A 227,338-nucleotide genomic window follows, 5' to 3' on the forward strand; every position below is an offset into this window, starting at 1 on the left:
AACGCTCGGCAGCTGCGGGGTCGGCGGAAAACACCCCGGCAGCCTTGCCGGCGGCGGCGATGCGCGAAAGGGCGTCGCTTACCGCGGCGCTCACCTCCGGATGGCCGGGGTTGCCAAGGTGGCCGAGGGATGCGGCGAGGTCGGAGGGGCCGACGAAAACGGCATCGACGCCTTCCTCTGCCAGGATTTCGTCGATTGCTTCGAGTCCGGCGCGTGATTCGATCTGCACGATCAGGCACATCTCTGCATCGGCCTGATCGAAGTAGCCTTCGACGCCGTTCCAGCGCGCTGCGCGGGCCAGTGCGGTGCCGACACCGCGGATGCCGGACGGCGGGTAGCGGATTGCACGAACCAGCGCGCGCGCCTGTTCTGCCGATTCGACCATTGGCACGAGCAGCGACTGCACGCCGACGTCGAGGTACTGCTTGATGCGTGCAGCATCGTGATCCACGGTGCGAACGACCAACTTGACCGGGTAGGGCGCCATGGCCTGAAGCTGGGCAAGCACCGAGCGCGGATCATTGGCCCCGTGCTCGCCGTCCACCATCAGCCAGTCGAATCCGGCACTGGCCATGATTTCCGCACAACAGGGATCGATCAGGCCGAGAAAGGCGCCGACCTGGAACTCGCCCGCGGCGAGCGCGCGCTTGAAGTGATTCTTGGGCATCTGCATGGCGGCTTCCTCAGGCGAAGTGGCAGCTGATGCTGCCCATGGGGCCGTAGTCCGCCTGGAAGGTGTCGCCCGGACGTGCCGCCACCGGGCGGGTGAAGGAGCCGGCAAGGATCACCTGTCCGGCTTCCAGTGCGACGCCGTGGGGCGCAAACTTCTTCGCCAGCCAGGCGATGCCGTTGCCCGGGTGATTCAGCACGCCGGCGGCGACGCCGGTTTCCTCGATCACGCCGTTGCGATAGAGCAGGGCGCAGATCCAGCGCAGGTCGACGTCGAGCGGCTTGATCGGGCGTCCGCCGAGAATGATGCCGGCATTGGCTGCGTTGTCCGAGATGGTGTCCATGACCTTGCGCGGGCGCTTGGTCTCGGGGTCGACCCGGTGGCAGCGTGCGTCGATGATCTCAATGGCAGGCGTCACGTAGTCGGACGCCGAGATCACGTCGAACAGGCTCACGTTTTCGCCTTCCAGGCGGTGCGACAGGATGAAGGCAAGCTCGACTTCGACCATTGGCAGAATGAAGCGGCCGGCCGGGATGGTGGCGCCATCGTCGAAGAACATGTCGTCGAGCAGGGTGCCGTAGTCGGGCTCGTCGATCTGCGACGACATCTGCATGGCGCGCGAGGTCAGGCCGATCTTGTGGCCCTTGATCGTGCGGCCTTCTGCAAGCTTGAGGCGGATGCCCTCACGCTGCACTGCGTAGGCATCGGGGATGGTGATCTCGGGGTGGTCGAGCGAGGGCGCGCGCACCTGTTCGCGGGTTTGTTCTGCGTGGTGAAGGCGTTGCGCGATGGCGGCAATGGTATCCGTTGGGAGCATGGTTTTCGGGTCCTGTAACTGGTTCAGGTCTTGCGGTAGCGGGCGTGGATGTTGTTGTGCTTCCACGTGCCGGCTTCGGAAAACTCGATGAGCTCGAGCGAGAGCGCGAGGCCGCGACTGGCGTAGAGCGCAGCGAAGTGGGCCTTCATCATCTCGAACAGGTCGTCGCCGGTTTTCTGCCGTGCTTCTGCACTGCGGCCCGCGCCGATCTTGACCGTTGCATGAACAAAGGCGTCGTCGGCGCTGCCGTCGGCGACGCAGTAGTCCTTGAGTTCGATTGCGCGCGAACGGATGCCGCCGACAGGAAACACGTCCTGGGCGATCATCACCTGATTGGCCTTCCGCAGCAGGCCGGGAATGTCGGCGGCGGTGCCGAGGTTGTCGGTGTATTCGAAGATGAGGTGCGGCATCTGTGCGAGCTCCTTGCTGATGGCGTGAGGGGGCGGCCGGGGCGGAGGGTCAGAGTGGGAAAATGGCGTTGATCTGGCCGGTGCCGGAGCTGCCGAAGAAGGGGGTGATCACTTCGACCTTGCCCTCGTACTGATCCCAGCCGACAGCGCCGAGCAGCATCGCCGTGTCATGCATGAAGCCTTCGCCGTGGCACTTGTCGGCGTACTCGGGAAGCATCGCGCAGAAGGTCTTCCAGTCGCCGCGCTCCCACATCTCGACGACGGCGCGATCCATGGTCTCGAGAAAGGGGCTCCACATCTTGTGCATGAACGCTTCCGCCGTGCCGTTCTGCGCAAAGCGGTGCGACAGCGAACCGCTGGCGAAGAAGGCCACCGTGCCGTCGTACTGCTCCTCCACGGCCTTGCGCATCGCAGCGCCCAGGCGCACCGAGTCCTCGAGGTTATGCACGGTACACAGTGCCGACACGGACACCACCTTGAAGTGACGGTCGCTGTTCATGTAGCGCATCGGAACCAGGGTGCCGTACTCCAGTGCCAGCGTGGTGGCGTCGTGGGCGCGGGTGTGGACGCCGTCGGCGGTGCACACCTCGGCCAGGATCTTGCCCAGCGCCGGGTTGCCGTTGTAGGCGTAAGGCATGTTCTTGATGAAGTGCGGCAACTCGTTACTGGTATAGACACCTTCGAATTGCGGGGCGCAATTGATGTGGTAGCCGCCATTGACGAGCCAGTGGGTATCGAAGACGACGATGGTGTCCACCCCGAGCTCGCGGCAGCGGCGGCCGATCTCGATGTGGCCGTCGATGGCGGGCTGGCGGCAGCCCTTGTGCGGTCCGTCGATCTCCGACAGATACATTGACGGGACGTGGGTGATTTTTGCTGCGAGCGCGAGTTTGCCCATGGTGTTCTCCTCTTTCTCTAATCCGGAATGGATGTTTCGTTCTTATTGCGGTGCGCAGCTCAGATGCCCCAGCGTGGGATGTGATGGTTGCCATACGAAACCGCGATGTTCTTGGCCTCGCAGAACACTTCAAAGCTGTAATGGTTGCCCTCGCGGCCGGTGCCCGAGGCCTTGGAGCCGCCAAAGGGCTGACGCAGATCGCGCACGTTCTGGCTGTTGACGAAGGTCATGCCCGACTCGATGGCCTTGGCCAGACGAATGGCGCGGCCGGTGTTGTTGGTCCACAGGTAGGACGACAGGCCGTAGATGGTGTCGTTGGCGATGCGCACCGCATCCTCTTCGGTCTTGAAGGGGATGATGCAGGGCACCGGCCCGAAGATTTCTTCCTGGGCAATGCGCATCTTGTTGTCGACGTTGGCAAAGACGGTGGGCTGCACCCAGAAGCCGTTCCTGAACTTCTCATCGACGACCGGTGTGCCGCCGCCGAAGACGACTTCAGCGCCTTCCTGCTTGCCGAGCTCGATGTAGTAATTGACCTTGTCCATGTGACCCTTGGAAATCATCGGGCCGATCACGGTGTTCGGGTCCATCGGGTCTCCGACGGTCAGACGCGACGCACGGGCGGCGAAGTCGGCGACGAACCTGTCGTAGATGCCGGCCTGCACGATGATCCGCGAGCCGGCAGTGCAGCGTTCGCCGTTGTTCGAGAAGATCATGAAGATCGCAGCGTCGAGGGCGCGCTCGTAGTCGGCGTCGTCGAAGATGATGAAGGGTGACTTGCCGCCCAGCTCCATGGAGAACTTCTTCAGCCCTGCCGCCTTGACGATGCGGTTGCCGGTGGCGGTGGAGCCGGTGAAGGAGATCGAGCGCACGTCAGGATGCGACACCAGTGGCTCGCCTGCCTTGTCGCCGAAGCCCTGCACCACGTTGAAGACGCCCGGGGGGATGCCGGCTTCCAGCGCCAGTTCGCCCAGACGGTTGGCGGTCAGCGGAGAGAGCTCGGACATCTTCATCACGGCCGTGTTGCCGAAGGCCAGGCAGGGCGCCGTCTTCCACGTCGCGGTCATGAAGGGCACGTTCCACGGTGAGATCAGCGCGCAGACGCCGACCGGCTGCCACAGCGTGTAGTTCAGGTGGCCGGTGTCCGAGTCGTAGGTTTCGCCATGCATGTGCTGGATCAGCTCGGCGAAGTAGTTGAAGTTGTCGGACGCGCGTGGGACCAGCACGCGCTTGGTCTGGTTCGTCACCTGGCCGCAGTCGGCGGTTTCCATGTCGGCGATCGGTTCGACGTTGGCGGCGATCAGCTCGCCGAGTTTGCGTACCAGGCGGGCGCGCTCCTTGACCGGCGTGGCGGCCCAGCCCGGGAATGCGGCCTTGGCGGCGGCCACGGCAGCGTTGATTTCTTCAGCGCCGCCGCTCGCGACTTCGGCGAGAACCTCGCCGGTGGCCGGGTTGATGGTGTGGAAGGTTTCCGCGCTCTCGACCTTCTGGCCGTTGATGATGTGCTTGATCATGCTGTTCTCGCTTTCTTGAAAGGGTCGTCGGCGAACCAGGTTCCGTCATCGACGATGGTGTTCATCAGGCAACCGATGCCTTCGATCTCGGTTTCCACGACATCGCCGGCCTTCACATCGGCCAGGCCTTCCGGGGTGCCGGTGAGAATGAGATCGCCCGGTCGGAGCGTCATGAAGGACGACAGGTATTCGATCAGCGTCGGGATGTCGAAAATCATGTCGGCGGTCGTGCCCTGCTGGGTGGTGACGCCGTTGACGCGGGTGGTGAGTGCCAGCTGCATCGGATTGGCGATGTCGTCGCGATCGACCAGCCATGGCCCGATCGGTGTGCAGGCGTCGCGGTTCTTCACCCGCAGATTGGGGCGATACCAGTTCTCGAGGTAGTCGCGGATCGCGTAATCGTTGGCCACGGTATAGCCGGCAACGTAGTCCATCGCATCGGATTTCGCGATGCGGGTGCCGGTCTTGCCGATGACCACCGCCAGCTCGCACTCGTAGTGCATGTAGGTCGCATCGGCGGGGCGGCGGCTGAAAGCGCGGTGTCCGGTGATGGTGTTGGGGCCTTTGAGGAAGACCAGCGGCACTTCGGGCGCCTTGAACGCGAGTTCCTTCGCATGGTCGGCGTAGTTCAGGCCGAGCGCGAACACGGTGCCGGGTACGACCGGCGGGAGCCAGATGACTTCGGTCTCGTCGACGATGCGGCCGTCGGCAAGCTTGAGTTGATGTTCGCCGTGCGGCACGGCTTCGTGGATTGCGCCCTGCCAGGCGATGCGTGCGCGCCTCATTGTGCGGCCTCCGTTGCAGCTTGAATGTTGAACCCGAGCGTGCCGAGCGGGCCCGCCTCGATGTGCACGCTGCTGCCGACCCTGGCCTGAGGAGCCTGGTACTCGACGCCGAGCAGCAATACGTCGCCGACCGACAGGGTCATGAACTCGGTCACGTCGACAAGCAGGCGGGGAACGTCGCGCACCAGCTCGGCAAACGTGCGTGTGCCAACTGCTACGCCATCCACACTGATGGTGAGCTTGAGGTCGGCAAGTCTGCCGGCCTCGGCTGCGGACACGGTCGTGGTTGCGACCGGGCAGGCGCCGTCGAAGCATTTCTCGCGGATCGCCGGCCGGTAGTAGCTTGCGTGCGGCAGGCTGAGGTCCGCCACCAGCACATAGCCCGCAACGGCTTCCAATGCGGTTTCCGCAGTCAGGCGTGCCGCCGGGCGGCCGATGACGATGCCGACTGTGGCGCCGATCTCGACGGCGGTTTCGCCATTCGGCAGGTGTACTGTGGCGCCGTCGCCGACGACGGTATTGGCCGGCTTCACATACATCGCCGGCGCTTTCGGCGCGCCTTTGTAGGGTGCAGCCTCAAGTGCATCGCCGAAACGGGCGAGTGAGCGGTGGTCGTTCAGGACCACACCGTAGACCGTGCCCAGTTGCGGGGGCAGTGTCTGGGGAGAGGACGATTTAAGCGTCATGATTCGGACTCTGGGTAATGAATTGAGGGGTCAGCCGCCGGTCGCATGGACCAGCCACAGCGAGATTCCGGGTACGAAGACCAGCAATGCGATGCGCAGGAGATCCGAGGCGAGGAAGCACAGCACGCCGCTGGCCGTCTCCTTCAGGGGTACGTCGCGCGCGAGCTTGTTGATCACGTAGAGGTTCATGCCCACCGGCGGCGTGACCAGACCGATCTCGACCACCATCAGGGCGACGATGCCGAACCAGATCGACTTGTCCGAATCGGGCATGCCGTAGAAGTCCAGACCCATGATCACGGGGTAGAAGATGGGGATGGTCAGCAGGATCATGGCCAGCGAATCCATCACGCAGCCCAGCACCAGGTAGATCAGCAGGATGGCGAGCAGCACCAGCATCGGCTCGAAGCCGCTGTCCTTCACCCAGTTGGCGAGCTCGACCGGAAGTTGTGACAGTGCGAGCGAGGCATTGAGCAGGTCGGCGCCGAGCAGCACGACAAAGATCATCGCAGTGGCGTGGGCGGTGCCATAGACGCTTTGCACGAAGTCCTTCGTTTTCATCCCGCCCGATACCGCAGCAATGATCCCGCATGCAGCTGCACCGATCGATGCAGCTTCGGTGGGGTTTGCCCAGCCGCCGTAGATGCCGACGATCACCACCAGAAACACCATCAGTACCGGCAGGATGCCGAGCTGGGCGCGCAGCATGGTGCCCAGGCTGGCGCGCTCGCCGGCCGGACCGGCTGACGGATCGCGGGTGACCATGATGCGGATGACCAGCAGATAGCCGAGGGCCGCGAGAATGCCCGGGATGACCGCAGCGACGAAGAGCTTGCCGATCGACTCCTGGGTGAGCACGGCGTAGATCACCAGTGGCACGGAAGGCGGGATCAGGATGCCAAGCGTACCGCTCGCTGCCAGCGTGGCGGTGGCGAGCTTGCCGGAGTAGCCGTGTGCGCGCAGTTCAGGCAGCGCCACCTGACCCATTGTTGCCGCGGTGGCCAGCGAGGAGCCGCAGATCGCGCCGAAGGCCGCACACGCCGCTGTGGACGCCATGGCCAGACCGCCGCGCCAGTGTCCGATCAGGGTGCCGGCGGCGCGGAATAGCGCTTTCGACAGCCCGCCGTGGGTGGCGAACTGGCCCATCAGGATGAACAGGGGAATGACGGCCAGGTCGTAGTTCGACAGGCGGGCATAGACCAGGTTGTTGAGGGTGAACAGCAGCCCTGCAGGCTCCCAAGTGTTCACTGCCAGGTAGATCGCTGCGCCAGCAATGAACATGGCGATGCCAATATGGATGCGTACGGCCAGCAGGCCGAGCAGGCCGGTAAAGCCGATCACGCCGATCATTGTGCCGCTCATGCTTCACCTCCGGTCAGCATCTTGCGTTGAGAGAAGGCGGCTGCGAAACGATATGCTGCGCACACGGCCATCATGGCCAGGCTGGGGACCAGCGCTGCGACCGGAATCCAGACCGGCAGCGATACCAGCGGTGTAACCTCGCCGGCTTCGTGAATCGAGATTGCAGCGAGGGCGGTTCTCCATGCGAGCACACCCGCAAAGAGCGCCACGAGCAACTCGGCAATGCCATCGATCGACCGCTTCAGACGCGACTGCATGCCATCTGTAAAGAAATCCACCTTGAGGTGCTCGCCGAGCAGGGTGCAATAAGGAAGAAAGGCCGCTGCCGCAACGGCGGTGCCCGCCTGCATCAGCTCGATGTCGCCGGTGACGGAGCCGAATCCAATCTTGCGTCCGATGATCGAGACGAGCGACATGCAGATGAGGCCGACGAAAATGAGTCCGCCGATCAGCGCCATGCCCTTGGCCGCGGTAATCAGGTAGTGCTCGGTGAGGTTGTGTTCAACCAGTTCGTGGGGCTGGCCCATTGGGTCGTGCGTGGCTGTCGTGCTCATAGCCCTGCCACCTTTTGGCGTGCGCTAGCCAGCAATTGCCGGATTGTCATTGTCTCCACTCCTTGTTGAGGGCCTGTGATTAACGGGGCCGCGTGAAACTTATTAATATGTTAGTAATTAAACTGCTAACATCTTAGTAAGTCAAGCGCTAAAATAGCTTCAAGAAAATTTTGGTGATCTCCGTCTTTCAACCCACTGACGCAAGGAGCGCTGGCCATGCCGCGCAAGATCGTTTATCGCAATCTCCCGCTGTTGTTACTGAAGGCGCGCGAGAGTTTTCTCAGTCACTTTCGTCCGATCCTCGCCCACTACGGCGTTACCGAGCAGCAGTGGCGGGTGATGCGCTTGTTGAGCGAGCAGGATGAACTCGAGCCATGGCAGATCTGCGAGGCGTGCCAGATCCTGAGTCCTAGCCTCGCGGGTGTGCTTTCACGCATGGAGGATGTCGGCCTGGTGGAACGGCGGCGCGTCCCGGAAGACCAGCGCCGCGTGCTGGTGCGCCTGACGCCCCACAGTCAGGAAATGGTCGACGAGCTGGCGCCGCTGATTGAAGCGCAGTACCACCATCTTGAGGCGACGGTTGGCAAGGACATGCTGAATCAACTGTATGCGATGCTCGACCGTGTGTTGCAGAGCGAATCACTCCCCGTTGAGCATGTCGCATTGCCCGTGACGGCGTTGTCCGAGGGCGCGCAAAAGGGCAGCGGGCGCAAGCGCGCCGGTGCGGCGCGGGACGATCAGGAGTGAGCGGGGAGGGACTGGCGCGTTATGCCCCGAGTCGCACTTGCGAGAGCGACCTCATGGGCTGCCGCCTTCGCATGAGACCTTGAGCTCCGGTCAGGAGCGGCGGCGCAGACTCAGGCCGGCAAGCAGTCCGAGTCCGAGCAGCGACAGCACGGCCGGCTCGGGGATTGCGTTCGATGGGAAGCCGCGAATTTCACCGGCAGGATAAATCGAGGTATGGATGTTTAAGTAAGCCCGTTCGCTTGCGAGTCCGGCTGCGAGTGCGGCTTCGGCGGCTGCGAGGGTGCCTCCTGAGTTAGTAACGAATTGGCTGTTGAAGCTCGCCGCCTGCGTGAGGTCGAAGGTCGCATCGTAAGTGCCCGAGCTCGACCCAACAGGGAAGCCGGGAAGGGAGGGGGAGGTCACCGCCACGCCGGCATTTCCCGACTTGGGCAGCACTGTGCAGCAATGCAAATGGGCGGCAGAGGCGGTGGCGCTCAAGTCCGCGAAAACGATATTGAAAACCAGCGTGTGCGCAGCATCGTCGTACAGGATGATCGCCGTGCCAGTTGCTGCCGATCCATTCGGCGGATCCTCTGCCGCGTCGGACAAGCTGCTTGAGTAGGTAAAGAGGGTGGCCTGAACGTTTCCCGCGAACAGCGCGGCCAGTCCCAGCAAGGTGATTGAGCGCAGTGACATGATGCCTCCTTCCAATCGGGGTAGGGACGTGGGGTAGGGACGTCGCAAAGAGCCACCTCGTGGCCACCTTGAGCTCTGCGCTGAAGCGTATTGCTTTGTTCTAGCGCAACGCAGGGCTTTTGCAAGGGCGCCGCTTGTGTCAGCGAAGGCCGCTTCCAGGCCTGGTTCGAACCGCTTGCACGCGACCCTGTCCGGCGCGCCGTGAACACTCGCCTGGCGTGCGCTGCGCCTCGATGGACATCACGTCTTTCGCCCTTCCTTGACTTCATGACCCGGGCTATTCCGTCTGCTGTTGCGGGCCGAATGCGAGCCAGGTCTGCATCCGGATTTTTGCGCTGCAGCTTGCGTGATCGCTCTTTGTGCAATTAAACTTGCATTGAGATTTCTTGTGCAAAATGTTTTGCACAAATCTATCTTGCTCCCTTTGCCACATTGTTCGACCGCAATGCGCAATGTCCGCGCTCAGGAAGCAAGACCTGTTAAGGGGCCGCATGGCAGACGAAACGAAAGCAGGCAGTGTCGCAATGGCAATGGCGCCGGCCACGGTGCAGGCCTTGCGCGAACTGGTGGTCCGCATCAGTCGTGGCGAGGCAGAGCTTACCCTTGGCAGCAAGGCACTCAAGGTGCTCGCGAGTCTGGTCGAGCGTCCGGACGAGGTTGCGGTCAGCAGCATCATGTCGCTGGCGGCCAGCGTGGGGGTCAATGCCTCCACCCTTTCCCGGCTCGCGCGCAGCCTTGGGTACGACAGCTTCGCCCAGTTCCAGCAGGTGTTTCGTGACGCCCTGACGCGCGGCCAGCAGCGTTTCTACAGTGAGCAGGGGCAGCGTCTGCTCGACGATGACGTGCACGCTGCGGACGGTCCGCTTGCGGTGGTGGCGCAGCTGGCGCAGGAATCGATCCGCAATATCGACGGCTGTCTGGCTCAGCTTGAAGCCCGCGATCTGACCGCTGCTGCTGCACTGCTGGCACAGGCGCGCAGGGTGCGCGTGTTCGGCGCGCGGCAGATGCATGCCGTGGCGAGCTTCCTGTCCTATGGTCTTGGCCTGATCCGCCCCGAAGTCGGCCTGCTCGACGGCCCGGGGCAAAGCATCGCGGCCTCGCTTGCGCACCTGGGGCGCGGCGACGTGCTCCTGCTGTCGGGGGTTTCCCCCTACAGCCGGCAGGCAGTGGTTGTCGCTCGCGCAGCATCCGCTGCCGGCATCAAGGTGATCGCGATCACGGATTCGCGCGCATCTCCGCTCACGGCCTGTGCGGATCACGCGTTCTTCATTCCCCATTCGAGCAGTTTCATCAGCAACAGCATTGGCGCCTATGTGGTGTTCTGCGAAGGGCTGATCAATCTTGTTGCCAAGGCGCTCGGCAGCAAGGCTCTGAAGTCACTTGAGCGCCAGGAAGAATTTATCGCAAAGCTGGACATTGAAATGCGTTGAGCGCGCAGCGCGCCTGATGCACATGAATCACGCCGTCGCTACGACGCAATAAGGACAGACATGAGCTACGAAAACATCCTCTATTCCATGACGGACGGCATTGCCGAGATCCGTTTCAATCGCCCGCACCGTCTCAATGCGGTCACGGCGAAATTCTACGAAGAGTTCAACGAGGCGCTCGGCATTGCCGAGGCCGACGGCGACGCACGTGTCGTGCTGATTACCGGCGAAGGCCGTGCCTTCTGCGTTGGCGCCGACCTCAAGGAGCACAAGGTCGGGCGTACGGCCTTCGACCGCCGGCAGTATCTGCAGGGCGAGCAGATCGTGTGCAAGCGCCTCATTCAGTTGCGCAAGCCGGTGGTCGCCGCGGTGAATGGCTATGCGCTGGGCGCCGGGGCCGAGCTGGCGATGGCGTCCGACTTCATCGTGATGGCCGAGAGCGCGCAGATCGGCCTGCCCGAGATCAGCATCGGCAATTTCCTCGGTGGCGGGGTGACCTGGCTGCTGCCGCGGCTGGTGGGGCTGGCCAAGGCACGCGAGTTGGTCTTTCTGGGTGAGCGCATCGGCGGCGCGGAGGCGGTGCGGTTCGGCCTCGCCAATCGCAGCTTTGCGGATGAAGGCTTTCATGAGGCGGCACGTGCATTCGCACACAAGCTGGCGACCAAGGCACCGTTCTCGATGGCACTCGCCAAGGAGCAGCTCAACATGGCGGCCGACCGCGGTCTGGATGCGGCACTCACTGCCGAACTGGAAGGAATGACGTTTGTTGGTACCACGCGCGACTGGCAGGAAGGCGTCGATGCCTTTGCCGAGAAGCGCACGCCGGTATTCAGGGGAGAATGAGATGAGCATGCATGACCAGCCTGCAGTGCTGCCAATGAAGAGCCCGTTGCACGATTTTCTGGCGCCGGACTCGATCGCCATCGTCGGTGCGTCGGCCGACCCCACCAAGCGTGGCTACAAGGCCATGATCGGGCTGATCAAGGACGGCTATGGTGGCGCGATCTATCCGATCAACCCCAAGACCGACATGATTCTCGGGGTGAAGACCTGCGCTTCGCTCGACGCAGTGCCGGGGCCGGTTGACCTGGCGCTGATCTGCACGCCCGCCAGCACGGTGCCGGGCATCCTCGCCGAGTGCGGCCGCAAGGGGGTCAAAGGCGCGATCGTGCTTGCCAGCGGCTTCAAGGAAACCGGGGCCGAAGGCGCAAAGCTCGAGCAGCAGGTGCTCGACGCCGCACGTGCCGGCGGAGTGCGGGTGATCGGCCCGAATACGTCGGGCATGTTCAACCTGCACAAGAAGGTGAACCTGCTCGCGCTGGCCAACGTCAAGGCAGGCGACATCGGCTTCATCTCGCAATCGGGCAACATGCTGCTGTCCCTGGTGCTGGAGGCAGAGCATAACGGTCACGTCGGCTTCTCGACCTATGTCGGTCCGGGTAACCAGACCGATATCGGCTTCAACGACTATCTGCGCTATCTCGGCGAAGATCCGCAGACCAAGGTGGCCACGCTCTATGTCGAGGGCTTCCGCGATGGGCAGCGCTTCCTTGAGGTGGCTCGCGAGATCTCGGCGACGAAGCCGGTGGTGGTGTACAAGTCCGGCTCGACCGAGCAGGGGCAGAAAGCAGCCAGTTCGCACACCGGATCGCTCGCCGGCAGCTATGCGATGACGGTCGATCTGCTGCGCCAGGTGGGCGTGAGCGTGGTGCAGCATTCCAACGAGATCCTGCCGGTTGCCGAAGGCCTTGGCCTGATGCAGAAGGCGCCGGGCAAGCGCGTGGCAGTGATCGCCGACGGCGGCGGTCAGGCTACGATTGCCTCCGACCGTCTCGCCGAGGCCGGGCTTGAGCTGGCCGAACTCAGCGAGCACACCCGGCGCCGCCTGGGCGAGATCCTGCTGCCCCAGGCCTCGCTGGTGAATCCGGTGGACGTGGCCGGCAGCAGCGATGCCAATCCGGCGCTGCTCGCCGAGTGCATGGAGATCGTGGCCGAAGACGACAATGTGGACAGCATCTTTCTGGTCGGCATGTTCGGTGGCTACAGCATTCGCTTCGCCGAAGACCTGCTTGGCGGCGAGATGCGGGGGGCAGAGTCGATGATCGAACTCGCCCGCCGTGTCGACAAGGCGGTGGTGGTCTACAGCCTCTATGCGCCGATCAAGCCGCCTGCGCTGCGTCGGCTGCACGAGGCCGGTCTGCCGGTGTATACCTCGATCGAACATGCGGTGCGCGTGCTCGCCGCCCTGGGCGAACGCGGCATTTACCTGAAGAGTCGTGCGGTCGCTTCGCATGCGCCTGCGGTGGTGCCGAGCGAGGACATGAAGGCGATGTTCGCCCGTGCCCAGAACGAAGGCCGCGACCTGTTCGAGTTCGAGGCCAAGACCCTGCTTCGCGCCCACGGTGTCGATGTGGCGCCGGAAGTGATCGTGCGCAGTGCGGATGAACTGCCTGCCGTTGCCGCGCAGTTCGGCGAACAGGCGCTGGTGATGAAGGTGGTCTCCAAGGACATCCTGCACAAGTCCGATGCCGGCGGGGTGAAGCTCAACCTGCGCGGTGAGGCCGATCTGCACCAGGCCTTCGACAGCATCATGAGCTCGTGTCGCGCCTACGATCCGAATGCGGACATCCGCGGCGCGCTGGTGACGCCGATGGCGAAGAAGGGCACCGAGGTCATCATCGGCGTCAGCCGTGATCCGATCTTCGGGCCGGTGCTGATGTTCGGCCTCGGGGGCATCTTTGTCGAGATCCTCAAGGACGTCGCCTTCCGCGCCATCCCGCTGTCGCAGCTCGATGCCGAGTCGATGGTCGATCAGCTCAAGGCACGCAAGGTGCTGGAAGGCGCGCGCGGTGAGCCACCTGCCGACAAGGCGGCGCTGGTCGATCTGCTGCTCAAGGTGTCGGGCATCGTCAGCGCCTATCCGCAGATCTCCGAGCTCGACCTCAATCCGGTGATCGCCTATCCCGACGGCTATGCTGCCGTGGATGCCCGCATCATCATCAACCGTTCCGTACTCTGATCCTGCCGGAGCCCGCACAATGAATCTGCCCCAACTCACCGATGCCCTGCTGGACGTCAGCAACCGGGTCGCCACGCTCACCCTCAACCGCCACGATGTGCGCAACGCGCTGACCGGCACCGGCCTCATCGAGGACATCATCACCGTCGCCGAGTGGATCAACCGCTGCGACGAGGTGTCGGTGCTCGTCATCACCGGCGCCGGCTCGGCCTTTTCGTCCGGTGGCAACGTCAAGGACATGGCCGACCGCGGCGGCGACTTCGCCGGTGATGTCGCCGAGGTCGCCACCCGCTACCGCCGCGGCATCCAGCGCATTCCGCTGGCGCTGCAGCAGGTCGAAGTGCCGGTCATCGCCGCGGTCAACGGTCCGGCCATCGGCGCCGGCTTCGATCTCGCCAACATGGCCGACATCCGCATCGCATCGGAAAAAGCCAAGTTCGGCGAAACCTTCCTCAACCTCGGCATCATCCCGGGTGACGGCGGCGCCTGGTTCATGCAGCGCCTGATCGGCTACCAGCGTGCCTTCGAGCTGACCCTGAGCGGGCGCATCGTGGGCGCGGTCGAGGCCAAGGAGATCGGTATCGTGCTCGACGTCGTGGCGCCCGAGGAACTGATGACCCGCGCCGGCGAGATCGCCGCCCGCTTCGCAGCCCAGCCGCCCAAGGCGGTGCGTCTGACCAAGCGCCTGATGAAAATGGCGCAGCGCATGGAGCTGAAGGACTTCCTCGACCTCAGCGCCGCCTTCCAGGGCATGTGCCACAACGAGCCCGAGCATCTGGATGCGGTGCGAAAGATGCTGGAGAAGTCCTGACTCCGGACTGATCGACGCCAGACCTCTTGCGCAGGTGCCTGGCGGGCAGCTCGTCCTCCGCTGCGACGGCTGCCACGTGATGGCGCAGACCACAGGAACATCCCATGGCATACGATGAAGGTCTCGCTCAGCGCTTGCGCGAGGTGCTCCAGTCCGAGCGCGACATCGCCGAGAAGAGGATGTTTGGCGGCCTCGCTTTCATGTCCCGCGGCTACATGTTCGTCGGGATCACTGGCGAGTTGCTGATGGCGAGGGTTGGCCCTGACGACTATGAGCAGGCGCTGTCCCGCCCCCATGTGCGGGTGATGGATTTCACCGGAAAACCCATGAGGGGCTATGTCTATGTGGATCCCCCGGGGTTTGAGGCGGATTCGGATCTCTCTGACTGGGTCGGGCGCTGCCATCGATTCGTGCTTACGCTGCCGCCAAAGACGCCCGGATGAGAGTCCGGCTCTGATCGATCTGTCGTCGTATGCCGGGCGCTGCGCTTAAGCGCACAGCGACCGCCCCCTTCGTCTTGCCCTGAGCGAGCCTGGCGCCGGCGCCAGGCCAAACAACCGTTGCTGTGCCGCAGCAGCGGTGAGGATTCCCATTTATTGAGACAGATTCCGGACGAGCCGCAGTATTTGCTGCGACGCCGCGCAGACAGTTGTTGTCAATAAAATTAGCGCTTACTAATATACAGACGTATTCTCAGGATGATGCCGGGGCGACGGAGGGTTTCAAGGTCGCGCGCATGGCAGTCCTGTCCGATGTCGGCTGCGCAGCGCGACTGTTCCCGGCATTCGTTCGCCCGTGACAGGTGCATCAGCAAACAATAACGAGGAGGAGCACAGAATGGCCCATATCGTCATCATAGGCGCCGGAATCGGCGGCTTGCCGATGGCCTACGAGATGCGCGACCACGCGCGCCCGGAGGACCGCATCACCGTCGTTTCAAAGGACGCCAAGTTTCATTTCGTGCCGTCGAACCCCTGGGTGGCGGTGAACTGGCGCTCGCGCGAGGACATCGAGGTCGATCCGGCCGAAGTGCTCGCCCGGCGCAATATCGACTTCATCCCGGTCGCGGCAAAGCGCGTCGAACCGGGCGAGAATGCACTCGAACTCGAGGATGGGCGCCGCATCGAGTACGACTATCTCGTCATCGCCACCGGTCCCCGGCTGGCCTTCGACGAAGTGCCCGGCCTCGGGCCGCACGGCGGTTTCACGCAGTCGGTGTGTCATGTCGATCATGCGGTCACGTCGGAGAAGGCATGGCAGGCCTTCGTTGCCGATCCGGGGCCGATTGTCGTCGGCGCGGTGCAGGGCGCCTCGTGCTTCGGGCCGGCCTATGAGTTCGCGATGATCCTCGACGCCGACCTGCGCAAACGCAAGCTGCGCGACCGCGTGCCGATGACCTTCGTCACCTCCGAGCCCTATATCGGACACCTGGGCCTGGCAGGGGTGGGTGATTCCAAGGGCATCATGGAGTCGGCCTTCCGCGAGCGCCACGTCAAGTGGATCTGCAACGCCAGAGTGGAGCGCATCGAGGACGGCAGGATGCATGTCCTCGAGCATGACGACGACGGAAAGGAAAAGCGCCGCCACGAACTGCCGTTCAAGTACTCGATGATGCTGCCTGCGTTCAAGGGCGTTGAGGCAGTGTTCGGCATCGAGGGGCTGGTCAATCCGCGCGGCTTCGTGATCATCGACGAGCATCAGCGCAATCCGACCTTCCGCAACGTGTTCTCCGTTGGCGTGTGTGTGGCAATTCCGCCGGTCGAGGCGACGCCGGTGCCGACCGGCACACCGAAGACGGGCTACATGATCGAGTCAATGGTCACCGCCACGGCGATGAACATCCGCTCGCTGCTCGACGGCGAACCGGCGACCGAGAAGGCGACCTGGAACGCAGTGTGTCTGGCCGACTTCGGCGACACTGGCGCAGCTTTCGTGGCGATCCCGCAGATCCCGCCGCGCAACATGAACTGGTTCGGTCAGGGCAAGTGGGTGCACCTGGCCAAGATCGGCTTCGAGAAGTACTTCCTGCGCAAGATGCGCAAGGGCACGACCGAGCCGGTCTATGAGCGGGTGGTGATGAGCGCCATCGGCATCGCCAAGCTCAAGAACGGCAGCTAGTCAGGCCGCGCCTCACTTGAGCAGGCGTCTCCGGGTGAGCGCGAGGGCGAGCCAGAAGGCGACGCTGCAATAGCCCATCAGCACGAGCAGATGCAGGGCGGTGTGCTCGGGCATGTGGCCGAGCAGCAGCGGCCGGGCGAGCTCGATGGCGTGGGACAGCGGCAGCAGTGTGGTCGCCGCGCGGATGATGGGTGGCAACTGGTCCGCTGGAAAGAACACCCCCGACACCAGCATCATCGGCGTGATGAACAGGGTGAAGTAGTACATGAAGAAGTCGTAGCTTGGCGCCAGCGCGGTGACGATCAGCCCGAGTGCGCCAAAGGTGAGCCCGACCAGAAAGATGAGCGGCGGCACCCACAGCACGTAGCGCGTGTCGACCAGCCCGAACAGGCTGATCACCAGCAGAATGGCCACGCCCGACAGCAAGGCCTTGGATGCGGCCCACATGAGTTCGGCAAAGACCACGTCGTCGAGCGACACCGGTGCGTTGAGAATCGCATCCCAGGTGCGTTGCACATGCATGCGCGAAAAGCTCGAATACAGCACCTCGAAGGTGGCGCTGTTCATGGTCGAGTAGCACACCATGCCGGCCGCAAGAAAGCTGATGTAGGACACGCCGCCCACCTCGGGCACCAGCATGCCGATACCGAACCCCAGCCCGAACAGGTAGATCACCGGATCAGCCAGATTGCCCAGCACGGAGGGCAGCGCAAGCTTGCGCCACACCAGGAAGTTGCGCTGCCATACGGGGACGAAGCGCAGCGAGAGCTGTGGCAGGCGCCAGTGATTGGGCGTCATCTGCGGGGTCCGTTACGTTCGCCGGCGGCCGGCATGCCGGGGACGGGTGCAAGCCTATGCATCGGCAGACTCCCCGCCGCGCGCAAGGCAGCGTCGATAGCGCGTTTCGACACGCTTGGCGAACCACCCCGTCGTCAGCTTGCGGCTGATCTTGGGGCCGGCGAGTGCGATCTGCGGCAGCACGGCGCGTGCCAGCGGGCGTCCTGCGCGCTTTTCCGCCAGCTCGAAGACGCGCTTGTACAGCCGGCTGTCTTCAAACGCTTCGGTATCGCCCTCCTCGAGTGCGCGGCGAATGGCGCGCTCGTCCATGTCGATCGACTTGCCCAGCGTGCGCACTGCGCGTTCGGTGGCGCCGGGGGCGTCGGATGCGGAGTTGCCGTGAATGATCAGGTCGCCGTCGAGCGCCAGCCTGATCCCCGAGGCCAGACTCACCGCCTCCTGGAAAGCCGCATTGCGGCTGGCATAGTGTCCGGCATTGAAGTCGGCAAAGCGGTACAGCTGACTGTCGTAGCTCGCGGGGTAGTCGAGCAGATGGGCGATACCGAAGTACATGCCGCCGTGACGGGTGAACACCTCGCGCCGGATGGAGTCGGTGACCAGGTAAGGATAGGTCCGCCGCTTTGCATGCTGCTCGGCAAAGGCGACGCTGACCTGCATCGCGCCCGCGGTGCGTACCGGGTTGAGGTCGCCGAACAGCCGCTTGCCCAGCGGCACCATGCTGATGAAGTCCTCGAAGATCAGGCTCAGCTCGCGCTCGGTCCGGACCGTGTCGAGCCGTTCGCCATACGAGTCGCCATTGGGCGAGGGGAGTTTCAGCGCAATGCGCACTGCGAGCATGGGGATGCCGAGGCTGTCGGCGCGACGCTCGATTTCGCTCCACGCGATCTTCGGCAGGCCGGCAACCGGTGGGTCCGCAGTGATACCTGATTCCTGCTCCGCAACCGCGAGTGCAGCGCACAGGTTCGACGCGCTCGGGGTGATCTCAAGGCTGGTGAACGCGACCTGCACGTCGGCCGCCCAGGCCTCACGGTCCTTGGTGCCGGGTGGCAGCAGGCGCGCAACGTGTGCGCGTATCTCGGCCGGGCTCGGCGGGGCGGGTTCGAAGTCGCGAATCGTGCCCGAACAGCCGGCAAGCAGGGCAAGGCAGATGACTGCGCTCCAGCTTCGTGTGCGCGTGAGCCGTGAATTTGAATTCATTCTTTTCGTGCCTCAGTCTCAGTCGCGAAGGTCGCGACCCGTGAGCTTGAGGAAGACGTCTTCCAGGTTTGCCGGGCGGTGCAGGTAGCGCAGGCCGGGCTGGGTGGCGAGGTGGGCGAGCAGGGGGGCAGCATCGTGCAGGTAGCAGAAGGCGGTTTCGCCACTGATCTCGAAGCGGTCGGAAAGCGCTGCTGCATGCGCATCGGCCCAGGCTGCGGCGCCACCGCCGGCCGGCAGCGCATGGCCGTTGGTCCAGTCGCCGAAGACTTCCACGACCTGCGGTTCGATATGCTCGGCGATGACGTCGCGCGGGCTGCCGCCAGCGAGCACGCGCCCATTGTCGAGAATGGCCAGGTGGTCGGACAGGCGTTCGGCCTCGTCCATGAAATGGGTGGTCAGCAACACCGTGGTACCGCTGCGGATAAGCTGCTTGAGGCGGTCCCAGATCAGGTGGCGGGCCTGCGGGTCGAGCCCGGTGGTCGGCTCGTCGAGCACCAGCAGTTCGGGCTGATTGACCAGCGCGCGTGCCAGCGTGAGGCGCCGCTTCATGCCGCCCGACAGCGACTGGATGCGGGCGTCGCGTTTGCTTTCGAGCCCGGCGAAGGCCAGCAGCGCCGGGATGCGGGCCTTGATCGCAGCATCGGAGAGACCGAAGTAGCGGCCATAGACGAGCAGGTTCTCGGCGCAGGTGAAGTCGGGGTCGAGGTTGTCGATCTGCGGCACGATGCCCACCCGCATGCGCGCCTCGCGGGCGCGCTCGGGCACCGCTTCGCCGCACAGGCGGATGCTGCCTGCGCTGGGCGCCGTGAGGCCGAGGGCACAGCGCAGCGTGGTGGTCTTGCCCGCGCCGTTGGGGCCGAGCAGGGTAAAGCATTCGCCGGCGCGCAGCTCGAGGTCGATGCCGCGAACCACTTCGGTGTCGTCATAGCGCTTCACCAGGCCGCGAATCAGCAGCGGCGATGGACGCGAGGACGATACCGCGGGTGTTGCCAGGGCCGGGCCGGCGAGCGCTGCCGTCATCAGCCGGCGGGCGGCACGGTGTCGGCGAAGCTCGGACGTGCGAACAGCCGTTTGCTGAGGGCGACCAGGGCGGGGCGGCCCGTCTGCCAGTCGGTTTGCGGCAGGCGCAGGTCGAGGTAGCCCAAGGCGACGCCGACGCTGATGTCGTCGAGCTGTATGGTCTTGCCGCTGAGCCATTCACGACCGCTCGCGCGTTTCTCCAGCTCGTCGAGGCAGCGCCGGATCTTGTCCAGCTGACGCTCGATCGTGACGGCGCTCTGTTGTTCGGGCGGGCGCTTGCTTTCGAGGAAGGCCACAACTGCTGCATCGAGAATACCGTCGGCCAGGGCTTCGGTCTGGCGCACTCGCACGCGTTCGATGCCACCGGCCGGAAGCAGTGCAGGCCCCGTATTCAGGGTTTCGAGATAGCCGGCAACCACGGGCGAGTCGAAGAAGACTTCGCCGCTGTCGAGCACCAGCGCAGGCACCTTGCCCAGCGGGTTGACCTCGGGTACGCGGGTGTTGGCCTCCCACGGAGAGTCCACGACAAGCTCGAAGGGCAGTGACTTCTCCGCGAGCAGGATGCGGATCTTGCGCGCGTAGGGACTGGTGAGTGAGGCGAGCAGTTTCATTGGTCTCTCCTGGTTCAGACGCGGCCGGGGGCCGGCGCGACGTTGCGGGCGATCAGCTCCCGGATCAGATGCAGCTTGCCGTGGAAGAAGTGGTCGGCGCCCGGAATGACGATGATCGGCAGCTCCTGCGGACGTGCCCAGTCGAGCACGTTGCTCAGCGCGACGGTGTCGTCGACTTCGCCGTGGATGATCAGCGTGGGAATGGTGCCGGGCACCGGCGGAGTGTCGTAGCTGCGTGCGCCGTCTGCGGCCACACCTGCGGCCATGCCGACGAGGATCAGCTGCCGCGGCGGATTGATGTCGTTGGCGAGACGGTTGGCGATACGCGTCTGCACGAAGCCACCGAAAGAGAAGCCGCCCAGCGCCAGCGGCAGGCTGCCCCAGCGCGATTGCGCCCAGGCGATCACCGACAGCATGTCTTCGGTTTCACCTTCGCCGTGATCGTGTTCGCCATCGCTCTTGCCCACGCCACGGAAATTGGGGCGAATGGCCGCATAGCCCAGATCGCGGTAGCTGCGCGCCAGCGTGTGCGCCACCTTGTTGGTGTTGGCGCCGCCGAACAGCGGGTGCGGGTGACAGATCAGCGCGACGCCACGGACCGTTTGCGGGGCGTCGATCAGGACTTCGATATTGCCTGCTGCGCCGTGCAGCAGGGCAGATTCGGTGGGAAGCGCACGGGTCATGCCTTGTCTCCATCGGGCAGGCGCAGGCGTTCGACGATGCGGCCGTGCACAAGATGCTGGTCGATGATCTCGTCGACGTCGTCCTTGTCGATATACGTGTACCAGACGTTGTCCGGGTACACCACCATCACCGGGCCGTCGTCGCAGCGCCCGAGGCAGCCGGCCTTGTTGATGCGCACGCTGCCCTTGCCCTTGAGGCCGAGCTGGGCGCTGCGCTCCTTGGCATAGGTCTGCAACTCACTGGCCTTGAAATTGTTGCAGCAGTCGTCGCCGGCTGCACGCTGATTGCAGCAGAAGAACACATGGTGTTTGAAATAGCTCATTCAGGTCTCCGTTGGTGTGCCGATTATAGGCGCCGCGGATTGTCGAGGTGTTCGCCCCGCCACAGGCCGAGTGCCGACAGGTAGGCCAGGGCGACGAAGGGCCAGATACTGGCGACGAGCTGGGTCAGACCGTGGAAATTGAGAAAGTTGCCACGGCTCAGGATGGTGTGGCCGTTGCTGAGGTAGGGGTTCTCCGGCATCAGGTTCACCAGCGCGGTGGCGGCCAGCAGCATGGTGCCGGCCACGGCGTGCTGGATCACCCGTGGCAGCAGCAGGGCCGCGGCGAGCAGGCCGGTGCCGACGATCAGCCCTTTCTCCGCACCCGGCGTAACCCACGCCAGGGGATCGGTGGGCATGAAGAAAGTAGCCGCCGCGAGCGTCTTCGCCCCGATGCCGAGCGCGAGCAGAACCAGGATTGGCCATGGCGCGGCCGTGCGCATCATGCAGCGGGCAAAAAGGCCGATGGCGACGATGGTGCATGCGGTGAGCGCGGCCTCGAAGGCGATGAAGCGCTCGGGGCGGAAGGGCAGCGGAGGCGGAATCGACAGCATGCGGCGGATGTCGCCGCTGCCGAACAGCAGGCTGTCGGGTGTGAGCTGGGTGAGCAGCCACAGTCCGAGCAGAATCAGCCCGACATCGCCGGTATGGCCACCGATGAAGTGTTCGCTGCGCCAGCGTGCCAGTCCGGCCTGGGGGGCGAACAGGCGCCTGCCGCAGCACGCGCCCAGCGCCGCGCCGATCAGGCCGCCAGCGCTGTTGGCGCCGAGGTCGATGTTGCTCGATACCCGCGATGGCAGAAAGTGCTGAACGGTCTCGAGCCCGAAGCTGAACAGGATCGTACCCAGCGTCGTCACCACGATGATGCGCAGCGCCGGCCAGTTCGCGGGCAGGCCGGCAGCGACAATGAAGCCCAGCGGGATGTAGCCGAGCACATTGAACACCAGATCCTCGATCTGGAAATACTTTGGCCACGGCGCAGTCAGGTAGTCGAACAGCGGCAAACCGCTCTCGCGCCAGCCGGCAAACGGGTGCAGGCAGGCGTAGGCCACCAGCAGGGCGTATGCGAAGGCGAGATTGTGGGAGAGCGATGAGCGCGGCACGAACTGGAGAACGGGTGTGATGGTGATGCCCGAGTCTATCCGACTGGCGCAGACGCTGCAGTCTGCTGTCCGCGCCGGGCTAGGAAAAATTTAGGATTCGCGTAGGGCTCTTTTAGCAAGCCGGGATATGGCAGCGGATTAACCTTGCCGCGTGGAGTTTCGACCACGTAACGTATGGTGAGGAAGACGATGAAAATGACTTACATGTCCTGGGGCGCACTGCTGGCGCTGGGGCTTTTCTGCGGCATGCCGGCCCGCGCTGCGGACGGTGCGGCGGCTCAGGCACACGACCGGGGACGCTATCTGGTCGTGATCGGTGGCTGTAACGACTGTCACACACCCGGCTATCCCGAGGCCGGGGGCACGTTGCCCGAGAAGCAATGGCTGGTCGGGAGCCCGGTGGGATTCCAGGGGCCGTGGGGCGTGACCTATCCATCCAATCTGCGCCTGTCGGTACAGAAGATGACCGAAGCGCAGTGGATTGCCCATGCACGTACCGCGATGCGACCGCCGATGCCGTCGCCCAGCCTGATCGCGATGAGTGACAGGGACCTCAAGGCCATCTACCGCTACATCCGCAAGCTTGGCGGGTCAGGCGTCCCGGCGCCCGGCTACGTGCCACCCGGACAGGCAGTGAGCACCCCGTACATCGAGTTCGTGCCCAAGAACCTGCCGCCGGTCATTGCCGGTGCCGGCTCATGAGGCCTTCGCATGTCAGGCCTCACCAGGCCTCACTCGCAGGCGCGATGCCATCGGGATTGCATCCGGTCCGCTGTCGCGGTGGCGGACCGGTGCGCCCGGTCAGGGCATGGCCTCGCGCGCACGCTGGCTGATTGCCTGCATGGCGGGATGGGAGAGTTTGCGTTCGGTCGTGATGGCAAAGATCTGCTCCCTGACCTTGTCGATCTCTCCCACCACCTGCACCTTGTACTGCTCGCAGATGTACGTTGCGATTGCGCGTGGCCCCACGAACAGCCCGGCACCCGCCTGGCCGAATGCCTTCATCAGCGCGCTGTCGTCGAACTCGGCCACGATCCGGGGCTGTACCTTGCTGCGCTCCAGCCATTGCAGCAAGGCTGGCCGGTAGGCGACGTCTTCGCCCGGCAGCAGAAACGGTGCGCGGTCGAGCAGTGCCGGGAAGCCGGCCGGCAGGCGGGCAGCGAGGCCCGAGCTGGCGAAAACCGATAGCGGACTCTCGCCCAGCAAGTGGCTGAAGCCACGCACGCTGACACCAGGGGGCAGGGGGCGGTCGGCGATGACGATGTCGAGCCGATGCACGGCGAGTTCTCCGAGCAGGTTCTCCAGCCGGCCTTCTCGGCACACCAGGCGCGGTGCGTTGTCGAGCTGGAGCGCGGGCTCGATCAGCTGATACACAACCGATTTCGGCATGGCGTCCGCAATGCCGATGCGAAAAGGCAGCGGGATGCTCAGGGACTCGTCGCGCATCAGCTCGACGATCTGGTCGCCGAGCGCGAAGATCTCATCGGCGTGACCCAGGATGCGCCGCCCGGCATCGGTGAGCTCGAGTCGGCGTCCGACGCGGCGGAACAGGCTGGCACCCAGGCTGGTTTCCAGGGTCGTGAGCTGGGCGCTGATCGAGTGCGGCGTCAGGTGCAGCAGCCTGGCGGCCTGCGCAATGCTGCCCGCGCGCGCAACGGTCCAGAAGTAGCGCAGATGCTTGTAGTTGAGCGTCATCGTGCCAATACATCCAAAAAGTCGATGTGATGCGTCAATATATTCGACTTTATCGTGCATTGGCCATCGCCTATCTTGATTACGCAGTCAGCGCATTTCGCCTGACCGTCGATGGACCCGCAGCGCTCGGCAGCAATCGCAGCCGACTGCGTGGCCCGATTCGATCATGGAGAAACAGACATGCGTCAATATGCAACCGATAGCACCCAGGCCGCCGCCCGTATTCTGGCCCTCACCATCCTGGCCGATGGCGGGCTGGATCAGACAGAACTGAATTCCGTCACCCGCTCGGAGGCCGCCAGACGGCTGCAGATCGCTGAGGCGGATTTCGAGCAGGTGTTGCAGGAATATTGCCAGGACCTGCTGCAGGGCGCCGACTATCTGGACGGCATCGCCTTGCGCCTGGCACCAGAGGTGTTGCGCGGACTGCTTGATGAAATTCGCGACCCGGCGTTCCAGCAGCTGATTCTGCGCACGATGCACGACATCGTCGAAGCGGACGGCATCAGTACGGAGGAAGAGGTCGCCCTGCTGTCGCAAACCGCAGCCGTCTGGGGCACGACGGCAACCTTCACGCCGATCGCCGAAAGCCGAACCGGGTAAGGCGTCCGTCCGTCCGACCGGGCCGAGTCCGGTCGGCAGCACATAATCGGGAGTTGAAACACCACATGAACCATCGAGACGCACCGGTAGAGCACGACAACCATCTTGCAGTGCGAAACGAAGACCCTCTGATCGATCGCCTGCACTGGGTGATCCGGCAGGCAATCCGGCTACTGGCCGTACTGATGGTTGCGGTCATCCTTTGGTGCGTTGCAGACGTGGTGCTGGTGCTGTACGAGAAGCTGTCCGCGCCGCCTTTCATGCTGCTCGACCTGAACGACATTTTCGTGGTCTTTGCGGCTTTTCTCGCAGTGCTGATCGCGATCGAGATCTTCGCCAACATCACGCTCTACCTGCGCGACGACGTCATCCACGTCAAACTCGTCCTCGCCACCGCGCTGATGGCGATCGCTCGAAAAGTCATTGTGCTGGATCTCAGCGTGCTTGAACCGAGCTATCTGTATGCCATCGGTGTCGTCGTGCTGGCGCTCGGCATCACCTACTGGCTGGTTTCGCTGAAGCCGGAGCGGACCTGAGGGGTGTCAGCCGGTGATGCGCAGGAAGACCTTGTACAGCGATGGTGCGCCGACCGTGAGCACCATGACCCGCAAGGCATGGCACACGGTCACCATCGGCACGCCGAGGTGCAGTACCTTGGCGGTGATGCACATCTCCGCCACGCCACCCGGTGCGGCAGACAGCACCAGGGTGGCAAACGGGGTGTCCGACACGCTCGTGGCAATGTAGGCGAGCACGCAGCCAAGGGCGACGGCGAACAGCGCGGAAAGGGTGGCGACCGCCAGAAAATGCGGTGCTGCACGAAAGAACGAGGGTGAGAAGCGGCAACCCAGCGCGCAGCCAATCAGCAGTTGGCCGCCGTTGATCACCCACCAGGGCAGCGCCGACAGGCTGATGCCGAGTGCGGTCACCAGCCCCACCCCGATCAGGGGCCCCAGCACCCATGCATTGCCGATGCGCAGCGCTGTCAGCAGGCCCACCCCGCACAGGCTGGCGCCGACCAGCGCAGGCAGTTGTTCCGGCAGCACCGCGGTAGACAGCGGGGTGTACAGGTCGGAGCCGTGTGCGCCGAACCAGCTCAGGCCGAACGGCACCACGGCCACCACCACCATCACCCGCAGGGCGTGGGCGGCGGCAATTCGGTCGATGGCGCCGCCGAAGCGCTCGGCGACCACCGCCATTTCGGAGGCGCCGCCGGGCAGCGACGCAAAGAAGGCTGTGGGCTTGTCCACCGCTGCCAGGCGGGCGGTGAGCAGGGCACACAGCAGACCTACCACCAGCGCGCCCCCCGAGATGATGGTGACCAGCAAGAGGTTGTCGAGCAGCAGGCGGATGACCTCCGGGGTGAAGTACAGCCCGAGCGCGGTGCCAATGGCCCACTGGCCCGCGTGCCGTCCGCCGGGTGGCCCTTGCAGCGGGGCGCCGAGAATGCGCAGCAGCGCGATCGCGAACAGCGGCCCGATCATCCACGGCAGGGGGCTATGAACCGCCTGTGCGGCGGTGCCGGCGGCGGTGGCGAGGACCAGCGTCAGACAGATGAGGGCAGGCGCGCGGAGATGGCCGGCGAGCGGACGTTGAGCCATGGAATGATTTCGGTTCGATGCGGCGCTTCACGGCTGTGGCGCGATGGTGTCGCGCCACTGGATCAGGAAGTCACGGCCCTTGAGTTGGTCTAGGTAGGTGAGCAGGCCGGCGCCGATGCGAATCGGGCGGAATGCGCTGCCGAGCTCCCTGTCGAGATTGTCCGCAGCTTCGTCGTTGGGTACGTCGGTCCGCACCGAGTAGAAGCCGGGGCTGCGCGACAGCAAGCGTTGGCCGCGCATCGACAGCAGGTAGTCGAGCCACAGGCGTGCCGCATTCGGATGCTTCGCCTGACGCGCGATGAAGGCCACCCGGCTCATTACCAGGGTGTAGTCGTGCGGCAGCACCACCCCCAGTCTCGGATCCTGTTCCGCGCGGAGCTGGGCATAGGAGCCGAGCAGGTTGTAACCCAGCGTGGCCTGGCCTGCCGCGATGCGGTCGAGCATGTCCGCGGTCGAGGGTTCGGTCTGCACGCCGAGGCGTCCGAACGCTTCGGCGAGGCGCCAGAACACGACCGGATTGGCGAGCACGTCCTGACTGTGGAGCAGAAAGCCGAGGCCCGAGCGTGCAGGGTCGTAGGTAATCAGCTTGCCCCGTAACTGCGCCGGGGCGCGGGCCAGCAGGCGCAGCAGCTCCGCATGACTGCGGGGCACATCGTCGGCATGCATGAGCTCGCGGTTGTACACCATGGCGACCGGCTCGAGGCTGGTGCCGAAGGCTTCGTCCTTCCATACCGCCCACTTCGGCAGCGCCGCAGTCTCGTCGGAATGGTAGACCTGAGCATGGCCGTCGTTGACCAGCTTCACCTGCAGGTCCATGGCCGAACTCCACACCAGATCGGCACCCCCGCCTGTCCTGGCTTCGGACACGAACTGGCGGTAGAGATCGGTGGAGCTCATGTCGCGATAGTCGACGCAGACATCGGGGTAGAGCTTGCCGAAGTCCTCGATCAGGGGGCGGGCGACGCTGATGTCGGTGGCGGCGTAGATCACCACAACGCCCTCGCGCCTCGCTGCAGCCTCGATGTCGGACGTGGTCGCGGCAAGTGTCGTCTGCGCTGCACAGAACAATGCGCATGCGAGGAGGAGCAGCCCGGTCAGGGCGGGTGGCAGTCGAATCACGAGCTTCCTCCGGTTTTCATGGGCGAAGCTTTGCACGAAAGATTTTTTCCGGCAGGATAATCGGCCTTCAACCTTTCGATCCACTTTCATTACCATGCGTCTGCTTCTCGTTGAAGATCATGCGGACCTGGCCGAGTGGGTGTCGAAGGCCCTGATTCAGGCCGGTTACGCGGTCGACGTGATGACCCGCGGCGACCATGCCGACCATGCGCTGGTGACGCAGCCCTACGATGCGGTCATCCTCGATCTGTCGCTGCCCGGCCTGGATGGCCTCGAGGTGCTGCGGCGGATGCGCGAGCGCGAGGCGACCGCGCAGATCCCGGTGCTGGTGCTGACCGCACGCAGCAGCACCGAGGACAAGGTGCGTGGCCTCAACCTCGGGGCGGACGATTACCTGCCCAAGCCCTTCGACCTTTCGGAGCTCGAGGCCCGCATCAAGGCCTTGTTGCGACGTGCGGGCAACCTGGTGCCGACCGTGCGCATCGGCAGGCTCGAGTTCGACATCACCTCCCGCCTTGCGAGCGTGGAGCGCAAGCCGCTGGCCCTGACGCCGCGCGAACTGGCGGTGCTTGAAGTGCTGATCTCGCGCCAGGGGCGGCCGGTCGCGCGCGAAACCCTGTTCGAGAAGATCTTCGCCTTCGACGAGGAGGCGCGCGCCGAAGCGATCGAGATCTACGTTCACCGCTTGCGCAAGAAGCTCGAAGGCTCCGGTGCGGTGGTGACCACGCTGCGCGGCCTGGGTTACCTGATCGATGAAGCCGTCGAGGACTGACGCACCGTGGCGGTAAAGCGCAGCGTCAGCCTGCGGCGACGGGTTGCGGTCTGGTTGCTGCCCTCGCTGCTCGTGCTGCTGCTCATCAATGCCGTGCTCTCCTATCTGGGCGCGCTCGCCGCGGTCAATCGCGCCTACGACCGCTCGCTGACGGCCTCGATCCAGTCGATCGCCGAGCAGGTGCATTCGCTGGAGGGCACGATCTCGGTGAACGTCCCGTATTCGGCGTTCGAGGTGTTCGACGAAGGCATGCAGGAGCGCATCTTCTATGCGGTGCTCGGCCCCAACGGCAGCCTGGTGACCGGTTACGACGATCTCGTGCCGCCCGACGGTCTGGTCGACGACGGTCCGCTGCGCATCTTCGACAGTCAATACCGCGGCGAGGGCGTGCGCGTCGGTGCCATCAAGAAGCGGCTGTACGACCCCGCCCTCGAGGGCGGCGATGCAGCAACAATCGTCTTTGCCGAAACGACCGAATCCCGCGTGACCCTGGCGCGGGAGCTGTTCTTCGACAGCCTGCGCCGTCAGTTGCTGCTGGTGGTGCTGGGTGCGGTGGTGCTGGTGTTCGTGATGACCTCCGCGTTCAGACCGCTGCTCGAATTGCGCGAAGCCATTCGCCGGCGGGACGAAGAGGATCTGACGCCGATCGTGGCTGACGGGGCGCCGAGCGAGGTGCGGCCCCTGATCGACGCCATCAATCACCACACCGAGCGTCTGTCGGGCATGCTCGCCGCACGCCGGCGCTTTCTCGCCGATGCCGCACACCAGATCCGCACGCCGCTGGCCGTGCTCAGCACCCAGGCCGAGTATGGTCTCCGCCTCGACGACCTGACCGAGATCCGCCATGCCTTCAAGAGTCAGCTCGGTACCATTCGCAGCACGCGCAGAATGGCGGACCAGATGCTGGCGCTGTCGCACGCCGAGTCGGTGGATCGCTCGGTCGAGGGGCTGCAGGCGGTGGATGTCAGCCGGCTTGCGCGCGAGGTGGCTGGCGAGCTGGTGCCCGTGGCGCTGCGCAAGCGCATCGACCTCGCCTTCGAGGACGGTGGCGAAGCCGTGGTCGCCGGCAACCTGCAGATGTTGCGCGAGCTGACCGCGAATCTGCTCGATAACGCGATTCGCTACAGCCCCCCCGATACGCAGGTGGTGATTGCCACCGGGGTCACGCCTGACCGCGTGGCACTGTGCGTCAGTGATCAGGGGCCGGGGATTCCGCCTGCGGAGCGGGGCAAGGTGTTCCAGCGCTTCTACCGAATTCTTGGGCAGGACAAGGCGCCGGGCAGCGGCCTGGGGCTCGCGATCGTGCGCGAGATCGTCCTTGCGCATGGCGGCAGCATCACGCTCGACGCTGGAGCCGATGGCCGTGGCCTGATGGTGCTGGCGGAGTTTCCGCGTGCGCAGTCCGCCGCTTGAGCGCGGGCAAAAAAATCGGGGCGCCGAAGCGCCCCGAATAAGGATGTGCCGCAAGTTTGGACACGACACATCATTGCAGGCCTGACGGGGAGGAGGTCCGCCAGGCCATTGAACTACGCGGCAGCCTGCGGGTTGCGGCGTGCATCGATCGCCTTCGCCAGACGGGGGCCGACGAGCATCGCGATTGCGGCTACCCACAGACCGATCGAGATCGGACTCGAAACCAGAATGTCGAGCTCGCCATTGCTGATCGACAGCGCCCGGCGCAGGTTCTGCTCCATCATGTCGCCGAGCACGAAGCCGAGGATGAAGGGCGCCATCGGGAAGTTCATCGCCCGCAGCAGGAAGCCGAAGCCGCCCAGCAGGGTGCCGACGATGAGGTCGAAGGTGGTGCCATGCACCGCATACACGCCGACCATCGACACCGCAGCTACGCCCGGTACCAGGACCCAGTTCGGGATCTGCAGGAACTTCACGAACAGCTTTACCAGCGGGATGTTCATCAGCACCAGCATCACGCTGCAGATGGCGAGCGAGGCGATCAGGCCCCACACGATCACCGGCTGGTCCTGGAACAGGGTCGGGCCCGGCGTGATGTTGTACAGCGTGAGTGCGCCGATCATCACCGCGGTGGTGCCCGAGCCAGGTACGCCCAGGGTCAGCATCGGGATCAGCGAACCGTAGGCCGAGGCATTGTTCGCCGCTTCCGGCGCTGCCACGCCGCGGACGTCGCCTTCGCCAAAGCTGTGGTCCTTGCCGGCCATGCGACGCTCCATCGAGTAGGTCATCGCGGATGCGATCGAGGCGCCTGCGCCGGGCAGCACGCCAACGAAGAAACCCACCACCGATGAACGCAGGATGGTCCACTTGGCGCGCATGAATTCCTGCGTGTTGAACATCGTGCGCCCGGTCACCTCGACCGGCTGCACGCCGCCATGATGGCTCTGCAGCATCAGCATCAGTTCGCTGACCGCAAACAGGCCGATCACGACCACGATGAAGGGGATGCCGTCCGACAGATGGAGCAGATCGAAGGTGTAGCGATAGACGCCGCTGTTGGCGTCAATGCCCACGCACGACAGCATCAGGCCGATCAGCACGCCGACCATGGCCTTGAGCAGCGAGTCGCCCACCAGGCCGCCGAGGCAGGACAGGGCCAGCACCATCAGCGCGAAATACTCCGCGGGTCCGAACGCCAGCGCCCAGTTGGCGAGCAGCGGGGCGAAGGCGACGATGCCGAAGGTGGCGATGATGGCGCCGGTGAACGAGGCGACGGCCGAGATCGACAGCGCCGGTCCGGCCAGTCCCATCTTGGCCATCGGATAGCCGTCGAGCGTGGTCATGACCGCGCCGGCATCACCCGGTACGTTGATCAGGATGGCCGAGATGCGGCCGCCGAACTCGCAGCCCGAATACACTGCGGCGAGCAGGATCAGCGCCGACTCGGGCGGCAGTTTCATGGCGTAGGCGATGGGCAGCAGGATGGCGACCCCGTTGATCGGCCCCAGTCCCGGCAGCATGCCGATGATCGTGCCCAGAAAGGCGCCGATCAGGCAGATCAGGAGATTGGTCGGGGTCCCGGCGACGGCGAAGCCGTCAAGCAGATGCGAAATGACTTCCATGATTTACCCCAGTAGTGGCTTGAGCCAGAGGCCCGTCGGCAATACGACGTCCAGCAGCCGGTCGAAGATCAGGAACAGCGATACGCCGAGCCCCGCGCCTGCGATCAGTGACTGCTTCCAGGTGCCGCCGAAAAAGCGTGCCAGCGGAATGCTCATGAGCGCGGTGGAAATGACGAAGCCCAGCTTGTCGAACAGGAACGCGTAGGCCAGGATCACCGCAAACATGCCGCCAACGCGCACCAGCGTGGGCGATGGCGCCCATTCGGTGGCCGGACGCTTGCTCAGCATCAGGCCGAGCGAGCACACGCCCAGCAGGGCGAAGACCAGCAGCGGGAAGGCACGGGGGCCCACCGGTTCATACGAGATCGGGGCCTTGAGGTCCCAACCGGAATAGATGCCGCCTGCAGAGAGCAGGAGCAGAAAAACGCCGAAAATGCGTTCGCTCATGGTGTCCTCCAGTCGCGTGAAATGGGCCCGTGTACAGTCGCGGGCACCGCCGTGGCGGTACCCGTCTGGTCAGCACACCGGGACCGGTACAGAGATGCTTACTGCGCGACCATCCCGAACTCCTTGGCGAGTTCGGCGTAGTGCTTGACGCGTTCCTTCACGTAGGCGTCGAGCTTGGCGCCGGTGAGGTCGAGCGGGAACAGACCCTGGGTTTCACGCAGCTTGGCGAACTCGGGGGAGGCGAGCATCTTGTCGAAGGTTGCAACCCACCATTTGTAGTCGGCGTCGGAGACCTTCGGGCCCATGTAGTAGCCGCGGATGATCGGCCACTCGACGTCGTAACCCTGCTCCTTGGCCGTGGCCACGCCACTCAGTTCGCCCGGCAGACGGTCCGCGGCCAGCACGCCCAGCACACGGATGCGCCCGCCCTTCATCTGCGCTGCCACTTCCGAAGCGTCGCCCGAATACACCTGGACGTGACCGCCCTGCAGTGCGGTCATGGCCTCGCCACCGCCTTCGAAGGCAACGTAACGCATGGTCTTGAAGTCGATGCCGGCCGCTTTGGCGACCAGCGCGGACTTCATCCAGTCCTGGCTGCCGACCGAACCACCGGCACCGAACACGACCTTGCTCGGGTCGGCCTTGATCGCGGCCATCAGTTCCTTGAGGTTGGTGAAGGGTGAGTCGGCACGAACGATGATGGCACCGTAGTCGGCACCGGCCGAACCGAGCCACTTCACGTCGTCGACGCTGTAGCGGCCGAACTTGCCGATGGCCAGGTTGAGCAGCGAGCCACCGGAGAAGGCCACGATGGTGCCGCCTTCATCGGGACGCTGTGCGATCACGGTGTTGTAGGCAACCGCGCCGATACCACCCGGCATGTAGGTCACGCGCATCGGGGCATCGATGAACTTGCCGTTCTGCAGGCCACCCTGCACGAGCTTGCAGGTCAGGTCGAAACCGCCGCCGGGCTTGGCGGGCGCGATGCACTCGGGCTTCTCCGGCGCGGCGGCGTGGGCGCTGCCCAGGGCAAGGGTGGCGGCAATGGCAATAAGGGTCTTGTTAAACATCTCGGGTCTCCTCCGTTATGTAATCTCATCCAGCCGTCGCGCAAAGGGCGCTGACGACGCGTGACGGAAGATACGAGGCACTGCTTTCGATCTGCTTTCAGTCTGAAAGAATCAGCGCGAACCCATCCTGCCGGCGAAGCAGGCCTCGCCGCGCCGGTCAGCATTCCGCCGCGCACGCGCCCGCCGCACCCGACACCCGGATCTCCCGTCACTGCCGCGCCACGGGACATTCGCGGCCCATCGTGGTGCGCATTCAGGCCTCAGGCCGCATTTTTGTGCATGAATCAAATATTCATACAGGTAAATCGTTGATTTTTCATATGGTGCTGACTTGGCACGGCTCCTGCTTTTCATGTGAGGAAACATTTTTTCTTTACGCGTAATACAGGGAGTTTCTAGAACATGAACATGAACATGAACAGGACAGCAGCGGTGCCGATGCCGGCGCAAAGGCGTGCGCAATGAAATTCATCAGCGCAATTATCAAGCCGTTCAAGCTCGACGAAGTGCGTATGGCACTGGCAGAGGTGGGTGTGCAGGGGCTCACCGTCACCGACGTCAAGGGTTTCGGACGCCAGAAGGGGCACACCGAGCTCTACCGCGGGGCCGAGTACGTGGTGGATTTTCTGCCCAAGACCAAGGTTGAGGTCGCGGTGGACGATGCGCTGGTCGATGTCGCCGTCGCCGCGATCGAGAAGTCTGCCGTCACCGGCAAGATCGGCGACGGAAAAATCTTCGTTTTCGATCTTCTCGATGCCGTACGAATCCGCACCGGTGAGTCCGGTGCGCAGGCCCTGTAAGGAGAACATGATGCAAAAAATTTTCGCGCCGCTGGCGATGCTGTTCGCCATGCTGTTCATGTCGCCCGCCTGGGCAGACACGGCCGCTGCACCGGTACCCGACAAGGGCGACGTCACCTGGCTGATCGTGTCGACCCTGCTCGTGGTGATGATGGCTGCACCCGGCCTGGGGCTGTTCTACGGTGGCATGGTACGTGCCAAGAACATGCTCTCGGTGCTGATGCAGACCCTGGTGGTGTTCTGCATGCTCGGCATCCTGTGGGCGATCTACGGCTACTCGCTCGCCTTCACCGAAGGCAATGCCTTCATTGGCGGCTTCGACAAGCTCTTCCTGCAGGGCGTGACGGCGGATTCTCTGACCGGCACCTTCAGCAAGGGCGTGGTCGTGCCCGAGTTCATCTACATCGCCTTCCAGCTCACCTTCGCTGCGATTACCCCGGCGCTGATCGTGGGTGCCTTCGCCGAGCGCATCAAGTTCTCGGCCGTGCTGGTCTTCATGGCGCTGTGGTTCACCTTCTCCTATCTGCCGCTGGCACACATGGTGTGGTTCTGGGCCGGTCCTGACGCCTATACCAGCGCCGAGGCTGCCGATGCCGCAACCGCGACGGCAGGCTTCCTGTTCCAGAAGGGTGCGCTCGACTTTGCCGGTGGCACGGTGGTGCACATCAATGCCGGTATCGCCGCGCTGGTCGCCGCGATCATGGTGGGCAAGCGGCTTGGTTACGGCCGCGAAACCATGGCTCCGCACAACCTGCCGATGACGATGGTCGGCGGCTCGCTGCTGTGGGTGGGCTGGTTCGGCTTCAATGTCGGTTCCAACATGGAAGCCACCGGTGTCGCCACGCTGGCGGTCATCAACACCATGCTCGCAACCTGCGCCGCCACCTTCGCGTGGACGCTGACCGAGTGGGCGCGCAAGGGCAAGCCTTCAATGCTTGGCGCGATCTCGGGTGCGATCGCCGGTCTGGTGGTCATCACCCCCGCGTGCGGCTTCGTTGGCCCGATGGGCAGCCTGATCATGGGCGGTCTGGTCGGTGTGATCTGCTACTGGGGCGTCAATGGCCTCAAGCGTGCGCTCGGCGTGGATGACTCGCTCGACGTGTTCGGTGTGCATGGCATCGGCGGCATCGTCGGCGCGCTGCTGACGGGCGTGTTTGCCGCGCCTTCGCTTGGCGGTACCGGGGTGTGGGACTACGTCACCGACTCGGTCGCCGAGTACGACATGATGTCGCAGGTGATCGCCCAGGCCTGGGGTGTGGGTACAGCCGTGGTGTGGTCTGCCGTGGTGTCCTTCATTGCCCTGAAGCTGGTCGACCTGACCATCGGTCTGCGTGTCTCTGAAGAAGAAGAGCGCGAAGGCCTGGACATCAGCTCGCACGGCGAAACCGCCTATCACTCCTGATCGCAACGCTGTTCGTGGCCTGCCGCCGGTATCGGCGGCAGGCCGCAGGCATTCAGGGTCAGGCCGGGTTCGGGTACATCAGGATGCTCAGAAAGCGGATCGGGCACTGGATCATTCTTTCCGGCCCATGCGGAACCTCGCCATCGAAGGTGAGGGCGTCGCCCGGGTTGAGCACATAGGTGTGCTGGCCATGACGGTATTCGATGCTGCCCTCGAGCATGTAGATGAACTCGGTGCCGGGGTGCTCGAAGATCGGAAAGGTTTCGGATTCGTGATCAATCGTGATCAGGAAAGGTTCGAAGGTCTTTGTTGGCCCCTGGCCGTAAGACAGCAAATGGTAGGTGTGGCCGCGCTTCGTGCCGCGCCGCACCACTTCCATGCCGTCGCCCTTCGGCACCAGCTGGGCGCTGCCGGACGGAACGTCATAGCTCTTGAACAGCGTTGCGAGTGAAACACCCAGCGCCTGCGCAAGGCGGGACAGGGTTTCCAGGCTGGTCGCAGTCTGGGCGTTCTCGATCTTGGACAGCATGCCGCGGCTGATGTTGGCGAGCGTGGCGACGTCGGCAATCGTGAGTCCGTGCTTGAGCCGGATCTCGCGCAGCGTGTTGCCCAGATAGCGCTCGAGACTCCCCGTCGAGGTCGACTCGGACATGTTTTCTCCTTTGAAAAACAGGCGTTTCCAGAATTATTGCATAAGGTCCGGAAACTCGGGTTTCCTGTGAAGAAATAAAGTTGACTTAGAAAATGCTGCTGTGCAGAATGTGAATCATTAGTTCGTCACATGAAACTTCAGAGGCCTTGCATGTCACCACCGCGTCGCTACACCTTGTCGCTTTCCTGCCCGGATCGGGTGGGGGTCGTCGCCGCTGTCAGCAGCTTTCTCGCCGGCCACCAGGGCTGGATCACCGAGGCGAACCACCACGCGGACGTGGACGGCAAGCGCTTCTTCATGCGTCAGGAGATCCTGGCCGACTCGCTGCCCTTCGACATCGATGTGCTGCGCGAGAAGTTCGCGCCGATCGCACGTGAATTCGACATGGACTGGAAGATCAGCGACAGCGCGCGCAAGAAGCGCGTGGTGGTGATGGTGAGCAAGCAGGAGCACTGCCTGTACGACCTGCTGTCGCGCTGGCATGCCGATGAGCTGAACATCGAGATCCCGTGCGTGATCTCCAACCACGAGACCTTCCGCGGGCTGGTGGAGTGGCACGGCATTCCCTTCCATCACGTGCCGGTCACGCCCGACACCAAGGCCGAGGCCTACGCCAGGGTCGAGGACCTGTACCGCGAAGCCGGGGGAGACGTGATGGTGCTGGCGCGCTACATGCAGATCCTGTCGCCGGGGCTGTGCGATCGCTACCCGGGCCGGATCATCAACATCCACCACAGCTTCCTGCCCAGCTTCGTGGGCGCCAAGCCCTACCACCAGGCCTATGAGCGTGGCGTGAAGCTGATCGGCGCGACCTGCCACTACGTGACCTCGGAGCTCGATCAGGGCCCGATCATCGAGCAGGACGTGATCCGCATCGACCACTCGGACGCACCGGAAGATCTGGTGCGCTACGGCAAGGACATCGAGAAAGCGGTCCTCGCCCGCGGCCTGCGCTACCACCTGGAAGACCGGGTGCTTGTGCATGGCAATAAAACCGTCGTTTTCCGCTAAGGAACAGCCATGCCCTGGCGTCTATTGCGCTTCGCCCTGAACAGGAAGCATCCGGAGCCCCGGATGTTCACCACCCACGACAAGCTCAAGTCGAGCTACGACGTCGTGATCATCGGTGCCGGCGGCCACGGCCTCGCCGCGGCCTACTACCTGGCCACCGAGCACGGCATCAAGAACGTGTGCGTGCTCGAGAAGGGCTATATCGGCGGAGGCAACACCGGCCGCAACACCACCATCATCCGCTCCAACTACCTCACGCCCGAGGGCGTGAAGTTCTACGACGAGTCGGTGAACCTGTGGCAGGACCTGTCGCGCGACTTCGACCTCAACCTGTTCTACGCCAATCGCGGCCACTTCACGCTGGCGCACACGGATTCGGCGCTGCGCACCATGCGCTGGCGTGCCGAGGTCAACAAGCACTACGGCGTCGATTCCGAAGTGGTCGGCCCGGAAGCGGTGAAAGAAGCTGCGCCGATGATCGACCTCTCGTGCGCCGGTCATTCGCCCATCCTCGGTGCGCTCTATCACGCACCGGGTTCGGTGGCACGTCACGACGCGGTGGCCTGGGGCTACGGCCGCGGTGCCGACCAGCGCGGGGTGGAGATCCACCAGCAGACCGAAGTGCTCGGCATCGATGTGCAGGGCGGAAAGGTGAAGGGGGTCAGCACCTCGCGCGGCTACATCTCCACCAACAAGGTGCTGTGTGCGGTCGCCGGTTCGACCCCGCGCATCCTGAAGATGGTCGACGTGCGCACGCCGATCTACATCCATCCGCTGCAGGCCATGGTCAGCGAGCCGGTCAAGCCCTGGCTCGATCCGATCCTGGTGTCCGGCAGCCTGCACGTTTACATCAGCCAGTCGGCACGCGGCGAACTGGTGATGGGCGCCTCGCTCGATCCGTACGAGTTGCATGCGACGCGCTCGACGCTGGACTTCGTCGAGGGCCTCACCTCGCACATGCTCGACATGTTCCCCTTCATGTCCAACGTGAAGGTGATGCGGCAATGGGCCGGCATGGCCGACATGACGCCGGACTTCGCGCCGATCATGGGCAAGACGCCGGTGGAAGGCTTCTACCTCGATTCGGGCTGGGGGACCTGGGGCTTCAAGGCCACGCCGGTGTGCGGCAAGACCATGGCCCACACCCTCGTCAATGACACGCCACATCCCCTGATCACCGGCTTCTCCCTCGACCGCTTCAGCAACTACGCGCTGACCGGTGAAAAGGGTGCGGCTTCGGTCGGCCACTAAAGGAATCACGCCATGAAGATCATGACCTGTCCCCTGAACGGCCCGCGCCCGGTCTCCGAGTTCTTTTACTGGGGCGAAGTGCGCCCGATGCCGGACCCCGACGCCTGCACGGACGTCGAGTGGGCCGACTACGTATTCAACCGCAACGGCGCCCCCGGCGTGAAGCGCGAGTGGTGGTGCCACACCCCGAGCAACACCTGGTTCATCGCCGAGCGCGACACCGAGAAGGACATCGTGCTCAAGACCTACTTCTATCAGGGAGATGCGTGATGCGATTGCCCGCCACCAGCGGCGAGTGGATTGACCGCTCCGCACCCATCGAATTCAAGTTTGAAGGCCGCACCTACACCGGCTACGCCGGCGACACGGTGAGCTCTGCCCTGTGGGGTGCGGATGTCCGCGTGCTCGGCCGCAGCTTCAAGTATCACCGCCCGCGTGGCGTGCTCTCGCTCGCCAACCACGACACCAATGCGCTGCATCAGTGGGGCGACCAGCCCAATGTGCGTGCCGACGTGGTGCCGCTGCAGGCCGGCATGGATCTCACCGCGGTCAACACCTTCGGCGGCCTCGACGGCGACAAGGGTCGGGTGCTCGGCCGCTTCGCCCGCTTCCTGCCGGTGGGCTTCTACTACAAGGCCTTTCACACCAAGCGTCTGTTCCCGATGTGGGAGCGCATGTTCCGTGCGATGACCGGCCTGGGCAAGGTCGATCTCAACAGCCCCACCCGTCGTACCCCCAAGGCTTACGATTTCTGCGATGTGCTGGTGATCGGTGCCGGTCCGTCCGGTCTGTCCGCTGCGCTTGCCGCCGCTGCCCAGGGTGCCGAGGTCGTGGTGGTGGATGAGAACGCACGCGCAGGCGGCAGCGCCGGCTATCAGATCGGCAACGATCCGGCGCGGGTCGAGCTCCTCACCGGCCTGATGGCCCAGGTGTCTGCCAACCCGCGGATCCGGGTGCTCACCAGCACCTATGCGGCGGGCTACTACAAGGATCACTGGCTGCCCCTGGTCAGCGCCGAGCGCATGCTCAAGATGCGTGCCGGCAGCGTGGTGGTGGCCAGCGGCGGCTTTGAACAGCCGGCGGTGTTCCGCTACAACGATCTGCCCGGAATCATGCTGGCTTCGGCCGCCCAGCGTCTGATGCACCGCTACGGCGTCAAGCCGATGCAGCGTGCCCTGGTGCTGGTGGCCAACGCCGACGGTTACCGCGCGGCACTTGATCTGCTGGCGCGTGGCGTGACGGTTGCGGCCGTGGTCGATCTGCGTGCGGATGCGGGCATGGCGGCTCCGCTGGCGCGGCAGTTGCGCGATGCCAAGGTCGAGGTGCTGATGTCGAGCTGCGTCGTCGAGGCGGTACCGGGTGCGGATGGTGCCAGCGTGGCCGCAGCGCGCGTCGGCGCGGTGCAGGCGGACGGCTCGCCTGCCGCCAGCCTGCGTGACATCGCCTGTGACGGCATCCTGATGAGTGTGGGCTGGGCGCCGGCTGCCAACCTGCTGTACCAGGCTGGCACCAGGATGCGCTTCGACCGCGCGGTCGAGCAGTTCGTACCCGATGTGCTGCCCGACGGCGTGTTCGCCTGCGGCCGTGTCAACGGTGTGCATGAGCTCTCGCGGCGCATGGCCGATGGCACCCGCGCAGGCAGTCACGCCGCAGCGGCTGCAGGTTTCGGCGAGGCCGTCGGCAGCGCGCTTGCGCCGGAAGTGGAATCGCCCAGCCATCCGTGGCCGATCGTGGCCCACCCCGAGGGCAAGAACTTCGTCGATTTCGACGAGGACCTGCAGCTCAAGGATTTCCACAACGCGGTGCAGGAAGGCTTCGACAACATCGAGCTGCTCAAGCGTTACTCCACCGTGGGCATGGGCCCCAGCCAGGGCAAGCACTCCAACATGAACGGCCTGCGCATTCTGGCCCGGCTCTCGGGCAAGGAGCCGCAGCAGGTCGGCACCACCACGGCGCGTCCCTTCTACCACCCGGTACCGATGGCGATCCTGGCCGGGCGCGGCTTCAACCCCGAGCGCCGCACCCCGCTGCACTCGCGCCATGAGGCGCTGGGCGCGAAGTGGATGCCGGCCGGCGTGTGGCAGCGTCCCGAGTTCTACCAGGTGGCGGGCAAGGCGAGGCTGGACTGCATTCGCGAAGAGGTCGCAGCCGTGCGTGGCGGCCTTGGCCTGATCGATGTCGGCACGCTGGGCAAGCTCGAAGTGATCGGGCCGCAGGCCGCCGAGTTCCTTGAGCGCGTCTATACCTCCAACTACGCCAACCTCAAGGTCGGCATGACCCGCTACGCGGTGATGTGCGACGAGTCGGGCGTGGTGATCGACGACGGCGTGGTCGCACGACTGGCAGAGGATCACTTCTACTTCACCACCACCACCTCGGGTGCGGCGACGATCTACCGCGAACTGTCGCGCCTCAACACGATGTGGGGGCTGGATTGCGGCATCGTCAATCACACCGGCGCCTTCGCCGCGATGAACCTGGCCGGTCCGCGCTCCCGCGAGGTGCTGGCCACACTGACAACGACCGATCTCTCGGCGGCTGCCTTCCCCTACCTCGCGGTACGTGAATGCACCGTGGCCGACATCCCCGCCCGGCTGATGCGGGTGGGCTTCGTCGGCGAGTGGGGCTACGAGATTCACGTTCCGGCACGCTTCGGCGGCGCGCTGTGGGACGCGCTGATGGCGGCTGGCGCTGCGCATGGTGTTCGCCCCTTCGGTGTCGAAGCCCAGCGTCTGCTGCGGCTGGAGAAGGGCCACATCATCATCGGCCAGGACACCGACGGCCTCACCACACCGCTCGAAGTCGGCATGGGCTGGGCAGTGAAGATGGCCAAGCCCTTCTTCGTCGGTCAGCGCAGCCTCAAGGCCATCGCCTCGAAGAAGCTGAAGCAGCAGTTGGCAGGCTTCACGCTGCCGCCGGGCTACAGCGGTGGCGTACCGCTGGAATGCAACCTGGTCATCGCCGACGGCGACATCGCCGGTCGCGTCACCAGCATTGCCTGGAGCGCGGCCCTTGGTCGCCACATCGGACTGGTTTTCCTGCGCCCTGACCTCGCCACCGTGGGCTCCAAGGTCAGCGTTCGCCTGACCGACGGCAGCATGGTCGAAGTCGAGGTCAGCGCAACCCCGTTCTACGACCCTGAAAACATGAAGCAGAAGGAGGCGGTATGAGTCAGGCGCTAGCTAGCAGCCCGGTGGCGGAGATCGTTGCCGAACTGCTGACCGACGTAGCGCGGCAGGCCGAGGCCGCCGCAGTCCTTGGCATTGCCGACGTGTCGCTGGATGTGCGCTGTGGTTGCAAGGGCCCCGGCACCATCGCCTGGCTCGACAGCCTGGCGGTGCCGGTGCCCGAGAAGCCCAACACCTGGCTGCCACTGGGCGAGGGCGGGCGCATCGCACGTCTGGGAATGACGGAGTTTCTGGTCGAGGGCGATGCGGCCGTGGTCGAGCGCCTCACCACGGCGCCGCGGGCCGCCGGTGTGTATCCGGTGCAGCACGAGGATGCCGCGCTGGTCCTCGGCGGCGAACGGGTGAGTGAACTGCTACGCCAGACCTGCAACGTGAACTTCGCCGCGCTCAAGCCCGCCGACCGTCCGGTGGTGCTCACCAGTCTGGTCGGCGTCGGTGTGACGGTGCTCCCGGAGCAGAGCGCAAAGGGACTGATTTACCGCATCTGGTGTGACGGCAGCTATGGCCGGTATCTGTTTGAAACGCTTCACGACATCGCGCACGAGCTCGGTGGCGGCACGGTATTACCCCAGCATCTATACGCATAACCCAATCCCAACATTCCTATCCGGAGAGTGTCAATGACGCCCATCGAAGCCAAGCAGTTCCTCGCCGACAACAAGGTCAAGTACATCCTGGCCCAGTTTGTCGATATTCACGGCACTGCCAAAACCAAATCCGTTCCTGTCTCCCATTTCGACGAAATCATCACCAACGGCGCCGGCTTTGCCGGCTTCGCGGTGACGGGTCTCGGTATCGAACCCAACGGCCCCGACTTCATGGCGGTGGGTGATCTCGACACCCTGTCGCTGGTGCCCTGGCAGCCGGGCTATGCCCGCATCGCCTGTGACGGCCACGTCAAGCGCGAGCCCTGGCCGCTGGATACCCGCGTGGTGCTGAAGAATCAGATCAAGCGTCTCGATGCCAAGGGCTATACCTTCTTCACCGGGCTCGAGCCGGAGTTCTCGCTGCTCAAGAAGGATGCCGCGGGCAACATCATCCCGACCGATCCGACCGACACCCTGCCCAAGCCCTGTTACGACTACAAGGGGCTTTCGCGCAATCGCGAGTTCCTCGAAAAGCTGGTCGAGAGCCTGCGCGAGGTCGATGTCGATGTCTATCAGATCGACCACGAGGACGCCAACGGCCAGTTCGAGATCAACTACACCTACGCTGACTGCCTGACCTCGGCCGACCACTATCTGCTGTTCAAGATGGCGGCCTCCGAGATCGCGAACGACCTCGGCATGATCTGCTCCTTCATGCCCAAGCCCTTCGCCAACCGGCCGGGCAACGGCATGCACATCCACATGTCGATCGGTGACAAGGAAGGCAACGCCAACCTGTTCGCCGACAGGACCGACAAGTACGGCCTCGGGCTGTCGAAGCTGGCCTACCAGTTCCTCGCCGGCATCCTCGCCCACGCGCCGGCGCTGGCCGCGATCTGCGCGCCTACGGTCAACTCCTACAAGCGTCTGGTGGTGGGCCGTTCGCTGACCGGCGCCACCTGGGCACCGGCCTACATCAGCTACGGCGACAACAACCGTTCGTCGATGGTGCGTATCCCCGGCGGACGTCTCGAACTGCGCCTGCCGGACGGCGCCTGCAACCCCTATCTGGCCACCGCTGCGGTGATCGCCGCCGGCCTCGACGGTATCGAGCGCAACCTCGACCCGGGTGAGCCGCACAACCAGAACCTGTACGAGATGAGCCCGGCGCAGCTGAAGGAAGCCGGGATCGGCATCCTGCCGCAGAACCTGCATGAAGCGCTGATCGCACTCGAGCAGGACACCGTGCTGTGCAAGGCACTCGGCCCCGTGGCCGACGAGTTCCTGCGCCTCAAGCACATGGAGTGGGTGGAGTACATGCGTCACGTGTCGGACTGGGAAGTCAAGAACTACCTCGAATTCTTCTGATTCGGCCTGACGCAAAAAGATTGGAAACAAGGAGAAGCAAACATGTGTGGAATCGTCGGATTGCTGGTCAAGACACCGGCATTGCGTGAAAGACTGGGCGAGTTGATGGTCCCGATGCTGATCGGCATGACCGAGCGCGGACCCGACTCGGCCGGCCTCGCGGTATTCGGTCAGCCCTTGCCCGAGAGCGAGCGCAAGATCAGCCTGTATTCCGGCCTCACCGAAGACGGCGCCGACTTCAACTGGCTCGGCCTCAGTCACGAACTGAAGTCGCACCTGGGTGTGAGCGCTCAGGTCGAGGCCAAGGGCAACCATGCGGTCCTCAGCTTCGGCCTCGCGCCGGAGGTGGTGAAGCGCTGGGTGAAGGAGCATTACCCCAAGCTGCACATCCTTTCGACCGGTCGCAGCATCGACCTGTACAAGGACATCGGCACGCCGGCTGAAGTCGCTGCGCGTTACGGTTTTGCCGGTCTCAAGGGTTCGCACCTGGTCGGTCACACGCGGATGGCGACCGAATCGGCGGTGACGCCGGACCGCGCCCACCCTTTCACTGCAGGCGAGGATTTCTGCCTGGTGCATAACGGCTCGCTGTCGAATCCCAACGGCATCCGCCGCATGCTGGAGCCGCGCGGTATCAGCTTCGAGACCGACAACGATACCGAGGCTGCGTGCCGCTTCCTGGAATGGCGCCTGCGCGAAGGCGACGACCTCGAAACCGCGCTGCAGAAGGGCTTCGAGGAGCTCGACGGCTTCTACACCTTCCTCATGGGTACGCCGGACAAGCTCGCGCTGATCCGCGATCCCTTTGCCTGCAAGCCCGCCGTCGTGGCGGAAACCGATGACTACGTGGCCATTGCCTCCGAATTCCGTTCGCTGGCCCACCTGCCGGGCGTGAAGCACGCCCATGTGTTTGAACCTGCGCCCGAGGAGATGTACGTATGGAACGCCTGACTTTCGATCTCGCCACCACTTCGCTGCGGGAGCTCAACACCTTCCTGCACACGGATGCCAAGGAAGGCAAGGTGGAAGCGGTGACCGTCGTCAATCCGGACGGCGCCCACAACATCGCAGTCGGGCTCGACTGCCCGATCAGTGTCGAAGTGGTCGGCCACGCCGGCTATTACGCCGGTGGCATGAACAAGTCGGCGACCATCACCATTGACGGCAGCGCCGGTACCGGTGTGGGCGAGAACATGATGAGCGGCAAGGTGCACGTGAAGGGCTTTGCCTCCAACGGCGCCGGTGCTTCGGCCCAGGGCGGACTGCTGGTCATCGAAGGCGACGCCGGGCTGCGCTGCGGCATCTCGCTCAAGGGCGGCAACATCGTGGTTGGTGGCTCGGTCGGCAGCTTCTCGGCCTTCATGGCCCAGGCCGGCACCATGGTGATCTGCGGCGACGCGGGCGACGCGCTCGGCGACTCGCTGTACGAGGCGGTGCTGTACGTGAAGGGCTCGGTGAAATCGCTCGGCGCCGATGCGCAGTACGAGCCGATGACCGACGCCGACATCGCCACCGTGGCCGGACTGCTCGACAAGGCCGGTCTGGATCACGACCCCAAGGCATTCAAGCGGATCGCCTCGCAGCGTTCCCTCTACCACTGGAACGCCGACGCGAACCAGGAATATTGAGCAGGAATCAAGAGGAGCTCGATGATGGAAACCAAACCCGTGCATTTCAAGAACGTATCGCGCGAAGAGTCCCACGGCTACGACCGCAAGACGCTCGACTACATCCGCAACGCTGCCGCCCATGGTCTGTACGAGATCCGTGGCATGGGCGCCAAGCGCAAACTGCCCAACTTCGACGACCTGGTCTTCCTCGGTGCGTCGATGTCGCGTTACCCGCTCGAAGGCTATCGCGAGAAGTGCGTCACCAAGACCCTGCTCGGCACCCGTTTTGCCAAGAAGCCGATCGAGCTGGACATCCCGATCACGATCGCCGGCATGAGCTTCGGCTCGCTCTCGGCCAACGTGAAGGAAGCGCTCGGCCGCGCTGCGACCGAGATGGGCACCTCCACCACCACCGGTGATGGCGGCATGACGCCGGAAGAGCGCCAGTCTTCCAAGACCCTGATCTACCAGTGCCTGCCCTCGCGCTACGGCTTCAACCCGGACGACGTGCGTCGCGCCGATGCGATCGAAGTGGTGATCGGCCAGGGCGCCAAGCCCGGCGGTGGCGGCATGCTGCTGGGTCAGAAGGTGTCCCCGCGTGTGGCCAAGATGCGCACCCTGCCGGAAGGCATCGACCAGCGCTCGGCCTGCCGTCACCCGGACTGGACCGGCCCGGACGACCTCGCGATCAAGATCCAGGAACTGCGCGAGATCACCGACTGGGAAAAGCCGATCTATGTGAAGGTGGGCGCAACCCGTACCTTCCACGACGTCAAGCTGGCAGTGCATTCCGGTGCCGACGTGATCGTGGTTGACGGCATGCAGGGCGGCACCGCTGCCACCCAGACCTGCTTCATCGAACACATCGGCATCCCGACCCTGGCTGCAGTGCGTCAGGCGGTGAATGCGCTCGAAGACCTCGACATGATCGGCAAGGTTCAGCTGGTGGTGTCTGGCGGCATCCGCACCGGTGCCGACGTCGCCAAGGCGCTGGCCATGGGCGCGGACGCAGTGGCCATCGGTCAGGGCGTGCTGGTTGCGCTGGGCTGTAACGGCGAGACCTACTACCAGAATGGCGCCCTGCATGCTGCCGAAGCCGACTACACCGCCATTGGTGCAGCCCCCGGCTTCTGCCACCACTGCCACACCGGCAAGTGCCCGGTTGGCATCACCACGCAGGATGCGATCCTCGAGCAGCGCCTGTCGCCGGAAGTCGGTGCCAAGCACCTCAGGAACTACCTCAAGACCCTGAACATGGAGCTCACCACCATCGCCCGTGCCTGCGGCAAGCAGAACGTGCATCACCTCGAACGCGAGGACCTGGTGGCGCTGACCATCGAGGCTGCCGCGATGGCCGGCCTGCCGCTGGCCGGCACCAACTGGATTCCCGGTCAGGGCTTCTGACCTGCTGATTTCCACCGTCGCCTGACGAGGCGATATCGGGCCGGGCCGGAGATTCCGGGCCGGCCTTTTTTTCGGAGAAGGGACAGCCATGACGGCACAGATCATCGACGGCAAGGCGCTGTCGAAACAGCTCCGAGTGGGTTTTCGCGAGCGCGTGGGACGGCTGGTGGAGCAGGGCGTGCGCCCCGGCCTGGCGGTCATCCTGGTCGGGGACAATCCGGCCTCGCGGGTGTATGTGGGCAACAAGGTGAAGGCGTGCGAGGAGTGCGGGGTGCGCTCGCTGCACGTGGCGCTGCCGGCAGACACGCCGGAAGCGGAGATGCTGGCACGCATCGCCCAGCTCAACGCCGACCCGACGGTGCACGGCATCCTGATCCAGCTGCCGCTGCCCGGCCACATCGATGTGCGCCGGGTGCTCGAAGCGATCTCGGTGCATAAGGACGTCGACGGCTTTCATCTGTACAACGTCGGCGGGCTGGTGGTGGGCAACACCATCTTCCCGCCATGCACGCCCTACGGCGTGCAGCTGCTGCTCGACACCACCGGCACCGAGGTCGCGGGCAAGAACGTGGTGGTGGTGGGGGCGAGCAACATCGTCGGCAAGCCGATGGCGCTGATGCTGCTGCAGCGCGAAGCCACGGTGACGATCTGCCACGCGAAGACGCGGGATCTGGCTCAGCACACCATTCTGGCCGACATCCTGATCGTGGCTGCGGGCAAGCCGGGTCTGATCGTGCCGCAGATGGTCAAGCAAGGCGCCATCGTCATCGACGTGGGCATCAACCGCCTGCCGGACAACCGCATCGTCGGCGACGTGGATTTCGACGGGGTGAAGGAGAAGGCCTCGTGGATCACACCGGTGCCCGGTGGGGTGGGGCCGATGACGGTGACGATGCTGATCGAGAACACGCTGCGCTCGGCCGAACGCAGCCTGCAGGCGAGCCCAGCCGACGACTATCAGGACTGGGAAGCCCCGGTGCTGAAGGCGGTCTGAGATGGGCGCCGACGAATGCGTGATCCGTCTCGAAGGGCTGGCGCTTGAAGCATCGATCGGCATCTACCCGCACGAACTGGCCGCGCGCCAGCCCCTGCTGGTGGATCTGACCCTGTGCATCGACGGCGCCGCATCCGGGCGCAGCGACGACATCCGCCACACGGTGGATTACGACGAAGTGGTGGCGTGCCTCGAAGCCTTGATCGCAGCGCGCCACTTCAACCTGCTCGAACACCTGAGCCAGGTCATGCTCGACACCCTGGGCGAACGCTTCGCCATCCGGCGGCTGGAGGTAACAATCGCCAAACCGGCTGCGGTACCGGGCGCGCGCCGGGTGTCGGTGAGCCGCATGGCGGTGTGGCCGGCGGCTGTGGCGACGAAGGTGCCGGCAGTCAGGGCTGCGGCCTGAGCTTGATGCGGGCCCACTGAGACCTGCCTGCCCGGTGCGGGCAGGTCCCATTCTTCCGTTCTTCCACCCCCCGCAGCGGCCGCCCCTGCAGCCGCCTGGTTCGTCCATTTTCCGTCTGCATGTGTCGAGCGCGCCTGCCTCCACATGCGGGCTTACTCCACCGGCTTACTCCCCCGGGCTACTCCCAAAGTCGGATTGTGCGTCGCAGCACCAAAGCGGACATTGAAGGCCATGCCGCGTTCAGCGGTTTGCGATTTTTTTCGACCTTCAGGAGAACTCGGATGAACACAACGGTGCTTGACCCGCTTGCCGCCGGTTTCGCAGGGGGCAGCCAGCAGAGCGCGACGCTCCACCGCAAGATCGGATGGGCGGGCGCGTTCTGGGTGGCCAGTGGCGTACCTGCCCTGGTGCTTTTTTCAATTGGCTCGATTGCCGCAACGGTGGGCAAGCCGTCGTGGGCGATCTGGATCGTGTCGATCGCCTTCGGCTTTCTGCAGGCATTTTCCTATGCCGAGATCGCGGGACTGTTTCCGCACAAGTCGGGCGGTGCGTCGGTGTATGGCGCCGTGGCCTGGGTGCGCTACAGCAAGATCCTCGCGCCGCTCTCGGTGTGGTGCAACTGGCTGGCCTGGTCGCCGGTGCTGGCCATCGGCTCCGGTCTGGCTGCGGGCTACATCCTGAGCATCCTGTTTGCGCCCGATGCGGCGATCAACACCTGGCAACTCACGCTGCTGGATCTGAGCTGGATTCGTGCGGATCTGGCGCTGCGCATCAACGCCACGTTCGTGCTCGGCGCGGCGGTCCTGCTCGGCGCGTTCGCGATCCAGCACCGGGGCATCCTGCAGGCTGCGCGGATGCAGATGGTGCTCGGCATTGCCGCACTCGCACCGCTGATGCTCGTCGGTCTGTGGCCGCTGCTCTCGGGTGATGTATCGACCGCCAATCTGGCGCCGATGTATCCGCTGGCCCATGACGCTTCCGGTGCGGTGATCGACGGTGCCTGGGACATGGGTGGCCTGACCCTGATCGCCGGTGGCCTCTTCATCGCCGCCTGGTCGACCTACGGCTTCGAGACGGCAGTGTGCTACACCCGCGAATTCAAGAACCCGCGCACCGATACCTTCAAGGCGATCCTGTATTCGGGTCTGCTGTGCATCTTCGTGTTCACCGTGGTGCCGCTTGCCTTCCAGGGCACGCTTGGCCTCGGTCAGCTGGTGACGCCGGAAGTGACCGATGCCGCTGGCAACGTGGTGAGCGCTGCCGTGTATGACGGCATCCTCGCGCCTGAGATCTACAGCGGCATGGGCGTTGCGCAGGCCATGGCGCACATGATCGGTGGCGGGGCGATGGTCGAGCGCGTGCTGATGGCGATGCTGGTGCTGGCACTGGTGCTGTCGATCATGACCTCGATGGCGGGCTCCTCGCGCACCCTGTACCAGGCCTCGGTCGATGGCTGGCTGCCGAAGTACCTCTCCCACGTCAATCGCAACGGCGCACCGACCCCGGCAATGTGGACCGACCTCGGCTTCAACCTGCTGCTGCTGATGATGTCGGACTACATCTTCGTTCTCGCCATCTCCAACGTCTGCTACGTCCTGTTCAACTTCCTGAACCTCAACGCCGCCTGGATTCACCGCCTCGACCGTCCGACCTGGACGCGTCCGTTCAAGGCACCGAACTGGCTGATCGGCGTCGGTACCGTGCTGGCCTTCTGCAACATGGCGCTGATGGGCATGGGCGCCGACATCTGGGGCGCAGGCACGCTGGTGTCCGGCCTGGTGATGGCCGCCAGCATTCTGCCGGTCTTCATCTTCCGCCACTACATCACCGACAAGGGCAAGTTCCCTGCGGCGATGGTGGAGGACATGCACCTTGGTGCGGAGGAAGGCGTCAGCAGCCGCGCGGGCATCCTGCCCTACGTGACCCTGGTTGCCGGTGCTGCGGTGGTCTATGTCGCCCACTCCGTGGCCGTGCTCTGAGGGTGGCGGACATGATGCAATCGCAGATCGTCAGTCGCCCGCGTTATCGCGAGCTGGCAGCTGAAGACACCGCGGGCGTCCATCTGCTGATCGTGGAGGGCGACACCCTCGCGCCCGGACAGATGGCCGCGCTTGCGGCGGCCTTCGCCCCGGTCGCGGCGCGACTGCAGACCTGGCTGGTGAGCGCGCCGGCCACCGCGCTCGCTCCTGGCAAGGTGTGCAAGCTGCAGACCGTCGAAGAAGCCGCCGCCGCGATCGAGGCCATGCCTGAAGGCTTCGGCATCGCCGACCGGCTCTACCTGCAGGGTACCGAACCCTTCATGTGGTCGCTGGCGACGGTGGCCGGGCGTGCCGGGCTGAGCCCGAGCCAGATCCGGATGCAGCACGCCGGCAGTCTGAAGCGCCGGGTGTGGTGCACCCATTGCCACCAGACCACCGAGAACGTCACCACCAACATCGTGACCTGTACCGGTTGTGGGCGCGAACTGCTGGTTCGCGATCACTTCTCGCGCCGGCTCGGCGCCTTCATGGGGGTGATGGTGGATGCGGAAGCGCCCGGCGAAGTGCCGAAGCGCGAGGAGGTCTTTCCATGATCGGCGAAACCCTTGAACTGACTGTCGTCGCCGTCGATGACATCGCACCCAGCCTGCGCCACGTGCGCCTGGCAGCGGCAGACGGCGGGCAGCTGCCGCCGGCTGCGGCCGGTGCCAACATCCAGCTGCGGCTGCAGGGGGAAGCACGTACCTGGCGCAACGCGTACTCGCTGATCAGCCAGCCGGGTCGGCGCGATGCGTATGAAATCATCGTGCGCCGGGTGCCGGAATCCCGTGGCGGTTCCGCCTTCGTGCATGAAGTGCTCAAGCCGGGCGACCGCCTGGTTGCGAGCTGGCCGAGCAACCTGTTCGCGCCGCAGCGCACGGCACGTCATCACCTGATGATCGCCGGCGGCATCGGCATCACGCCCTTTCTGTCGTATGTCGCGGACTTTGCCCACAACGGCGCGAGCCATGCGCTGCACGTGTGCTGCCGCGAATCCGAGACCGGCACCTTCGCGCCCTGGCTGCAGGACTGCGGCGACCTGAACTACTACTGGGACGCCGACGGTCATCGTCTGGACATCCCGGCGCTGCTCGAACGTCAGCCTGCAGGCACCCACCTGTATGTGTGCGGCCCCGCTGCACTGAACGACCAGGTCATTCAGGCCGCAGCCGATGCAGGCTGGCCTGCCAGCCATGTGCATTGCGAGCACTTCGGCGCCGCGCTGTCGGGCGGCACGCCCTTCACCGCCTTCCTCAGCCGCTCCGGCATCGAGGTCGAGGTGGGCGAGAGCGAAAGCCTGCTCGAAGCCATCGAGCGCATCGGGGCGAGTGCGCCCTGCCTGTGTCGTGGCGGCGCCTGCGGCGTGTGCGTCACTGGCGTGCTCGAGGGCGAGCCTGAGCATCGCGACCATTACCTCGGCGCCGCCGAGCGTGAGGGCGGACAACTGATCATGCCCTGCGTATCGCGGGCACGCTCGGCCCGTCTCGTCCTCGATCTTTGAACCTGCACAACCCAATCAGCCGGAGGCAATCATGAGCCTGGTATTCAAGCCCGAAGAAACCTTCCGCGGCGACTACACCTACCGCAACAGCGACGCGGCCATCCTGCGCTTCCCGTTTCCGTTCCCGGAAGACCGCTACATGTACAGCGTCAACATCGAGCCGCATGTCCGCAGCGGCCCGACCGACGCCTTCTGCCGCCCCTTCGACATCGACGAGCACTACATTGCCGAGTGCCGCGACCGCGCGCTGACGCTTGAGCAGGACCCCGGCCGCTGCCAGGTGCTGTCGCACATGATGACCGCGCAGTGGGACACGCTCGAGCTGCTGATGGAGAACATGGCGGCCGACTACCCGGAGCAGTTCTCGCTGACCAAGGACGGCGATGTGTTCGGCAGTCGCTGGACGTGGATCAACCGCCCGCTGGGTATCGAGCAAAGCTTCATCTTCGGCGACCCCGACACGCTGCCATGCGAGCCCTTCGAATACATCACCCGTCAGGCCCAGGGCGACTTCGCGATCTGCGATCAGCGCGAGGACAATCTCTACCTCGACGCCGGCATGATCACCTCGCAGGCCGACTGGTCGCTGGAGTTCAATGTGGGCATGAACTTCATGGAGTGGCACGGACCGGTGCCGCTCGCGCACCAGGCCGGGGTGTTCGAGCGTGCGCTCAAGTATCTGCTCATGCTGCGTCTGGGCCAGCCGGTGCGTCGCCTGAACTGGACCATGAGCATCAATCCGCGGCTCGACACCTCGCCCGAGAGTTACCCGGAGTGGGGCCCGGACCGCGCCTCGGTCACGGTTGAAAACGCCGGCGGCAAGGTGCACCTGCGCGTCGAACTGCAGACCCTGTGGCGCCTGCCGCGCAGCAACGCGATCCTGTTCCCGATCCGCTGCTTCCTGATCTCGGTCGAAGAGCTGGCGCGTGTGCCCAAGTGGGGCAAGCGCCTGCACCGGGTGCTGTCTTCGCTACCGCCCGAACTGGTCGAGTACAAGGGCCTGACCCGTTACCTGCCGGCCACGCTGGCCTGGCTTGCACCGCTCGATGACGGCGCCGAGCTCGCCACCGGCATCGGGCCGGACATTACCGAACTCGCGCCGATTTAATCCGATTTCAGCTCATTCATTCCCTCACGTAAAAGGACAAAGCCATGAACGCCATCAATGAACTCGCTCCCACCGGTATCGGCTCGGAATGGAGCCCGCAGTGGATGCTCAGCCCCGAACAGCTGGCCCTGCAGGCCGAACTGATCGCCGTGTGCCAGAGCACGATGCGCCCGAACGCAATCGACAGCGACAAGAACTACGTCTATCCGCGCAAGAACTTCGAGGCGCTGGCCGCCATGGGGCTGCTGGGTCTGACCGTGCCGAAGGAACTGGGCGGACGCGGCGAAAGCCACCTGTGCGCCGCCATGGTGGTCGAGACCATCGCGCGGTATGGCTGCCCCTCGACTGCGATGTGCTACACCATGCACCTCGGCGCCTGCGCTGCGGCACTCCTGCGCCACCACGGCAACGAGCGCCTGAAGGCCATCCTCAGTCGTGTCGACGCGGACGTGCTGATCGGCACCCTGTCCTTCTCCGATCCGGAGACCGGCTCCCACTTCTGGTATCCGATGTCCTCGCGTGCCGAACGCACCGAGAACGGCTGGAAGGTGTTCAAGAAGGCATCCTGGACCACATCCGGTGGCTTTGCCGACTGGTACATCATCCAGACCACATCGCCCGATTTCGGCGGCAACTACTCCGACCTGTCCTGCTTCCTGGTGACCAAGGATCAGATCCAGGCCGATCCCGCCAACTGGGATGGTCTTGGCATGCGCGGCAACCAGTCTGGCCCGATCTCGGTCGATGGGGTGGATATCGCGCCCGACGCGCTGGTCGGCCCGGTGGGCGATGGCGCCAAGTCCAACGACGAGGTGGTCGATCCCTTCTTCCTGGTGTGCTCTTCCGCATGCTGGAACGGCATCAGCCTGGCCGCCATGGACATCACCAAGAACCACACCACGCGCAAGGTGCACAACGATGTCGGCATGCGTGTCGCAGACTACCCGACGATCCAGGATTACGTGGGCGAATGCCTGATCGACACCAACGCCAGCCGCAGCTATGTCTATCTGGCGGCAAAGGCGCTTGATGATCAGACCGGTGGCTGCGACTGGTCCGGTCATGCCGACCTTGCCTATCTGCCTCGCACCGGCCTGCTGAACTGGTTGTGGCAGGTCAAGTTCTTCTCCTCCAAGAACGTCTCCAACGTCGTCGACAAGATGCTCCACGCCTGCGGCGGCACCGGTTACAAGCCGGCGCTGGGCATCGAGCGCCTGCTGCGTGACGGCAAGGCGGGCTGGGTGATGGGCCCCACCAACGAGGTGCTGCGTCAGTTCGTCGGCAAGTCGGCACTGCTCGGTTTCGAGGTGCTCGACTACTGGAACCAGTCGGTGAATCAGCGCGTGCTGAACAACGAACTGAAGAAGATGAGCAAGTCGGAAAAGGCCGCTTTCGCTTCCAAGCTGCTCGAAGACGCTCAGGCCTGAGCCAATACACGGAGCCTGCCATGCACGCTGTTGCCCTCCAGCAGGTTCCGGCCGCCGCGCCGGAACCCCTTGCCGCCCATCACGCGCCGTTCGATGGTCGGATGTTCCGCAAGGTCCTCGGACTGTTTCCCACCGGCGTCACCATCGTTACCACCTGGGACGATCAGGGGCGGCCGGTGGGGGCAACCGTGAGCTCCTTCAATACCGTGTCGCTCGATCCGCCGCTGGTGCTCTTCAGCCTGGCGCGGAACAGCGCCTGCTGCGAGGCGTTTGCCGCCGGCGGTGCGCTGGCGATCCACGTGCTGGGTCACGAACAGAGCGAGCTGTCGTCGCGCTTTGCCCGCGGCGGCGGGGACAAGTGGGTCGATCTGAACTATGCGCCGGGCGAGCTCGGCGCCCCCTTGCTGGACGACACCCTCGCCAGTTTCGAGTGCAGCCTGTTCGCACAGTATCCGGGCGGCGACCACATCATCTTCGTCGCCGAAGTCGACAACCTGCGTTTCCGCGATGGCGAACCGCTGGTGTTCTGCGCCGGTGGCTATCGCAAGCTGGTGGCAAAGGACGTCTGCGCATGAACGACAAGGCACCGCCGTTCATCGAAGAGGACCCCTTCCTGCTGCAGGCGGACGCACAGCCCACCCTGCAGCAGGTCTTTCCCGAGCCGCTGACGGTGATCCGGGTCGGGGCGGCGAGCGCCCGGGCCTTCGAACTGAAGGCCGGGCAGTTCATTCAGGTCATCGATGTGGAGGGGCGTCAGTGTTCGGATGTCCTCGCCTTCGATGCCGCAGCGCTTGCCGCCGGTGAAGAGTGGGGGCTGGACCCGACGGTGACCCGCACCCTGGCGGGGTCGTCCTATCCCATGCCCGGCCTGCACGCGAAGTATTTCGATGCGCGCATGCAGCCCCTGCTTGAGACCGTGCAGGATACCGTGGGGCGGCACGATGCCTTTGCCCTTGCCTGCACCGCGAAGTATTACGAGGACCAGGGCTTTCCCGGTCACGCCAACTGCAGCGACAACTTCAACGCCGTGCTCGAGCCGATGGGCGTTCGTCCGCGCGCAGGCTGGCCGGCGATCAACTTTTTCTACAACACCTTCATCCAGCCCTGCGGCAGCCTCGGCTTTGCCGAGCCGTGGTCGAAGGCGGGTGACTACGTGCTGCTCAGGGCACTCAAGGATCTGGTGGTGGCGGTGTCGTCCTGCGCCGACGACATCGACCCCGCCAACGCCTGGCAGCCGACCGACATCGAGGTTCGCATCTATGACGCGGCCCATTCATTCCCTCGCGCGATGGCCCACCGAATGACTCCCGACGCTCCTGTACGCCTGACCCGTCCCACGGCCTTTGCCGGCGTGACCGAAACGCTGACGCGGGACTTCATCGACTATCATGGCTTCTGGCTGCCGCGCAGCTTCGTGGGCCACGGCACGATTGCCGAATACTGGGCGTGCCGCGAGAAGGTCGCGGTGATGGATCTGACCGCGCTGCGCAAGTTCGACATCACCGGACCCGATGCCGAGGCCCTGCTGCAGAAGGTGGTTACCCGCGACATGCGCAAGCTGGCCGTGGGTCAGGTGGTCTATACCGCGGTATGCCACGCTCACGGCGGCATGATGGACGACGGCACGGTGTTCCGCCTTGGGCGCGATGTATTCCGCTTCGTGTGTGGCGAGGACACGACCGGCCTGTGGCTGAAGGAGCAGGCAGCGGCAGCGGGCTTCAACGTGCATGTGCGCGATGCCACTGACAGCCTGCACAACATTGCGGTGCAGGGACCGCGCAGCCGCGAGCTGCTGGCCAAGATCCTGTGGACCGCACCGGCGCAGCCGGGTATCGCCGAACTCGGCTGGTTCCGCTTCATGGCGGCGCGTCTGGGCGGGCCGACTGGTCGCCCGCTGGTGGTGTCCCGCACCGGCTACACCGGCGAACTCGGCTTCGAGCTGTGGTGTCACCCCGATGATGGCACAGAGCTGTGGAATGTCGTGGCCGAGGCCGGAGCGCCGCTCGGACTGGTGCCGCTCGGGTTCGATGCGCTTGACATGTTGCGCATCGAGGCCGGGCTGGCTTTTGCCGGTCAGGAGTTCTGCGATCAGACCGATCCCTTCGAAGCCGGCATCGGCTTTACCGTGGCACTGTCCAAACCCGACGACTTCATCGGTCGGGCGGCACTCGAAGAACGCAAGGCGCACCCGCGGCGCAAGCTGGTCGGGCTCGCGATCGACAGCAACGAAGCGGTGCATCACGGCGACGGCGTCTATATCGGTCGCGCCAGGGTGGGCGAGATCACCAGCGCGGTGCGCTCTCCGGTGCTCAATGCACAGGTCGCGCTGGCGCGGGTGGATGTCGCCTGTTCCGAGCTCGATACGGCGCTGCAGGTGGGCCAGCTCGACGGCCACCGCAAGCGACTCGCTGCGCGCGTCGTGGCCTTCCCGCACTACGATCCGACTAAGTCCAGGGTGCGCAGCTAGGCCGGCTTTCAGCCTGCCTGCTCAGTGAGCCTGTTCGGGCGGCGGCAGCGCGCCGGGATGGTCGTGGCGCGCTGCCTGCTCGAGCATGGCGTTCGCATCGGCGTGGGCCTCGCGCTCGGTCGCGATGCCGAAGCGCGCGCTCAGGCTGAGGCTATGGCCGTCGATGCGAAGCGGGCGACTGATTTCCGCCGCGAGTGCATGGGCGAGATGCAGCAGGCCTGCTGCCGAGGACGGTTCGGCACTCGGCGGCCCGGCCCAGCTCAGCGTCTGCGGGCGGAAGTCCGAGATCAGCACTGCAAAGCCGCCGGCGTGACGGGCAACCCCGTTGCAGTCGCTCTGCGCAAGCCGCAGACGCTTGCCGATCTCGACGCTGACGCGTTCGCTCATTGCCGGCCCGTAGTGCTCGGCAATCTCGGTGATCGTTTCGATCTCGATGTGGATCAGCGCAAACGGGTAATCGGCAATCGCCGCGTGGCGGTACAGATGCTGCAGACGGTCAAGGAACAGGCTCAGATTCATCAGACCGGTGGCGTTGTCAAAGAACAGGCGCCGGCGCGCTTCCTCCTGCGCGCCCCGGCTGGCGCTGACGTCGGTGATGAAGCCCTCCAGGCCGAGGAATTCGCCCCGGCTGGAATAGATGCCGCGCCCCTGTTCCCATACCCAGCGGGTCTGACCGTCGCGGTCCACGATGCGGTAGCTCAGTTCGTAGCGCTCACGGCGGTCGAGTCGCATCTGCACGAAGTTCCACACGAAATCGCGGTCCTCCTCGTGGATCATCTCGGCAAAGCAGGCCGAGTGGTTATCCACCAGTTCCAGCGGGGTGTAGCCGGTGAGTTCGAAGCAGCCCTCGCTGACGAACTCCATCGTCCAGTTGCGATCGTTCTGGCCGCGGTAAATCATCCCCGGCAGGTTGTCCAGCATGGTGTGCAGACCGCGGCGTTGCGCGCGCAGGGCCTCTTCGCTGCGGCGGCGCTGGTCGATGTCGAGCAGGATGCCGCTCACCCCGGTCTCGCCGAGCGTCTGCAGCGGCATTGGCCAGGCGCGCAGTTCGACCCAGCGTGCGGCGTGGGCGCGGGTGGCGCGAATGCGAAGCTCAAGCGTGAGGTTGTCGCGTTTGCCGGCCTGCAGTTGGCGCAGCCCGGTGCCGAGGGCGGCGCGGTCTTCGCTGTGGAAGGTCGAGAGAAACGGTTGTTGCGTGCTTTCCGCAACGCTGCGGCCGGTGCTGCGCTCCCATTGTGCGTTGGCATAGCTGAGCTGCATCTGTGCGTCGAGGGAGAACAGGATCTCGCGCGAGAAGTGGGTCAGCCGCGTTGCCTGCAGATACTCATGTCCGGTGTTGGTCGCGGCGTCCTGAGGGGTGGAGAACTGCAGCAGGGTGAGCTGCGCGCTGTGGCCCTGAAACAGGCTGACACGGGCCGACCACGGTGTGCCGTCGGCACGCATCAGCGACAGGGTGCCGGCATCGCTGTTGTCTGCCTGGGGAGAAAGGAGTGTGGCAAGCCTGCGGTGATGCTTCGGATGCACGATGTTGTCCAGCGGCATGCCGATCAGTTCGTCGCCGCGATCCTCCAGCCCAATGAGTTTGAGCAGGGCGCGATTGGCGTTGGCGATGTTCTCGCCTTCAAGCAGCAGGGCAGGCTGGCCGCTTTGCTCGGCGAAGCGGCTCAGCGACTGCAGCGCAGAAAGCGCGTCGGTCGTCCGGCTGCTGCCGCCGTGCCGCCCGCCGTGGCGAAGCACGATCCAGGTCAGTAGTGGAATCATGGCCAGCGTCCACAGCAGGGGAGAGGTGTCGCTGCCATCTCCGAGCACGAGCAAGGCGGTCGAGCAGGCAAGGAGGGTGGCGATCAGGTAAAGCGTCATCGTTGTAATGGTCCGGCGTGAGAGTAAGTGGCGGCTAAGGCGCACAAAGCAGGATTCAATCCAGTCTGAGGGCCGGCGCGCATGAATATGCCGCAGCGCTTGATTCCTGATGGGCGCAAAAGTTGCTTTCAGTTAAACGACTTAACGCCTGAAGATTGCGCCTTGCTGGCCCTCATCTTGAAAAAACATCCGCTTTTCTCGCGTCTCGTTCTCGTACTGGTGTGTCTAGCCTGCCTGTGCGCGACCCTGTTCGTCAGCGCCGGCGTTGCCGCCGGGCTGCAAGTGACGCTCGGAACCGCTGCAGACCCGACACTTTCGTCCCGCCTCGCGGTTCTGCAACTGTTGCAGGCCCTGCTAGCGCTGATGTTCCTCCTTGGGTGCGGGGCCACGCTGCGGATTGCGCGCAAGATGCTCGTGGTGCGCACCGATTTCGCCCTCGAGCGGCTCAACAGGCACGTCTTTGGTGCCACGGTGGCGTGGGACGAGGGCGTGGATGAGGTGGACCGGCTACACCGGGCACTCGATGGGGTGTCGACCCAGCTCGCCTGCCACCTTGCAGAGGCCGAACGGCTGTCGCGGCAGGCGTCCGAGCATGAGCGCTTCGCCACCCGGACACTCGAATTCATCTGCCAGGCCAGTCTCTGCCTTGCCGAACACAGCGCGAGCGCACCGTGGCTGAATTCCCTGCTAGAGGACATGGCCGACTGCCTGGCGGTGCGTGCCTGTGCGCTGGTGTTGCTTGAGCCGGTGGCCGACGGGCTGGGGGTGCCGTCACAGCTGGGCGATGTCCGCCGCCTGCAGTTGCTGGAAGCGTTTTCGGTCGAGGAGCTGTCGCGCGGAAACGGCCTGCACCGGGCATCGACTGCTGCCGAAGGCGAGCATGTTGAGCTGGCGGTGCCGGTGCGCGATGCCGGCGACACCTATGGCGTACTGATCGTCGAGGCGCCGGGAGACTTCATGTTCGAGAGCCGGCATAGCCGGCTGATCGAGGCGGTGGCGTCGCTGTTTGCGCTGTCGCTGGGCAATCTGCAGCGCAACCACCGACGCCGGCGTCTGGCGCTGATGGACGAGCGCAGCGCGATCGCCGGGGAACTGCACGATTCGCTCGCCCAGGCCCTGTCCTACATGAAGCTGCAGGTGGCGCGTCTGCAGCTGGAGATCGGGCGCAGCTGTGCGGACTGTGGTCCCGGCGAGCGTGTGCTGGAGGTGTCGGGCGAGATCAAGAACGGGCTCGACAGCGCCTACCGCCACCTGCGCGAACTGCTCTCGGCCTTTCGCACCAGCATGCCGCCGGGCGGCCTGCAGCAGGCGCTGCGCGAGGTGGTGGATGAGCTGTCCGCACGCTCGGGCACCGAACTCGGCTTCGATTACCGGCTGGGCAGCAGGCACCTGTCGGTCAACGAGGAGTTCCACCTGCTGCAGATCGTGCGCGAGGCGCTGACCAATGTCGTACGTCACGCGCGGGCGCAGCACGCACAGGTGCGCTTCGACGAGGAGGACGACGGACAGATCGTGCTCACGGTCGAGGACGATGGTCGCGGGCTGCGCGAGGGCAGCGGCGGCGATGGTCACCATGGGGTGTCGATCATGCGCGACCGCGCCCGGCAGATTGGCGGGGCCTTGCACTTGCGGCCGGCTGCGAGCGGGCAGGGCACCTGCGTCGAGATGCGCTTCCGGCCGCGGCCGGGCAGCACCTGAAACGGATTGATCAAGCAATGAGGACGGACAGCATGGACAACGCGGCTGGGGGCGACCCGGATCGACACGGCACACCGATCAGACTGGTGGTCGTGGATGACCACGCACTGTTTCGCAAGGGGGTCAGCCAGCTGCTGGCAATGTACGACGATGTCGAGGTCGTCGCCGAGGCGGCGTCGGGTGCGGAGGGGATCGAGGCGGTGCTGACGCACCGGCCGGATGTGGCGCTGATCGATCTGCACATGAAGGGGCTCGACGGCATCTCGGTGCTGCGGGCGCTGAAGGCCGCGGGATCGACCACCCGCCTGGTGATGCTCACCGTGTCCGACTCCAGTTTCGACATCATGGAGGCGCTGAACTCGGGCGCCAGCGGTTACCTGCTCAAGGACATGGAGCCGGACGAGTTCTGCATGAAGCTGCGTCAGGTCGCCGCGGGAGGAACGGTGCTGTCGGCCGCGGTAGGCGGCCTGCTGGCCAAACCCCAGCCGCCTTCGAAAGAATCGCTGAATGAGCACTGGGCCTCGCTGACCGCACGCGAACAGGAGACCCTGGAGCTGGTGTCCAAGGGCGCATCGAACAAGATCGTTGCGCGCGCGCTCGGCATTGCCGAGAGCACGGTGAAGGTGCACGTGAAGCACGTGCTGCAGAAACTCAATCTGCGTAACCGGTTTGAAGCGGCGGTGTGGCTGCGCGAACTGCGCGAGGACGAGAGACACCAGGCCTGACGCCGTGGTGGGAGGCCGGGGCGTAGTACCAGAGGAGTATTTTCGCGTGCCCGGCACACTGGCTTAATGAACTCAATTTCACTCTTCGCTGAAAAGGGAGTTTCAAATGAGTTCATGGAGACAGTCGACACTGGCTGACCGGCATCGCGCACTGGGTTCGACCCTCGCCGACTGGAACGGGATGGCGACAGCCTGGACCTACAGCACCGATCTCGCCGACGAACACGAGGCCATTCGCACCCGCGCCGGCCTGATGGATGTGTCCGGGCTCAAGAAGGTGCACCTGGTCGGGCCGCATGCGGAAGCCCTGCTCAACTACGCGACCACGCGCAATGTCAGCAAGCTCTATCCGGGCAAGTCGGTGTATGCCTGCATGCTCAATGAAGCCGGCAAGTTCATCGACGACTGCGTGATCTACCGCAACGGCCCCAACGCCTTCATGGTGGTGCACGGCTCGGGCCAGGGCCACGAGATCCTGACCCGCGGCGCGGTGGGACGCAACGTGGCGGTGCTGTTCGATGACGACCTGCACGACCTTTCACTGCAGGGGCCGCTGGCGGTGGAGTACCTGTCGAAGCATGTGCCGGGCATCCGCGACCTGCCTTATTTCCATCACATGCAGACCCGGCTCTTCGGCTGCCCGGTCACGATTTCGCGCACCGGCTATACCGGCGAGCGCGGCTACGAGCTGTTCTGCAAGGGCGTCGATGCGCCGCTGATCTGGGACACCATCGTGGAGGAAGGCAAGGCGATGGGCATCATGCCCTGCTCCTTCACCGCGCTGGACTGGCTGCGGGTCGAGAGCTACCTGCTGTTCTATCCCTACGACAACTCTGACATGTATCCGATGGAAGGCGAGGCGATCGGTGACTCCCTTTGGGAGCTGGGCCTCGACTTCACCGTGTCGCCGGGCAAGACCGAGTTCCGCGGCGCGGCCGAGCACTTCCGCCTGCAGGGCAGGGAGCGCTTCAAGATCTACGGCGTCGAGCTCGATACCAAGGAAATCGCGCAAGGCGGCGATGCCATCTGGGACGGCGACACCAAGGTCGGCTTCGTGACCTGCGCAATGTATTCCCGTCTCACCGGGCGCGGCATGGCCATCGCCCGCATGGACCCGGCCTACGCCGTTCCCGGGCGTGCGCTCGAACTGCGCGGCGCCACCCTGCGCTGTGCGGCGACCACCCATACGCTGCCTTTCGACGATCCCGAAAAGCTCAAGCGTACCGCCAAGGGCTGAGGGGCGAAGCCTTGCAAGGGCGCCGCGAGTGCGCCCGCTACGCCCCGCGCAACAAGACCGAAAACAGGAAAACAGCACCCCCATGAGCCCCTCAGAGAGACGTTACACCCTGTCCCTGTCCTGCCCGGACAGGGTTGGCATCGTGACCACCGTCAGCAGCTTCTTCTCCAGCCACCAGGGCTGGATCACCGAGGCGAACCACCACGCGGACGTGGACGGCAAGCGCTTCTTCATGCGTCAGGAGATCCTGGCCGACTCGCTGCCCTTCGACATCGATGTGCTGCGCGAGAAGTTCGCGCCGATCGCACGTGAATTCGACATGGACTGGAAGATCAGCGACAGCGCGCGCAAGAAGCGCGTGGTGGTGATGGTGAGCAAGCAGGAGCACTGCCTGTACGACCTGCTGTCGCGCTGGCATGCCGATGAGCTGAACATCGAGATCCCGTGCGTGATCTCCAACCACGAGACCTTCCGCGGGCTGGTGGAGTGGCACGGCATTCCCTTCCATCACGTGCCGGTCACGCCCGACACCAAGGCCGAGGCCTACGCCAGGGTCGAGGACCTGTACCGCGAAGCCGAAGGCGACGTGATGGTGCTGGCGCGCTACATGCAGATTCTGTCGCCGGGGCTGTGCGAGCGCTACCCGGGCCAGATCATCAACATCCACCACAGCTTTCTGCCCAGCTTCGTCGGCGCCAAGCCCTACCACCAGGCCTATGTGCGTGGCGTGAAGCTGATCGGCGCGACCTGCCACTACGTGACCTCGGAGCTCGATCAGGGCCCGATCATCGAGCAGGACGTGATCCGCATCGACCACTCGGACGCACCGGAAGATCTGGTGCGCTACGGCAAGGACATCGAGAAAGCCGTCCTCGCCCGCGGCCTGCGCTATCACCTGGAAGACCGGGTGCTGGTGCATGGCAATAAAACCGTCGTTTTCCGCTGAGAGGCCGCCATGACGGCACAGATCATCGACGGCAAGGCGCTGTCGAAACAGCTCCGAGTGGGTTTTCGCGAGCGCGTGGGACGGCTGGTGGAGCAGGGCGTGCGCCCCGGGCTGGCGGTCATCCTGGTCGGGGACAATCCGGCCTCGCGGGTGTATGTGGGCAACAAGGTGAAGGCGTGCGAGGAATGCGGCGTGCGCTCGCTGCATGTGGCGCTGCCGGCCGATACGCCGGAAGTGGAGATGCTGGCACGCATCGCCCAGCTCAACGCCGACCCGACGGTGCACGGCATCCTGATTCAGCTGCCGCTGCCCGGGCACATCGATGTGCGCCGGGTGCTGGAGGCGATCTCGGTGCATAAGGACGTCGACGGCTTTCATCTGTACAACGTCGGCGGACTGGTGGTGGGCAACACCATCTTCCCGCCATGCACGCCCTACGGCGTGCAGCTGCTGCTCGACACCACCGGCACCGAGGTCGCGGGCAAGAACGTGGTGGTGGTGGGGGCGAGCAACATCGTCGGCAAGCCGATGGCGCTGATGCTGCTGCAGCGCGAAGCCACGGTGACGATCTGCCACGCGAAAACGCGCGATCTGGCTCAGCACACCATTCTGGCCGACATCCTGATCGTGGCCGCGGGCAAGCCGGGTCTGATCGTGCCGCAGATGGTCAAGCAAGGCGCCATCGTCATCGACGTCGGCATCAACCGCCTGCCGGACAACCGCATCGTCGGCGACGTGGATTTCGACGGGGTGAAGGAGAAAGCCTCGTGGATCACGCCGGTGCCCGGCGGCGTGGGGCCGATGACGGTGACCATGCTGATCGAGAACACGCTGCGCTCGGCCGAACGCAGCCTGCAGGCGAGCCCCGCCGACGACTATCAGGACTGGGAAGCCCCGGTGCTGAAGGCGGTCTGAGATGGGCGCCGACGAGTGTGTGATCCGTCTCGAAGGGCTGGCGCTTGAAGCATCGATCGGCATCTACCCGCACGAACTGGCCGCGCGCCAGACCCTGCTGGTGGATCTGACCCTGTGCATCGACGGCGCCGCATCCGGGCGCAGCGACGACATCCGCCACACGGTGGACTACGACGAAGTGGTGGCGTGCCTCGAAGCCTTGATCGCAGCGCGCCACTTCAACCTGCTCGAACACCTGAGCCAGGTCATGCTCGACACCCTGGGCGAACGCTTCGCCATCCGGCGGCTGGAGGTAACAATCGCCAAACCGGCTGCGGTACCGGGCGCGCGCCGGGTGTCGGTGAGCCGCATGGCGGCGTGGCCGGCGGCTGTGGCGACGAAGGTGCCGGCAGTCAGGGCCGCGGCCTGAGCCCTGCGCACGATGCTGTTTTCATGGCGCGCCGGCCCTTGCAGACTTCATGCGCTGCAAGGGCCGGCGCCGCCATTTTCATCAGACGCCCGCAACCACGCCATCGCTGCGCGGGTCGACCGCGCCTTCGATCAGCCCGTTCGGGTGTCTGACCAGCGCACCCGCGTGGCCCATGGTGTCGCTGTAGGCCTCGTCCAGCACTTCGACCTGATGCCCCGCGTCGCGCAATGCCTGCACCAGCTCCGGCGGAAAGCGGCTCTCCAGCTTGAGGCTGGTGCTGACATCGCCCCAGGTGCGGCCCAGCAGCCAGCGCGGTGCGCTGACCGCCTGCTGCAGGGGCGTGCCGAAGCGGGCGTAGCGGGTGAACACGGCGGCCTGGGTCTGTGGCTGACCTTCGCCGCCCATGGTGCCGTAGGGCATCACGCGGCCGTCGTCGAACAGCGCCATTGACGGGTTCAGGGTGTGGAAGGGCTTGCGTGAGGGCTCCAGCGCATTGAGCGCGGCAGGTTTGAGCGAGAAGCTCATGCCGCGGTTCTGCCAGGTGATGCCGGTGTCGCGCAGCACCACGCCGGAGCCGAACTCCCAGTACACGCTCTGGATGAAACTCACTGCACGCCCTTCGCGGTCGATCGCGCCCATCCAGATGGTGTCGCCCGGTGCGGCGGGATCGGGCCAGGGCAGCGCGACCTGCATGTCCACATCGGCGGCGCGCGCGTCGAGCGCAGGCGCGTCGAGGAAGCTGCGCGGGTCGGCGGGCAGGCGGCGCGGATCGGTGACGACGCGGTCGCGCACGCGGAAGGCGCGTTTGGTGGCTTCGACGAGGCCGTGGACATGGGCGAATCCTTCGCCCGCGCTGACACCGAGGCGCTCGAAGATGCCGAGAATCATCAGTGCGGCCAGGCCCTGGGTCGGGGGCGGCAGGTTGTACACCGTGCTGTCGCCGAGCCGCACCGATAGCGGATCGACGATCTGTGCGGCGTAGGCGTTGAGGTCGTGGGTGCGAACCGGGCTGCCGACGCGTTCGAGTTCGGCGCCGATCCGTTCGGCGATCTCGCCGCGATAGAAGTCATCGAGGCCGCGTGCGGCGAGGGTCTCGAGCGTCTGGGCCAGCGCGGGCTGGCGCAGCAGATGTCCGGTTTCGGGCGGCGCGCCATCGACCAGAAAGGTGTCGGCGAAACCGGGCGCGTCCTTCAGTCCGTCGAGCTTCTGGCGCGTGAGGGCGGCCTGGCTGGCAGTGACGGCCACACCGTCGCGCGCATGGCGGATGGCGTCGGCGAGCAGGCGCGACAGCGGCAGCGCAGTCCCCCACTCGGCGGCGACTTCCAGGGCCGTGTCCCAGCCGCCGACCGTGCCGGCAACCGTGAGTGCTGCCTTCGGGCCGCGAGCGGGGATGGCATCCAGCCCGGCGTAGAACTGGCGGTCGGCAAGCCCGGCGGCAAAGCCGCAGGCGTCGATCGCGACCGGCGCCTTGCCCGGCTCATGGATCAGCCAGAAACCGTCGCCGCCGATCGCGTTCATGTGCGGATAGACCACCGCGATGGCGGCGGCCGCGGCGACCATGGCTTCGACCGCGTTGCCGCCTTCGCGCAGGATGTCGCGTCCGGCCTGCGCGGCGAGGTGGTGAGGGGCAACCTGCATGCCGCCGAGGGCAGTGAGGGTGTGCAGCATGAGTGTCTCCTTGTTGGTGGCGTGGCCCGCGCCAGGTCAGGCGAGCAGGCCGTAGAACATGCGCAGCGAGGTGAGCGCGAGGAAGGCCGCGAACACCTGGCGCAGACGGCGCGCGTCGATGGCGTGGGCCAGACGCGCACCCCATGAGGTGGTGACCATGGTCGCAGGCACGATCAGTGCCATCCCGAGCAGGTTCACATAGCCGACGGTGGCCGGCGGCAGGTTGGGCACGCCCATGCCGTTGATCAGGAAGCCGATCGCACCGGGCAGGCTGATGATCATGCCGAGTGCGGCCCCGGTGCCCACGGCCACGTGCATCGGCGTACGAAAGGCGTTGAGGGTGGGGACGCTGAGCGTGCCGCCGCCGATGCCCATCAGGGTCGAGAGGCCGCCGATGGTGACGCCGATCATCGAGGTGCCAAGCGGCCCCGGCAGACCCTCGCCAAGCGCAAAGCCATCGCGCTTGAAGGCCATGTTGAGCGCGACCAGCAGGGCGACCGTGGCAAAGATGGAGGTGAGCACCTGGCCGCTGAAGTAGCCGCTGGCGACCGAGCCGATCAGCACGCCGACCACGACGGGCGGAATCAGCTTGCGCAGCAGTTCGGGGTTGAGGCTGCCACGGCGGCGGTGCGCGCGGGCCGACATGATCGAGGTCGGAATGATGGTGGCGAGGGAAGTACCCACCGCCACATGCATGCGTACCGACTCGTCGATGCCGAGCAGGGTGAAGAGGTGGTAGAGCACCGGCACGATGACGATGCCGCCACCCACGCCAAGCAGTCCGGCAAGGATGCCTGCCACCACCCCGGTGGTGATCAGGGCAATGACCAGCCCTGCCAGCCAGGTGGCACTGTAGCCGTCGAAAAATTCCATTGTGTTGCCTCCGGGGGCTTACCAGCCGATGAACTTCGGCAGCCAGGTGGCGATGCCGGGGAAGATGAAGAGAAGGGCGACGGCGAGCATCTGCAGCACCACGAAGGGCAGGGCGCCGACGTAGATGTCGCGCGTGGTGATGCCCGGTGGCGCCACCCCCTTGAGGAAGAACAGTGCCCAGCCGAAGGGCGGAGTGAGGAAGGACATCTGCAGGTTCAGCGCCACCAGGGTGGCCAGCCACACCATGTCGGTGCCGTAGGCATGGAACACCGGCAGGAACATCGGCAGTGCGATGTAGGAGATCTCGATCCACTCCAGGAAGAAGCCGAGCACGAACAGCAGGACCATCAGGAAGATCAGGGCTCCCAGTTCGCCGCCAGGCAGCAGGCTGAAGAGGTCGTGCACCATCTGTTCGCCGCCGAGCCCGCGGAAGGCCAGCGAGAAGGGCTGTGCGCACAGCAGGATGAAGAACACCATGGCGGTGATGGTGAGCGTGCCGTGCAGGGTTTCGCTGATGAGCTTCCAGCTCATGCGCCGTGCGAACAGCGCGATCAGTGCACTGCCCAGCGCACCCATCGAGGCCGCCTCGGTCGGCGCGGCAATGCCGCCGATGATGGAGCCCAGTACGGCGACCACCAGCAGCAGCGGCGGTACCACCGAGCGGACGAGGTCGCGCCCGAGCGTGCCGGGGGCGGCCTGCGCGCGTTCGGCGGCGGGAATCGCCGGCACCCACGACGGACGCAGCTTGCCGACCACGAGCAGGAAGATGACGTAGATCAGTGCCAGCGCGAGGCCGGGAATGAACGCTGCGGCAAACAGCGTGCCGACGGACTCGCCAACGATCTCGGCGAGCAGGATCAGCACCAGGCTGGGCGGGATGATCTGGCCCAGCGTGCCGGATGCGCAGATCGTGCCGCAGGCGATGCTGGGCTTGTAGCCGCGACGCATCAGGGTGGGCAGGGTGAGCATTGCCACCGTCACCACGGTGGCGCCGACGATGCCGGTCGAGGCACCCATCAGCACGCCGACCAGGATGATGGCGATGCCCATCCCGCCGTTGAGCCCGCCCATGGCGCGGCCGATGGTCTCGAGCATGTCCTCGGCGACGCGGGATTTCTCCAGCATCACCCCCATGAAGACGAACAGCGGAATCGCCAGCATGGTGTAGTTGGTCACCACGCCGAACAGGCGCGCCGGCAGCAGCGAGAACAGCATCGAACCGAAACCGAGGTAGCCGGCGACGAAGCCGGAGACCGCGAGCGCGATGGCAACCGGTATGCCGATCATCATCAGCGCCAGGAAGCCGCCGATGAGACCGAGCGCAATCCATTCGTTGGGGCTCATGTGCGTATTTCCAGCGAATCGTGAGGGGTGTGCGGCGCGCCGCTGATCAGCGTCGCGACGGCGCGCAGCGTGTCGATGAGACCCTGAAGGGCAAGCAGGGAGAAGCCGAGCGGGATGAAGGCCTTGACCAGATAGCGCATGGGAAGCCCGCCTGGGTCGGGCGAGACCTCGCCGATGTCGTAGGCCTGCATCACGTAGGGCACGGCCAGCCAGGCGATGATCACGCCGACGGCGAGGGTGAACACCCCGCTCACCAGATCGATCACGGCCTGACTTCTGGCGCCGAGACGGTCGTAGATGAAATCCACGCGCACGTCCGCACGGTGATAGACCGCGTAGGCCATGCCGAGCAGCGCGATCGGGGAGATCAGGTGCCACTCGAGTTCCTGCGCAGCGACCGGGCTCCAGGAGAAGACGTAGCGCAGCAACACATTGCAGGCCACCATCAACACCAGCGCCAGGACCGCGGCCCGTGCCACCCACCCGAACCCGACAATCGCGAGTTCGAGCGGCTTCAACAGCTTGTTCATCAGCGTCTCCGGAGGGTGCTTACAGCGACAGGAATGCCTTTTCGCTGACGGCGGCCCACGACTCGTGCTTCTTGCGGAAGGCCATGAAGGCGTCGTGCACCTTGCGCGTGTCGGCGTCGGCCTTGGCCAGGCTCTCGAGCGTGTCGGCGGTGACTTCCTTCAGCTTGACGATGACGTCGTTGGGCAGCGGCCGTGCGATCACGCCCTGATTGGTGACGAGATCGGTGAGCGCATCGGCATTCACCGCTTCGCACCAGGCGTGACTCTCGACGTTGCACGCTGCTGCCGCCGCCTTGACGATGGCCTGCAGGTCCTTGGGCAGACTCTCCCACGCCTTCTTGTTGATCATCAGCTCGGTGACGTTGGTGGGTTCATGCCAGCCGGTGGTGTAGTAGTTCTTGGCCGCCTTGTGCAGGCCCATGCGGCGGTCCTGGTAGGGGCCGACGAACTCGGCCGCGTCGATCACGCCACGCTCGAGCGCCGGGAAGATCTCGCCACCCGGGAGCAGACGCACGGCCACGCCGAGCTGGGCATAGACCTTGCCGGCCAGACCGGGAATGCGCATCTTGAGACCGTCGAAGTCGGAAACCTTCTCGATCGGCTTGCGGAACCAGCCCGTCATCTGGGTGCCGGTGTTGCCCATGGGCATGGCAACGAGGCCGTGCGCGGCGTAGAGCTCGTTCCACAGTTCAATGCCGCCGCCGTGATACATCCAGGCATTCATGCCCTGGGTGTTCATGCCGAAGGGCACGGTGGTGAAGTACTGTGCAGCGGGAATCTTGCCGGCCCAGAAATAGGCGTTGGCGGCGTTCATCTCCACCATGCCCTTGGACACGGCGTCGAAGCCCTCGAGTGCGGGAATCAGCTCGCCGGCGGCGAAGTGCTGGATCTTGAGCCGGCCGCCCGACATTTCCTCGACCTTCTTGCAGAAATCCATCGGGCTGCCCGGGCCCTGAACATAGAAGGGCGACCCCGGGCCATAGGCATTGGTCATTTTCCAGTTGAAGGTGGTCTTCGACTGTGCGCTGGCGATGGCAGGTGCGCCGAGGATGGCGCCGGAAACGGCTGCGGCGGTGAGAAAATTGCGGCGATTCAGGGTCATGGCTGCGTGCTCCTGTTGGGATCTCGATGTGGCGCCCTTGTGGGGTGCCATTTGTAAAGTGACTCGAGACAGGTTTAGCAATGGCCGTGCCAGGTTGAAAAACTCAGTAAGTTATTGAATTTTAACTAGTATATAGTGAATATGGATAGGTCTTAAGGTGTAGTGCGGTGCACAAACTGGGGCGCAGGGTGAAAGAATCGGGCATACAAATGGCCGGCTTCGTCGGGTTCTGATTACATTCGGAAGGTCCGCAATACCATTTGGCGCCGGATGTTGGCGCATCGGCTGTGTAGCGTGCCGAATGTCTTGAATGCACTGTGCTGGCGTTTCTGCACCATGACGGTGCGAAAATGTGCGCCCGCTTGCCGCGGTGAAGGACTACAGCCGGGCCCCGCCGCGGCGATTTTTCACCCGCGACATCAGCGTCTTGCAGTCGACAAAGAGAATCTCCGGACGATTGAAGATGCGTTGCCGTACGAAGGCGTCGAAGGTTTCGTAGCTGTCGGTGAGGGTGTGGATGTGCAGGCTCTGCAGGTCGCTCATGATGTAGAGGCTGACCACTTCGGGACAGTTGGCCAGCTCGTTGGCGATCGGCTCCAGCCGTGCAGGCGTGACCTTGAGATCGATGAAGGTGGACACCACCTTGCCCAGCTTCTCGGGATTGACCACTGCCGAAAACTGCTCGATGACGCCGCTCTCGACCAGGGCCTGCACCCGCGTCCGCGCATGGGCGCGCGAGATGTCGAGCTGTCTGGCGATGTCGGCAAAGGAGGCGCGCGCATCCTTGATCAGAATGGCGAGCAGGGCGCTGTCGAGCTTGTTCATGGTGGTTCGCTGCGAGAGGTAATCCGGTTCCGACGCAGCTTTCGTGCCCGCACGGTCATCGCCGCAGGCACGCCCGGCGATGTTCGGTGCCGGGCGATATCGTGTGACGGGCACATTGCGTGCCCGTCATATGGGTCAGAGCTTGAGCAGGTGCTTGAGCTTGTCGAGGGACTTGGTGCCGATGCCCTTGACCTTGATCAGGTCATCGAGCGTTGCCCAGGGGCGGCCAGCGATGATGCCTTCTGCGGTGGCGCCGTTGACGCCGCTGACAGCCGCCAAATCGCTGACGCCTGCGGTATTGACCGAGACGCGGCCGGGCTTGTGCACAGGAGCCGATTTCTTGGCGTTGCGCTTGGCGGCACTGACGGGCTCGGCAGCGGGCGCCTTGGTCGCTGCTGCGGGCTTGCTCTTCTTGGCCGGTGCTTTTTCGGCGGTTTTTTCAGCGGTCTTGTCGACGGCTTTTGCGGCTGGTTTTTTGGCGGCCTTTGCCGCCGGCTTCTCTGCAGGCGCCGCGGCTGGCGCGGGCGTTGCGACCGGAGCAGGTGCGGCTTCGGCTTCAGGCGCAGCCGTCGGTGTCGGCAGCGGGCCGTCCACGGTGAGCGCGAAGTTGCGGTAGTCGCGGGTCAGGTAGGTGTTGCCGACCCATTCGCGCAGCATCAGAACCAGATGCCACTGTCCCGCCGGAAGTTCGCACGCGGGGAGGCGGGCAGAGACATTGTTCCATTGCGACTGGCCGGCCAGGGCGCCGACAAACTCGCTGCCGATCAGAATGCCGCTGAATGCGCCGCCTTGATAGGCAGCGGGCAAGGCCCAGAGTTCGAGCACCAGCGAGCCGCTCATGTTGTCGGCGGCGCGCGGGTTGCGGATGCACTCGGCGCTGATCTCGGTGCAGTCGGTGTCGAGCCGGTAGGCAACCGAGCCCTCGATCAGCGGCAGCACGAAACGCTCGCTGCGCGGGTAGGTCACGGCGTCATAGCGCTGCAGGCCAGTGCCGTCGTCGCCGGCCAGGACCAGGGTCAGCATGTGCTCGTTCGTGCCGGCAGGCAGATTGGCGCTCACGGTGGCGCCGACGCGGGCGATGCCGAAGCTGTCGGGATAGAGCGCGCCAAAGGAGGCTTCGGCAACCAGGACGTCGCCTGCCCACAGTTGCAGGGACCAGTTCAGGTAGCTGGTGGCAAGCGGGTCGACCGCATGAATCTCGGCTTCGAGCGTGACTTCGTCGGCATTGAAGACGTAGCCGTGGGCGCTTCCGATCAGTGCGGTGGTGGGCGGAATGTACTGGTTGCTGGGATCTGAATACGGCATGGGCCTGAAAGTCTCTGAAAAAAATCAGCGCGGATTTTGAGGCCGTCTTGCCATGCGACACAAGTCCATATTAATCAATAATTTAAATGCACTAAATCGGGGCGCTTTCGCGTGGTGACAGCGCGCCGTCAGCTGCGGCGACCCAGCAGTGCGTCCCAATCCACCGCGTCGAGCGTGTTCTTGACCAGCAGGCCGAGGTCGGTGTCGCCTTCCATGATGAGGCGGCGGCTGAAGAACAGGGTGTCGGCATCCTCCTCGCGCAGCGCAAGGGCGAGGTAGTCGCGGGCGGTCGCCGACAGAATGAGGTCCGGCTTCAGGACGTCTTTTGCGCGATGAAATCCGCGCTCGTTGAAGCTGAAGTCCAGGGTCAGGCCGGCGTCGCTGACGCGCATGCGCAGATTGCGCCCGATCAGCGGTTCGAGCTGATCCCTCGGCAGCACGCGGTCGAGCGCGAGGTTGAGTGCGGTGACGAGCGCCTGGGCGGGAGGCTGCTGCGGCAGGCGGGCAACGACGCGGGCGAGCGTTGCCGGCAGGGTGAAGGCGGGCACCCTGAGAGTGCCGAGGCGATGTGCGATGCGCTGGCGCAGGCTGCCGGGCAGCAACAGGGAGAGGCGGGGGGCGGGGAGCAGGTGGGCTTGGGACATGTGGGGGTTTCCTTCAGGCGCTGACCAGCTGGTCGACACCGGGTTTGCCGTGCCAGAAGCCGTTGCAGGGGGCGTCGGGCATCAGCGGAAGGCTGGCATCGAACGCCGCTTTCGGGGTTTGACGGGCGTCGAGGGCGGTGCGGAAGAGCTCGACGATCTCGCGGGTGTGGCTGCCCTGCGGGCTGATGCGCAGCACCTCGGCGCTGTTCGCCAGCGCGGGCAGGTCTGCGAGCAGGTTGTGCACCCGGGCCGACTGCGTCTGCACACCGTTGAGGGTGAGGAAGGGCTCGCCTTCGCGGGTGCTCAGGCTCAGGCCGTCGCTGATGCCGAGGCAGCGGAACTCGCAGGTGTCCTTCTGCAGGTTGTAGTGGCGTGCGGTGAAGCAGCGCGCCGAGTGCGCGAGCGGCAGCCGGCCGTAGGCGAATACCTCTGCTTCGAGTGCGCCTGGCAGGGCGTTGCGGATTTCGTCGAGCTGTGTGCCGGACATCTCCGGCGGGACCACCCAGCGCGTCGCACCGGACTGCACCATCAGATCCAGTGTGTGCGGGTTGAAGATATTGAGCGTGGGGCCGGCGATCCAGTCGCGACGACCGGCCTCGGCCAGCAGCCGCACCGCGCCCATGTCGTTGGCTTCGACGCGGAACCGTGTCTGGGTGCACAGCCGGCGCAGGGTCTTGAGATCGGACTCGGATTCGATCAGCGACTGGGTGGAGAGCACCGCTTCCTTGCCGGCGTCGGCGAGCATCGCGGCGACCTCGAGCCAGTCGTCGAGGCGCAGTTCGTGGCGCCGCGAACACACGGTTTCGCCCAGATGCACGATGTCTGCCGTGCTGTCGGCGATACCAGCATAGAAGTCGAGCACGCTCTGGCGTGGCCAGTAGTACAGCAGGGGGCCGAGGGAGAGTTTCATCGGGCTTATTTCCATGGACGGTAGTAGGCGCCGAGGGTATGGCTCTGGCCCTCGGAAACCTTGTTGAGATCGGCCATCCAGGCCGGCAGCGCCTTGAAGTCGTCCGGTGCGCGCATCACCTGGTCGAGTGCGGCGCGCCACACCTTGGTGACCTGGGCGACATAGGCCGGACTGCGCTGGCGGCCTTCGATCTTGATCGCGCGCACGCCGATACGGGCGAGCTCGGGCAGCAGCTCCAGGGTGTTCAGGCTGGTCGGCTCCTCGATCGCGTAATAGGTTTCGTCATTGACCTCGAAGCGGCCCTTGCACAGCGTCGGGTAGCCGGCGCGCTCGCCGTCGGCAAAGCGGTCGATGAGGATGCCGTTGAGCCGGGTTTCCATGCCCTTGGGCGTCTGTTCCCAGCGCACATGCTTGCCGGGCGAACAGGCACCGTTGCAGTTGGGCGACTCGCCGGTGGCGTAGGCGGACAGGGCGCAACGCCCTTCGACCATCACGCACAGGCCGCCGAAGCCGAACACTTCGATCTCGACCGCGGTGTTGGCAATGACCTGTTCCACCTGCGGCAGCGACAGCACCCGCGGCAGCACCGCGCGCTGGATGCCGAAGCGCTCGTGGTAGAAGTTGATCGCCTCGTAGCTGGTGGCCGAGCCCTGCACCGACAGGTGCAGGCGCAGCTGTGGGTGGGTCTTTGCAGCGTAGGCCATGAGGCCGGGGTCGGCGAGGATGACCGCGTCGATGCCCATCTCGGCGGCGCGGTCCACTGCCGCCGTCCAGCTCGACCAGTTGCCGGCCTGCGGATAGGTGTTGAGCGCGAGCAGGACCTTGCCGCCGCGCTGGTGTGCATAGGCAATGCCGTCGCGCATCTGCCTGGGATCGAAGTTGAGCCCGGTGAAGTTGCGCGCGTTGGTGGCGTCCTTGAAGCCGAGATAGACGCAGTTTGCGCCGTGGTCGATGGCGGTCTTGAGCGCTGGCAGGCTGCCGGCGGGGCAGACGAGTTCGATCTGCTGGGACGAATTCATTGGGGGCACCAGGGTGGCGGATTCAAAGCTCCGCCACCTTAGTGGCCGACTGCCCCGGGTGCTTTGACCCGGGTCAAACGCAGGCAGTGTTCAGCGTGAAGTGTGGTGTGTTGCCGCTGCCGCCCGGTGATGTCCGGCGTGGGGGCGATGGTGGGCGGGCGCACCCACCAGACCGCCGATCACCATGCCGAGCGCACTGGCGGCGAGGCCGAACAGCTGGGGCTCGATGTCGCCCTCGGGGACGAAGAGCTCGAAGAGAATCCATGTGGACAGCCCGAGCGCGATGGCCAGCGCCGCGCCGAGGTTGTTGGCCCGCTTCCAGAACAGCCCCGCTGCGAGCGGCACGAACGCCCCGGCCAGGGTGACACGGTATGCGTTCTCGACCATCTGATGAATGCTCGACTCGGTGCTTGTTGCGTACAGCGTGACCAGCACGGTGAACACGACCACCGTGATCCGGGTGCTGAGCAGGAACTGGCGGTCGCTCATGCCGGGGAAGAAGCCCTTGAGCACGTTCTCGGAGAAGGTGACCGAAGGCGCCAGCAGCGTGCCCGAGGCGGTGCTCATGATCACCGACAGGAGGGCGCCAAAGAAGATGACCTGTGCCGCGAAAGGCATGTACTGGATGATCAGGGTGGGCAGGATGAGCTGCGAGTCTTCCCCGATCAGGCGCTCGACCATGGCGGGATCGATGACCTGCGCGGTGTAGGCGAGGAACAGCGGCACCGCAGCGAAGAAGAAATACGACACGCCGCCGAGCGTCGTGCCCCACACCGCGACGCGCTCGTTGCGCGAGGAGTTGACGCGCTGAAACACGTCCTGCTGCGGGATCGAGCCGAGCGCCATGGTCAGGAAGGCGGCAACCCAGCCAATCATGTCCGCCGCGTCCAGCGTAGGCAGGAACTCGAGCTTGCCTTCGGCCGCAGCCTGACCGACCACACTGGAAAAGCCGCCGGCCATGTCGCCTGCAAGCCAGGTGACGTAGATCAGGCCGAGCACGATCACGATCATCTGCACGAAGGTGGTCATTGCCACCGACCACATGCCGCCGAACAGGGTGTAGAGCAACACCACGCCGGCACCGATCAGCATGCCCTCATTGGTCGATACCACGTCCTGCGACAGCACGTTGAATACCAGCCCGAGCGCGGTGATCTGCGCTGCGACCCAGCCGAGGTAGGAGAGCACGATGCAGATTGACAGGATGAGCTCGGTGCTGCGGTTGTAGCGCTGGCGGAAGAAGTCGCCGAGCGTCAGCAGGTTCATGCGGTACAGCGGGCGGGCGAAGATGAGGCCGAACAGCACCAGGCACACCGCCGCACCCAGCGGGTCCGAAATCAGGCCGCGAAAGCCTTCTTCGAGAAAGGTGGCGGAGATGCCGAGCACGGTTTCAGCGCCGAACCAGGTGGCAAACACCATGGCGAGCACGACGAACATCGGCAGGTTGCGACCGGCGGTGATGTAGTCACGGGTGTTGTGCACGCGTGTTGCAGCAATCAGGCCGATGACAATGGACACAAGCAGGTAGGCGACGACAAGCCAGAGCAGCATGAACAGGTCTCTTCCGGAGCGTGGAGAAAGGGGCGCCGGAGTGTAGCAACGAATGGCTGAAAGGTGGCGCCGAAATGTGCGCTAAGGGCCTGAATACGCTGTCAATGTCAGGATTTGTGGTGGCGCCGGGAGGCGTGGCCGCTGCGGGCCCGCCTCCCGGTGTCGCGTGGGTCAGCCGCCGAGTGCGGCGAGGGTGTCGATGACCGTATCCGCACTGTCGTCGAGCGTTGCCTCGTCGATGATCAGCGGCGGCGCAAGACGTATCACGTTGCCGGTCGTGTCGCGGGTTGCAATGCCGCGTGCCAGCAGCGTTTCGGCAACGCTCGCGGCGGATGCGATGTCCGGATCGATTGCAATGCCGATCAGCAGGCCGCGGCCGCGAATCTCGCGAACGCAGGGCAGCCTTGCCGCTTCCAGGCGGCTGCGCAGGCGTTCGCCAAGGCGTTCGGCGCGCTCCCAGGGGCTGTGTTCGATAAGCAGCGCAAGCACTTCCAGCGCGACGGCGGCGCCGAGCGGGTTGCCGCCGAAGGTGGAGCCGTGGTCGCCGGGGTGGAAGACGTCCATCACCTCGCGGTCGGCGAGGAAGGCCGATACCGGCAGCAGGCCGCCCCCGAGCGCCTTGCCGAGGATGAGACCGTCCGGACGTACGCCGTCGTGATCGCAGGCCAGCAGGCGGCCGGTGCGGCCGAGCCCGGTCTGGACTTCGTCGGCGATGAGCAGGACCCGGTGCTGACGGCAGATCTCGGCGCAGCGCGCCAGGTAGCCGGCGGGCGGCACGATGATGCCGCCTTCGCCCTGGATCGGCTCGACCAGGAAGGCCGCGGTTTCGGGCGTGATCGCCGCTTCGAGTGCGGCCGCGTCACCAAAGGGAATGCGGCGCAAGCCGGGCGGGAAGGGGCCGAAGCCGTCGCGGTACTGCTCGCTGGCAGAGAGTCCGACGATCGTGATCGAGCGGCCATGGAAGTTGCCGTCGCAGGCGATGATTTCCGCCTTGTCCGCGGCCACGCCTTTCACTGTGTAGGCCCACTTGCGCGCGGCCTTGAGTGCGGTCTCGACCGCCTCCAGTCCGGTGTTGACCGGCAGGGCGCGTTCGAAGCCGAACAGCCCGCACATGCGTTCGAGCAGCAGCGGAAGGCGATCGTTGGAGAATGCGCGTGAGGTCAGCGCGAGCCGTCGTGCCTGGTCTTCGAGTGCACGCAGCAGGCGCGGGTGGCCGTGGCCGAAACTGACGGCGGAGTAGGCGCTCATCATGTCGAGATAGCGGCGTCCTTCGACGTCCCACAGCCATACGCCCTCGCCGCGATGAAACACGACCGGCAGCGGTGCGTAGTTGCTGGCGCCGAAGTGGCGCTCCTTCTCGCGCAGCCAGTAGCTCCCCGGTCCCAGTGCAGCACAGGCGAGTTCGGCCACCCAGTCCGCGCTGCGGCGGTCGGTGTCGAGATCGGGCCGGTACTCGGTGATCTCCATCGCAATGAAGTCGCCGCAGGTCCTGAGCGTGAGCAGGACGTCGGCCAGCGCCCGGGGATCGATGCCCTCCGCGGCCGGACAGGTCACGGCAGGCACGGCCAGCGGGTCGAGCGCATCGACATCGAGGCTGAGGCCGAAGCCGGGCTGGCTGCCGTTGCTGCGCACGATCGTCAGCGCATCGCAGAATACGGCGGGAAGGCCGCGCTCGCGGACTTCATTCATGTCGAAGATGCGCACGCCGAGCCGCGTCAGGCGTTCGTGTTCTTCCGTTTCCCAGGCGCGCGCACCGATGACGCATACCCGCGCCGGATCGAGCCGTGGGCCGGGGATGCCCACCAGGCTGCGGTCGCCCTCACCCAGCAGGGCCGCCAGCGGCATGCCGTGGATGTTGCCCGAATGGGTGGACTCGGCCGTGTGGCTGTCGAGGTGGGCGTCGATCCAGATCAGGCCGGGCGCACCGCCGGCACGCCGGCCGATGCCGCGCCAGGTGCCTGCGGCAATGGCGTGATCGCCGCCGAGGATCAATGGGAAGGCGTCCGGGTCGAGTGTGGCCAGGCGGTCAGCCAGGCGTCGCGCGAACGCCGCACTGGCTTCCAGCCGGGCTGTCATGTCTTTCGTGTCGGCCGCCGGCTGGGTGGGGCGCACGACATCCGCCCATTCGGCCTTGATGCCGGCATTCGACAGGCGCTCGGTCAAGCCGTTGCTGCGCAGCGACTGCGCCGCTGCTGCCGGGCCGGGGTGCGGCGCGCCGAGCGCGGATGCTGCACTGATGATGGTGAGCCGGGTGTGGGGGCCGGCAGGCAGGTGGGTTGTATTCGTCATGAGGCACCTCCCATTCCGCCGATCGGCGGGTGCTTGTGTGACGTTACAACATTGGAGGGTGCCGGCGCAGATTCGTTCGCTGCGAACGCATCCGCACGGCGCCCGTCCCGGCGCTCAGCTGCCGAAGACCCGGTACGCCTCCAGCGCGAGCAGGGCAGCGGCAAGCACGCCGATGGCCGACAGCAGCCACCCTTGCCGACGCTGCTGGCGGGCGAGCTGCTCCATGCGCGCCTGCTGAGCCGCCTGCTGTTTGCCGCTTTCGGTGAGGGTGTGATGTATCAGCCGGGGCAGTTGCGGCAGGGTGCCGGCCCAGCTTGGCGCTTCGGTCTTGATTTCGCGGATCAGCGCACGCCAGCCCATCTGCTCGTTCATCCAGCGCTCGAGAAAGGGCTTTGCCGTCTTCCACAGGTCGAGCTCGGGGTCGAGCTGGCGCCCGAGGCCCTCGATGTTGAGCAGGGTCTTCTGCAGCAGCACCAGCTGCGGCTGGACCTCCATCTCGAAGCGGCGTGCGGTCTGGAACAGGCGCAGCAGCGTCTTGCCGAAGGAGATGTCCTTCAGTGGCTTGTCGAAGATCGGCTCGCACACGGTACGGATCGCGGCCTCGAACTCGTCCACCCGGGTCTTGGCCGGCACCCAGCCGGCCTCGATATGGGCCAGTGCGACGCGGTGATAGTCGCGCTGGAAGAAGGCGAGAAAGTTGGTCGCGAGGTAGTTCTTGTCGACTTCGTTGAGCGTGCCCATGATGCCGAAGTCGAGTGCAATGTAGCGCCCGTCGCGATGCACGAAGATGTTGCCCGGATGCATGTCTGCATGAAAGAAGCCGTCGCGGAACACCTGGGTGAAGAAGATCTCCACCCCGGCGCGCGACAGGGCGGGCAGGTCGGTGCCCTGCGCCCTGAGCGCCTCGATCTGGGAGATCTGTACGCCGTGCATGCGCTCCATCACCATCACGTTGCGGCCGCACCAGTCCCAATGCACCTCGGGCACGATCATCAGGGACGAATCCTTGAAGTTGCGCCGCAGCTGCGAGCAGTTGGCCGCCTCGCGCATGAGGTCGAGTTCGTCGTTCAGGTACTTGGTGAACTCGGCAACGACCTCGCGCGGCTTGAGCCGCCGGCCCTCGGGCCAGACCTTCTCGAGCAGCATGGCCGCGACTTCGAGCAGGGCCAGATCGTGCGCGATCACATGCTCGATGCCCGGCCGCAGAATCTTGACCGCCACTTCGGTGCCATCGGGCAGCTCGGCAAAGTGCACCTGCGCTACCGAGGCGGAAGCCACCGGCGTGCGGTTGAAGTTGCCAAAGACGTCATCGACCGGCTTGCCGTACATCGTCTGGAGCAGCGCGAGCGCCTGTTCGGTGGGGAAGGGCGGCACCCTGTCCTGCAGCATCGCGAGCTCGTCGGCCAGATCCGGCGGCAGCAGATCGCGCCGGGTGGAGAGCATCTGCCCGAACTTGACGAAGATGGGGCCGAGCGACTCGAGTGCCCGGCGCAGGCGCACGCCACGGGGTTCGTCGTAGGTGCGCCAGAAGAACACGAAATTCCATACGCGGGCCAGTCGACCGCTGGTGTCGGCGTCCAGAATCATTCGGTCCAGACCGAAACGCAGACTGACGGAAACGATCTTGGTGAGACGCAGGAGACGCACTTTGGACAACCGGTAGCAGGAGAACCGGGACTTTAGCGGGAAAGGGGGGGCGGTGGAAGGCAGAGAACGTAACCTGCGCTCACATGCCGGGCGGGAGAGGGGTGGGTTGATCCGCTATAATCGACGGTTTCGATGTCCCTGAAAGTGTCATGAGCGCCGACCCCAAAGTTCTACTTGCCGATCTCCTGAAAGCCGCGCTGAAAAGTGTTGCGCCCGAGCTGGCCGATACCCCGATCCTGCTGGAGCGCCCGAAGCAGGCGAGCCATGGGGACTTTGCCACCAACCTTGCGCTGCAACTGGCCAAGCCGATGAAGCGCAACCCGCGCGAACTCGCCGCGAAACTGCTGGCCGAGCTGCCGGCGTCGCCGCTGGTGGCCAAGACCGAGGTGGCCGGCGCGGGCTTCATCAACTTCACCCTGGCCACTGCTGCCAAGACGGCCGTGGTCAGCGAGGTGCTCGCCAAGGGCGCTGCGTTCGGTCGCGGCGAGAAGAAGAACGTGAAGGTGCAGGTGGAATTTGTCTCCGCCAACCCCACCGGCCCCCTGCATGTCGGCCACGGACGCGGTGCGGCCTACGGCGCCTCGCTGTCGGACGTGCTGGAATTCGCCGGTTACGATGTCAGCCGCGAGTACTACGTCAATGACGCCGGTCGTCAGATGGACATTCTGGCGCTGTCGACCTGGTTGCGCTACCTCGCGTTCTTCGGGATCGAGGTCGCGTTCCCGCCCAACGCCTACCAGGGCGATTACGTCGTGACCATGGGGCGTGAGATGCGTGACGCCCATCAGGACCGCTTCGCCAGGTTTACCGCAGCGCAGGTGACGGCCGGCACGCCGGGCCTGCCGCCGGTGGAGCGCAAGGATGACGAAGCCAAGCAGCAACGCGAGCTCCATCTCGACGCCCTGATTTCCAACGCCAAGCGTCTGCTCGGCGAGGACTACCCGTGGGTGCATGGTTTCGCGCTCAACGAGCAGCTTGGCGACGGCCGCGAGGATCTGCAGGAATTCGGCGTGCGCTTCGACAAGTGGTTCTCGGAGCAGAGCCTGTTCGATACCGGCCTGGTCGAGCGTGCGGTGACCCAGCTCGAGCAGCAGGGTCACATCTACGTGCAGAACGGCGCCAAGTGGTTCCGCTCGACGGCCTTCGGCGACGAGAAGGATCGCGTGGTCCAGCGCGAGAACGGCCTCTACACCTACTTCGCGTCGGATATCGCCTATCATTTGAACAAGTATGAGCGTGGCTTCGACCGCATCATCGACATCTGGGGTGCAGACCACCACGGTTACATCCCGCGCGTGAAGGGCGCCATCGCCGCACTCGGCCTGCCGACCGAAAAGCTCAACGTGGCGCTGGTGCAGTTCGCGGTGCTCTACCGCGACGGGCAGAAGACCTCGATGTCGACCCGCTCGGGCGAGTTCGTCACCCTGCGCGAGCTGCGCAAGGAAGTCGGCAACGATGCCTGCCGTTTCTTCTACGTGCTGCGCAAGTCCGACCAGCATCTCGACTTCGACCTCGACCTGGCCAAGAGTCAGAGCAACGAGAACCCGGTCTACTACGTGCAGTACGCGCATGCGCGGGTGTGCTCGGTGCTCAGTCAGTGGGGCGGCGAGCGCGAAGAACTGGCGCAGGCCGATCTTGGCCAGCTGCAGAACGAGCGCGAACTCGCGTTGTGTGCAAGCCTGTCGACCTTTCCCGAGCTCGTGCAGTCGGCTGCGGCCGATTACGCGCCGCACCAGATTGCCTTCTACCTGAAGGATCTCGCGGCAGACTTCCACAGCTGGTACAACGCCGAGCGCATGCTGGTCGATGACGAGGCGGTCAAGCTTGCGCGTCTGGCGCTTGCCGAGGCGGTGCGTCAGGTGCTGGTGAGCGGTCTGGCCGTGCTCGGTGTGTCCGCACCTGAATCGATGTAAATCCGGAGATTGTCTTGACTCAGCCTCGTAAAGCCCCCCGCAAGTCGGGTCGTGCTCCCGCGCGCAGCGGTGGTGGGACCCTGATCGGCATTTTCATCGGCCTGATGCTGGGCGCGCTGATTGCTGCGGGTGCGGCATGGTTCTTCACCCGTGCCAACCCGTTTCAGTCGGCGCCGGTCGCACCACGCGTGCCGGCGGTCAATCAGCCGCCTGCCGCGCTGCCCGGAAAGCCCGGCGACCGCCCGGTCGTAAAGCAGGATTTCGAGTTCTACAAGATCCTGCCGCAGGGTGACAACGTGCCGGCGGCTCAGGCACCGGTTGAAGCGCCGAGCGCGCCGGTGGTGGAGCGCCCGGTGGAAAAGCTCTACCTCCAGCTCGGTGCCTTCGAAAACGCGGCCGAGGCGGACAACCTGAAGGCAAGGCTGGCGCTTGCCGGTGTCGAGGCGAGTTCGCAGCGGGGCCAGCTGCCCGACGGGCGCACGGTGCACCGGGTGCGGATCGGACCCTTCTCCGGCCCGGACGAGTTGAATCCGGTTCGCAGCCGTCTGGCTTCGTCCGGCTTCAACACCACTGTGACCCGCGCCGGGCAATGATTTTTAGCGCTGACGCGGAACGAAGCGTGTGTTGCACGCGTCAGACCGGCTTCAACCAATACGGGAGTAAAGAATGAATCGTCGTCATGCCCTGCAGCAACTTGGCGCGCTTGCGCTTTTCGCCGGGTCCGCGGGCAAGGTGCTTGCCCAGAGCGGTTCTGGTCCAGCTTACCAGGTGCTGGAGCCGTCCGTTCCGACGGCGACCAAGGGCAAGATCGAGGTGATCGAGTTCTTCCACTACGGCTGCCCGCACTGCCACGACTTCGATCCGCTGCTCGGGCAGTGGATAAAGCGCCTGCCGGCCGACGTCAGCTTCGTCCGCGTGCCGGCAATCTGGGGCAACCCCCAGCTGCAGGCACTGGCCCGGCTTTACTACACCTTCGAGGTGACCGGTCAGGTCGACACCCTGCACGAACTCGTGTTCGGTGCGGTGCAGAACGACAGGGAGCCGCTGAATACGGAAGACGGTGTGCGGGCATGGGTGGGCAAGCGCGGCATTGATACCGCGAAGTTCATGGAGGCCTACAAGTCCTTCGGCGTGGAGTCGCTGGTCAAGCGTGCGGACCAGATCGCCCGTGCATACAAGGTTCAGGGTGTGCCGACGATGGCGGTCGATGGTCGCTTCATTACGTCGGCCTCGCTGACTGGCAGTCACGAAGGCACGCTGAAGCAGGTCGACGCGCTGCTCACGCGCGTGCGCAGCGAAGCGCGCAAGAGCTGATGGTTTGTCTGTGCCTGCTTGACGGCTGCAGCGGTGACTGAGCCGGGACAGCCGCTGCGCGTCCTCATCACGGGGGCGTCCAGCGGCCTGGGCGAAGCACTTGCCCGTCACTATGCAGGCATGGGGGCGAGGCTGGGGCTGATTGCGCGTCGCGCTGAGCCGATGCACGCACTGGTGGCGTCGCTGCCCGGCACGCACCAGGTGCTGGTTGCCGATGTCGGAGATCCGCTGGCACTGCGTGGCGCCGCCAGCCAGTTCGTCGAAGCCTTCGGCGTGCCCGACATCGTCATTGCCAACGCCGGGGTGTCGGTCGGGACGCTTACCGAATATGCCGAGGACGTCGACGCGTTTGATCGCGTGCTGCGCACGAATCTGCTCGGCATGGTGGCAACCTTCCAGCCTTTCGTCGAGGCCATGCGTCGCCGCGGCAGCGGGCGGCTGGTCGGGATTGCCTCGGTGGCGGGTATTCGCGGCTTGCCGGGTGCGGGGGCCTACAGCGCCTCAAAAGCGGGCGCGCTTGCCTACCTCGAAAGTCTGCGTGTCGAGCTTCACGACAGCGGTGTAAAGGTGGTCAGCGTGGCGCCGGGCTACATCCGCACGCCGATGACTGCGATCAACCCCTATCCAATGCCCTTCATTCTCGATGCCGACGTCGCCGCGCAGCGGATTGCCCGTGTCATCGAGCGTGGCGACCGCTTTGCCGTGACGCCCTGGCAGATGGGCTGGGTGGCGAAGCTGCTGCGGATTCTGCCGCGCAGCGTGTTCGACCATGTATTCGCCCGTGCCGGACGCAAGCCGCGCGGGCTTCCCCTCTGAGGTATTCCTCACGCCCTTGCGCGGCGAGGCTGCGCTAACATAGGCGAAAAATCACGTCTTGGAGCGATTTGATGAATTCAGCGGTGGGCGATGACGCGGCCGAGCGTCGTGCGCGTCAGAGATTCGTCGCGAAACGTCGCGGCGATATCTGTTTCTGGGCGATGGTCAATGGTGAGCGCCGTCCCCTCAACGACCTCTCGCTGGAGGGGTTTTCGTTGCCCGTCTCGCACGACCTCGATCCCGGCGCCGAGTTTCGCTTCGTGCTGCAGCGCGAAAGCGTGCCGGATCGTATCGAAGGCCATGCGAAGGTTGTCAATCAGGTGGGTGAAGGTCATGCGCGCAAGGCTGGCTGCCGTTTCGTCGAACTCGACGAAGAAGGCGTTGCGCGTTTGAAGGACTGGCTGATCGCGCATGTTCTGGCGAGCGCCACCGTACGCATCAATGAGCGGGACGCCGCGGCCATCGTGAATGGCCCGTCCCTGATCTGACGCAGTTACGGTTCTTCCGCGCATTAAAAAGGGCGCTCCGTGGAGCGCCCTTCTTGCATCAGGCATTCGGGTTGTGCGGTGGTCGCGGCGGCTCGCGGCGCGCGCGGGCACGCTGCATGAACCAGACCATTGCGAGAAGCAGGAGTGTGGGCACGAAGACCCATTCCTTGTCCGGACGACCCGCTGCGGGCAGTTCGATCGAGGTGATGTTGAAGCCCTGCTCAAGCCCGAGCTTTTCAGCGCGGCTACCGAACTTCACCGCAGCCACCTGAACGTCGTCACCCAGCGTCATCAGGGTCAGGCCCATGCGTGACAGGCGCTCACGCGCGTTGCCCGGCTCCCCGAGCGGCAGCAGCACGCCCTTGGACACCTCGTCACCCTCGAGCGTGAGTCCCTGCACCCAGACGCGCAGGTTGCCCTTGGGTGGCGCAGCTTCCACCAGTTGCGTGAGCTGGCTTGCCGGCACTTCGTCGTATGCGGGATACACCATGTCCAGCCAGAAGCCGGGGCGGAACAGGCTGAAGGTCACCAGCAGCAGAATGAGTGTTTCATGAACCTTGTTCCGGGTCACGAACCAGCCCTGCGTGGCTGCGGCAAACATCAGGCTGGCGATGGTGGCGCTGACGATCGTCATGATCAGGTGAAAGACATCGGTGATGCCGATCAGCAGCAACTGAGTGTTGAAGATGAACATGAAGGGCAGGATCGCCGTTCGGGCGCTGTAGCCGAATGCGGTGAAGCCGGTCTTGATCGGGTCGCTCTTCGCGATGCCTGCTGCCGCGTATGAAGCCAGTCCGACCGGTGGCGTGACGTCGGCCATCAGGCCGAAATAGAACACGAACAGATGGACGGCGATCAGCGGCACCAGCAGGCCCTGCTGGGCGCCGAGCTCGACGATCACGGGCGCCATCAGCGTCGACACCACGATGTAGTTCGCGGTGGTCGGCAGGCCCATGCCGAGGATGAGGCAGATCACCGCAACCAGCGACAGCATGATCATCAGGTTGCCACCGGACAGGATCTCGACCAGCTCGGTCATGGCCAGGCCGATACCGGTCAGGGTCACGGTGCCGACGATCACACCGGCGGTGGCGGTCGCGATGCCGATGCCGATCATGTTGCGGGCGCCGGTGACGAGGCCGTCGAACAGATCCTGGAAGCCGTGGCGAAGGGCCACGCCGAACTCGCCCTTGCCGCGGAAGAAGGCGAACAGCGGGCGTTGGGTGACGAGGATGAAGATCAGGAACAGGGTGGCCCAGAATGCGGACAGGGCAGGCGAGAGCTGCTCCACCATCAGGTTCCAGATCAGGGCGGCAACCGGCAGCAGGTAGTGCAGGCCGGACTTCAGGGTCGGCCCGATCTCGGGCAGGTACTCCATCTTGTCACCCGGCTTCTCCATGTGGAGCTCCGGGTATTTCGCGGCAAAGTGGATGATCGCGACGTAGGCGACGAGCATCATGGCGCCGACGATCAGGAAGGCGGATTCCCCAACAACGTCCTTGAGCCAGCCAAAACCCCAGTACACGATCGCGGCCAGAATGATCACGCCGGACACCGTCATCAGGGTGGTGATGGTGGCCTGTTGCCAGGGCAGGGGTTCGCGACGCGGCAGTCCCTGCAGGTTCATCTTCATCGCTTCGAGGTGAACGATGTAGAACAGCGCGATGTAGGAGATCAGTGCCGGTACGATGGCGTGCTTCATCACCTCGACGTAGGTGATGCCGACGTACTCCACCATCAGGAAGGCTGCTGCGCCCATGACCGGCGGCATCAACTGGCCGTTCACCGAGGAGGCGACTTCGACCGAGGCCGCCTTGTCGTCACGGTAGCCCACGCTTTTCATCAGCGGAATGGTGAAGGTGCCGGTGGTGACCACGTTTGCAATCGACGAGCCCGAGATCAGGCCGGTCGAGGCCGATGCCACGACGGCAGCCTTCGCCGGGCCGCCGCGCATGTGCCCGAGCAGCGCAATGGCCGACTTGATGAAGTAGTTGCCCGCGCCCGCGGTTTCCAGCAGGGCACCGAACAGTACGAACAGGAAGATGAAGCTGGCGGACACGCCGAGTGCGACGCCAAACACGCCCTCGGTGGTCAGCCACAGGTGGCTCATGCCCTTGGACAGAGACGCGCCGCGGTGGGCGATGACGTCCGGCATGTACTGGCCGAAAAAAATATAGATCAGGAAGAAGACCGCCAGAATCACCATCGGCAGGCCGAGGGCGCGACGAGCTGCTTCGAGCAGCAGAACGAGACCGGTGACTGCGACGACCAGGTCGAGCGTGGTCGGAATGCCGGGGCGGGATGCCAGTTCAGCGTAGAAAAGGAACAGGTAGCCAGCGCAGAATGCGGCGACGGTTGCCAGTATCCAGTCTACAACGGGGATATAGGCGCGCGGTGAGCCCTTGAATGCCGGGTAGGCGGCAAAGGCCATGAAGACGGCAAACGCCAGGTGAATGGCGCGGGACTCGGTATCGTTAAGGACGAAAACGCCGAGCGAGAACGGCAGGGGAGAGGCGATCCAGAGCTGGAACAGGGACCACGCCAGCGCAATGACAAGGAGAAACTGTGCTGCAAGACCCGTGGGTTTGCGACCACCGGTATCCGCTTCGGCAACGATCTGCTTCAGCTGTTCATCGGTCAGTTCGTGGGTTGTATGGGTTTTCTTCGAGCGGGTCATACGCCGCGCCTCCCCGGATTCAGGTGATACGCAAACGCAGCAACAGACTTTTGGCCTGTCGCTGCGTTGTCTGGATAACAGACGTCTCCCGAGTCGCTGTGCATTTCGGGAGACGTCCAGCAGGCCGGCATGATTAGACCGGCAGCCGGATTACATCCAGCCCTTTTCCTTGTAGTACTTGATCGCGCCATTGTGCAGCGGAGCAGACAGGCCGTCCTTGATCATGCCCTTCGGCTCCAGGTGGGCAAATGCCGGGTGCAGTTTCTTGAAGTCCTCGAAGTTCTCGAAGACAGCCTTGACCATGGTGTAGACCACGTCGTCAGACACCTTGGCTGAGGTCACGAAGCTGGCCACGACACCGAAGGTCTTGGTGGCGTCCGGGTTGTTCGCGTACATGCCGCCCGGGATGGTGACGGCTGCGTAGTACGGGAACTCCTTGATCAGCTTGTCGACGCCGGCACCGGTGACCGGAACCAGCTTTGCACCGCAGGTCGTGGTCGGATCCTGGATGTTGGCGGCGGGGTGGCCGACGACATAGGCGAAACCGTCGATCTTGTTGTCGCACAGTGCGGCGCTGTGCTCATCGGGCTTGAGTTCGGAGGTCAGCGAGAAGTCCGAGGTCTTCATGCCGAGTGCCGGCAGCAGCACGTCGACCGTCGCGCGCTGTCCCGAACCCGGGTTGCCGACGTTGAAGCGCTTGCCCTTGAAGTCCTCGAACTTGGTGACGCCGGCTTCCTTGCGGGCCAGTACGGTCAGCGGCTCGGGGTGCAGACCGAAGACGGCGCGCAGTTCGGTCACGGCACCACCGTCCTTGAACTGGTTCAGGCCCTTCACGGCGTTGAACTGGACATCGGACTGGGCGACGCCGAAGTCGAGTTCGCCAGCCTTGATGGTGTTGACGTTGTAGACCGATCCACCGGTACTTTCGACCGAGCAGCGAATGCCGTGCTGGGCGCGGTCCTTGTTCATCAGGCGGCAGATTGCGCCGCCAGCAGCGTAATACACGCCAGTTACGCCGCCGGTACCAATGGTCACAAACTTCGTCTCGGCCTGAGCCGGCGCTGCGCCGAGGGTGCCGACGATTGCGAGTGCTGCTGCGAGCGTGGTGAGCTTCTTCATGAGTTCTCCTGAAACCGTGCAGGTAAGGACCGCACCAGATAGGGTGCGCTGATGATGGCAGGCTGCGCTTGTTCGAAGCCCGCCGTGAAAATCCGGACAACAGAATGTCCTGCGATACTCAGACTACATGGAATACAAGCCCGCGCCAATGAGGGATACCCCGAAGTGACGCCGGGGGCATTCGCATCCACTGCTCCCGTCCTGTCACGCCGGGCCCGGATTTGCCGGATGCGTGGCCGACGCCGCCGAACCACCTCCGCGCAGCGTCTGCTGCGCTTGCTATCATCTGCGCATGATATCCATGACAACTCCCCGATTCGCTTCGGAGCGCGCTCCGGCCGACTTGCGCGACGCGCTCGGGAACCGGCACCTGCCGGCGGGCGCCGCGCCCCGGATCGTGTCCCTGGTGCCCTCGCTGACTGAACTGGTGTGCGAGCTGGGGCTCTCCGATGTGCTGGTCGGGCGCACGGGTTTCTGTATCCATCCGCGCGAGACCCTGCGCAAGGTGACCAAGATCGGTGGTACCAAGGATGTAAAGCTCGAAGCGGTGCGTGCGCTCGAACCGACCCACCTCATCGTCAATATCGACGAGAACCGGCGCGAGACGGTGGAGGCGCTGGCCGGGTTCGTGCCCAACGTGATCGTGACCCATCCCTGCGTGCCACAGGACAATTTCGGGCTCTACCAGCTGTTCGGTGGCATTTTCGGACGCGAGGCGGAGGCGGCCGCGCTGTCGGCCGGCCTGCGGGAGGCGCTCGATGAGGCGGCTGCCGTGAAGGCCGAGCACGGCGACGAGGCGGTGCTCTACCTCATCTGGCGCGAGCCCTGGATGACGGTATCCCGGGCAACCTATATCTCGGCGATGCTGGGGGCTGTGGGCTGGCAGAGCCTGCCGGCCGAGGATGAGCCGCGCTACCCCGAACTGGACTGGACTGCGCCCTGGATGCGTGCGGTCGAGCGGGTCTTTCTGTCGTCTGAGCCTTATCGCTTTACCGACCGGCACCTGGCCGAAGTCGGGGTGCTTTCGCAGCGGCCGTCCTGCCTGATCGATGGCGAGATGGCGTCGTGGTACGGCAGTCGTGCTGTCGAGGGGCTGCGCTACCTGGCCGGGCTGAGACGAAGCCTGGCCCTGCGTGGGGCAGGGTGAAGTTGCGGGTGCGAAGCCTCAGCACAGCCCTTCGGCAATGAAGCGCTCCGGCGTCAGTATCCGGAAGCGGTCACGCAGCACACTGTGGCGGGCGAGCTTGAGCAGCAGTTTGTCGCGGGTCAGCAGGTGGTCGACGCCGGCGTCGCGCGCAATTTCCAGAAACTTCTGATCGTCACGGTCGCGGCAGGCCGGCAACTGCAACGCGTCGGCTGCAGTTGCGGGCGCCGGATTGATGCGGTTGCGATAGGTGTCGAACAGCCGGGTCTGATCGTCGGGGCTGATGCTGAACTGTGAGTAGGCCAGCACCCGCCGGAATTCCTCGAGCGCATCGTCACGGCTGAAGAGCTTGAGCGTGCCGGCATCGATGGCGCTGGACAGTGATTCGAGAGCAGGGTCCTTGAAGTGCCACAGGGCCATCACCGTATTGGTGTCGAGGACCAGATTTCGTGCGGCCGTCATCGGGGTTCCAGAAAAAAGAAAGGGGGAAGGGCGAACCCTTCCCCCGGTCAGCAGGCGCTTATCCTGGGATCAGGCTGCAGCCTTGGGTGCGTCGAGACGCATCTTCACGAAGGAGCCGGGCGCATCTTCGATGGCCTTGAGCTTGCCCTTGGCGGGATCGCGCGCATCGACCTGGTCACCGTCGTGACCGAACACCCAGGCCTGCCAGTCGGTCCACCACGAACCGGGGTTCTGCTGGGCGCCTTCGAACCAGGCGTCGGCGGTGGCCGGCGACTTGGCTGCAGCGTTGACCCAGTAGCCGTACTTGTTGGCGACCGGCGGGTTGACGATGCCTGCGATGTGGCCGGAGCCGCCGAGGACGAAGCGAACCGGGCCGCCGAAGTTGAGCGAACCCGCGTAGGTGCTCTTCCACGGTGCGATGTGATCTTCGATGGCCGAGATGAAGTAGCACGGCACCTTGATCTTGCTCAGGTCAATCGGCACGCCGTCGATGACCACGCCACCCGGCTGCACCAGGCGGTTTTCCATGTACATGCCGCGCAGGTAGAAGCTGTGCATCTTGGCCGGCATGCGGGTGGAGTCGGAGTTCCAGTACAGCAGGTCGAACGGGAACGGATCCTTGCCCATCAGGTAGTTATTCACCACGAAGGACCAGATCAGGTCGTTCGAACGCAGCATGTTGAAGGTGCCGGCCATCTCCGAGCCTTCGAGATAGCCACGCTCGAACATCTTCTTCTCGAGGCTGGAAACCTGCTGCTCGTCGATGAAGACGCCAAGCTCGCCCGGATCGGAGAAGTCCGTCATCGTGGTGAAGAAGGTTGCCGAGGCAATGCGCTTCTGCTTCTTGCCTGCCAGGTAGGCAAGCGTGGTGGCCAGCAGCGTGCCGCCGAGACAGTAGCCTGCGGCGTTGATTTCCTTCTCGCCGGTTTGCTGCTCGATGGCGTCAAGCGCGGCAATGATGCCTTCCTTGACGTAGGACTCGAAGGTCTTCTCGGACTGCTTCTCGTCCGGGTTGACCCAGGAGATCACGAACACGGTGTGTCCCTGGTCCACGCACCACTTGATGTAGGAGTTCTTCTCGCGCAGGTCGAGGATGTAGAACTTGTTGATCCAGGGCGGCACGATCAGCAGCGGGCGCTTGAGAACCTTGTCGGTGCTCGGCGTGTATTGCAGCAGCTGCATCATGTCGGTCTGGAACACGACCTTGCCCGGCGTGGTGGCAACGTTCTTGCCCAGCTCGAAGGCGGTGGTGTCGGTCATCTTGACGCGCAGCTGACCGCCGCCGTCCTCGACGTCGCGCAGCAGGTTGTTCAGGCCCTTGATCAGGTTCTGACCGTGGCTCTTGACCGTTTCACGGAACACTTCCGGGTTGGTCAGGGCGAAGTTGGACGGCGACAGCGCGTCGATGTACTGACGGGTGTAGAAGTTGACCTTCTTCTGCGACTGCTCGTCGAGGCCATCCACACCGCTCACGGTGTCGTGGATGTGGCGGGCGGCGATGAGGTAGGACTGCTTCACGAAATCGAACATGAAGTGTTCCTGCCACTCTTCGTCCTTGAAGCGCTTGTCGGAGCGCTCGGGCGATGCGACAGGCGCAGCATGCATGCCGGCGAAACGCAGCATCGAGTGCTGCCACAGGGTGAAGTAGTCCCACACCAGGTTCATCTGCGACTGAGCGAGCTTGTACGGATTCGACAGCAGCTTTGCCATCATGTCCATGAATGCCTGGGCGATGCCGAGTTCGTCCGCGGGTGCGGCCACGCCCTTCTTGAGCTGGCGCTGTACGTGATCGCTGATCAGGTGGGAGGCGCGTTTGGCGACCTCGGCGTAGGTCTGAGCAACTTCCTGCGGATCGGGCAGCTCGGCTTGAGCGTTCTCGTTGGGTGCAGCCATCGTTGTTGTGCTCCTTGTTGGATCGGTCCGGAGACCAATCAGCTTATCTTGATGAAGCGAATCGCTCCATCATCTCCCTCCACCTTGCAAAGCTCTCCCTGCTTCACGAGATGGTTCAAATGGGCAATGGCCTCTCCCATGGCGAACATGACCTGATGCGTGTCCAGTTCGCGCGGAAAAAGCGTACCCAGCAACTCGCCAGCGCTCCGTGCAGTGCGGCATTCTGCCAATAGTGCAGCGCAGCGCTCGCGGTGATGTTCGATCAGTTCGTCGACTCTTTTACGTATGCCACGGAAAGGCCTGCCGTGGGATGGTAGCACGAGCGTGTCATCAGGCAAGTGATTGATGCGGCGCAATGAATCCAGGAACCAGCCCAGTGGATCGTCATCCGGCGTCGCTGCAAAAACGCTGACATTGGTGGAAATGCGCGGCAGCAGCATGTCGCCCGAGATCAGCACGCCGAGCGCAGCGCAATACAGGCTGGCGTGTTCGGGCGCATGGCCATAGCCGACGATGACCTCCCATTCTTGCGCGCCGATGCGGATGCGGTCGCCCGCGAACATGCGCTGGTAGCTCGAGGGCATCTCGGGCACGCCGCGACGATATCCGTTGCCACGCTCGGTGAGGGCGTCGAGGCGCTTTTCGTCGAGGCCGTGCCTGCGGAACTGCATGATCATGTCACCGACCGAATAACCGGGCAGCTGATGCCACAGAGCATGACCGCCGAGGAATTCACCTTGTGTCATGTGCAGCGTTGCACCATTGCGCGCAGTCAGCCAGGTGGCGAGCCCGAGGTGGTCCGGGTGGCAGTGGGTGATGATCAGGCGCGACAGGGGGCGCGGGTCGGCATCGAGAATCTGCGACCAGTGCTCCTTGATCGGTTCGAGGCCGAAACCGGTGTCCACCGCGGTCAGTGCGTCGCCGTCGTCGAGCAGCCACAGGTTGATGTGGTTCAGCGCAAAGGGCAGCGGCATGCGCACCCAGCCGATGCCGGGCGCCACCTGGGCAACGGTGCCGCCATCGGGCAGTTGTTCGAAGGGATACTGCAGTTCGTTCGCTGTCGTCATTCCTGATCTCGTGTCGTGTGGCGGGGGGCGAGATTCACATTGCCCAAACCCCCGGAATCTGCTTAACTTTTCCGCAGTACGGAACCCATTGTCAATCCTTCTCACGCTAATCACGCGTCCGGCCGCAGCCCTGTGGCGGCGACCGCAACAGCTCAAAATGGCCAGCGAACAGACTTACACGATCACCGAGCTTGCGCGCGAGTTCGACATCACCCCGCGTGCGATCCGCTTCTACGAAGACCAGGGCTTGCTCACGCCGGCCCGCACCGGGCGTGCCCGCGTCTATACCAAGGCTGATCGCACCCGTCTCAAGCTCATCCTGCGCGGCAAGCGCCTTGGTCTGTCACTGGCCGAAATCAACGAGTTGCTCGACATGTACGGCGGCGTGCGCAATTCCGCACCGCAGCTCGAGCGCTTTACCAAGGTGCTGGCGGAGCGGCGCGCCGCGCTCGAGCAGCAGCGCATCGACATCGAAGCCGTGCTGATCGAGATCGACAGTCTCGAGCGGCAGTGCAACGCCTTGCTCGGCCACAACCCCGAGGGGGCTGCGGCGGCACGGGCCGAACTGGTGAAGCACATCGACAGCGCGAGCACAGCGTGAGTCGTCCGCCGGCAGTCCCGGCTTGATTTTTTTGAATTTTAGTTTACGTTGACGTAAACGTAAAAACAAATAAAAATTAACCCACGGAGACACCCATGAGACACGAGGCACCTCAGTTTCAGCCCAAGGATCCGGACTATGCTGACCGTGTGCGGGCAAGCTTCGGCATGCAGCAGGCGATGCGGCTGATCGGGGCGGAGCTGGCGGAACTGGAGCCCGGGTTTGCGGAGATCCATCTGCCGCACCGGCCCGAGATCACCCAGCAGCATGGATATATCCATGGCGGGGTGGTCGGCATGATTGCCGACTCGGCCGCAGGCTATGCAGCCAATACGCTGACACCGCAGGACACCAGCGTGCTGACGGTGGAGTACAAGCTCAACCTGCTGGCGCCGGCGGACGGGCAGCGCCTGGTGGCGCGGGGCGAAGTGATCAAGCCCGGGCGCACGCTGCTGATCACGCGCGCCGAGGTGTATGCGGTGCGCGACGAACACTGGACCTTGTGCGCGGTGATGCAGCAGACCATCATCGCCATGCACGGCAAGAAGGACGGCGCAGCCTGAGGTCGATATGGCCGGCGCGCTGCGACGTCCGGCACAAGGCAACGAGGAGACCAAAGCATGACCGTCCGCCTGCTCACGATTACTGCCAGCGACGCTGCGGAGCTTGCGCATGTGCGCCAGTTCTTCCGCAACTATGCGGCCTGGCTGGGCGTCGATATGAACTTTCAGGGCTTCGCCGAAGAGCTTGCCGATCTTCCCGGCGCCTATGGCGCAGCCGACGGGCGCCTGTTCTACGCCGAGGTGGATGGCCGCCCGGCCGGGTGTGTCGGCGTGCGCCGCCTGTCGGACGGCATGTGCGAGATGAAGCGGCTGTATGTCGAGCCCGAGGCGCGCGGCACCGGTGTGGGGCGTCAGCTTGCCATGGCTGCAATCCAGGCGGCGAAGGCGCTCGGTTACCGGCGGGTGATGCTCGACACGCTGCCCGCGATGCGGATCGCGGTAAAGCTGTATCGCGAGCTCGGTTTCACCGAGGCGCCTTCCTACTACCAGACGCCGGTCGAGGGGACGGTGTTCATGACCCTCGATCTCGACAACTGGTCCGAGGCCGAGGTGAACAACGAGAACCTGTTCCACCTGTTCGATTTCAACGTGGCGTGGGCGCGCCAGATGCAGGAGGTCGACCCCGGTTTCTTCGAGAAGCTGGCGCATCTGCAGAGCCCGGAATACCTGTGGATCGGCTGCTCGGATTCGCGCGTGCCTGCCAACCAGATCGTCGGCCTGCTGCCGGGCGAGGTGTTCGTCCATCGCAATGTGGCCAACGTGGTGGTGCACACCGACCTCAACTGCCTGTCAGTCATCCAGTTCGCGGTCGATGTGCTCAAGGTGAAGCACATCATGGTGGTGGGCCACTATGGCTGTGGTGGCGTGAAAGCGGCACTCAACCGCGACCGTGTCGGCCTGGTCGATCTGTGGCTGCGTCATGTGCAGGACGTCCATGTCAAGCATCGCGGGGCGGTGGACGATTTGCCGCTGGATCAGCGACACGACCGTCTGTGCGAGTTCAACGTCATGGAGCAGGTGGTGAACGTGGCTCAGACGGTGGTGGTGCAGGATGCGTGGGCGCGCGGTCAGCGCCTGACCGTGCATGGCTGGATCTACGGCTTGAAGAACGGACTGATTCGCGATCTCGGGATCAACGTCAGCCGCAGCGAAGATTTGATGCCGCGCTATGCCGCGGCGCTCGAAGCACTCGGCAACTGAGTGCAGTCATTGTTCGAAAATGGAGAATTGCATGTCTGATCCCGTCGTTATCGTTTCCGTTGCCCGCACCCCGATGGGTGGCTTTCAGGGCGATCTGTCCGGCCTGACCGGCCCCCAGCTCGGCGCGGTCGCCATCAAGGCGGCGGTCGAGCGCGCCGGGCTGTCGCCCGAGCAGGTCGAGGAGGTCATCATGGGATGCGTGCTGCCCGCAGGCGTCGGTCAGGCGCCCGCACGTCAGGCCTCGCTGGGTGCAGGCCTGCCGCTGTCGGCCGGTTGCACCACGGTCAACAAGGTGTGTGGCTCAGGCATGAAGGCCACGATGCTGGCGCACGATCTGCTGCTGGCCGGAACCAACGATGTGATGGTGTCGGGCGGCATGGAGTCGATGTCGAACGCCCCCTACCTGCTGCCCAAGGCGCGCAGCGGCTATCGCCTCGGTCATGGTCAGATGCTCGATCACATGTTCCTCGACGGCCTGGAGGACAGCTATTCGAAGGAGACCAAGGGTCGTCTGATGGGCACCTTTGCCGAGGATTGTGCCTCGCACTTCGACTTTACCCGTGCGGCACAGGATGAGTTTGCGGTGGCGTCCACGACGCGTGCGCAGAACGCGATCAATGGCGGTGCATTCAGCTGGGAAGTGGCACCGGTGACGGTCTCCGGGCGCAAGGGCGATGTCGTGGTGGACAAGGACGAGCAGCCGCTGAAGGCGCAGCTCGACAAGATCGGCAGCCTCAAGCCTGCGTTCAGGAAGGACGGTACGGTCACGGCAGCAAACTCGTCGTCGATCTCCGATGGTGCGGCTGCGCTGGTACTGATGCGCAAGTCGACGGCGGAAAGGCTCGGCCTTTCGCCGCTGGCAACGATCATTGGCCACGCCACCCACGCGCAGGAGCCGGCGTGGTTTACGACGGCGCCGGTCGGTGCGATGCAGAAGGTGCTGGCCAAGGCTGGCTGGGGCGTCGAAGACGTCGACCTGTGGGAGATCAACGAGGCCTTTGCCGTGGTGACCATGGCGGCGATGAAGGAAATGAAGCTGCCGCATGACAGGGTCAACGTGAATGGCGGCGCTTGCGCGCTGGGTCATCCGATCGGTGCCTCGGGTGCCCGCATTCTGGTGACGCTGATCGGTGCGCTGCGCGCCAAGGGGCTCAAGCGTGGCGTTGCCAGCCTGTGCATCGGCGGTGGCGAGGCGACGGCGATGGCGATCGAGGTGAACACCTCGGTGAACTGCGGCTGATGGTTTGAAACCAGAAGGACCCGTGCGCGAAACCGCCGGCCGCGCCGCGTGCTTGTTCCGTGCGCTGCGGAACTCGGCCTGCGGCCTCGGACAGTCCTCGCGCACTCCTCAAGCACCCGACACGACCGGCTTGGCCGGTGTGCCCTCCCTAATCAATGCAATGAAGGCGCTAGCCTTCCTTGGGAAACTCCATGATTCTGACTGCTGAACAGGAAATGATCCGCGACTCCATCCGTGCTTTTGCGCAGGAGCGCCTTGCACCCTTTGCGGCCGACTGGGACCGCAATCACACCTTTCCGGCCGAAGCGCTGAAGGAACTCGCCGCGCTCGGCGCGCTGGGCATGGTTGTGCCCGAGGAGTGGGGCGGTGCCGGCATGGACTACATGAGCCTGGTGCTGGCGCTGGAAGAGATTGCCGCCGGCGACGGCGCAACCTCGACCATCGTCAGTGTGCAGAACTCGCTGCCCTGCGGCATCCTCAACCGTTTCGGTACCGACGCACAGAAGGAAGCCTGGCTGAAGCTGCTCGCCCGCGGCGAGAAGCTGGGCTGCTTCTGCCTGACCGAGCCGCATGTCGGCTCCGACGCGTCGGCCATCCGCACCTCGGCGGTGCGTGAGGGCGACGAGTGGGTGCTCAACGGGGTCAAGCAGTTCATCACCTCGGGCAAGCATGCCGACATGGCCATCGTGTTTGCAGTCACCGACAAGGCTGCGGGCAAGAAGGGCATTACCTGTTTCCTCGTTCCCGCCAACGCGCCCGGTTACCAGGTGGGGCGCATCGAGGAGAAGATGGGCCAGAAGGCGTCCGACACCACGCAGATCCTGTTCGAGAACTGCCGCATTCCGGCCGATTCGGTGATCGGTGAGGAAGGTCAGGGCTACAAGATCGCGCTGGCCAACCTCGAGGCGGGTCGCATCGGTATCGCCGCGCAGTGCCTGGGCATGGCGCGTGCCGCGCTGGAGGCGGCGGTCAAGTATGCGCAGGAACGCGAGAGCTTCGGCAAGCCGATCTTCGAGCATCAGGCGGTCAATTTCCGCCTTGCCGACATGGCGACACAGCTTGAGGCCGCGCGCCAGCTCGTGTGGCATGCGGCCACGCTCAAGGATGCCGGTCGGCCCTGCCTCAAGGAGGCGTCGATGGCCAAGCTGTTTGCCTCCGAGATGGCCGAAAAGGTCTGCTCCGACGCGATTCAGGTGCATGGCGGCTATGGCTACGTCAGCGACTTCCCGGTCGAGCGCATCTACCGCGATGTCCGTGTGTGCCAGATCTACGAGGGTGCGAGCGATATCCAGAAGCTGGTGATCGGTCGCGCGCTCGCCGGCTGATCGTCAGCCGTGCTTCCGGTCCTGCGGGTTGTGGTGGCGGGTTTCCCTCCCTCTCTTCCCGTTGCTGAATCCGCAGGATTTTTTCCAGTCTTGATGGAGTGACTGCCGTGCCCGGTACTGCAAACCCGATTGAATTCTGGTTCGATTTTTCCTCGCCCTACGGCTACTTCATGGCGGAAAAGATCGATGCGCTGGCCGCCAGGTATGGCCGCGAAGTGGCCTGGCATCCATACTTGCTGGGTGCGGTGTACAAGGTTACCGGTGGCGTGCCGCTGACCGGCCTGCCGATGAAGGGCGAATACGCGCTGCACGACATCGTCCGCAGCGCCCGTTATCTTGGGCTGCCATTCGTGGTCCCCGAGCCGTTCCCGGTGGCAACCCAGCATGCCGCACGTGCGTTCTACCATCTGCAGGACACCGATCCGGCGCTGGCGCGACGCTTTGCGCTGGCCGTATTCCGCGCCTTCTTTGTCGACGGTCTCGACATCTCGTCGCTCGATACGGTAAAGCAGGTGGCCGAATCCGTCGGCGCGCCGGGTGATGAACTCGGTGCAGCCGTCTCAGCCGATGCCATCAAGGCCAGACTGAAGGCCGAATGCGAGGCGGCCCTTGCGCGCGGGATCTTCGGTTCGCCTTATGTCGTCATCGATGGCGAGTGCTTCTGGGGTGTCGACCGCCTGCCTCAGATCGAGCGCTGGCTGGAGACGGGCGGCTTCTGAGTCTGCCGGGTCACACCTCGAAGCCGTCGCCGGTCGCAAAGAAGTGCCCGCCGGCACGATAGTGGATGGTGCGTTTTCCCCATCCTGAAATGACCATCGGCCGTTGCTGAAGACGGCCGGGTCGGCCCAGGCGGCCACCACTTCGGCCACAAACAGATCGTACTTGCGCTGATTCTCCGGTTCGGGAATCACCCTGCACTCCAGCCAGCCGAGGCAGCCTTCAACGAGCGGGGCGCCGACGGCAGACGCCGGGCTCGTCGTGATCTCCAGCGCTGCGAGCTTGTCACCCTCGCGGCCGCTGACCGACCCCGCCTGCAGCACGGTCTCGGCGATCCTCAGGGACGGGATGTTGAGCACGAACTCTCCACTGGCCTCGACAAGCTCTCGTGTCAGGGTACTGCGGTCTATCACCACGGCAACCTTGGGCGGGTCGAAGTCGAGCGGCATTGCCCACGACGCGGCCATGACGTTCCGGCGCTCGCCCGCAGCGCTGCTGACGAGCGTGACCGGGCCGTGGTTCAGCAGCAGGTAGGCCTTGTTCAGATCGACGGCCGTGCGTTGGCTCATGAGGCAGACACTCCTGTACTCGTGAAACGGTCAAGGGTACGACAGGGCGCTGCCGGTTTGTGGGCAAGCTGAGCGTAGAATGCCCATCCACGGCAAGACTGTTCTGGCCGGCATGCACTTTCCCGTTTGCAGATCGTGTTCAGCTAACCCATGCGTCAATTTCTGCATTCACTGCGCGCCAGGCTGGTTGCACTGGTAGTACTCGTAGCCCTTCCGGGTGTGGCGATGCTGGCTGTCAACGCATGGAAGGGGCGCATCGAGGCGATCGAGGGTGCCCAGCAGCAGGCGATCGATACCGCCAGCCTCCTGGCAAGTGATCAGGCTCGCCTGATCGAGGAAACGCGGCGCTACCTGGAGCGCCTGGCCCAGTTTCCGGAAGTTCAGCAGCCGGCATCCCCTGCATGCAGCGCGTTTCTGACCAAGGTGCTGGGGCTGACGGAGCGTTACGTCAATCTGGGCGTACCGGGTGCGGATGGTGAACTGCTGTGCAACGCCTTGCCGCTGAAGACCCGGGTCAATGTTGCGGACCGCTCATACATCCGCCGTGCGCTCGACAAGGGGGAGTTTTCGATCGGCGAGTTCCAGACCGACCGGGCCGCAGGCGTGACCAGCGTGAATTTTGCCTACCCTGTTGTTGCGCCAGCCGATGGCCGCGTCGTGGGGGCCGCCGTTGCGGTCATTTCACTCTCGTGGTGGAGCGAGCGTCTGGCCGAGACGCGGCTGCCGGAGAAATCGATTGCCTACATTGCCGATGCGGACAACCGGATCGTGGCGCATTTTCCCGAGGCCCGGGATCGCCTGGGGCTGAAGCTCGGCGAGCTGAACATCCAGACGCCGGACGCGGACAGTGCCTCGAACTACACGGTCGCGGTCAGCAAGGACGGGAGCGGAATAACGCGCATCTTCGCCCTCATGCGGCTGGTCGATCGCGATTTCGGCAGTCCGGTCTTTGTCGGCGTCGGCATCCCTTTCGATGCACGGATGGCAGCGATCGAATCGCAGGCAATCAAGGGCGCGCTGATGCTGCTGTTCTTCGTCGCGCTGATGTTCGTGACGGCGATGTGGGGCGTGCGGGTGAGCATCCTGCAGCCTCTTGAGCAGCTGACCCGGTCGACGGGGGCGCTGGAGTCAGGCAAGCATCAGCACGTCGCGCAGTTCAAGGGCGCGCTTGAGCTGGTCCGGCTGCAGGAGCGTTTCTCGCGCATGGCGAGAAAGCGGCTGGAGACCGAGAAGCAGCTGCAGGACAGCAAGAACTACAACCGCATGCTGTTCGAGACGACGCCGGTCGGTCTGGCGCTGCGCTCCCGGGACGGGCGGCTGCTCGACGTCAACCCGGCGTTTGCCGCGATTCTCGGGCGCACGATTGCGGAAACCAAGGCGCTCAATTATCGGGACATCATCGAGCCGGAGCGGGCCGACGACGAAGTCCGTCAGCTGGAACGTCTTCGCGTCATGGAGTCGTGCTGCCGTTACGAAGTCGATTACCGGCACCGTGATGGCCACAGCATCCCGGTGCGCGTATCCAGCATGGTGCTTGAGCGCGGTGGGGAGCGGCTGATCTGGTCGAGTGTCGAGGACGTGACCGCGGACAAGCAGGCCGAGGCCAGTCTTCGTCTGGCCGCCAGTGTCTTCACCCATGCCCGCGAAGGCATCTTCATCACCGATGCCGAGGGCAGGATCGTCGATGCAAACCAGACCTTCTGCGAGATCACCGGTTACGCTCGCGAAGAGTTCATCGGCCAGCCCGCGAACCTGCTTGGGTCGGGCAGCCAGACGCCCGACTATCACGCCGCCATGTGGCGGATGCTGCGAGAACGCGGTCACTGGTATGGCGAGATCTGGAGCGACAAGAAGAGCGGCGAACACTATGCGGCGATGCTCACGATCAGTTCGGTGCGGGACATCAGCGGCGGCATCACGAACTACGTTGCCCTGCTGACCGACATCACCCTGATGAAGGCGCACGAAAAGCAGCTTGAGCATATCGCGCACTACGATGCACTGACCGGGCTCCCGAACCGGGTGCTGCTGGCGGACCGGTTGAAGCATGCGATGGCGCAGAGTCAGCGGCGGGGGCTGTCGCTTGCCGTCGCCTATCTCGATCTGGATGGCTTCAAGCCGGTCAATGACACGCATGGACACAATGTCGGCGACAAGCTTCTGAACGTCCTTTCCGACCGCATGAAGGATGCGTTGCGGGACGGCGATACGCTGGCGCGCATCGGCGGCGACGAGTTCGTCGCAGTGCTGACCGACCTCCACACGCGGAAGGACGGTGAGGTCGTGCTTGATCGCATGCTGCAGGCAGTGGCCGAGCCGGTGACCGTCGATGGGCTCGTACTGCGTGTTTCCGCGAGTATCGGGGTCACGCTGTATCCGCAGGATGCCGCAGAGGCCGAAGTGCTGATGCGCCATGCCGACCAGGCCATGTATCTGGCCAAGCAGGCCGGCAAGAATCGCTGCCACTTTTTCGACGTCAGCTACGACGCTGAGCTCAAATCCCTGCACGCCAGCCGCCAGGCCGTCCGCGAGGGCTTCGAGCGGGGAGAGTTTCTGCTTCACTACCAACCCAAGGTCAACCTGAAGACCGGAGTGGTGGTCGGCCTGGAGGCGCTGATCCGGTGGCAGCATCCGGTTCGCGGCTTGCTGGTGCCGGACGGTTTTCTGCCCCAGATCGAGGATCATGTCATCAGCGTCGAGGTCGGCGAGTGGGTGATCGATACGGTGCTCAGCCAGCTGGATGCATGGCGTGCCGCCGGACTCAACCTGCCGGTCAGCGTGAACGTCGGCGCACGCCAGTTGCAGCAAGGCGATTTCGTCGTGCGTCTTGCTGCGCTGCTTGCGGCCCACCCGGAGGTGGATCCGCAGCTGCTCGAGCTTGAGATCGTGGAGACCAATGCGCTCGAAGACATGGAGCAGGTCTGCGAGCTGATGCACGCCTGCCTTGCGATGGGCGTCAGGTTTTCGCTGGACGACTTCGGTACCGGGTATTCCTCGCTGACCTACCTGAGACGCCTGCCTGCAGGCCTGCTGAAAATCGACCAGAGCTTTGTGCGGGACATGCTCGACGATGCCGACGATATGGCAATCGTCGAGGGCGTCGTCGGTCTGGCCGCGGCCTTCCAGCGCGATGTGCTCGCCGAGGGGGTCGAAACCGTGGCGCATGGAACGAAACTGCTCGAGCTGGGCTGCGTGCTTGCCCAGGGCTTTGGGATTGCGCGTCCGATGCCGTCGGACGCGGTGCCTGCGTGGGTGACCAGCTGGCGACCCGATTCGGCGTGGAACCCCGGCAAGCCGGACGCCGGGGCGGGCGACGGAGGTGGGGACGCAGGGTAAAATGCGCGGCGTCCACTTCACCCCACCCGCCATGCACAAGACCCTGACGTCCTTCACCGGCTCGTCTGCGCCGGCCGAATTCGATCATCCGCGTCCAGCGCGTCTGCTCGAGGGCAATCCCTTGCGCACGACCTGGAATCATTACGAACAGGACGGCGTGTCTGCCGGCGCCTGGTCCTGCGAACCCGGTGCCTGGCGCATCGCCTTCGCCGACGATACCGACGAGTTCTTCCACGTGTTGAGCGGGCGCATCCGCATCACCGATGAGGGCGGGGTGGCGCGTGAGTTCGGTGCGGGCGAAGCCTGCGTGATCCCCGCCGGCTTCAAGGGCGTGTTCGAGGTGCTGGAGGCGGTCAGCAAGCACTACGTATTGGTGAAACGAGGGGCACAGTGATGCTGCAGGCAGGGCGTGGTTCCGGCTGGCTGTGCGAAAGAGGAGCTTGCCGGTGTCGAACGTGCAGAAGCTGAACGCCGAAACGGCGCAGGCTATCAAGGTCCTGAGCGGGCTGGATTTTTCCGGTGCAGAGGCGCGGGCGCTGGGCGGCGGCTGCATCAACCGGGTGCTCGAGGTGCGCGCGCATGACGGGCCCTGCTGTCTCAAGCTGAACGCTGCGGGCGCACTGCCGATGTTCGATGCTGAGGCCGATGGCCTGGCGGCGCTGGCCGGGAATGGTGCCTTTCGGGTGCCGCAGGTCCTGGCGTGCGGTGCGACGGCGGATGAGGCCTTCCTGCTGCTTGAATACATCGAACTGCATCCGCTCTCGGGCGCGGAAGATGGCCGCCGCTTTGCCGAAGCGCTGGTGCAACTGCATCTCGATATTGGTGAGGACTTTGGCTGGGGGCGCGACAACTTCATCGGCGCAAGTCCTCAGGCGAACACCCCGCACCACGCCTGGGCACAATTCTTCGTCAGATGCCGGCTGGCGCCGCAGCTGGAACGGGCGCGCTCAGCCGGCTACGGCACGGCGCTTGGGTCCGAGCTCGAACAGGTGCTGGCGCGTGTGCCTGCCATGTTCCTGGACTACTGTCCGCGCCCCAGCCTGCTCCATGGCGATCTGTGGAACGGCAACGCCGCCGTGGATGCCGGGGGCCGGCCGGTGATCTTCGATCCTGCCGTCTATCGCGGCGACCGCGATGCGGACCTGGCGATGAGCGAGCTGTTTGGCGGCTTCCCCACCGCCTTCTACGCCACCTACCGTGCGGCCTTGCCGCCGGCCGAAGGCTACGCGCAGCGCAAGACGCTCTACAACCTTTATCACGTGCTGAACCATCTCAACCTCTTCGGTCGTGCCTACCTCGGGCAGGCCGAGCGCATGGTCCGCAGTCTGGCGTCCGAGCTGCTGCGCTAGCGCAGGTGGCAAGGCTCAGAGCGGGCGGCGGATGGTCATGGCGCCACGGATCTCGCCCACCGTGTAGCCGGTGGCCTTGTCGTCGGGGTACAAGGCCTGCAGCTTCGTCCTGACCGCCGGGTCGATGTCGGTATCGCTGCCGTGGCAGGACAGGCAGAGCGCCTGCGTGGGCAAGGCCTTCATGTAGCGGTAGGACTCTACCCCGCCCTCGACGACGACCTCGCCTTTCTCCAGCGTTGCGGGCGCCTCTCCGGCCGCTGCGCGGCGGTCGAAGGCCTCCAGTGCCGCGCGCTCCCAGGCGTCGGGAACCGCCTTTGGATTGCGGTTCTTGAGACTCACGCGGCGGATATTCCAGCCGGTTCTCTCCGACGCGGCCTTCGCCATCTGTGGCGCCTTGTCGCGGCACACGCCGATTGCGCCCTCGGTGCCGCCCTTTGCAATCTCCCCCTGCAGTACGGCAATCAGTTTCGGCGGAATGCTGCTTGCCACCCCGCGAGCCTCGGCCAGCAGCGCAGTTTCGTCCGCCACGGCGTGAGCTGCGGAAAGGGTCAGCAACACGGGAACAAGGGCGCTTAGCAGTGGATGTCGCATGGAGGGCTCCTTCCAGATCGGGTAAATAAGCGAATCATTATGCGCCTGTCGCTGCGGGTGGGCCAGTGCAGGGGCTTGATGCGGGGCGTGAGCGCACGCGGTCTGGCAATCCTGAAGGCATGAGTCCGGGCGCCTTCTCTGGGAGGCAATCCTTGATCAAGGCCTGAACCCTTCGGTCTGGAAGTCGAGGAGAGCCGGGCGGGATGAGCGAAACTGGCGCGTTTTGCGGCACACTTCAGTGATCAGCGCTTTGCCGTCGATGTGCGCGAGGCCGAAAATACCTGGCTGAACCAGGGCATTCGCGGTGTGCCGGCAATGATCTTCAATCGTCGCCACCCTGTGACCGGTGCGCAAGGCGTCGACAACTGCACAAGTATCCCGGCGCAGCTGGCAGAGATGCCCGATTGAGCGCGTTTTCAACGATCAACAAGGGGGTCTGAATCATGTCCGAAGTGACCAAATACGTCCCGCCAGCGGTCTGGACCTGGGATGCCGAGAATGGCGGGGAGTGGGCCAAGATCAATCGACCGCTTGCCGGGGCTACGCACGAGGCCGCGCTGCCGCGCGGCAAGCATCCCCTGCAGCTATATTCGATGGGTACACCCAATGGGCAGAAGGTCACGATCCTGCTTGAGGAGTTGCTGGCGCTGGGTGTGAGCGGCGCGGAATATGACGCTCATCTGATCCGGATTGCCAAGGGCGAACAGTTTTCTACCGGTTTCGTCGAGGTCAATCCAAACTCGAAGATCCCGGCGCTCTTCGATGCCGGTACCGGCAGCCGTGTGTTTGAAAGCGGCGCGATTCTCCTCTATCTGGCGGAGAAGTTCGGCCATTTCCTGCCCAAGGATGTGGCTGCGCGCACCGAGGTGCTGAACTGGCTGTTCTGGCTGCAGGGTTCGGCGCCTTACCTTGGCGGCGGCTTCGGGCATTTCTACGCCTATGCACCCGAGAAGTTCGAATACCCGATCAATCGCTTCACCATGGAGGTGAAGCGCCAGATGGATGTGCTCGACCGGGAGCTGGCTGCGCATCGCTATCTGGGCGGCGACGAATACTCCATCGCCGACATTGCGACATGGCCCTGGTACGGCAATCTGGTCCTCGGTGAAGCCTATGGCGCGGGCGAGTTTCTGCAGGTCGAAAGCTACGGTAACCTGCGCCGCTGGGCCGAGGAGATCCGCCAGCGTCCTGCTGTCCAGCGCGGACGCAAGGTCAACCGGACCTGGGGCAAGCCATCGGAGCAGCTGCACGAGCGCCACGATGCATCCGATTTCGAGCTCCGGACCCAGGACAAGCTGGATCCCGAAAGCGCTGCCTGAGCAACGTTTCGGCAGCGGAGATTTACATGCGACATCCGCAGGCTTCTCCGCCAGAATAGCATCATGAGTGAAGGCGTCTCCTCCGAAGCGGAAAAACAAGCCCCCGAGCTGTGGCAGTTCGTGCCGCTGTCTGCCTATGCGCAGCCCGAACAGGCTGCCGGCAGCGCAGCGGCCGCTGCCTGGTCGTCGTTCCTGCGCCTGTTTCAGAGCGCCAATCACGACGACGCCGCGCCGGTGAAGAAGGAGGACGAACTGCGCTCCCTGCCCGAGATGCAGCTCGAGCACCTCGTGGGCCGCATCGACTGGCGCGAGGCGTCGAACGCGCTCGATGCGACATTGAGCGGGGAGGCCGAGGGCGCGATTTCCGGCGTGCAGGTCCTCGTTGGTCAGCCCCACTGCGGCCATGCCGAGATCGTGGCCGACTGGGCGGCCCGCCATCATGCGCAGATCATTGAGCCACCGTCATGCGAAGCGCTGCTGGCGAACGATGGGCGCTGGCAGGTGACGTGGCCTGCGGACGGCCAGCCGTGGGCGCTGACCGGTCTTGAGCGCTTCTTCCAGAGAACCGCAAACGGACTTGCGCTGGCGCGCAGCCTGCTTGAGGACATGGTCAGCGGGCGCGCCGGGCCGGGGCTGGCGGGATGCGACAGCTGGGCATGGGCTTTTCTGCAGCGGGTTTCGTCGCTTCCCTTGCCGGCGGCGCTGACGCTTCAGGCGTTTGACGGCCCCCGCTTGTCACGACTGCTTGCACAGCTGGTGGACGCCGAAGGGGAGCGCCGCCTGCGGTTTCGCAACGCCCGCAGTGGCCGCGACATGCTGACCGTCCCCTGCGAGGACGACAATGCCGCCAGTGATGAGGTTGAGCAGCTTGCAGCGCACTGTCGGGGGAATGTCGGCACGGCACGTCGCTATTGGCGCCAGCGTCTGCGTGCTGTGCCCGATCCGGCAGCAGAGCTGGGCGATGCCAAGTCGAGCGCGCCCGAGAAGAAGGGCGATCCGGAAGCCGAAGTGGTCTGGGTGTCGGCTGCACAGCCCGAGCTTTCGCTGCCGCTCGAAGCAAACGAGGACGTGGCGCTCGTCCTGCATGCGCTGCTGCTGCACAACGGGCTGAGCGATGCCGTGCTGCCCGCCGTGCTGCCCTTGCCGCGCCACCACTGCATTGCCATCGTGCTGCGCCTGCAGCGACTGACCCTGGTCGAACAGTGTGAGGGCCGCTGGCGGGTGAGCGCGCTGGGCTACGAACTCGTGCGTGGCTGGCTGCGCGGACGGGGTTTTCTGATTGACGACTTCTGACCCGCCATGACTGACGAAAGCTCGATCGCACAGATTTTCCGACCGCCCGACTGGACGATGGCGCTCGAGGTTGGCGCCGTGCTCCTGATCGCCGCACTGCTCATTGCCGGCTCGCAGCGCGCGCTGCCATGGCTCGGCAACCGCCTGCACGGCAGGCGGCGATTGCTCGTGCTGGCCCTGGTGCCGGTGTTGCGCCTGCTGATCATCGTCGCGGCCTTCATCATGATCGTCCCCATGGTGATCAATCCGTCGGTGCAGAACATGGTCGCGCTGCTCGGTACCGTTGGTCTGGCGATCGGCTTTGCGTTGAAGGATCTCGCCAGCAGCCTGATTGCCGGTGTCGTCGCGGTGGGGGAAATGCCCTACCGCAACGGAGACTGGATCAAGATTGATGGTATCTATGGCGAGGTGCGCTACGTCGGCATGCGCACGGTGCAAGTCGTGACCCCGACCGACGACGTGGTGTCGATTCCGCATTCGCGGTTGTGGAACACACCCATCTACAATTCCAACGATGGCTCGCCGCGGCTGCAGTGCGTTGCCGACTTCTACCTGCACCCGGAGCACGACGCGGCTGAAGTCAAGCAGGTCCTGTCGGATGTGGCGCTCTCCAGCGCCTTTCTGCACTTTGGTCAGCCCATCGCCGTGATCGTGCATGAGAAGCCGTGGGGAACGTGGTATCGCCTCAAGGCCTATCCTGTGGATGCGCGCCAGCAATTCCGCTTCGTGACCGACCTGACCGTGCGGGGCAAGGCAACCCTGCTTGGGCTTGGCGTAACCTTTGCCATGGCGCCGACCGTGGAGTCCGTCACGGTGTGAAGCCCGCACACCGCGTGGAACCACGACGGGAAACCGATACTCAGAGTATCTTCGTGCGAAAGATGGGGGCTGAACATGGCCCGCTTTGCCGGTTGCGGGCGAGACTTTCGCCAAAGGAGATCCGATTGAACCTCTCGGACGTTCTGGACATCGATGAGCTCCGCGGATTGTGCGAGAGCTTCACCGCCGTTACGGGCGCCGTCACCGCTGTTCTCGATCTCGAGGGGAAGGTGCTGATCGCGACCGGATGGCAGGATATCTGCACCCGGTTTCACCGCGTCAATCCGTCAAGCTGCGCGCGTTGCCTTGAGAGCGACACGGTTCTTGCCGGTCGGCTGAAAGCGGGAGATGCCTACAACGTCTACGAGTGCCGGAACGGGCTGGTCGATGTCGCGGTACCGATAGAGATCGGCGGCGAACACGTTGCGAACTTCTTTACCGGCCAGTTTTTCCTGGCGCCGCCTGACAGGAACTTTTTCATTCGCCAGGCCAATACGTTCGGCTTCGATGAAAGCAGCTATATCAGTGCCATGGACCGGGCGCCCGTTTTTTCTGCCGAACAGGTTCAGTCGATGATGAGCTTCTTCACCCGTCTGGTCAAAGTGATGGGTGAGACGGGGCTTGCGAGGCTGCGTTTGCAGCAAGCCAATGCCAGTCTGGGGGCGAGTGCGGCAATCATAGCGGCGTCGGAGGATGCCATTATCGGCACATCATTGGACGGCATCATCGAAAGCTGGAATGGCGGGGCGGATAAGATCTTCGGATACGCTTCGAGTGAGGTGATCGGGAAACCCTTGTCGACGCTGATTCCTCCGAGTCGATCCGGGGAGGAGGCCGACGCGATTGCGCGCATCTCCCGCGGAGAGCGGGTGAGGCACTTCGAGACAATCCGCTGCCGCAAGGATGGGCAGTCGATCAATGTGTCGATCTCGATCTCTCCGATCAGGGACCGCGCAGGCAAAGTGACCGGTGCTTCAAACATTGCAAGAGACGTCACCGAGGCCAGGCGGATCGGCAAAGCCTTGCAGCACCGGCAGCTCATGATGGAACGCACCGAAAGCATGGCGCGCCTGGCCAGCTTCGAGTGGGATGTGGACGCCAATACCGTGACCTGGTCGCCCGAGATGTTCGTGATCTTCGGTCGTGACCCCGCGCTGGGGGTGCCAAACCTCGAGGGACAGGCCGAGCTGTACACGTCCGAGTCGACGCAAAGGCTGTTCGCTGCGGTCAAAACGGCAGTGGCGGACGGCACGCCCTACGAACTGGAACTGATGACCCTGCAGCCTGGCGGCGAGCGGCGACCCTGTTTCGTGAAGGGCTTCCCCGAGCGTGACGACAGCGGCCGGGTGGTGCGTATCGCCGGCCTGGTGCAGGACATTACCGATCGCAAACGGGCGGATGAGGAGATCAGACAGCTGGCCTATTACGATCTGCTGACCAATCTGCCCAACCGCAGGCTGCTGCTTGACCGCATACGGCAGGCAATGGCTTCAAGCAACCGCAGCAAGGCGCACTGCGCGCTGATGTTCCTCGATCTGGATAATTTCAAGACAATCAATGATTCGCATGGGCATCAGGCAGGTGATCTGCTCCTGATTGAGGCTGCCGACCGATTGAGACGCTGCGTGCGCGAAATGGATACCGTTGCCCGCTTCGGCGGTGATGAGTTCGTTGTCATGATCTGCGAACTCGACACGGACGTCCGAGCGTCGATGTCGCGTGCCGAGGCCATTGCGCGAAAAATCTGTGAAGCCCTGTCCCATCCCTACCACATTGTGGTGGGACAGGGTGAAGAGGGCGAGACGTCGATCGAACATCACTGCACGGTGAGCATTGGCGTAACGCCATTTGTGGGAAATGACTCCGCCCTGGATGAATTGCTGAAACGGGCTGACCGGGCCATGTACAGGGCCAAGATGGACGGCAAGAACTTGATTCGGTTCTATCCGGATATCCACGCAGGTCAGGCTTGAGTGACGGGCTTCGGAGCCGTCGGTGTTTCGAATGCGATCCTGCTGTCGCTGTGTCCGCCTGGTGTCCCCCTCGGGACCGATCGGGCTCTCAGGGTCGTCGTCCGCTGGTTGCGCATTACGGGTTTCCCGCGCCACTTCGATACCGGCTCGGTGCGACCCCCGTCCATTCCCGAAACGCCCGAGCAAAACTTTTTTCGCTATCGAAGCCAACGGCCGATGCCACCTGCTTGACGGGTTTGCGTGTCTGCAGCAGCAGCTTGATGGCGCGATTGCGGCGGGCTTCGTTCTTCAGGCGTTGCAGCGAGATGCCTTCCTCCTTCAGTTGCCGGTGCAGGGTGCGCACCGACAGGTTCAGTTGGGTTGCGATGTCCTGCGCAGTGTGGGGCGCGTCCGGTCTGGCGTGGAGGAGCTGGGTGACGCTGTGTACCAGCAGACGGTCGCGGCGGTACTGCAGCACGGTGAGCGGCAGCGCACGCTGCAGCATGATCTGCAAAGCCTGTTCGTCGCGGCGCAGTGGCAGCGACAGGTAACGGGCGTCGAAACTGAGGCTTGCCGCCTCGGCGCCGAAACTCAGCGGGCCGGGAAAGAGGTACGGATAGGCGTCCGCATGGGGCGGCGCGGGGAAGGGCAGGCCAGTTTCGGTGAGGGCGATCCGCGAGTCGATCAACCAGCTGATGTAGCCCAGCAGGTAGCGCATGATGGTGACCAGGCAGAACTCGCGCATGTCGCCGAAGTCGCGCGCCTCGGTGATGCGGATGGTGGCGGTGTTGCGCTGGTGGCTGAACGCCAGCGTGAGTTCGTCGGTGAGCAGGCGGTGATGACGGCACCAGCGCTTGAGCGCCACCTCCAGCGTGGGCGAGGTCAGCGAGGCGCGGCACAGCATGCCGTAGCTGCCCCAGGGCAGGCGGCGCGAGAACCAGCCCAGGGCTTCGTCGTCGAGTTCCTGCATGGCGTGGCCGGACATGACCTCCATCTGTGCGGCCGTGACGCGGGCCGCAGGGTCGTCCAGGGCCGCCGACGGAATTTGCGCGTGCTGCAGTGCATTGGCCGGATCCATGCCTCGTGCACGATACCCGAGCACGATCGCGCGGATAAAGGCGATCGGTGTGGCGGCGCGGCCTCGGGTCAATTCCGCGGAGGAAGGGGTGAGGATCTTCATGCCCCGCAATCCTAAGCATGCTGGCAGTAATTGCAACCTCGATGGCAGTTGTCGCGCTGTGCTTCGGTCTACCCTTATTCCATGACCGGGCAGACGCGTCGATCATCGACTGTCGCGCTGTGACCGAACCAGACAAATATACGGAGAAGGAGACCACACCATGCAGATTCCGAGCCTCGACTTCAACCTGGGCGAAACCATCGAAGCCCTGCGTGACACCTTGCGCGATTTCTGTGCGGCCGAGATTGCGCCGCGTGCGGCCGAGATCGACCGTGTGAACGAGTTCCCCGCCGATCTGTGGAAGAAACTGGGCGATCTCGGCGTGCATGGCATGACGGTCAGCGAGGAGTACGGCGGCACCGACATGGGCTACCTGGCCCACATCATCGCCATGGAAGAGATCTCCCGCGCGTCGGCTTCGGTCGGCCTGTCCTACGGCGCGCACTCCAATCTGTGCATCAACCAGATCCGCCGCAACGGCACCGAGGCGCAGCGGCAGAAGTACCTGCCCAAGCTGATCTCGGGCGATCACGTCGGCGCACTGGCGATGTCCGAGCCCAATGCCGGCTCCGACGTGGTGAGCATGAAGCTGCGTGCCGATCGCAAGGGCGACCATTTCGTGCTCAACGGCAGCAAGATGTGGATCACCAACGGCGGCGATGCCGACACCCTGGTGGTGTATGCCAAGACTGACATCAACGCCGGCCCGAGGGGCATTACCGCCTTCATCATCGAGAAGGGCATGAAGGGTTTCACCCATGGCACTCACCTCGACAAGCTCGGCATGCGCGGCTCCAACACCTTCCCGCTGTTCTTCGACGATGTCGAAGTCCCGCTCGAGAACGTGCTCGGCGGCGAGGCCAATATCGGCCGCGGCGTCAATGTGCTGATGTCCGGTCTCGACTACGAGCGCGCCGTGCTGTCGGGCGGCCCGCTCGGCATCATGGCGGCGTGCATGGATGCGGTCGTGCCCTACCTGCACGAGCGCAAGCAGTTCGACACCCCGATCGGCGAGTTCCAGCTCATGCAGGGCAAGGTCGCCGATCTCTACTCCACCTGGAGCGCGTGCCGCGCCTACGCCTATGCCGTCGGCCAGGCCTGCGACCGCACCGACCACGCGCGCACCCTGCGCAAGGACGCCGCCGGCGTGATCCTCTACACCGCAGAGAAGGCCACGTGGATGGCGGGCGAGGCGATCCAGACCCTGGGCGGTGTGGGCTACACCAATGAATACGCCGTCGGCCGCCTGTGGCGCGACGCCAAGCTGTACGAGATCGGCGCCGGCACCAGCGAAATCCGCCGCATGCTGATCGGCCGCGAACTGTTCAGCGAAACCGCGTAAGCAGGGGGCGACATGAGCATCATCAAATCGACGATCAACACCCGCAGCGAAGAGTTTCAGGCTAACGCCAAGTCGCTGCGCGGCATGGTGGACGACTTGCGCGCGAAAGCGGCCGAGGTCAGCCTCGGTGGCGGCGAGTCGGCGCGGGCCAAGCACACCGCGCGTGGCAAGTTGCTGCCGCGCGACCGGGTCGGGCATCTGCTCGATCCCGGCACGCCCTTCCTCGAGGTCGGCCAGATGGCGGCCTTCGGCATGTACGACAATGATGCGCCTTCGGCCGGTGTCATCACCGGCATTGGCCGCGTGCAGGGCGTGGAGTGCATGATCGTGGCCAACGACGCCACGGTGAAGGGCGGCACCTACTACCCGATGACGGTCAAGAAGCACCTGCGGGCGCAGGAGATCGCCGAGCAGAACAATCTGCCCTGCGTCTATCTGGTCGATTCCGGTGGCGCCTTCCTGCCCAAACAGGACGAAGTGTTTCCGGATCGCGACCACTTCGGCCGCATCTTCTACAATCAGGCCAACATGTCGGCCAAGGGCATTCCGCAGATCGCGGTGGTGATGGGCTCATGTACCGCCGGCGGCGCCTATGTGCCGGCGATGTCGGACGAGACCATCATCGTCAAGAATCAGGGCACCATCTTCCTCGGCGGTCCGCCGCTGGTGAAGGCGGCGACCGGTGAGGTGGTGACCGCGGAGGACCTCGGTGGCGGCGATGTGCACACCCGTCTGTCCGGTGTGGCCGATCACCTCGCCGAGAACGACGCCCATGCGCTCTATCTGGCGCGCCGCATCGTCTCCAACCTGAACCGGGTGAAGCCGATGGGCATGGCGCTCGGCGGAGGCGAAGAGCCGGCTTACGACCCGTCCGAGATCTACGGCATCATCCCCAGCGACACGCGCAAGCCTTTCGATGTGCGCGAAATCATTGCTCGCGTGGTCGACGGTTCTCGTTTCGACGAGTTCAAGGCGCGTTACGGCACCACGCTGGTGTGTGGCTTCGCCCAGCTCTACGGTTACCCGGTGGGCATCGTCGCCAACAACGGCATCCTGTTCGGCGAATCGGCGCAGAAAGGGGCACACTTCATCGAGTTATGCGGCCAGCGCGGCATCCCGCTGCTGTTCCTGCAGAACATCACCGGCTTCATGGTCGGACGCAAGTACGAGAACGCCGGTATCGCCAAGGACGGCGCCAAGATGGTGACCGCGGTCGCCACCGTGCAGGTGCCCAAGATCACCACGCTGATCGGCGGCTCCTTCGGCGCCGGCAACTATGGCATGTGCGGCCGTGCCTACTCCCCCCGCTTCCTGTGGATGTGGCCCAACAGCCGCATTTCGGTGATGGGCGGCGAACAGGCGGCCAGCGTGCTCGCCACCGTGCGTCGTGACGGGATCGAGGCCAAGGGCGGGGCGTGGAGCAAGGACGAAGAAGAGGCCTTCAAGTCGCCGATCCGCGATCAGTACGAAGCCCAGGGCCATCCCTACTTCGCCACCGCCCGCATGTGGGACGACGGCGTGATCGATCCGGCCCAGACCCGGCGCACGCTCGGCCTGTCGCTGTCCGCCGCGCTCAACGCGCCGATTGCGCCGACCAAGTTCGGCGTGTTCCGGATGTAATCCGGCCGCGGATACTGATTGCAGCGCCCCCCGAGGCGAGGAGACACGATGTACGAAACACTTGAAATCGAATTGAACAATGGCGTCGCGACGGTGTGGATGAACCGCCCCGATGTGCACAACGCCTTCAATGCACAACTGATTGCCGACATCACCGCCGCCTGCCGTCAGCTCGACGCCGATGACAGCGTGCGTGTGGTGGTGCTGGGCGGCCGCGGCAAGAGCTTTTCTGCCGGGGCCGACCTCAACTGGATGAAGGCTGCGGCCAACGCCAGCGTGGAAGAGAACCTCGCTGACGGGCGTCGTCTGGCCGGCATGCTGCGCACCCTGGCGGAGATGAACAAGCCGACCATCGCGCGCGTGCATGGCGCCGCGCTGGGTGGTGGCATGGGCCTGGCGTCGGCCTGCGACATCTGCGTGGCAGCGGAAAAGGCGGTGTTCGCCACCTCCGAGGTCAAGTTCGGGATCATCCCGTCGGCGATCAGCCCATACGTACTGCGCGCCATCGGCGAACGCCAGGCTTACCGCTACTTCCAGACCGCCGAGCGCATCAGCGCCGAGCGCGCCGGCGAGCTCGGTCTGGCCCACGAAGTGGTTGCCAGCGAAGAGCTCGACGCCCGGGTTGCCGAGATCGTCGCCGCGCTGCTGCAGGGCGGCCCCAGGGCGCAGGCAGCGGCAAAGGACCTGATCCGTGCAGTGGCCAACCGGCCCGTCAGCGACGAGGTGGTGGAAGACACCGCCCGTCGCATCTCCAGCCTGCGTGCCACGCCCGAGGCAAAGGAAGGGCTGGATGCCTTCCTTTCCAAGCGTCTGGCGAGCTGGGTACCGAAGGCATAAGGGAGCGAGACCATGTTTGAAGAGATACTGATCGCGAACCGCGGTGACCAGGCGCACAGCGCCGCAGCGACGAAGTCACATTGCCTTGCATGCGAAGCATGCTCAGGCGGTTTCACCGCGGAGGCACACCATGTTTGAAAAGATACTGATCGCGAACCGCGGTGACCAGGCGCACAGCGCCGCAGCGACGAAGTCACATTGCCTTGCATGCGTAGCATGCTCAGGCGGTTTCACCGCGGAGGCACACCATGTTTGAAAAGATACTGATCGCGAACCGCGGTGAAATCGCCTGCCGCGTGATCAAGACCGCACGCCGCATGGGCATCAAGACCGTGGCCGTGTATTCCGAGGCCGACGCCAACGCGCGTCATGTACGCATGGCCGACGAGGCGGTGCTGATCGGCCCGCCGGCCGTCAAGGAAAGCTATCTGGTGATCGACAGGATCATCGCTGCTGCGAAGCAGACTGGTGCCCAGGCCATCCACCCCGGCTATGGTTTTCTGTCCGAGAACGAGGCCTTCTGTCACGCCTGTGACGAGGCGGGTATCGTCTTCATCGGGCCGCCGGTCGAGGCGATCCATGCCATGGGCTCCAAGTCCGAGGCCAAGAAGATCATGGGCGCGGCCGGTGTGCCGCTGACCCCCGGTTATCACGGCGACGAGCAGGACCCGGTTCACCTGCACCAGCAGGCCAACGACATCGGCTATCCGGTGCTGATCAAGGCCGCAGCCGGTGGTGGCGGCAAGGGCATGCGTCTGGTCGAGCGCTCGGAAGATTTCATCGAGCTGCTGGCTTCATGCAAGCGCGAAGCCATCTCCAGCTTCGGTGACGACCATGTGCTGGTGGAGAAGTACATTACCCGTCCGCGCCATATCGAAATCCAGGTGTTTGGCGACAGCCACGGCAACTGCGTGTACCTGTTCGAGCGCGACTGCTCGGTGCAGCGTCGCCACCAGAAAGTGCTCGAGGAAGCGCCGGCACCGGGCATGACGCCCGAGCGTCGCGCAGCGATGGGCAAGGCTGCGGTCGATGCGGCCAAGGCGGTGGGCTATGTCGGCGCCGGTACGGTGGAGTTCATCGCCAACCAGGACGGCAGCTTCTACTTCATGGAGATGAACACACGGCTGCAGGTCGAGCATCCGGTGACCGAGATGATCACCGGCCTCGATCTGGTCGAGTGGCAGCTGCGCGTGGCCTCTGGCGAGAAACTGCCGCTGGCGCAGGAGCAGCTGCAGATCCGCGGTCATGCGCTCGAAGCGCGCATCTACGCAGAAGACCCGGACAAGGGCTTCCTGCCGTCGACCGGCAAGCTGGTGCATCTGGCGCCGCCGGCCGAGGGCCTGCATGTGCGGGTCGATACCGGGGTGGAAGAGGGTGACGAGATCAGCCCGCACTACGATCCGATGATCGCCAAGCTCATCGTGTGGGACGTCAACCGCGACCGCGCGCTGGCGCGCATGCTGCAGGCACTCGCCGACTACCGCGTGGTCGGGGTGTCGAACAACATCGAGTTCCTGTCGCGCCTCACCGCCTGCCCGGCGTTCTCCACCGCCGATCTGGATACCGGTCTGATCGAACGCGAAAAGGCCTACCTCTTCCCCGAGGGCGAAGCGGTCCCCGACGAGGTATTCCAGGTCGCCGCGCTGGCCGAGTTGCTGCGCGAAACCGAGCGCGCGGCCAAGGCTGCGGTGCGCGACCCCGATCCGCGCTCGCCCTGGCATGCGCGCGACGGCTGGCGCATGAACGCGACTGCCCAGCGCACGCTGATGTTCCGCCACGGCGAGGCCGAGCACAGCGTCAACGTGTCCTATCTGCCTGGCGCCTATCGTCTGGAGTGCAATGGTCGCAGTGTGGTTGCGCGTGGCGAACTCAATCCGCGCGGTCTGCTGCGGGTCGATCTCGACGGCATGAGGCTGGATGCCACCGTGATCGCGGCGGCCGGTCGTCGCCACGTCTTCGTTCAGGGCCGTGCCTGGCAACTGGCAGCCATCGATCCGCTGCATCACAGCGGCGAGGGCGGCGGCTCGGAAGGTGGTCTGCTGGCGCCGATGCCGGGCAAGGTGATTGCACTGGTGGCCGCCGAAGGTGCCAAGGTGGAGAAGGGCGCGCCGCTGCTGATTCTGGAGGCAATGAAGATGGAGCACACCATCAACGCGCCGGCCGCCGGCACGGTAAAGGCCTTCCGCTTTGCGGTGGGTGATCAGGTTGGCGACGGTGCCGAACTGGTCGAGTTCGAAGTTGCTGCGGCGGCGTGATCTGCACAACGACGGGCTCGCTGCCCGTCGTGAAGATTACCGGGTGAGAGGAGACAGTTCCGAAATGAGCAATGCCAGCTATGTACATGGAGCCTCGGAGAAGGCACTGATCGGCCAGACCATCGGTCGTTTTTTTGACGAGGCCTGCGCGCGTCACGCCGAGCGCGATGCGCTGGTTGTGTGCCACCAGGGCGTGCGGCTGAGCTACGCCGGGCTGAAGCAGAAGGTGGATGCGCTGGCCTGCGGCCTGATGCGTCTGGGTCTTCAGCCGGGCGAGCGTATCGGAATCTGGTCGCAGAACAATCTCGAGTGGGCGCTGATCCAGTATGCCAGCGCCAAGGCCGGACTCGTGCTGGTCAACATCAACCCTGCCTACAGGCTGTCGGAACTCGAGTACGCGCTCAACAAGGTCGACTGTCGGGCGCTGGTGGTGTCGCCGGCGTTCAAGAGCAGCAACTACCTGGGCATGCTGGCGGAACTGGCGCCTGAGCTGGGACATTGCGAACCCGGCCTGCTGCGCAGCCATGTGCTGCCGAAGCTCGAGTTCGTGATTCGCATGGGCGGCGAGCGCAGCCCGGGCATGCTCAATTTCGACGACCTGCTGAAACCGCCGTCGCGCGAGGAGCTGACCGCGCTTGCCCTGCTGAGCGAGCAGCTGCAGTTCGACGATCCGATCAATATCCAGTTCACCTCGGGTACGACCGGTCACCCCAAGGGCGCGACGCTGTCGCACCACAACATCCTCAACAACGGCTATTTCGTGGGCGAGGCAATCGGGCTCACCGCAGGCGACCGGCTGTGCATCCCGGTGCCGCTCTACCACTGCTTCGGCATGGTGATGGGCAATCTCGGCTGTCTCACCCATGGTGCGACCATGGTGTATCCGGCCGAGGCTTTCGAGCCGCTGGCGGTGCTCGAGGCGGTCTCGACCGAGTCGTGCACCGGTCTGTATGGCGTGCCCACGATGTTCATTGCGATGCTCGATCACCCGCGCTTTGCCGAGTTCGACGTGTCGTCGCTGCGCACCGGCATCATGGCGGGCAGCCCGTGTCCGACCGAAGTCATGAAGCGCGTGGTCGACAGGATGAACATGCGCGAGGTCACCATCGCCTACGGCATGACCGAAACCTCGCCGGTGAGCTTTCAGAGCGGCACCGGCGATCCGCTCGACCGCCGCGTCTCCACCGTGGGCCGCATCCAGCCGCATTGCGAGGTCAAGATCGTCGACAACGAAGGCCGTATCGTGCCGCGCGGCACGCCGGGCGAGCTGTGCACCCGGGGCTATTCGGTGATGCTCGGTTACTGGGGCGACGAGAAGAAGACGGCCGAGGCCATCGATGCTGCAGGCTGGATGCACACCGGCGACCTCGCCACCCTCGACGAAGAGGGCTATTGCAAGATCGTCGGCCGCATCAAGGACATGGTGATTCGTGGCGGCGAGAACATCTATCCGCGCGAGATCGAGGAGTTCCTCTACCGTCACCCCAAGGTGCTCGACGTGCAGGTGGTGGGCGTGCCGGACGAAAAGTACGGCGAGGAACTGTGTGCCTGGATCATCCTGCGCGAAGAGGGTTCGCTCAGCGAGGCCGATGTGCGCGCTTTCTGCCAGGGGCAGATTGCCCACTACAAGGTGCCGCGTTACATCCGTTTCGTCGACAGCTTCCCGATGACCGTGACCGGCAAGATCCAGAAGTTCCTGATCCGGCAGCAGATGAAGACCGAGCTCGGTCTGGAAGAGGCCAGCACGGCCTGAGTCACGCGTCACCGCCCACTCCACGGAGCAACATCAATGTCGATTTCCCTGCCGCAGCACGTCCGTATCGTTGAAGTCGGTCCGCGCGACGGACTGCAGAACGAGAAGCAGGTCGTGCCTGCCGACACCAAGCTCGAACTCATCCGCCGTCTCGCGGAGGCCGGGCTGAAGACCATCGAGGCGACATCGTTCGTCTCCCCCAAGTGGGTGCCGCAGATGGGCGACAACACCGAGGTACTGACGCGGGTGCTGGCTGCTGCCGCGCCCGGCGTCGACTACCCGGTGCTGACGCCCAACCTGAAGGGCTTCGAGGCGGCGCTCGCTGCCGGGGCGAAAGAGGTGGCCGTGTTCGGCGCAGCGTCCGAATCCTTCAGCCAGAAGAACATCAACTGCTCGATCGCCGAATCGCTGGCGCGCTTTCGTCCGGTGACCGAGGCGGCGCAGGCCGCCGGCGTGAAGGTGCGAGGCTATGTGTCCTGTGTGGTCGGCTGCCCCTACGAGGGCGAGATCGCACCACAGAAGGTGGCCGAGGTTGCAGAGACCCTGGTTTCGATGGGGTGTTATGAAGTCTCGCTCGGCGATACCATTGGCAGTGGCAATCCGGTCACGGTGCAGCGCATGCTCGACGCAGTGATGCGGCGGATTCCGGTGACGCAGCTTGCAGGGCATTATCACGACACCTACGGCATGGCCGTGGCCAACATCTTTGCTTCCCTGCAGATGGGGGTGGCGGTATTCGACGCGTCGGTCGGCGGCCTGGGAGGATGTCCGTATGCGGCAGGCGCGTCGGGGAACGTTGCCACGGAAGACGTGGTCTGGTTGCTGAAGGGCATGGGCATCGACACCGGCATCGATTTCGATGCGCTGGTCGATACCGCTGCCTGGATCAGCGCCGAACTCGGACGTGCGCCAGCCTCGCGGGTCGCCCGCGCCGTGCTCGCGAAACGTGCGCAGGCGGCACAGGCAAACTGAATCGGAACTTTCATGAGCGTTGCATCACCCTGCATCAATATCTGCCACATGAGCCCGGACACCGGATGGTGCGAGGGCTGTCAGCGCAGCATCGACGAGATCACGTGCTGGAGCCGGGCAACGGACACCGAGCGGCGCCAGATTCTGGTCGCCGTGGCCGATCGGCGCGAGCTGCTCGGCCTCGCGCCCCTGGTGCAGTCCGAAGGCGCTGGGGCATGACGAACGATGACGAGTGCGTCGGCGTGTGCATGATCGATTACGACGAAGGCATCTGCATTGGCTGCGGGCGCACGGTCGATGAAATCAACGGTGTGCCCATCCCGCCGCCGCCGGCAGATCTGAAACCCGCCGCACCCGCACCCCTGCCGGCCAATGTCGCCGCACAGGTGGGAGAGGGCAGCGATTGAGCGCAGCGCTCCACTTTCCGGCCAGCCTGCAGGTGTTCGAGCGCGGCTGGCTGTCGGCCAACAATATCCTGCTTGCCGATGGCGATGAGGCCACGCTGATCGATTCGGGCTACTTCAGCCATGCGGGGCAGACCGTCGAGCTCGTGCGCCGGGGGCTGGACGGGCGGAAACTGCGCCGTCTGATCAACACCCATTCGCACTCTGATCACATCGGTGGCAATGCCGCGGTACAGCGCAGCTTTGGCTGCTCGATCACGATTCCGGCAGGCATGGCCGATGCGGTTGCCAACTGGGACGAAGATGCGCTGCTGCTGCGCACGGCCGCACAGAAGGGCGAGCGTTTTGCCGCCACCGGGCTGCTGGAAGCAGGTGACCGCTTTGTCGCCGGCGAACTCGAATGGCAGGCAATCGCCGTACCGGGTCACGACATGGATGCGCTCGCCTACTACAACGCCGAGCGTCGCATCCTGATCTCGGGTGATGCGCTGTGGCGCGACGGCTTCGGCATTCTGTTTGCCGAAGTGCTGGGAAGTGGTGACGGACTCGGCGAAGCGCGGCGTACGCTGGAGTCCATTGGCCGCCTCGCGGTGGATGCGGTGATACCCGGGCACGGTGCGCCTTTTTCCGACTTCGACGAGGCGCTCGAGCGCGCTTTCGCCCGGCTGCGTGCGTTCGAGGACGATGGCGCACGCATGGCGCGCAACGCGATCCGGGCCTGCGTGACCTTTGCCCTGCTCGATGCGCGGCGCATGTCCCTCGATGTGCTGCCGCAGTATCTTGCCGAAACCCCCCTGTACCGGGAGGCCAATGCGCGATTCCTCGGTCTTGGCGCGGATGCGCTTGCCGCCTGGCTGATCTCGGAACTCGAGCGCGCCGGCGTGGCACACCGCGAGGGGAAAGACCTGGTGGCCAGCTGAGACCACCCCCGCCGCATTCTTGCGGCGGCTGCGCGCGAGCATACAATGTCGGCGCGCGCCCGCTCACGGATAGAAAACGTGGTCTTGCTGTCTCATTAGTGGCCAGCCGGGCTTAAAGTTTTCGCAGCCTGCATCCGCTATAGTGATGCATCCTCAACTCAGATTCCTGTCATGCAGATTGTGCTGATCAGTGGCCTTTCAGGCTCGGGCAAGAGCATTGCGCTCAACGTGCTCGAAGACGCGGGCTATTTCGTCGTCGATAACCTGCCGGCAACGCTGTTGCCGCAGCTGGTGGCGACCCTGCGTGGCAGCGGCTACCAGCGCGTGGCGGTGGCGGTGGACGTGCGCTCGGGTGGCAGCATCGCTGCACTGCCGCAGCAGCTTCAGGCGGTGCGCGGCATCGTGCGTGACGTGCGCTTCGTCTTTCTGGAAGCGCGTGATGACACCCTGATTGCCCGTTTTTCCGAAACGCGGCGACGCCACCCGCTGGCCGAAGGCGGGGTGTCGCTGGGTGAGGCCATCCACCAGGAACGCGATGCCCTCGCCCAGATCGCGGAGCTGGGACACCGCATCGACACCAGCGACATGCATGCCAACACGCTGCGCACGTGGATCAAGGATTTCATCAATGTCGAAGCGGAATCGGGCATGACGCTGATGTTCCAGTCCTTCGGCTTCAAGTACGGCATTCCGATGGATGCCGATCTGGTGTTCGATGTGCGCTGCCTGCCCAACCCGCACTACGACCCGATGCTGAGGCCGCTCACCGGGCGCGACAAGCCGGTGATCGACTTTCTCGAGAAAGTGCCTGAGGTCGGACGCATGGCCGAGGACATTCGACGCTTCGTTGCCAACTGGCTGCCGAGCTACCTTCGCGATAATCGCAGCTACCTGACCGTCGCCATTGGCTGCACCGGTGGGCAGCATCGCTCGGTGTATATCGCAGAGTGGCTGGCACGACGCTTCAAGGACAGTGCTCAGGTGCTGGTGCGTCATCGCTCCGCCGCGCGGCGCGATGCCGATCGCGCTGCAGCAGGCAAGTGATCCGCCTGGACGCAGACTGGCGTGCCCTGCTGCGGCCAGGAGACTGGCTGGTCGTGTGCGCCGGGTTTGCGCTGTGTGTGTACTCGGCGCTTGGCTTCTGGACCGGCGGCGCGCCGGACGGCATCATCGTCAGGGCGGCCGGCAAGGTCGTGGCCGAGGCCGACCTGTCGCGTGCGCGCAAGATTGAAGTCGAAGGGCCGCTCGGCACCACGCTGATCGAGATCGAACCCGGACGTGCGCGGGTTGCGTCCGACCCCGGTCCGCGCCAGTACTGCGTGCGCCAGGGCTGGCTGAGCCGCGCCGGCGCAGTGGCCATCTGTGCCCCCAACCAGGTCAGCCTGACCCTCACCGGGCGCGGCAGCGACTATGACTCCCTCAACTATTGAACTCGTCCCCACGGTCAAGGACCGTCGCATCGCCCGCCATGCCGCGGCCGCAATCGTGCTTACCGTGGCGGAGGCGGTGATCCCGCTGCCGCTGCCCGGCGTGAAGCCGGGTCTGGCGAACATCGTGACGCTGGTGGTGCTGGCGCGCTGGGGCTGGCGTGAAGCGGTGTGGGTGGCCTTGCTGCGGGTGCTGGCGGGCAGCCTGCTGCTGGGACAGTTTCTGGCACCGGGCTTCTTTCTCAGCCTGTCGGGTGCGCTTGCCAGCCTGCTCGCGCTCGGGGTGGCGATGCACTTGCCGCGGCGCTGGTTCGGGCCGGTCAGCCACAGCATTCTGGCCGCCTTCGCCCACATCGGCGCACAACTCGTGGTCGCCCGGATATGGCTGGTGCCGCACGACGGCGTATTCTACCTGGTGCCGATATTCTCCGCCGCGGCGGTGATTTTCGGTCTGGTTAACGGCTTGATCGCGGGCCGCCTGCTGCATGAGCTTCAAGCGCTCGAAGCCGAGGAACGCAGCTCGGAATAAACCGTCAAACCCACACCTTCAAGTTTGCAACGAACGGGTGCGGGAGAAGGAGATGCGCGGGAGTTTCTGGCGGTGGCTGACCACATTGCTCGCGATAGCCTTCGGCATTGCCTTCGGCCTTTTCGCCGGTATCGGTGTCGTGCGTGCCGATCCGTTGTCTCAGGACTTGCCTGCGCGAAGAATGGCTGCGGGAATCCTGTCCAGTGGCAGTACGGTATCGACAGCGCCGAGCTTGATCGCCTCTTTGGGCATGCCGAAGACAACGCAGCTGGACTCGTCTTCTGCCACCGTGCTCGCGCCTGCGTCATGCATTTCCTTCAGGCCACGGGCGCCGTCGTCACCCATTCCGGTCATGATGACGCCGAATGCATTGCGCCCGGCGAACTTCGCGCAGGAGCGGAACAGGACATCGACAGACGGCCGATGGCGATTGACCAGTGGTCCATCGACCACCTCGACGGCGTATTGAGCCCCGCTGCGGGTCAGCAGCATGTGCTTTCCTCCCGGTGCGATCAAGGCCCGGCCGGGGACAACGCGGTCGCCGTGACGCGCCTCTCGTACATCGATTTCGCACAGGCCGTTGAGGCGTTCGGCGAACATCGCGGTAAACCTCTCCGGCATGTGCTGGACGATGACGATGCCGGGGCATACGGCGGGCAACCGTGTCAATACCGCTTCAAGTGCCTGGGTGCCGCCGGTGGAGGTGCCGATGGCGACGACGCAGTCGGTTGTGCGCACCATCGACGCGCCGCTTCCAAGCCCGCTGGTGATTACCGCGTCCGCCGACAGCTTCGGTAGCGGAGCGTTGACCGCGGTGCGAGGCGCGAGGCGTCGCGCGTTGGCGCGCGCGGCTGCCTTGACCGCCTGGACGACGTCGTTGGCACTGTCCTCGAGGAATTGTTTCACGCCCATCTTGGGTTTGGTGATGATGGACACGGCGCCCGCGGACAGGGCATTCATCGTCGCTTCCGCACCACGTTCAGCGAGGGATGAGCAGATCACCACCGGGGTCGGGCGCTCGCTCATGATCTTCTTGAGGAAGGTCAGCCCGTCCATACGGGGCATCTCGATATCAAGGATGATCACATCCGGCCACTGCACTTCCATCTTTCGCATCGCAAACAGGGGATCGGCAGCAGCGGCGATGACTTCGATGCCAGGGTCGACAGCCAGCGTCTGGCTGATGGCTTGCCGCACGACGGCCGAGTCGTCGACGATCATGACTTTGATCTTTCCTGACGTCACGTGATGTTCCTGTCTGTGCGCTGTTTCATGGGGCGGTCAAGCATGCTCGCGGTGCAGGGCGCGGTATTCTCGACGGCAATATACGGTCGGGCGCAAGGATGCGAGATCATCACTCAGGCCGTTAAGCGTCTCGGAGTGCCCCACCACGAAGTAGCCGTCTTTGCGCAGATGGGGGAGCATGTGCGCCACGACCTTGCGCTTGGTTTCCTGATCGAAGTAGATCATCACATTGCGCAGGAACGTGACGTCGAACTGGCCGAGGTCGCGTGGGTCGGGCGCGATGAGATTGAAGTGCCGAAATTGCACGCGCTCCCTCAACTTCTGCTGGATGAGCAGATTGCCCGCATGTTCGCGAACGCCCTTGAGGCAGTACTTCTTGAGTAGCTCGGGTGGAATGCCGGTTGCGCGTTCCATGGCGTAATAGCCGATTTCCGCTCGTTCGAGTACGGTCAGGCTGATGTCGGTGGCAATAATTTCCCATGGCGCATTCAGGCCCAGCGTTTCCGCCAGGACCATGGCCATGGTATAGGGCTCCTCCCCCGAGGAGCATGCGGCGCTCCAGACCCGGAATGTATTGCCGCGGCGCTGTGCGGCAATGTCTGCGAGCAGGTCGAAATGGGCGGCTTCGCGGAAGAAATAGGTTTCGTTGGTGGTGAGCAGGTCGACCATCATCTGCACTTCCTGCGGATGGTCGCCGCTGGCAAGCATGCGGTAATACTCGCCGAAGGTGCCCAGTCCGTAATGGCGCAGGCGCTTGGAAAGGCGTCCCACAAGGAGGATCTTCTTGGTGTCCGCAAGGCTGATCCCGGCGAGCCGGTATATCAGGCGCTGGAACAGCGCGAATTCGTGATGGGTGATCTGGGGATTGTCCATGGGAGCGTGCAAGCGAAACGGTGCTCAGAAGAGTTCGATGTTTGATTTTGGCGGTTTGCGCTGCAGCGACTGCGCATAGGCCGCTTCCTCGCGCGCGATGCCCTGTGCGGTGGCCTGGGTGGTGGCCATGCGCCGGCAATATGCATCGCCGGTCTCGGGCACGAAGAGCACCTTGCGCGACCAGGGGCCGAGAAAATCGGATGCAATCAGCGGGATGTGCTCGCGTTGCAGCCACTCGCGTGCAAACTCCGCGTTGCGCACGCCGATCCCCGACGATGCGGAACCCGTCAATATGGTTCCGGCCCCGAAGGCCTTGGCCTTCACCCTGTGCCTTGCTGCTCCCTGAGCAAGAAGTGCATTGAGCAGCACTTCCATGGCGTAGTCTCCAGACAGCAGGTTGTCGATGTCGGCGTCGTTGGCACCCTGGCTGCGGCTCATGCTGGGAAGCATGAAATGATTCATTCCGCCGATGTGGGCAATGTCGTCGAACATGCAGACCGCCACGCAGGAGCCCAGCAAGGTGGCGAGCGGTTTATGTCGTTCAACCGACCATCCGCCCGGCGCAATGTTTCGCGCCATGCGCTCGATCTCCTGCGCCGACATGGCATCCCAGTTGTTCATCGAGCGGTATTCCGGCGTGGCACTAGTGGCATGACCTGTCGGTATTGACGGCAAAGAACGCCATGGTTTCCTGCAACTGGGCAGCCTGTCCCCCCAACTCCTCCGCGGTGGCCGCAAGCTCCTCCGAGGCCGATGCGTTCTGCTGCGTGGCTTTGCTGAGCTGGCTCATGGCGCCGTTGATCTGCACCACGCCGGCACTTTGTTCCTGACTGGCCGAGGTGATCTCCTGCACCAGGTCGGAAGTCTTGCGGATGGAGGGCACCATCTCGCCGAGCAACGCGCCTGCGCGTTCGGCCAGATTGACCGAATTTCCGGCGAGTTGGCCGATCTGCTGCGCGGCGACCTGACTGCGTTCCGCCAGTTTGCGCACCTCGGCGGCGACGACGGCAAAGCCCTTGCCATGCTCGCCTGCACGCGCCGCTTCGATGGCCGCGTTCAGCGCCAGCAGGTTGGTCTGATAGGCGATGTCGTCGATGATGCCGATCTTGCCGGCAATGTCCTTCATGGCGGTCACCGTGTTCTTGACCGCTTCGCCCCCTTCGACTGCTTCGGTCGAGGACTTGGCGGCCATGCCATCGGTCACCTTGGCGTTCTCGGAGTTCTGGTTGATCGATGCGGTCATCTGCTCGATCGAGGCCAGGGACTCCTCTACGCTGGCTGCTTGCTCGGAAGAGGCCTGGGACAAGCTCTGGGCGGTCGAGGAGACTTGGCCGGCAGCGCTCGAGAGCGCGTCGGCGGCCGTGCGCACCTGCTCGATGATGGCTGCGAGTTTATCCAGCGACTCATTTACCGCATTCTCGAGGACCTCGAAATCACCCGCGTAGCGGGCGTCGATCCGCTGCGTGAGGTCACCCTGGCTCAGCGCGAGCATGATGTGCTTGACCTCGTCGATTGGCGCGATGACGGCGTCAAGCGTGCTATTGACGCCGTCGACGATCTTTCGGTAATCGCCCTGGTGTCGACCGGCGTCGGCGCGGATCTGGAGTTGGCCGTTCAGGCCTGCCTGTGCCAGCATGGTGGCGTCGGCGACGAGGGCGCCGATGGCGTCGATGCACGTATTGAGGTTGTTCTTGATGGTGTTGAAATCACCGTTGTAAGCCTCGGTGATCCGCGGCGGGATGGCGCCACGGGAAATGCGGTCGACGTAATCGGCGGCGATGCTCAAGGGGCCGACAACCGCGTCCAGCGTTGCGTTCACCCCTTCGATGATCTTGCGGTAACCGCCTTGATGCCGGTTTGCGTCGGCGCGGGTTGACAGAATTCCACCAACAGCGGATTCGGAAAGCATGACGGCATCGTCCATCATCGCATGCACATTGCGTTGGACTTCGCCCAGCGCCAAGTCGATTTCGCCCAGTTCATCGTGCTGCGTGACGATGATGGCATGATCGAGATCGCCGGCCGCAATGCACCGGGCATTGAGCGCGGTCAGGTGCAGTGTGCGCAGCATCCGGCGGACCTGCAGGCCGAAGACCAGGGCAAGCACAGCCATTGCGATCATCGTCATGGCCGACACTGCCATCTGCCGGGCTGCACCTGCGGCCATTCTTTCGCTCATGCTCGCGACCTGGCGTGCGAGATGATCTTCGACCGATTTCATGCCATCAATCTTTGCGGTGATCTGTTGGAACCAGTCCGACGGATCGATATCGAACCCGCCGCTCTGCGCTTTGTCGAACGCGGTCTGGCGCATGCGCTCGACCTCTCTGCTCGGGGCGGTATCCGTCAAGGCCTGGTGAAGGGCCCTGGCTTCGGCGTCGGCGTAAATCGCGAACGCATGCAAATAGGTCGATTGGGTGGCCAGCAGCGTTACGTAGCGGCGGTAGGTGGCGGGGTCGAAGCTGTTCGAAGTGAAGACGCCGTTCAGGGTGGCGCGCTCACGGCCGGCTTGTTCCTTTGCATTCAGGTACATCAGATAAGCGGTTATCTCGCGTGAAATCTCGGCGTTGCTCGCGCTCGCCGCACTGTGCTCTACGACCATGAGCAGCTTTTCGATTGCGGCGGTGTAGGCAGTAAAGGACTGCGCCGGCGTTGCCCGGCCTGAATCGATGTCGGCGCGGATCGAAGAGAGATTTTCGACTTGCGTGCGGGCCGAATCCACACCGCTGCGGATGTTCGCATCGAGTTCCTGCAGTTTTGCGCGGTCAAGCGTGTCGGCCAGTACGGCAAACGCGGAAATCGACAATTTGCGCTGTGACCGGAGTTCCTCGCTGAAACGGACCCCTTTGGACGCGATGAAACCGGCGGACAGGCCGCGTTCCTTTTGCAATTCGTGCGCGACGGCACTGGATGCGATGGACAGGCGGCCGAGTGTCGCCAGCTGGTCAAGCTCCGTTTCGGCACGCCACTGACGAAGCAGGTCGGATGTTGCGTAATAGCCGGCGCCAATGACAACGAGCGCAAACAGAATGAATAGGCGCAGACGGATGGAGCGCCATCCATAGCCAGCATTGTTCATGATGTCCCCTTCCGCCGTGAGCGATATCAGCTCATGCGGCTGACATCGCGCCGGCGGTCATTATTCTCAGGCCGCGTTGCCGTCTTCGTTGCCCATTCGTGCAAGCATTGCGATTTCCGCTGTCGACAGCACCCGGTCGACATTGAGAATGATCACGAAGCGGCCGTCCACCTTGCCCATGCCCTGAATGAAGTCGGCACGAATCTTGGCGCCGAAACTCGGGGGCGGTTCAATTTCGGCGCGGGGAATTTCCAGTACTTCATTGACGGCATCGACAATGACGCCGAGATCCTGCTTGCCATCTTCGCTGTCGATTTCGACGATGACGATGCAGGTACGACGGGACACCGTGGTGGCGGTGCCGCCAAAGCGGGCGGAGAGGTCGATGACGGGCACGACCGCTCCGCGCAGATTGATTACCCCGCGAATGAAGACCGGCATCATCGGAATCTCGGTCACGCTGCCGAACTCGATGATTTCCTTGACGTTGAGAATGCCGAGGGCAAACACCTCGCCCCCGAGACTGAAGGTGAGGTACTGGGCGGGGGTGTCGTCCCCCGCCTCGCGCTTGGTGCTCACCTGGCGCGTGCCACTTGCGACGACCTGATTCATTGTTCCGGCTCCTGCGCTGTGTTCAGGTTCAGAACTTTTCAAAATCGGATTCGGAGAAGCTGACCGGTCTGCTGCGAGCCGATCGCGCCGTCGTCGAAGCGGCGGGCGCGGCTGACAGCGTGCCCCGCGGCCCGGACTTGCGTGCGGCTGCACTTGGCTTGCCTGCAGCACTGCCACCGACATTGAAGAAGCCCATGATCTCCTGCAACTGACCGGCCTGTCCGCCCAGTTCTTCCGCCGTTGCGGCAAGCTCCTCGGAGGCGGAAGCGTTCTGCTGCGTGGCCTTGTTGAGCTGATTCATCGCACTGTTGATCTGCACTACGCCGGCGCTTTGTTCCTGACTGGCCGAGGCGATCTCCTGCACGAGGTCGGAAGTCTTGCGGATCGATGGCACCATCTCGTCGAGCAGCTCGCCTGCCCGTTCGGCCAGGTTCACCGAATTTCCGGCGAGCTTGCCGATCTCCTGCGCGGCGACCTGACTGCGTTCCGCCAGTTTGCGCACCTCGGCGGCGACGACGGCAAAACCCTTGCCATGCTCGCCCGCACGCGCTGCTTCAATGGCCGCGTTCAGCGCCAGCAGGTTGGTCTGATAGGCGATGTCGTCAATGATGCCGATCTTGCCGGCAATGTCCTTCATGGCGGTCACCGTGTTCTTGACCGCTTCGCCCCCTTCGACCGCTTCGGTCGAGGATTTGGCGGCCATGCCGTCGGTCACCTTGGCGTTCTCGGAGTTCTGGTTGATCGATGCGGTCATCTGCTCGATCGAAGCGGAGGACTCTTCGACGCTGGCGGCCTGTTCCGACGACGACTGGCTCAGCGACTGCGCCGTGGCCGAGACCTGCGCTGCGGCATTGTTGAGCGCGTCGGCGGCGGTATTGATCTGATTGATGGTTTCGGCCAATCGACTGATCGTGTTGTTGATGGCCTGCTTGAGTGCGTCGAAATCTCCACGGTAGTTGCTGGTGATGGACTGCGTCATGTCGCCCTGTTCCATTGCAGCCATGACGCGGCGCACGTCGTTGATCGGACCGACCACGTTTTCCAGTGTCTGGTTCACCCCGCTCACCAGCTGGTTCCAGCCACCGACGAAGAGTGAGGCATTGGCGCGCTTGTCCAGCTCGCCCGCAGCAGCAGCCTGGATGATGATGTCGGTCTGCGCCAGCAGTTCGCCCATCATCTTGACCATGTTGTTCAGGTTGGTCTTGATGAGGTCGAAGTCGCCGTTGTATTTCTCGGTAATGGTCGGCGGGATGATGCCCTTGGAGATTTCGTCGACGTATTTCGCGGTGACGTTGAGCGGGCCGATCACCGCGTCCAGCGTCTGGTTCACGCCGTCGACAATCTTGCGGAAGTCACCCGGATGCTTGTCGGCATCGGCGCGCGTCGACAGTTTGCCTGCCACCGCCGCAGCCGACAGCATCGACGCATCGTCGACCATGGTCTTTACACTGGTCTGCACGCTTGCGACCGCACGCAGGACTTCACCCACCTCGTCCTTGGCGTCGGACTGGAGCTCGAAGCTGAAGTCTCCGACGGACATTTTCTTGGCGGCTGAGACCGCAAGCCCGACCGGGCGCGTGATGGAACGTGCGATCAGCATCGCCAGTGCGGCCGCGAGCAAGGCGGCGACGACCGCTAGTACGATCATCAGCTGACGTGAATCGCCGGCGATCTCGATCGCATGTTTGCCATCCTCGGTCATCAGCGAGCTTTGGTACTCGATGAGATTGTTGATGGCGTCCAGATAGTTCGCCTGCGTCGTACGCATGTCGCCCACTAGCAAGGTGACGGCGTCGGCCTTGGCATTGGACCTGACCAGACTCTCCAGTTGCCGCAGCGTGCTCACGTATTCGCCACGCGCCTTCGCGACGTGGCCGAGTATCTCTTTGCCCTTGTCGGTCGTGATGCTGTTCTTCAGCCGGTCGAGATTTTCCGTGATGATCGCCGAGGCGGGCGGAATTCTCGCGAGCTCGCGTTCAGCATCCGACGGGTTGGTCACGAGCAGTGCGTTTCTCGTCACGCGCGCAACGACGTTTACCTGGTCTATGACATTGTTCGCCCAGACCGTCTTGATATAGCGGTCATTGACCAATATATCGATTTCGCCGGCAAGCGATCCGATACGCTGCAGGCTGATCACTGCGATCAGGATCAGCAAGGAAATGACAAGCGCGAATGCAATGCCGAGTCGGACACCAATCTTAAGGTTCTTCAAAACGTTCTCCCTCACAAGCTGAATTCAAGGATCTGGATGATCGGCTATCGGATCGAGGCGGGTTGCTCGGCCCGTTGTGTTTCGTGTGCAGTGCAGCGCTGTATGAGCGCCTGAACGTCGAGAATCAGCGCCACCTCGCCACTGCCGAGGATGGTCGATCCGCCGATGCCTTTCACATGGTGAAAGATGGTGCCCAGCGGTTTGATCACTGTCTGGAATTCGCCCATCAGGTTGTCGACGACAATGCCTGCCTTGAGCCCGGCGTACTGGACCACCACAACGTTCTGCCGTGCGGGTGCTTCGCCGCGGAACTCGAACATTTCGCGCAAGCGCACGAAAGGCAGTACTTCGCCGCGCAGGTTGATGTAATCGCGTCCGTCCGAATCCCGGGTGAGTTCGATGCATTCGACCACCGAGTCAAGCGGGATGACGTAGGCGGACCGACCCACCCCGACCAGAAAACCGTCGATGATGGCCAGCGTGAGCGGCAGGCGGATCGCGAAGCGGGAGCCCTGGCCCGCTGTCGAACTGACTTCGACGGTACCGCGCAGGCTCTGGATATTGCGCCTCACGACATCCATGCCGACGCCGCGACCGGAAAGGTTGCTGACCTGCTCGGCGGTTGAAAAGCCGGCCTCGAAGATGAGGTTGTATGTCTCGGCGTCGGTCAGGACCTGGCCGGGCTGGATCAGGCCGCGCTCCACTGCCTTGGCCATGATGCGATCGCGATTGAGTCCGCCGCCGTCGTCGGCGACTTCGATGATGATGCTGCCGGAGTCGTGAAAGGCGTTCAGTTCGAGCCGCCCGCGTGCGGGCTTGCCATTGGCGACGCGGACATCCGGGGCTTCGATGCCGTGGTCCATGGCGTTGCGCACAAGGTGCATGAGCGGATCGCCAATCTTCTCGACCATCGACTTGTCGAGCTCGGTGTCGCCGCCGGAAATCGACAGCTCGATGTCCTTGCCGAGTTCTCGTGATACATCGCGGACAACGCGGGTGAAGCGGTTGAAGGTCTCGCCGATCTGCACCATGCGCAGCTGCAGTGCGGCATCGCGAATGCTCTCGACCAGGCGCCCGGTAAGCGATGTGGCTTCGATGAGTTCGCCGATGCCGGTGTTGGTCGCCAGCAGGTTGACGCTGGCCCCCGCAATGACAAGCTCGCCGACGAGGTCGATGAGCTTGTCGAGCTTGTCCGCGGGAATGCGGATGAGCCGTGCTTCGGCTGCACGCTTGTCAGTGACTTGCTTCTGCTTGACGATGGCGGCATCGACGAGCTCGGGGCTGACAACCTTCTGTTCGACCAGAATTTCCCCGAGCGGAATCGGCGGAGCGGAATCGGCGCTATCGCTTCCAGGTGGCGCCTCCTGCTTGCGGAGACCCTCATCGAGTTCGGCCTGGGTCAGTGCCCCCACCCGGACCAGGATCTCACCCAGCCGCATCGGGTCTTCGGGCAGCTGGTTCACCAGGGCGACATAGTCGGACAGCTTGCTGTGAGGTGGCAGGATGTGCAGCGTGCAATCGTCGCGCACGAAATCGAACACGCGTTCGATGCTGGCCTTGTCAGCCGTCGACGCAAAACTGATCTCGAAGCCGAGATAACAGGCTTCCGGATTCATTTCGTCAGCATTCGGCATGCTGTCCGCGAGGGTTTCCAGCAGCACGATCCTGCCGATCGAGGTGAGGTAACGCAGAAAGGCCAGCGGGTCCATGCCATTGCGAAGGACATCGGGGCCGAACCGCAGCGAAATGTGCCAGCAATCCGTCTCCACTTCGCCACCGCCCGAACTGTGCAGGGGCTCGTCGCGCGCCGAGGGCGGCGCCGACGACGGTGCATCGCCACCGTTGCCCTTTTCCAGCCAGTCTCGTTGCAACCGGTTCAGCAGGGCGCTGCCTTCGGCGGCCAGGTCCGCATCGGGCGCTGGCGTACCGGCGGCGAGGACGTCGAGCAGGTTGCCGATATGATCCGAACAGGCAAGCAGCAAGGCGACGAGGTCGCCGCTGAGCTTGATCTCGCCATTGCGCAGCCGGTCGAGTACGTTCTCCACCACGTGGGTGAAGGACACGATGAAGCCGCATTCAACGACACCTGCGCCGCCCTTGATGGTGTGGGCGGATCGAAAGACGGCGTTGAGGATGTCGCTGTCCTCGGGGCTGCCTTCGAGTTGCAGCAGGGCATCCTCGAGCGCGGCAAGCTGTTCGCGGCTTTCAGTTACGAAAACGGTGGTGATTTCGTCCATGATGGGTCCGGGCGTTAGCCTTCTCGGGCGGGGATGAGCATCGGGTCGCCGAAGCTGGCTGCGAGATTGAAGAAGTCGACGACTTCACGCACAGCCGCACTGTGGGCGACGAGAACGGCGCGCTTCCCCAGCCTGCTGGCCTCGCGCTTGACCAGTATCAGCAACTGGATGCCCGCGGTGTCGATTTCTGCCACCGCCGACAGATCGATCTCGATCTCATCGTGGACTGCAAGTGCGTCGAGCAGCTGCTGTTTCTGTGCGCTGGCGTTGTAGATCGTCATGTCATCGACGATCGCCACCCGGGTGCCGGATCGAGAATCGCTCATTGCCACCTCAGAAGAGTTCTATCTTGGCGCCCTGGCCACTGCTTGCGTTGTCGGTTTCGTGCAGGGCCGTATGGTGCGTATGACGCTGCTGGTCCATCACGTAGTTCGAATAGATCTCGTCCAGGTGCTGCGACAGCGGGATGTAGCTGAAATCCGGTTCTTCCGATTGTCCGAGGCGCTCGGCGAGAACGCCGAGATGCCCATCGAGGCGGGTCAGGGAGTCCGAGGTGTGCTCGATCTGCTGGCGGGTGACGTCCTGGAACTGTACGCTTGCCAGGGCAGACATGAACATGGTTGCCAGCGCTTCGCTGCTGGTGCGCACGGTGTCAATCACATGGCCCTGATGCACGAGGATTTCCTCATAGCTGTGGCCCAGTTCGCTCAGTTGATCAGCGAATTGATTCAGTGCGGCCTGTTCGCTCTCGAGATTGACCGATGACAGCTTTTCCTGCAACTGGGTTTCAATCGTGCTGGCCACGCTGAGAATGCCCCGGTTGATCAGGACAACCGCCTTCTCGGTCTCGGCCGAGAGCTTGCGCACTTCGTCCGCGACCACCGCGAACCCACGCCCGGCTTCACCTGCACGGGCCGCTTCGATGGCGGCATTGAGCGCGAGCAGATTGGTCTGGGCGGCAATGTCCTTGATCAGGCGGGTGAGCGACTCGAGCGAGCGCGCTTCCTTGACCACCTGGCCCACGCGTACCTGGTCAGCTTGCGTTTCCTCGATCCGGAAGCTGATGTACTTGCGCATGTCCGCGATCAGTTTCTGGTTTGCGGCGATACGGGCTTCGGAAGCGTGCGCCATCTCGTTCGACTCGGCCGAGCTTTCGGCGACGAAGGCGCCGAGGCGGCCTACGACCTCGTCGATGGCCTGCAGGCGCTCGGTGATGTCGTAGGCCGCCTTTTCGGTCTGCTGCACGACGCTGTCGAGCTGTTTGCGCAACACATCGTTGTAGGTGGGCACGACGCGAAGTTCCTGCGCGACCTCGTCCGCAACCGCGCCGACGTTTTCCGAGGCGTGCTCGAGCTCGCTCTGGCGGGTGGACATGCCGAGCATCCCGTCCTTGAAGAACGCAAGTGACACGAGGCGTTGCCCGATGTAGGCCACGGCGACGATCAGCATGGCGCCTACGGCATCGCCGACCGGCTGCGACAGGCCGACGCCGGGTAGAAACACCTCGTGAAACCACCCATTGAAAAAGAACACTACGAGACCGGCGCCTGTGGCGACGGTTGCAAAGACCATGCTCGACCGGCGAAGTAGTGTATTGAGCGGCATTCTTAGCGCATCACGAGTTTGATGGTGTTGAGCAGTTCGTCGGCGGATGCAGGCTTGACGATCCAGCCGGACGCCCCGGCGGCCTTGGCTTCCGCCTTCTTGGACTGTTGCGACTCGGTGGTCAGGAACAGGATGGGCATGAAGCGGTAATTCGGCAGCTTGCGGACTTCCTTGATGAAGTCGATTCCATTCATGCCCGGCATGTTGAGATCGGTGATCAACAGATCCACCTTGACGCCGGACTGGAACTTCTTCAACGCATCGGCGGCATTGGATGCCTTTTCCACGCCGTACGCGGCCTTGGTCAGAATGCCCGAAATGGACAGCAGGATGGTGGCGGAGTCGTCGACCAGAAAGATTGTTTTCATGTGTGCGGATTGAATCTCAGGAAAACGGGCAAAGCCGATCAAGCCTTGCCCGTCCAGGTGGGCACGTTGATGTACGCCGATTGGCTCGCGCCGCAGCGTGAACAGTCAACGGTAGAAGTGAGCATTACTTTACCGGTAAAGTAATGCTACGTTTCCATTGTGACGTTTCCATTGTGACGAAATTCATACGCTTGTGGCACTAAACACACACTACTCGTGAAAAGCTACACGCCGTTGCGCTCGAACCAGGCCAGCATGCGCTTCCAGCCGTCTGCCGCCTCGGTTGGGCGATAGCTCGGGCGGTAGTCCGCATTGAATGCATGCGGGGCGTCGGGATAGACAACCAGTTCTCCAGCCTTGCCCGCCTTCTTCAGCGCGTCGCGCATCGCATCGACATCGACCACGGGGATGCCCTGGTCCTTGCCGCCGTACAGCCCCAGCACCGGTGCGTGCAGGCTGCCGGCAATGTCGAGCGGATGCTTGGGCATGAGCTCGGAGGGCGCGCCGTCGAGGCGTCCGTACCAGGCCACGGCTGCGCGCAGTTTCGGGTTGTGCGCGGCGTACAGCCAGGTGATGCGGCCACCCCAGCAGAACCCGGTGATCGCCAGGCGCGCCGCGTCGCCACCGTGCCCAGGCGCCCAGGCTGCGCAGGCGTCGAGGTCGCTCATGACCTGTGCGTCGGGGACCTTGGATACGATGCCTGAGAGGATGGCGCCGACGTTGTCCAGCTTGGTCGGATCGCCCTGGCGGAAATACAGTTCGGGTGCGATGGCGAGGTAGCCCTGCTTGGCGAGGCGCCGGCAGACGTCGCGGATGTGCTCATGCACACCGAAGATTTCCTGTATCACCAGCACCGTCGGCAGCTTCATTCCGCCTGCCGGTCGTGCAAAATACAGCGGGAGTTCGCCCGTGGCCGTGTTGACCGTCGCATTGCCGGTGTCCAGCCCTGCGCTGTCGGTGTTGATCACGGTGCTGGCCTGGACTGGCTGTACCGCAAGCGCAAAGCCCGCAGCAGTCAGCGTGGTGATGAAGGCCCGGCGATTGAGCTGTGCCGAAGGCAGCAGGCTGTCGAACTCGGCGGTCTTTGCATTCGTGTCTCGGGACATGCGCATCTCCTGTTGGATTTTGGTACGGCGCGGACAATGAAAAGCGACTGAAGCATGGATGGCGTCGTAATGGATCTGTTGCCACCAAAAGAGTTCCCGCTTGTGTCTGTCATTGAAGATTACCCGTTTTCGCCCTTGTGGGTGCTGCCGGCTGCAGGGTGCGGAGCAGTGACGAATCTGCTTGCAATTGGAAATGTTGCAGTGCAACAATAACCGCGCGAGATCCTCGTGCATCGGAGAATCATCATGGACAAGAAGAGTCCCCTCAAGGCGCGCAATTTCCCCTCGGCTCAGGACGAGGCGGCCACTGTGCGCCTGCCTTCCCGCTATGCAGGGCCCGGCAGTTCCTACGGCATGGCCTATGCGGATACCGAGTTCCTGTTGCGTGAAGAGTTGCGTCCGGTACGCATGCAGCTCGAGCTGATGAAACCCGAACTGATCCAGCAGGACCAGGGTGTGGAGTCCACCATCGTCATTTTCGGCAGCGCGCGCTTCAAGGCGCGTGAAGAGGCCGAGGCCATGCTGGCGTCCGCGCAGGATGCCGGCCACCCCGATGCGATCCGCCACGCCGAACGCATGGTGGCCAATGTGCGCTACTACGAGGAGGCGCGACGCTTTGCCGAGCTCGTCACCCGCGATGCCGACGCACTGGGCGAGCCGGTGATCATCACCACCGGTGGTGGCCCCGGCATCATGGAGGCGGGCAACCGCGGCGCGTACGACGCCGGCGGCCGCAGCATGGGCATGAGCATCCACCTGCCGTTCGAGGAAGATCCCAACCCCTACATCACGCCCGAACTGTGTTTCCAGTTCCACTACTTCGCCATCCGCAAGATGCACTTCCTGATGCGGGCCGTGGCGCTGGTCAGTTTTCCGGGCGGCTTTGGCACCATGGACGAGCTGTTCGAGGTGCTGACACTGGCGCAGACGCGCAAGATCCGCCGGCGCCCGATCGTGCTGTTCGGCCGAGCGTTCTGGGACCGCGTGGTCAATTTCGAGGCCCTGGCGGACGAGGGCGTGATCAGCCACGCCGACCTCGGCCTGATCCACTATGCGGAGAGCGCCGAGGAGGCCTGGGACATCATCAAGCGTACCTACCGGGATGACGATCCGGAGCTGACCGCGAGGCAGAACCGCGCAGCCTGATAAGGCGATGCGGGATGTGTGCTTCAGGTGGCCGGTGTCGGTGCCTGAGGCACTCAGCCGTCTGCAGGGGCCTCAGGCGTATCGAGCGTGAGCTGGTAGAAGGCGAGATCGAGCCAGCGCCCGAACTTGAAGCCGGCCTGCGGCAGGGTGCCCGCGTGCACGAAGCCGAGCCCGGTGTGAAGGGCAATGCTCGCCGCGTTGCCAGCATCGATGGCGCCGACCAGCAGGTGGCGCTGGTGCTGGCGCGCGCGCTCGATCAGCGCCTGCAGCAGCGTCCGCCCAACGCCGCGACCGCGATAATCGGCGTGCACATAGACCGAATGCTCAACCGAGTACTTGAACGCCGGGTAGGCGCGAAAGCTGCCATAGCTGGCAAAGCCTGCGAGCCGCCCCTCGTGTTCCAGCCCGATCACCGGAAAGCCGCCCTGGCGCTTGCCGGCAAACCATGCGTCCATGCTCTGCGGCGGGCGCGGGGTGTATTCGTACAGTGCGGTCGAATGCAGGATCGCATCGTTGAGCAGATCGAGGATGGCACCGGCGTGGCGTTCGGGGCTGCAGTCGACAAGTTGCATGGTGTGTTGGGTGTGAGCGGTGTGGGGCTTCGACGTGGCGAGACTGTAACCGACGCTCCGCGTCGATGCACCTTTCATGTGCCCGTGAGCACAGGGTTTGCATGTGCCGGCGGGCGGGGTTATCGTCGCATCCCTTCTGCGTTTCGACTGCTTCGATGATGAGTGTCCTTCACCGTTCCGCCCGGCCGCGCTGCAAGCGCCCGGCGTCGCCATTGTGGCGGGACTGCGCATGAGCGCCCAACTCGGACTCGGTCTGCGTGATGTCGCCGCGATGGGGCAGATCTTCACCCCGCAGCCGGTGGTGCACGCCATGCTCGCGCTCAGGCGCAACAGTGGCCGTGTGCTCGAGCCCTCCTGCGGCGACGGTGCGTTTCTGCAGCACCTGCCGGGGGCGGTCGGCATCGAGTTCGATGCCGACTATTGTCCGCCGGGCGCGCTCAACATCGACTTCTTCGCCTATCCGGACAGCGAGCAGTTCGACACCATCATCGGCAATCCGCCCTATGTGCGCTTCCAGGACGTGCCCGAAGCCACGCGCAAGCGCCTGACGGCGACCCGCCCGGACGCGCGCTTCGACGGGCGCTCCAATCTCTATCTGTTCTTCATCGAAAAGTGCGTGCGCCATCTGGTACCGGGGGGCGAGCTGATCTTCATCACGCCGCGCGATTTCCTCAAGGCAACATCCGCGGTGCATCTGAACCGCCTGCTGTACGAGACCGGCTCGATTACCGACGCCATCGAGCTCGGCGATGCGCGGGTGTTCGATGATGCCGTGCCCAACTGTCTGATCTGGCGTTTCGAGAAGGGCTGTCGCGAACGCAGCATGCGTTACCTTGAGCTTGGCACGGGCGACGACATCGGGGCTGCGCTGCGGGCGCCGGCGTGGGAAACCCGGCATTTCGTCGAGGCGGGCGGGCACCTGATGTTCGCGCGCGGGGACTATCCGCTGCGTCTGGCCGATGTGGCCTTCGTCAAGGTCGGGGCGGTATCGGGCGCCGACGAACTGTTTGCCGATGCACGGCATGGCAGCCGGGACTTCGTCTGTTCATCCACCGTCAGTACCGGCGAGACCCGGCGCATGATCTGGACTGAGCCCGGCGAGCCGCCGCCGCCGGTGCTCGATGCACACAAGACGCGCCTGCTGCAGCGCAAGGTGGCGCGCTTCGATGAGTCCAACTGGTGGATGTGGGGGCGCCTGCACTACCGCAGCGCGCTGCCACGCGTGTATGTGAATGGACGCACCCGGGTCGCAAGTCCCTTCTTCCTTCATCCGTGTACGGATTACGATGGCGCGGTGCTGGCAGTCTTTCCGCGCCGTGCCGATGCCGACCTCGAGGCCTTCCGCGATGCGCTGAACGCGGTGGCGTGGGCCGACCTCGGTTTTGTCTGCGACGGTCGCTTCCTGTTCACCCAGCGCAGCCTAGAGCATGCGCCGCTGCCGGCGACCTTCTCCGCCTTCCTGCCCTGAGCGCCCTGCGTGGTCCCTTGCGCGCTCTTTATAGATATTCGATCTAAGGATATCGAATGGACCACGGGTTGCGGTTCTAAGCTCTGCGTTACGCTTCGTCCCACATTGTGACTGAACACAGTTGGCCCCGCACATGCGCCGGGTCGGCTGCAACAGCAGCAAGACGGATAAGGAGTGTCGGGATGCTTGAAGTGACTGGGGTTGTCGTTCTGGTGGTTGCAGGCCTTGCCGCGTCGTATTTTCGCGGCATGCGCAAGAAGGTCGATGGCCTCGCGCTTGCCGAAGCCGAGCCGGCCCGGGTTGCACGCCTCTATCTCCGTCGTGTGTCCGATGTGAATGCCTTCTGGCTGCACATGCAGACCACGGACGGGCGCAAGTACTGCATCGCCGCGCCCTGGGAACTGGAAGACACGCTCGCCCGCCTCGAGCGTGTCGGGCTCCGCCTGTCGCAGGACGAGGTGCGTTACCTCAACCAGTCTTTCGCCTGATCAGCGCTGCTCGCCCCGCGCAGCAAGGTAGATTCCCACCAGCAGCAGGCTGAAGCCGACGAACTGCAGTGGCGCGAAGCCCTCGCCGAAGATGATGAAGGCGAGGATTGCGCTCCCTACCGGCTCGCCCAGCGTCACCACCGCAATGAAGGTGGCCGAGACGTAGCGCAGCGACCAGTTGTAGGACGTGTGCCCCAGCAACTGCGGGCCGAGCGCCATGCCCAGCAGCACCAGCCAGGCCATGCTCGAGTGCGCGAACAGGCTGACGCCGCCGATGTTGCTGGCGGCAAACAGGAACAGGCCTGCCGCACCGTAGGCGAGCCAGATGTAGGCCGACAGGCCCAGCCCTGCGCGCAGCCGGCGCCCGATCAGCAGATAGGCGGAAAAGCACCAGCTGCCGGCCAGCGCCAGCATGTTGCCCAGCATCGGATCGCTGCCCACGCCAACGCTCTGGCTGTCACTCCAGAAGATGAACAGGCTGCCCGCCAGCGACAGCGCGATGCCGCCAATCATCATCAGGCCCGGCCGCTCGCGAAACAGCACGAAGGAGGCGATGCCGATCCACAGCGGATTGGTGGTCACCAGCGCCGTGCTCGAGGCCACCGAGGTGTACTCCAGCGAGCTGATCCAGGTGGCGAAGTGCAGCGCCAGGAAGAAGCCTGCGGCGACGGCCATCAGCATCTGACGGCCGCTCAGTCGTGCCAGATCCTGCCGCGACTGCATCAGCGCGATCGGGGTCACGATGATGGCCGCCAGGCCCAGGCGCCAGGTCGCCACCGCCAGCGAGCTCACGCCCTCGGCCTGCGCCAGGCGCGCCAGCACCGCACCGAAGGAAATCGCCGTCAGGCCGATACCGAGCACGACGAAGGGCAGCCATCGTGCCGGTGCTGCCGTCGTGGTGTCGCTCAAGCGTGGCCTCCGCCTTCAAGGTAGGCCGCACGCACTTCCGGGCTGGCGAGCAGTTCGGCCCCGGTGCCGGACAGCGTGATCTCGCCATGCTGCAGCACGTAGGCACGATGCGCGACCTTCAGCGCCTGGTTGGCGTTCTGCTCCACCAGCAGGATGGTCATGCCGTGATCCTGATTGAGTTCGCGCACGATCTGGAAGATGCGGCGAATGTAGATCGGCGCCAGGCCGAGCGAGGGTTCGTCGAGCAGCAGCAGCTTGGGGCGGCTCATCAGCGCGCGGCCGATGGCGAGCATCTGCTGCTCGCCGCCCGACAGCGTGCCGGCGCGCTGCGACAGGCGCTCCTGCAGGATGGGGAACATCGCATAGACGCGGGCGATGTCGGCCTCGTAGTTGGCCGGGTCGGCCTGTGCTGCACCGATCTGCAGGTTCTCCAGCACCGTCATGCGCGGAAAGATGCGCCGCCCTTCAGGTACCAGCGCAATGCCGCGGCGGGCAATGTCGTGCGTGTGCAGGTGGGTGATGTCCTCGCCGTCGAACACGATGCGCCCGGCCGAGGCCTGGGGCCTGCCGAACAGGCTCATCATCAGCGTCGATTTGCCGGCGCCGTTGGCGCCGATCAGGGTGACGATCTCGCCCACCTGCACTTCCACATCGATGCCGTGCAGGGCGTGGATGTGGCCGTAGTGGGCGTGAACCCCTTCCATTGTCAGCATCATGCTGCGATCCCTCCGGACGCTTCGTCCTCGTCGTCTTCGCCAAGGTAGGCCTTGATCACATGCGGGTCGTTCTGCACCTTTTCGGGCGACCCCTCGGCGATCTTGCGGCCATAGTTGATTACGCAGATATGGTCGGAAACGTTCATGACCACGCTCATGTCGTGTTCGATCAGCAGAATGGCAATGCCCATTTCACCGCTCAGGTAGAGCAGCAGTTCATTGAGCTCGGCCGATTCGCGCGGGTTGAGACCGGCTGCCGGCTCGTCCAGGCACAACAGCACCGGATTGACGCACAGCGCGCGCGCGATCTCGATCCGGCGCTGGATGCCGTAGGGCAGGTCGCCCGCAGCGTGGTCGGCGAACTGCTCGAGCTTGAGACGCCGCAACCAGGTCTCGGCGCGCGCCATCGCCTCGCCTTCCGCCTTGCGATAGCCGGGCAGCGCGAAGATGCCGGCGATGGAAAACTTCGACGCGCGCTGCAGCACGTTGTGCTGGGCGACGATCAGGTTCTCCAGCACCGTCATCTTGGGGAACAGGCGAATGTTCTGGAAGGTCCTCACCACCTGGGCGTCACGCGCAACGCGATGACTGGGCAGTGACTCCAGACGGATCTCGCCGCGGCTCGGGTGGTTCAGGCGCAGGGTACCGGTGGTCGGTTTGTAGAAGCCGGTCAGACAGTTGAACAGGGTCGTCTTGCCGGCGCCATTGGGGCCGATGATGCCGGTGATCTTGTTCGCCGGTACTTCCAGCGAAAGCTGGTCGATCGCGGTCAGGCCGCCGAATCGCATCGTCAGTTCGCGCACGGATAGCAGCGTGCTCATTGTGCGGTCTCCTTTACAGCGTCCTTGCTGGCTGCGCCGCCGGTGGCCAGGCGCAGCGTGGGTTCGCGGTGCGACAGCAGCCCGCTCGGTTTCCACACCATGATCAACACCATCGCGGCCCCGAACAGCAACATCCGGTACTCGGAGAAGTTGCGCCCGAACTCCGGGATCAGCACCAGCAGCGTGGCCGCCAGTACGACGCCCATCTGCGAGCCCATGCCGCCGAGCACGACGATGGCAAGGATGATGGCCGACTCGGTGAAGGTGAAGCTCTCGGGCGAAATGAAGCCCTGCCGTGCAGCGAAGAACACCCCCGCAAAGCCGCCCAGCATCGCACCGATGGCAAAGGCCGAGAGCTTGATGTTGGTGGTGTTCATGCCCATTGCCTGGCATGCGATCTCGTCTTCGCGCAGCGCTTCCCAGGCGCGTCCGATCGGCAGCTTGCGCAGGCGCGACACGAAGGCATGGGTGAGCAGGGCCAGCACCAGGATCAGGTAGTACAGAAAGATCAGGCGGTGCATCGGCGAATACTCGATGCCGAAAAAGCTGGCAAAGGTCTGTTCGCCCTCGGCCGGGCTGCGGGTGAAATCAAGGCCGAACAGGCTGGGACGCGGAATCGAGCTGATGCCGTTGGGGCCATTGGAGAACTCGGTCCAGTTCACCAGGATGATGCGGATGATCTCGCCGAAGCCCAGGGTGACGATGGCCAGGTAGTCGCCGCGCAGGCGCAGGATCGGGTAGCCGAGCAGGATGCCGAAGGTGGCGGCGAGGCCGCCCGACACCGGCAGTGCCTCCCAGAAGCCCCAGCCGTACTGGGTGGACAGCAGTGCATACGAATATGCACCGACAGCATAGAAGGCGACATAGCCGAGGTCGAGCAGCCCCGCGAGGCCGACCACGACGTTCAGGCCCCAGCCCAGCATGACGTAGATCAGCACCGTGGTGGCGGTGTCGACCACGTAGCGGTTGTCCGAATACATGATCGGCAGGGCGATCGAGGCGCCGAGGGCGATCCAGCCGAGGATATTCACGACCTTTACCGGACTGATGCCTGCGGACCTGCCCGCGGCTTCACGCTGGCGCTCGAGCTTGCGCGCGCCCATGGTATCGATCAGCCAGCGCAGGCCGAGGCGGCCGGCAAAGGCGACGACAACACAGACGGCCAGGGTGCCGAAGCGGGTACTCACCTCAAGTGCACCGCCGCCATCCACCGTGGTCAGGCCGATGAGCGGGATGCCCAGGATGAGGGCAACGAAGGCCACCCAGCCGGCGTCGCGAAAACGCTCGGCGGCGGTGATCTGGTGACGGGCGAAGACGACTGTACTCATCACACCTTCTCCACTTCAGGCCGGCCAAGCAGGCCAGAGGGGCGCAGCATCAGGACCAGACACAGGATGGCGAAGGTCGCCACGTCCTTGTACTCTGCCCACAGATAAGCCGACCAGAAGGATTCGATGAGGCCGATCAGCAAGCCGCCCAGCATCGCCCCCGGCAGCGAGCCGATGCCGCCCAGCACCGCTGCGGTGAAGGCCTTGATGCCGGCCAGAAAGCCGATGTAGAAGTCGATCACGCCGTAATACACCGTCACCATCACCCCGGCCACGGCGGCGAGCGAGGCGCCGAGCATGAATGTGAAGGAGATGGTGCGATCGACGTTGATGCCGAGCAGCGAGGCCATGGTGCGGTCCTGTTCGCAGGAGCGCTGCTGGCGGCCGAAGGGGGTCTGCGTGATGAGCCAGGTGAAGGCGACCATCATGACCACGGTGACCGCGATGATCATGAGCTGGCTCCAGCCGATCTGCACGGTGAAGTCGGGGGTGGACCAGACCTCGAAGCCGCCTTCGATGACGGGCGGGATCGGTTTGACCCGCGCACCCTGAGTCAGCTGTACGGCGTTCTGCAGGAAGATCGACATACCGATGGCCGAGATCAGCGGGGCCAGCCGGGTCGAGCCGCGCAGCGGGCGATAGGCGATGCGCTCCACCGCCCAGCCGTAGGCAGAGGTGAAGAAGATCGACACGATGAGGACGAAGGTCAGCGCGAGCGGAATCGAGGTGACGTCGGCTGCTGCGAGCAGCGTGAACGCGGTGACGGCGATGAAGGCGCTGACCATGAAAATGTCGCCGTGGGCGAAATTGATCATGCCGATGATGCCGTACACCATCGTGTAGCCGATCGCGATCAGCCCGTACATCGAGCCGAGCGTGAGGCCGTTGATAAGTTGTTGCAGTGCGTAGGCCACGGTATCTCCGGGAGTGTCGTTGCGCGACGGCTTGCCGCCGTTCGAATGCGGCTGCCGTGCGCAGCTTGTGATTTTGTTCGCCCTGTCTGCGACGCGGCAGCACATGCGTGCTGCCGCGCTTCAGTCACAGGGCGGAGACACCGGCCCGAAGACCGGTGTCACGCACCGCCCGGTGGGCGGGATCGCGATTACTTCGCGTAGTCGTACTTTCCGTCTTTCCACTGATAGACGACAAAGCCCGGTGCCTTCTGGTCCCCCTTGGCGTCGAAGGACAGGTCGCCGATCACGGTCTTGAAGGTGCCGCCGCGCATGGTCTTTTCCAGGGCCGAGTACTTGGTGCTCTTGGCCTGGGTTGCGGTCTGCTCGAACAGCTGCATCGCGGCATAGGCGTACATCACGTAGCCTTCAGGCTCGATCTTCGCGGCGCGGAACTTCTCCACGATCGGGGCTGCGTCCGGGTTCTTGCGCGGGTCGGGCGAGAACGTGAACATCACGTTGTCGGCTGCGGGGCCGGCAGCGGTGACCAGCTCGGAGTTGGTCATGGTGTCGCCGCCCATCACCGTGAGCTGCAGGCCGACCTGCTGGGCCTGACGCAGGATCAGCGCCACTTCGGTGTGGTAGCCGCCGTAGGCCAGCACTTCGACGCCGGCCTGCTTGAGCTTGGTGACGATGCCGGAGTAATCCTTTTCGCCCGCGGTGATCGACTCGCGCAGCACCGGCTTGGCACCCTTGGCCGTCATGGCCTTGGCGATCTCGTCGGCGAGGCCCTTGCCGTAGGCGCTCTTGTCGTCGAGTACGGCGATCTTCTTGCCCTTGAACTTGGTGGCCAGATAGTCGCCGGCAACGAGGCCCTGCTGGTCGTCACGACCCATGATGCGGAACACGTTCTTGAGACCGCGCTCGGTGACCTGCGGGTTGGTCGATACGGTCGCCATCAGGATGTCGGATTCGTTGTAGACATCGGAGGCCGGAATCGTCGAGCTCGAGCACCAGTGACCGTGCATGAAGACGATGTTGCGATTGACCATGGTGTTGGCCACCGAGACGGCCTGCTTCGGGTCGCAGGCATCGTCGCCGACTTCCAGCTTCAGCTTCTCGCCCAGCACACCGCCGCGGGCGTTGATGTCGGCAATGGCCATTTCCGCACCCTTGCGGATCTGGTCGCCGGCCGACGCGTACTGGCCGGACATCGGGCCGGCGATGGCGACGGTCAGGTCGGCCAGCGCAGGAGTGGACAGGGCGCCGAAGGCGATGCAGGCAGTGGCGAGCAGGGTTTTTTTCATGGGTGATCTCCTCTTTTGCAGTGGTTCTACTGGTACTGCGTGGTTACGGGACTTGTGCGGGCACCATCGCCCGCGCAGGTCCCGTAAGTTAAGTCAGGCGCGGATTAAAACAATCCGTGTCTGCCCTAGTTCTTCAGGTTCGTCATGCGCCCATTGCCATGAGACTGGCATTGCCGCCGGCTGCAGCCGTGTTGATGCTGAGCGTGCGTTCATGGACTAGCGTGCTCGGGTCGTACTCCGGTTCCGGCTGCACCAGTGCCACCAGCGGTCCGTCACGCTCGGACAGGCGTTTGCGCCAGGTGTCGGCTTCCGGTTCGGTGCCGTCGAACAGCAATGCGCCGAAGGGGGCTTCGAGCCACTTCTCGTCCACGCTCACCTGGCTGGCAACCGCAGGGGGCAGGCATTGCTGCAGGCGCCCGATCAAGGGGCTGTCGGCGAACACGATGCGGTTGCCGGTCGCAACCGCGGCAAGAATCTGATGCAGGTAGCCGGCACAGCTGTCGGCCGCACCCGCGAGCAGGCCGCGGGGCTCGAAGCGCAGACTGTTGTCCTCGCCCGTGGGCCCGGGAAGCACGAGGCGCAGGCCCGCCAGCCGGCGTTCCCGGTAGGCATCCGCGCGGTCGCGCAGCACGGCGATGTCGTCGCCTTCGATCAGTGCGCGTGCATCGCCTTCGAGCCAGTCCACAAAGCTGCGGAAGGCCTCGCTGTCGGCCGTCTGGCCAGCGCCCTCAAGCATCGGTCCGGGGCTGCGTCGCAACAGGCGATGCAGGTACAGCGGGCCGCCCGCCTTGGGGCCGGTACCCGACAGGCCTTCGCCACCAAAAGGCTGCACGCCGACCACGGCGCCGATGATGTTGCGGTTCACATAGAGGTTGCCGACATGGGCGCGCTCCGCGACGCGCGCGATGGTTTCGTCGATGCGCGAATGCACACCCATGGTCAGGCCGTAGCCGCTGGCGTTGATGGCGTCGATCAGACGGTCGAAGTCGGCGACGCGGTAACGCAGCACATGCAGAATGGGGCCGAACTGCTCGCGTCCGAGTTCGCCCATGCTACCGATCTCGATGATGGTCGGGGCGACGAAACTGCCCTTGCTGCAGGCATCCGGCAGCGCGAGCCGGGTGATGCGCGCGCCTGCGAGCTGCATGGCGCTGACGTGGCGCTCGAGTCCCTCGCGGGCCTCGGCATCGATCACCGGGCCGATATCGGTGCGGACATCGGCCGGATCGCCGATGCTGAGTTCGCGCAGCGCGCCCTGCAGCATGTTGAGAATGCCGTCGGCGACGTCCTCCTGCACACACAGCACGCGCAGTGCGGAGCAGCGCTGGCCGGCCGAATCGAAGCTGGAGGCGAGGATATCGACCACCACCTGCTCGGCAAGCGCGGTGGAGTCCACGATCATCGCGTTCTGCCCGCCGGTTTCCGCGATCAGCGGGATGTTCCCGCCCCGTGCGGCGAGGTTGCGCTTGATCAGGCGTGCCACCTCGGTCGAGCCGGTGAACATCACGGCGCGCACGCGCGGATCTGATACCAGTGCCGCACCAACGGTTTCGCCGCGGCCCGGCAGCAGCTGCAGCGCCGCAGCGGGGATGCCGGCTTCGTGGAAGAGGCGTACGGCGGCGGCGGCAATCAGCGGCGTCTGCTCGGCAGGCTTGGCCAGCACCGGGTTGCCTGCAGCCAGCGCAGCCGAAACCTGGCCGCTGAAGATGGCCAGCGGGAAGTTCCACGGGCTGATGCACAGCACCGGACCGAGTGCCGCATGGGTGCCGTTGTCGAACCTGCGCGCCTCTTCGGCGTAGTAGCGGCAGAAATCGACTGCTTCGCGCAGCTCTGCCACCGCGTTGGACCAGGATTTTCCGGCTTCGCGCACGGTCAGCGCCAGCAGCGCGCTGGCATCGCGTTCCAGCAGCGCCGCAGCGCGTACCAGGCAGTCCGCACGTTCGCCGGGGGCGAGGGTTGCCCAGGCCGTGGCAACCTCGGCTGCAGCGGCGAGTGCGGCTTCGATATCGTCCTTGCCGGCTTCGATGACATGGCCGACGACATCGGCGTGATCCGCAGGATTTCGCACCGTTGCACCGGTCGCGGTTGCGGCGTGGGCGCCTGCCACCATCGGGGCGGCGAAGTGGGGCTGGCTGCGGCTTGCCACCAGTGCGGCAGCGATCCGTTCGCGCACCGGTTCGCTCGCCAGGTCGACGCCGGCGGCGTTGAGCCTGCAGGCGCCGTAAAGCTCGGCCGGCAGCGGAATGCGGGGGTGAGGGGCGCCGCCAAGGCGCTCCGCCTCTTCGACCGGATCTGCGATCAGTTCCTCGATCGGCACGTTCTCGTCCACGATGCGATTGACGAAGCTGGTGTTGGCGCCGTTTTCGAGCAGCCGGCGGACGAGGTAGGCGAGCAGGGTCTCGTGGCTGCCGACCGGGGCGTAGATGCGCACCAGGCGACGGCGATCCGGGTTGCCGACGATCTGGTCGTACAGCGGCTCACCCATGCCGTGCAGGCACTGGAACTCGTAGTTGCCGGTCTGGTAGTCGGGCCCGGCAAGGTTGAAGATCGCCGCCAGCGTGTGTGCGTTGTGGGTGGCGAACTGCGGGTAGATCACATCGCGGGCGCCAAGCAGGCGTTTGGCGCAGGCGAGGTAGGCGACGTCGGTGTAGACCTTGCGGGTGTAGACCGGATAGCCATCCATGCCGTCGATCTGGGCGCGCTTGATCTCGGCATCCCAGTAGGCGCCCTTGACCAGGCGCACCATCATGCGCCGACCGCTGCGACGGGCAAGTTCGATGATCCAGTCGAGCACGAAGGGCGCGCGCTTCTGGTAGGCCTGCACGACAAAGCCGAGCCCCTGCCAGTCACCCAGCTCGGGGTCCAGGGCCAGGGCTTCGAGCAGGTCGAGCGACAGGTCGAGGCGGTCGGCTTCCTCTGCATCGATGTTGAGACCGATGTCGTACTTGCACGCCAGCATGCACAGCGACTTCAGCCGCGGCAGCAACTCGGCCAGCGTGCGCTCGCGCTGCGACCAGACGTAGCGCGGATGCAGCGCCGAGAGCTTGACCGAGATGCCGTTGCCGTCGACCACGCCGCGTCCTGCGGCGGCCTTGCCGATGGCGTGAATGGCGGTTTCGTACGCGATGAGGTAGCGATGTGCGTCGTCTGCCGTCATCGCCGCTTCGCCCAGCATGTCGAAGGAGTAGCGGTAGCCGCGCTTTTCGGTCGCGCGGCCGCGCTCCAGCGCCTCTTCGATGTCGCGCCCGGTGACGAACTGCTCGCCCAGCATGCGCATCGCCAGGTCCATGCCCTTGCGGATCAGCGGTTCGCCGCCGCGGCTGAGCATGCGGTTGAGCGCGGTAGACAGGTTCTTCTCGCTGCTCGTCGACACCAGTCTGCCAGTGATGAGCAGGCCCCAGGTCGCGGCATTGACGAACAGGGAGGGGCTGTTGCCGATGTGGGCGCGCCAGTTGCCTTTCGCCAGCTTGTCGCGAATCAGGCGGTCGGCGGTGGCCTTGTCCGGCACCCGCAGCAGGGCTTCGGCGAGACACATCAATGCCACGCCTTCCTGGCTCGACAGCGAGAATTCCTTCATCAGCGCGTCGACGCCGCTCGAGCGGCTGCGCTTGTTGCGCAGGCCGGCCACGAGTTGATGTGCCATGTCGTGGGTACGTGTCTGCAACCCCGCTTCCATCCGTGCCTCGGAGATCCGCTCCGGCATGCACTCGGGTTCCGGCGTGCGCCATGCGGTGTCGATGCGCTTGCGCAGGGCGGAGCGCGGCTCGACTGGCAAGGCTGCGGTTTCAGGCTGGAACTCGGGCTGGGTCACGACGCGTACTCCTGGTATCACGGTTCAAGGTTGTCGCTGCTACGAAGGGACATTTGCGTTTGCATGTCCGAAGTCGAATTGTTCTTGATTCAGAATAGTTAATGGCTCCAAAGATGCAGTTAATACAGGCAAAATGACTTCTTTTCATTTTGTCGGCAGTCGAAAAGTCTGCTGCGGTGCAATGGATCGAATCGATTTGAAGATTCTGGGTGAATTGCAGGCCGATGCCCGCATCTCGATGGTGGAGCTCTCCCGGCGTGTGGGCCTGAGCAAGACGCCGTGCGCCGAACGCCTGCGGCGGCTTGAGAAGCAGGGGGTGATCCGTGGCTATCACGCGGCGCTCGACCCCGAGGCCGTGGGCGCGGCGCACATCGTCGTGGTGCAGGTGCTGCTGTCGAGCACCACGGCGCATGATCTGAAGCGATTCAACGAGGGTGTCAAGACCATTCCCGAGATCGAGTCCTGTCACATGATCGCGGGTGACTTCGACTACCTGCTGAAGGTCCGGACGCGCGATATCGCTGAGTACCGCAAGGTGATGGGGGAGCGCATTTCCGAGCTGCCCTGTGTCAAGCAGACCCACACCTATGTGGTGATGGAGGTGGTGAAGGATGAGCGCTGCCTGCCGTTGAGCCGGGTGGACGCCTGAGCGTGGGGGCGACTGGCCGTTCGGGCCTGTTACGGGCGCCGCGCAGGGCGGGTAGGGGCGGGCCCTTGGTGTAACATTCCGGCTGGCCCGTCCGGCCGCCTCGGGGCGCTGTCCGGATGGGGTGATGTTCCGTCTCCATGTTGGCGGCGAGCGCAGTGTGCGCCCGGTGGGGCGGACATCATCGATGAATCCCCGTGATGCAAACCGCCCGCTCTAGGAACCCTGATAATGACCCGTCCGCTCAAGCTTGCCTTCATTCTGGATCCGATCGAAGGGCTCAAGCCGTACAAGGACTCCAGCGTGGCGATGATGCGCGCAGCCTCCGCGCGCGGGCACGAGGTGTGGGCGATCCGGCGTGAAGCCCTGACCTGGCGCGAGGGCGTGGTGGTGGCCAGCAGCGTGCCGCTCACGGTGCGCACCGACAATTACGACTGGTACACCGCCGGCGAGGCGCTGGCAATGCCGCTGTCTGCCTTCGATGCGGTGCTGATGCGTCAGGACCCGCCCTTCGATTTCGAGTACGTGACCGCCACCTGGCTGCTCGAGCGTGCCGCGCAGGCCGGCGTGCGGGTCTTCAACGACCCGCGCTCGATTCGCGACCACTCCGAGAAGATCGCAATCACCGAGTTCGCTCAATTCACCGCCACCACGATGGTGGCCCGCGACCCGGCGGATGTGCATGCCTTCATCGACGAGCTCGGTGACGTCATCCTCAAACCGCTCGACGGCATGGGCGGCAGCCAGATCTTCCGTGTGCGTGCCGACGACCCCAACCGCAACGTGATCGTCGAAACCCTGACCCATGAAGGCAGCCGCACCATCATGGCGCAGCGCTACCTGGCCGAGATCGCCGAAGGTGACAAGCGCGTGCTGATCATCGGCGGCAAGGTCGTGCCGTATTCGCTGGCGCGCATTCCGAAGCAGGGCGAAACGCGCGGCAACCTTGCTGCGGGTGGGCGTGGCGTGGCCATGGAACTGACCGCGCGCGAGCGCGAGATTGCCGAGTACCTGGCGCCCATCCTGTGGGCACGCGGACTGCTGATCGTGGGGCTCGACGTGATCGGCGGTCACCTGACCGAGATCAACGTCACCAGCCCGACCTGCATGGTCGAGATCGCGGATCAGCAGGGCTTTGACGTGGCAGGGCTGGTGATCGACACGCTGGAAGAGGCCTGCGCCGGATGAGTCTTGCCGCAGGTTTCGGCCGCCTGCGGGCGGCCCTGTTCGTGCTCGTGTGCGCGCTGCTGCTGGGCGGCTGCGCGCGGCCGCAGGTCTTTCATCAGGAATCCTACGTCTTCGGTACCCGCGTCGATGTCGCGGTGTACGGGGACGACAAGGCCCAAGCCGACGCCGCAGGTGCGCTGGTGCTGCGCGAGTTCGACCGCCTTCACCGTGCCTATCATGCCTGGGAGCCCTCCGAACTTACCGCGCTGAACGAGGCGATCGCGCGCGGCGAGTCGCTGGAGGTGTCGGAAGAGCTGGCAACGATGCTGCGCGACGCACAGCGCATGGCCGCAGCGGGTGACGAACTCTTCGATCCGGCGCTTGGCAGCCTGATCGCACTGTGGGGCTTTCACACGGATACCTTTGTGCCCGTGCGCCCCGACCCGGAGAAGCTCGCCGCACTGGTCGCAGCGCGGCCCCGGATGAGCGACCTCGACATCGACGGCCGCCGTGTCAGCAGCCGCAATCCGGCGGTGCAGCTTGATCTGGGTGGTTATGCCAAAGGCTATGCGCTGGACCGTGCGGCGACCCTGCTGCGCGAACAGGGCATCACCAACGCGCTGATCAATATCGGTGGCAATGTGATGGCGCTCGGGAAGAAGGGCGATCAGCCCTGGCGCATCGGCATCCAGCATCCGCGCGCCCCGGCGCCGCTCGCAACCATGCCGCTGTACGACGGCGAGGCGGTCGGCACTTCGGGCGACTACCAGCGCTATTTCGAACTCGACGGCGAGCGCTATGCGCACCTGCTCGACCCGCGCACCGGACAGCCTGCCCATGGCACGCAGTCGCTCACCGTGCTGATCACGCCGCGTGAGGCCGCCGGCACGCTGTCGGATGCGGCAAGCAAGCCCGCTTATCTGGCCAATGAAGGCTGGCGCGAGCAGACGCGTCATTTCGGTATCGATCATGCCTTGCGCGTCGATGCGGCGGGCAATGTCGAGGTCACCCGTGCCTTGCGCGCACGACTGCAGTTTCCGGCGCCGGTGGATGCCGTGGTGGTCGACTAGGCGCGCCTCGAAAGCGCGCTGCTGGCGCGAACCTTGAGCGCGCCATGCGCTCTCAGACTTCATGTCCGTTCGTCTGCGACTCCTCGTCCTGACAATTTGCGCCTTGCTGCTGGGCGGCTGCGGGCTGCGCTTCGCCTATTCGCAGCTCGACTGGCTGCTGCCCTGGTACGTGGGTGATTACGTCAGTCTGGACCGGACGCAGAAGCGGCTCCTCGATGCCCGCCTCGAAGCGCGCCTGGCCTGGCATTGCAGCAGTCAGCTGACCGCCTACTCGGGCCTGCTGCGCGAGGTCGAGCGCGATCTGGGCGGCAACGAGGTCGTGGGTGCGCCGATCCTGGACGCCTATCTGCAGCGTGGCGAGGCCTTCTGGCGGGTACTGATGAAGGAGATCACCCCGGACGCCGGCGTCCTGCTCGCCGCCTTGAGCGATGCTCAGGTGAAGGAACTCGGCGAGGCGTTTGCGCGACGGAACGACGAGACCCGCGAAGAATTCCTCGAGGGCACGCCGGATGCCCTGCGCGCGCGCCAGATCGAGCGCATGGAAAAGCGTCTGCGTACCTGGTTCGGCCCGCTCAGTGCGGCACAGCGCAGCCGGGTCGCGTCCTGGAGCGCCGGGCTGGCGCCCACGACCGAAGCCTGGCTGCACCACCGTGCGCGCTGGCAGGGGGCCCTGATCGAGGTGCTGGCACAGCGGCAGGCGCCTGATTTCGAGTCCCGCGTGGGCGCGCTGCTGCTTGAGCCGGACTCGCTGTGGGCGGCAGACTACCGGGCGGATGTCGCCCGCAACCGCAAACAGACGCTCGACCTGCTGGCTGACATCTTCAACATGGCGAGCCCGGCGCAGCGCACCCATCTGGTCAACGAGATCGCGGGCTGGGCGGCGCAGTTCGAGCAGCTTGCCTGCACCGATACGCCGCTGCGAACCGCATCGATCGGGGGCCGCTGACACGTGCCTGCGGTAATGCGGCGCGTGAAGCCGCTGCCGGGCCTGTGCATCGCGAGCTTCGCCCCAGTCTGGTGCATTTTTTTCGGGCGCTGCGTTTGTCATGTCCGTAACCCCTATACTTGCGGGCCCGGACAAGCGCACAGATTTGCAGACAAGGCATGCCACCCAAGATCCAGTTAGACCGTTTCGCCATTGTCCTGATGGTGATTTTCTGCACCGTGTGGGGTAGCCAGCAAGTGGTGATCAAGTATGCCAACGCCGGTATCTCGCCGGTGTGGCAGGCGGGGCTGCGTTCGATCGGGGCGGTTGTGCTGGTGATGCTGTGGTCCGTGCTGCGCGGGGTGCGTCTGTTTGAGCGTGATCGCACCCTGTTGCCCGGCCTGCTCGCCGGACTGCTGTTCTCGCTCGAGTTCGGGCTGCTCTACTGGGCGCTGGAATACACCACGGCATCGCGTGGCGTGATCTTTCTGTATACCGCGCCTTTCATGGTTGCGATGGGCGCGGTCTGGCTGCTGCCGCAGGAACACATGCGGCCGGCGCAGTGGGCCGGCATGATGATGGCTTTCGTCGGCGTGCTGGCCCTGTTCGGCGAGAGCCTGCTGCTGCCCGCGGAGAGCACCTGGGTGGGTGATCTGATGATGTTCGCTGCCGCCGTGTTCTGGGCCGGGACCACGCTGACGATCAAGGTGTCGACGCTGGCGCGTGCAGCGCCGGAAAAGATGCTGCTCTACCAGTTGGCGGTCTCGGCCGTCGTGCTGCCGATTCTGGCGCTCGCTTTTGGCGAAGCGGGCGTCTTCGCGCCGTCGCCGATGGTTTGGGCGAGTCTCGCCTTTCAGATCCTGGTGGTCGCAACCGCGAGCTACATCGGCTGGTTCTGGCTCATTCGCAACTACCCGATCACCCGCCTGTCCTCGTTTTCCTTCCTCACCCCCGTGATGGGCGTGGTGGCCGGCAGCGTCCTGCTTGGCGAAACGCCAACGCCGGCCGTCTTCATGGCACTGGGGATGGTTGCACTCGGAATCTGGGTTGCCAACCGCCCGGCGCGGACCGCCTGAGGCTGCCCGCGTGGCAGGGGGTCAGCGCCCGGAGGCGTCGCGCGCCTTCTTCTCTTCGTATTCGCGAATGCGCTCGTCGTAGCGCTCACGTTCGCGGGCGGCCTGCTCCGCACGCTGCGCGGCAGCCTCCTGCGCCTTGCTGCGCTCGGCAGCACGTTCGGCGTCCTGGGTGGCACGCGCCTTTACCGCTTCGCGCTCCGCCTCTGCGGCCGCCTTGCTGCGTTCGCTGCGCATGCGCTCGGCTTCGGGCGTTGCACGAATCGTAGGGTCGGCCGCGGGCGAGGTGGCCGGTGCCTGCTGGGGCGCGCCAGGATTGTTGCGCATGGCTTCGTCGGCTGCGCGCTGACGCGCGGCAAGCTCCAGCTTGCGTGCTTCGGATTCGAGCGCGCGGGCACGGCGGATGTCGTCGAGTCGTGCCTGCTTGGCGGCGTCGATGCAGCGATTGACCAGGAAGCGCTCATAACACTGCGGTTCGGTGGCCTGATAGGTGGCTTCGGCCTGGTCGCGCAGTTGTGCGGCCTCATCCTTCAGGCGGCTGGCGCGCTCGTCGTCCGCTGCGCTCGAGTCGGCGGCCTGCGAGAGCGGGGTGAGGAGGCACAGCAGCAGCGTGCTGGCGGCAATACGGAAAGTCGGGCTGATGGGCATGCGAGAACAGGGTCGCGTGACGGGATGCGTAGGATAGCGCCTTTATCCCCGTTGGCGCGTTTCCAAACGTGATCGTGCTGTCAGGCAGGCTGCCATTGTGCGGGGTCGATCTTCCAGTCTTCGAAGGATTCGTGCGCGACGATGCGGTCCTGGGAGTGGCGCAGGTCGACGAGTTCCGGGGTCAGGTAGTGGCCCTTGGTATGGAACATTACCTTCACTGACGGCTGCATCAGCTTGTCGGTGTGCTGTTCCTGCACCACCGCGAGGCGACCGCTCTCGAGCCGCACCAGCGAGCCCGAGGGGTAAATGCCGATGGTGCGGATGAAGGCCTGCACGAGTTCGGGCTTGAAGTGGAACTTGCTCCACTCGAGCAGCTTGCGCAGCGCCTCGGTGGGCGGCCGGCCCTTGTGGTAGCAGCGGTTGGAGGTCAGCGCGTCGTAGACGTCGACGATTGCGCCCATCTGGCCGTAGAGGCTGATCTGTTCGCCCTTCAGCTTGTTCGGGTAGCCCGTGCCGTCGAAGCGCTCGTGGTGCTGTGCCGCGACATCGAGGGCGATTTCGCTGATGCCGGGCGTGCCCATGAGGATGAGCTTGCTCTGCACCACGTGCGACTTCATCTTGTCAAACTCGGCGTCGGTCAGCTTGGCCGGTTTGTTGAGAATCTCGTCCGGCACCTTTGCCTTGCCCACGTCATGCAGGAGGGCACCGATCGCGATCTCGTGGATGATCTCGCGCGGCAGTTCGAGCGCGCGGGCGAAGGAGGTCATCAGCGTGCACACCGATACCGAGTGCTGGAAGGTGTATTCGTCATGACTCTTGAGCAGGGACAGAGGAAGCAGGGCGTCCTGCTGGCGGAAGATCGAGTCCACGATCTGGCTCACCAGAGGTTCGATCTTTTCGAGCTCGATCTGCTTGCCCAGGCGGATGTCACCCATCATGTTGCGCACGATGACGTTGGCCTCGCGATGAAGCGTCTTCGCGCGGCGCACTTCGTCGGCAAGCGAGACCGGTTCGATGGGCATCACGGCGCTGGTGGCGATGGCCTCGATCTGCTCATCGACCTGGTGTGCCGCTTCTTCCAGCGTGGGGGCGTCGACGACATCCAGCCCGCGGCCGGTGTCGATGTAGATTTCGTGCGTGCCCAGTGCCAGCACCTTCTCCACCGTCTTCGAGTCATCGACCGCGAAGCTGTTACGTACGAAGTTATGTTCCATCCAGCCGCAGTTGAGGTCGTGGATGAACATGCCGGGTTGGAGCTTTTCGACCGGGATGAGTTTGATCATTGGGCTGGCATATGAACTTTTTCGCATAGTATGTGCCGAGCACCGGTTTGCTTCCAGTGGATTAATCGTGCCGCTGCGCATTTCTCCTCGCTGTGGTCAAGAGAAGTCGGGAGCGTGTCGATGATAGAATCCGCCTTCCGTCAAATTCTGCCTACAGGAGCGCCCGGTGCGAATCGTCTGTCTAGACCTAGAAGGTGTGCTGGTTCCGGAAATCTGGATCGAATTCGCCGAGCGGACCGGCATCCCCGAGTTGCGGCGTACCACGCGCGACGAGCCGAATTACGACACCCTGATGAAGTACCGCCTCGATATCCTGGCCAGGCACAATCTCGGCCTGCCCGATATTCAGGCGGTGATCGCCAGCATGGGGCCGATGGCCGGGGCGCGCGAGTTTCTGGACGCGCTGCGCGAGACCTACCAGGTCATCATCCTGTCCGACACCTTCTACGAGTTCGCCAAGCCGCTGATGCAGCAGCTCGGTCTGCCGACGCTGTTCTGTCACAGCCTCGAAGCCAATGCTGAAGGCATTCTGGTCAACTACCATCTGCGCATGCCCGACCAGAAGCGTGAGGCAGTGCAGCGTTTCAAGGAGCTCAACTTCAAGGTGGTGGCCGCGGGCGACTCGTACAACGACACCGCCATGCTGGGCGAGGCCCACGGCGGCATCCTGTTCCACCCGCCGGAAAACGTCATCCGCGAGTTTCCGCAATATCCGGTTGTGCGCGATTACGCCGGCCTGCGCGCTGAAATCGACAAGGCTTTTGCCCGTACCGCCTGAACCCCCAGACCCGAGCTGCCATGCATCGCGAACGCTTCTTCACCCTGTCAGCCTCCTGTCCCGACCGTGTCGGCATCGTCGCCCGGGTATCGGGCTTCATCGCCGAACACCAGGGATGGATTCTCGAAACCTCGCTGCATGCGGAGCCGCCGCGTGATGGCGAGGACATCGGGCGCTATTTCATGCGCATCGAGATTCGTGCGGACTCGCTGCCGTTTCACCTCAGCGAGTTGCGCGAGCGTTTCCGGCCGCTGGCCGAAGAACTGGAGATGGAGTGGAAGATCACCGACTCCGCAGTGAAGAAGCGGGTGGTCATGCTGGTGAGCAAGCAGGAGCACTGCCTGTACGATCTGCTGGCGCGATGGAAGTCGAGGGAACTCGATATCGAGATCCCGTGCGTGATTTCCAATCACGATACGCTGCGCGGCTTCGTCGAGTGGCACGGCATTCCCTTCCACCACGTGCCGGTCACGCCCGACAACAAGTCGAGCGCGTATGCCGAGGTGGGGCGCCTGTTCGAAGAGGTGCGCGGCGACACCATGGTGCTGGCCCGCTACATGCAGATCCTGTCTCCAACGCTGTGCGCCACCTACCCGGGGCGCATCATCAACATTCACCACAGCTTCCTGCCCAGTTTCGTTGGCGCGCGCCCCTATCATCAGGCCTACGCCAAGGGCGTGAAGCTGATCGGCGCGACCTGCCACTATGTGACCGCCGATCTGGACCAGGGGCCGATCATCGAGCAGGACGTGATTCGTATCGATCACTCCGATGCGGCCGAAGACATGGTGCGTTACGGCAAGGACATCGAGAAAACCGTGCTGGCACGCGGTCTGCGCTATCACCTTGAAGACCGGGTGCTGGTGCATGGAAACAAGACCGTGGTGTTCCGCTAGGCCGGAAGGCTGCGGTGCTGCCGTTATCAAGGCGCCTTTCGGGGCGCCTTTCTTACGTCCGTCGTCGGCGCGTGAACAAAAAAGGGCGCCCCGCAGGGCGCCCAGAATGGGAAGAACCGGAGGAGGTCGGTTCGACCCTTTTTGATGCTTAGTAGTGGTAAGCGGTTTCGCCGTGGGACGTGATGTCCAGGCCTTCGCGCTCTTCTTCTTCCGGGACCCGCAGACCGACGAACATGTCGGCGATCTTGAAGGCGACGAAAGCAACCACTGCCGACCATACGATGGTGATGATTACCGAGTAGGTCTGGATCCACACCTGGCTGGCGATCGAGAAGTCGTCGCCGCCCGTGCCGCCCAGGGACGGTGCGGTGAATACACCGGTCAGGATGGCACCGACGATGCCGCCGAGACCATGCACGCCGAACACGTCGAGCGAGTCGTCCGCGCCGAGCATGCGCTTGAGGCCATTCACGCCCCACAGGCAGATGAAGCCAGCCAGCAGGCCGATCACGATGGCGCCCATCGGGCCAACCGAGCCGCAGGCCGGGGTGATGGCCACGAGACCGGCAACCGCACCGGATGCAGCACCCAGCATGGAGGGCTTGCCCTTGAACATGGCTTCACCGACGCACCAGGCCAGCACTGCAGCGGCAGTGGCGAACAGGGTGTTGATGAAGGCCAGCGCTGCGCCCGAAGTGGCTTCCAGGTTGGAACCGGCGTTGAAGCCGAACCAGCCCACCCACAGCATCGAGGCACCGACCATGGTCAGTGTCAGCGAGTGCGGGGCCATGGATTCACGACCGTAGCCGATACGCTTGCCAACCATGTAGGCACCAACCAGACCGGCAACACCGGCGTTGATGTGCACCACGGTACCGCCAGCGAAGTCGAGTGCGCCGTCGCCCAGCAGGTAGCCGCCCGGGCCCCAGACCATGTGGCAGATCGGCAGGTAGCAGAAGGTGAACCAGATCACCGAGAACAGCAGCACTGCGGAGAACTTCATGCGCTCGGCGAAGGCGCCGACGATGAGTGCGCAGGTGATGCCGGCGAAGGTGGCCTGGAAGGCGATGAACGCGTACTCAGGCAGCTTGGCTTCGTCGGTGAAGGTGTCTGCGAGGGTGTCGATGCTCACACCGGACAGGAACAGCTTGTCGAGCGAGCCGATGAAGGGGCTGGCCTCGGTGAACGCCAGGCTGTAGCCGTAGAAGGCCCACAGCACGGAGATCAGCGAGAACACCACCATCACCTGCATTAGCACCGACAGCATGTTCTTGGAGCGGACGAGGCCGCCGTAGAACAGCGCCAGGCCGGGAAGGGCCATGAACAGAACGAGGAGGGTGGCAGTCATGATCCAGGCGACGTCGCCCTTGTTGACCGTGGGTTCTGCGGCCATTTCGGCCGGTGCTTCAGCCACGGCTGCGGCTGCTTCAACAACTGCTTCGACAACGGGTGCCGTCGATTCCTGGGCGTAAACGCCGCCAGCAAAGCCGACGGTCACAGCCGCCAGCAGGATTGCAAATAGTTTTTTCATTTCTCAATCTCCCTTACAGGGCATCGGATCCGGTTTCACCGGTGCGAATGCGGATAGCCTGTTCCAGTTCGAAGACGAAGATCTTGCCGTCACCGATCTTGCCGGTGGACGCAGACTTCTCGATGGCCTCGATGGCCTGATCAAGGATGTCAGCGCGGATGGCCGCTTCGATCTTCACCTTGGGCAGAAAGTCGACGACGTATTCCGCGCCGCGGTAAAGCTCGGTGTGGCCCTTCTGACGACCGAAGCCTTTGACCTCGGTCACCGTGATGCCCTGAACGCCGATCGCCGACAGTGCTTCACGCACTTCGTCGAGCTTGAACGGCTTGATGATGGCACTGATGAATTTCATGATTGCTCCACCTTTATTGCTGAGATCTCATTCATCCGGGCCCCTGTCTCTCGGGGCCCGAACACCCGAATCGCGCTCAGAATTCCTTGCTGAACGATGCGTAGAAACGGTCACCCGCTGCGTTCTTGCCGTTCGAACCGAAACAGTAGGGCTCGCCCTTGGAGCAGCTGCCATCCGCGTCGGAACCGGCGTAGTTGACCGCGAACGTGCCGAAGCCTACGTCCTTGCTCACACCGACGCCCCAGTCCATGTAGGAGGCGGCGCCGTTGTTCTTGATGATCTGGCGACCGACGTGAGCCGATGCGGCCCAGCCTTCGGCGAACTCGTACTCTGCGTTGAGCTCGAGGTAGTTGCTGTTGCGGGTGCTGGTGGTGTTGGTGCCATTCCAGCCGAACAGCGTCTTCGACACGCCGTGCGAGTACTTGAGCTCGAGGATGTTCCAGCCCAGCGACAGATAGACTTCGGTCGTGTCCGGCGAGGACACGCCGCTGATCCCGCTGCCCGGGTAGAAGTAGCGCACAGCGCCTACGTCGTAGGAGAGCTGACCGACTTCATTGGCGAAACCGAAATACAGGTCCCATTCCATGCTGTTCTGCGACTTGGCGACATCGTCGACCCAGCCGACGTTCGACGCCCAGGTGCCGACATAGAAGCCACTGGAGTGCGCGTAGTCGAAACCGCCCTGCAGGGCCGGGTTGCCCTGAGTTTGGCTGATGCCGCGGAAGACGTAATCCGTTGTCAGCGAGATGTTGCCGCTGAACGGGCTGTCTTCTTCGGCGTGCACGGCACCGACGAAGGTGAGGGAAGCCAGAACGGCGGTTGCAATGAGGCTCTTGCGCATGGTTCGCTCCTGAAGGAGTAGGGTTGTGTTTTGGTGAGCCAACCAATGCACACACCGTGCCAGTTTGCTGAATCCCTTTCTCTTGTTGGGCTTTGGAGCGTTTCTGCAGACGGTATTCGTTACGACTCAGTGGAGTAATGTGCACAAATGAGGCATGGAGTCACTTTATGCACCACATTGGTGCGTTGTGACAAGTCATCGTGCGCCACTTTCGCGCATCGGCTGCAAAAGCACCGTCCGGCGTGCGTGCTAGACTGATACTCTGTTCGTAATAAAGGCGGTGATCTCCATGGCAAATCCACGCATCTTCGATGAAATCGGGTCCAAAATCTCCGAACTCGCAGCTAACAGTCCGGCGCGCGATATCGAGAAGAATCTGAAGGCGGTGCTCTCCGGTGCTTTCGGCAAGCTCGATCTCGTGACGCGTGAGGAGTTCGAAGTCCAGCGCGAGATGCTTGCTCACGCGCGCCAGCGTCTGGCAGAACTCGAGGCGCGGGTTGCCGTGCTCGAAGCGGACGCAGTCGAGCGGGACAGCACGCCGGACTGATCAGCCGAAACGGCAGCTGTTTATTTAATTCTATTGTCATTATCCGGATCTCCGCTAGACTGACGCCCGGTCAGTTTTGGAGGTCCGGATGTCGATCGCGCTCGTGCGCACCCGCGCCGTTGACGGGCTCAATGCGCCCGAAGTCACGGTCGAAGTGCACCTTTCGAATGGATTGCCCGCGTTTACACTTGTCGGCCTGGCCGACACCGAAGTGCGCGAGGCCCGCGACAGGGTGCGTGCGGCCATCATCACCTCCCAGTTCGAGTTCCCACAGCGACGGATCACGGTAAACCTCGCGCCGGCCGACCTTCCAAAGGAGGGCGGACGTTTCGATCTGCCGATTGCGCTCGGCATTCTGGTCGCGTCGGGGCAGGTCAAGGGCGCCGGACTGGATGCGCACGAATTCTGTGGCGAGCTCTCGCTCGATGGCAGTCTGCGCGGAATTCGCGGGGCGCTTGCAGCCGCGCTGGCGGCCGGACGCCACCAGCGCGCGCTGGTGCTGCCGCTCGAGAATGCCGACGAGGCGGCGCTGGCGCGCGGTGTCAATGTGCTGCCCGCCACATCCCTGCTGGCCGTGTGCGCGCATCTGAACGGGCTCGCGTCCTTGTCTGCCCATCCGCCCCCTGCCGTGGGCGACGGTTTCGCGCTTGCGCCCGATCTGGCTGATGTCAGGGGGCAGTTCCAGGCTCGCAGGGTGTTGGAAGTCGCTGCTGCCGGCGGGCATTCGCTGCTCATGTATGGTTCGCCCGGTACCGGCAAGTCGATGCTGGCACAGCGCCTGCCCGGGTTGATGCCGCCACTGACCGAAGCCGAGGCGCTCGAGAGTGCAGCCGTGCATTCACTCACCGGCCGGTTCGACGCCGCCAACTGGGGGCGGCGCACCTTTCGCGCCCCGCACCACTCGGCGTCGGCTGCGGCACTGGTGGGCGGCGGTGCGATCCCGCAACCGGGCGAGGTGTCCCTGGCCCATCACGGTGTGCTGTTTCTCGACGAACTGCCCGAGTTCGACCGCAGGGTGCTGGAGTCGCTGCGCGAGCCGCTTGAAACCGGTCATGTCACGGTCTCGCGCGCGCGCCGGCGGGCCGAGTTTCCCGCACGCTTCCAGCTCGTCGCAGCAATGAACCCCTGCCCCTGCGGCTATTCGGGTCATCCGACCCGGGCGTGCACGTGCACGCCGACGCAGATCTCCCGCTACCGTGCGCGCCTTTCCGGTCCGCTGCTCGATCGTATCGATCTGGTGGTCGAGGTGCCGGCGGTGTCCTACGAGGACCTTGCCGAGGCCTCCCGCGGCGAGTCGAGTGCAGCTGTCCGCGCCCGGGTGCTTCGGGCGCGAGCGTTGCAGGTCGAGCGTCAGGGCATGCCGAACGCCGCGCTCGCGCCGGCGCAGGTGGACGCCTGCTGCGTGCCTGACGCGGCGGGGGCGGCCTTGCTGGCACAGGCCATGAGCCGCCTCAATCTGTCGGCGCGCGCCTATCACCGGGTGCTGCGGGTTGCGCGCACGCTCGCCGACCTGAATGAAGTCGCACAGCCCGGCGCCGCGCACATGGCAGAAGCCATTCAGTACCGGCGGGGGCTGGCTTCGCACTGAGCGTACGGAGTGTCCGTCGGGGCTCAGGCCCCGGCGTCTATCGGTTCTCCAGATAACGGCGCCAGCTGCCGAAATGGCTGATGTCGGTTGCGCCCTCGATACCGCTCGGCTCACAGATGAAGCCGGTTTCCTGGCGGCCATCGGCGAGCGTGACCTTGCCCAGTCCGAGCGGGGCGGGGATGCCCGCCAGGAAGGTGCCCAGTTCGGCAGCAGGCAGTTCCCAGACTTCGACTTCGATGGCGGCGCCCCCTTGCGAAACCCGCACCATGCCGGGCCGGAACGGTAGGCCGCCGGCGAGTGCATAGAGCTTGTAATGCGGACTGCTGACGGTGCGCTCGATCAACTGGGCGCCACGCGAGGTGAGCTGGTGGTTGAGCGGAAGTCCTTTCAGGTGGGCGCCGCAGACGACGACGCGCAGGCGGTCGTGCTGCGCGACCGAAGCCAGCGCCGGCAAGGCGCTCTCGTGTCCGCCAGCCAGCGGCAGAGCATGATTGCGCTGTACCGCGTCGGCGAGGCTGAGCAGGTACTGATCGGTGAAGGCGCGGCCGAAGAGGGTTACGCCCCAGGGCAGGCCGTTGCGCATGAAGCCGGTCGGTACGGCAACCGCCGCATAGTCGAGCAGGTTCATGAAATTCGTGTAATAGCCGAGCTCGCTGTTGCGCAGCACCGGTTCGGCTTCGAGTTCGGCGAGGGTGACCGGACGCCCGATGGTGGGCGTCAGCACGCAGTCGAGGCCCGCCAGCACGCTGTCGCACACGGCCTTGAGATCCTGCAGCCTGTACTGTGCGGTGAAGGCGTCGACCGCGGTCGCGTCGGGCGCCTTTGCCAGTACATCGCGGATCACTTTCAGGACGGCATCGGGATCGCGCTCGATCAGCGCGCCGGCGACCGCATAGCGCTCGGCGACCCACGGCCCTTCGTAGAGCAGACGGGCTGCCTCCAGAAAGGGCGAAAAGTCCATCTCGACCCGTTCGCCGCCGATGGCTTCAAGCTGCGCGATCGCATCCGCGAAGAGTGCGGGCCCTTCCGTGCACCCGAAAAAGACCAGGTCCTCGTCACGGGGCACGCCAAACCGGAACGGCCGCGGGCTGCCGAACGCGCTGCCATGGTTCCACGACGGGTTGCTGCGGCTGTAGCTGTCCCGCGCATCGGGCACTGCAGTCAGCGCCATCAGCAGCGAGGCCTCGCGGGCCGTCGCGGTGAAGTAGGTGACGCAGTCCAGCGTGCGGCAGGCCGGCACCACGCCCGCCGTCGACAGCAGGCCGCGGGTGGGCTTGGTGCCGACCAGATTGTTGAGCGCCGCCGGCACCCGGCCCGAACCGGCGGTATCGGTGCCAAGCGAAAAGCTGGCGACACCCAGCGCCACCGCCAGCGACGATCCGGCACTCGATCCGCCCGACGGATAGCCGGGCAGCACCGAGTTGCGGCACGCACCGTATGGTGAGCGCGTGCCGTTGAGTCCGGTGGCGAACTGGTCGAGGTTGGTTTTGCCGAGCGGGATTGCACCGAGCGCGATCAGGCGTTCGACCAGCGTCGCCGAGCGTGACGGCGTGCAGGCGAAGGCCGGGCAGGCCGCGGTGGTGGGGACGCCGGCGAGGTCGATGTTGTCCTTGATCGCGAAGGGAATGCCGTACAGCGGCAGGTCCGCCGGTGAGTGCTCATCGAGCGCGGCGAGGTAAGGTTCGAGCTCGGACTCGTCGAGCAGGTGGATGAAGAGCCTGTATTCCGGGTTCAGCTCGGCCGAGCGTGCACGGAGTGCTCCGATGAGGTCGCGTGGCCTGAGGCTGCCGCTGCGGTAGGCGGCCTGCAGCGTATCGATGCGCAGGTCATGCGGATGCTTGGGCAACAGGGTGTTCATGCTTCCTCCAGGATCAGGACGCGCTGGCCGGCGCGCACCGGTGAGCCGGGCTGCACCCGGACCTCCTTGACGATGCCGTCGCGCGGCGCGGTGAGCGGGATTTCCATCTTCATCGATTCGAGAATGACCAGGGTGTCGCCCTCGGACACGCGTGCGCCGGCCTCGACCTTGACCTGCCACAGGTTGCCGGCGATATGGCTTTCGATCGCATGTTCGCCTTCGCCCAGCGGCGCGTCTTCGCCGATGTCGGGGGCGACTTCCTCTGCGTCGAAATGCGCCTGGCCGGTCGCGATCCAGCGTTCGCGCTCGGCATCGAAGGCGGCGCGCTGCTGGGTACGGAAGTCGGCGATGGCCTCGGCTTCGCGGGCGAGGAAGTCCTGATAGTCGGCCAGCTTCAGCGTGGTGTGCTCGATCTGCAGCGGGTAGCGCCCGAGCGGGAAGTCGCGGCGGATGCGCAGCAACTGGTCGGCGGCGACCGGGAAGAACCGCACCTGATCGAAGAAACGCAGCAGCCAGGGCTTGCCGCCAAAGGCGTCGACCGCGCGGTAGCGATTCCACATCTGCAGCGTGCGGCCGACGAACTGGTAGCCGCCGGGGCCTTCCATGCCGTAGATGCACATGTAGGCGCCGCCGATGCCGACCGAGTTCTCCGCGGTCCAGGTGCGGGCCGGGTTGTACTTGGTGGTGACCAGGCGATGGCGCGGGTCGAGCGGTGTCGCCACCGGCGCGCCGAGATACACGTCGCCCAGCCCCATCACCAGGTAGCTGGCCTCAAACACGGTGCGCTGCACGGCCTCCAGGTTGGGCAGATCGTTGATGCGGCGGATGAATTCGAGGTTGCTCGGGCACCATGGCGCGTCCTTGCGTACCGTGGTCATGTACTTCTCGATTGCCAGCTGGCAGGCGGGGTCGTCCCACGACAGCGGCAGATGCACGACGCGCGACGGCACTTCGAGATCGTCGCGCTCGCACACTGCGGTCCACAATGCCGCCACGCGCTTGAGCAGGGTGGCCAGCGGCAGGGTCTCCGGACGGTAGTGCAGCTGCAGCGAGCGGATGCCCGGGGTCAGGTCGATGAGGCCGTCGAGCGCCAGTGCCTCGATGGCCTGCATCAGTGCATGGGCACGGAAGCGCAGCACCAGGTCGAGTTCGGGCGGGCCGACTTCGAGCAGCACATGCGTGTCGCCCGAGACGCGCGCGACCAGCCGGGTGTCGTCGTGACCGATGTCGAGCACGATGGGCGAGGCCAGCGCGATCGCGTCCGAGCTGGCCGGGCAGGCCTGCGTCAGGCCCGCGGCTTCGGTGCTGCGAGCCTGCGCCAGTGCGCGCGCCGTTTCCAGACTGACCGGGATGAAGCGCACCTTGTCGCCGGCTTTCAGCTGACCGAGTTGCCACAGGTCGGCTTCGATGACCGTCACCGGGCACACGAAGCCGCCCAGGCTGGGGCCATCCGGGCCGAGGATGACCGGCATGTCGCCGGTGAAGTCCACCGCACCGATCGCATACGGGTTGTCGTGAATGTTGGACGGATGCAGGCCGGCTTCGCCGCCGCTGTCGCGTGCCCAGTCCGGCTTGGGGCCGATCAGGCGCACACCGGTGCGGCTGGAGTTGAAGTGTACTTCCCAGTCGGTGGCGAAGAAGCGTTCGATGTAGTCCTGGCGGAAATACTCCGGTGCGCCGTGAGGGCCGTAGATGACGCGCAGCTCGCGCGCGGGCTGCAGCGGTGGCGTGAGCGCAGCAGGCAGGCTGGCGCCGGCGGCAGTGTCCGCAAGCGGGAACAGGTGCAGCACGTCGCCACCGCGCAGCGCGCGTCCGCCATGGCCGCCGAACTGGCCGAGGGTGAAGGTGCTCTTGCTGCCGAGGTAATCGGGAACATCGACGCCGCCGCGCACGCACAGATAGCTGCGCGCACCCGCGCCGGCGATGGTGCCGAACACCAGCCGGCCGCCCGCGGGCACGAAGATCGCGGTGTTCATCGGTTGCGGCACGTCGTCGAGGCTGAGCGGGATGTCTGCGCCGGTGACGGCCACGACCGCATCGCAGTTGAAGCGGATGATGGGGCCGCTCATGGTGATCTCGAGCGCGGCTGCACCCTGGTCGTTGCCCAGCAGGCGGTTGCCCAGGCGCAGCGCACGGTCGTCCATCGGTCCCGAAGGCGGCACGCCGACCGCCCAGTAACCGAGGCGGGCGGGCCAGTCCTGCACCGTGGTCTGCGTGCCGGCGGTGATGAACTCCATGCTGTGGCTGCGGTAGCGCAGGCCCTCGAGGCAGCGCGTCCAGGGCTGGCCGCTGGCGAAAGGCGTGTCCGCCAGAATCTGGCGCAGGTAGTCGCGGTTGGTTTCCACGCCGTAGAGCCGGCTCTGTGCCAGGGCCGCATCGAGACCGGCAATCGCCGCGTCGCGGTCGGAGGCATGGGCGATCACCTTGGCGATCATCGGGTCGAAATAGGGCGGAATCTCGCAGCCGGCCTCGACCCAGGTGTCGATGCGCAGCGCGCGCCCGTCTGCCGCCGGAAAGCTCACCGAGGTCAGCAGGCCGGGGCAGGGCTGAAAGTCGCGGCCGGGGTCTTCCGCGTAGAGCCGGGCCTGGATGGCGTGGCCCTGAGGCTTGAGCGTGGCGGCGAGCGCGGCGAGCGGCGGCATGTCGCCCGCGGCCAGTTGCACCATCCAGGCGACCAGGTCTACGCCCCACACCTGTTCGGTGACGCCATGCTCGACCTGCAGCCGGGTATTCACTTCGAGGAAATAGAAGGCGCCTGCCTCACTGTCATAGACGAACTCGACCGTGCCGGCGGAGCGGTAATTCACCGCGCGGCCGAGGCGGACCGCCGCCTCGCACAGCGCGTCGGCCATGCCCGCGGGCAGGTTCGGCGCCGGGGTCTCCTCGAGCACCTTCTGGTTGCGCCGCTGCACCGAGCAGTCGCGCACGCCGAGCGCGATGACTTCGCCCGCACCGTCGCCAAAGATCTGCACTTCCAGGTGGCGTGCGCGCTGGATGTACTTCTCGATGAATACGCCCGAGTCGGAGAAGTTGTTTTCGCCCAATCGGCGCACGGCCTCGAACTGCTGTGCCAGTTCGTCGGCGCTGCGGCACACGCGCATGCCGATGCCGCCGCCGCCGGCAGTGCTCTTGAGCATCACCGGGTAGCCTACGGTGTCGGCGGCGGCGAGGGCGTCATCCACCGAGTCGAGCAGTTCGGTGCCTTCGAGCATCGGCACGCCGTGCGCTTTGGCCAGCGCGCGTGCGGTGTGCTTGAGGCCGAATACGCGCAGCTGCTCCGGCGTGGGGCCGATGAAGGCGATGCCGGCGGCTTCGCAGCGTTCGGCGAAGGCGGCGTTCTCGGACAGGAAGCCGTAGCCGGGGTGAATGGCGCCGGCACCGGTATCGCGGGCGATGGCGAGGATCTTGTCCACTGCCAGATAGGTGCCGGCGGCGGCGCCTTCACCCAGGCTGCAGGCTTCGTCGGCTTCGATGAGGTGACGGCTGGCGGCGTCCGCTTCCGAGTACACCGCCACGCCGCCGGTGCCCAGTTGGCGCAGCGTGCGCAGGATGCGGCAGGCGATGGCGCCGCGGTTGGCGATCAGGACTTTGTCGAACATGGTCTCACCCGATTCTTGTCGAGCTGTGGCGGGTCGTCCCGCCGGAGATCGGAACCGCGGAGGTCGTCCTCCGGGTGATTCGTTGGCTCAGTCCCAGATCAGCACTTCGGCCGGGGTCGGGTTGTAGCCATTGCAGGGGTTGTTCAGTTGCGGGCAGTTGGAGATCAGCACGATCACATCCATCTCGGCGCGCAGTTCCACGTACTTGCCCGCACCGGAGATGCCGTCCTCGAAGGTCAGGCCACCCTCGGGGGTGACCGGCACGTTCATGAAGAAGTTGATGTTGGCACCGATGTCGCCCTTGGCCAGGCGGCCATCGTGCAGGCAGCCGCACAGAAAGTTGTCGCGGCAGGCGTGCATGTGCAGCTTGTCGAGCGCATAGCGCACGGTGTTGCTCTCCTGCGCGCAGGCGCCGCCCAGGGTGTCGTGGCGACCGCAGGTGTCGGCCAAGATGGTGAGCATCGGGCGTCCGAGATTGGAGTACAGCACGCTGCCGGTGGTCAGATACACGTTGGCCTGGCGGCGCAGGGTGCGCTGCGGGTCGTAGCGCTCCTTGGGGTTGGCGACGCCATAGAACAGCGTGTCGACCGCCTGGTTGCCTTCGAGGTCGAGCAGGCGGACGGTCTGGCCGGCCTTGACTTCGCCCACCCAGGGTTCGCCTGCCGGGATGATGTGGCGGGCGACGGCAGCTTCGGGATTCAGTGTGCTGGAGGTCAGGGTGCTCATGTCGGGTTGCCTCACAGATACAGGTTTTCGGTGTTGATGAAGCCGCGCTCGTTTTCCGGGCGGGAGCTGCGGCAGTGCTCGGCGACGCCGGCTTCGGCCTGCATCCAGGTCAGCTGCACAGGCTTGGGTGCATACGCGGGCGACGGGTCCATCGGATGCTGCAGGGCGGTCATCACCACCAGGGTGTCCATCGGCGCATAGAGCTCGATATAGTCGCCGGCCTTGCTGTTGCCGGGCACGAAGTGCATGCCGCCCGTGGCGTCGACGGTGACCCTGGAGAACAGGTTGAGCACCATCAGCAGGTCTTCCACGCCCATGCCCCATTTGCCGAGCTCGATCAGCAGGTTGTCGGTGCCATTGCGGTAGCAGGCATTACGCAGGGTCTGGTAGGGGCCTTCGCCGTATTTCTCCTTCACCTCGGCGGCATCGAGCACGCCACCCAGGCTGTCGCTCCAGCCGGCGGTGTCTTCGGTGATGGCGGCGAGCACCCGGCCCATGTCCGAGTACAGGCAGTGGCCGCGGCTGAGCTTGGCGGTGTGCTGGCATTTGAGCGCGTCGGGCAGATTGAGGCGCTCGGTTTTCTCGTGGGCGTTGAACAGCAGCAGGCTGACGTTGGCGCCGCCTTCGATATCGGTGAGTCGCAGCAGGCGGCCGCGACGCAGCACGAAGGAGCGGTGACCGCCGCCGGGCAGCAGCTCTGCGGCGAGCGCGGGGTAAGGCAGGGGGGAGGCGTGTGTGGTCATGATGTCCTCTTCATGCAGTCTTGAGCGCGCCGGTGACATGCTCCGGCAGCGCGGCGACGGCCTCGCGGGTGGCGTGGCGGTCAAGATTCAGGGGAATGTCGTAGGTGATGCGGGCGCCGTAGGCGCCGGGTTCGTGCGGGTCGTGGCGGACCTTGTCGAACACCAGCAGTCGCGTGCCCAGGGTGAAGCCCTCGGACAGGTCGTGGGTCACCATCAGCACGGTGAGCCGGGTTTCCTGCCACAGCTCAAGCAGCAGGGCGTGCATGTCCTTGCGGATGCCGGGGTCGAGCGCGCCGAAGGGCTCGTCGAGCAGCAGCATGCGCGGCTTCATGATCAGCGCCTGTGCAATCGCGAGGCGCTGCTGCATGCCGCCGGAAAGCTGGCTCGGATACTTGTCCAGCGAATGGCCCAGTCCGACCCGCTTGAGCAGGGTTGCGGCCTGCTCGCGGGCTTCGACCTTGGCGCGGCCGAACAGGCGCCCGAGGAAGGGCGCACGCGGCAGCTCCAGCCCAAGCGCGACGTTGTCGAGCACGCTCAGGTGCGGCAGCACCGAATAGCGCTGGAACACGATGCCGCGGCTGGCGTCGGGCTCGGTGGCCAGTGGCTTGCCGTCGAGCAGGATCGTGCCGCGACTGGGCGCTTCCTGGCCGAGCAGCATGCGCAGGAAGGTCGATTTGCCGCAGCCCGATGCACCCACCAGCGCGCAGAACTCGCCCTCTTCGATGTCCACCCGCAGGTTTTCCAGCACCACCTGATCGCCGTAGGTCTGCCACAGATTGCGTACCTGGATGTAGCTCATGCCCGACCTCCTTCGTACCAGGGGAAGGCGGCGCGGGTGAGGCGCTTCAGGCCGAAATCCATCAGCCAGGCGAGCAGCGTGATCCAGGCCACGTAGGGCAGGATCACGTCCATGGCCAGGTAGCGCCGGACGAGGAAGATGCGATAGCCCAGTCCATCGGTCGAGGCGATGGCTTCGGCCGCGATCAGGAACAGCCAGGCCGAGCCGAGCACCAGTTGCAGTGCGATCAGCAGGCGCGGCAGCAACTGCGGCAGGACCACGCGCAGGATCAGCGTCCAGGTGTTGGCGCCCAGGGTCTGCGCCTTGATCAGCAGTTCGACCGGAATCTCGCGGGCGCGCTGTTCGATGTCGCGGGCAATGACCGGGGTGATGCCGATCACGATGAGCATCACCTTGGAGAACTCATCGAGGCCGAAGACGATGAACAGCACCGGCAGGATGGCAAGTGGTGGAATCATCGACAGCACCGTGAGCAGCGGTGACAGCGAGATGCCGAACATTGGCAGCGTGCCCGACAGCACGCCGAGGCAGAGCCCGAGCGTTGCGGCAATCGCCAGGCCCATGCCCAGGCGCTTGAGGCTGGAGGCGGTGTCGTCCCACAACAGGTAGCGGCCTGTGCGCACGTCTTCGGTCAGGGCCATGCGGTCCACTGCGGCGGCCATCTGCACTACGCTGGGCAAGAGCTTGTCCTGCGGATTCTCCGCCAGTCGGGTGGCCGAGCCGGCGAGATAGGCGATCAACAGCAGTGCGAATGGCAGGATCGCCAGACTCACTCGCCAGCTGCGACCGGGGCGTCGATTGATGAGGCGCATCTTGAGGGTTCCGGATAGGGCTGGGTGCCGGCGTTCGCACCCACGGCGGTGGCCGTGCGGGCGCGAACGCGAGGCAGGGCGTCGGCTGTGCTCAGTTCAGCTTGCCGTCGGCGGCCATCTTCATGAAGCTGGGGTCGAAGCGCAGTTTCACGTTCTTCGCGTCGCCGGTCGTACCGGTGGCGAAACTCATGCCGATGGCGTCTGCGCTGCGTGCGCCTTCGCCGAGCAAACCATGCTGGAAGCTGAACTGTGCAACCTTGGTCATGGTGGTCGGCAGGGACTTGCTGGTGGCAAAGGCGACGGCTTCCGGCGCGGTATAGAACATCTTGGTCGCCGCCAGTTGGGCTTCGTAACCCGCGAGGTCGGTACCCGATGCGGCCGCCATCTTCTGCCGTGCTGCCTTGCCTGCCGGCGTGTCTGCACTCATCACCGACATCACCTCGTACCAGGCACCGGTCAGTGCCTTGCCGAGCGCGGGGTTCTCGGCCAGTGTCTTGCTGTTGACCACCATCAGGTCGATGATTTCGCCGGGAATCTTGCTTGAGTCGAACACCTTGGTAACGTTCGGCGTGGCAGCCACTTCAGCGAGCAGCGGGTTCCAGGTGACGACTGCATCCACGCCGGAGGTGGCGAAGGCGGCGACGAGGTCGGCATCCGAGGTGTTGACCACCTTGGTGTCGCGCTCGCTCATGCCCGCCGTTTCCAGGGCGCGTGCCAGCAGGTAATGGGATACGGAGAGTTCGACCAGATTGACCGGCTTGCCCTTGAGGCTGGCAACGGTCTTGCCCTTGCCCTTGATGACAATGCCGTCGTTCCCGTTGGAAAAGTCGCCGATGATCAGTGCGGTCGTATCGACGCCGCCTGCTGCGGGGATCGTCAGCGCATCCATGTTGGTCATGGCGCAGCCGTCGAAACTGCCTGCGGTGTATTGGTTGATCGACTCGATGTAGTCATTGACCTGCACGACATCGACCTTGATGTCGTACTTCTTCGCCCACTTTTCCATGATGCCGGACGACGCGGCGTACTCCCATGGCATCCAGCCGGCATAGATGGTCCAGCACACCTTGAAGTCTTTCTTGGGCGCAGCCTGGACCGGGGCGGAGACCGCCATCGTGAGGGAGAGCAGGGCTGCTGCAGCAGCAGAGAAAAGGCGGGACTTGCGCATGAAAACCTCCTGTTCGGTTAACGGTTCGGGCGGGAGCGGCGCATCACGAGATGCTTCGTTCTCCCGGGCTTTTGTCCCGCCGTGTAACCTCGAAAGAGGTCGACAACTCTCGGACCAGACACCTGCTCGCGCAGGCCGGAACCCTAGTCATCTATTTCAAATTGTGGCGCGTGAAGTTCGGTGAATCGAACCGCTCCTGCACAAAGACAATAAAGCCAGAACCGTGCCACCCGCAGATGGCGCGATCTCAATGGACATTGAAGGCGTTCCGGTTCAATGAGATCAGTTCTGCGCACCAGCTTTGGGATGCATGCACGGAAATGGTGCGGATCTGAGTGGCGCGAAGAGGGTAGTCCCCGCGTATCATGACGCCTTCCCGTACGGTGCCCCCGTGTGCTGAAAGGGCGTTGCGCAGGCGTTCCGTTCTGCCTGCCCTGGGCCCTGCGATCGGCCGATCATCGAATAACGACAACCTTCATGCCTTCAAGCTCTCCCTGGCTGGCCTGGGTACTGGCCGCGCTTGCCGCGATCGGCCCGTTTGCCATCGACACCTACCTTCCGGCGTTTCCGCAGATGGAGGCGTCGCTCGGCGCGACTCAGGTCGCAGTGCAGCAGACGCTGACCGCCTACATGGCGACCTTTGCCTTCATGGTGTTGTGGCACGGTGCGCTCGCGGACCGCTTCGGGCGGCGGCGGGTGCTGATCTGGGCGACGGCCCTGTTTGCGGTCGCGTCGATGCTGTGCGCCGTGGCGCCGAGCATCGAATGGCTGTGGGTGGGACGTGCGGTGCAGGGCCTGTGCGGTGGTGCCGGGATGGTCGTGGGGCGGGCGGTGATTCGCGATGTTCACGAAGGCCCACAGGCACAGCGGCTGATGTCGCGGGTGATGATGATCTTTGGCATCGCGCCCGCAATCGCACCATTGATTGGCGGTCTCCTGCTCGCGGTGGCCGACTGGCGTGCCATCTTCGTCTTCCTCGGCTTCTTCGGCGTGGCCCTGAGTGCGCTGACCTGGCGCTACCTGCCCGAGACCCTGTCCGAGGAGGCGCGCCAGCCGCTTCATCCGGCTTCGCTCGTTCGCGCCTATCGTGGCGTACTGAGCAACCCTGAGTTCCTGCTGCTCGTGTTTTCGGTGGCGCTGATGTTCAACGGTTTCTTCATCTACGTGCTGTCGGCGCCAGTGTTCGTGATGACGCACCTTGGGCTCGGGCCGCAGGATTTCGCCTGGCTCTTCGTGCCCGTGGTGGCCGGGATGATGTTCGGTTCCGGCCTGTCCGGCCGGGTGGCCGGGTACTGGTCTCCCACGCGCGCGATTGCGGTCGGTTTTGCCATCATGCTCGGTGCGGCTGCGGGCAGCGTGCTGCTTGCCGCGAGCGAGCCTACGCAGCGCCTGCTGCTGGTTCTTCCCATTTCGATCTATGGCGTGGGCATGGCGCTGGCGATGCCCAGCATGAGCATTCTTGCGCTCGACCTCTTTCCGCAACGCCGGGGTATGGCCTCCAGTTGCCAGAGCTTCGTGCAGGTGGGCATGAATGCGTGCACCGCAGGGGTGATTGGGCCGCTGCTGTGGAAGTCGCCGGTCACTCTTGCCGCCGGCATGTGCATGTTTGCGGCGCTGGCCCTGATCGGCTTTCTGACCTGGCGCCGCCGGGCACTGCCGGTGTGACTGTTATCTCCCTGTAATACGTCGTGGCGATACTCGCAGGCTGACTGCGAGTGCGGTGACTGAAACGACTGGGAGATTCAAATGCGTACAACAATCCGTGCCGCGCTGCTGTGCGCCGGCCTCGTGTCCATGCCCGCGCTGGCTGCGCCGGCGGTGCTGTGGGAAAAGGTCTGGTCCTACGATCATGCGGCTGGCAATGCCGCAGGGCAGAAAGCCGAGATTCCTGCCTACGACCCGCTCAACGATACCTTGTGGGTGGCGGGTGTGAGCGGCGTCGATGTACTCAATGCCCGCACTGGCGCGCTGATTCGCCACATCGACCTGTCCGCGCTGGGCGACGTCAATAGCGTCGCGATCAGAAATGGCGTGGCTGCGGTCGCGATTGCCGCACCGGATCACACCCAGCCCGGCGTTGTGCAGCTCTTCAACAGCAACACCTTTGCCGCGGCCGAGCGTATCCAGGTCGGCGCGCTGCCCGACATGGTGACCTTCACGCCCGACGGTTCGCGTCTGCTTGTCGCCAACGAAGGCGAGCGCGCGGTGATGACGGATCCGAGCTCGACAGATCCGGCCGGCAGCGTGAGCGTCATCGACATGAGCAGCCGCACGGTCGTCGCCACTGCGGGCTTCGCGGGTGTGGCTGGCAGCGACAGCGTGCGGCTGTTTCCAGGCAAGGCGGCCGCTGTCGATCTCGAGCCCGAATACATCGCGGTTTCGCCCGATGGCAGCAAGGCCTATGTGAGCCTGCAGGAAGCCAACGCGGTGGGCATTCTCGATCTCGCAACGAACACCTTCACCGAGGTCAAGAGCCTCGGCACCAAGGATTACAGCCTGCCGGGCCAGGGGATCGACCCTTCCGACAAGGACGGCAGCGTCGCCGTGCGCACCGTGCCGGTCAAGGGCATGTACATGCCCGACACCATTGCGACCTATGTGGCGGGCGGGCAGACCTATCTGGTTACGGCGAACGAAGGCGACACGCGTGACGAGGACGTGCGCATCAAGGACAAGAGCGTGAGGCTCGATCCCAGCATCTTCCCGGATGCGGCCGAGCTGAAGAAGGATGAGAACCTCGGCCGTCTCACCATCTCGCCGTTCGACGGACTCAACGCCAGCGGCGAGCATGAAGCGCTGTACTCATACGGCAGTCGCTCGTTCTCGATCCGCGACGCCAATGGTGATCTGGTGTTCGACAGTGGTGACGATTTCGAGCGGCTGCTCGGCGAGCGTTTTCCGGACATCTTCGACGACGGTCGCAGCGACAACAAGGGGCCGGAGCCCGAGGGCCTGGCCCTGATGGATGTGGGCGGGCGGATGCTGGCCTTCATCGGCTTCGAACGTACGCTGGAAAAGCTGGCAACCGCAGTGATTGCGATCTACGACATCACCGACCCGCTGCAGTCCAGCTTTCTCGACTTCATCGTCAGTCCGGGTGACCTGGCGCCGGAAGGTCTGGTCGCCTTCAGCCGCGATGGCGGCTATTTCCTGGCGGTGTCGAGTGAAGGCTCGGATACCACCTCGCTGTTCCGCATCAACCTGGTGCCGGAGCCGGGCGGCGTCGCGCTGGTGCTGACTGCGCTGGGCCTTCTCGGGGTGATTCGGCGCAAGCGCTGAAGCCTGCGCGCTGCAAGGAGGGGGTGCGTCCCCCTCAGCACTGCTGCCAGGGCAGGCCGTCGAAACGCCAGCCGTTCACCGCGTTGCGGTGATGGCTGTCGTCTAGTTCGCCCTCAAAGCCGTGGCTGACATTGAATACATTGGAAAAACCGGCCTCGATCAGCGCGTTGCCTGCCGCCTCCGAGCGGTTTCCGCTGCGGCAGATCAGCACGACCGGGCGTTCTCCGCCATGTCCGGCAAGCTTCTTGACCTCGCCGACGAAGTGCGGGTTGATCTCCCAGTCGGGGCCGTCATTCCACGAGACATGGATGGCACCCACCGGATGACCGACGAAGAGGAATTCGATCTCGCTGCGCACATCGATCAGCAGCGCTTGCGGGTCGGCCTGCAGCAGGGCGAAGGCTTCTTTGGGGCTGAGGTGTTTCATTCGAATCTGTCTCCTTTAGCGGAGAATTATATTCGGTTGTTCGAATGAAGCGGGTGGCGAACGGGACGTGTCCTGCACGTCCCGCTGCGTCCGTCAGGCGGCTTCGCCGAGATAGGCTGCGCGCACCTTGGGGTCGGCCAGCAGTTCGTCACCGCTGCCGGTAAGGGTGATCTTGCCCGATTCCATCACGTATCCGCGCTGTGAAAACTCGAGCGCCAGGTTGGCGTTCTGCTCCACCAGCAGGATGGTGACGCCTTCCTTGGCGACCGACTGCACGACTTCGAAGATCTTTTCCACCACCAGCGGCGCGAGACCCATCGAGGGTTCGTCGAGCAGCAGCAGTTTTGGGCGCGACAGCAGGGCGCGGCCAATGGCCACCATCTGCTGCTCGCCACCGGACAGCGTGCCCGCGACCTGCTCCAGGCGCTCCTTGACCCGCGGCAGCATGGTGTAGACCTTTTCCAGGTCGGCCTCGATGCCGTCGTTGTCCTTGCGACTGTAGGCGCCCATGCGCAGGTTTTCTTCCACCGTCAGGCGGGTGAAGATGCCACGGCCCTCGGGCACCAGCGCGATGCCCTGGCGCAGGCGCTTGTGCGCAGGCAGGGAATTGATTGACGCGTCGTTGTACAGGATGTCGCCGCCTTCAAGCGGGAGCAGACCGGCAATTGCGTTCAGGGTGGTGGTCTTGCCGGCGCCGTTGGCACCGATCAGGCACACCAGTTCGCCCTTGGCCAGTTCGAGATCGATGCCTTTTACCGCGTGGATTCCGCCGTAGGCAATCTGCAGGTTCTTCAGCTGGAGCAGGGGTGAGGAGGGCTTATGCTGCATGCTTGCCACCCCCAGGTAGGCGTTGATCACGGCTTCGTTCCTTTGCACTTCGGCAGGCACGTCTTCGGCGATCTTGCGCCCGAAGTCGAGCACCGCGACACGGTCGCACAGCCCCATCACCAGCTTCACGTCGTGTTCGATCAGCATCACGGTAACCCCGTCATGGCGGATCTGCTCGATCAGCACCTTGAGCTGGGCGGTCTCGGTGGCGTTCATGCCTGCAGCGGGTTCGTCCAGCGCCAGCAGTTGCGGCTCGGTGGCCAGGGCGCGGGCAATCTCGAGTCGGCGCTGGTCGCCGTAGGAGAGGTTCTTTGACACGGTTTGCGAAAAGCGCTCGATGCCGACGTACTTGAGCATCTCGTAGGCACGCTCGGTGGTGAGGCGCTCCTCCTCGCGGGTGAAGCGGTTCTGCGTCAGGATGCCCCACACGCCCGCCTTGGTGCGGATGTGGTGGCCAGCCATGACGTTCTCGAGTGCGGTGAGATCGCGGAACAGGCGAATGTTCTGAAAGGTGCGGGCAATGCCTCGGCCGACGATCTTGTGCGGCTTGCCCGAAGGCAGTTCGCTGCCGTTGAACACGAATTCGCCACCATCGGGAATGTAGGAGCCGGTCAGCACGTTGAAGAAGGTGGTCTTGCCCGCACCGTTGGGGCCGATCAGGCCGTAGACCTCACCCTTGCGGATGGTCAGCGAAACATCGGTGAGCGCCTGCAGACCGCCAAAGCGCTTGCCCACATTGCGGGCGTCTAGCAGCGTAATCATTGGGTGTCCCGGTGCAGGTTTTCGGGGTGGGCGTAACGTGCGCGGGCCGGAATCAGACCGGACGGGCGCAGCAGCATCATCAGGATCATGGCAAGGGAAAGCAGCAGCATGCGAAGGACTTCAGGGTCGAGCAGGACGTGGCCGAACAGCGTCTGCTGCAGCGGCACGGCGACGTCACGCAGGATCTCGGGCAGCAGGGCAAGCGCGAAGGCGCCGACGATGGCGCCGGCAATGTTGCCCATGCCGCCGAACACCACCATGGTCAGTACCGCGATGGATTCCATCAGCGAGAAGGACTCCGGTGACACGAAGCCCTGGAAGGCGCCGAACAGGCAGCCGGCCACGCCGCCGAAGGTGGCGCCAAGCGAGAAGGCGAGCAGCTTCATGTTGCGGGTGTTGATGCCGATGGCCTTGGCCGCGAGTTCGTCATCGCGCATCGCAGCCCAGGCGCGACCCACGCGCGAGATCTGCAGGCGCTGGACAAAGATGATCGAGCCCACCACGCAGGCGAGGAAGAAGTAGTAGTAGAGGTAGAGCGAGTGGATGGAAATGTCTTCGGTGACCTGCAGGTTGCGGGCCAGATCCCAGCCGAACAGGTTGATCGAATCAAGGCCGTTGATGCCTTGCGGCCCGTTGGTGATGTTGATCGGGTAGTTCAGGTTGTTCATGAAGATGCGGATGATCTCGCCGAAGCCGAGCGTGACGATGGCGAGATAGTCCCCTCGTAATCGCAACACCGGAAAGCCCAGCATGATGCCCGCCATCCCCGCAAAGGCCGCGCCCAGCGGCAGCACGATCCAGAACGGCAGGTGCAGGTCGAAGTGCGGCGAGGCGAGGAAGGCAAAGGTGTAGGCGCCGACCGCATAGAACGCGATGTAGCCCAGGTCGAGCAGGCCCGCAAAACCCACCACCAGGTTGAGGCCGAGCGCCAGCATCATGTAGAGCAGGGCGAAGTCGAGGATGCGCACCCAGCTGCGGCCGAACTGCATGGCGATGATGGGCGCGGCGATGGCGATGATGATGATGAGCCAGCGTGCGGCCATCGGGTTGCGTTTGCCCAGCCAGGGCACCGCGGAGACGAGTTCGTTCATGTTTGCATGCCTCCCTTATGCCCGGTCCGACACGCGTTCGCCGAGCAGGCCGGTGGGCTTGAAGATCAGCACCAGGCCCAGAATGATGAAGGCGAAGATGTCCTGGTAGGACGAGTTGAGGAAGCCGAAGGTCAGGTGCTCGATGTAGCCCGCGCCGAGCGACTCGACCAGACCCAGCACGATGCCGCCGAGCATGGCGCCGCCGAGGTTGCCGATGCCGCCGAGTACAGCTGCGGTAAAGGCCTTGAGGCCGGGCATGAAGCCCATGCCGTAGTGGGCAATGCCGTAGTTGCTGGCGAACATCACGCCGGCCACTGCAGCCAGTGCGGCACCGATGACGAAGGTGAAGGCGATCACGGTGTTGGTGTCGACACCCATCAGGCTGGCGACGCGGTGGTTCTCCGCGGTGGCGCGCATGGCGCGGCCGATGCGCGTCTTATTCACCAGCAGGCTGAGGCCGATCATGATCAGCGCGGACGAGATGATGATGAAGATCTGCACCGGGGTCACAAACACGCCTTCGATGGGCTGCATCGGGGTGGTCGAGATCAGCTGCGGGAAGGTGTGGTAGTTGCGGCCCCAGATGATCATGGCCAGGGTCTGCAGCAGGAAGGACATGCCGATGGCGGTGATCAGCGGTGCCAGGCGGGGGGCGTTGCGCAATCGTCGATAGGCCAGACGTTCCATGGCGTAGCCGATCATCATGCACACCGGTATCGCCACCATCAGCGAGATCGTCAGCATGGTGATCGGAGACATGCCCGGGGCCATGCCCATCAGGAACATCATGGTCTGCAGGGCAGTCAGGGCGCCAACCATGAGCACGTCGCCGTGGGCAAAGTTGATCAGGCCGAGAATGCCGTAAACCATCGTGTAGCCAAGCGCGATCAGTGCGTAGACGCTTCCGATCACCAGGCCATTCAGAACTTGCTGGATGAGAGTTTCCATCGTGGTCTTTTGGAAGGGTGAGACAAGAGAAGGGGTAAGGGCTGAAAGGCCAGGGCGGCTGTGAACGCTGGCAGCGCGGCTCTGCAGGCCTTACACCTCGAAAACCGGGGGCTTTCGCCCCCGGAACGGGATTACATCGCGACCCAGTTGCCGTCCTTGAACTGATACAGGGTGATGGCGCCTTCCTTGATGTCGCCCTTCTCGTCGAACGCGACATTGCCGGTTACGCCCGGAACCGCCGAGGTCTTGAGCGCGGCCAGGTACTTGCTCGGCTCGACCGAATCGGCCTTCTGCATGGCCGTGATCATGGCAGTTGCCGCATCGTAGGCATACGGCGAGTAGATCTGCACATCGGTGCCGAAGCGCTTCTTGAAGCGATCGCGGAACTCGGCGCCGCCAGGCATCTTGTCGAGCGGCAGGCCCGCCATCGAACAATAGGCCGAGCTGCCGATGGCCTCACCCGCAAGCTTGATCATCTCCGGGCTGCAGCCACCGTCGCCGGTGACGAACTTGGCCGTTACACCGAGCTGCTTGAGCTGGCGCAGCATCGGGCCGCCCTGCGCATCCATGCCGCCGAAGAAGATCACGTCCGGGTTGGTTGCGCGGATCTTGGTCAGGATGGCATTGAAGTCGGTGGCCTTGTCGGTGGTGAACTCGCGCGCAACGATCTGGGCGCCACCGGCCTTCGCCGCCTTCTCGGTCTCGTCGGCCAGACCCTGGCCATAAGCGGTGCGGTCATCGATGATCGCGATCTTCTTCGCACCCAGGGGGCCGACCATGAACTTGCCCAGCGCCGAGCCCTGCTGCACATCGTTGGCGATGGTGCGGAAGATGCCCTTGTAGCCTTGCTGGGTGAGCTTGGGGTTGGTTGCAGACGGCGAAATCATCGGGATGCCGCCCTGGTCGTAAATGCGCGAGGCCGGAATCGTGGTGCCCGAGTTCAGGTGACCCACGACGCCCTTCACTCCGGCATCGACCAGGCGCTGTGCAACCGTGGTGCCGGTGCGCGGGTCGGCCTGGTCGTCTTCGCCGATGAGCTCGAACTTGACCTTCTTGCCACCGATCGTGATGCCCTTGGCGTTGGCGTCTTCAACCGCCAGACGGGCACCGTTTTCGTTGTCCTTGCCGAGGTGGGAAATGGTGCCGGTCAGCGGTGCGACGCTGCCGAGTTTCACAACCATTTCCTGGGCGTGGGCGCCCGTGATGCCGAGGCCCATTACCGCGAGTGCAACGATGGTCTTCTTCATTCTTGATCCTCCAGCGAAAGCAATGGTTTACGAGACATTGTCCGATCGGTGTGCTGCGCTCCGGGTCTCATCTCGGGGCTTGCGTGCGACGCCGCACCTGCACTGCCAACGGTACCGGAAAAGACTGGTATTACCTTTGGCAGCCCCAGGCTGTGCGTATTCTGCACAAAAATACGCATCTGGCGTCTTTGCGCTGTTGCCCTGTTGATGCATTTTGCGTCTTGCGCTGCAGCATTGCCGGATTTCTGGCGGTTCATAAGCCAGGATGACCGATGGCGAATGGCTGTTTAGCGTGGTTCTGGGGCGTAGCGGAGCCGATCTGGTGCTGGTGCGTCGCACAATTCATGCCATATTGTGGATAACCCTCATGCCGCGCTGGAGTGATGTCTGCACTTTGAAGATATATGGGTGACGGAGACACAACGGGACGCCTGTGCGCCCCGTTGTGTCTCCGTCATGTGCGCCCGATGCACCGGAAAGGTGCACCGGGTTTCGCCTGCTTACTTGAGCGCTTCCCACTTCCCGCCCTGGAAGCGGTACATGCTGACACCGCCGTCCTTGATGTCGCCGTTCTTGTCGAAGGCGATGTCGCCGGTTACACCCTTGAATGCGGTCTTCTGCAGTGCGGGAAGGTACTTTGCGGGGTCGCTCGAACCGGCCGTCTTCATGGCTTCGATCATGGCCATCGCCGCGTCGTAGCTGTACGGCGCGTAAAGCTGGACGTCGGTGTTGAAGCGGGCCTTGAAGCGCTTCAGGAAGTCGGCGCCACCGGGCATCTGCTCCAGCGGAATACCGGCCTGGCTGCAATACACGTTGTCGGCCATGGCATCGCCGGCGAGCTTGAGCATCTCGCTGGTGCACACACCGTCGCCACCGAGGTACCTGGCTTCCATGCCGAGCTGGCGCATCTGGCGCAGCATCGGTGCGCCCTGGGCGTCCATGCCGCCATAGAACACGGCGTCAGGCGTCTTGCCCTTGATCTTGGTAAGAATGGCCATGAAGTCGGTGGACTTGTCCGTGGTGAACTCGCGCCCGACTACCTCGATGCCGTACTTCTTGAGGCTTTCGGTGAAGGCGTCGGCCAGGCCCTGACCATAGGCGGTGCGGTCATCGATGATCGCGACCTTCTTCGCCTTGAGGATCTCGGATGCGTAGCGGGCCATTGCGGCGCCCTGCTGCAGGTCGTTGGCGATCACGCGGAAGGTGACCTTGTAGCCTTGCTGGGTCAGCTTCGGGCTGGTCGACGAAGGCGTGATCACCGGCACGCCGGCCTGCTCATAGACGCGGGAAGCCGGAATCGAGGCGCCGGAGGTAACATGGCCAACCACGCCCTTGACGTCATTGTCGGTCAGGCGTTGCGCCACGGTGGTGGCAGTACGGGGGTCGGCCTGGTCATCTTCACTGACCAGTTCGAACGTGACCTTCTTGCCGCCAATCATGATGCCCTTGGCGTTGGCATCTTCCACGGCAAGGCGCGCACCAAACTCGCCATCCTTGCCGATGTGAGCGATCGGGCCGGTCAGCGGCCCGGCGTGACCGATCTTGACCACTGTCTGTGCTTGCGCGGCACCCATGCCGAGGCCGGCCAGCGCGAGGACGAGAAGGGTATGCTTCATATTGGTATTCTCCGAAGTGTTGCAAATCGACACTGTCCGGGCGTTGCAAAACGCACCGGGAACATTGATTCTAGCCCATGCCCAAACTTGGGGCACGATCGGGGAGGACGGATGAAGCGCTTTTTGTCGATGCTGTGTGCGTTGCTGGCAAGTCTCGGTATTACTGCCTGTGACTATCTGAACGTGCGCGAACTCAAGCCCGGTGTTTCCACCGCGGCCGAGGTGCGCGAGCGCTTTGGCCCGCCGCAGCAGGAGTGGCATAACGACGATGGTTCGGTGACCTGGGAGTACTCGCGTCAGCCGGAAGGGGCGGAGTGCTACATGATCACCATCGGCACCGACAGCATCCTGCGTGAGATCGATCAGCGCATCAACGAGCAGACCTTTGCCCGCATCGAGCGTGGCATGACTGGCGACGACGTTCGACGGATGCTGGGCAGGCCGGCATCCAGCCAGTTCTTCCAGCTGAAACAGCACACCGTCTGGGAGTGGCTCATGGAGCGCAGCACCACCGTCAATGAAGCGGCCTATTTCACCGTTTCCTTCAATAACGAAGGCCGGGTCGTCGAGACCGGGCGCTATTCCAAACCCAAGCGCTGACGCCATGGACTCCGGGCTGTCCTCCATCGTGCGCAAAGCGGTTCGTGCCCTGCTGCTGGTCGGCATGGTGTTTCTGGCGGGCTGCGCGGCGTTCGAGCCGCCACGTCCGTTCACGACCGAGGCGGAGGCGCTGGCGGCGCGCGGCGAGCCGAGCCGGCGCTGGCAGAACGACGACACCACAACCACGCTGGAATACGCCACCCAGCCCTATGGGTACAGTTGTTTGATGATTCAGGTGGATCCGGGCGGCATCGTGTTGCGCCAATGGGATGCGCTGAGCGACGACAACCTGGCGCGTGTGCGCAAGGGCATGAGTCCGGACGAGGTTTCGCGCCTGCTCGGTCAGCATCGCTCGGAGCAGACCTTCCCGCTGTCGGGCGAAACCGTCTGGGACTGGAACATCCGCAACTACGGCCCGGGCATCGCCACGCTGTTCAATGTGCATTTCATGGATGGCAAGGTGTTGCGCACCAGCCAGTCCTATGTGTATCCACCCGAGTACGGTGTATTCGCCCCGTGGGGCGTGCGGCCCTTCGGCTATCCCTTCGCCGACCCGTTCTATCGCGGCTTTCCGCCACCGCGCCGGCGCCTCCCGCCCCCCCTGCCGCCACTCAAGCGCTGACCGCCCGCCGCACCGCCTGATTCTGCCGCCGCATACAACCGGCAGACGCACGTCTGCATATATGCAAAATGGGTTTGCCGGCCGCTTCGCCTTTGTTACAATCGGCTCGAACGAATGCCATCGGTAGTTTTCGGCCATGACCTCCTCGCTGTCGGGTGTGCTTGCTGCGCTGTTTCCCTATTCGGATCACGCACGCCTGCTTTCCCTGCAACTCGATGACGGCGACCCGGCCGGCGACCAGCTTGTCGTGCAGCGTCTGCGCGGCCGCGAGGCGCTCTCCGAATGTCCTGCATTTGATCTGGACTGTCTGGCCCTGAATGCGAACATCGAGGCCAAGGCGCTGCTGGGGCGCCGGGCCAGCGTGCGCCTGAGCGAGGGCGTGGGCTTTGGCGCAGCACGCTGGTTCAACGGCATCGTGACCGCGGTCGCACCGGGTGACGCCGATGGCGGGCGGCGCCGTTATCGCCTCACCTTGCGCCCCGCATTTGCCTTGCTTGATGTCGCGCGTACCGCGTGGATTCACCTCGAACGCAGCGTGCCCGACATCATCGACGCCGAGCTTTCGCGCTGGCAGGCCGGTATTGCCGATCTCCAGTGGCGTTTCGATCTGCTCAATACCTATCCCGCTCGCAGTTACACCGCACTGTATGCCGAGTCTCCGCTTGCGTTCATCGAACGGCTCTGTGCCGAGGAAGGCATCGGCTACCGCTTCGAGCATCCATCGCCTGAAGACATGCCCGTCGGTACTACGATCCTCGTCTTTTTCGACGACTCGTCGTCCTTGCCGATGAACCCACAGGCGCTCACCCGCTTTCATGCGGCCGATACCATGGGCGAAGAGGGGGCGATCGATCGCTGGACGAGCGCGCGCGCCATCGTCCCGGGTGCCACCGCGATGACGAGCTGGGAGTACAAGGACACACGGGTGCTCGCAGCAACTGTGCCGACCACCCACCAGCACGGTGCCGCAAGCGCAGTGGCCTCCACGCTTGAGGATTTCGCACCGCAATCGCAGTACTACGGCGCGGGGGCAGCCGATCTCGAGCGTTATGCGCGATTGCGTATCGAGGCGTTCGAAGCGCAGGCGAAGGTCTTCGACGGGGCCGGCTCGGTCAGGTCTTTTGCCCCAGGTACGGCAACCGAGCTGGACGGCCATTTCGACGATGCCGATGCCGGGTCGAAGGATGCGCGCTGCTATCTGCTGCTGTCGGTCGATCACGACGCCTGCAACAACCTTCCGTCCGATTTCGCCGGCGAGCCTGCCGTGCGCGGGCTCGAACCGGGTTACCGCAACCGCTTTACCGCGATGCGTCAGTCGGTCGTGTGGCGCCCCGCGTTCGACAGCACACATCACGCGAAACCCGTCGCGCGCGGATTGCAGACAGCCCAGGTAGTCGGCGCCGAGGGGCGCGAGATCGACGTCGACGAGTATGGCCGGGTACTGGTGCAGTTTCACTGGGATCGCGAGCAGCGCAACACCTGCCGCCTGCGGGTCGCCAACGCGCTGTCCGGCAGCGGCTGGGGCATGCAGACCCTGCCACGGGTGGGGCAGGAGGTGCTGGTCGACTTCATCGAAGGTGACATCGACCGTCCCATGGTCATCGGTGCCGTCCATAACGGGCGCCACATGCCACCTCGCTTCTCCGGTGAAGGCAGCCTGCCCGCCAATCACGCCTTGTCGGGCATCCAGACACGGGAGTTCGGCGGCGGGCGCGGGTATGGCGAACTGCTGTTTGACGATACGGGCGGACAACTCCGCACCAAGCTCTCGTCCGAACACGCGAGCACGCAACTCAACCAGGGCTGGCTGTGCACGCCGCGCGCCGAGGGCCAGGCCGAACCGCGTGGCGAAGGCTTCGAACTTCGCTCCGACGCCGCGGGTTCAGTGCGAGGTGCCAAGGGGCTGTTGCTCACGGCGTTTGGCCGCCTGCGTGCGAGCGGTGCCCAGCTCTCGCGCGAAGAAACCGCAAGCCTGATGGACGAATGCCTGCAGCTGTTCCGTCAGCTTGGCGACTATGCGCAACGTCACGAGGCCGGGGCAAGCGAGCCCGGCCCGCACGCAAAGCTGAACGACGACTTCAAGCAGTGGGAAAACGGCTCCAATACCGCGACCGGCGGCACGGGGGGCGGTTCGCCACTGATCGCGGTCACGGCGCCGGCGGGTGTGCATGTCAGTTCGCCCCGCAGCGTTATCACCCATGCAGGCAGCACCGTCGACACCGTCGCGCTCCAGCACCTGCAGTTCGCCAGCGGCGAGCGCACCACGCTCAACGCAGGGCAGGGCATGTCGCTGTTCGCGCAGTCGGGCGGCATCAAGCTTATTGCGCACCAGGGCAAACTGCAGTTGCAGTCGCAGCACGACGACACCCGGATCAGCGCAGCGAAGGATCTCAAGCTCGCAGCCAGCGGCGGTCAGCTGCACGGCATGGCGGCAGACGAAATCCTGTTTTCTGTGGCGGGTGGTGCCTACATCAGGCTCGCCGGCGGAAATGTCGAGATCGGCGCGCCCGGCACCGTGCGCGTGCGTGCCGCCAGTCACGACTGGTCCGGCCCGGCGTCGATGTCCAGTGATCTCCCACGCTTCGGCGCCGAAGACCTTGGCCGCACCCCCGTCCTGGTCCGCCCAACCGACGGCGCGCCGGTGGAGGGGCAGCACTTCGAGATCGAGCGACCGGATGGCTCGATCCTCAAAGGCACAACCGACAGCCAGGGGCGCACCGCCACCGTCAATGGCAGCAGCTTCGAACGCCTGGTCACCCGCTTTTTCCCTTCCGATCCGAGTTGAGCGCCGGCGCTCATGAGTTTCCATCCACCCACATCAGTCCTGTCCGATACCCGCTTCCCGCTTTGCATTGGTGAGTGCATCACACTGCCTGACCAATCGGTCCGTGAGTTTCTGACGCAGTTGCCGCTGCCGGGTGTTGTCATCTTCGTTCACGGTGTGAACTCCGATGGCGAGTGGTTTGACGCTGCGGAAGAGGGGCTGTGCAAGGGGCTTAACAACCGTCTTGCGCGAAACAGCGCGCAGATGAAATACGACGGGGTTGAGGCTGGGGAACTCACGCCGGTGCGCTACGCCGAGGAACTCATGCCCGATGGTTTCCTGGATCCCGAAGTGAATGACAAGACATTCATCGCTCCCGAACCACACTACTCCCCGGTCATCCGTTTCCGGTGGGGCTACAAGGCCGACATGGAATCGGTCAAGGAATGGGGCGACAAGGTCTGGCTCAACGAGCATGACTACTGGGGCGGCGGGCCGTTTGCCAACGGCTGCACTTCGCTCGCCGACCTGTGGAGCGAGGGGCTGTACGACCGGCTTTTCTTCTGGATCACGGCGCAACACCTCAATCCGGTGCCGGGGCGCGATGCCTATAGCTGTCCGCATCGTGCCTACTACGTGCATGCAGCATTGCGTCTGACCAAGCTCATCGCCTCGATCCGCAGAAAGCAACCGGATTGCCCGGTCACGGTGGTCTGCCACAGCCAGGGCAACATGATCGGCATGGCGGCGGCGTTTCTGGGTGAATCGACGGGGGCGGTGGCTGACACCTACGTGCTGGCCAACCCTCCTTACAGTCTCGAAGCATTCAACGGGCTCGACGACTGGAGTCAGCGCTACACTCGCAACGCCAAGGGGGAGTCCGGACGCCAGACCGGCAACGCACGCGTCCAGACACTCAAGTCCTTCTTCGATATCATCCGCAGCCGTCAGACCTGCAAGCAGTCACCCGAGACCATCGATCGGTCCATGGCCAACGAGACACCTCAGGACGGTAGCGCGGGCTTCACCGCCGAGACGGACCTCGCCTGCTATGGGCTGAACGGCAATACCTACGGTCGGGTTACCCTCTACTGCAACCCCCACGACCAGGTCATCTCGGCGAGTACCGTCAAAGGCATCGGCTGGCTGGGGTTGAGCAGTGAACAGATTGCGCAGACCGGCGGAGCCGGCGTGTTCAGCCAGCGGGTGTTTGCACAGGGTTGGCAGGTGGGTGAGCTGGGCACCTACGACTATTGGGGACATCGAAAGGAGCTCAACGCCGAACGCAACGCGTCCGGTGCCGGGTTCTGGTTTCCCGCCTCCAAGACCGCCCGCTACTCCGTTGAATCCGGGCTTAGATCAAGCCAGAGCGTGGCCGGCAAAGTCGGCACCGTGGCGGGTGCCCCACTGGCATGGCTTGTAACCAGCATGGCAGACGCGCCCATCAATGCCGATCCACCCCGTCCATGGACAATCCCCGTAGAAGCGCCCCCGCTGCCGGAACCATTCATCCCACAATCGCGGCGTTACGGTGAGGACTCGGATGCCTTTGACGAAGAACACGATCCCGAAGCTGCTGCACGCAATTCATCCAAGGCGCCCCTCAGTCCGGACGACCCTTACGATCGCTTCTCTGCGCCTCTCGACGAAAACGGACAGGCGAAGGTAGTGCCCCGTGGGTCCGAGCAGACCGAAGCCGAGTTGCGCTACGCGCACCGTGCCCGACTGCGCATGGACGCCAGGCGAGAGGGCCAGGCTAGATCCGATGGCTACGTGCCCGGTGAGGCCAATCCCGCCGCTGGCCAATCGAATGAGGTGTCAGACGACTATCGCAAGTGGCGCTCCGAAAAGATCAGTCAGTTCCTGACGGAAACAATTGATCAGAACGCCACCGATCACTCCACCACCATGACTCACCCGATGCATGCGGAGAAGGCGCTGGCCTATGACTTGGCGGTGGGGGTGTGTCGGCTGGTCAACAATGACTGGATGGAGCTTCGTATTGAGGCCGACTGGCGCTACGCGTCAACGCTGAAGCGCGGTCATGCGAGTTACGAACTATCTGAGTATTTTCTCGATGGCAGTATGAACGGAGACTCGATTGAGCGATGGGCAGAGCAGGGTGAGGCCCGGAGATCTGAAAAGATTATCGATGAACGTGCTCACTCGAGATATGACCCATTGGAGTCACGCAGATGATGGGCATGAAGCTGGCTCAGCCGATGAAAAGGATCGCGCTGAGTCTTATAGTTTTCATTTCTTGCCTTGTTCTAGTCACTTGGGGCGCGCAACACATTGAGCTCAATTACGGAACGGTTTCTTTCTCTCAATATTCTGCATTGGAGATTCTTGTGCGCCTGCTTACGATTCCTGTACTCGTTGCAACCACGTTCTTTTACCTGGCCGGCTGTTCGACCAATGGGCCGACGGCGCCGGCGGCCATGCATGAGAGCGCTGAAGCGGCAGTGCAACCATTTCGCGCTCAGGTCGTAGGCGTTCAATGGATGAACCCTCTGGTTCGCCGTGACTATCCCACCGAATGGCAGTTGCTCTGGACTTTAAGTTTGGCGTCACCGAACAAGGGTGACTACAAGATCCAAACCAAGCCCCAGAAATTCACCTCTGTTCAACCCGTCGCTTCAATCGTGTCAAACATCTTTAAGGATAAGACTATTGAAGATTTCTTTTTCTCCTATATAGACGGGATCTTTCGCCCGTTCAGAAATCGATATGCGAGTAATCCAAATTACTTTTATACCGTCCAGCCAAAGTCACAGAAGCTGTGGAGAGAGTTGGCGGGCATTCATGTCGAAATTGCCTTGCCAGACCGGCCCGACCTGAACGCTGAGGCAGCAAAGGAGATTGTTCAGAAGGCCATCATTTCCCAGTTCGGAATCGGCGGGCGACCCACGATATCCAGTCGAAGTACGCCTCCCGATGTTCGGATCACGGCAGGAAACGCAAACGCGGGTTTCACGTCCCTCTCTGCTGCGCTCGACTATCTTGAGTCGCATCCGACCGAGTCGGTGTGGGCAATGAACTGGGATGCGCCCGAATTCCCGCTCGACGAGCGCATGAGCGAGAACTTCACGCTACTGATCCTCGCCGGCCCGAACTTCGACACCGAGCGCGAGCCTCTCGCCTGGATCGGCCGCCCCGCAACACGCAACGCGAAGGACTTCGAAGTCCAGTCCGGTCAGCCCCGACTGGTACAGGCGTGGCGGGCAGCAATCGACGAGGCCGCCTACAACGCCGGCCGGCCACTGACCGATGTCGGCTACCTGATCCACGATGCAGGCATGGCGAGCGACGCCGCCGGCAAGCGGCTCGCAACCCTGGGTCAGGCGCTGGGCGAGCCGCTGCCCGAATTCGACATCCTCAAACAAGGCTTCAACAACACTGCGCTGATGGGAAATACCGGTGCCGGCACGGCTCTGACCAATGTCGCGCTGGCCATCGCCTACGCACATCACAAGGGCACGCCGGTGCTGGTGGCCGGCACTGCCGAGCCAGATACGGCTGCGGCTGTCGTTGTAACGCCCCCCGCCCGCGCCCGTGTGTTCGACCCCTCCAAAGACTGGTTCCGTGCGCGGGGTGAGCGCAACGCCTATCTGCCGTGGTGGGGGCTGAGGCGGGATGTGGACTGGTCGCTCTATATGCAGGGGTTTTCGGAATGACTGTGAGAGAGGCCATCCATCAAGCGGCAGGTGAAGTTGTCCGGGGCCGCGACCTGGTGAGGCGATGGGGGCTTTCGTTTGTGTTGACCGGCGTAACGTCTCTGTTAGTCACGGGGTGTTCGTTCGGCGGACCGAAACCGGTTGCCGCGGCGACTGCAGGCTCTTCGGTGCCTGACCACCCCTTTCGTGCCCAGGTTGTGGGCGTTCAGTGGATGAATCCGCTTGTGTGGAACGATTACTCAACACATTGGAACTTGCTTTGGACCTTAGGCTTGGCATCATCAAATATCGGTGACGTTCAAGTGAAAGCAAACCCACAGAAATATCGGACAGTTCAACCTGTCGTTTCGATTGTCTCAAATATTGGTGGCAGGAAGAGCTTCCGCAGTGTCTTTCTGCAATATACCGAGGAGATTGTTCGTCCCTTTCGCAACCGGTACGCCAGTAACGCGACCTATTTCTATACGGTTCAGCCCGAGTCCCCGAAGAAATGGCGGGAGTTGGCGGGCATTCATGTCGAGCTAGGTCTGCCAGACCGTCAAGACCTCAAGCCGAAGGACGCGGAGGGGGTCGTGCGGGACGTCATTATTTCTCTCTTCAGTATTGGTGGCGCGCCGTCCGTTTCCAGTCGCAACACTCCGCCCGAAGTCCGCGTTTCATCAGGCGGGCCTAATGTGGGTTTCACTACGCTTGACGCAGCGCTCACCTACCTTGCGTCTCATCCCAATGAGAGCGTTTGGGCGATGAACTGGGATGTCCCCGAACTCCCGCTCGACGAGCGCATGAGCGAGAACTTCGCACTATTGATCCTCGCCGGCCCGAACTACGACACCGAGCGCGAGCCCCTTGCCTGGATCGGCCGCCCCGCAACACGCAACGCGAAGGACTTCGAAGTCCAGTCCGGTCAGCCCCGACTGGTACAGGCGTGGCGGGCAGCAATCGACGAGGCCGCCAGCAACGCCGGTCGGCCACTCACCGATGTCGGCTACCTGATCCACGATGCAGGCAAGGCGAGCGACGCCGCCGGCAAGCGAATCGCAACCCTGGGTCAGGCGCTGGGCGAACCGTTGCCCGAATTCGACATCCTCAAACAAGGCTTCAACAACACCGCGTTGATGGGAGATACCGGTGCTGGCACCGCACTGACCAATGTCGCGCTGGCCATCGCCTACGCACACCACAAGGGCACGTCGGTGCTGGTGGCCGGGACGGCGGAGGCAGATACCGCTGCGGCTGTTGTCGTCACGCCACCCGCCCGCGCTCGCGTGTTCGACCCCGCCAAAGACTGGTTCCGTGCGCGCGGTGAGCGCAATGCCTATCTGCCGTGGTGGGGGTTGAGGCGGGATGTAGATTGGTCGCGCTACAGGCAGGGGTATTCGGAATGAGTGCCGTCGCCAGAATTCATCGAACGGCGTTCGCACCCTCGGTATTGCGGGGTCGTGTGATACAGCGATTGGGAATGCTTGCGACCATCTGCGTTGCGCTTCTTAGTCTCGCCGCCTGCTCTACGAACGCTACGAAGGCCTCGGGAAGCACTCTTGAAAGTGTTGATGCGGCAACGCAACCATTTCGCGCTCAGGTCGTCGGTGTTCAGTGGATGAATCCGCTGGTGTGGAACGACTACCCAACGCAGTGGAATTTGCTTTGGACCCTAGGCGTGGCGTCATCAAATAAAAATGATGTTCAGGTGAAGGCAAACCCAGAGAAATATCGGACGGTTCAACCCGTCGCTTCAATTGTGTCAAACATCTTTAAGGATAAGACTATTGAAGATTTCTTTTTCTCCTATACAGACGGGATCTTTCGCCCGTTCAGAAATCGATATGCGAGTAATCCAAATTACTTTTACACCGTCCAGCCAAAGTCACAGAAGCAGTGGAGGGAGTTGGCGGGAATTCATGTCGAAATTGCCTTGCCAGACCGGCCCGACCTGAACGCTGAGGCAGCAAAGGAAATTGTTCAGAAGGCCATCATTTCCCAGTTCGGAATCGGCGGGCGACCCTCCATCTCCAGCCGCAGTACTCCGCCCGATGTTCGTGTCTCGGCAGGCAACTCAAACATTGGTTTTACTTCCCTTTCTGCCGCGCTCGACTATCTCCAGTCTCACCCAAGTGAAACCGTCTGGGCTATGACCTGGGATGCGCCAGAGCACCCCCGCGACGAACGCATGAGCGAAAACATTGCGATTTTGATCCTCGCAGGCCAGAACTTCGACACCGAGCGCGAGCCCCTTGCCTGGATCGGCCGCCCCGCAACGCGCAACGCGACGGACTTCGAGGTCCAGTCCGGTCAGCCCCGACTGGTACAGGCGTGGCGGGCAGCAATCGACGAGGCCGCCAGCAACGCCGGTCGGCCACTCACCGATGTCGGCTACCTGATCCACGATGCAGGCAAGGCGAGCGACGCCGCGGGCAAGCGAATCGCAACCCTGGGGCAGGCGCTGGGCGAACCGTTGCCCGAATTCGACATCCTCAAACAAGGCTTCAACAACACCGCGCTGATGGGCGACACGGGTGCCGGCACGGCGCTGACCAATGTCGCACTGGCCATCGCGTACGCACACCACAAGGGCACGCCGGTGCTGGTGGCGGGGACGACGGAGGCAGATACCGCTGCGGCTGTTGTCGTCACGCCACCCGCCCGCGCCCGCGTGTTCGATCCCGCCAAGGACTGGTTCCGCGCGCGGGGTGAGCGCAACGCCTATCTGCCGTGGTGGGGGCTGAGGCGTGATGTGGACTGGTCGCAACTTATGCAGGGGTTTTCGGAATGAGTACTGTCGAGAGGATTCGTCGGACGGTGGTCGCGCCCGCGGTGATGCGGGGGCTGGTGACGCAGCGGATGGGAATGCTTGGGGCGATCTGCGCCGTGTTTCTCGGTCTTGCCGGATGTTCGATGAACGGGCCGAAGCCCTCGGGTCTCGTGCTCGAGCGCGCTGATGCGGCAATCCAGCCCTTTCGCGCACAGGTTGTGGGCGTTCAATGGCTGAACCCACTGGTTCGTCGTGACTACCCCATCGAATGGCAGTTGCTCTGGACCTTGGGTCTGGCTTCACCGAACAAGGATGACGATATGGTGAGGACCGAGCCTGAGTCATTCACGACGGTACAACCCATTTCCTCCATTGTTTCAAATATTGGGGGCAGAAAAAGCTTCGAGCGTGTTTTTCTGCAGTATAGCCAGAGGCTTGTTCGTCCTTTTGGTGAGCGATACGTCTGGAACTCCAAGTATTTCTACACGGTCGAGCCCGAATCCTCACGTAACTGGCGGGAGTTGGCGGGCGTCCATGTTGAACTAGGTGTCCCCGATCGTCCTGACCTAGGGCTGGACGATGCCGCGGGCGTCCTGCGGTATGTGATCACAGCCTTCTTCGAGATTGGCGGATCAGCGTCACGCTCCAGTCGCAGCACCCCGCCCGATGTTCGCGTCTCGGCAGGCCACTCGAACGTAGGCTTCACATCGCTTTCCGCTGCGCTCGACTACCTTGAGTCGCATCCAGGTGAATCCGTCTGGGCAATGAACTGGGATGTGCCTGAGTACCCCGCTGCCGGGAGGATGAGCGAGAACTATGTACTACTGATTCTCGCTGGCCCGAACTTCGACACCGAACGCGAACCCCTGGCCTGGATCGGCCGTCCAGTCACGCGAAACGCGGAAGACTTCGAGATCCAAGCCGGTCAGCCCCGGTTGGTTCAAGCATGGCGGTCCGCGATGAAAGCGGCGGCGAGCAACGCCGGTCGTCCTCTCACCGAGATCGGATACCTCATTCACGATGCAGGCAAGGCGAGCGATGTTGCGGGCAAGCGGCTCGCGGCAGTGGGCCAGGCTCTGGGCGAGCCCTTGCCCGAATTCGACATCCTCAAACAAGGCTTCAACAACACCGCGCTGATGGGTGACACCGGTGCCGGCACGGCGCTAACCAACGTCGCCCTGGCCATTGCCTACGCACATCACAAAGGTACCCCGGTGCTGGTGGCGGGCACGGCGGAGAAGGACACGGCGGCAGCCGTTATCGTGACGCCACCGGCTCGCGCCCGCGCGTTCGACCCCAGCAAAGACTGGTTCCGCGCGCGGGATGAGGTCAACACCGGCCTGCCGTGGTGGGGGATGAGGCGGGATGTGGATTGGTCTCAATATATTCAGGGGTTTTCGGAATGAGTACTGTCGATAGCGTTCGTCGGACGGCGTTTGCACCCTCGGTTGTGCGGGATCTGGTGATAGAGCGGATGGGAATGCTTGCGATGATCTTCGTTGTGCTTCTCCATCTTGCCGGCTGCTCGACGCATGGGCCAAACTCTTTGCGAATGGTGCTTGAAGGTGTTCAAGCTCCTAGTCAGCCCTTCCGCGCTCAGGTTGTAGGTGTTCAATGGCTAAATCCACTGGTTTGGATGGACTACCCAATGCAGTGGAACTTGCTGTGGACGCTAGGGCTGGCGTCATCAAATGAAAATGATCTTGACGCGAAAGAAGAGCCGGAGAGGTATCAAACCGTACAGCCCATTGCGTCCATCTGGGCAGGTACTGGGGGTGAAAAAAACTTCGGGCGTCTCTTTCGGAAGTATAGCGAGAAGCTTGTTTCCACTTTTAGCTATCGGTATCTCACCAATCCCACGTATTTCTACACGATCAAGCCCGAATCCCCGCAGAACTGGCGGGAACTGGCGGGTATCCATGTTGAACTCGGTGTTCCTGATCGCCCAGACTTGGAACCGACTCCTGTCGTGAGCATCCTGCGCGAGGTCATCAAGTTGAACTTCGAGCTCGGCGGGCATTCTTCAATCTCCATGCGTAATAACCCGGCGGATGTTCGAGTTTCAGCAGGCCGCTCGAACGTAGGCTTTACATCGCTTTCCGCTGCGCTGGACTACCTCGAGTCGCATCCAGGTGAATCCGTCTGGGCGATGAACTGGGATGTGCCCGAGTTTCCGCTTGACAAGCAGATGAGCGAGAATTTCGCGCTGCTGATCCTGGCTGGCCCGAACTTCGACACCGAACGCGAGCCCCTTGCCTGGATCGGCCGTCCGGTCACGCGACGCGCGGAAGACTTCGAGATCCAGCCCGGTCAGCCCCGGTTGGTGCAAGCATGGCGGTCTGCGATGGAGGCGGCGGCCAGCAACGCCGGTCGTCCGCTCACCGAGATCGGTTACCTCATTCACGATGCAGGCAAGGCGAGCGATGTTGCGGGCAAGCGGCTCGCAACCCTGGGCCAGGCCCTGGGCGAACCCTTGCCCGAATTCGACATCCTCAAACAGGGCTTCAACAACACCGCGCTGATGGGCGACACCGGTGCCGGCACGGCGCTAACCAACGTCGCCCTGGCCATTGCCTACGCACATCACAAAGGCACGCCGGTGCTGGTGGCAGGCACGGCGGAGAAAGACACGGCGGCGGCCGTCGTCGTGACACCACCCGCCCGCGCCCGTGAGATCGACCCATCCAAAGACTGGTTCCGTGCCCGCGGTGTGGAAAACACCTATCTGCCGTGGTGGGGGCTGCGGCGTGATGTGGACTGGGGGCGATACATGCAGGGGTTCTCTGAATGAGTGGAGGTAGGCGCACATGAGAGGGGTCATCCGTTTGGGAGACCCGACCACTCACGGCGGCCGGGTGGTGAGTACTGGCGCGAGATCGGTGGTCATGGGGCGCACGGTGGCGGTGCTTGGCGACCGCTGTGTGTGTCCGCGCAAGGGGCATGGCAACTGCGTGATTGCCGAGGGAGATCCGGACGTGTTGCTGGACGGAAGGCCGGTGGCTTTTGACGGGCACCGCACAAGTTGCGGTGCGCAGTTGATGTCGACGGTGCCGGTCAGTGGGCGAGGGGACTGATTTGCGGCTCGACAGCAGCGGCAAAATCCCCGTAAAATCCGCGTCTTGCCAAGGAGCGTTGCGACCCGGAATCTAGCCGGGCCAGGCTTGGCAACTGAACAACGGCGCTCGCAAACCAATCAGCCGGGTTTGCCGCGCCGTTTATTTTTGGCCGTGCTACCCGCTGTGCATTAACCGCAGATCGAGGTAGAACCATGCAAGCCGACCGCTCCGACGAAATTCGCCAGCAACTCGCCCAACGCATCCTGATTCTGGATGGCGCCATGGGCACCATGATCCAGCAATACAAGCTGGGCGAGGCGGATTACCGCGGCACGCGCTTCCTCGACCATCCGCGCGACCTCAAGGGCAACAACGACCTGCTGGTGCTCACCCGCCCGGACGTGGTCAGCGAAATCCACCGCGCCTATCTCGATGCCGGCGCCGACATCATCGAGACCTGCTCCTTCAACGCCACCAAGGTGTCGCAGGCGGAATACGGCCTTGCCGACCTGGCCTACGAGATCAACGTCGCCAGCGCCCGCCTGGTGCGCGAACTGTGCGATGAATTTACCGCGAAGAACCCGGCCAAGCCGCGTTACTGTGCCGGCGTGCTGGGGCCGACCTCGCGCACGCTGTCAATCTCGCCCGACGTCAACGACCCCGGCTACCGCAACATCAGCTTCGACGCGCTGGTCGACGACTACTACGACGCGGCCAAAGGGCAGATGGAAGGCGGCGCCGACCTGCTGCTGATCGAGACCATCTTCGACACGCTCAACGCCAAGGCCGCGGTCTTCGCCATCGAAAAACTGTTCGACGACCTCGGCCGCCGTCTGCCGGTGATGATCTCCGGCACCATTACCGACGCCTCCGGCCGCACCCTGTCGGGCCAGACCGCCGAGGCTTTCTGGAACTCGCTCGCCCATGCGCGGCCGATTTCCTTCGGGCTGAACTGTGCGCTCGGCGCCAAGGAGTTGCGCGCCTACGTCGATGAGCTGTCCACGGTGTGCGACACCTTCGTCTCCGCCCACCCCAACGCCGGCCTGCCCAACCCGCTCGCGCCCACCGGTTACGACGAAACCCCCGAGCAGCTCGCCACCGCGGTGGTCGAGTGGGCACAGTCGGGGCTGGTGAACATCCTCGGCGGCTGCTGCGGCACCACGCCTGCGCACATCGCTGCCATTGCGCAGGCCGTGGCCAAGCTGCCGCCGCGCGTCGTGCCCGAAATCGAGAAGAAGATGCGGCTGTCGGGCCTCGAGCCCTTCAACGTCAGCGCCGACAGCCTGTTCGTGAACGTCGGCGAGCGCACCAACGTGACTGGCTCCAAGGCCTTCGCCCGCATGATCCTCGAAGGCCGCTTCGACGACGCGCTCGCGGTTGCACGCCAGCAGGTGGAGAACGGCGCCCAGATCATCGACATCAACATGGACGAAGCCATGCTCGATTCGATGGCCGCCATGGAGCGCTTCCTCAAGCTCATCGCCACCGAGCCGGACATCTCGCGCGTGCCCATCATGCTCGACTCGTCCAAGTGGGACGTGATCGAAGCTGGCCTGAAGTGCATCCAGGGCAAGGGCGTGGTCAACTCCATCTCGATGAAGGAGGGCGAGGAGAGCTTCCTGCGCCAGGCCAAGCTGGCGCGCCGTTACGGCGCCGCCGTGATCGTGATGGCCTTCGACGAGAAGGGCCAGGCCGACACCTACGCGCGCAAGATCGAGATCTGCGAACGCGCCTACAAGCTGCTCACGGGCATCGGCTTCCCGCCGGAAGACATCGTCTTCGACCCCAACATCTTCGCCATCGCCACCGGTATCGAAGAGCACGACAACTACGCGGTCGACTTCATCCAGAGCGTGGCCTGGATCAAGCAGAACCTGCCGCACGCCAAGACCTCGGGCGGCGTCTCCAACGTGTCCTTCTCCTTCCGCGGCAACGACCCGGTGCGGGAGGCCATTCACACTGTCTTCCTTTACCACGCGGTCAAAGCCGGTCTGACGATGGGCATCGTCAATGCCGGCATGCTCGGTGTGTACGACGATCTCGACCCCGCCCTGCGCGAAACGGTCGAGGACGTTGTGCTCAACCGCAAGCCCGGTGCCGGCGAGGCGCTGGTCGAGATCGCGCAGTCGGTCAAAGGTCAGATCAAGGACAAGGGGCCGGATCTCGCCTGGCGCGAGTGGGATGTCGAAAAGCGCCTGTCGCACGCGCTGGTCAAGGGCATCACCGAATTCGTCGTGGCCGACACTGAAGAAGTGCGCGCCAAGCTCGAAGCCGCCGGCAAGCCGCCGCTGGCCGTGATCGAAGGCCCGCTGATGGCCGGCATGGACGTGGTTGGCGACCTCTTCGGCGCGGGCAAGATGTTCCTGCCGCAGGTGGTGAAATCCGCCCGCGTCATGAAGCAGGCCGTCGCCCACCTCATCCCCTACATCGAAGCGGAAAAGCTGCGCACCGGCTCCACAAGCAAGGGCCGTATCGTCATCGCCACGGTGAAGGGCGATGTGCACGACATCGGCAAGAACATCGTCGGCGTGGTGCTCGGCTGCAATGGCTATGAAGTAATCGACCTCGGCGTCATGGTGCCGACCGAGAAGATCCTCAACGCCGCGCGCGAACACGGCGCGCAGGCCATCGGCCTGTCCGGCCTCATCACCCCGTCGCTGGAAGAGATGAGCCACGTCGCTGCCGAAATGCAGCGTCAAGGCTTCGACGTGCCGCTGCTCATCGGTGGCGCCACCACCAGCCGCGCCCACACTGCCATCAAGATTGCGCCGCACTATAAGCAGCCGGTGGTCTATGTGCCCGACGCCTCGCGCGCGGTCGGCGTGGTCACCGCGCTGCTGTCCGAAGGCGGTGCGGCCGAATTCAAGTCTCAGCTCGCCGCCGACTACGACAAGCTGCGCGCCCAGCACGCCAACAAGAAGGGTGTGCAACTGGTCAGCCTCGAGGCAGCGCGCGCCAACGCCTTCAACCCGCTGGCCGACGCCGCCTATGTGCCGGCCGAGCCCAACACGCTGGGCGTGGTGGCGCTCGACGTCGATCTGGCCGAACTGCGCGACTACATCGACTGGGCGCCCTTCTTCCAGACCTGGGATCTGGCGGGCAGCTTCCCGAAGATTCTCGATGACGAGATCGTGGGCGAAACCGCGCGCGAAGTGTTTGCCGACGGCCAGGCCATGCTGGAAGACATCATCGCCGGGCAGTGGGTGCAGGCGCGGGCCGTGTTCGGCCTTTTCCCCGCCAACAGCGTGGGCGACGACATCGAACTCTATGCCGACGAATCCCGCGACGCAGCAATGATGACCTGGTTCGGCCTGCGCCAGCAGCACGAACGTCCCGCCGGCAAGCCGCACTGGTGTCTGGCCGACTTTGTCGCCCCCAAGGCCAGCGGCGTGCGCGACTGGTGCGGCGCCTTCGCGGTCACGGCCGGTCTGGGGATCGAGCACAAGCTAGCCGAATTCGAGGCCGCCCACGACGACTACCGCGCCATCATGCTCAAGAGCCTGGCCGACCGTCTCGCCGAGGCCACTGCCGAATGGCTGCACGAACGTGTGCGCAAGGAATACTGGGGCTACGCCCCGGACGAAGCGCTGGACAACACCGCGCTCGTCAAGGAGCAATACCGCGGCATCCGCCCCGCGCCCGGCTACCCCGCGTGTCCGGATCACACCGTCAAGGCGGCCGTGTTCCAGCTGCTCGACGTGCCTGCCAACACCGGCATGGGGCTCACCGAGTCCATGGCCATGACCCCCGCGGCAGCCGTATCCGGCTTCTACTTCGCCCACCCCGAAAGCCACTACTTCGCGATCAGCAAGATCGGCTCCGACCAGGTCGCCGACTGGGCAAAGCGCACCGGCATGAGCCTGACGGAAGCGGAGCGCTGGCTGGCGCCGCTGCTTTGAGGTGCGAGGCCGCATCCTTGAATGGGTGCGGCCGCCGATGGCGACAAGACCGCGCGTAGCATGCCTAAGGTCTTCGGGAAGTATCCGCGAGCTTATAGTCAGCACCATACGCCAAGACAGGGTGTGACCAAGGTAGCACCCGAATGCGTGCAGGCAGCCGACTCTCCGCCGCTGCGTAGGTCGTCAGAGTTGGTCCAGCGGACTCGTCACCCCACGGCCGCCCTTGTTCAGCACATGGGTGTAGATCATCGTGGTCGAAACATCGGCGTGGCCGAGCAGTTCCTGCACCGTTCGAATGTCGTAGCCGCCTTCGAGCAAGTGTGTGGCAAATGAGTGCCTCAGGGTGTGCACGCTCACGTGGCGGGCAATGCCGGCCAAACTCACCGCTTTGCGCAAAGCGAGTTGCAGCCGCTCTTCGTAAAGATGGTGCCGCCTGCGAAGCCCCGAGCGCGGATCGACCGATAGCGTCGGCGATGGCCACACCCAGAACCACGGGCAGGATTCTGCCGCGTGCGGGTACTTCCTCGCCAGTGATTCGGACATCTCCACACCCGGTATGCCGTCCGCTCGATCCTGAGCCCATAGCAGATGCGCTCTGCGCAACTGTTCGTGCAAGGCCGCACTGCAGCGGTCGGGCAGCATCACCCCCCGATCCTTGTTTCCCTTCCCTTCACGCACGACGATCATCCTGCGTTGGAAGTCGACATCCTTTACCCGCAGGCGAAGCGCCTCCATTAAACGCATTCCGGTGCCGTACACCAAGCGGGCAAGGTCGGCGATTGGCCCTTCCATCGCCGACAGCACCAGACTCATCTCCTCGCGCGACAAAACAGTAGGCAGGCGCACTGGTGTCTTGGGTCGTTCGAACTCGGCAAGCCAGGGCAGATCGACGTTCAGTACCTGACGGTAGAGGAAGATCAGTGCAGATAAAGCCTGCTTGTGCGTCGAAACCGCAACCTTGCGCTCTACCGCCAGCCAACTCAGGAAGCGCTCCACCTCAGGCGCTCCCATCTCGCGCGGGTGGCGCAGACCGTGAAAGCGAACAAAAAAACGAACCCAATAAACATATTGCTGTTCGGTTCGATAGCTGTAATGCTTATACCGAATGCTTTCGCGAACCTGATCAAGCAAGCGAACTGCCTGTAGCGGTGGAGCCGGTGCCTCGCTTCGACTGGAGCGGGGTTTTCCTGGTTGTTTATAGCTGTTCATAAATACAGTATAGCCATGAAACGTCAATGTCATCGAACGCTTCCAGCTGCGAGGTCGGACTGGGTATACCGCAACTCACCAGATGAGTCCGCAGATCTGCGGTCTACAACACGTTAGCTAAAGCCATGAATTCGCCCGAGAAGACACCCAAGCCGGATATGACGCCTTGCCCAAAGTGCGGGGAACTTGTTGCAAAACACAATCTCGCCCGCCATTTTGCTCGCGCGCACAGCCCGGAAAAGGAATTACGATCTACGGCGAACGAAAACTTCAAGGTCGTGAACGACGCCCGGCGCATCTTCATGTCCACGTTGGTCAAGTGCACGAAATGCAAGCGCAACATTAAGCTTGTCGAAATCAAAAGCCACTTCGCCACGGCGCATCAATCTCCTGTACCTCCCGACATGCTCGCTCTTGTTGGACTTTCCGAGCCGACGAATCTCTTTAAGTCAGATCGAGAGCGAGAGGCATACTGGCGCGAAAAGTCGGGCTTCGAATCCTGTCGCGGTGAAGATTTGTTTGACCGTTCTTGTGTAATCACCGGCGGTGCCTATGGTCTCGGAAAAAACAGAAAGCACTAGCGTGCCACCGGCTAACAAATCAATGCACCGGATCGTCAAAAGCTGCGCTTTTGCCGTCCGGTGATTTCCACGTTAGCCCTCACAAAAAGGACGTCATGCCTACCTCCAAGTCGGTTCCGAAGAAGAAAGTGCCCGTCAAGGGGCCCAGCGCGGTTCCTGTGCTTCCGGAGAAGCGTACCTATCTGAAGCAGTCGGATGTCCCGGGTGCCTCACTTGACGACGCGCTAAGAATTCCTCGAGCGATCGTCGACCACTATGCGGGCAAGGCCACAGCGCCACTTTATGTAGCAAAGGCGCTAAACATCGATCCGAAGGGGCGCCAGTTAAAGCTGCTCTCGGGGGCATCAAGCGCATTCGGACTCATCGAAGGTGGCGCACAAGCGGCGAATATCTCTATCACTGAGCTAGCTCGGCGCGTTCTCCGACCCAAGGCGGAAGGTGTTGACCTTGCCGCCAAGAGAGAGGCGGTCCTCTTACCACGTGTATTTGGTGAGTTTCTTCGCAACTACGATGGGCACGCATTTCCCCGCGAAGACATCGCCTTGAACGTCCTGGAGGACCTCGGCGTCCCTCGCGACAAGGCACAGGAGGTGCTGGAGCGCATAGACAGTAGCGCGCGTATGGTCGGCTTCATTGAATCGATCAACGGAAAGTCATACGTCAGTTTGAGCGGCAACGGAGCGATCGAATCTGCACCTGCGGACGAGGCGGAAGTTGAAGACGAACCTGAGTTGCCTCCGGCCCAGCAGCCATCTCGCGAACGCAAGCCCGAACCGCTCCGGCCGACATCGATCGAACAACCGCCCGCGGTTGCGGCGACGCTGTCGCGATCAAGCGCCATGGCTTCGGCAATTGCGGAAGATGAGCGGCGCCGCAAGGTGTTCATCACTCATGGTAAGAGCCGCGAACTCGTGGATCCAATCAAACGTCTCCTGGAGTTCGGAGAGTTGGTCCCGGTCGTATCTGTAGAGCGCCAGTCAGTCTCTAAGCCCGTTCCAGAGAAAGTCATGGACGACATGCGCGCCTGTGGCGCCGCAATCATCCACGTCGACGCGGATCGCACCGTAACCGATCAAGACGGGACTGAGCACGTGCTTTTGAATCCCAACGTGCTAATCGAGATCGGTGCAGCAATGGCGTTCTACGGGCGTCGGTTCATCCTACTGGTTCGAGATGGAGTCAAGCTTCCGTCTAACCTTCAAGGTCTATACGAGGTTCGATACACCAACGACACGCTGGATGCGCACGCGACGATTCGACTGCTTGAAGCTATAAAGGACATCAAGAACTATTCCCTTCCCACGGAACAGAGCGCCAGTGAGGGCTAACCCCTCGCTCAACCGGACCCATTGCGGCTTGCGGCCAAGGGCCCACCATTTCATTCTGGGCCTTTAGCCGCATACCGCAACGGCCCGGTTAGCTCAAACGTTATGTTTTATAAAGGTACCGAGGGCCATGTTTGAAAAATTCAGGAAAATGAACATTGCTCATCGCAAAACTGATGAAGCTTTGTATTCCATGGTCGCTCAAGAGATGGATAGCGGCGTAAGGAACAATGGGCTATGGCTCAAAGCATTAGAGAAGGCAGGTGGAAATAAAGAAAAGCAGCTCGCCGAGTACATAAAGCTTAGGATCCAGTCGTTAAAGGATGACGTGAGTATCCTTTCTGAGTTGTCTGAGGCAGCAAAGCAAATTTCACATAACCTTGATATTGAAGAATTCGTTACGCTTTTGGGTAATGGCTCCCCACTTGAAAATATTAAAGCATATTTATCCGGATTGAATACACAAGAAATATCGGATTTCATCAATCAACCAGATGCCTGCGAGGATTATCCAATTCATATTTCTGTAAAGAAAAATCGGGCAGATATAGCAAGGTGGCTGCTGAGTGCAGGAGCAAATCCTAATCTGAAGAATTACTGGGGCAGCACGGCATTAGAAATTGCCGAAAAGAGAGAAGGTCACGAGGCTATTGCCGTGCTCAAGCAATATTCAACATAACAATGGGCTCCAAGGGACGCTCCGCTTCGCTGCGCGCCCCTGAGCCCAAGCGTTAGTTTTCTTGAGAGCTATGGCAACCGAACTATCCCTACGATCGATTCTGCTTGAACGATTGAATCGCATCCTGAATCCAGCCTTCGAATGGAAGTTCACGTGGACTCTCCTCATCGCTGGTTTTGGATTGATCGGGTACCAGCGCCTAGTTCAACTTGCTGGCAGTATCGAGATCATTCGGCCGGAAGCTCGCATCAAACTAGAACTTTCATCTGGGGCAGATGCAGCGCTTAGTGCACTTGGAATCGCGCTAGTGCTTCTGTCATGTTTATTTTTCTATAAGCTGAAATTTTTGCCGCCGCTTGGTAAAAAGACCTACAAGAATTTGGCCGCCGCAGCCTCGGATATTCGAAAAATCATGGAAGAGAACCGGCGAATTTTCCTGTCTTTCGGACCAAATTCATCGGCTGGAGCAACCGGTGAAATTAGGAATGATCCAAGCTCTTGGCAACAACTACGGCAAGAGACAATCTGCCCGAATAACGAACAAATTCGTAACATACTAAAGACCGTCAAGCGCCTCAGCGCTGTAGAGCAGCCCATAGTTGAGAAGATGCTTTCTCATATAGAAGCTTTCGCACACCATTGTGAAAATCCAAACTATGACTATCGCGATAATCAGTTCCCGCGAGAGTTTTCAAACCTGATTCTAGGCTACTGCGCCAAAGTTAACAGGAGTGCTATTAAGGTTCCGACATACGGCCAATGGCTAAATGAAACGGCTAAGCAACTTGGCTTGAGAATCGACGAAGCTTACATCTTTGGCAGTGCGCTATTTGGGGAAGAAACTTCAGATGTGGACCTGCTCGTCAAGTCACCCGCAAGCTCCATTTCAGAGGTGAAAGACCAAGCCGCTCTTTGGGAAGAGGTTTCCACCGAATTTTCTGCAAAGTTTAGTTTGCGACTGCACATGGTCGTTTTTTCAAACTTGGAAGCCGATGCCTACGTCGGATTCATTTCGAAAGTTGGACACATGGAAAGAGTGATCTAGCGATGGGACGTGATCTTTATTACACCATTCCGCAGTTCTTCGAAAATTCACTAGACAATCACGCTATGGTTTTGTCCTGGCGCAGGGTTGATGACCCTAATGATGACAAAGACTTCTTGTATCAAATCTGTCGGGCGAATGGGCTAAGCGACATCATCGTCCATGCATCGGATACATACAGCTATACGCTGACGGACTACTATCAAAAGCCCCGCCAACTGGTGCAGGGATCGTTCATCTATATCGCAAGGCCGGAGGCCCGTTACGACTGGGGGATCGTTGAGATTGCCCAACAAGATCGAATTAGCATCGGGAAGTTCGGCGCAATCATGGGAGCGTTGTATGTACCTCAACATTGGAATTACGTTCCTAGAGAACGTAGAGACGAAAACTAACCCGGCAGTCGAGCGGGCCTGCGCGAAAAGCCGCGCAGGCCGCTCACTTCTACGTTAGCCAGCGAAGCCATGTCCTCCCTTTCCGAAGTCCCCGAGCATCAAAACCACGAACGCGAAGCCGTCTTGTTTGCTGCGGCGGCTCGTGCTCTTGGGGCGTATGGCTATTCGTTGCTTGAGTTTGATGTCGGTGGAAAGAAAGCGCGCCGACGCTATGTGAATTGCGTTTCACCAAACGGTGAAACGTGCTCCATCTGGATCAAGAGCGCCACGCACTGGCCCCAAATGGCCGAAGCTGTTCGGTTCCCCTGGAAAAAACTCGCCGTTTCTCCTGATGGGGTGGGCGCTGTTACTGTGGCTTGTGAAGCCGCTGCGGAGCGCGGCGCTACACATCTCCTAGCAATCGCAGGTGACGAAAATTCTGGTGTGCTATCTGTCGCCCGTCTCTATACGTTGCCAGATGTACCGCCGCTCGTCGCAACTCAGTCAGCGGCCATCAATAGCGTGTTCTATCGCGCACACAGTGCAGCGCTGGTACTGCAAGCTATTGCCCCGGAATTCGCAGAAGCAGTTGCCGCAGCTAACGCTGCCGGCATCGATATTCTTTCCCGACCTCGGCTGGGCTCCACTGCCATCGTAGAAAAGACTGTCACTCGCGTTCGCTCTGGCAATGTGTATCGACGTGACCCAAAGGTTCGCGCAAAGGTTCTCCAAATCGCTGGCGGCCGCTGCGAATGCTGCGGCGACCTTGGGTTTCTAACTGAAGCCGGCGAAAGGTATCTCGAAACGCATCACGTTGTCGGCGTATCCGAACGTGGCCCTGATTCGAGCGGCAATATCGTTGCTGTGTGCCCTCTGTGTCATCGCAAGGCGCACTACGCCGCCGACCGTATACAGATCGAACGCAAAATGTTGGAAGCAATTCGTCGGCGGGGGCGATCCAATTGAAATCGCTGGCTAACCCGGCGGTCGACCCCGTTCGCTTCGCTCTCTGGACGTTGCGCGATGAAGCCGCGCAGCGCCGGTCACCTCTACGTTGGGGCGCACAGGGGGAGAACATCGCTTGAGCTACTTTGATTGTTACCTCGCTCCGGTTCCGAAAGAAAATCGTTTCGCCTATGAGGAACTTGCCCGCATCTCGGAGCGCGTTGCGCTGGAGTGTGGGGCGATTCGTGTCGTCGAGTGCTGGTTGGACGAATGCGGCCCCGACGTAACCACCTACCACGCCCGAGAAGCAAGGCTTGAATCAAAACAATACGGTTCGTTTGCTCAGGTCGCAGGTGCTCTTAAGGGCGAGACAGTCGTCATGTCATTCGTCGAGTGGCCAGACAAACAAACCCGAGACATCGGCATGGAGAAACTCGTAAGTGATCCAAGAATGCAATTCGAATGTCAGCCGCCAGCATTTGACGGAAAGCGCCTCATTGCAGCTGGCTTCATTCCAATGCTGTAAAAGCCAACCGATCCCCAACCCGGCAGTTCACACGGGCGCTGCGCGATAAAGTCGCGCAGCGCCCGTGACTTCCACGTTGGATAACGCGAAAGACCTCTGCTCAAAGCACCCATTGAGGGCGACAGCCTATGAAAGCAGTCGTGTATGAGCGATATGGGCCACCCGAGGTTCTTGAATTCAAGGAAGTCGAAAAGCCCGCGCCCAAGAACAACGAAGTCCTGATAAAGATTCATGCGACCACGGTCACATCAGCCGACTGGAGGGTGCGAAGCCTCAATGTGCCTGCCGGCTTCGGGCTCATCACGCGTTTGGTGTTTGGTGTGTCGAAACCCAGACAGCCCATACTTGGGTCGGAGTTGGCCGGGATCGTTGAGTCGGTCGGCAAGGACGTCAGGAATTTCAAGATCGGCGACGAGGTGTTTGCGTTCAGCGATGCCGCCATGGGGTGTCATGCCGAGTACAAATGCATGCCGGAAGACGGCGCTGTGGTACTCAAGCCGCCCAGCTTGTCCTACGACGAAGCCGCCGCGCTTTCTTTTGGCGGAACGACGGCGTTGGATTTCTTGCGCAGAGGCGAACTTCAAAGCGGGGAAAAAATACTGGTCAATGGTGCTTCCGGAGGTGTGGGCACCGCTGTGGTACAACTTGCCAGGCACTTCGGCGCAGAGGTGACCGGGGTGTGCAGCACCGCGAACATGGCGTTGGTCAGATCGCTGGGCGCCAGCCATGTTATTGACTACACCAAGGAGGATTTCACGAAGAATGGTGAGACCTATGATGTCATTGTCGATACCGTCGGCACGGCGCCATTCTCCCGCAGCAAGGCTTCGTTGAAAGAAGGAGGACGCCTTCTCTTGGTATTGGCTGGGCTGCCCGAAATGCTTCGAGCTCCATGGGTGTCGATGACGAGCAGCAAGAAGGTCATTGCCGGCCCAGTCTCTGTGCGTACGGAAGATTTGCGTTTTCTCGCGAGGTTGGCTCAGGCGGGAGAATTCAAACCGGTTATTGATCGGCGCTATCCTTTCGAGCAGATAGCCGAGGCCCACCGCTACGTGGACACCGGACGCAAGAAGGGAAATGTCGTCATCACGGTGGCGCATCGCATGAATCGCGAGGACGCGTTTGAGGCGTAGCCGGGCGCAATCGCTGCGCACGGGTCGATGGCTTCTTAATCACGTTCAGATCAGTCCTGCCGCGCCGGCAAGAATATATCCGCTCAGGCAGGAGGTGCCCACGCCGAGCAGGCCGGGAATGATGAAGCTGTGGTTGATGACATATTTGCCGATGCGCGTCGTGCCGGAGCGGTCAAACTGGATGGCGGCAAGATCGCTGGGGTAGGTGGGCAAAATGTAGTAGCCATAGGACGCAGCGGCAAAGGCAACGATATAGCCGGGGGGCAGGCCGATGGCCAGACCGACGGGGACCATGGCAGAAATGGCAGCCGCTTGCGAGTTCACCAGCTTGGAGACCAGCAGCAGGACGATTGCGTAAGACCAGGGTTGCGTCTTGACCAGCTCACCCAGCGAGGTTTTGAGGGCATCCAGGTGGGCGGCGAACACGGTGTCGGCCATCCAGGCGATACCGAATACGGCGACCACGGCGATCATGCCGGCGCGAAAAACCTCGGTCTTGCCGATGGTGGCAGGGTCGGTCTTTGTGAGCATGATCATCAGCGAGCCCGCCAGCAGCATGAACATCTGGATCGTCAGTACCATTGACATGGGCTTGCCGCCAAACTCCGGGCGCAAGGCGGGAACCGCGCCGAGAAGGGCCACGATGGCGATCGCGCCCAAGAATATCCACATCGCCACCCATTGATCTTTGCTGAGCGTCTTGCCCATCAGCGTGGCGCTGCTTCCGTAAACGCTTTCACGCCTTGCTGGGTCGGCAATCAGGGCCTGGAAATCCTTGTCGTCGGCGAGTTCCTTGCCACGGAACCAGCTGAAAATGCCGATCACGAACACACCGAACAGCGTCGACGGAATGGTGATCGAGAGCACCTGGACGAAGTCGATCACGTGGCCGTCCACCGGTACCTTGGCCAGAAAGGCGACCAGCGCCACCACCGCCACTGAGACCGGGCTTGCAAGAATCCCCATCTGGGCCGACACCGACGATGCGGCCATGGGGCGCTCAGGGCGTATGTTGTTCTTGATGGCGATGTCGTAGATGATGGGCAGCATGGTGTAGACCACGTGGCCCGTGCCACACAGGATGGTCAGAAAGCAGGTGGTGAATGGCGCCAGTATCGAGATGTACTTGGGATTGCGGCGCAGCAGCTTTTCGGCGCCCTTGAGCATCACGTCGAGACCACCGGATGCCTGCAGCGTGGCGGAGGCTGCGACTACAGCAATGATGGTCAGCATGACGTCCACCGGCGGTTTGCCCGGCGCCAGCTTGAACACGTAGGTCATGATGACGACGCCCAGACCGCCAAGCAGGCCCAGTGCGACCCCACCTTTGCGGGCGCCATAGAAAAGGCAGACCAGAATGACCGCTACCTGCAACAAGATATCCATGACAGATCTCCCTTGTGATGCCCCGATTCTATGAGCATTTCACGGTCTGATGCTTGATTGTCCGGCCATTTTGAAGAGCAGCAGACGCGGCAGCGCCTCAGCCTGCCTGGCCGAATCAGCTATCAGCAGACGAATCAGGTTGCAGGCCCGCAGGCATACCAGCGTTTTGTCCCGTTCATTGCGGGCGTCTTGCAGTGGAGCCGTTCCAGCACCTTGTTGTGGCCCGTGAGCTCGCGCACCGCCGGCGTCTCAGGAAAGGCATCGAACAGCTCACGGGGCAGCCAGTACGGACAGTGCTTGGGTTTTGCCCACGCCCCCACATGATCCCGCGGGCTCAAGCGCTGACCTTTCCGGAAATCAGTCCTGCGCACCTGGTGTTGCTGAAGCAGGGCATCTGCGCCGCGCATCTGGAGCAAGGCGATCACTGAGTACGTGCCGTAGAAGCGGTCAGTCAGAATCGGATTGCCAGCGGTGATGCGTCCCAGTAGGTCGCGAAACACGTCGTGCCCGGTGCGTCTTGCGACCATTTGTACGGTTTTCCGTCTATACAGGAGCATCGGGCACGATGCGTCACTCAACCTTGACCGGAGTCTCAAATGAAACGCTTTCACGTACACCTTGCGGTCGACGATCTCGCGACAAGCATCGCCTTCTACAGCAGGCTTTTCGGGCAAAGTCCGTCGAAGCAGCAGCAGGACTACGCGAAGTGGATGCTCGATGATCCACGCCTGAACTTTGCCATCTCTGCGCGGGGGCACGCGACCGGCCTTAACCACTTTGGCATGCAAACCGATTCCCCCGAAGAACTGGCGGACCTCAAGGCGCTGGCGGACGATGCCTCTGGCGGCATGACGCTGGATCAGGGTGAGGCGAACTGCTGCTACGCCAGGAGCGAGAAGCACTGGACGGTCGACCCTCAGGGGGTGGCGTGGGAGCACTTTTTCACGATGGGTGATATCGCGACCTATGGTGAAGACGCTGCAGTGCAAGTGGGCGCGTGCTGTGCCCCGTCGGATGCGCCGGATGCCGCCGCAACGCAAGCGTCTGCTGCCTGCTGCGTGCCGGGTGTGGCGGGGCGGAATCAGGATTCGTGTTGCCGCTGAGACCGCAGATCCATGCAAGCGGCAGATGACGACCTCGGCGCGGCTTTTGCCCGCTTGCGGCAAAGCCTGCGCAGCTATCTGCGCCGGCGTGTTTCTGATCCCGCGCAGGCAGAGGACTTGCTGCAGGATGTTTTCGTGAAGGCACTCGCGTCACAGCAGGCCGGACGTCACATCGACAACCTGACGGGATGGCTCTATGCCGCCGCTCGAACGGCGGTTGCAGACCACTACCGCAGCGCAGGCGTTTCGATGGAGGCGCTCGACGACGAGATGCCCTGTGCCGAACTCGACGACATGCGAATGCATCAGGCACTTTCGGCCTGCCTGCGCCCTTTCGTGGATCAGCTTGCGCCGCGCTACCGGGAGGCGCTGATCGCGACCGACTTCGAGGGTGAAACGATGCGCTCGGTCGCCGAGAAGCAGGGCGTGTCGGTGTCGGCGATCAAGAGCCGGGTTGTGCGTGCGCGTGCGATGCTCAAGGACAAGGTGCTGGCATGCTGTCATGTCGAGATCACCGACGCCACGGTCAGTGACTACCATCGTATTTCGTCGTCGAGTTGCGGCGGGAAATGCACGTGAGCACGGGGCCGGCCCTTCGCGTGCCTGCGCTGAATGGGGGCTCAAGGAGATGTGAGATCAAACGACTCTGACCCCTTTGAAAACATATTTCAGTTGCACCGACTGTGCCGTGGAGGCCGGGCGCGTGGAGAAGGCGGGCGGGCAGACCCGGAAGCCCAAGATGTCCATCGGTCAGAACGGGTTCATTGCGCTTGCCATCGATACCGAAGGCAACATGATCGGACTGCATTCGCTGAAGTAAGCAGCGTATCGGCATGAGCCGTGCCCGGAGATCGTGTTGAGGTGATGCGCTCGATGCGGGGTGGCGGGCGAGCGGGGCGGGATGCTCAGCCCGTTTCGAGCCATGCCATAAGGCCGATGCCGCCGAACAGCACGATCAGGAAGCCGACGCTGATGGCAAGCGCCTTCCACGGGATGGGCGGTGCCGACCACGGGGCGCCGAGTTGCTCGAATAGCGGCCGCAGTGCGAACTGGTAGACCGGCAGCATGGGTTTGCGCAGGTTGCCGCGCAACAGCAGCGCCGGGTTGCCGAGGCGGGTGAAATGCGCCTGGCCGTCGGTGTCGAAGTGGAGCAGGTATTCGGATGGGGCCAGGGACAGACGTCGGGGTGGCGGCAGACTGACGGGGCGCGGCAGCCAGGGGTGAGCGCGGTTCAGGAAGGCGGTGAAATCCCGGCTCGATCCGCAGAACAGCAGGCGCTCGGGTGTCACACGATGCAGGGCTTGTTCGACCTCCCACCACAGACCGCTGCCCGTGCCGATCATGAAGGCCACCAAGCGGGCCTGGCCCATGAGTCCGATTACCCGGGCCTGCCATTCCGCATCATCGACATAGAGTCGCCGCGCGCCCAGGGGCGGAAGGACTTCGCCGGGGCGACCGATGGCGATGACGGGGCCGATGCCTTGCAGAGCCTCGACGAAGTTCTCTTCACGGGTCGAGATTACGAACGGATTGATCTGCGCAAGTTGTGGCGGTGAGGCGAGCTTGGCGTCGTCACCGAAGGCGCGCAGGTATAGCACCGGGGGACGCGTGTCCTCGGGTGCGGAGACGGATTCGAGCGCTGCGCGTAGCTGGCGGCCCTTGTTGATAAGGCGAATGCCGCCAACCAGCAGTGGCGAGCCGACGGCAGCGAATACGCCCCATGCGAGCGCACTTGATGGCACCGCCTCGGGCCAGAGGGATTCGGCCAGGATCGCCAGCACCGCCGTTGCGGCACCGCTGAGCGGTAGGGCGGCGACGATGAGCGCGATACCGAGCGCGCGCCAGAAGTTGGGGCGATCCGATAGCGCAGTTGAGGTGCGTTCCGGGGAGGGCGTCTGCTGTTGGCGCATTTTCGTGGCGCTCGGCGATGGGCGCTCAGTCAACGCCCTTGAGCGAGAAAGGCGTCGATGTCGATGTCGTCGATCTGCTCGCTGTGCATGTAGCGCCGAGCGTATTCGAGATGTACGCCGGCGCGCAGGAAGAGTTCGAACAGCTCGCCATCGATATGGTTTTCTGCTGCCATGCGCGCCATGATCGTGAGCGATTCGGTAAGGGTCTTGCCGCGCTTGTAGGGGCGATCAATCGCGGTCAGGGCCTCGAAGATGTCTGCAATCGCCATCATCCTTGCGAGCGGACTCATCTGCTCACCGGTGAGCCGCTTCGGATAGCCGGTGCCGTCCATCTTTTCGTGATGTTGAGCGGCAATCTCGGGGACGTTGCTCAGATGACGCGGATAAACCAGTTGCTGCAGCATGATCTCGGTCTGCACGATGTGCTCGTTGATCTTGTAGCGTTCCTCTTTGGTCAGCGTTCCGCGCGATACCGTCAGGTTGTGCAATTCGCCCCTGTCATATAGCCACTGAGGCACGTCCATGCGGAAGCCCCACGGATTGTCCTCATCGAAACGCTCGCTCTCACGGCGCTCGAACAGGTGCTCGGGCTTGTCCGCGAGCACCTGTTCGAGCGCCGGCAGCGCTGCCGCCGGCTCGCGGGACTTGCGCGCGAGCTCTTCGTGGGAGATGCCGATGCGGTCGTCCAGGGTGCGCGTCCAGGTGCGGGCGCCAATCCGGCGCAGACGCTCGATCGCTTCAGGCTGCATCTCTTCGCTGCCGATATTGCACTCGGCGACGAAGGCAAAGTCGGCGTCCAGTTCGGCCAGCTCACGCTGCATGCGTGCGTCGGCCGCGGCGCCGGGCTCGCCGGCAGCAATGGCGCGCAGGGTACGGATTTCCGCCTCGCGCTTGAGCACTTCAAAGCGCATGCGTACTTCGTGGATGCGGTCCTGAATGGTTTCGAGCTTGGTCGATTTGTCGATTACGAACTCCGGCGTCGTGACCTTGCCACAGTCGTGCAGCCATCCTGCGAGATGCAGGGCCTCCCGGTCTTGATCGTTGAGACTGAAGTTGCGGTAGGGCCCGTCGGTGGCGTCGCAGGCAGCTTGCGCGAGCATTTTCACCAGTTCGGGCACCCTGCTGCAGTGACCGCCGGTATAAGGGCTCTTGGCGTCGATCGCGCCTGCAATCACCTTTACGAAGGAGTCGAACAACTCGCGCTGCAGTTTGATCAGCTCCTGATTCTCCAGTGCAACCGCGGCGGCACTGGACAGGGCGTCGATGAAGCGTAGCTGTGCGTCCTCGATGCGGCTATTGCGCAGTAGTAGCATCGCTCCGATGAGTTGCCCCTCGCGGTTCCTCAATGGAACGGCGATCGCCCATTGCATGGGTGTCTGCGTTGTGGGCAGACCGAGGGCGGAGCGATCGGTTTCGCTGAGCAGAAAGGCACTCGCCCTGACCCCGCTCAGGGCGTGCTGGGCCGGGCAGTGGGGTGCTGCGAGATCGATGGCCGGTAGCCTGGTGTCGATGGGCTCGCCGTTCGCGCCCTGCGTTGCCATCGCGCTGATACGGGCGTCTTCGCAGAGGTAGACGACCCCGGAATCAGCCGACGCCGCGGACAGTGTTTCTGATAGCAATAACGGCAGCAGGCGATCGAAATCGTGCTCAGCGGCTAGTGCGGTGTTGATATCGAGAAAGCGCTGAATGGTGCGCTTCATGTCACCGATCGTCACCGTCAGCGCGCGCACCTCGGTGACGAAGGATCGAATCATGATTGGGGCGGAGAAGTTGAAATGCCGAATGGCCTCGACTTCGCCGACAAGTACGCGCAATGGTCCCGTCAGCGCGCGAGCGAGCGCCCAGGTCAAAGGGATGGACAGGAGCACGACAAGTGCTGTGATCCACGCCGATGCATTGCGGATGGTGAATGCTGCCGCAAGCAGTTCGCTTTCGGGGGCTGCAGTGACAAGGTAGAGCGTGGGGCCTGCGCTCGGGAGCCGCTGAATGCCCACGCGCCAGTTCTCGCTGTCGATCGACGTCCGCCGCACAAGCATGGTGTTGCCGACGACCTCCGACAGGGCGCTGGATACACTCTCCAGGGCGGGTACGCCGAAGCTTTCAACGCGAATCAGGCCCGGTTCGTCGTGTTCGGTGGAGATCTCGCCTGTCAGCTCCCTGTCGCCGCTGTAGGCGACGACGAAGCCTTCGCCATCGAGCAGGGCCAGCTCCGAGTTGGGTGTCACCTTCAGTTTGGCCAGATTGGAGCTCAAGGTGGCGAGCTGGATGTCGGCACCGATCACCGCGCCGTCGACAACGCGTGCCGGTGTGGCCAGTGTGGCACCTACCTTGCGATTGGAGTAGAACACGTAGGGCGCTGTCTGCACCGGGCCGCCACTTGCGAGGGCGTCGCTGAACCAGGGGCGCCGGCGGGGGTCGTACTGCGCTGCATAGTCGGGGCGGTCGTCGATTCGGAGCGGATTCAGAGCGGCATCGAGATAGCGATATTCGCCCTTGGACGGCGTGCCATGTTCGATGCTCTGGATGACGAATGCCGTGCCTTCGGGGGCGTCGAGGCTCACGCGCTCTGCCTCGTTGAGGATCCGCCGCATGAACAGGAAGTCGCCGTTCGGATAGCCGACGTAGAGCGATGACAGGGCGGTTGAATGCAGCAGCGCGGTGCGGATGAAATCGGCACTGGCGAGGCGGGCGTCGAGCGAGCTCGCGCTCAGCCCGGGTTCGCGTGCAAGCAGGCCAATGGCCATCCGTGCAGGGGCAAAGATCCCGTCGAGCGTGCCCAGGGTCTCTCTGGTGATGCGCTGGGCTAGGTCGTCTGCCACCGTTTCCAGCATGTTGTGGCTGAAGTGGTAGCCGAGACCGCCGATTACCCCGCCGAGAAGAACGATCAGGACGGCGAACAAGGTCGAGATATGGACGTGCAGTGGAAAGTTGCGGGTCATGATCCTGACGCTCATCACATGTCCACTTGATGATGGCACAGCAGACGGGCATCTGCGCGCCTGTGAGGCCGGTGGACCTGCCGATGGGGCGGCTTTGCAACGCGTGGGGCTAAAGAAATCTGCCCTGCGGCCGTTAATGGCATGGTCGGGTTCTGTCGTGAAGGTCATCGCCATGAAAATCGCCGCATTCAATGTTGAACTGCAGTCCTCTCGTCAATTTGCCGAGTCGTTCACGATGAGCGAGCGCCTCGATGTTTGGCGCGATGGACGCGCCGAGACGGGAACGGGGCGCGACAACGTGCGTATTTCCGATGCTGCCCGCTTTGCTCAATCGGCTGAGTCCGCTGCGGGGGAGTCTCAGGCTACCGCTGCAGCGAGTGAGAGCGACGCGATCAGCAAGGACCCGAAACTGGGCATGTTGATTCGGATGATCGAGTTCTTCACCGGACGACCGGTGCGCTTGCTCGATACGCGGGATCTGGGGACACCGCCGGAGTCCGGCGCACCCGATGGCGGTACCGGTGCCGCCGCTGCGAATACGCCCCGGCGCGCCGGCTTCGGCCTCGAATACGATTTCAGTGCGACGTACTCGGAGTCGGAAACGACCTCGTTCTCGGCCTCGGGCATGGTACGCACTGCCGATGGAGCCGAAATCCGCTTCGATCTTGGCCTCACGGTGTCGCGCAGTTACAGCGAATCGGTTTCGTTCAGCATGCGCGCGGGCGATCAGCGCGTGAAGGATCCGTTGATCCTGGATTTCGGCGGTCCGTCTGCGGCACTTTCCGGAATGCGTTTCGACTTCGATCTCGACGGGGACGGTACCAAGGAGTCGCTACCGATGGTTGGCGGCAGTGGCTTCCTCGCCTTTGATCGCGACGGCAATGGCCGCATCGACAACGGGCGCGAACTCTTCGGCCCCACCAGCGGCGACGGCTTCGCCGAACTTGCTGCTCTTGATGACGACGGCAACGGTTGGATCGATGAAGCGGATGCTGCATGGTCACGGTTGCGCGTGTGGCAACCCGATGCCGAGGGCAATGGACAGGCGCAGACGCTCAAGGATGCGGGCGTCGGTGCCTTCTATCTGGGGCAGGTCGATACCCGGTTCAGCATCAGGAATGCGGCCAATGAAACCCTGGGGCAGATGCGCACCAGCAGCATCTACCTGCGTGAGGACGGCAGTGCGGGGAGCGTCAGCCAGATCGATCTCGCTGTCTGAGATACCTCGCACGCCTTGCTCACTTACGCTGTCGCGGCATGCCGATCCTTGGTCTGGAGCGGTCCTGTCTGCTCATGCAGAGGTGACTTCATCAGCTTGATGGAGCCCATATGCACGACCGTTCGCGCTGCCGACCCGGGGGGCGTTCTCCGCGTCGCGGCTTCGTTCAACAAGGCACTCAAGCGCACCGCTTACGCTGCGCGCCAGCGCTTTGCTTCGGCCCGCGTTAGATCGTCGTAGAGGAGCGCTCATTGCCTTATCAGACCCTTGCGGATACGGTACTTCTCCTGCACTTCGGCGTCGTCCTGTTCGTGGTGCTGGGCTTGCCGGCCATCATCATCGGAAACAAGGTGGGGTGGTCGTGGGTAAACGGGTTCGGGGTACGCCTGGCGCACTTGCTCGCCATCGTGGTCGTCGCCCTGCAGGCCTGGCTCGGACAATACTGCCCGCTCACAATCCTTGAGTCATGGCTCCGCCGGCAAGGCGGCCAGTCTGTCTACGCAAGCACCTTCATCGAACACTGGGTTCAGCGCGTGCTGTACTACGAGGCGCCGCTGTGGGTCTTCGCCACGATTTACACCGGTTTCGGCCTTCTTGTAGTTTGGGCGTGGTGGCGTTACCCGCCTCAGGTGAGCAAGTGAGATCAAACGACTCTGACCCCTTTGAAAACAGGAGTGCATCGAATGCTGCAACTTCGTCCCAACTGTGAGTGCTGTGACAAGGATCTGCCGCCGGACTCCGCTGAGGCCCGGATCTGTTCGTTTGAGTGCACCTTCTGCGCGAGTTGCGCGGATGGCGTGTTGCATGGGGTGTGTCCGAATTGCGGTGGCGAACTGCTTGCCCGCCCGCGGCGCCCAGTGGCCAAACTCGAGAAGAATCCGGCCTCGACTGAGCGCGTCTTGAATCCGGCGGGCTGCGGCAAGGTGGCCTGAGGCTGCGGACTGGCTGAGAGTCCGCGCAGCAACTGGAAGGCAACGGGCCTGCTGGCGGGAGCGACGCACACCGGCCTGCGCACAGGCAGGAGGAGCGAACACATCCGGCCGGGCGCTTCGACGCCGGACGCCTGTGGGGACATCCTCAAGCGTTTTCGGAACCGCGGTAGTTCCTGCGCGCACGTGCGCCAACACATTCCCTTACGAAGCGATTACACGGGGACATCCGCCCGGCGCGGCGCGGGGGGACACTTGCTCCAGTGCCAGCGCAGTAATGGTGAGCGGTCCACAATGGCCGGTCATCGTGCGATCTGAGCGCTTGCGCTGTCGGAGACAGGTGCGTGCAGTTCCCGCAGAGACCTTCCCCGCAGCGACCTATTTCGGGGGAATTGTGATGTCGTTCAAATCTGGAACTCGATCGGGCGTTCGTCGCTCCGGCTTGCTTCTGCTGCTTGTGGCGGGTCTGGTCGGTGGTTGTGCCGCACCTCCGCCCGGGCATCGTATTGGCGGCGATGAGCCGCTGCCGCAGGTTGCACGCCGGCAGGCTACGGATCTGGTGATCTACCCCTTGCGGGGGCAGAGCCAGGGTCAGCAGCGGCGGGATCGCTATGAGTGCCATCAATGGGCGGTAGATCAGTCGGGCTTCGACCCGGCAACCATGAGTCAGACGCCGACAGAGGTGCCGCGGGTCGAGCCCTCGCCGCCTGCCGGTACGGGTGTTGTTCAGGGCACAGTGACCGGTGCGGTGCTGGGGGCGGTGGTTTCCGGGCCGCGTCATGGGGGCGAAGGTGCCGCCGTCGGCGCGGTTGTCGGCGCAATCGCCGGAGCCGCCAGCGATTCGGCTCGGCAGGCACAGGCGGAGCGCGTCCAGGATGCGTATGCGCGACGTGCCGCAGCGCGTGACGAGGTTTATACCGAAAAGGAAAGCCGCTATCGGCGCGCAATTGAAGCGTGTCTGGATGGCCGCGGCTACCAGGTCAGATAAATCGTTCAGGAAAAGGAGTGATCATGTCTTCCAGACTGACAGGTGTTTCGCGACTCATGGGTGCCGTGATCTGTGCCGGCCTGCTTTTTGGTGCCGGCATCGCGCAGGCCGAGCCTGCGCACCGGGGTGGAGACGGCGATCGTCGCGGGGGCTGGGTGGATCCCCGCTTTGCGCGCGGCGTCGTGGTGCCGAGACTGCCTCAGGGGCATCGCGTCGTTCGCCACCGCGATATCGATTTCTACTACGCGTCTGGCCATTGGTTCCGGCCGATGGGGGCACGCTTCGTCGTTGTCGCACCGCCCATCGGTCTCGTTGTGCCAGTGTTGCCGAATGGTTTCGTGAGCGTGACCATTGGCGGGCGCTCGCTTTACCGCTACGACGATACCTACTATGCGCGTCACGACCGTGGCTATGTCGTGGTCGAGCCGCCGCGGCAGGATGACGCGCGGCGTGCCTCGGGTGGGGAGGACCGGCTGTTCGTGTATCCGAAGATGAACCAGTCGGAGAAGGTGCAGGCGACAGACCGCTACGAATGCCACGAGTGGGGCAGTGTTCAGACTGGTTACGATCCGACGCTGAGCTATGGCGGTGTCGGGCCGGAACAGGCAGAAAGCCTGCGCGCCGACTACCTGCGGGCGATGACGGCCTGCCTGGAGGCGAGAGGCTATACGGTGCGCTAGCGACTGCGGACCGCAGCGGGCCTGATGTCTCCGGCGTTAGAATCAGCTGCGGGGGCGTTTCCATGTAACGTGGCCTGACGGGTTGGCCGGCTGCGGCCGGCCCGCACTGCACATTCATGTACAAAGATTCGGCGACGTCAGAAGTCAGCTGCTCGGCAAAGGAGTCCGTGGTGTCCGCAAAAGTCCTCATCCTGCCCGGTTACGGAAACTCGGGGGCGCTGCACTGGCAGTCGCGCTGGGAGCAGGCGAATCCCGCTTTTGTCCGTGTGCAGCAGCGCGACTGGGACGCGCCGGTTTGTGATGACTGGGTTGCAGCCATCGAAGACGCTGTGCGCAGCGCGGGGCCCGATGTGGTTCTGGTCGCCCACAGCCTCGGCTGCCTCGCGGTCGCGCACTGGGCCGCGACGCCGCATTCGCCGATCCGGGGCGCTTTGCTGGTTGCGGTGCCCGATCCGGAAGGCCCGGATTTTCCGGCACAGGCATCGGGCTTCGGCGAGCCGCCGGCAAGGCCGTTTGCCTTCAGCAGCACCGTGGTCATCAGCGACGATGACCCGTATGGCACGCCGGCCTATTCCGCACAGCTTGCAGAGGCATGGGGCAGCCGCGCGGTTCGCATCGGCAGTTGCGGTCACATCAACGCGGAAAGTGGCCTCGGTGACTGGGCGGCGGGCTTCGAACTGCTCCGCCAACTGCGCGACTAGGCCTGTTTTGGCTGGCGTTGCGGTGCAGGTCGGGCCGCGCACCCCAGCGATCGCTCCAACCTCTGGGAGATGTCATGACAATTGCAGATACACCAAGCCCGCCGTACTACGCAGTCATTTTCAGTTCCCTTCGGACCGACGGCGACAACGGCTATGGTGCGATGGCCGAGCGGATGCTCGATCTGGCGGCGGAGCAGGAAGGGTTTCTTGGCGCAGAGGGCGCGCGGGAAGGGCTCGGAATCACCGTCTCGTACTGGAGTAGCCTCGAAGCCATCCGCAAATGGAAGCAGAACGCCGAGCATCTCGACGCGCAGCGCCTCGGACGCGAGCACTGGTATTCGGCGTTCAAGGTTCGCGTGGCCAGGGTCGAGCGGGACTACGGCATCTGACCGGGCTGGGCCGTGAGGGAGCTGACAGTACACACCGATCATGCCTGCCATTCTTGCATTGCCGCACATCTGGAAGTATCTCGTCGCCTGGTTCGCGATGCTGCTCGTGTCCATTGCGAATGGCGTGGTTCGTGACCTCACCTATGGCACGCACATGAGCGCGCTCGCCGCGCATCAGGTCTCGACGGCGTGCGGCATGGTGCTGCTTGGTCTCGTGATCCGCGTCGTCGACCGCCTGGCGCCACCCTCCTGCGCTCGCGAGGCCGTTGCCATTGGCCTGTTCTGGGCAACGCTGACGATTGCGTTCGAGTTCATCTTCTTTCACTACGTCGGTGCGCATTCCTGGGCGGCGCTGCTCGCCAACTACAATGTCCTTGAAGGTCGGGTCTGGGTCTTTCTGCTGCTCTGGATCGCGGTGGCGCCCTATGTGTTTTTCCGCCTCCGCCGTCCGGTCTGAAGCATGCGTACCGGGCTTGTGCCACGCGCTCGCGAGCGCTGCCACGACATGACGTGTTCCGGCCACGCCTCACCGCGCACAGGAATCGCCTACCCGTTCGCAGACCGAGCACCTAAGATGAAACACCGAAAGCCCGCTTCCGGTTCGCCACAGGCGGTTTGCACTCGCGCCTGAGCGAACCCCGCCACCGTGGCCGCTGAAGCCGGGCTTCACGGCTCATACGGCACTGGAGGAGGGGCATGATGAACAACCCGGTTGGCTGGTTCGAGATCTACGTGGAAGACATGGGGCGCGCCAAGGCCTTTTACGAGGCGATGCTTGAAGTGGCGCTGTCGAAGCTGGAGAGTCCCGTCGAAGACGAGATCGAGATGTGGGCGTTTCCGATGGCGTTCGAGCAGTTCGGCGCATCCGGCGCGCTGGTGCGGATGCCGGGCTTCTCGTCCGGCGCCAATAGCGTGCTGATCTATTTCAGCTGTGCGGACTGTGCGGTGGAAGCGGCGCGCGCAGAGAAGGCGGGCGGGAAGATCTTCAAGCCCAAGATGTCCATCGGCGAGTATGGGCATATCGCGCTCGTGACCGACACCGAGGGCAACATGATCGGCCTGCATTCGATGCCGCGCGCCTGAGCTGCCTCCCGCTCACCAGAACGCAATGACCAGAAGCACGGTCATTGCGGTCAGCGCAACGGCGCCCCGCCGCACGATGCGCGGCGCTGGTTCCACGCGCGAGGCGTCTACCGATGCAAGCTGCCCGGCTGTAACCGTGCCGCCCAGGATGAGCTGCCACAGGGCGCATGCCACAAGGGTGACGACGAGCAGAACAAAGGCGACGATGGTGAAATGCACATCCAGCCAGCCCAGCTGGGTGGCAAGGAACCACACCGCACTCACGCCGTGTCCGCTGAGCAGGCCGGCCAGTGCGGCATTGGCCGAAAGTCGCGTGGACAGCATGCCAGCGGCAAAGACGGCGACGAGCGGCGGGGTGACGTAGGCAAAGGCCTGCTGAAGATAGGCGAACAGGCCGGGGAAGTTATCGATGGCCGGCGCCCACAGCGCGGCGATGATCATCAGGCCCAGGGTCGTGTAGCGGCCCAGACGCGCGAGCGCCTTGGTGTCGAGTCTGGGGCGGCGCGGTTGCACGAAGTCGCAGATCACCAGGGTCGAAGCCGAGTTGAGTGCCGAATCGACACTCGACATGATTGCCGCCAGCAGCCCCGCGAGCATCAGTCCAGCCAGCCCCGGTGGCGCAAACTCGGCGATCAGGCGCGGGAATACGGTGTCCGGGCGCTCAAGGTCCGCAAACAGCGCCACGGCCATGACGCCGGGCAACACCATGAGAAACAGTGGCAGCAGCTTGAGTGCGGCCGCGATCAGTGCGCCGCGACCGGCGACGCCAATGTCGCGCGCACCCAGCAGGCGCTGGCAAACGTACTGGTTCATGGTCCAGTAGTAGAAGCCCAGGATCGGCAGGCCCAGCAGTGTTCCAAGCCAGGGCAGGGCGGGGTCGTCCAGGGGGCGGATCAGGGAGAGCTTTTCTGCGGGAACGCGCGCGGTGACCTCGGCCCAGGAATAGTCGAACTCGGCGAAAACCAGCGCGAACAGGATCACCGAGCCGATCAGCAGCACCAGCGACTGCAGGACGTCCGTATATGCCACCGCACGCAGACCACCGGCGGCAGTATAGAGACCGGCAAATACAGCGAGGGCGGCGCAGGTGGGGCCGAGCGCCAGGCCGGGCACGAACAGCATCACCACCAGCGCCCCGGCGTAGAGGCTGCCCGCGGTATCGAGCAGCACACTCAGGATCAGGCTGGTGGCGGAAAGATAGCGGCGCAAGCGCGCGTCGAAGCGCTGTTCGAGAAGCTCGGGCACCGTTGTGATGCGGCGGCCGATAAGCACCGGCGCGACGAAGACCGCCGTAAACACGAGGACCAGCGCCGCCATCCATTCGTAATTGGCCACGGAGATGCCGGTCGACCATGCGGCACCCGGCAGGCCGATGAGTGTTGTTGACGAGATATTCGATGCGAACAGGGAAAGGCCGATGACGCCTGCGCCCAGCGTGCGCCCTGCAAGGAACAGTTCGTCCGCGTCAGGGTTCTTGCGCGTGACGCGCACGCAAACCGCGACGACTACCAGGAGGTAGACCGCCACGATCACGTAGTCAGTCGTATGAAGGACGTTCATCCGCGAATTCCGTTGTCGTGGTCGCCAGGGGTGACAGCCCTTTTTAGGAAACCATGAACGCGGACGGACGCGCAAGCCGGTGTGCTGACTTGCATTGATTCCACATGCCCGCTCAAGCCAAATGGCTGAGCGCCATGCAGGTCAGCCTGCGTCAGACGTGACCTGGACTGAATGCCGGGTGCGGGTCGCGCCGCGCTTTACGGAAATCTTGGACAGGAGACAGCTGCGATCAGGGCTGGCCGACCACGACCTCGCTGATCTGGAGGACGGGTGTCAGGTCGGTGTAGTTCGGGATGTCGGCCATGATCTGTTCGGCATGAGGACCAAAGCCGGCCTGAAAGGATTCGACCGAGTCGCAGTAGAGGTGGCACATCCCGATGTAGGTCGCGGGTTCGTCCGGCGCACCTCCTGCCAGTCCCCTGTCGATGGTGTAGAACCTGCACGCCTCGCCCATGAGGGACTTCACCAGCGGCAGGTGTTTGTCGCGATAGTAGCTGTGGTCGAAACGGGCGCCGGGCGTGTTCGGGTACATCACGCTTACCTTGATCATGTTCTTGTCTCCGTTCTGCTGGGCCGCGGGGGGGGGGGCGGCACTGATCGTGTACGATAAAGTTCGTGGCGTCCAATCGTGAGGCCGGTGCCCGTTTCAGCTTCCGGCATGGGCTGGAGATCATGCAATCCATTCTCGTGAGTGCCTGTCTGCTTGGCGAAGCGGTCCGCTACAACGGCGGAGACAACCGTTGCGACCATGCACTGCTGCAACGCTGGCTGGATGAAGGGCGTGTCGTGCCGGTATGTCCCGAGGTAGCCGGCGGTTTGCCGACGCCGCGCCCGCCCGCCGAGATTACGCGCAGCGGAGGCGGGCGGGCCGTGCTCGACGGTGAGGCGCGCGTTCTTGCGGTCGATGGACGCGACGTGACTGAGCAGTTTCTGCGCGGCGCGGAGCGGGCGCTTGCTCACGCCCAGGCAATGGGAATACGCGTGGCCGTGCTGAAGGAGGGGAGTCCCTCCTGCGGCACCGGCGCCATCTACGATGGCAGCTTCTCTGGCACAAAGGTGACGGGTGTCGGCGTGACCGCCGCGTGCCTGGCGCAGGCCGGCGTGCGGGTCTTCAGCGAACACCAGCTTGCGGACGCAGCACGGCTGCTCGAGCAGCTTGAGCGTGCGCCCGGTGAGAAGGCCGAACCCTGAGCCCAGGGGGCGGCCCAACCCGGTGTACCCGTGACATAATTGTTGCGGTGCAATCTGCACGGGCCCCGTTACCGCGGCGCCCGAATCGAAACACCAGGCTGCACTGGAAATGTGGACGACCTCATTTCCTTATCCAGTGATGGGGACGACCCCGGTACATGGCAGGTTTATGTGATGACGTGGTCGATTCTGATTCTGGCGGGATTGTTCGAAATTGGCTGGGCGATTGGCCTCAAGTATACCGAGGGCTTCACCCGCTTCTGGCCGACCGTGGGTACGCTGGTCGCGATCGGGCTGAGCCTGGGGATGCTTGGGATTGCGATGAAAACGCTGCCGATTGGCACCGCCTACGCGGTATGGGTGGGCGTGGGTGCGGTGGGTACGGCGATTTTCGGCATCGTGCTTTTCGGTGAGTCGGCAAGCGCCGGAAGGCTGATCAGCCTGGGGCTGATCATTGCCGGGGTCATCGGCTTGAAGCTGGCGACGCCGGCCTGAAGGCGAGTGCTCTGTCTTCAGGCCGGCGTCGCCTTGCGTTGCAATGCTGCGCTGAAGGCGCAGGTGCCGGGGTTCAGCACCTGCAGCCTGTCGTGGAGCCGGTGTCCCGAGCGACAGGGCGCGTCGTCGCGTTGAGCGCGGCGCGTACCAGTTGCTTCGGGCCTGCGGCAAGTGCTGCGAACAGACCTGTCATAAAGTCGTTGATCGCTTTACGGCGGAGCCGGTCTGCCTCAATGCGCACCTGCTCGTAGATGTGGACTTGATGTGTTGCATCCTGGTCCGGCCACAGCATTTCAATCGTGTCGTCAGCGTGGTTCATCGAAAGCACCTCCTTGTGGGATGAGTTGCACTTTATGGTGCTAACGGACGCACGGAAACCGCGTGATCTGCAGATTGGTATTGCAGTTTCTGCAAAGCCGGCCGCGCTGATGCATACTCCGCCTCATGCAACTCAACCTGAACGATGCCGCCCTCTTTGTCCGTGTCGCCGAGCTTGGCACGCTGTCAGCGGCTGCGCGCGAACGTAACGAACCGGTCAGTCAGGTCTCGCGCGCGATCGCCCGCATGGAGTCGGCGCTGTCCTTGCGCCTGCTGCGCCGCAGTACGCATGGTCTGTCGCTGACGGACGAAGGCGACACGGTTCTTGCCCATGCACGGCGCATGCTGGATATCGCGGCCGAAATGGAAAGCGAGCTGAGTGGGCGGCTGGCAGGCCCGAGCGGCCTGATCAGGATCAACGTCAGCCCGATTCTTGCCCAGATGGCCATCGTGCCCAGCCTGCCGGGGCTGTACGAACGCCATCCCGGTCTGCAGGTCGAGATCATGACCGATGACCGGGTTTCGGACCTCGTGCGCGACGGCGTCGATATCGCCATGCGCGCCGGCGTGGACAATGCCGAGAGTCTCGTCGTGCGGCAGATTGGCGAGCTCGGTCGCAATCTCTATGCAGCCCCTGCCTATCTGGAAAAGTTCGGCGTCCCGCGCACGCCGGCCGACCTGGCGGCGCATCGGCTGATTGCCAACAGTGCGAGCCAGTCGCTGAACCGCTGGCCGTTCAGGAAATCATCGCTGGCGTCGTCGGACTGGACCGGCACCGAGGCTGCCTGGCAGGGCAGCAGGAAGGGCTCGCGAGCTGCAGACCACAGCAAGGTCGATACCTTGCTGGTCAAGGGCCACACCCGGGCGGACAGTACGGCCATCGTGCTTTCGCTGGCGCTTCAGGGCATTGGCATTGCCCATCTGAACGAACTGCTGGTTTCGCCGCTGGTGCGGACCGGACAGCTTACGCAGGTGCTTGCCGATTACACCGAGCAGGAGCGCATCCCCTTCTATGCAGTGATGCTGCAGGAGCGCCACCGCCTGCCCAAGGTGCGCGCGTGCCTTGATTACTGGCAGGAGTGGTTTTCCGCAATGCGCTCGCACCGGGAGGGGGTGCCTGCGTAGATGGGCGCCGTTTTCGGGTTGGGGCAGATCGTCAGGTTCGTGTGGCTCGGGGCGTCATGCTGCGGAGCCGGGCGCAATAGATTCTGCCTACCGGCCATATAGGCAATTCCTTATGCGCCGTGCGTTTCACCCACCTGCGCATTGATGTACCCTGCCTGCCTGACTATAAGGAGCACGAGCATGAGCAGCGTCGAAATCACCGCCGACAACTTCAACGACACCATCGCCAACAACGGGATCGTGTTCCTCGATTTCTGGGCTGAGTGGTGTGGTCCGTGTCGCGGGTTTGCACCGGTGTACGAGAGCGCTGCCGCAGCCAATCCGGATATCGTGTTTGGCAAGATCGATACCGAAGCCCAGCAGGAGCTGGCTGCGACGTTTCAGATCCGCTCGATTCCGACCATCGCCGTGATTCGCGACAATGTCATGGTCTTCCGCGAGTCGGGCGCGCTGCCTGCAGCAGGCCTGCAGCAGGTCATCGACGGCGTGCGCGGGCTGGACATGGACAAGGTCCGGGCCGAAATCGCAGCCCAGCAGGACGCCGGCGCGCAGCCGGGCTGATGGCTTCGCGGGACAGCCCCCCGGTTGCTCCGGGGGGGCTGTCCCGCCCTTTCAGAGTACTGCTTCGAACAGCTCCAGCTGCGGCGGCCCCATGTAGATTTCGCGCGGACTCTTGCCGGCGTTGGCGTGCGCCTTGGCGAAGGCCTCGGACTGCGTCCAGTCCGCAAACGCCTGTTCGCTGGCCCACTCGGTGTGCGAGGCGAACAGTGTGTATTCCTCGGTTTGCGGGCCGCGCATCAGATTGAAGCGGACGAAGCCGGGGACTTCTTCCAGATAGCTTTCACGTTGCCGCCAATGGTCGACGAACGTCTCCTCATGGCCGCGTTTGATCCTGAAGCGATTCATGGCAATGAACATGGGGCGCCCTCCTGAAACGAATCCGTCCTGGATTTATTCAAACAGTGCGCCGACGCTCTCGCCGCTGTGAATGCGCTCGATGGCGGACGCGAACAGCGGGGCGACGGTCAGCACGGTGAGCTTGTCGAGTTGCTTCTCGGGCGCGACATAGACCGTATTGGTGACCACGATGGAGTCGATCGCGGCTTCGCGCAGGCGCTCGATCGCGGGGCCGCAGAGCACGCCATGAACGGCGCCGGCGTGGATGCTGCGGGCGCCGGCTGCACGCAGGGTGTTGATGGTCGAGATCAGCGTGCCGCCAGTGGAGATCTCATCCTCGAAAATCACCGCGTCACGGCCACGCACGTCGCCCACCACTTCACCCTGCTTGACGTCGGTGTCGCTGACGCGGCGCTTGTCGATGATGGCCATCGGAATGCCCAGCCGCTCGGAGAAGCGGCCCACGCGCTTGGCGCCGCCGGCATCGGTTGCCACCGCCACCATGTTGCCCAGATCGTAGTTCTGGCGGAAGTGATCGGCGATGGTCGGAATGGCGGTGAGGTGATCCACCGGTACACGGAAGAAGCCGTGCACCTGGTCTGCGTGCAGGTCCATGGTCAGCACGCGGTTCGCGCCGGCGGTGACCAGCATGTCGGCAATCAGGCGGCCGGTGATCGAGATCCGCGGCTTGTCCTTCTTGTCCGATCGTGCGTACGAGTAGTACGGGATGATCGCCGTGATGCGCTGGGCCGAGGCGCTGCGCAGGGCGTCGATGGTGATCAGCATCTCCATGATGTGATCGCTGACCGGCTCGGTGAACGACTGCACCACGAAGACGTCGCGTTCGCGGACGTTCTCCTGGATCTGCACATGCAGATTGTCATTGGAGAAGCGCGAGATATCGAGCTGGCTGGGGCGCACGCCAAG

The 227,338-nt window shown here is 63.8% G+C and carries 209 protein-coding genes, 3 pseudogenes and 2 riboswitches (2 of these 214 running past the window's edge); of the genes and pseudogenes, 117 read left to right on the forward strand and 95 right to left on the reverse strand.

Features of this window, described 5'->3' with window-relative positions; all coding sequences use genetic code 11:
* The 9 genes in view from CEW83_RS16455 to CEW83_RS16495 are tightly spaced (at most 59 nt apart) and all read right to left on the reverse strand, a layout consistent with a single transcriptional unit that may run on beyond the window.
* Positions 1 to 673, reverse strand: partial view of an aldolase/citrate lyase family protein gene (locus CEW83_RS16455; RefSeq protein ID WP_108950303.1) — the 5' portion only. 125 nt of this gene lie to the left of the window's left edge; the window shows 673 of its 798 coding nt (coding positions 1–673); it begins with the start codon at positions 671 to 673; the stop codon falls past the left edge of the window.
* 10 nt (positions 674 to 683) lie between these two features.
* Entirely contained in the window at positions 684 to 1,487 is an 804-nt protein-coding gene (gene hpaH / locus CEW83_RS16460; RefSeq protein ID WP_108950304.1) for a 2-oxo-hept-4-ene-1,7-dioate hydratase, read from the reverse strand.
* Between the two features lie 23 nt (positions 1,488 to 1,510).
* Positions 1,511 to 1,897 (reverse strand): 5-carboxymethyl-2-hydroxymuconate Delta-isomerase, encoded by a 387-nt coding sequence (locus tag CEW83_RS16465; RefSeq protein ID WP_108950305.1) that lies wholly within the window; start codon positions 1,895 to 1,897, stop codon positions 1,511 to 1,513.
* 49 nt (positions 1,898 to 1,946) lie between these two features.
* The gene (gene hpaD, locus CEW83_RS16470) at positions 1,947 to 2,795 is read right to left on the reverse strand and encodes a 3,4-dihydroxyphenylacetate 2,3-dioxygenase (RefSeq protein WP_108950306.1); all 849 of its coding nucleotides are present in this window, start codon (positions 2,793 to 2,795) and stop codon (positions 1,947 to 1,949) included.
* Between the two features lie 59 nt (positions 2,796 to 2,854).
* Positions 2,855 to 4,309 (reverse strand): 5-carboxymethyl-2-hydroxymuconate semialdehyde dehydrogenase, encoded by a 1,455-nt coding sequence (gene hpaE, locus CEW83_RS16475; RefSeq protein ID WP_108950307.1) that lies wholly within the window; start codon positions 4,307 to 4,309, stop codon positions 2,855 to 2,857.
* Positions 4,306 to 5,094, reverse strand: coding sequence for a fumarylacetoacetate hydrolase family protein (locus CEW83_RS16480; RefSeq protein ID WP_108950308.1), 789 nt, complete (start codon positions 5,092 to 5,094; stop codon positions 4,306 to 4,308). The genes hpaE and CEW83_RS16480 overlap by 4 nt, the downstream gene beginning before the upstream one ends.
* A complete protein-coding gene (locus CEW83_RS16485; RefSeq protein WP_108950309.1) occupies positions 5,091 to 5,780 on the reverse strand; it encodes a fumarylacetoacetate hydrolase family protein in 690 nt (229 codons plus the stop codon). The genes CEW83_RS16480 and CEW83_RS16485 overlap by 4 nt, the downstream gene beginning before the upstream one ends.
* 30 nt (positions 5,781 to 5,810) lie before the next feature.
* The gene (locus tag CEW83_RS16490) at positions 5,811 to 7,142 is read right to left on the reverse strand and encodes a TRAP transporter large permease (RefSeq protein ID WP_108950310.1); all 1,332 of its coding nucleotides are present in this window, start codon (positions 7,140 to 7,142) and stop codon (positions 5,811 to 5,813) included.
* Positions 7,139 to 7,696 (reverse strand): TRAP transporter small permease, encoded by a 558-nt coding sequence (locus CEW83_RS16495; RefSeq protein ID WP_108950311.1) that lies wholly within the window; start codon positions 7,694 to 7,696, stop codon positions 7,139 to 7,141. Before CEW83_RS16495 ends, CEW83_RS16490 begins: the two co-directional genes overlap by 4 nt.
* 216 nt (positions 7,697 to 7,912) lie before the next feature.
* On the opposite strand from CEW83_RS16495, the gene hpaR reads away from it, so the two are divergent.
* The gene (gene hpaR, locus CEW83_RS16500; protein ID WP_108950312.1) at positions 7,913 to 8,443 is read left to right on the forward strand and encodes a homoprotocatechuate degradation operon regulator HpaR; all 531 of its coding nucleotides are present in this window, start codon (positions 7,913 to 7,915) and stop codon (positions 8,441 to 8,443) included.
* A gap of 90 nt (positions 8,444 to 8,533) precedes the next feature.
* Here hpaR and CEW83_RS16505 read toward each other — a convergent pair whose 3' ends face one another.
* Positions 8,534 to 9,118 carry a CHRD domain-containing protein gene (locus CEW83_RS16505; protein WP_108951485.1) on the reverse strand — a complete coding sequence of 195 codons (585 nt, stop codon included), beginning with the start codon at positions 9,116 to 9,118 and terminating at the stop codon, positions 8,534 to 8,536.
* A gap of 491 nt (positions 9,119 to 9,609) precedes the next feature.
* Here CEW83_RS16505 and CEW83_RS16510 point away from each other — a divergent pair, with 491 nt between their 5' ends.
* From CEW83_RS16510 to CEW83_RS16535, 6 genes are all read left to right on the forward strand, one after another.
* Positions 9,610 to 10,548: a MurR/RpiR family transcriptional regulator gene (locus CEW83_RS16510; protein WP_199915145.1), complete on the forward strand. Its 939-nt coding sequence runs from the start codon at positions 9,610 to 9,612 to the stop codon at positions 10,546 to 10,548.
* Between the two features lie 60 nt (positions 10,549 to 10,608).
* Positions 10,609 to 11,391, forward strand: coding sequence for an enoyl-CoA hydratase/isomerase family protein (locus CEW83_RS16515; RefSeq protein ID WP_108950313.1), 783 nt, complete (start codon positions 10,609 to 10,611; stop codon positions 11,389 to 11,391).
* Between the two features lies 1 nt (position 11,392).
* Positions 11,393 to 13,567 (forward strand): acetate--CoA ligase, encoded by a 2,175-nt coding sequence (locus CEW83_RS16520; RefSeq protein WP_234418876.1) that lies wholly within the window; start codon positions 11,393 to 11,395, stop codon positions 13,565 to 13,567.
* 19 nt (positions 13,568 to 13,586) lie between these two features.
* Positions 13,587 to 14,378 (forward strand): enoyl-CoA hydratase-related protein, encoded by a 792-nt coding sequence (locus CEW83_RS16525; protein WP_108950314.1) that lies wholly within the window; start codon positions 13,587 to 13,589, stop codon positions 14,376 to 14,378.
* 104 nt (positions 14,379 to 14,482) lie between these two features.
* Positions 14,483 to 14,821: a TfoX/Sxy family protein gene (locus CEW83_RS16530; protein ID WP_108950315.1), complete on the forward strand. Its 339-nt coding sequence runs from the start codon at positions 14,483 to 14,485 to the stop codon at positions 14,819 to 14,821.
* A gap of 394 nt (positions 14,822 to 15,215) precedes the next feature.
* Complete coding sequence (locus CEW83_RS16535; protein WP_108950316.1) at positions 15,216 to 16,496, forward strand: NAD(P)/FAD-dependent oxidoreductase; 1,281 nt, start codon at positions 15,216 to 15,218, stop codon at positions 16,494 to 16,496.
* A 12-nt stretch (positions 16,497 to 16,508) separates the two neighbouring features.
* Here CEW83_RS16535 and CEW83_RS16540 read toward each other — a convergent pair whose 3' ends face one another.
* From CEW83_RS16540 to CEW83_RS16570, 7 genes are read right to left on the reverse strand one after another with little or no spacing between them, the layout of a single operon-like run.
* Positions 16,509 to 17,294, reverse strand: a complete 786-nt coding sequence (locus tag CEW83_RS16540; protein ID WP_108950317.1) for an ABC transporter permease — start codon at positions 17,292 to 17,294, stop codon at positions 16,509 to 16,511.
* A gap of 54 nt (positions 17,295 to 17,348) precedes the next feature.
* Entirely contained in the window at positions 17,349 to 18,491 is a 1,143-nt protein-coding gene (locus CEW83_RS16545) for a DUF1615 domain-containing protein (RefSeq protein WP_108950318.1), read from the reverse strand.
* 18 nt (positions 18,492 to 18,509) lie between these two features.
* On the reverse strand, positions 18,510 to 19,511 hold the full coding sequence (locus tag CEW83_RS16550; RefSeq protein WP_108950319.1) for an ATP-binding cassette domain-containing protein: 1,002 nt from the start codon (positions 19,509 to 19,511) through the stop codon (positions 18,510 to 18,512).
* On the reverse strand, positions 19,511 to 20,122 hold the full coding sequence (locus CEW83_RS16555) for a glutathione S-transferase (protein WP_108950320.1): 612 nt from the start codon (positions 20,120 to 20,122) through the stop codon (positions 19,511 to 19,513). Before CEW83_RS16555 ends, CEW83_RS16550 begins: the two co-directional genes overlap by 1 nt.
* Before the next feature lie 14 nt (positions 20,123 to 20,136).
* Positions 20,137 to 20,805 carry an alpha/beta hydrolase gene (locus tag CEW83_RS16560; protein ID WP_108950321.1) on the reverse strand — a complete coding sequence of 223 codons (669 nt, stop codon included), beginning with the start codon at positions 20,803 to 20,805 and terminating at the stop codon, positions 20,137 to 20,139.
* Positions 20,802 to 21,128 carry a (2Fe-2S) ferredoxin domain-containing protein gene (locus CEW83_RS16565; protein WP_108950322.1) on the reverse strand — a complete coding sequence of 109 codons (327 nt, stop codon included), beginning with the start codon at positions 21,126 to 21,128 and terminating at the stop codon, positions 20,802 to 20,804. Before CEW83_RS16565 ends, CEW83_RS16560 begins: the two co-directional genes overlap by 4 nt.
* Before the next feature lie 23 nt (positions 21,129 to 21,151).
* Positions 21,152 to 22,228 carry a VanZ family protein gene (locus CEW83_RS16570; RefSeq protein WP_108950323.1) on the reverse strand — a complete coding sequence of 359 codons (1,077 nt, stop codon included), beginning with the start codon at positions 22,226 to 22,228 and terminating at the stop codon, positions 21,152 to 21,154.
* A gap of 195 nt (positions 22,229 to 22,423) precedes the next feature.
* Here CEW83_RS16570 and CEW83_RS16575 point away from each other — a divergent pair, with 195 nt between their 5' ends.
* Entirely contained in the window at positions 22,424 to 22,930 is a 507-nt protein-coding gene (locus tag CEW83_RS16575) for a cytochrome C (protein WP_199915146.1), read from the forward strand.
* Positions 22,931 to 23,029: 99 nt separating this feature from the next.
* Here the strand turns inward: CEW83_RS16575 and CEW83_RS16580 are convergent, their stop codons facing one another.
* Positions 23,030 to 23,923, reverse strand: coding sequence for a LysR family transcriptional regulator (locus tag CEW83_RS16580; protein ID WP_108950325.1), 894 nt, complete (start codon positions 23,921 to 23,923; stop codon positions 23,030 to 23,032).
* A 111-nt stretch (positions 23,924 to 24,034) separates the two neighbouring features.
* Between CEW83_RS16580 and CEW83_RS16585 the strand changes: the two genes are divergently transcribed.
* Together CEW83_RS16585 and CEW83_RS16590 are read left to right on the forward strand one after the other, a co-directional pair.
* The gene (locus tag CEW83_RS16585) at positions 24,035 to 24,526 is read left to right on the forward strand and encodes a TerB family tellurite resistance protein (protein WP_234418877.1); all 492 of its coding nucleotides are present in this window, start codon (positions 24,035 to 24,037) and stop codon (positions 24,524 to 24,526) included.
* 65 nt (positions 24,527 to 24,591) lie between these two features.
* The gene (locus CEW83_RS16590; protein WP_108950326.1) at positions 24,592 to 25,062 is read left to right on the forward strand and encodes a phosphate-starvation-inducible PsiE family protein; all 471 of its coding nucleotides are present in this window, start codon (positions 24,592 to 24,594) and stop codon (positions 25,060 to 25,062) included.
* A gap of 6 nt (positions 25,063 to 25,068) precedes the next feature.
* On the opposite strand, the gene CEW83_RS16595 is transcribed toward CEW83_RS16590, so the two are convergent.
* Both CEW83_RS16595 and CEW83_RS16600 read right to left on the reverse strand, forming a co-directional pair.
* On the reverse strand, positions 25,069 to 26,127 hold the full coding sequence (locus CEW83_RS16595) for an AbrB family transcriptional regulator (RefSeq protein ID WP_108950327.1): 1,059 nt from the start codon (positions 26,125 to 26,127) through the stop codon (positions 25,069 to 25,071).
* A gap of 27 nt (positions 26,128 to 26,154) precedes the next feature.
* Complete coding sequence (locus CEW83_RS16600; RefSeq protein WP_234418878.1) at positions 26,155 to 27,246, reverse strand: ABC transporter substrate-binding protein; 1,092 nt, start codon at positions 27,244 to 27,246, stop codon at positions 26,155 to 26,157.
* A gap of 94 nt (positions 27,247 to 27,340) precedes the next feature.
* Here CEW83_RS16600 and CEW83_RS16605 point away from each other — a divergent pair, with 94 nt between their 5' ends.
* Together CEW83_RS16605 and CEW83_RS16610 are read left to right on the forward strand one after the other, a co-directional pair.
* A complete protein-coding gene (locus CEW83_RS16605; protein WP_108950328.1) occupies positions 27,341 to 28,018 on the forward strand; it encodes a response regulator in 678 nt (225 codons plus the stop codon).
* 6 nt (positions 28,019 to 28,024) lie between these two features.
* Positions 28,025 to 29,431, forward strand: coding sequence for a sensor histidine kinase (locus CEW83_RS16610; protein ID WP_108950329.1), 1,407 nt, complete (start codon positions 28,025 to 28,027; stop codon positions 29,429 to 29,431).
* A 113-nt stretch (positions 29,432 to 29,544) separates the two neighbouring features.
* Here the strand turns inward: CEW83_RS16610 and CEW83_RS16615 are convergent, their stop codons facing one another.
* The 3 genes from CEW83_RS16615 to CEW83_RS16625 all read right to left on the reverse strand — a co-directional run bounded on the left by CEW83_RS16615 (position 29,545) and on the right by CEW83_RS16625 (position 32,570).
* Entirely contained in the window at positions 29,545 to 31,053 is a 1,509-nt protein-coding gene (locus tag CEW83_RS16615) for a tripartite tricarboxylate transporter permease (RefSeq protein WP_108950330.1), read from the reverse strand.
* A 3-nt stretch (positions 31,054 to 31,056) separates the two neighbouring features.
* Positions 31,057 to 31,500 carry a tripartite tricarboxylate transporter TctB family protein gene (locus tag CEW83_RS16620; RefSeq protein WP_108950331.1) on the reverse strand — a complete coding sequence of 148 codons (444 nt, stop codon included), beginning with the start codon at positions 31,498 to 31,500 and terminating at the stop codon, positions 31,057 to 31,059.
* A 98-nt stretch (positions 31,501 to 31,598) separates the two neighbouring features.
* Positions 31,599 to 32,570, reverse strand: a complete 972-nt coding sequence (locus tag CEW83_RS16625; protein WP_108950332.1) for a Bug family tripartite tricarboxylate transporter substrate binding protein — start codon at positions 32,568 to 32,570, stop codon at positions 31,599 to 31,601.
* A gap of 461 nt (positions 32,571 to 33,031) precedes the next feature.
* Between CEW83_RS16625 and CEW83_RS16630 the strand changes: the two genes are divergently transcribed.
* Together CEW83_RS16630 and CEW83_RS16635 are read left to right on the forward strand one after the other, a co-directional pair.
* On the forward strand, positions 33,032 to 33,370 hold the full coding sequence (locus tag CEW83_RS16630; protein WP_108950333.1) for a P-II family nitrogen regulator: 339 nt from the start codon (positions 33,032 to 33,034) through the stop codon (positions 33,368 to 33,370).
* A 10-nt stretch (positions 33,371 to 33,380) separates the two neighbouring features.
* Positions 33,381 to 34,772, forward strand: coding sequence for an ammonium transporter (locus tag CEW83_RS16635; protein WP_108951489.1), 1,392 nt, complete (start codon positions 33,381 to 33,383; stop codon positions 34,770 to 34,772).
* A 58-nt stretch (positions 34,773 to 34,830) separates the two neighbouring features.
* Here the strand turns inward: CEW83_RS16635 and CEW83_RS16640 are convergent, their stop codons facing one another.
* Positions 34,831 to 35,424 carry a helix-turn-helix domain-containing protein gene (locus CEW83_RS16640; protein ID WP_108950334.1) on the reverse strand — a complete coding sequence of 198 codons (594 nt, stop codon included), beginning with the start codon at positions 35,422 to 35,424 and terminating at the stop codon, positions 34,831 to 34,833.
* 150 nt (positions 35,425 to 35,574) lie between these two features.
* Between CEW83_RS16640 and purU (CEW83_RS16645) the strand changes: the two genes are divergently transcribed.
* The 18 genes from purU (CEW83_RS16645) (at position 35,575) to CEW83_RS16730 (ending at position 55,767) form a co-directional block, all read left to right on the forward strand.
* Positions 35,575 to 36,435 carry a formyltetrahydrofolate deformylase gene (purU, locus tag CEW83_RS16645; protein ID WP_108950335.1) on the forward strand — a complete coding sequence of 287 codons (861 nt, stop codon included), beginning with the start codon at positions 35,575 to 35,577 and terminating at the stop codon, positions 36,433 to 36,435.
* Positions 36,436 to 36,444: 9 nt separating this feature from the next.
* Positions 36,445 to 37,686 carry an FAD-dependent oxidoreductase gene (locus CEW83_RS16650; RefSeq protein ID WP_108950336.1) on the forward strand — a complete coding sequence of 414 codons (1,242 nt, stop codon included), beginning with the start codon at positions 36,445 to 36,447 and terminating at the stop codon, positions 37,684 to 37,686.
* Positions 37,687 to 37,698: 12 nt separating this feature from the next.
* The gene (locus CEW83_RS16655; RefSeq protein ID WP_108950337.1) at positions 37,699 to 37,956 is read left to right on the forward strand and encodes a sarcosine oxidase subunit delta; all 258 of its coding nucleotides are present in this window, start codon (positions 37,699 to 37,701) and stop codon (positions 37,954 to 37,956) included.
* On the forward strand, positions 37,956 to 40,856 hold the full coding sequence (locus tag CEW83_RS16660) for a 2Fe-2S iron-sulfur cluster-binding protein (RefSeq protein WP_108950338.1): 2,901 nt from the start codon (positions 37,956 to 37,958) through the stop codon (positions 40,854 to 40,856). Before CEW83_RS16655 ends, CEW83_RS16660 begins: the two co-directional genes overlap by 1 nt.
* Positions 40,853 to 41,461 (forward strand): hypothetical protein, encoded by a 609-nt coding sequence (locus CEW83_RS16665; protein ID WP_108950339.1) that lies wholly within the window; start codon positions 40,853 to 40,855, stop codon positions 41,459 to 41,461. The genes CEW83_RS16660 and CEW83_RS16665 overlap by 4 nt, the downstream gene beginning before the upstream one ends.
* 33 nt (positions 41,462 to 41,494) lie before the next feature.
* On the forward strand, positions 41,495 to 42,829 hold the full coding sequence (gene glnT, locus CEW83_RS16670) for a type III glutamate--ammonia ligase (protein WP_108950340.1): 1,335 nt from the start codon (positions 41,495 to 41,497) through the stop codon (positions 42,827 to 42,829).
* Positions 42,830 to 42,871: 42 nt separating this feature from the next.
* Positions 42,872 to 43,780 carry a class II glutamine amidotransferase gene (locus tag CEW83_RS16675; RefSeq protein ID WP_108950341.1) on the forward strand — a complete coding sequence of 303 codons (909 nt, stop codon included), beginning with the start codon at positions 42,872 to 42,874 and terminating at the stop codon, positions 43,778 to 43,780.
* Entirely contained in the window at positions 43,768 to 44,457 is a 690-nt protein-coding gene (locus CEW83_RS16680; RefSeq protein WP_108950342.1) for a protein glxC, read from the forward strand. Before CEW83_RS16675 ends, CEW83_RS16680 begins: the two co-directional genes overlap by 13 nt.
* Positions 44,458 to 44,481: 24 nt before the next feature.
* Positions 44,482 to 45,843: an FMN-binding glutamate synthase family protein gene (locus CEW83_RS16685; protein ID WP_108951490.1), complete on the forward strand. Its 1,362-nt coding sequence runs from the start codon at positions 44,482 to 44,484 to the stop codon at positions 45,841 to 45,843.
* An 88-nt stretch (positions 45,844 to 45,931) separates the two neighbouring features.
* Positions 45,932 to 46,837, forward strand: coding sequence for a bifunctional methylenetetrahydrofolate dehydrogenase/methenyltetrahydrofolate cyclohydrolase FolD (gene folD, locus CEW83_RS16690; protein ID WP_108950343.1), 906 nt, complete (start codon positions 45,932 to 45,934; stop codon positions 46,835 to 46,837).
* A 1-nt stretch (position 46,838) separates the two neighbouring features.
* Entirely contained in the window at positions 46,839 to 47,246 is a 408-nt protein-coding gene (gene folB / locus CEW83_RS16695) for a dihydroneopterin aldolase (protein ID WP_108950344.1), read from the forward strand.
* A gap of 281 nt (positions 47,247 to 47,527) precedes the next feature.
* Positions 47,528 to 49,225 carry an APC family permease gene (locus tag CEW83_RS16700; protein WP_108950345.1) on the forward strand — a complete coding sequence of 566 codons (1,698 nt, stop codon included), beginning with the start codon at positions 47,528 to 47,530 and terminating at the stop codon, positions 49,223 to 49,225.
* An 11-nt stretch (positions 49,226 to 49,236) separates the two neighbouring features.
* Positions 49,237 to 49,818, forward strand: a complete 582-nt coding sequence (locus tag CEW83_RS16705) for a dimethylamine monooxygenase subunit DmmA family protein (RefSeq protein ID WP_159099482.1) — start codon at positions 49,237 to 49,239, stop codon at positions 49,816 to 49,818.
* Positions 49,815 to 50,765, forward strand: coding sequence for a PDR/VanB family oxidoreductase (locus tag CEW83_RS16710; protein WP_108950347.1), 951 nt, complete (start codon positions 49,815 to 49,817; stop codon positions 50,763 to 50,765). The genes CEW83_RS16705 and CEW83_RS16710 overlap by 4 nt, the downstream gene beginning before the upstream one ends.
* A 31-nt stretch (positions 50,766 to 50,796) precedes the next feature.
* Positions 50,797 to 51,873 (forward strand): heme-dependent oxidative N-demethylase family protein, encoded by a 1,077-nt coding sequence (locus CEW83_RS16715; RefSeq protein ID WP_108950348.1) that lies wholly within the window; start codon positions 50,797 to 50,799, stop codon positions 51,871 to 51,873.
* Between the two features lie 44 nt (positions 51,874 to 51,917).
* Entirely contained in the window at positions 51,918 to 53,300 is a 1,383-nt protein-coding gene (locus CEW83_RS16720; protein WP_108950349.1) for an acyl-CoA dehydrogenase family protein, read from the forward strand.
* A 20-nt stretch (positions 53,301 to 53,320) separates the two neighbouring features.
* Entirely contained in the window at positions 53,321 to 53,875 is a 555-nt protein-coding gene (locus CEW83_RS16725) for a flavin reductase family protein (protein ID WP_199915148.1), read from the forward strand.
* Entirely contained in the window at positions 53,872 to 55,767 is a 1,896-nt protein-coding gene (locus CEW83_RS16730; RefSeq protein WP_108950350.1) for a DUF1989 domain-containing protein, read from the forward strand. The genes CEW83_RS16725 and CEW83_RS16730 overlap by 4 nt, the downstream gene beginning before the upstream one ends.
* 21 nt (positions 55,768 to 55,788) lie before the next feature.
* On the opposite strand, the gene CEW83_RS16735 is transcribed toward CEW83_RS16730, so the two are convergent.
* Complete coding sequence (locus tag CEW83_RS16735; RefSeq protein ID WP_108950351.1) at positions 55,789 to 57,627, reverse strand: PAS domain S-box protein; 1,839 nt, start codon at positions 57,625 to 57,627, stop codon at positions 55,789 to 55,791.
* Between the two features lie 177 nt (positions 57,628 to 57,804).
* Between CEW83_RS16735 and CEW83_RS16740 the strand changes: the two genes are divergently transcribed.
* From CEW83_RS16740 to folB (CEW83_RS16765), 6 genes are all read left to right on the forward strand, one after another.
* Positions 57,805 to 59,325, forward strand: coding sequence for an ATP-binding protein (locus tag CEW83_RS16740; RefSeq protein ID WP_159099483.1), 1,521 nt, complete (start codon positions 57,805 to 57,807; stop codon positions 59,323 to 59,325).
* A 32-nt stretch (positions 59,326 to 59,357) separates the two neighbouring features.
* Positions 59,358 to 60,050 carry a response regulator gene (locus tag CEW83_RS16745; protein WP_108950353.1) on the forward strand — a complete coding sequence of 231 codons (693 nt, stop codon included), beginning with the start codon at positions 59,358 to 59,360 and terminating at the stop codon, positions 60,048 to 60,050.
* Between the two features lie 106 nt (positions 60,051 to 60,156).
* Positions 60,157 to 61,287 (forward strand): aminomethyltransferase family protein, encoded by a 1,131-nt coding sequence (locus tag CEW83_RS16750; RefSeq protein ID WP_108950354.1) that lies wholly within the window; start codon positions 60,157 to 60,159, stop codon positions 61,285 to 61,287.
* A gap of 82 nt (positions 61,288 to 61,369) precedes the next feature.
* Entirely contained in the window at positions 61,370 to 62,233 is an 864-nt protein-coding gene (gene purU, locus CEW83_RS16755) for a formyltetrahydrofolate deformylase (RefSeq protein ID WP_108950355.1), read from the forward strand.
* 9 nt (positions 62,234 to 62,242) lie between these two features.
* On the forward strand, positions 62,243 to 63,148 hold the full coding sequence (folD, locus tag CEW83_RS16760) for a bifunctional methylenetetrahydrofolate dehydrogenase/methenyltetrahydrofolate cyclohydrolase FolD (protein WP_108950356.1): 906 nt from the start codon (positions 62,243 to 62,245) through the stop codon (positions 63,146 to 63,148).
* A 1-nt stretch (position 63,149) separates the two neighbouring features.
* Positions 63,150 to 63,557 carry a dihydroneopterin aldolase gene (gene folB / locus CEW83_RS16765; RefSeq protein ID WP_108950357.1) on the forward strand — a complete coding sequence of 136 codons (408 nt, stop codon included), beginning with the start codon at positions 63,150 to 63,152 and terminating at the stop codon, positions 63,555 to 63,557.
* Between the two features lie 81 nt (positions 63,558 to 63,638).
* Here folB (CEW83_RS16765) and CEW83_RS16770 read toward each other — a convergent pair whose 3' ends face one another.
* From CEW83_RS16770 to ubiB, 13 genes are all read right to left on the reverse strand, one after another.
* Complete coding sequence (locus CEW83_RS16770) at positions 63,639 to 65,225, reverse strand: gamma-glutamyltransferase family protein (RefSeq protein ID WP_108950358.1); 1,587 nt, start codon at positions 65,223 to 65,225, stop codon at positions 63,639 to 63,641.
* 36 nt (positions 65,226 to 65,261) lie between these two features.
* Complete coding sequence (locus tag CEW83_RS16775) at positions 65,262 to 66,098, reverse strand: sulfite exporter TauE/SafE family protein (protein WP_108950359.1); 837 nt, start codon at positions 66,096 to 66,098, stop codon at positions 65,262 to 65,264.
* Positions 66,099 to 66,116: 18 nt separating this feature from the next.
* Entirely contained in the window at positions 66,117 to 67,442 is a 1,326-nt protein-coding gene (locus tag CEW83_RS16780) for a TRAP transporter large permease (RefSeq protein WP_108950360.1), read from the reverse strand.
* A complete protein-coding gene (locus CEW83_RS16785) occupies positions 67,439 to 67,972 on the reverse strand; it encodes a TRAP transporter small permease subunit (RefSeq protein WP_108950361.1) in 534 nt (177 codons plus the stop codon). Before CEW83_RS16785 ends, CEW83_RS16780 begins: the two co-directional genes overlap by 4 nt.
* A 19-nt stretch (positions 67,973 to 67,991) precedes the next feature.
* Positions 67,992 to 69,074: a TRAP transporter substrate-binding protein gene (locus CEW83_RS16790; RefSeq protein WP_108950362.1), complete on the reverse strand. Its 1,083-nt coding sequence runs from the start codon at positions 69,072 to 69,074 to the stop codon at positions 67,992 to 67,994.
* 378 nt (positions 69,075 to 69,452) lie between these two features.
* Positions 69,453 to 69,899 (reverse strand): Lrp/AsnC family transcriptional regulator, encoded by a 447-nt coding sequence (locus CEW83_RS16795; protein ID WP_108951492.1) that lies wholly within the window; start codon positions 69,897 to 69,899, stop codon positions 69,453 to 69,455.
* Positions 69,900 to 70,034: 135 nt separating this feature from the next.
* Positions 70,035 to 71,204 (reverse strand): ComEA family DNA-binding protein, encoded by a 1,170-nt coding sequence (locus tag CEW83_RS16800; protein ID WP_108950363.1) that lies wholly within the window; start codon positions 71,202 to 71,204, stop codon positions 70,035 to 70,037.
* A gap of 128 nt (positions 71,205 to 71,332) precedes the next feature.
* On the reverse strand, positions 71,333 to 71,848 hold the full coding sequence (ubiT, locus tag CEW83_RS16805) for a ubiquinone anaerobic biosynthesis accessory factor UbiT (protein WP_108950364.1): 516 nt from the start codon (positions 71,846 to 71,848) through the stop codon (positions 71,333 to 71,335).
* Positions 71,849 to 71,861: 13 nt separating this feature from the next.
* Positions 71,862 to 72,758, reverse strand: coding sequence for a U32 family peptidase (locus tag CEW83_RS16810; RefSeq protein ID WP_108950365.1), 897 nt, complete (start codon positions 72,756 to 72,758; stop codon positions 71,862 to 71,864).
* A gap of 5 nt (positions 72,759 to 72,763) precedes the next feature.
* Positions 72,764 to 73,777 carry a ubiquinone anaerobic biosynthesis protein UbiU gene (ubiU, locus tag CEW83_RS16815; RefSeq protein ID WP_108950366.1) on the reverse strand — a complete coding sequence of 338 codons (1,014 nt, stop codon included), beginning with the start codon at positions 73,775 to 73,777 and terminating at the stop codon, positions 72,764 to 72,766.
* Positions 73,778 to 73,867: 90 nt separating this feature from the next.
* Positions 73,868 to 75,328, reverse strand: coding sequence for a sodium:solute symporter family protein (locus CEW83_RS16820; RefSeq protein ID WP_108950367.1), 1,461 nt, complete (start codon positions 75,326 to 75,328; stop codon positions 73,868 to 73,870).
* A 171-nt stretch (positions 75,329 to 75,499) separates the two neighbouring features.
* On the reverse strand, positions 75,500 to 77,617 hold the full coding sequence (gene rocD / locus CEW83_RS21640; protein ID WP_108950368.1) for an ornithine--oxo-acid transaminase: 2,118 nt from the start codon (positions 77,615 to 77,617) through the stop codon (positions 75,500 to 75,502).
* A gap of 114 nt (positions 77,618 to 77,731) precedes the next feature.
* Positions 77,732 to 79,264: a ubiquinone biosynthesis regulatory protein kinase UbiB gene (gene ubiB / locus CEW83_RS16830; RefSeq protein WP_108951493.1), complete on the reverse strand. Its 1,533-nt coding sequence runs from the start codon at positions 79,262 to 79,264 to the stop codon at positions 77,732 to 77,734.
* Between the two features lie 149 nt (positions 79,265 to 79,413).
* Between ubiB and argS the strand changes: the two genes are divergently transcribed.
* The 5 genes from argS (at position 79,414) to CEW83_RS16855 (ending at position 83,795) form a co-directional block, all read left to right on the forward strand.
* Positions 79,414 to 81,177, forward strand: a complete 1,764-nt coding sequence (gene argS, locus CEW83_RS16835) for an arginine--tRNA ligase (RefSeq protein ID WP_108950369.1) — start codon at positions 79,414 to 79,416, stop codon at positions 81,175 to 81,177.
* Positions 81,178 to 81,191: 14 nt separating this feature from the next.
* On the forward strand, positions 81,192 to 81,770 hold the full coding sequence (locus CEW83_RS16840; protein WP_108950370.1) for an SPOR domain-containing protein: 579 nt from the start codon (positions 81,192 to 81,194) through the stop codon (positions 81,768 to 81,770).
* 73 nt (positions 81,771 to 81,843) lie between these two features.
* Positions 81,844 to 82,491, forward strand: a complete 648-nt coding sequence (locus CEW83_RS16845; protein WP_108950371.1) for a thiol:disulfide interchange protein DsbA/DsbL — start codon at positions 81,844 to 81,846, stop codon at positions 82,489 to 82,491.
* Between the two features lie 33 nt (positions 82,492 to 82,524).
* Positions 82,525 to 83,307: an SDR family oxidoreductase gene (locus tag CEW83_RS16850; protein ID WP_199915149.1), complete on the forward strand. Its 783-nt coding sequence runs from the start codon at positions 82,525 to 82,527 to the stop codon at positions 83,305 to 83,307.
* A gap of 71 nt (positions 83,308 to 83,378) precedes the next feature.
* Positions 83,379 to 83,795, forward strand: coding sequence for a PilZ domain-containing protein (locus CEW83_RS16855; RefSeq protein ID WP_108950372.1), 417 nt, complete (start codon positions 83,379 to 83,381; stop codon positions 83,793 to 83,795).
* A gap of 58 nt (positions 83,796 to 83,853) precedes the next feature.
* Here the strand turns inward: CEW83_RS16855 and CEW83_RS16860 are convergent, their stop codons facing one another.
* Positions 83,854 to 86,472 (reverse strand): TRAP transporter permease, encoded by a 2,619-nt coding sequence (locus CEW83_RS16860; RefSeq protein ID WP_108950373.1) that lies wholly within the window; start codon positions 86,470 to 86,472, stop codon positions 83,854 to 83,856.
* Positions 86,473 to 86,622: 150 nt separating this feature from the next.
* The gene (locus CEW83_RS16865; protein ID WP_108950374.1) at positions 86,623 to 87,591 is read right to left on the reverse strand and encodes a TAXI family TRAP transporter solute-binding subunit; all 969 of its coding nucleotides are present in this window, start codon (positions 87,589 to 87,591) and stop codon (positions 86,623 to 86,625) included.
* 301 nt (positions 87,592 to 87,892) lie between these two features.
* Here CEW83_RS16865 and CEW83_RS16870 point away from each other — a divergent pair, with 301 nt between their 5' ends.
* A complete protein-coding gene (locus tag CEW83_RS16870) occupies positions 87,893 to 88,738 on the forward strand; it encodes a helical backbone metal receptor (protein ID WP_108950375.1) in 846 nt (281 codons plus the stop codon).
* An 18-nt stretch (positions 88,739 to 88,756) separates the two neighbouring features.
* Here the strand turns inward: CEW83_RS16870 and CEW83_RS16875 are convergent, their stop codons facing one another.
* From CEW83_RS16875 to CEW83_RS16885, 3 genes are all read right to left on the reverse strand, one after another.
* Positions 88,757 to 89,197, reverse strand: a complete 441-nt coding sequence (locus CEW83_RS16875; protein ID WP_108950376.1) for a PIN domain-containing protein — start codon at positions 89,195 to 89,197, stop codon at positions 88,757 to 88,759.
* Between the two features lie 69 nt (positions 89,198 to 89,266).
* On the reverse strand, positions 89,267 to 91,090 hold the full coding sequence (locus CEW83_RS16880) for a PHA/PHB synthase family protein (protein ID WP_108950377.1): 1,824 nt from the start codon (positions 91,088 to 91,090) through the stop codon (positions 89,267 to 89,269).
* 38 nt (positions 91,091 to 91,128) lie between these two features.
* Positions 91,129 to 92,157, reverse strand: a complete 1,029-nt coding sequence (locus CEW83_RS16885) for an MBL fold metallo-hydrolase (RefSeq protein ID WP_108950378.1) — start codon at positions 92,155 to 92,157, stop codon at positions 91,129 to 91,131.
* Between the two features lie 157 nt (positions 92,158 to 92,314).
* Here CEW83_RS16885 and CEW83_RS16890 point away from each other — a divergent pair, with 157 nt between their 5' ends.
* From CEW83_RS16890 to CEW83_RS16915, 6 genes and pseudogenes are all read left to right on the forward strand, one after another.
* Positions 92,315 to 92,758 carry a MerR family transcriptional regulator gene (locus tag CEW83_RS16890; protein ID WP_108950379.1) on the forward strand — a complete coding sequence of 148 codons (444 nt, stop codon included), beginning with the start codon at positions 92,315 to 92,317 and terminating at the stop codon, positions 92,756 to 92,758.
* A 95-nt stretch (positions 92,759 to 92,853) separates the two neighbouring features.
* Positions 92,854 to 93,321, forward strand: a complete 468-nt coding sequence (locus CEW83_RS16895) for a PaaI family thioesterase (RefSeq protein ID WP_108950380.1) — start codon at positions 92,854 to 92,856, stop codon at positions 93,319 to 93,321.
* Positions 93,322 to 93,348: 27 nt separating this feature from the next.
* Positions 93,349 to 94,521: pseudogene (gene can, locus CEW83_RS16900) on the forward strand (carbonate dehydratase); the annotation flags it as partial.
* Positions 94,522 to 94,552: 31 nt separating this feature from the next.
* Positions 94,553 to 95,761, forward strand: coding sequence for an acetyl-CoA C-acetyltransferase (locus CEW83_RS16905; RefSeq protein ID WP_108950382.1), 1,209 nt, complete (start codon positions 94,553 to 94,555; stop codon positions 95,759 to 95,761).
* Positions 95,762 to 95,952: 191 nt separating this feature from the next.
* The gene (locus CEW83_RS16910; RefSeq protein ID WP_108950383.1) at positions 95,953 to 97,086 is read left to right on the forward strand and encodes an acyl-CoA dehydrogenase; all 1,134 of its coding nucleotides are present in this window, start codon (positions 95,953 to 95,955) and stop codon (positions 97,084 to 97,086) included.
* A 107-nt stretch (positions 97,087 to 97,193) separates the two neighbouring features.
* Entirely contained in the window at positions 97,194 to 97,805 is a 612-nt protein-coding gene (locus CEW83_RS16915; RefSeq protein ID WP_234418879.1) for a 2-hydroxychromene-2-carboxylate isomerase, read from the forward strand.
* Between the two features lie 171 nt (positions 97,806 to 97,976).
* Here CEW83_RS16915 and CEW83_RS21490 read toward each other — a convergent pair.
* A pseudogene (locus CEW83_RS21490) lies at positions 97,977 to 98,372 on the reverse strand (flavin reductase family protein); the annotation flags it as partial.
* A 150-nt stretch (positions 98,373 to 98,522) separates the two neighbouring features.
* Between CEW83_RS21490 and CEW83_RS16925 the strand changes: the two are divergent.
* The 3 genes from CEW83_RS16925 to CEW83_RS16935 are packed head-to-tail and all read left to right on the forward strand — an operon-like array spanning position 98,523 to position 103,057.
* Positions 98,523 to 101,708, forward strand: coding sequence for an EAL domain-containing protein (locus tag CEW83_RS16925; protein ID WP_108950384.1), 3,186 nt, complete (start codon positions 98,523 to 98,525; stop codon positions 101,706 to 101,708).
* A 1-nt stretch (position 101,709) separates the two neighbouring features.
* Positions 101,710 to 102,102: a cupin domain-containing protein gene (locus CEW83_RS16930; protein WP_234418880.1), complete on the forward strand. Its 393-nt coding sequence runs from the start codon at positions 101,710 to 101,712 to the stop codon at positions 102,100 to 102,102.
* A 52-nt stretch (positions 102,103 to 102,154) separates the two neighbouring features.
* Positions 102,155 to 103,057, forward strand: a complete 903-nt coding sequence (locus CEW83_RS16935) for a fructosamine kinase family protein (RefSeq protein WP_420094082.1) — start codon at positions 102,155 to 102,157, stop codon at positions 103,055 to 103,057.
* A gap of 15 nt (positions 103,058 to 103,072) precedes the next feature.
* Here CEW83_RS16935 and CEW83_RS16940 read toward each other — a convergent pair whose 3' ends face one another.
* Both CEW83_RS16940 and CEW83_RS21495 read right to left on the reverse strand, forming a co-directional pair.
* Positions 103,073 to 103,648 carry a Tll0287-like domain-containing protein gene (locus tag CEW83_RS16940; RefSeq protein ID WP_108950387.1) on the reverse strand — a complete coding sequence of 192 codons (576 nt, stop codon included), beginning with the start codon at positions 103,646 to 103,648 and terminating at the stop codon, positions 103,073 to 103,075.
* A gap of 156 nt (positions 103,649 to 103,804) precedes the next feature.
* Positions 103,805 to 103,984, reverse strand: coding sequence for a hypothetical protein (locus tag CEW83_RS21495; protein ID WP_234418882.1), 180 nt, complete (start codon positions 103,982 to 103,984; stop codon positions 103,805 to 103,807).
* A gap of 107 nt (positions 103,985 to 104,091) precedes the next feature.
* Between CEW83_RS21495 and yghU the strand changes: the two genes are divergently transcribed.
* From yghU to CEW83_RS16960, 4 genes are all read left to right on the forward strand, one after another.
* A complete protein-coding gene (yghU, locus tag CEW83_RS16945; protein WP_108950388.1) occupies positions 104,092 to 104,967 on the forward strand; it encodes a glutathione-dependent disulfide-bond oxidoreductase in 876 nt (291 codons plus the stop codon).
* A 63-nt stretch (positions 104,968 to 105,030) separates the two neighbouring features.
* Positions 105,031 to 106,260, forward strand: coding sequence for a hypothetical protein (locus tag CEW83_RS16950; protein WP_108950389.1), 1,230 nt, complete (start codon positions 105,031 to 105,033; stop codon positions 106,258 to 106,260).
* 6 nt (positions 106,261 to 106,266) lie between these two features.
* Positions 106,267 to 107,079: a mechanosensitive ion channel family protein gene (locus tag CEW83_RS16955; RefSeq protein ID WP_108950390.1), complete on the forward strand. Its 813-nt coding sequence runs from the start codon at positions 106,267 to 106,269 to the stop codon at positions 107,077 to 107,079.
* A complete protein-coding gene (locus CEW83_RS16960; protein WP_234418883.1) occupies positions 107,076 to 109,052 on the forward strand; it encodes a PocR ligand-binding domain-containing protein in 1,977 nt (658 codons plus the stop codon). The genes CEW83_RS16955 and CEW83_RS16960 overlap by 4 nt, the downstream gene beginning before the upstream one ends.
* 115 nt (positions 109,053 to 109,167) lie before the next feature.
* Here the strand turns inward: CEW83_RS16960 and CEW83_RS16965 are convergent, their stop codons facing one another.
* On the reverse strand, positions 109,168 to 110,211 hold the full coding sequence (locus tag CEW83_RS16965; protein ID WP_108950392.1) for an AraC family transcriptional regulator: 1,044 nt from the start codon (positions 110,209 to 110,211) through the stop codon (positions 109,168 to 109,170).
* Between the two features lie 160 nt (positions 110,212 to 110,371).
* Here CEW83_RS16965 and CEW83_RS16970 point away from each other — a divergent pair, with 160 nt between their 5' ends.
* The 12 genes from CEW83_RS16970 (at position 110,372) to CEW83_RS17025 (ending at position 122,270) form a co-directional block, all read left to right on the forward strand.
* Positions 110,372 to 111,553: an isovaleryl-CoA dehydrogenase gene (locus tag CEW83_RS16970; protein WP_108950393.1), complete on the forward strand. Its 1,182-nt coding sequence runs from the start codon at positions 110,372 to 110,374 to the stop codon at positions 111,551 to 111,553.
* 12 nt (positions 111,554 to 111,565) lie between these two features.
* Complete coding sequence (locus CEW83_RS16975; RefSeq protein ID WP_108950394.1) at positions 111,566 to 113,173, forward strand: carboxyl transferase domain-containing protein; 1,608 nt, start codon at positions 111,566 to 111,568, stop codon at positions 113,171 to 113,173.
* A 48-nt stretch (positions 113,174 to 113,221) separates the two neighbouring features.
* On the forward strand, positions 113,222 to 114,010 hold the full coding sequence (locus CEW83_RS16980) for an enoyl-CoA hydratase/isomerase family protein (protein ID WP_108950395.1): 789 nt from the start codon (positions 113,222 to 113,224) through the stop codon (positions 114,008 to 114,010).
* Positions 114,011 to 114,258: 248 nt separating this feature from the next.
* A complete protein-coding gene (locus tag CEW83_RS16985; RefSeq protein ID WP_108950396.1) occupies positions 114,259 to 116,265 on the forward strand; it encodes an acetyl/propionyl/methylcrotonyl-CoA carboxylase subunit alpha in 2,007 nt (668 codons plus the stop codon).
* Between the two features lie 64 nt (positions 116,266 to 116,329).
* Positions 116,330 to 118,018, forward strand: coding sequence for an AMP-binding protein (locus CEW83_RS16990; RefSeq protein ID WP_108950397.1), 1,689 nt, complete (start codon positions 116,330 to 116,332; stop codon positions 118,016 to 118,018).
* A 36-nt stretch (positions 118,019 to 118,054) separates the two neighbouring features.
* The gene (locus CEW83_RS16995; protein ID WP_108950398.1) at positions 118,055 to 118,990 is read left to right on the forward strand and encodes a hydroxymethylglutaryl-CoA lyase; all 936 of its coding nucleotides are present in this window, start codon (positions 118,055 to 118,057) and stop codon (positions 118,988 to 118,990) included.
* 12 nt (positions 118,991 to 119,002) lie between these two features.
* Entirely contained in the window at positions 119,003 to 119,209 is a 207-nt protein-coding gene (locus tag CEW83_RS17000) for a DUF1289 domain-containing protein (protein ID WP_108950399.1), read from the forward strand.
* On the forward strand, positions 119,206 to 119,397 hold the full coding sequence (locus tag CEW83_RS17005; protein ID WP_108950400.1) for a DUF1289 domain-containing protein: 192 nt from the start codon (positions 119,206 to 119,208) through the stop codon (positions 119,395 to 119,397). The genes CEW83_RS17000 and CEW83_RS17005 overlap by 4 nt, the downstream gene beginning before the upstream one ends.
* Positions 119,394 to 120,314: an MBL fold metallo-hydrolase gene (locus CEW83_RS17010; protein WP_108950401.1), complete on the forward strand. Its 921-nt coding sequence runs from the start codon at positions 119,394 to 119,396 to the stop codon at positions 120,312 to 120,314. The genes CEW83_RS17005 and CEW83_RS17010 overlap by 4 nt, the downstream gene beginning before the upstream one ends.
* A 171-nt stretch (positions 120,315 to 120,485) precedes the next feature.
* Positions 120,486 to 121,358 carry an RNase adapter RapZ gene (gene rapZ / locus CEW83_RS17015; protein WP_108950402.1) on the forward strand — a complete coding sequence of 291 codons (873 nt, stop codon included), beginning with the start codon at positions 120,486 to 120,488 and terminating at the stop codon, positions 121,356 to 121,358.
* Positions 121,358 to 121,744, forward strand: a complete 387-nt coding sequence (locus CEW83_RS17020; protein ID WP_108951496.1) for a NusG domain II-containing protein — start codon at positions 121,358 to 121,360, stop codon at positions 121,742 to 121,744. The genes rapZ and CEW83_RS17020 overlap by 1 nt, the downstream gene beginning before the upstream one ends.
* Positions 121,725 to 122,270 carry a Gx transporter family protein gene (locus CEW83_RS17025; protein WP_199915150.1) on the forward strand — a complete coding sequence of 182 codons (546 nt, stop codon included), beginning with the start codon at positions 121,725 to 121,727 and terminating at the stop codon, positions 122,268 to 122,270. Before CEW83_RS17020 ends, CEW83_RS17025 begins: the two co-directional genes overlap by 20 nt.
* A 159-nt stretch (positions 122,271 to 122,429) precedes the next feature.
* On the opposite strand, the gene CEW83_RS17030 is transcribed toward CEW83_RS17025, so the two are convergent.
* The 11 genes from CEW83_RS17030 to CEW83_RS17080 form a co-directional block, all read right to left on the reverse strand.
* On the reverse strand, positions 122,430 to 123,491 hold the full coding sequence (locus CEW83_RS17030) for a protein-glutamate methylesterase/protein-glutamine glutaminase (RefSeq protein WP_108950404.1): 1,062 nt from the start codon (positions 123,489 to 123,491) through the stop codon (positions 122,430 to 122,432).
* A 60-nt stretch (positions 123,492 to 123,551) separates the two neighbouring features.
* A complete protein-coding gene (locus CEW83_RS17035) occupies positions 123,552 to 124,388 on the reverse strand; it encodes a CheR family methyltransferase (RefSeq protein WP_108950405.1) in 837 nt (278 codons plus the stop codon).
* Positions 124,389 to 124,412: 24 nt separating this feature from the next.
* Entirely contained in the window at positions 124,413 to 125,009 is a 597-nt protein-coding gene (locus CEW83_RS17040) for a chemotaxis protein CheD (RefSeq protein WP_108950406.1), read from the reverse strand.
* 22 nt (positions 125,010 to 125,031) lie between these two features.
* Positions 125,032 to 127,467: a methyl-accepting chemotaxis protein gene (locus tag CEW83_RS17045; RefSeq protein WP_108950407.1), complete on the reverse strand. Its 2,436-nt coding sequence runs from the start codon at positions 127,465 to 127,467 to the stop codon at positions 125,032 to 125,034.
* Positions 127,468 to 127,533: 66 nt separating this feature from the next.
* Positions 127,534 to 128,079 carry a chemotaxis protein CheW gene (locus CEW83_RS17050; RefSeq protein ID WP_108950408.1) on the reverse strand — a complete coding sequence of 182 codons (546 nt, stop codon included), beginning with the start codon at positions 128,077 to 128,079 and terminating at the stop codon, positions 127,534 to 127,536.
* 28 nt (positions 128,080 to 128,107) lie between these two features.
* Positions 128,108 to 130,294, reverse strand: coding sequence for a methyl-accepting chemotaxis protein (locus CEW83_RS17055; RefSeq protein WP_108950409.1), 2,187 nt, complete (start codon positions 130,292 to 130,294; stop codon positions 128,108 to 128,110).
* A gap of 44 nt (positions 130,295 to 130,338) precedes the next feature.
* A complete protein-coding gene (locus CEW83_RS17060) occupies positions 130,339 to 132,531 on the reverse strand; it encodes a chemotaxis protein CheA (RefSeq protein WP_108950410.1) in 2,193 nt (730 codons plus the stop codon).
* Positions 132,532 to 132,545: 14 nt separating this feature from the next.
* Positions 132,546 to 132,857, reverse strand: a complete 312-nt coding sequence (locus CEW83_RS17065) for an STAS domain-containing protein (RefSeq protein WP_108950411.1) — start codon at positions 132,855 to 132,857, stop codon at positions 132,546 to 132,548.
* 7 nt (positions 132,858 to 132,864) lie between these two features.
* The gene (locus tag CEW83_RS17070) at positions 132,865 to 134,103 is read right to left on the reverse strand and encodes a methyl-accepting chemotaxis protein (RefSeq protein ID WP_234418884.1); all 1,239 of its coding nucleotides are present in this window, start codon (positions 134,101 to 134,103) and stop codon (positions 132,865 to 132,867) included.
* Positions 134,104 to 134,138: 35 nt separating this feature from the next.
* Complete coding sequence (locus CEW83_RS17075; protein ID WP_108950413.1) at positions 134,139 to 134,504, reverse strand: response regulator; 366 nt, start codon at positions 134,502 to 134,504, stop codon at positions 134,139 to 134,141.
* Between the two features lie 224 nt (positions 134,505 to 134,728).
* Positions 134,729 to 135,610, reverse strand: a complete 882-nt coding sequence (locus tag CEW83_RS17080) for a dienelactone hydrolase family protein (RefSeq protein WP_108951497.1) — start codon at positions 135,608 to 135,610, stop codon at positions 134,729 to 134,731.
* A 246-nt stretch (positions 135,611 to 135,856) separates the two neighbouring features.
* Between CEW83_RS17080 and CEW83_RS17085 the strand changes: the two genes are divergently transcribed.
* Positions 135,857 to 136,756 carry an LOG family protein gene (locus CEW83_RS17085; protein ID WP_108950414.1) on the forward strand — a complete coding sequence of 300 codons (900 nt, stop codon included), beginning with the start codon at positions 135,857 to 135,859 and terminating at the stop codon, positions 136,754 to 136,756.
* A 53-nt stretch (positions 136,757 to 136,809) separates the two neighbouring features.
* On the opposite strand, the gene CEW83_RS17090 is transcribed toward CEW83_RS17085, so the two are convergent.
* The gene (locus CEW83_RS17090; protein WP_108950415.1) at positions 136,810 to 137,328 is read right to left on the reverse strand and encodes a GNAT family N-acetyltransferase; all 519 of its coding nucleotides are present in this window, start codon (positions 137,326 to 137,328) and stop codon (positions 136,810 to 136,812) included.
* A 229-nt stretch (positions 137,329 to 137,557) separates the two neighbouring features.
* Between CEW83_RS17090 and CEW83_RS17095 the strand changes: the two genes are divergently transcribed.
* Together CEW83_RS17095 and CEW83_RS17100 are read left to right on the forward strand one after the other, a co-directional pair.
* Positions 137,558 to 138,796, forward strand: a complete 1,239-nt coding sequence (locus CEW83_RS17095) for an Eco57I restriction-modification methylase domain-containing protein (protein WP_108951498.1) — start codon at positions 137,558 to 137,560, stop codon at positions 138,794 to 138,796.
* Positions 138,797 to 138,978: 182 nt separating this feature from the next.
* Positions 138,979 to 139,284 (forward strand): hypothetical protein, encoded by a 306-nt coding sequence (locus CEW83_RS17100; RefSeq protein ID WP_108950416.1) that lies wholly within the window; start codon positions 138,979 to 138,981, stop codon positions 139,282 to 139,284.
* Here the strand turns inward: CEW83_RS17100 and CEW83_RS17105 are convergent, their stop codons facing one another.
* The 7 genes from CEW83_RS17105 to putA all read right to left on the reverse strand — a co-directional run bounded on the left by CEW83_RS17105 (position 139,285) and on the right by putA (position 149,066).
* On the reverse strand, positions 139,285 to 140,193 hold the full coding sequence (locus CEW83_RS17105) for a DMT family transporter (RefSeq protein ID WP_108950417.1): 909 nt from the start codon (positions 140,191 to 140,193) through the stop codon (positions 139,285 to 139,287).
* Positions 140,190 to 140,906 carry an ABC transporter ATP-binding protein gene (locus CEW83_RS17110; protein WP_108951499.1) on the reverse strand — a complete coding sequence of 239 codons (717 nt, stop codon included), beginning with the start codon at positions 140,904 to 140,906 and terminating at the stop codon, positions 140,190 to 140,192. The genes CEW83_RS17105 and CEW83_RS17110 overlap by 4 nt, the downstream gene beginning before the upstream one ends.
* Positions 140,906 to 141,730 (reverse strand): ABC transporter ATP-binding protein, encoded by an 825-nt coding sequence (locus CEW83_RS17115; RefSeq protein ID WP_108950418.1) that lies wholly within the window; start codon positions 141,728 to 141,730, stop codon positions 140,906 to 140,908. The genes CEW83_RS17110 and CEW83_RS17115 overlap by 1 nt, the downstream gene beginning before the upstream one ends.
* Positions 141,727 to 143,058, reverse strand: a complete 1,332-nt coding sequence (livM, locus tag CEW83_RS17120; RefSeq protein WP_108950419.1) for a high-affinity branched-chain amino acid ABC transporter permease LivM — start codon at positions 143,056 to 143,058, stop codon at positions 141,727 to 141,729. Before livM ends, CEW83_RS17115 begins: the two co-directional genes overlap by 4 nt.
* Positions 143,058 to 143,972, reverse strand: a complete 915-nt coding sequence (locus tag CEW83_RS17125) for an ABC transporter permease subunit (RefSeq protein ID WP_108951500.1) — start codon at positions 143,970 to 143,972, stop codon at positions 143,058 to 143,060. The genes livM and CEW83_RS17125 overlap by 1 nt, the downstream gene beginning before the upstream one ends.
* Before the next feature lie 188 nt (positions 143,973 to 144,160).
* A complete protein-coding gene (locus tag CEW83_RS17130) occupies positions 144,161 to 145,255 on the reverse strand; it encodes a branched-chain amino acid ABC transporter substrate-binding protein (protein WP_108950420.1) in 1,095 nt (364 codons plus the stop codon).
* 142 nt (positions 145,256 to 145,397) lie between these two features.
* Complete coding sequence (gene putA / locus CEW83_RS17135; protein WP_199915151.1) at positions 145,398 to 149,066, reverse strand: trifunctional transcriptional regulator/proline dehydrogenase/L-glutamate gamma-semialdehyde dehydrogenase; 3,669 nt, start codon at positions 149,064 to 149,066, stop codon at positions 145,398 to 145,400.
* A gap of 181 nt (positions 149,067 to 149,247) precedes the next feature.
* Here putA and CEW83_RS17140 point away from each other — a divergent pair, with 181 nt between their 5' ends.
* The 5 genes from CEW83_RS17140 (at position 149,248) to CEW83_RS17160 (ending at position 153,950) form a co-directional block, all read left to right on the forward strand.
* A complete protein-coding gene (locus CEW83_RS17140) occupies positions 149,248 to 149,715 on the forward strand; it encodes an Lrp/AsnC ligand binding domain-containing protein (protein WP_108950422.1) in 468 nt (155 codons plus the stop codon).
* A 228-nt stretch (positions 149,716 to 149,943) separates the two neighbouring features.
* Positions 149,944 to 150,900: a glutathione synthase gene (gshB, locus tag CEW83_RS17145; protein ID WP_108950423.1), complete on the forward strand. Its 957-nt coding sequence runs from the start codon at positions 149,944 to 149,946 to the stop codon at positions 150,898 to 150,900.
* Entirely contained in the window at positions 150,897 to 151,949 is a 1,053-nt protein-coding gene (locus CEW83_RS17150) for an FAD:protein FMN transferase (protein WP_108950424.1), read from the forward strand. Before gshB ends, CEW83_RS17150 begins: the two co-directional genes overlap by 4 nt.
* A 61-nt stretch (positions 151,950 to 152,010) precedes the next feature.
* Positions 152,011 to 152,895 carry a DUF6279 family lipoprotein gene (locus CEW83_RS17155; RefSeq protein WP_108950425.1) on the forward strand — a complete coding sequence of 295 codons (885 nt, stop codon included), beginning with the start codon at positions 152,011 to 152,013 and terminating at the stop codon, positions 152,893 to 152,895.
* A gap of 158 nt (positions 152,896 to 153,053) precedes the next feature.
* Positions 153,054 to 153,950 carry a DMT family transporter gene (locus tag CEW83_RS17160; protein WP_108950426.1) on the forward strand — a complete coding sequence of 299 codons (897 nt, stop codon included), beginning with the start codon at positions 153,054 to 153,056 and terminating at the stop codon, positions 153,948 to 153,950.
* Positions 153,951 to 153,971: 21 nt separating this feature from the next.
* Here the strand turns inward: CEW83_RS17160 and CEW83_RS17165 are convergent, their stop codons facing one another.
* Positions 153,972 to 154,595: a hypothetical protein gene (locus tag CEW83_RS17165; protein WP_108950427.1), complete on the reverse strand. Its 624-nt coding sequence runs from the start codon at positions 154,593 to 154,595 to the stop codon at positions 153,972 to 153,974.
* A gap of 80 nt (positions 154,596 to 154,675) precedes the next feature.
* Positions 154,676 to 155,878 carry an HD-GYP domain-containing protein gene (locus tag CEW83_RS17170; RefSeq protein WP_108950428.1) on the reverse strand — a complete coding sequence of 401 codons (1,203 nt, stop codon included), beginning with the start codon at positions 155,876 to 155,878 and terminating at the stop codon, positions 154,676 to 154,678.
* 166 nt (positions 155,879 to 156,044) lie between these two features.
* On the opposite strand from CEW83_RS17170, the gene thrH reads away from it, so the two are divergent.
* Positions 156,045 to 156,656 (forward strand): bifunctional phosphoserine phosphatase/homoserine phosphotransferase ThrH, encoded by a 612-nt coding sequence (thrH, locus tag CEW83_RS17175; protein WP_108950429.1) that lies wholly within the window; start codon positions 156,045 to 156,047, stop codon positions 156,654 to 156,656.
* 20 nt (positions 156,657 to 156,676) lie between these two features.
* A complete protein-coding gene (gene purU, locus CEW83_RS17180) occupies positions 156,677 to 157,552 on the forward strand; it encodes a formyltetrahydrofolate deformylase (RefSeq protein ID WP_108950430.1) in 876 nt (291 codons plus the stop codon).
* A gap of 148 nt (positions 157,553 to 157,700) precedes the next feature.
* On the opposite strand, the gene CEW83_RS17185 is transcribed toward purU (CEW83_RS17180), so the two are convergent.
* The 3 genes from CEW83_RS17185 to CEW83_RS17195 form a co-directional block, all read right to left on the reverse strand.
* Positions 157,701 to 159,083 (reverse strand): ammonium transporter, encoded by a 1,383-nt coding sequence (locus tag CEW83_RS17185; protein WP_108950431.1) that lies wholly within the window; start codon positions 159,081 to 159,083, stop codon positions 157,701 to 157,703.
* Between the two features lie 13 nt (positions 159,084 to 159,096).
* Entirely contained in the window at positions 159,097 to 159,435 is a 339-nt protein-coding gene (glnK, locus tag CEW83_RS17190; protein ID WP_108950432.1) for a P-II family nitrogen regulator, read from the reverse strand.
* 76 nt (positions 159,436 to 159,511) lie between these two features.
* A complete protein-coding gene (locus CEW83_RS17195) occupies positions 159,512 to 160,276 on the reverse strand; it encodes a TorF family putative porin (protein WP_108950433.1) in 765 nt (254 codons plus the stop codon).
* 289 nt (positions 160,277 to 160,565) lie between these two features.
* Between CEW83_RS17195 and CEW83_RS17200 the strand changes: the two genes are divergently transcribed.
* Complete coding sequence (locus tag CEW83_RS17200) at positions 160,566 to 160,823, forward strand: accessory factor UbiK family protein (RefSeq protein WP_108950434.1); 258 nt, start codon at positions 160,566 to 160,568, stop codon at positions 160,821 to 160,823.
* An 88-nt stretch (positions 160,824 to 160,911) separates the two neighbouring features.
* Positions 160,912 to 162,411 carry a YifB family Mg chelatase-like AAA ATPase gene (locus CEW83_RS17205; RefSeq protein ID WP_108950435.1) on the forward strand — a complete coding sequence of 500 codons (1,500 nt, stop codon included), beginning with the start codon at positions 160,912 to 160,914 and terminating at the stop codon, positions 162,409 to 162,411.
* A 37-nt stretch (positions 162,412 to 162,448) separates the two neighbouring features.
* Here CEW83_RS17205 and atzF read toward each other — a convergent pair whose 3' ends face one another.
* The 7 genes from atzF to CEW83_RS17240 form a co-directional block, all read right to left on the reverse strand.
* The gene (gene atzF / locus CEW83_RS17210) at positions 162,449 to 164,269 is read right to left on the reverse strand and encodes an allophanate hydrolase (protein WP_108950436.1); all 1,821 of its coding nucleotides are present in this window, start codon (positions 164,267 to 164,269) and stop codon (positions 162,449 to 162,451) included.
* Positions 164,266 to 167,868 carry an urea carboxylase gene (gene uca, locus CEW83_RS17215; protein WP_108950437.1) on the reverse strand — a complete coding sequence of 1,201 codons (3,603 nt, stop codon included), beginning with the start codon at positions 167,866 to 167,868 and terminating at the stop codon, positions 164,266 to 164,268. The genes atzF and uca overlap by 4 nt, the downstream gene beginning before the upstream one ends.
* A gap of 87 nt (positions 167,869 to 167,955) precedes the next feature.
* Positions 167,956 to 168,594: an urea amidolyase associated protein UAAP2 gene (locus CEW83_RS17220; RefSeq protein ID WP_108950438.1), complete on the reverse strand. Its 639-nt coding sequence runs from the start codon at positions 168,592 to 168,594 to the stop codon at positions 167,956 to 167,958.
* An 11-nt stretch (positions 168,595 to 168,605) separates the two neighbouring features.
* A complete protein-coding gene (locus tag CEW83_RS17225) occupies positions 168,606 to 169,337 on the reverse strand; it encodes an urea amidolyase associated protein UAAP1 (RefSeq protein WP_108950439.1) in 732 nt (243 codons plus the stop codon).
* 10 nt (positions 169,338 to 169,347) lie between these two features.
* Positions 169,348 to 170,136, reverse strand: a complete 789-nt coding sequence (locus CEW83_RS17230) for an ABC transporter ATP-binding protein (RefSeq protein ID WP_108950440.1) — start codon at positions 170,134 to 170,136, stop codon at positions 169,348 to 169,350.
* Positions 170,133 to 170,948 (reverse strand): ABC transporter permease, encoded by an 816-nt coding sequence (locus CEW83_RS17235; protein WP_108950441.1) that lies wholly within the window; start codon positions 170,946 to 170,948, stop codon positions 170,133 to 170,135. Before CEW83_RS17235 ends, CEW83_RS17230 begins: the two co-directional genes overlap by 4 nt.
* A gap of 91 nt (positions 170,949 to 171,039) precedes the next feature.
* Positions 171,040 to 172,116, reverse strand: a complete 1,077-nt coding sequence (locus CEW83_RS17240) for a putative urea ABC transporter substrate-binding protein (protein WP_108950442.1) — start codon at positions 172,114 to 172,116, stop codon at positions 171,040 to 171,042.
* Between the two features lie 58 nt (positions 172,117 to 172,174).
* Positions 172,175 to 172,274, reverse strand: a riboswitch (guanidine-I (ykkC/yxkD leader).
* Positions 172,275 to 172,593: 319 nt separating this feature from the next.
* Here CEW83_RS17240 and CEW83_RS17245 point away from each other — a divergent pair.
* Both CEW83_RS17245 and CEW83_RS17250 read left to right on the forward strand, forming a co-directional pair.
* Positions 172,594 to 173,781 carry a multidrug effflux MFS transporter gene (locus tag CEW83_RS17245; RefSeq protein WP_108950443.1) on the forward strand — a complete coding sequence of 396 codons (1,188 nt, stop codon included), beginning with the start codon at positions 172,594 to 172,596 and terminating at the stop codon, positions 173,779 to 173,781.
* Positions 173,782 to 173,862: 81 nt separating this feature from the next.
* Complete coding sequence (locus CEW83_RS17250) at positions 173,863 to 175,395, forward strand: choice-of-anchor I family protein (protein ID WP_108950444.1); 1,533 nt, start codon at positions 173,863 to 173,865, stop codon at positions 175,393 to 175,395.
* A 34-nt stretch (positions 175,396 to 175,429) separates the two neighbouring features.
* Here the strand turns inward: CEW83_RS17250 and CEW83_RS17255 are convergent, their stop codons facing one another.
* The 7 genes and pseudogenes from CEW83_RS17255 to CEW83_RS17280 all read right to left on the reverse strand — a co-directional run bounded on the left by CEW83_RS17255 (position 175,430) and on the right by CEW83_RS17280 (position 182,314).
* Positions 175,430 to 175,822: a rhodanese-like domain-containing protein gene (locus CEW83_RS17255; protein WP_108950445.1), complete on the reverse strand. Its 393-nt coding sequence runs from the start codon at positions 175,820 to 175,822 to the stop codon at positions 175,430 to 175,432.
* Positions 175,823 to 175,915: 93 nt separating this feature from the next.
* The gene (locus CEW83_RS21250) at positions 175,916 to 176,650 is read right to left on the reverse strand and encodes an ABC transporter ATP-binding protein (RefSeq protein ID WP_108977068.1); all 735 of its coding nucleotides are present in this window, start codon (positions 176,648 to 176,650) and stop codon (positions 175,916 to 175,918) included.
* A gap of 39 nt (positions 176,651 to 176,689) precedes the next feature.
* Positions 176,690 to 177,412, reverse strand: a pseudogene (locus CEW83_RS21255) (ABC transporter ATP-binding protein); the annotation flags it as partial.
* The gene (locus CEW83_RS17265; RefSeq protein ID WP_108950447.1) at positions 177,409 to 178,503 is read right to left on the reverse strand and encodes an ABC transporter permease subunit; all 1,095 of its coding nucleotides are present in this window, start codon (positions 178,501 to 178,503) and stop codon (positions 177,409 to 177,411) included. The gene CEW83_RS17265 and the pseudogene CEW83_RS21255, both read right to left, overlap by 4 nt.
* A gap of 15 nt (positions 178,504 to 178,518) precedes the next feature.
* The gene (locus CEW83_RS17270) at positions 178,519 to 179,451 is read right to left on the reverse strand and encodes a branched-chain amino acid ABC transporter permease (RefSeq protein ID WP_108950448.1); all 933 of its coding nucleotides are present in this window, start codon (positions 179,449 to 179,451) and stop codon (positions 178,519 to 178,521) included.
* 131 nt (positions 179,452 to 179,582) lie between these two features.
* Positions 179,583 to 180,698, reverse strand: coding sequence for a branched-chain amino acid ABC transporter substrate-binding protein (locus tag CEW83_RS17275; RefSeq protein WP_108950449.1), 1,116 nt, complete (start codon positions 180,696 to 180,698; stop codon positions 179,583 to 179,585).
* Between the two features lie 500 nt (positions 180,699 to 181,198).
* Entirely contained in the window at positions 181,199 to 182,314 is a 1,116-nt protein-coding gene (locus CEW83_RS17280; RefSeq protein ID WP_108950450.1) for a branched-chain amino acid ABC transporter substrate-binding protein, read from the reverse strand.
* 111 nt (positions 182,315 to 182,425) lie between these two features.
* Between CEW83_RS17280 and bamE the strand changes: the two genes are divergently transcribed.
* The 11 genes from bamE (at position 182,426) to metH (ending at position 199,681) form a co-directional block, all read left to right on the forward strand.
* On the forward strand, positions 182,426 to 182,914 hold the full coding sequence (gene bamE, locus CEW83_RS17285; RefSeq protein ID WP_108950451.1) for an outer membrane protein assembly factor BamE domain-containing protein: 489 nt from the start codon (positions 182,426 to 182,428) through the stop codon (positions 182,912 to 182,914).
* Positions 182,915 to 182,918: 4 nt separating this feature from the next.
* Positions 182,919 to 183,536, forward strand: coding sequence for a hypothetical protein (locus tag CEW83_RS17290; protein WP_108950452.1), 618 nt, complete (start codon positions 182,919 to 182,921; stop codon positions 183,534 to 183,536).
* Between the two features lie 136 nt (positions 183,537 to 183,672).
* Positions 183,673 to 186,321 carry a type VI secretion system Vgr family protein gene (locus CEW83_RS17295; protein WP_108950453.1) on the forward strand — a complete coding sequence of 883 codons (2,649 nt, stop codon included), beginning with the start codon at positions 183,673 to 183,675 and terminating at the stop codon, positions 186,319 to 186,321.
* A gap of 12 nt (positions 186,322 to 186,333) precedes the next feature.
* On the forward strand, positions 186,334 to 188,499 hold the full coding sequence (locus CEW83_RS17300) for a hypothetical protein (RefSeq protein WP_108950454.1): 2,166 nt from the start codon (positions 186,334 to 186,336) through the stop codon (positions 188,497 to 188,499).
* Entirely contained in the window at positions 188,496 to 189,977 is a 1,482-nt protein-coding gene (locus tag CEW83_RS17305) for a hypothetical protein (RefSeq protein ID WP_234418885.1), read from the forward strand. Before CEW83_RS17300 ends, CEW83_RS17305 begins: the two co-directional genes overlap by 4 nt.
* Before the next feature lie 743 nt (positions 189,978 to 190,720).
* Positions 190,721 to 191,362: a hypothetical protein gene (locus tag CEW83_RS17310; RefSeq protein WP_108950455.1), complete on the forward strand. Its 642-nt coding sequence runs from the start codon at positions 190,721 to 190,723 to the stop codon at positions 191,360 to 191,362.
* Between the two features lie 74 nt (positions 191,363 to 191,436).
* Positions 191,437 to 192,747, forward strand: a complete 1,311-nt coding sequence (locus CEW83_RS17315; RefSeq protein ID WP_108950456.1) for a hypothetical protein — start codon at positions 191,437 to 191,439, stop codon at positions 192,745 to 192,747.
* Positions 192,744 to 194,132: a hypothetical protein gene (locus tag CEW83_RS17320; protein WP_108950457.1), complete on the forward strand. Its 1,389-nt coding sequence runs from the start codon at positions 192,744 to 192,746 to the stop codon at positions 194,130 to 194,132. Before CEW83_RS17315 ends, CEW83_RS17320 begins: the two co-directional genes overlap by 4 nt.
* Positions 194,129 to 195,517, forward strand: a complete 1,389-nt coding sequence (locus CEW83_RS21130; RefSeq protein ID WP_159099485.1) for a hypothetical protein — start codon at positions 194,129 to 194,131, stop codon at positions 195,515 to 195,517. The genes CEW83_RS17320 and CEW83_RS21130 overlap by 4 nt, the downstream gene beginning before the upstream one ends.
* 16 nt (positions 195,518 to 195,533) lie before the next feature.
* Positions 195,534 to 195,800 (forward strand): PAAR domain-containing protein, encoded by a 267-nt coding sequence (locus CEW83_RS17335; RefSeq protein ID WP_108950460.1) that lies wholly within the window; start codon positions 195,534 to 195,536, stop codon positions 195,798 to 195,800.
* A 44-nt stretch (positions 195,801 to 195,844) separates the two neighbouring features.
* Positions 195,845 to 195,917, forward strand: a riboswitch (S-adenosyl-L-homocysteine riboswitch).
* Between the two features lie 77 nt (positions 195,918 to 195,994).
* On the forward strand, positions 195,995 to 199,681 hold the full coding sequence (gene metH / locus CEW83_RS17340) for a methionine synthase (protein WP_108950461.1): 3,687 nt from the start codon (positions 195,995 to 195,997) through the stop codon (positions 199,679 to 199,681).
* A gap of 183 nt (positions 199,682 to 199,864) precedes the next feature.
* On the opposite strand, the gene CEW83_RS17345 is transcribed toward metH, so the two are convergent.
* Positions 199,865 to 200,890 carry an integron integrase gene (locus CEW83_RS17345; protein WP_108950462.1) on the reverse strand — a complete coding sequence of 342 codons (1,026 nt, stop codon included), beginning with the start codon at positions 200,888 to 200,890 and terminating at the stop codon, positions 199,865 to 199,867.
* A 125-nt stretch (positions 200,891 to 201,015) separates the two neighbouring features.
* On the opposite strand from CEW83_RS17345, the gene CEW83_RS21135 reads away from it, so the two are divergent.
* The 8 genes from CEW83_RS21135 (at position 201,016) to CEW83_RS17385 (ending at position 207,498) form a co-directional block, all read left to right on the forward strand.
* Positions 201,016 to 201,471: a hypothetical protein gene (locus tag CEW83_RS21135; RefSeq protein WP_159099486.1), complete on the forward strand. Its 456-nt coding sequence runs from the start codon at positions 201,016 to 201,018 to the stop codon at positions 201,469 to 201,471.
* Positions 201,472 to 201,566: 95 nt separating this feature from the next.
* On the forward strand, positions 201,567 to 202,799 hold the full coding sequence (locus CEW83_RS17355; protein WP_108950464.1) for a TIR domain-containing protein: 1,233 nt from the start codon (positions 201,567 to 201,569) through the stop codon (positions 202,797 to 202,799).
* A 127-nt stretch (positions 202,800 to 202,926) separates the two neighbouring features.
* On the forward strand, positions 202,927 to 203,475 hold the full coding sequence (locus CEW83_RS17360) for an ankyrin repeat domain-containing protein (protein WP_108950465.1): 549 nt from the start codon (positions 202,927 to 202,929) through the stop codon (positions 203,473 to 203,475).
* Between the two features lie 70 nt (positions 203,476 to 203,545).
* Positions 203,546 to 204,520, forward strand: coding sequence for a hypothetical protein (locus tag CEW83_RS17365; RefSeq protein WP_108950466.1), 975 nt, complete (start codon positions 203,546 to 203,548; stop codon positions 204,518 to 204,520).
* A 2-nt stretch (positions 204,521 to 204,522) separates the two neighbouring features.
* Complete coding sequence (locus CEW83_RS17370; protein ID WP_108950467.1) at positions 204,523 to 204,915, forward strand: hypothetical protein; 393 nt, start codon at positions 204,523 to 204,525, stop codon at positions 204,913 to 204,915.
* Positions 204,916 to 204,984: 69 nt separating this feature from the next.
* On the forward strand, positions 204,985 to 205,860 hold the full coding sequence (locus CEW83_RS17375; RefSeq protein WP_108950468.1) for an HNH endonuclease: 876 nt from the start codon (positions 204,985 to 204,987) through the stop codon (positions 205,858 to 205,860).
* Between the two features lie 115 nt (positions 205,861 to 205,975).
* Entirely contained in the window at positions 205,976 to 206,365 is a 390-nt protein-coding gene (locus CEW83_RS17380) for a DUF1428 domain-containing protein (RefSeq protein ID WP_108950469.1), read from the forward strand.
* Between the two features lie 128 nt (positions 206,366 to 206,493).
* Positions 206,494 to 207,498, forward strand: coding sequence for an NAD(P)-dependent alcohol dehydrogenase (locus CEW83_RS17385; RefSeq protein WP_108950470.1), 1,005 nt, complete (start codon positions 206,494 to 206,496; stop codon positions 207,496 to 207,498).
* Positions 207,499 to 207,543: 45 nt separating this feature from the next.
* Here CEW83_RS17385 and CEW83_RS17390 read toward each other — a convergent pair whose 3' ends face one another.
* Positions 207,544 to 208,884, reverse strand: coding sequence for an anaerobic C4-dicarboxylate transporter (locus CEW83_RS17390; RefSeq protein ID WP_108950471.1), 1,341 nt, complete (start codon positions 208,882 to 208,884; stop codon positions 207,544 to 207,546).
* Between the two features lie 134 nt (positions 208,885 to 209,018).
* Complete coding sequence (locus CEW83_RS17395) at positions 209,019 to 209,411, reverse strand: hypothetical protein (protein ID WP_108950472.1); 393 nt, start codon at positions 209,409 to 209,411, stop codon at positions 209,019 to 209,021.
* 69 nt (positions 209,412 to 209,480) lie between these two features.
* Between CEW83_RS17395 and CEW83_RS17400 the strand changes: the two genes are divergently transcribed.
* Complete coding sequence (locus tag CEW83_RS17400) at positions 209,481 to 209,987, forward strand: ArsI/CadI family heavy metal resistance metalloenzyme (RefSeq protein ID WP_108950473.1); 507 nt, start codon at positions 209,481 to 209,483, stop codon at positions 209,985 to 209,987.
* A 12-nt stretch (positions 209,988 to 209,999) separates the two neighbouring features.
* Entirely contained in the window at positions 210,000 to 210,566 is a 567-nt protein-coding gene (locus CEW83_RS17405; RefSeq protein ID WP_108950474.1) for a sigma-70 family RNA polymerase sigma factor, read from the forward strand.
* Positions 210,567 to 210,892: 326 nt separating this feature from the next.
* Here the strand turns inward: CEW83_RS17405 and CEW83_RS17415 are convergent, their stop codons facing one another.
* Positions 210,893 to 211,897: a hypothetical protein gene (locus CEW83_RS17415; protein WP_108950475.1), complete on the reverse strand. Its 1,005-nt coding sequence runs from the start codon at positions 211,895 to 211,897 to the stop codon at positions 210,893 to 210,895.
* A 29-nt stretch (positions 211,898 to 211,926) separates the two neighbouring features.
* Positions 211,927 to 214,851 carry an HD domain-containing phosphohydrolase gene (locus CEW83_RS17420; protein WP_234418886.1) on the reverse strand — a complete coding sequence of 975 codons (2,925 nt, stop codon included), beginning with the start codon at positions 214,849 to 214,851 and terminating at the stop codon, positions 211,927 to 211,929.
* 157 nt (positions 214,852 to 215,008) lie between these two features.
* Here CEW83_RS17420 and CEW83_RS17425 point away from each other — a divergent pair, with 157 nt between their 5' ends.
* From CEW83_RS17425 to CEW83_RS17465, 9 genes are all read left to right on the forward strand, one after another.
* Positions 215,009 to 216,055: a hypothetical protein gene (locus CEW83_RS17425; protein WP_108951503.1), complete on the forward strand. Its 1,047-nt coding sequence runs from the start codon at positions 215,009 to 215,011 to the stop codon at positions 216,053 to 216,055.
* 251 nt (positions 216,056 to 216,306) lie between these two features.
* Complete coding sequence (locus CEW83_RS17430) at positions 216,307 to 216,696, forward strand: DUF2784 domain-containing protein (protein ID WP_108950476.1); 390 nt, start codon at positions 216,307 to 216,309, stop codon at positions 216,694 to 216,696.
* A gap of 42 nt (positions 216,697 to 216,738) precedes the next feature.
* Positions 216,739 to 216,987, forward strand: a complete 249-nt coding sequence (locus CEW83_RS17435; protein ID WP_108950477.1) for a DUF1272 domain-containing protein — start codon at positions 216,739 to 216,741, stop codon at positions 216,985 to 216,987.
* Between the two features lie 394 nt (positions 216,988 to 217,381).
* Complete coding sequence (locus tag CEW83_RS17440; RefSeq protein ID WP_159099487.1) at positions 217,382 to 217,972, forward strand: YMGG-like glycine zipper-containing protein; 591 nt, start codon at positions 217,382 to 217,384, stop codon at positions 217,970 to 217,972.
* A 23-nt stretch (positions 217,973 to 217,995) separates the two neighbouring features.
* Entirely contained in the window at positions 217,996 to 218,652 is a 657-nt protein-coding gene (locus tag CEW83_RS17445) for a DUF6515 family protein (protein WP_159099488.1), read from the forward strand.
* 170 nt (positions 218,653 to 218,822) lie between these two features.
* Positions 218,823 to 219,353 carry an RBBP9/YdeN family alpha/beta hydrolase gene (locus tag CEW83_RS17450; RefSeq protein WP_108951504.1) on the forward strand — a complete coding sequence of 177 codons (531 nt, stop codon included), beginning with the start codon at positions 218,823 to 218,825 and terminating at the stop codon, positions 219,351 to 219,353.
* A gap of 74 nt (positions 219,354 to 219,427) precedes the next feature.
* Complete coding sequence (locus CEW83_RS17455) at positions 219,428 to 219,742, forward strand: antibiotic biosynthesis monooxygenase family protein (protein WP_108950480.1); 315 nt, start codon at positions 219,428 to 219,430, stop codon at positions 219,740 to 219,742.
* A gap of 40 nt (positions 219,743 to 219,782) precedes the next feature.
* Positions 219,783 to 220,199, forward strand: coding sequence for a hypothetical protein (locus tag CEW83_RS17460; RefSeq protein WP_108950481.1), 417 nt, complete (start codon positions 219,783 to 219,785; stop codon positions 220,197 to 220,199).
* A gap of 239 nt (positions 220,200 to 220,438) precedes the next feature.
* Complete coding sequence (locus CEW83_RS17465) at positions 220,439 to 220,825, forward strand: VOC family protein (protein WP_108950482.1); 387 nt, start codon at positions 220,439 to 220,441, stop codon at positions 220,823 to 220,825.
* 12 nt (positions 220,826 to 220,837) lie between these two features.
* On the opposite strand, the gene CEW83_RS17470 is transcribed toward CEW83_RS17465, so the two are convergent.
* Both CEW83_RS17470 and CEW83_RS17475 read right to left on the reverse strand, forming a co-directional pair.
* The gene (locus CEW83_RS17470) at positions 220,838 to 222,385 is read right to left on the reverse strand and encodes a sodium:solute symporter family transporter (RefSeq protein ID WP_108950483.1); all 1,548 of its coding nucleotides are present in this window, start codon (positions 222,383 to 222,385) and stop codon (positions 220,838 to 220,840) included.
* A 229-nt stretch (positions 222,386 to 222,614) separates the two neighbouring features.
* Positions 222,615 to 222,935, reverse strand: coding sequence for an EthD family reductase (locus CEW83_RS17475; protein ID WP_108950484.1), 321 nt, complete (start codon positions 222,933 to 222,935; stop codon positions 222,615 to 222,617).
* A 65-nt stretch (positions 222,936 to 223,000) separates the two neighbouring features.
* Here CEW83_RS17475 and CEW83_RS17480 point away from each other — a divergent pair, with 65 nt between their 5' ends.
* Positions 223,001 to 223,576, forward strand: coding sequence for a DUF523 domain-containing protein (locus CEW83_RS17480; protein ID WP_234418888.1), 576 nt, complete (start codon positions 223,001 to 223,003; stop codon positions 223,574 to 223,576).
* Positions 223,577 to 223,750: 174 nt separating this feature from the next.
* A complete protein-coding gene (gene sugE / locus CEW83_RS17485; protein ID WP_108950485.1) occupies positions 223,751 to 224,071 on the forward strand; it encodes a quaternary ammonium compound efflux SMR transporter SugE in 321 nt (106 codons plus the stop codon).
* A gap of 73 nt (positions 224,072 to 224,144) precedes the next feature.
* Here sugE and CEW83_RS17490 read toward each other — a convergent pair whose 3' ends face one another.
* Positions 224,145 to 224,390, reverse strand: coding sequence for a hypothetical protein (locus tag CEW83_RS17490; RefSeq protein ID WP_108950486.1), 246 nt, complete (start codon positions 224,388 to 224,390; stop codon positions 224,145 to 224,147).
* Positions 224,391 to 224,515: 125 nt separating this feature from the next.
* Here CEW83_RS17490 and CEW83_RS17495 point away from each other — a divergent pair, with 125 nt between their 5' ends.
* Positions 224,516 to 225,514: a LysR family transcriptional regulator gene (locus CEW83_RS17495; RefSeq protein ID WP_108950487.1), complete on the forward strand. Its 999-nt coding sequence runs from the start codon at positions 224,516 to 224,518 to the stop codon at positions 225,512 to 225,514.
* A 180-nt stretch (positions 225,515 to 225,694) separates the two neighbouring features.
* Entirely contained in the window at positions 225,695 to 226,075 is a 381-nt protein-coding gene (locus CEW83_RS17500) for a thioredoxin family protein (protein WP_108950488.1), read from the forward strand.
* A 51-nt stretch (positions 226,076 to 226,126) separates the two neighbouring features.
* Here the strand turns inward: CEW83_RS17500 and CEW83_RS17505 are convergent, their stop codons facing one another.
* Together CEW83_RS17505 and CEW83_RS17510 are read right to left on the reverse strand one after the other, a co-directional pair.
* Positions 226,127 to 226,432 carry an antibiotic biosynthesis monooxygenase family protein gene (locus CEW83_RS17505; protein ID WP_108950489.1) on the reverse strand — a complete coding sequence of 102 codons (306 nt, stop codon included), beginning with the start codon at positions 226,430 to 226,432 and terminating at the stop codon, positions 226,127 to 226,129.
* Between the two features lie 33 nt (positions 226,433 to 226,465).
* Positions 226,466 to 227,338, reverse strand: partial view of a ribose-phosphate diphosphokinase gene (locus tag CEW83_RS17510; protein WP_108950490.1) — the 3' portion only. It continues 69 nt past the right edge of the window; only the last 873 of its 942 coding nucleotides appear in the window; its start codon lies off the right edge, out of view — the gene reads right to left on this strand; its stop codon occupies positions 226,466 to 226,468.

The sequence above is a fragment of the Parazoarcus communis genome, assembly GCF_003111645.1.
In the GTDB taxonomy this organism is placed as follows: Bacteria; Pseudomonadota; Gammaproteobacteria; order Burkholderiales; family Rhodocyclaceae; genus Parazoarcus; species Parazoarcus communis_A.

Bases quoted from the DNA above. Each gene is read 5' to 3' on its own strand.
- hpaH (WP_108950304.1), bottom strand. From the start codon at position 1,487: ATGCTCCCAACGGATACCATTGCCGCCATCGCGCAACGCCTTCACCAC.
- CEW83_RS16465 (WP_108950305.1), bottom strand. From the start codon at position 1,897: ATGCCGCACCTCATCTTCGAATACACCGACAACCTCGGCACCGCCGCC.
- hpaD (WP_108950306.1), bottom strand. From the start codon at position 2,795: ATGGGCAAACTCGCGCTCGCAGCAAAAATCACCCACGTCCCGTCAATG.
- hpaE (WP_108950307.1), bottom strand. From the start codon at position 4,309: ATGATCAAGCACATCATCAACGGCCAGAAGGTCGAGAGCGCGGAAACC.
- CEW83_RS16480 (WP_108950308.1), bottom strand. From the start codon at position 5,094: ATGAGGCGCGCACGCATCGCCTGGCAGGGCGCAATCCACGAAGCCGTG.
- CEW83_RS16485 (WP_108950309.1), bottom strand. From the start codon at position 5,780: ATGACGCTTAAATCGTCCTCTCCCCAGACACTGCCCCCGCAACTGGGC.
- CEW83_RS16490 (WP_108950310.1), bottom strand. From the start codon at position 7,142: ATGAGCGGCACAATGATCGGCGTGATCGGCTTTACCGGCCTGCTCGGC.
- CEW83_RS16495 (WP_108950311.1), bottom strand. From the start codon at position 7,696: ATGAGCACGACAGCCACGCACGACCCAATGGGCCAGCCCCACGAACTG.
- hpaR (WP_108950312.1), top strand. From the start codon at position 7,913: ATGCCGCGCAAGATCGTTTATCGCAATCTCCCGCTGTTGTTACTGAAG.
- CEW83_RS16505 (WP_108951485.1), bottom strand. From the start codon at position 9,118: ATGTCACTGCGCTCAATCACCTTGCTGGGACTGGCCGCGCTGTTCGCG.
- CEW83_RS16510 (WP_199915145.1), top strand. From the start codon at position 9,610: ATGGCAGACGAAACGAAAGCAGGCAGTGTCGCAATGGCAATGGCGCCG.
- CEW83_RS16515 (WP_108950313.1), top strand. From the start codon at position 10,609: ATGAGCTACGAAAACATCCTCTATTCCATGACGGACGGCATTGCCGAG.
- CEW83_RS16520 (WP_234418876.1), top strand. From the start codon at position 11,393: ATGAGCATGCATGACCAGCCTGCAGTGCTGCCAATGAAGAGCCCGTTG.
- CEW83_RS16525 (WP_108950314.1), top strand. From the start codon at position 13,587: ATGAATCTGCCCCAACTCACCGATGCCCTGCTGGACGTCAGCAACCGG.
- CEW83_RS16530 (WP_108950315.1), top strand. From the start codon at position 14,483: ATGGCATACGATGAAGGTCTCGCTCAGCGCTTGCGCGAGGTGCTCCAG.
- CEW83_RS16535 (WP_108950316.1), top strand. From the start codon at position 15,216: ATGGCCCATATCGTCATCATAGGCGCCGGAATCGGCGGCTTGCCGATG.
- CEW83_RS16540 (WP_108950317.1), bottom strand. From the start codon at position 17,294: ATGACGCCCAATCACTGGCGCCTGCCACAGCTCTCGCTGCGCTTCGTC.
- CEW83_RS16545 (WP_108950318.1), bottom strand. From the start codon at position 18,491: ATGAATTCAAATTCACGGCTCACGCGCACACGAAGCTGGAGCGCAGTC.
- CEW83_RS16550 (WP_108950319.1), bottom strand. From the start codon at position 19,511: ATGACGGCAGCGCTCGCCGGCCCGGCCCTGGCAACACCCGCGGTATCG.
- CEW83_RS16555 (WP_108950320.1), bottom strand. From the start codon at position 20,122: ATGAAACTGCTCGCCTCACTCACCAGTCCCTACGCGCGCAAGATCCGC.
- CEW83_RS16560 (WP_108950321.1), bottom strand. From the start codon at position 20,805: ATGACCCGTGCGCTTCCCACCGAATCTGCCCTGCTGCACGGCGCAGCA.
- CEW83_RS16565 (WP_108950322.1), bottom strand. From the start codon at position 21,128: ATGAGCTATTTCAAACACCATGTGTTCTTCTGCTGCAATCAGCGTGCA.
- CEW83_RS16575 (WP_199915146.1), top strand. From the start codon at position 22,424: ATGACTTACATGTCCTGGGGCGCACTGCTGGCGCTGGGGCTTTTCTGC.
- CEW83_RS16580 (WP_108950325.1), bottom strand. From the start codon at position 23,923: ATGACGCTCAACTACAAGCATCTGCGCTACTTCTGGACCGTTGCGCGC.
- CEW83_RS16585 (WP_234418877.1), top strand. From the start codon at position 24,035: ATGGACCCGCAGCGCTCGGCAGCAATCGCAGCCGACTGCGTGGCCCGA.
- CEW83_RS16590 (WP_108950326.1), top strand. From the start codon at position 24,592: ATGAACCATCGAGACGCACCGGTAGAGCACGACAACCATCTTGCAGTG.
- CEW83_RS16595 (WP_108950327.1), bottom strand. From the start codon at position 26,127: ATGGCTCAACGTCCGCTCGCCGGCCATCTCCGCGCGCCTGCCCTCATC.
- CEW83_RS16605 (WP_108950328.1), top strand. From the start codon at position 27,341: ATGCGTCTGCTTCTCGTTGAAGATCATGCGGACCTGGCCGAGTGGGTG.
- CEW83_RS16615 (WP_108950330.1), bottom strand. From the start codon at position 31,053: ATGGAAGTCATTTCGCATCTGCTTGACGGCTTCGCCGTCGCCGGGACC.
- CEW83_RS16620 (WP_108950331.1), bottom strand. From the start codon at position 31,500: ATGAGCGAACGCATTTTCGGCGTTTTTCTGCTCCTGCTCTCTGCAGGC.
- CEW83_RS16625 (WP_108950332.1), bottom strand. From the start codon at position 32,570: ATGTTTAACAAGACCCTTATTGCCATTGCCGCCACCCTTGCCCTGGGC.
- CEW83_RS16630 (WP_108950333.1), top strand. From the start codon at position 33,032: ATGAAATTCATCAGCGCAATTATCAAGCCGTTCAAGCTCGACGAAGTG.
- CEW83_RS16635 (WP_108951489.1), top strand. From the start codon at position 33,381: ATGCAAAAAATTTTCGCGCCGCTGGCGATGCTGTTCGCCATGCTGTTC.
- CEW83_RS16640 (WP_108950334.1), bottom strand. From the start codon at position 35,424: ATGTCCGAGTCGACCTCGACGGGGAGTCTCGAGCGCTATCTGGGCAAC.
- purU (WP_108950335.1), top strand. From the start codon at position 35,575: ATGTCACCACCGCGTCGCTACACCTTGTCGCTTTCCTGCCCGGATCGG.
- CEW83_RS16650 (WP_108950336.1), top strand. From the start codon at position 36,445: ATGCCCTGGCGTCTATTGCGCTTCGCCCTGAACAGGAAGCATCCGGAG.
- CEW83_RS16655 (WP_108950337.1), top strand. From the start codon at position 37,699: ATGAAGATCATGACCTGTCCCCTGAACGGCCCGCGCCCGGTCTCCGAG.
- CEW83_RS16660 (WP_108950338.1), top strand. From the start codon at position 37,956: ATGCGATTGCCCGCCACCAGCGGCGAGTGGATTGACCGCTCCGCACCC.
- CEW83_RS16665 (WP_108950339.1), top strand. From the start codon at position 40,853: ATGAGTCAGGCGCTAGCTAGCAGCCCGGTGGCGGAGATCGTTGCCGAA.
- glnT (WP_108950340.1), top strand. From the start codon at position 41,495: ATGACGCCCATCGAAGCCAAGCAGTTCCTCGCCGACAACAAGGTCAAG.
- CEW83_RS16675 (WP_108950341.1), top strand. From the start codon at position 42,872: ATGTGTGGAATCGTCGGATTGCTGGTCAAGACACCGGCATTGCGTGAA.
- CEW83_RS16680 (WP_108950342.1), top strand. From the start codon at position 43,768: ATGGAACGCCTGACTTTCGATCTCGCCACCACTTCGCTGCGGGAGCTC.
- CEW83_RS16685 (WP_108951490.1), top strand. From the start codon at position 44,482: ATGGAAACCAAACCCGTGCATTTCAAGAACGTATCGCGCGAAGAGTCC.
- folD (WP_108950343.1), top strand. From the start codon at position 45,932: ATGACGGCACAGATCATCGACGGCAAGGCGCTGTCGAAACAGCTCCGA.
- folB (WP_108950344.1), top strand. From the start codon at position 46,839: ATGGGCGCCGACGAATGCGTGATCCGTCTCGAAGGGCTGGCGCTTGAA.
- CEW83_RS16700 (WP_108950345.1), top strand. From the start codon at position 47,528: ATGAACACAACGGTGCTTGACCCGCTTGCCGCCGGTTTCGCAGGGGGC.
- CEW83_RS16705 (WP_159099482.1), top strand. From the start codon at position 49,237: ATGATGCAATCGCAGATCGTCAGTCGCCCGCGTTATCGCGAGCTGGCA.
- CEW83_RS16710 (WP_108950347.1), top strand. From the start codon at position 49,815: ATGATCGGCGAAACCCTTGAACTGACTGTCGTCGCCGTCGATGACATC.
- CEW83_RS16715 (WP_108950348.1), top strand. From the start codon at position 50,797: ATGAGCCTGGTATTCAAGCCCGAAGAAACCTTCCGCGGCGACTACACC.
- CEW83_RS16720 (WP_108950349.1), top strand. From the start codon at position 51,918: ATGAACGCCATCAATGAACTCGCTCCCACCGGTATCGGCTCGGAATGG.
- CEW83_RS16725 (WP_199915148.1), top strand. From the start codon at position 53,321: ATGCACGCTGTTGCCCTCCAGCAGGTTCCGGCCGCCGCGCCGGAACCC.
- CEW83_RS16730 (WP_108950350.1), top strand. From the start codon at position 53,872: ATGAACGACAAGGCACCGCCGTTCATCGAAGAGGACCCCTTCCTGCTG.
- CEW83_RS16735 (WP_108950351.1), bottom strand. From the start codon at position 57,627: ATGACGCTTTACCTGATCGCCACCCTCCTTGCCTGCTCGACCGCCTTG.
- CEW83_RS16745 (WP_108950353.1), top strand. From the start codon at position 59,358: ATGGACAACGCGGCTGGGGGCGACCCGGATCGACACGGCACACCGATC.
- CEW83_RS16750 (WP_108950354.1), top strand. From the start codon at position 60,157: ATGAGTTCATGGAGACAGTCGACACTGGCTGACCGGCATCGCGCACTG.
- purU (WP_108950355.1), top strand. From the start codon at position 61,370: ATGAGCCCCTCAGAGAGACGTTACACCCTGTCCCTGTCCTGCCCGGAC.
- folD (WP_108950356.1), top strand. From the start codon at position 62,243: ATGACGGCACAGATCATCGACGGCAAGGCGCTGTCGAAACAGCTCCGA.
- folB (WP_108950357.1), top strand. From the start codon at position 63,150: ATGGGCGCCGACGAGTGTGTGATCCGTCTCGAAGGGCTGGCGCTTGAA.
- CEW83_RS16770 (WP_108950358.1), bottom strand. From the start codon at position 65,225: ATGCTGCACACCCTCACTGCCCTCGGCGGCATGCAGGTTGCCCCTCAC.
- CEW83_RS16775 (WP_108950359.1), bottom strand. From the start codon at position 66,098: ATGGAATTTTTCGACGGCTACAGTGCCACCTGGCTGGCAGGGCTGGTC.
- CEW83_RS16780 (WP_108950360.1), bottom strand. From the start codon at position 67,442: ATGAGCCCCAACGAATGGATTGCGCTCGGTCTCATCGGCGGCTTCCTG.
- CEW83_RS16785 (WP_108950361.1), bottom strand. From the start codon at position 67,972: ATGAACAAGCTGTTGAAGCCGCTCGAACTCGCGATTGTCGGGTTCGGG.
- CEW83_RS16790 (WP_108950362.1), bottom strand. From the start codon at position 69,074: ATGACCCTGAATCGCCGCAATTTTCTCACCGCCGCAGCCGTTTCCGGC.
- CEW83_RS16795 (WP_108951492.1), bottom strand. From the start codon at position 69,899: ATGAACAAGCTCGACAGCGCCCTGCTCGCCATTCTGATCAAGGATGCG.
- CEW83_RS16800 (WP_108950363.1), bottom strand. From the start codon at position 71,204: ATGCCGTATTCAGATCCCAGCAACCAGTACATTCCGCCCACCACCGCA.
- ubiT (WP_108950364.1), bottom strand. From the start codon at position 71,848: ATGTCCCAAGCCCACCTGCTCCCCGCCCCCCGCCTCTCCCTGTTGCTG.
- CEW83_RS16810 (WP_108950365.1), bottom strand. From the start codon at position 72,758: ATGAAACTCTCCCTCGGCCCCCTGCTGTACTACTGGCCACGCCAGAGC.
- ubiU (WP_108950366.1), bottom strand. From the start codon at position 73,777: ATGAATTCGTCCCAGCAGATCGAACTCGTCTGCCCCGCCGGCAGCCTG.
- CEW83_RS16820 (WP_108950367.1), bottom strand. From the start codon at position 75,328: ATGCTGCTCTGGCTTGTCGTCGCCTACCTGCTTGTGTCCATTGTCATC.
- rocD (WP_108950368.1), bottom strand. From the start codon at position 77,617: ATGACGAATACAACCCACCTGCCTGCCGGCCCCCACACCCGGCTCACC.
- argS (WP_108950369.1), top strand. From the start codon at position 79,414: ATGAGCGCCGACCCCAAAGTTCTACTTGCCGATCTCCTGAAAGCCGCG.
- CEW83_RS16845 (WP_108950371.1), top strand. From the start codon at position 81,844: ATGAATCGTCGTCATGCCCTGCAGCAACTTGGCGCGCTTGCGCTTTTC.
- CEW83_RS16855 (WP_108950372.1), top strand. From the start codon at position 83,379: ATGAATTCAGCGGTGGGCGATGACGCGGCCGAGCGTCGTGCGCGTCAG.
- CEW83_RS16860 (WP_108950373.1), bottom strand. From the start codon at position 86,472: ATGACCCGCTCGAAGAAAACCCATACAACCCACGAACTGACCGATGAA.
- CEW83_RS16865 (WP_108950374.1), bottom strand. From the start codon at position 87,591: ATGAAGAAGCTCACCACGCTCGCAGCAGCACTCGCAATCGTCGGCACC.
- CEW83_RS16870 (WP_108950375.1), top strand. From the start codon at position 87,893: ATGACAACTCCCCGATTCGCTTCGGAGCGCGCTCCGGCCGACTTGCGC.
- CEW83_RS16875 (WP_108950376.1), bottom strand. From the start codon at position 89,197: ATGACGGCCGCACGAAATCTGGTCCTCGACACCAATACGGTGATGGCC.
- CEW83_RS16880 (WP_108950377.1), bottom strand. From the start codon at position 91,090: ATGGCTGCACCCAACGAGAACGCTCAAGCCGAGCTGCCCGATCCGCAG.
- CEW83_RS16885 (WP_108950378.1), bottom strand. From the start codon at position 92,157: ATGACGACAGCGAACGAACTGCAGTATCCCTTCGAACAACTGCCCGAT.
- CEW83_RS16890 (WP_108950379.1), top strand. From the start codon at position 92,315: ATGGCCAGCGAACAGACTTACACGATCACCGAGCTTGCGCGCGAGTTC.
- CEW83_RS16895 (WP_108950380.1), top strand. From the start codon at position 92,854: ATGAGACACGAGGCACCTCAGTTTCAGCCCAAGGATCCGGACTATGCT.
- CEW83_RS16905 (WP_108950382.1), top strand. From the start codon at position 94,553: ATGTCTGATCCCGTCGTTATCGTTTCCGTTGCCCGCACCCCGATGGGT.
- CEW83_RS16910 (WP_108950383.1), top strand. From the start codon at position 95,953: ATGATTCTGACTGCTGAACAGGAAATGATCCGCGACTCCATCCGTGCT.
- CEW83_RS16925 (WP_108950384.1), top strand. From the start codon at position 98,523: ATGCGTCAATTTCTGCATTCACTGCGCGCCAGGCTGGTTGCACTGGTA.
- CEW83_RS16930 (WP_234418880.1), top strand. From the start codon at position 101,710: ATGCGCGGCGTCCACTTCACCCCACCCGCCATGCACAAGACCCTGACG.
- CEW83_RS16940 (WP_108950387.1), bottom strand. From the start codon at position 103,648: ATGCGACATCCACTGCTAAGCGCCCTTGTTCCCGTGTTGCTGACCCTT.
- yghU (WP_108950388.1), top strand. From the start codon at position 104,092: ATGTCCGAAGTGACCAAATACGTCCCGCCAGCGGTCTGGACCTGGGAT.
- CEW83_RS16950 (WP_108950389.1), top strand. From the start codon at position 105,031: ATGAGTGAAGGCGTCTCCTCCGAAGCGGAAAAACAAGCCCCCGAGCTG.
- CEW83_RS16955 (WP_108950390.1), top strand. From the start codon at position 106,267: ATGACTGACGAAAGCTCGATCGCACAGATTTTCCGACCGCCCGACTGG.
- CEW83_RS16965 (WP_108950392.1), bottom strand. From the start codon at position 110,211: ATGAAGATCCTCACCCCTTCCTCCGCGGAATTGACCCGAGGCCGCGCC.
- CEW83_RS16970 (WP_108950393.1), top strand. From the start codon at position 110,372: ATGCAGATTCCGAGCCTCGACTTCAACCTGGGCGAAACCATCGAAGCC.
- CEW83_RS16975 (WP_108950394.1), top strand. From the start codon at position 111,566: ATGAGCATCATCAAATCGACGATCAACACCCGCAGCGAAGAGTTTCAG.
- CEW83_RS16980 (WP_108950395.1), top strand. From the start codon at position 113,222: ATGTACGAAACACTTGAAATCGAATTGAACAATGGCGTCGCGACGGTG.
- CEW83_RS16985 (WP_108950396.1), top strand. From the start codon at position 114,259: ATGTTTGAAAAGATACTGATCGCGAACCGCGGTGAAATCGCCTGCCGC.
- CEW83_RS16990 (WP_108950397.1), top strand. From the start codon at position 116,330: ATGAGCAATGCCAGCTATGTACATGGAGCCTCGGAGAAGGCACTGATC.
- CEW83_RS16995 (WP_108950398.1), top strand. From the start codon at position 118,055: ATGTCGATTTCCCTGCCGCAGCACGTCCGTATCGTTGAAGTCGGTCCG.
- CEW83_RS17000 (WP_108950399.1), top strand. From the start codon at position 119,003: ATGAGCGTTGCATCACCCTGCATCAATATCTGCCACATGAGCCCGGAC.
- CEW83_RS17005 (WP_108950400.1), top strand. From the start codon at position 119,206: ATGACGAACGATGACGAGTGCGTCGGCGTGTGCATGATCGATTACGAC.
- rapZ (WP_108950402.1), top strand. From the start codon at position 120,486: ATGCAGATTGTGCTGATCAGTGGCCTTTCAGGCTCGGGCAAGAGCATT.
- CEW83_RS17025 (WP_199915150.1), top strand. From the start codon at position 121,725: ATGACTCCCTCAACTATTGAACTCGTCCCCACGGTCAAGGACCGTCGC.
- CEW83_RS17030 (WP_108950404.1), bottom strand. From the start codon at position 123,491: ATGATCGTCGACGACTCGGCCGTCGTGCGGCAAGCCATCAGCCAGACG.
- CEW83_RS17035 (WP_108950405.1), bottom strand. From the start codon at position 124,388: ATGGACAATCCCCAGATCACCCATCACGAATTCGCGCTGTTCCAGCGC.
- CEW83_RS17040 (WP_108950406.1), bottom strand. From the start codon at position 125,009: ATGAACAACTGGGATGCCATGTCGGCGCAGGAGATCGAGCGCATGGCG.
- CEW83_RS17045 (WP_108950407.1), bottom strand. From the start codon at position 127,467: ATGAACAATGCTGGCTATGGATGGCGCTCCATCCGTCTGCGCCTATTC.
- CEW83_RS17050 (WP_108950408.1), bottom strand. From the start codon at position 128,079: ATGAATCAGGTCGTCGCAAGTGGCACGCGCCAGGTGAGCACCAAGCGC.
- CEW83_RS17060 (WP_108950410.1), bottom strand. From the start codon at position 132,531: ATGGACGAAATCACCACCGTTTTCGTAACTGAAAGCCGCGAACAGCTT.
- CEW83_RS17065 (WP_108950411.1), bottom strand. From the start codon at position 132,857: ATGAGCGATTCTCGATCCGGCACCCGGGTGGCGATCGTCGATGACATG.
- CEW83_RS17070 (WP_234418884.1), bottom strand. From the start codon at position 134,103: ATGGTCTTTGCAACCGTCGCCACAGGCGCCGGTCTCGTAGTGTTCTTT.
- CEW83_RS17075 (WP_108950413.1), bottom strand. From the start codon at position 134,504: ATGAAAACAATCTTTCTGGTCGACGACTCCGCCACCATCCTGCTGTCC.
- CEW83_RS17080 (WP_108951497.1), bottom strand. From the start codon at position 135,610: ATGTCCCGAGACACGAATGCAAAGACCGCCGAGTTCGACAGCCTGCTG.
- CEW83_RS17085 (WP_108950414.1), top strand. From the start codon at position 135,857: ATGGACAAGAAGAGTCCCCTCAAGGCGCGCAATTTCCCCTCGGCTCAG.
- CEW83_RS17090 (WP_108950415.1), bottom strand. From the start codon at position 137,328: ATGCAACTTGTCGACTGCAGCCCCGAACGCCACGCCGGTGCCATCCTC.
- CEW83_RS17095 (WP_108951498.1), top strand. From the start codon at position 137,558: ATGAGCGCCCAACTCGGACTCGGTCTGCGTGATGTCGCCGCGATGGGG.
- CEW83_RS17100 (WP_108950416.1), top strand. From the start codon at position 138,979: ATGCTTGAAGTGACTGGGGTTGTCGTTCTGGTGGTTGCAGGCCTTGCC.
- CEW83_RS17110 (WP_108951499.1), bottom strand. From the start codon at position 140,906: ATGCTGACAATGGAAGGGGTTCACGCCCACTACGGCCACATCCACGCC.
- CEW83_RS17115 (WP_108950418.1), bottom strand. From the start codon at position 141,730: ATGAGCACGCTGCTATCCGTGCGCGAACTGACGATGCGATTCGGCGGC.
- livM (WP_108950419.1), bottom strand. From the start codon at position 143,058: ATGAGTACAGTCGTCTTCGCCCGTCACCAGATCACCGCCGCCGAGCGT.
- CEW83_RS17130 (WP_108950420.1), bottom strand. From the start codon at position 145,255: ATGAAAAAAACCCTGCTCGCCACTGCCTGCATCGCCTTCGGCGCCCTG.
- CEW83_RS17140 (WP_108950422.1), top strand. From the start codon at position 149,248: ATGGATCGAATCGATTTGAAGATTCTGGGTGAATTGCAGGCCGATGCC.
- gshB (WP_108950423.1), top strand. From the start codon at position 149,944: ATGACCCGTCCGCTCAAGCTTGCCTTCATTCTGGATCCGATCGAAGGG.
- CEW83_RS17150 (WP_108950424.1), top strand. From the start codon at position 150,897: ATGAGTCTTGCCGCAGGTTTCGGCCGCCTGCGGGCGGCCCTGTTCGTG.
- CEW83_RS17155 (WP_108950425.1), top strand. From the start codon at position 152,011: ATGTCCGTTCGTCTGCGACTCCTCGTCCTGACAATTTGCGCCTTGCTG.
- CEW83_RS17160 (WP_108950426.1), top strand. From the start codon at position 153,054: ATGCCACCCAAGATCCAGTTAGACCGTTTCGCCATTGTCCTGATGGTG.
- CEW83_RS17165 (WP_108950427.1), bottom strand. From the start codon at position 154,595: ATGCCCATCAGCCCGACTTTCCGTATTGCCGCCAGCACGCTGCTGCTG.
- CEW83_RS17170 (WP_108950428.1), bottom strand. From the start codon at position 155,878: ATGATCAAACTCATCCCGGTCGAAAAGCTCCAACCCGGCATGTTCATC.
- purU (WP_108950430.1), top strand. From the start codon at position 156,677: ATGCATCGCGAACGCTTCTTCACCCTGTCAGCCTCCTGTCCCGACCGT.
- CEW83_RS17185 (WP_108950431.1), bottom strand. From the start codon at position 159,083: ATGAAAAAACTATTTGCAATCCTGCTGGCGGCTGTGACCGTCGGCTTT.
- glnK (WP_108950432.1), bottom strand. From the start codon at position 159,435: ATGAAATTCATCAGTGCCATCATCAAGCCGTTCAAGCTCGACGAAGTG.
- CEW83_RS17195 (WP_108950433.1), bottom strand. From the start codon at position 160,276: ATGCGCAAGAGCCTCATTGCAACCGCCGTTCTGGCTTCCCTCACCTTC.
- CEW83_RS17200 (WP_108950434.1), top strand. From the start codon at position 160,566: ATGGCAAATCCACGCATCTTCGATGAAATCGGGTCCAAAATCTCCGAA.
- CEW83_RS17205 (WP_108950435.1), top strand. From the start codon at position 160,912: ATGTCGATCGCGCTCGTGCGCACCCGCGCCGTTGACGGGCTCAATGCG.
- atzF (WP_108950436.1), bottom strand. From the start codon at position 164,269: ATGAACACCCTGTTGCCCAAGCATCCGCATGACCTGCGCATCGATACG.
- uca (WP_108950437.1), bottom strand. From the start codon at position 167,868: ATGTTCGACAAAGTCCTGATCGCCAACCGCGGCGCCATCGCCTGCCGC.
- CEW83_RS17220 (WP_108950438.1), bottom strand. From the start codon at position 168,594: ATGAGCACCCTGACCTCCAGCACACTGAATCCCGAAGCTGCCGTCGCC.
- CEW83_RS17225 (WP_108950439.1), bottom strand. From the start codon at position 169,337: ATGACCACACACGCCTCCCCCCTGCCTTACCCCGCGCTCGCCGCAGAG.
- CEW83_RS17230 (WP_108950440.1), bottom strand. From the start codon at position 170,136: ATGAGCTACATCCAGGTACGCAATCTGTGGCAGACCTACGGCGATCAG.
- CEW83_RS17235 (WP_108950441.1), bottom strand. From the start codon at position 170,948: ATGCGCCTCATCAATCGACGCCCCGGTCGCAGCTGGCGAGTGAGTCTG.
- CEW83_RS17240 (WP_108950442.1), bottom strand. From the start codon at position 172,116: ATGCGCAAGTCCCGCCTTTTCTCTGCTGCTGCAGCAGCCCTGCTCTCC.
- CEW83_RS17245 (WP_108950443.1), top strand. From the start codon at position 172,594: ATGCCTTCAAGCTCTCCCTGGCTGGCCTGGGTACTGGCCGCGCTTGCC.
- CEW83_RS17250 (WP_108950444.1), top strand. From the start codon at position 173,863: ATGCGTACAACAATCCGTGCCGCGCTGCTGTGCGCCGGCCTCGTGTCC.
- CEW83_RS17255 (WP_108950445.1), bottom strand. From the start codon at position 175,822: ATGAAACACCTCAGCCCCAAAGAAGCCTTCGCCCTGCTGCAGGCCGAC.
- CEW83_RS21250 (WP_108977068.1), bottom strand. From the start codon at position 176,650: ATGCAGCATAAGCCCTCCTCACCCCTGCTCCAGCTGAAGAACCTGCAG.
- CEW83_RS17265 (WP_108950447.1), bottom strand. From the start codon at position 178,503: ATGAACGAACTCGTCTCCGCGGTGCCCTGGCTGGGCAAACGCAACCCG.
- CEW83_RS17270 (WP_108950448.1), bottom strand. From the start codon at position 179,451: ATGGAAACTCTCATCCAGCAAGTTCTGAATGGCCTGGTGATCGGAAGC.
- CEW83_RS17275 (WP_108950449.1), bottom strand. From the start codon at position 180,698: ATGAAGAAGACCATCGTTGCACTCGCGGTAATGGGCCTCGGCATCACG.
- CEW83_RS17280 (WP_108950450.1), bottom strand. From the start codon at position 182,314: ATGAAGCATACCCTTCTCGTCCTCGCGCTGGCCGGCCTCGGCATGGGT.
- bamE (WP_108950451.1), top strand. From the start codon at position 182,426: ATGAAGCGCTTTTTGTCGATGCTGTGTGCGTTGCTGGCAAGTCTCGGT.
- CEW83_RS17290 (WP_108950452.1), top strand. From the start codon at position 182,919: ATGGACTCCGGGCTGTCCTCCATCGTGCGCAAAGCGGTTCGTGCCCTG.
- CEW83_RS17295 (WP_108950453.1), top strand. From the start codon at position 183,673: ATGACCTCCTCGCTGTCGGGTGTGCTTGCTGCGCTGTTTCCCTATTCG.
- CEW83_RS17300 (WP_108950454.1), top strand. From the start codon at position 186,334: ATGAGTTTCCATCCACCCACATCAGTCCTGTCCGATACCCGCTTCCCG.
- CEW83_RS17305 (WP_234418885.1), top strand. From the start codon at position 188,496: ATGATGGGCATGAAGCTGGCTCAGCCGATGAAAAGGATCGCGCTGAGT.
- CEW83_RS17310 (WP_108950455.1), top strand. From the start codon at position 190,721: ATGAACTGGGATGTCCCCGAACTCCCGCTCGACGAGCGCATGAGCGAG.
- CEW83_RS17315 (WP_108950456.1), top strand. From the start codon at position 191,437: ATGCTTGCGACCATCTGCGTTGCGCTTCTTAGTCTCGCCGCCTGCTCT.
- CEW83_RS17320 (WP_108950457.1), top strand. From the start codon at position 192,744: ATGAGTACTGTCGAGAGGATTCGTCGGACGGTGGTCGCGCCCGCGGTG.
- CEW83_RS21130 (WP_159099485.1), top strand. From the start codon at position 194,129: ATGAGTACTGTCGATAGCGTTCGTCGGACGGCGTTTGCACCCTCGGTT.
- CEW83_RS17335 (WP_108950460.1), top strand. From the start codon at position 195,534: ATGAGAGGGGTCATCCGTTTGGGAGACCCGACCACTCACGGCGGCCGG.
- metH (WP_108950461.1), top strand. From the start codon at position 195,995: ATGCAAGCCGACCGCTCCGACGAAATTCGCCAGCAACTCGCCCAACGC.
- CEW83_RS17345 (WP_108950462.1), bottom strand. From the start codon at position 200,890: ATGAACAGCTATAAACAACCAGGAAAACCCCGCTCCAGTCGAAGCGAG.
- CEW83_RS21135 (WP_159099486.1), top strand. From the start codon at position 201,016: ATGAATTCGCCCGAGAAGACACCCAAGCCGGATATGACGCCTTGCCCA.
- CEW83_RS17355 (WP_108950464.1), top strand. From the start codon at position 201,567: ATGCCTACCTCCAAGTCGGTTCCGAAGAAGAAAGTGCCCGTCAAGGGG.
- CEW83_RS17360 (WP_108950465.1), top strand. From the start codon at position 202,927: ATGTTTGAAAAATTCAGGAAAATGAACATTGCTCATCGCAAAACTGAT.
- CEW83_RS17365 (WP_108950466.1), top strand. From the start codon at position 203,546: ATGGCAACCGAACTATCCCTACGATCGATTCTGCTTGAACGATTGAAT.
- CEW83_RS17370 (WP_108950467.1), top strand. From the start codon at position 204,523: ATGGGACGTGATCTTTATTACACCATTCCGCAGTTCTTCGAAAATTCA.
- CEW83_RS17375 (WP_108950468.1), top strand. From the start codon at position 204,985: ATGTCCTCCCTTTCCGAAGTCCCCGAGCATCAAAACCACGAACGCGAA.
- CEW83_RS17385 (WP_108950470.1), top strand. From the start codon at position 206,494: ATGAAAGCAGTCGTGTATGAGCGATATGGGCCACCCGAGGTTCTTGAA.
- CEW83_RS17390 (WP_108950471.1), bottom strand. From the start codon at position 208,884: ATGGATATCTTGTTGCAGGTAGCGGTCATTCTGGTCTGCCTTTTCTAT.
- CEW83_RS17395 (WP_108950472.1), bottom strand. From the start codon at position 209,411: ATGGTCGCAAGACGCACCGGGCACGACGTGTTTCGCGACCTACTGGGA.
- CEW83_RS17400 (WP_108950473.1), top strand. From the start codon at position 209,481: ATGAAACGCTTTCACGTACACCTTGCGGTCGACGATCTCGCGACAAGC.
- CEW83_RS17405 (WP_108950474.1), top strand. From the start codon at position 210,000: ATGCAAGCGGCAGATGACGACCTCGGCGCGGCTTTTGCCCGCTTGCGG.
- CEW83_RS17415 (WP_108950475.1), bottom strand. From the start codon at position 211,897: ATGCGCCAACAGCAGACGCCCTCCCCGGAACGCACCTCAACTGCGCTA.
- CEW83_RS17420 (WP_234418886.1), bottom strand. From the start codon at position 214,851: ATGAGCGTCAGGATCATGACCCGCAACTTTCCACTGCACGTCCATATC.
- CEW83_RS17425 (WP_108951503.1), top strand. From the start codon at position 215,009: ATGAAAATCGCCGCATTCAATGTTGAACTGCAGTCCTCTCGTCAATTT.
- CEW83_RS17435 (WP_108950477.1), top strand. From the start codon at position 216,739: ATGCTGCAACTTCGTCCCAACTGTGAGTGCTGTGACAAGGATCTGCCG.
- CEW83_RS17440 (WP_159099487.1), top strand. From the start codon at position 217,382: ATGTCGTTCAAATCTGGAACTCGATCGGGCGTTCGTCGCTCCGGCTTG.
- CEW83_RS17445 (WP_159099488.1), top strand. From the start codon at position 217,996: ATGTCTTCCAGACTGACAGGTGTTTCGCGACTCATGGGTGCCGTGATC.
- CEW83_RS17455 (WP_108950480.1), top strand. From the start codon at position 219,428: ATGACAATTGCAGATACACCAAGCCCGCCGTACTACGCAGTCATTTTC.
- CEW83_RS17460 (WP_108950481.1), top strand. From the start codon at position 219,783: ATGCCTGCCATTCTTGCATTGCCGCACATCTGGAAGTATCTCGTCGCC.
- CEW83_RS17465 (WP_108950482.1), top strand. From the start codon at position 220,439: ATGATGAACAACCCGGTTGGCTGGTTCGAGATCTACGTGGAAGACATG.
- CEW83_RS17470 (WP_108950483.1), bottom strand. From the start codon at position 222,385: ATGAACGTCCTTCATACGACTGACTACGTGATCGTGGCGGTCTACCTC.
- CEW83_RS17475 (WP_108950484.1), bottom strand. From the start codon at position 222,935: ATGATCAAGGTAAGCGTGATGTACCCGAACACGCCCGGCGCCCGTTTC.
- sugE (WP_108950485.1), top strand. From the start codon at position 223,751: ATGACGTGGTCGATTCTGATTCTGGCGGGATTGTTCGAAATTGGCTGG.
- CEW83_RS17490 (WP_108950486.1), bottom strand. From the start codon at position 224,390: ATGAACCACGCTGACGACACGATTGAAATGCTGTGGCCGGACCAGGAT.
- CEW83_RS17495 (WP_108950487.1), top strand. From the start codon at position 224,516: ATGCAACTCAACCTGAACGATGCCGCCCTCTTTGTCCGTGTCGCCGAG.
- CEW83_RS17500 (WP_108950488.1), top strand. From the start codon at position 225,695: ATGAGCAGCGTCGAAATCACCGCCGACAACTTCAACGACACCATCGCC.
- CEW83_RS17505 (WP_108950489.1), bottom strand. From the start codon at position 226,432: ATGTTCATTGCCATGAATCGCTTCAGGATCAAACGCGGCCATGAGGAG.